The following is a 229,855-nucleotide window of genomic DNA, read 5'->3' as shown; positions in this document are numbered from 1 at the left end:
CTCAAGGCCGGCCAGGCCGTGAGCTTCGAGATCATCCAGGGCCCCAAGGGCCTGCACGCGGTCAACATCAGCAACGCTGCCGCTGCTGCGCATGAGTCCACCAGCGCGCGTCCAGCCAGCAGTACTGCCGACGTCTGACCCGCAGCGCCGTCTGCCGGTATACGAAAAAACCGGCCGCTTCTTCACAGGAAGCGGCCGGTTTTGTATTCCCTTACATATGCTTGATCATGGCATCGCCAAAGCCTGAGCTGCCCACCAGCGTGGCGCCGTCCATCAAGCGCTCGAAGTCATAGGTCACGGTCTTGGCCGCAATGGCGCCGTTGGTGCCCTTTATGATCAGGTCGGCCGCCTCGGTCCAGCCCATGTGCCGCAGCATCATTTCTGCCGAGAGGATCACCGACCCCGGGTTGACCTTGTCCTGCCCGGCATACTTGGGCGCGGTGCCGTGGGTAGCCTCGAACATGGCCACGGTGTCGGACAGGTTGGCGCCCGGCGCGATGCCGATACCGCCTACTTCCGCCGCCAGGGCATCGGACAGGTAGTCACCGTTGAGGTTGAGGGTGGCAATCACGTCGTACTCGGCCGGGCGCAGCAGAATCTGCTGCAGCATGGCGTCGGCGATGGCGTCCTTGACGATGACTTCGCGGCCGCTTTTCGGGTTATTGAACTTCATCCACGGGCCGCCATCGAGCAACTCGGCACCAAACTCGTCGCGGGCCACTTCATAACCCCAGTCCTTGAAGGCACCTTCGGTGAACTTCATGATGTTGCCCTTGTGCACCAGGGTCAGCGACTCGCGGTCGTTGTCCACCACGTATTGCAGGGCCTTGCGCACCAGGCGCTTGGTGCCCTCGCGCGATACCGGCTTGACGCCGATGCCGCAGTCCTGGTCGAAGCGGATCTTGGTGACGCCCATTTCCTCCTTGAGGAACTTGATCACCTTGTTCGCCTCAGGCGAACCGGCCTTCCACTCGATACCGGCATAAATGTCCTCGGAGTTTTCGCGGAAGATCACCATGTCGACATCACCGGGCTTTTTCACCGGGCTTGGCACGCCCTGGAACCACAGCACCGGACGCAGGCACACATACAGGTCCAGTTGCTGGCGCAGGGCCACGTTGAGCGAACGGATGCCTCCCCCCACCGGCGTAGTCAGCGGGCCCTTGATCGACACCACGTAGTCACGCACGGCATCAAGGGTTTCCTGCGGCAACCAGGTGTCCTGGTCGTACACCTGGGTGGCTTTTTCGCCGGCATATACCTCCATCCAGGCGATCTTGCGCTTGCCGCCGTAAGCCTTCTGCACGGCGGCATCGACCACCTTGATCATCACCGGCGAGACATCGACGCCAATCCCGTCGCCTTCGATATAAGGAATGATGGGGTTGTCAGGAACGTTGAGCGAATGGTCTGCATTGACGGTGATCTTGATGCCGTCGGTCGGAACCTTGATTTTCTGGTATCCCATGCTTGCACTACTCCGCTGTCGGGTGTGATTGGACATCGTGCGATCCACTGAGCCTAAACCACATCTGCCGACCTGCAAGGCATGCGACAACCCGCCACATTGCAGCTACGTCTTTGGTCTTATAAATGGGCCGATATCACTTGGCCTTGCTGATTAGCCCGAATGGTTTGGTATACTCCGCCGCGACCGTAGGGTCATCGGGGCGAATCCCAGGAAAATGCGGACCGCCCTTGGCCATGAATGGCCGAAAAGCCTGGGTTGTTACCGCAGCTCAGCATTGACGCTCGACTGATGCATCCACCATCACCGCTCGCAGCCTCTCGACTTTCCGCTCATGGCGCTGCCAGGGCGATGCGCCTACCCTGCGCACCACGAGACTCGAGCACGCTCAGCACACAGAGAGTTAACCCGCATGCCCACCCGTTCCAAGATCATCTATACCTTCACCGACGAAGCCCCTGCCCTCGCCACCTACTCGCTGCTGCCGATCGTCGAAGCGTTCACCGCTTCGGCTGACATCGCCGTCGAAACTCGCGACATCTCCCTGGCCGGCCGTATCCTTGCCGCCTTCCCGGAGCAACTGGGCGCAGAGAAGCAAGTAGGCGATCACCTGGCGGAACTGGGCCAACTGGCTACCACCCCTGAAGCCAACATCATCAAACTGCCGAACATCAGCGCCTCGGTACCGCAGCTCAAAGCCGCGATCAAGGAACTGCAAGGCAAGGGCTTCAACATCCCTGACTACGCCGACGAGCCGGCCACCGCGGACGAGAAAGAGTCCCGTGCCCGCTACGACCGCATCAAGGGCTCCGCCGTGAACCCGGTGCTGCGCGAAGGCAACTCCGACCGCCGCGCGCCGCTGTCGGTCAAGAACTACGCCCGCAAGCACCCACACAAGATGGGCGCCTGGGCCGCCGACTCCAAGTCGCACGTTGCCCACATGACCCAGGGCGACTTCTACGGCAGCGAGAAAGCCGCACTGATCGAAGCTGACGACAGCCTGCGCATCGAGCTGGTCGGCAAAGACGGCACCACCACCGTCCTGAAAGAAAAAACCGCCGTCAAGGCCGCCGAAATCATCGACTGCGCCACCATGAGCCGCAAGGCCCTGAAAGCCTTCATCGCCGAGCAGATCGCCGATGCCAAGGCCGCCGGCGTGCTGCTGTCGGTGCACCTGAAAGCCACCATGATGAAGGTTTCCGACCCGATCATGTTCGGCGTCATCGTCGAAGAGTTCTACAACGACGTGCTGGCCAAGCATGCCGCAGCCCTGGCCGAAGTAGGCTTCAACGCCAACAACGGTATCGGCGACCTGTACGCCCGCATCAAGGACCTGCCAGCCGACAAGCAGGCCGAGATCGAAGCCGACATCCAGGCCTTGTACGCACAGCGTCCGGCCCTGGCCATGGTCAACTCCGACAAAGGCATCACCAACCTGCACGTGCCGAGCGACGTGATCGTCGACGCCTCGATGCCGGCCATGATCCGTGACTCGGGCAAGATGTGGAACACCGCCGGTGAACTGCAAGACGCCAAGGCCGTGATCCCGGACCGTTGCTACGCCGGTATCTACCAGGCCACCATCGAAGACTGCAAGCAGTACGGCGCCTTCGACCCGACCACCATGGGCAGCGTACCGAACGTTGGCCTGATGGCGCAGAAAGCCGAAGAGTACGGCTCCCACGACAAGACCTTCCAGATCAAGGCCGACGGCGTCGTGCGCGTGGTCGATGGCAAGGGCAACGTCGTACTGGAGCAGAACGTCGAAGCCGGTGACATCTTCCGCATGTGCCAGACCAAAGACGCGCCGATCCAGGACTGGGTCAAGCTGGCCGTCAACCGTGCCCGCCTGAGCAATACCCCTGCGGTGTTCTGGCTGGACCCGGCCCGCGCCCACGACGGCGTGATGATCGAGAAGGTGCAGCAGTACCTGAAAGATCACGACACCGCTGGCCTGGACATCCGCGTTCTGCCCCCGGTCGACGCCATCAAGTTCTCCCTGGCCCGTATCCGCGAAGGCAAGGACACCATCTCGGTGACCGGCAACGTGCTGCGCGACTACCTGACTGACCTGTTCCCGATCATGGAGCTGGGCACCAGCGCCAAGATGCTGTCGATCGTGCCGCTGATGAACGGCGGTGGCCTGTTCGAAACCGGTGCCGGCGGTTCGGCGCCGAAGCACGTGCAGCAGCTGGTGGAAGAGAACTTCCTGCGTTGGGACTCGCTGGGTGAATTCCTGGCCCTGGCCGCTTCCCTGGAGCACCTGGGCAACACCTACGACAACCCGCGCGCCAAAGTGCTGGCCAACACCCTGGACCAGGCCACTGGCAAGTTCCTCGACACCAACAAGTCGCCTTCGCGCAAAGTTGGCGGTATCGACAACCGCGGCAGCCACTTCTACCTGACCCTGTACTGGGCCCAGGCCCTGGCTGCCCAGGCTGACGACGCTGCCCTGCAGGCACGCTTCGCCCCACTGGCAAAAACCCTGGCCGAGAACGAGGAGACCATCGTCGCCGAGCTCAACGCCGTTCAGGGCAAGCCGGCCGACATCGGTGGCTACTACGCCCCGGATGCCGAGCTGACCGCCAAGGTGATGCGCCCAAGCCAGACCCTGAACAGCGCCATTGCTGCCCTGTAAGGTTCGCTTGAAGTAACAGCAAAAACCCCGGCCACGCACCGGGGTTTTTGCTTTCTGGGAAATGGGGCCGCTTTGCGGCCCTTCGCGGGCACGCCCGCTCCCACAGGAGAAGTGCTGTCTTTGAGACCTGCACAGTACTTGTGGGAGCGGGCGTGCCCGCGAAGGGCTGCAAAGCAGCCCCAGTCATTCAAAAAGGACACATCAATGACCTGGCAACCCCACATCACCGTAGCCACCATCGTCGAGCACGATGGCAAGTTCCTCTTCGTCGAAGAATTCAAAGCCGGCCAGCACGTCTTCAACCAACCCGCCGGCCACCTCGAACCCTTTGAGACCCTGCCCCAGGCCGCCCTGCGCGAAACCCTGGAAGAAACCGCCTGGGAAGTCGAACTCACCGGCGTGGTCGGCATCTACCTGTACACCGCCCCCAGCAACGGTGTGACCTACCAGCGCATCTGCTTCGCCGCCCGCCCGGTACGCCACCACGCCGACCTGGCGCTGGACAGCGACATCGTTCGCGCCGTGTGGCTGACCCGCGACGAGCTGCTGGCCGACCCGGCCCGCTGGCGCAGCGAGCTGGTGCCGCGTTGCCTGGACGACTACCTCAACGGCACCTTGCACAGCCTTACCCTGCTCCGCGACTGACGCGTCGCCACGGGTTTGATAGAATCGACGTTTTTCCCTTGATACACACCGGTACCCATGACCAGCCCAGCACTCAAAGACCCCGCCAAGACCCGCGTCATCGTCGGCATGTCCGGCGGCGTGGACTCTTCCGTCTCCGCCCTTCTGCTCATCGAGCAGGGCTACCAGGTGGAAGGGCTGTTCATGAAGAACTGGGAAGAAGACGACGGCACCGAATACTGCACCGCCCGTGAAGACCTGGCCGACGCCCAGGCCGTGTGCGACCGCATCGGCATCAAGCTGCACACCGCCAACTTCGCCGCCGAATACTGGGACAATGTGTTCGAGCACTTCCTTGAAGAGTACAAGGCCGGCCGCACGCCCAACCCGGACATCCTCTGCAACCGCGAAATCAAGTTCAAGGCGTTCCTCGACTACGCCCTGTCGCTGGGTGCCGACCTGATCGCCACCGGCCACTACGTGCGCCGCCGCGACACTGGCGCGCTCACCGAACTGCTCAAGGGCCTGGACCCGAACAAGGACCAGAGCTACTTCCTGCACGCCGTCGGCGGCAAGGAAATCGCCCGTACCCTGTTCCCGGTCGGCGAGCTGGAAAAACCCGAAGTGCGCGCCATCGCCGAAAAGCACGGCCTGGCCACCGCCAAGAAAAAGGACTCCACGGGCATCTGCTTCATTGGCGAGCGCCGCTTCAGCGACTTCCTCAAGCAGTACCTGCCAGCCCAGCCGGGCGAAATCGAAACCACCGACGGTGAAGTGATCGGCCGCCACCATGGCCTGATGTACCACACCATCGGCCAGCGCCAGGGCCTGGGCATTGGCGGCCTGAAGGATGCCAGTGACGAGCCATGGTACGTGTTGCACAAGGACCTGACCCGCAATGTGCTGGTGGTCGGCCAGGGTAACGAACACCCTTGGCTGTTCTCCCGCGCCCTGCTCGCCTCGGAAATCTTCTGGGTCAACCCCATCGACCTCAGCAGCCCGCGCCAGCTCACCGCCAAGGTACGCTACCGCCAGAGCGACCAGCAGTGCACCCTGGAACTTACGGCCAGCGGCTACCGCGCGGTGTTCGACGAGCCCCAGCGCGCCGTAACCCCCGGCCAGTCGGTGGTGTTCTACGACGGTGAAGTGTGCCTGGGCGGCGGTGTGATCGAAGCCGCCGAGCCGTGGAGCCCGCGCGCATGAGCAACCTGCAGGAGCAGCTGATTGCGTTGGGCGGCGTGTTTCAGGCCGCTGTGCTGGTGGACCGCATCGCCCGCACCGGCCAGGCCAGTGAGGCCAACATCGGCTGCATGCTTGGTAGCCTGCTGGTACGTGACCCCAAGGACACCCTGGAGGTGTTCGGCGGTGACGACCTTAACCTGCGCGACGGCTACCGCGCGCTGATCGGCGCCCTGGAGCGCGACCCCAACAGCCTGCAGCGCGAGCCATTGCGCTACGCCCTGTCGATGCTGGGGCTGGAGCGCCAGTTGAACAAACGTGGCGACCTGCTCGACACCATCGGTAACCGCCTGCCGCAAATCCAGTCCCAGGCTGACCATTTTGGCCTGGTTCATGAAAACGTTATTGCTTCCAGTGGAGCCTTGTACCAGGACACCCTGAGTACCTTGCGTCAGCGCATTCAGGTGCATGGCGACATGCGCTTCCTGCAGCAGCCAAACAACGCCTCGAAAATCCGCGCCCTGCTGCTGGCCGGCATCCGCGCCGCCCGCCTGTGGCGCCAGCTGGGCGGCCACCGCTGGCAGCTGGTGTTCAGCCGGCGCAAGCTGCTGAACGAGCTGTACGACATGATGCGTTCGCCTTCCTGACAGGCGACACAAACCCTGTGTAGGAGCAGCCTTGCGCTGCGAATGGGCAGCAGAGCAGCCCAAGGATTTTGGCCTTGGCACAAATTGTCGGGGCTGCTGCGCAGCCCATTCGCAGCACAAGGCTGCTCCTACACTGTGACCGCAACATGGTTTTATAGGCCCGACCTTTGGTCAGCCACCCGACCCAGGCGCATTTTTCATGTATGATATGCGCCCTCCAAAAGCCTGACTGTCCGAGAACACCCCATGCAGCTTTCTTCGCTCACTGCGGTTTCCCCTGTAGACGGCCGTTATGCCGGCAAAACCCAGGCCTTGCGCCCCATTTTCAGCGAATTCGGCCTGATCCGTTTCCGCGCCCTGGTCGAAGTGCGCTGGCTGCAGCGCCTGGCCGCCCACCCGCAGATCGGCGAAGTGCCGGCGTTCTCCGCCGAAGCCAACGCACTGCTGGACAACCTGGCCACCGATTTCAAACTTGAGCACGCCGAGCGCGTCAAGGAAATCGAGCGCACCACCAACCACGACGTCAAGGCGATCGAATATCTCCTCAAGGAGCAGGCCGCCAAGCTGCCTGAGCTGGCCAAGGTCAGCGAGTTCATCCACTTCGCCTGCACCAGCGAGGACATCAACAACCTGTCCCACGCCCTGATGCTGCGCGCCGGCCGTGACGACGTGCTGCTGCCGCTGATGCGCCAGATCGCCGACGCCATCCGCGCCCTGGCCCACGCCCACGCCGATGTGCCGATGCTGTCGCGCACCCACGGCCAGCCGGCTTCGCCGACCACCCTGGGTAAAGAACTGGCCAACGTCGTGTACCGCCTGGAGCGCCAGATCGCCCAGGTCGCTGCGGTACCACTGCTGGGCAAGATCAACGGCGCCGTGGGCAACTACAACGCCCACCTGTCGGCCTACTCGCAGATCGACTGGGAAGAAAACGCCCGCGCCTTCATCGAAGACGAGCTGGGCCTGCAGTTCAACCCGTACACCACCCAGATCGAGCCGCACGACTACATCGCCGAGCTGTTCGACGCCATCGCCCGCTTCAACACCATCCTGATCGACTTCGACCGTGACGTGTGGGGCTACATCTCGCTGGGCTACTTCAAGCAGAGAACCGTTGCCGGCGAAATCGGCTCCTCGACCATGCCGCACAAGGTCAACCCGATCGACTTCGAAAACTCCGAAGGCAACCTGGGTATCGCCAACGCGCTGTTCCAGCACCTGGCCAGCAAGCTGCCGATCTCGCGCTGGCAGCGCGACCTGACCGACTCCACCGTGCTGCGCAACCTGGGCGTGGGCTTCGCCCACAGCGTCATTGCCTACGAAGCCAGCCTCAAAGGCATCGGCAAGCTGGAAGTCAACGAAGCCCGCATCGCCGCCGACCTGGACGCCTGCTGGGAAGTGCTGGCCGAGCCGATCCAGACCGTGATGCGCCGCTTCAACATCGAAAACCCCTACGAGAAGCTCAAGGAGCTGACCCGTGGCAAGGGCATCACCCCGGACGCGCTGCTCACCTTCATCGACGGCCTCGATATGCCAGCCGAAGCCAAGGCAGAGCTCAAGCAGTTGACCCCCGCTACCTACATCGGTAACGCGGCAGCCCAGGCCAAACGCATCTAAGCTGACCGTCGCGTGCAACGCCCGGCCTGGCCGGGCGTTTTTATTCCCGGACGAAAATTACGTTTTTTCAATAGGTTGAACATGAATCCTGATACTCCACTGCAGCTGCTCGGCGGCATCTCGGCCCGCGAATTCATGCGCGACTACTGGCAGAAGAAGCCCCTGCTGGTGCGCCAGGCCTTCCCGGACTTCATCAGCCCGATCGACCCCGACGAACTGGCTGGCCTGGCCCTGGAAGAGGAAGTCGAGTCGCGTATCGTGCTCGAGCACGGCGCGCACCCGTGGGAACTGCGCCGCGGCCCGTTCAACGAAGACACCTTCGCCGAGCTGCCGGAAAAAGACTGGACCCTGCTGGTACAAGCGGTAGACCAGTTCGTCCCGGAAGTGGCCGAACTGCTGGAAAACTTCCGCTTCCTGCCCAGCTGGCGTATCGACGATGTGATGATCAGCTTCGCCGCCCCTGGTGGCAGCGTTGGTCCGCACTTCGACAACTACGACGTGTTCCTGCTGCAAGGCCACGGCGAGCGCAACTGGAAGATCGGCCAGATGTGCAGCAGCGACAGCCCGCTGCTGGAGCACGCCGACCTGCGTATCCTTGCCGAATTCGAGCAGAGCGAAGAGTGGACCCTGGAGCCAGGTGACATGCTCTACCTGCCACCACGTCTGGCCCACTACGGCGTGGCCGTGGACGACTGCCTGACCTACTCGGTCGGCTTCCGCGCGCCAAGCGCCGCCGAAGTGCTGACCCACTTCACCGACTTCCTCGGCCAGTTCCTGCCGGACGAAGAGCGCTACAGTGACGCCGACGCCCAGCCGGTCAGCGACCCGCACCAGATCCAGCACGACGCCCTCGACCGCCTTAAAGCTCTGCTCGAGAAGCACATGGGCGACAAGGACCTGCTGCTGACCTGGTTCGGCCAGTTCATGACCGAGCCGCGCTACCCCGAGCAGATCGTTGGCGAAGAGCTGAGCGAGGAAGAGCTGGTGGACGCCCTCGAGCAAGGCGCCATCCTGATCCGCAACCCGAGCGCCCGCATGGCCTGGTCGGAGTTCGAAGACGACCTGCTGCTGTTCGCCAGCGGCCGCAGCTGCCCGCTGCCAGGCAAACTGCGCGAGCTGCTGAAGCTGGTGTGCGCGGCTGACGCCCTGCACATCGACAACCTCGCAGACTGGCTGCAGGACGAAGATGGCCTTATGCTTCTACAGCAGCTGGTCAAACAAGGAAGCCTGGGATTCGCCAATGAATAAGATCAGCGTTCGACTCGCCGACTGGCAGAAAGACAACGCCGACATTCGCCGCATCCGCGAGGCCGTGTTCATTGCCGAACAGCACGTGCCGCCGGAGTTGGAGTGGGACGCGGATGACTCGAGCGCCGCACATTTCCTGGCCCTGGAAGGCGACTACCCGATCGGCACCGCCCGCCTGCTGCCAGACGGCACCATCGGTCGAGTGTCGGTACTGAAAGACTGGCGCGGCCTGAAGGTGGGTGACGCACTGATGAACGCCGTGATCGTGGAAGCGCAGGACCGCGACCTGAAGCAGCAGATGCTCAGCGCCCAGGTGCACGCCACGCCGTTCTACGAGCGGCTTGGCTTTCGCGTAGTCAGCGAGGAATTCCTCGAAGCCGGTATCCCGCACGTGGACATGGTGCGCGACTCGCGCGTCTGATCCATAACTGCACCGGCCCCTTCGCGGGCAACCCCGCTCCCACAGGGACCCCACAGTTTCCAAATGCTGTGCGGTCCCTGTGGGAGCGGGTTCACCCGCGAAGAGGCCGGAACAGGACAATGACACCCCTACTCACAAAAACCTGTACATCCATCCAGATAAAACTTGCCTCCGCGCCCCTGCTTGCGCATCCTAGTGCCCATCACCCCCGATGAAGCGTTCCCGGCCATGCGCCTGTTCCTCTGCGAAAAACCCTCACAGGCAAAAGACATCGCCAAAGTGCTCGGCGCCACCCGCAAGGGCGACGGCTGCTGGCAAGGCACCGACGTCTGCGTAACCTGGTGCATCGGCCATCTGCTGGAAACCGCCCCGCCCGACAGCTACGACGAACGCTACAAACGCTGGAACCTGGCCGACCTGCCGATCATCCCCGACAAATGGAAGATGCTGGTCAAGCCCAAGACCGCCAGCCAGTTCAAGGCGGTGAAGCGCCTGCTCGGCGAAGCGCGGGAACTGGTAATTGCCACCGACGCCGACCGCGAAGGCGAAATGATTGCCCGCGAACTGGTCGAGCATTGCCGCTACCGCGGCCCGGTGCAGCGCCTTTGGTTGTCGGCGCTGGATGACACCTCCATCCGCAAGGCCCTGGCACGCCTGCTGCCAGGCCACGAAACGTTCAACCTTTACCACTCGGCGCTGGGCCGCTCCCGCGCCGACTGGCTGATCGGCATGAACATGAGCCGGCTGTTCACCCTGCTTGGCCGCCAATCCGGCTACCAGGGCGTGCTACCGGTAGGCCGGGTGCAAACCCCCACCTTGCGCCTGGTAGTCGACCGCGACCGCAGCATCGCCGACTTCGTGCCGGTGCCGTTCTGGGCTATCGATGTAAAGCTTGAACATGCAGGCCAGGGTTTCAACGCCCAGTGGCGTGCGCCCGAGGACGCCTGCGACGACCAGGGCCGCTGCCTGAACCAGGGTTTGGCGCAACAGGCCGCCGCCGCCATCGCTAATGCCGGCACGGCCCGAGCCGTGAAGGTGACCACCGAGCGCGTGCGTGAAGCCGCGCCCCTGCTCTTCGACCTCGGCACCCTGCAAGAGCTGTGCTCGAAAAAGTTCGGCCTCGGCGCCCAGGAAACCCTCGACATTGCGCAGGCCCTGTACGAGACCCACAAGCTCATCACCTACCCGCGCAGTGACTGCGGATACCTGCCGCTGAGCCAGCACGCCGAAGCGCCGGCCATCCTCGCCGCCCTGCAACGGGCCGATGCCAGCCTCGCGCCGCTGCAGCCCCACCTGGAGCCGCAGCGCCGTTCGCGGGCGTGGAACGACGCCAAGGTCAGCGCCCACCACGGCATCATCCCTACTGCCGCTGCCAGCGACCCGTCGCGTCTGCCGGCCAAGCACAAGGCGGTGTATACCCTGATCCGCGCCCGCTACCTGGCGCAGTTCCTGCCCAACCACGAATATGATCGCACCCAGGCCGATTTCGACTGCGCCGGCCATGCCCTGCGCGCGGTGGGCAAGCAGATCGTCGAGCCAGGCTGGCGCCGCGCCCTGCCCGAAGCGCTGACCCCGGCCAAAGGCCGAGAGGCGCCACCGGCCCAGGTGCTGCCTGCGCTGCGCGAAGGCCAGGACTGCACCGTGCAAGGCCTGCAACTGAAAGACCTGTGGACCCAGCCGCCCAAGCCGTTTACTGAAGGCGACCTGATCAAGGCAATGAAAAACGTGGCCAAGCTGGTGGACGACCCGCGCCTGAAGCAGAAGCTTAAGGAAACCACCGGCATCGGCACCGAGGCCACTCGCGCCAGCATCATCCAGGGCCTGCTCGACCGGGGCTATCTGGTAAAAAACGGCAAAGCGCTGGCGGCCACGCCTGCGGCCTTCAGCCTGATCGATGCCGTCCCCCGCGCCATTGCCGACCCTGGTACCACGGCGATCTGGGAGCAGGCGCTGGACATGGTGCAAAGCGGCGAGATGAGCCTCGAAGAATTCGTGGCCCGGCAGTCGGCGTGGATGGGCAAGCTGGTCGAGCGTTGCAGCGGCATGCGCATGACCATCAGCGGGCCGGCAGCCGGGGCAGCGCCGCCCTGGAAGAAGAAGCGTCGCGGTGGCAGTGGAAAAAGCAAAGCGACCGGAAGCAAGTCGGCAGCGAGCAAGCCGCGTCAGCCCCGGAAAAAAGCGACAACCTGAGGTTTATGCAATTTCAGGCCCGGCCTCTTCGCGGGTAAACCCGCTCCCACAGGTCCTACATCAAATCTGAAAAACTCGGGGATCCCTGTGGGAGCGGGTTCACCCGCGAAAAGGCCAGACCAAGCAGCACATTAACAACAGGCAGACCAAAACCTTGCCCGACACATTGGCACCATGAAATTTCCCTGCTAAGTTTTCATGAAAATAATCACAATAATTTTCACGAGGCTTCTGCATGTTCAAACAATCCGCCCAGCACGTCGCCAGCTACTACGCCCAGACCTACCCCGCCAACATCCCGCTGCGCCCTACCCTGCAAGGCACCCACGACACCGACGTGCTGATCATCGGCGCCGGTTTCAGCGGCCTGCACACTGCCCTGCGCCTGACCCAGGCCGGTAAGCGCGTAACGTTGCTGGAGGCTAGCCGGGTCGCTTGGGCTGCCTCCGGGCGCAATGGCGGCCAGGCACTGCTGGGCTGGTCGTGCGACATGCCGCCACTGGAAAAGGCCTTGGGGGTCGAACGCACCCAGCGCCTGTGGGCCAGCATGTGCTGGGCCGCCGACGAAATGCGCGAGTTGCCCGGGCGCCATGGTTTCGATATCGACTACCGGCTGGGCAGCCTGTGGACCGCCGTACTGCCGCGCCGGGTGAAGATGCTTGAAGAAGCCCTGCACGACGCCGAACACAAATGGGGCTACGACGCCCTGCGCCTGATTGGCCGCGACGAGCTGCCGCAATGGATCGACAGCCCGCGCTACCAGGCTGCGCTGTATGACGCCAAAGGCGCCCACCTCAACCCGCTGAAGCTGGCCCAAGGCCTCGCCAGCGCCATCGAAGCCGGTGGTGGGCGCATCTACGAACAGAGCCGGGTACTCAACTATCAACAGGCCGGCAACGGCTATATCGCCCGTACCGAAAATGGCGAAGTGCGCTGCCAGGTGTTAGTACTGGCCTGTAACGCGTACATCGACCGCCTCGACCGTGGTCTGTCGCGCCGCCTGTTGCCGGTCGGCTCCTATCAGGTGGCCACCGCGCCACTGGACGCCGACTTCGCCCAGTCGCTGCTGCCGCGCAACAGCTGCGTGATCGACAACCAGTTTGTGCCGGACTACTTCCGCCTCACCCCGGATCACCGCCTGCTGTTCGGCGGCGGCTGCACTTACCTGGGCGGTATTCCCAAGGACGTCGCCAGCGCCACCCGCCCCTACCTGGAGCGGGTGTTCCCGCAACTGGCCGGGGTGGCCATCGACTATGCATGGGGCGGCCATATCGATTGCAGCATCCAGCGCACCCCGGACGTCGGCCGCGAGGGCCAGCGCTATTGGCTGCAGGGCTTCTCCGGCCATGGCGTTCTGCCGACCCTGGCCGCGGCGCGGGCGGTCAGCGATGCCATTCTTGGCGAGGAAGACCTGTTGGCGCTGTACCAAGGCATCGACAACGGCCGCTTCCCCGGCGGCGATCTGCTGGCAGCACCGCTGGAGGCTGCCGCCAAAGCCTGGTACAGAATGCGCGACCGTGTCTGAGACAGCCGGGGGGTTGCTGCTCTGAAATCTCTCCTATTCTCAATAGCTCCCTTAGGTTCCTGCACACAGGAGACCCGACCATGAGCCATGTAACCACGAAAGACGGCGTACAGATTTACTACAAGGACTGGGGCCCGCGCGACGCGCCGGTGATCCATTTCCACCACGGCTGGCCGCTCAGTGCCGACGACTGGGACGCGCAGATGCTGTTCTTCCTCGCCCAGGGCTACCGCGTGGTGGCCCACGACCGGCGTGGCCATGGCCGCTCCAGCCAGGTAGGGGACGGCCACGACATGGATCACTACGCCGATGACGTGGCCGCCGTGGTTGCCCACCTGGGCACCCAGGGCGCCGTGCATGTCGGCCACTCGACCGGGGGTGGCGAAGTGGTGCGTTACATGGCCCGTCACCCTGAGGACAAGGTGGCCAAAGCCGTGCTGATCGCCGCCGTACCGCCATTGATGGTGCAAACGCCCGGCAACCCCGGCGGCCTGCCCAAGTCGGTGTTCGACGATTTCCAGGCCCAGGTCGCCAGCAACCGGGCGCAGTTTTACCGGGATGTGCCAGCCGGGCCGTTCTACGGCTACAACCGACCCGGTGTCGAAGCCAGCGAAGGCATCATCGCCAACTGGTGGCGCCAAGGCATGATCGGCAGCGCCAAGGCCCATTACGATGGCATCGTGGCGTTTTCCCAGACGGACTTTACTGAAGACCTGAAGGGCATCCAGCAGCCGGTGCTGGTGATGCATGGGGATGATGACCAGATCGTGCCGTATGAAAACTCCGGGGTGCTGTCGGCCAAGTTGCTGCCCAATGGCACGCTGAAGACCTACAAGGGCTACCCGCATGGCATGCCGACTACCCATGCCGATGTGATCAATGCGGATTTGCTGGCGTTTATCCGTAGCTGATGTGATCACCTGTAACGGCCCTTTCGCGGGTAAACCCGCTCCCACAGGTACAGCGCTGCCCTCAGGTTCTACGCTGGACCTGTGGGAGCGGGTTCACCCGCGAAGAGGCCGGCACTGGCAACCCACCTCCCCCAGGATTACCATGTCTCCCTTCTAGCGCGGCCCTTTGCCGCCCCTTGCCTCCCTGCCTGCCAAGACCCCATGCCCTTCGAACTCACCGTAGAACCCCTAACCCTGCTGATCCTGGCCCTGGTCGCCTTCGTCGCCGGTTTCATCGATGCCATCGCCGGTGGCGGCGGCCTGCTCACCACCCCGGCGCTGCTCACCGCCGGCATGCCGCCGCACCTGGTGCTGGGCACCAACAAGCTCAGCTCCACCTTTGGTTCGGCCACCGCCGGCTTCACCTACTACAAGCGCAAACTGTTCCACCCGGCGCAATGGCGCCCGGCATTGTTCGCCACCTTGACCGGGGCGTTGATCGGCGCAGTCATCGCCCACTACATGCCAGCCGAATGGCTGAACAAGATGCTGCCGGTGATCGTCTTCGCCTGTGGCATCTACCTGCTGTTCGGCGGCACACCCAAGGCGCCGCTGGATGCCGATGCGCCGATCAAGAAGAAGTGGCAAGTGCCGCAAGGCTTCACCCTGGGCTTCTACGACGGCGTGGCCGGCCCGGGTACCGGGGCGTTCTGGACGGTCAGCACCCTGCTGCTGTACCCCATCGACTTGGTCCGCGCCAGCGGCGTGGCGCGCAGCATGAACTTCGTCAGCAACATTGCAGCGCTGACGGTGTTCATCATTTCCGGGCAGGTGGACTACATCGTCGGCCTGTGCATGGGCCTGTCGGTGATGGTCGGCGCCTTTTTCGGCGCACGCACGGCGATCAGCGGCGGCAGCAAGTTCATCCGCCCGGTGTTCATCACCGTGGTGCTGGCGTTGACCGTGCGCCTAGCGTGGCAGCACTGGTTCGGGCAGGCCTAAACGGCGCGCCACATACAAATCGATCAGATAGCGGGCAATGGACCGCCCGGCCGGCAGCGGCGGCAGGGCGTGGACGCTGAACCACTGGGCGTCCTCGATCTCGTCCGGCTGCATGACGATATCGCCCCCCGCGTATTCGGCATGAAAGCCCAGCATCATCGAGTGCGGGAACGGCCAGCACTGGCTGCCGACGTACTGGATGTTCTGCACCTCCACCGCCACCTCTTCTCGCACTTCGCGCACCAGGCAGTCTTCGGCCGACTCACCCGGCTCGGCAAAGCCCGCCAAGGTGCTGTACACCCCGGTGACGAAGCGCGGCGAGCGCGCCAGCAAGATGTCATCGCCACGGGTCACCAGCACGATCATGCTCGGCGAAATACGCGGGTAGCTGCGCAGGTCGCACGGCTGGCAGTACATCGCCCGCTCCCAGCGAATTTGCGTCATCGCCTGGCCACAGCTACCGCAGAAACGGTGCTCGCGGGCCCAGGTGCCGATCTGCGCGGCATAACCCAGCACTTTGTAGGTGTCGAAGTCGCCTTCGAGCATGAAGGCGCGCAGCCCGCGCCAGTGGCAGCCGGGCACGTCAGTGGCGCTGCGCAGCTCCAGCAGGAACACCGGCTGGCCGTCGAAATGGCCGATGCCGTGCTCGCACAGCACATCGAGGTCCTGGCGCTTGAGCCAGTCGCGGGGGAACAGCGCGCCGTTGTCGTCCACCAGAAACCCTTCGGGGCTGCGGGCGACGGCCACGCCCCCGGTGATCTGCGGGTCGAGTACTGCAGTAGTCCAGCGTGCTGACATGTCGGGGGTTCCTTGACTGCGCGTCCCCCGGCCCGATCAGTCGGCGAACGTCGGTTTCTGTTTGCTCATGTGCGCCGCCACGGCCACGCGCAGGTCTTCGGACTGCAGCATCGCGGCGTTCCAGGTGGCGATGTAGTCCAGGCCATCGTCGATGCGATGGTCACGCATATAGCTGAGCATTTCCTTGGTGCCGGCCACGGCGATCGGCGATTTTGCAGCAATCTCCCGGGCAATGGCAAAGACGCCGTCCATCAGCGCGGCCTGATCATCATAGACCCGGTTGACCAGGCCGATGCGCAGGGCCTCGTCGGCCGCAACGTTGCGCCCGGTGAAGGCCAGCTCACGCATGATGCCGTCACCGATGATACGTGGCAAACGTTGCAGTGTGCCGACGTCGGCGGCCATGCCCATGTCGATTTCCTTGATCGAGAACTGCGCGTCGCTGCTGCAGTAACGCATGTCGCACGCCGAGATGAGGTCGATGGCGCCGCCGATGCAGTAACCCTGCACGGCCGCCAGCACCGGCTTGCGGCATTTGTCCACGGCGGTGAACGAGGCCTGCAGGCGCTGGATGGTGCTACGCAGAAAGCGCGCATTGCGGCCCACGTCCTTGCCCATTTGCCCGGCCAGCGAAGCCAGCATCATCAGGTCGATGCCTGCGGAAAAATGCTTGCCGGCACCACTGATCACCACCGCCCGCACGGCATCGGTGTCGTCGATCCACTGGAAGATCGTGATGATCTCTTCCCAGAAGGCCGCGTTCATCGCGTTGACCTTTTCCGGGCGGTTGATCTGAACGTGGGCGATGTTGTCGGTCAGTTCAACCTTGAACGCACTGTACTCGGTCACGGGCGGCACTCCTGCGGGTGAAGGATTCATAGCGCGGATGTTAACCCAGCCCGGTGACCGCACTTGTGCCAAAAACGGGACTGCACGCCTTGCCTAACGCGCGTTGATCCGGCACCGTGCGCCATCGCCGAATTATAAGGATACATATTCATGTCGCGCTCCCTGACCGGCGCCCTCGCCCACGGTTTTCTGGGCCAGTCGCCGCTTTGGTACAAGGCGGTCATCTGCCTGTTCCTGGTGCTCAACCCGCTGCTGCTGGTCACCCTAGGCCCGGTTGCAGCCGGCTGGGCGCTGGTGCTCGAGTTCATCTTCACCCTGGGCATGGCGCTGAAGTGCTACCCGCTGATGCCCGGCGGCCTGTTGCTGATCGAAGCCCTGTTGTTGCAGATGACCACGCCACAGGCGCTGTACGAGGAACTGCAACACAACTTCCCGGTGATCCTGCTGCTGATGTTCATGGTCGCCGGCATCCATTTCATGAAGGAGCTGCTGCTGTTCCTGTTCTCGCGCATTTTGCTCGGGGTGCGCTCGAAGGCCGTGCTGGCGTTGCTGTTTTGCGTGCTGTCGGCGTTTCTGTCGGCGTTTCTCGATGCATTGACCGTGACTGCTGTGATCATCAGCGCTGCGGTCGGCTTCTACGCGGTGTACCACCGCGTCGCGTCCGGTGCCAACCCGCGTGAGGAAAGCGCGCTGGACAGCGACCAGCAGGTCGCCCACCTGCACCGCGAAGACCTCGACCAGTTCCGCGACTTCCTGCGTAGCCTGCTGATGCACGGCGCAGTGGGTACCGCCCTGGGTGGCGTGTGCACGTTGGTGGGCGAGCCACAAAACCTGCTGATCGGCCACGAGATGGGTTGGCACTTCGCCGACTTCTTCTTCAAGGTGGCACCCGTGTCGCTGCCAGTACTGGGTGCCGGCCTGCTGACCTGCGTACTGTTGGAAAAACTGCGCCTGTTCGGCTACGGCACCTTGATGCCTGAACCCGTGCGCCAGGTGCTGGCCGCCTATGCGGCCGAGGACGACGCCGCGCGTACCCAGGCCCAGCGCATCGCGCTGTGGGTGCAAGGGTTTGCGGCGCTGATCCTGATCATCTGCCTGGGGCTGCACGTGGCTGAGGTTGGCCTGATCGGCCTGATGGTGATCGTACTGATCACCGCCTTTACCGGCATCACCGACGAGCACCGCCTGGGCCGCGCCTTCCAGGACGCCATGCCGTTCACTTCGTTGCTAGTGGTGTTCTTCGCCGTGGTCGCGGTGATTCACCAGCAGCAACTGTTCAGCCCCTTGATCAGCTGGGTGCTGACACTGCCGGCCGAGCAGCAACCGGGCATGCTGTACCTGGCCAACGGTTTGCTGTCGGCCATCAGCGACAACGTGTTTGTCGCCACCATCTACATCACCGAAGTGAAGCAGGCGTTTCTCAATGGCGGCATGAGCCGCGAGCATTTCGAAACGCTGGCGGTGGCGATCAACACCGGCACCAACCTGCCCAGTGTGGCAACGCCGAACGGGCAGGCTGCGTTCCTGTTCCTGCTGACCTCGGCAATTGCGCCGCTGATCCGGCTGTCGTATGGGCGGATGGTGTGGATGGCCTTGCCCTATACCGTGGTGATGGGTGGGCTGGGATGGTGGGCGGTGACCTACTGGCTGTGAGGTAGGCCACCACAGGTTTCAAATACTGTGCAGTCTTTGTAGGAGCAGCCTTGTGCTGCGAAGAGGCCGGCATGGCAAAAAAATCTTCGCCGGTGAGGGCCTCTTCGCAGCACAAGGCTGCTCCTACAGCTACGGTGTTTTCCTGCGAAAGGGTGTCGATTTTGCTTTTTGCCATTCGACTACCCATTAAAGCAGCCACCGGGCTGCCAACAGGAGAGTCCCCATGCGCAAACTCATCGTAGCCGCCTTCATCAGCCTCGACGGCGTGATGCAAGCCCCCGGCGGCCCGCAGGAAGACACCAGCGGCGGTTTTGCCTACGGCGGCTGGATCGTGCCCTACGCCGAGGAAGTCTTCGGCCAGGCCATGCAGGCATTGTTCAGCCAACCCTTCGAGCTGCTGCTGGGCCGGCGCACCTACGACATCTTTGCCGGCTACTGGCCAAAGATAAAAGACAACTCACAAGACTTCTCCATCGCCAACCTGTTCAACAGCGTGCCCAAGCATGTGGCCACCCACACCCCTGCTAACCTCGCCTGGCACAACAGCCACGCCCTGGGCACAGACATCGCCGCTGCGGTACGCTCGCTCAAGCAAGGGGACGGCGCCACCCTGCTGACCCAGGGCAGCGCCGACCTGGTGCAACAACTGCTGGCGGCAGACCTGGTCGATGAACTGCAACTGCTGATCCACCCGCTGCTGCTCGGCCACGGCAAACGCCTGTTCGGTCATGACGCGGCGGCGGCAGCCTTCACCCTGCAGCACTCGGTGGTTTCACCCAAGGGTGTGGTCATCGCCCGCTACGTGCGCGCAGGCCAGGTGCAGACCGGTTCGTTCGACGAGGTGTAAATCCCGTACAACTTTTGCCCCGCGCCCGCATCGAAACACAGGTAAGTCCCATCCGCTCCAAGGAGGTTCATCATGGCGCTACGTACCACACTGCTGCTGTCCTGCATCACCCTGGCCCTGCTCGGCTGCGCCGGCAACGATCAACCGGCGCCGCCGCACACCCAGCAAGTGGACCTGCAACGCTATCAGGGCACCTGGTATGAACTGGGGCGGCTGCCGATGTTCTTCCAGCGCAACTGTGTGCAGTCCGAAGCGCACTATGGCCTGCGCACGGATGGCCGCATCGACGTGACCAACCGCTGCAAGGAAAAGGACGGCCAGTGGAACGAGGCCAAGGGCATCGCCGAGGCCCAGCAACCGGGCAGCACCGACAAGCTGTGGGTGCGCTTCGACAACTGGTTCAGCCGCCTGGCACCGGGCCTGACCAAAGGCGAATACTGGGTGCTGTACCACGACAAGGACTACCGCGTGGCACTGGTCGGCCACCCCAACCGCGAGTACCTGTGGCTGCTTTCACGTACACCTGCGGTCACCGACCAGCAGCGCGAGCAACTGCTGACCATCGCCCGGGAGCAAGGTTATGACACCAGCAAGCTCATCTGGCGGCAGGGAGACTAGCAGGCCGTCGACGGCGGGCGGCAATCCGGCTATGGTGTGCGCCCTTTCTCGCCTCGAAGGAACGAGACCGTTGAATACCAAGCCGCCATCAGCACCCCGCATCCGTTTTCTTGCCCTGTGTGTGTTCCATCATCAAGGCAAGATTCTGGTCAACGTGTTCGATGATCCCGTCACCTGCCAGACGTTGTCCCGCCCACTGGGTGGCGGTATCGAGTTCGGTGAGCTGGGCCGCGATGCCATCGTTCGGGAAATCATTGAAGAACTCGGCCAGCCGATCAGTGATGTGCGCCTGCTCGGCACCCTGGAAAGCCTGTTCACCTATGCCGGCAAGCCGGGGCATGAGATTGTGCAGGTGTACGATGCGCGCTTCGACGACGCCAGCCTTTACCAGCACGCCTGGCTGGACGGCCACGAGTCCAACGGCAGCCCGTTCCGCGCCCGCTGGTGCGACAGCGCCGACTTCGAGCGCACTTGCCCGCTGGTGCCGCAAGGGCTGCAGGCGCTGCTGCGCGACCTGTCGCTGTTGGGCTGAAACAAGGAACCTGAGCATGGACCTGTTGTTCCTCGGCACCTGCGCCGGGGTGCCAACCAAGGCACGCAATGTCAGCGCCACGGCGGTGATCGAAGCCAGTGGCAGCCACTGGTACCTGGTCGATTGCGGCGAAGGCACCCAGCACCAACTGCTGCACACCCCGCTGTCGATCCGCGACCTGCGCGCCATTTTCATCACCCACGTGCACGGCGACCATTGCTTCGGCCTGCCCGGCTTGCTGGCCAGCGCCGGCATGAGCGGGCGTACCCAACCGCTGGAGCTGATCCTGCCCGCCGCGCTGCATGACTGGGTCCGCCAGGGCCTGGCGGCCAGCGACACCTTCCTGCCGTTCGAGCTGCGCCTGCTGGCCGTGGAGGATCTGCGCGAATGGCGCAACGATACCCTGCAGGTGACCACCGTTCAGCTGTCGCACCGGGTGCCGAGCGTCGGGTTCGTGTTCACCGAACTCAACCCCGAACCGCGCCTGGACATCCCGCGCCTGGAAGCCGAAGGCATACCGCGTGGCCCGCTGTGGGGCGAGCTGGCCAAGGGTTTAACCGTGCAGCATGGCGGGCAGTGGCTGAACGGCAACGACTACCTGCGCCCTTCGCGCCCGCCGCGGCGGGTGATCGTGTGTGGGGACAACGACAACCCCGAATTGCTGGCCGACGCCGCCAAAGGCGCGGATGTGCTGGTGCACGAAGCCACGTTCACCCAGGCCGTGGTCGAACGCACGGGGGTCACCTTCGGCCACAGCACCGCAGCGGCGGTGGCGCGCTTTGCCGAAGCCGCAGGCGTGCGCAACCTGGTGTTGACGCACTTCAGCGCCCGCTACCAGAACGACCTGCGGCGCAGCCCAAATATCGACAACGTGCGTGACGAAGCCCTCGCCCACTACCACGGGCAACTGACCCTGGCGCAGGACCTGCAACGCTATCGCATTGGCCGTGATGGCTGTCTTGAGCCAGCCGGATGAATTAACATGGCCGGTTTTTCCAAAGGGACTTGGCCATGCAACGCATCGTGATTCTGGGCAACGCCGGCAGTGGCAAATCGACCCTGGCCCGGCAGATAGGCGCCCGCCTCGGGGCGTCGGTGGTACACCTCGACACGTTGTTCTGGGAGGCCGGCTGGGTCGAGCCGGATGCCGAAACTTTTCGCAGCCGGGTACGCAATGCGGTGAGTGGGGAAGCGTGGGTATGCGAGGGCAACTACAGCCGCCGCACCTTCGACCTGCGCTTGCCACGGGCCGACCTGGTCATCTGGCTGGATACACCACGGCAGACGTGCCTGAAGCGGGTGATCCTGCGCAGTGTGCTGAACAAGCCACGGCCAGACCTGCCGGCCGGGTGTACAGAGCGGCTGGACCGGGCGTTTCTGACTTTCCTCAAGTTTGTGTGGACGTTTGACCGGGGCTATCGGCCCGGGATCGAAGCGAACCGGCAGGTGATCGGGCCGCAAGTGCCGGTGGTGCACTTGCGCGGTGGGCGGCAGATTGCGGCGTTTCTGGAAGGCCTCACCGAACCGCAACCGGCCTGATCAGGCTGGTGCGGTTTCCATTTGTGGGAGCGGCCTTGCGTCGCGAAAGGGCCGCACAGCGGCCCCAGCTATATCAGCGTTGACATCAAGATCCTGGGGCTGCTGTGCAGCCCTTTCGCGACACAAGGCCGCTCCCACAGGAGAAAACTGCGCTCGTCCGATTAAGCCGCCAACCGCCCGCTGGCAATCGCCTCCGACGCCGCCAGCATAGCCCGCAGCAACACCGCGCACCCTGCCGCCAGGTCACCTGGCGTGGCGTTTTCGATCTCGTTGTGGCTGATGCCGTTTTCGCACGGCACGAAAATCATCCCCGCCGGCCCCAGTTCGGCCAGGAAAATCGCGTCATGCCCCGCGCCGCTGACAATGTCCATGTGCGGCAACCCCAACGCCTGCGCCGAGGCGCGCACCGCATCCACACAGCCTTTGTCGAAGTACAACGCCGGGAAGTCGGCTGTAGGCACCAGTTCGTGGCTCAAGCCATGCTTGGCACAGGTCGCCTCGATCACCCCGCGCACCTCGGCGATCATCGCATTCAGTTGCTCACCTTCCAGGTGGCGGAAGTCCAGGGTCATGCGCACCTCACCCGGGATCACGTTACGCGAGCCCGGATAGGCCTGCAGGCAACCCACAGTGCCACAGGCATGGGGCTGGTGGCCGAGGGCGGTGCGGTTGACCGCCTCGACCACGGCGGCAGCGCCGACCAGGGCGTCCTTGCGCAGGTGCATGGGTGTCGGGCCGGCGTGGGCTTCGACGCCGCGCAGGGTCAGGTCGAACCACTTCTGCCCCAGCGCCCCGAGCACCACACCGATGGTCTTGGCCTGGTCTTCAAGGATCGGGCCCTGTTCGATATGGGCCTCGAAATAGGCTCCGACCGGGTGACCCAGCACCGCGCGCGAGCCCGCATAGCCGATAGCGTTCAACGCCTCGCCAACGCTGACGCCTTGGGCATCACGCTTGGCCAGGGTTTCCTCCAGGGTGAACTTGCCGGCAAATACCCCTGAACCCATCATGCACGGGGCAAAGCGCGAGCCTTCTTCGTTGGTCCACACCACCACTTCCAATGGTGCTTCGGTTTCCACGCCCAGGTCGTTCAGGGTACGGATCACTTCCAGCCCGGCCATCACCCCAAAGCAGCCATCGAACTTGCCGCCAGTGGGCTGGGTGTCGATATGGCTGCCGGTCATCACCGGGGGCAGCTTGGGGTTACGCCCCGGGCGGCGGGCGAAGATGTTGCCGACGGCGTCGATGCTGACCGTACAACCGGCGGCCTCGCACCACTGCACGAACAGGTCGCGGGCCTGGCGGTCGAGGTCGGTCAGGGCCAGGCGGCAGACGCCGCCCTTGGCGGTGGCACCGAGGCGGGCCAGGTCCATCAGCGACTGCCACAGGCGGTTGCTGTCGACGTGGTGAGCTTTGGTTTTCAGGATGTCTTGAACTGGAGTCACGGGTTTCTCCTTCAGGCTTTTTTGTCGTCTGTGCGGGCCTCTTCGCGGGTAAACCCGCTCCCACAGGTACTGCACCACTTTCTGTGGGAGCGGGTTTACCCGCGAAGAAGCCAGCGCGGTCTCAAGGCAATGGCTTGGCCAACCGCGCTGGGTTGCGTGCCGCCAGGCCGGCGAAGACGTAGTACAGCGCGCCGCCCAGCAGCGAGCCGGTAAACCAGCCGTAGTCGTAGAACCAGCTGAAACTGCTGTTGCCGATGGCCATCACGGTCAGCGCCACCGGCAAGGCGAAGGCGGCAAACCCGGCCCAGTTCCACGCCGGGTACACGTCGTCGCGGTACAACCCGGCCAGGTCCAGTTGCTGCCGACGGATCAGGAAATAGTCCACCACCATGATCCCGGCAATCGGCCCCAGTAGGCTGGAATAGCCCAGCAGCCAGTTGGAATACACGCTCTCCAGGCTCAGGTCGGAGACAATCAGGCCCAGCTTTTTCAGCAGCTCATGGCCCATCAGCAGCAGGCCGATGAAGCCGGTCAGCCATACCGCGCGGCTGCGCCCGATCAGGCGTGGGGCGATGTTCTGGAAGTCGTTGGTCGGCGACACAATGTTCGCCGCCGTGTTGGTCGACAGCGTGGCAATCACGATCAGCGCCATGGCCAGGGCCACCCAGAACGGGCTGTGGATCCTGCCGATCAGGCTGACCGGGTCGGATACCGTCTCGCCTACCAGCGACGCCGAGGCGGCGGTCAGCACCACACCCAGCGAAGCGAACAGGAACATGGTCAGCGGCAGGCCGAAGATCTGCCCCAGAATCTGGTCCTTCTGGCTGCGGGCGTAGCGGCTGAAGTCGGGAATGTTCAGCGACAAGGTGGCCCAGAAGCCGACCATGGCCGTGAGCCCTGCGCAGAAGTAACTGACCACGCTGGCCCCTTCCGGCCGCTTGGGTGGTTGCGCCAGCAGTTCGGTCATCGACATGTGTGGCAAGGCCCAGAACAGCAGGCCGACGCCCACCGCCACCAGCAGCGGTGCCGACAGTGTTTCCAGCCACTTGATCGACTCGGCGCCGCGCAGCACCACCCACAGGTTCAGGCACCAGAAGATCATGAAGCCAATCACCTCACCGGTGCCGGCCAAGGCCTTCCAGCCATCGAACACCGAGCCAAGGAAAAGGTGTATGGCCAGCCCGCCGAACATGGTCTGGATACCAAACCAGCCACAGGCAACCACCGCGCGGATCAGGCACGGGACGTTGGAGCCCAGGATGCCGAACGACGAGCGCAGCAGCACCGGGAACGGGATGCCGTACTTGGTACCGGGGAAGGCGTTGAGGGTAAGTGGGATCAGCACGATCACGTTGGCCAGCAGGATCGCCAGCAGCGCCTCGCCGACGCTGAGGCCGAAGTAGGCGGTAAGTACACCACCCAGGGTGTAGGTGGGTACGCAGATGGACATGCCCACCCACAGGGCGGTGATGTGCCACTTGTTCCAGGTGCGCTGGTGCACCTTGGTCGGTGCGATGTCGTGGTTGTAGCGCGGGCTGTCGAGGACATCACTGCCCTCGGACAGCTCGAACAGGCCATCCTGCTCGACCACTTCCGATCTGCTCTGTTGCATGGGCCCTTCTCCAGATTTTCTTGTAGTTGTTTGCTCATCGGGCTAATTCGATGGCCGGAGTACACACGCGGATTTGTGCTTAGAAATCTTGACCAGAATTCCATCTTGTCAAGTCAGTCAATAACCGCTGAAAGCCCCGTATTCAGCAGGTCGGTAAAAATTAATCGTTTAATATCAGATAGTTAATGACCACAAAATTTATAGGAAAATTTTCTTGATGATTCCCTGATCAGCATCTAGCCTCGAATCTTGTCAGGCCTGACAGGATTAACCGCCCTGCCCGTCCTGCACCCGAGACAATTCCAAGAACCGGCCAAGACCGGTCAGCCTGCGAGGAAAACGGCATGTCCCTGTTGATCCGTGGCGCCACCGTGGTTACCCACGAAGAGAGTTACCCCGCCGATGTCCTGTGTGCCGATGGCCTGATCCGTGCCATCGGGCAAAACCTCGAACCGCCCACCGACTGCGAGATCCTCGACGGCAGCGGCCAGTACCTGATGCCCGGCGGCATCGACCCGCATACCCACATGCAGTTGCCGTTCATGGGCACGGTGGCCAGCGAGGATTTCTTCAGCGGCACCGCTGCGGGCCTGGCCGGCGGCACCACGTCGATCATCGACTTCGTCATCCCCAACCCGCAGCAGTCATTGCTGGAAGCCTTCCACACCTGGCGCGGCTGGGCGCAGAAAAGCGCCAGCGACTACGGCTTCCACGTGGCCATCACCTGGTGGAGCGAGCAGGTAGCTGAGGAGATGGGCGAACTGGTGGCCAAGCATGGGGTGAACAGCTTCAAGCACTTCATGGCCTACAAGAATGCGATCATGGCCGCCGACGACACCCTGGTGGCCAGCTTCGAGCGCTGCCTGCAACTGGGTGCGGTGCCCACCGTGCATGCCGAGAACGGCGAACTGGTTTACCACCTGCAGAAAAAACTGCTGGCCCAGGGCCTGACCGGGCCAGAGGCACACCCCCTTTCGCGCCCTTCGCAAGTGGAAGGTGAAGCGGCCAGCCGCGCCATCCGCATTGCCGAAACGATTGGTACGCCGCTGTATGTGGTGCACATTTCAAGCCGTGAAGCGCTGGATGAAATCACCTATGCGCGCGCCAAGGGCCAGCCGGTTTACGGCGAAGTCCTGCCCGGCCACCTGCTGCTGGACGACAGCGTCTACCGTGACCCGGACTGGGCGACTGCTGCCGGCTACGTGATGAGCCCGCCGTTCCGCCCGCGCGAGCACCAGGAGGCGCTGTGGCGCGGCCTGCAATCGGGCAACCTGCACACCACGGCCACCGACCACTGCTGCTTCTGCGCCGAACAGAAGGCCATGGGCCGCGACGACTTCAGCCGCATCCCCAACGGCACCGCCGGCATCGAAGACCGCATGGCGGTGCTGTGGGATGCCGGGGTCAACAGCGGGCGCCTGTCGATGCATGAGTTTGTGGCGCTGACCTCCACCAACACGGCGAAAATCTTCAACCTGTTCCCGCGCAAGGGCGCCATTCGCGTGGGTGCCGACGCCGACCTGGTGCTGTGGGACCCGCAGGGCACCCGCACCATCTCCGCCCAGACCCACCACCAGCGGGTGGACTTCAACATCTTCGAAGGCCGCACCGTGCGCGGCATCCCCAGCCACACCATCAGCCAGGGCAAGGTGCTCTGGGCCGATGGCGACCTGCGCGCCGAAGCGGGCGCGGGGCGGTATGTGGAACGGCCGGCGTATCCGTCGGTGTACGAGGTGCTGGGGCGGCGCGCCGAACAACAGCGCCCGACGCCCGTTCAGCGCTGAGGCCATTGGGGCTGCTGCGCAGCCCATCGCCGGCAAGCCAGCTCCCACAGGGATAGCACCACTTTCAAGGACATCACTGTACTTGTGGGAGCTGGCTTGCCGGCGATTGGGGCGCACCGCGCCCCCATTCAAGCCATATAAAAAAAGAGAGGCTACAACCGTGATCGACGCCCTGAACCACTTGCCGCGCCCCCGGGCCGGCGCCGACCAGTTGGCCGAGCGCTTCAGCGACCTGGCCCCACCCCTCACCGCCCGCCAGGCCGCCGTCGAAAGCGCGCGCTGCCTGTACTGCTACGACGCCCCCTGCGTCAACGCGTGCCCCAGCGACATCGACATCCCGTCATTCATCCACCGCATCAGCGACGAAAACCTGCAAGGCGCCGCCGAGCGGATCCTCTCGGCCAACATCCTGGGAGGCAGCTGCGCCCGCGTCTGCCCCACCGAAATCCTCTGCCAGCAAGCCTGCGTGCGCAACAATGCGCAGGAATGTGCACCGGTACTGATCGGCCAGTTACAGCGCTACGCCCTGGACAACGCCCACTTCACCGAACACCCGTTCAAGCGCTCACCGGCTACCGGCAAGCGCATCGCCGTGGTCGGCGCCGGCCCTGCCGGGCTGTCCTGCGCGCACCGGCTGGCCATGCACGGGCATGACGTGGTGGTGTTCGAGGCCTGCGACAAGGCCGGTGGCCTCAACGAGTACGGCATTGCCCGTTACAAGCTGGTCGACGACTACGCCCAACGTGAAGTGGAGTTCCTGCTGGGCATTGGCGGCATCGAAGTTCGCCATGGCCAGCGCCTGGGCGGCAACCTCAGCCTGGGCGAACTGCGCGATCAGTACGACGCGGTGTTCCTCGGCCTCGGCCTGAACGCCGTGCGCCAGCTGGGCCTGCCCGAAGAGGAAGCACCCGGCGTGCTCGCCGCCACCGAGTACATCCGTGAACTGCGCCAGGCCGATGACCTGAGCCAGCTGCCCCTGGCCGACCGCTGCCTGGTGATCGGTGCTGGCAACACGGCCATCGACATGGCCGTGCAGATGAGCCGCCTGGGTGCCCGCGACGTCAACCTGGTGTACCGCCGTGGCCAGGCCGACATGGGCGCCACCGGCCACGAGCAGGACATTGCCAAGGCCAACCAGGTACGCCTGCACACCTGGGCCCGCCCCGACGCCGTGCTGCTGGATGACGCCGGCAAGGTGCGCGGCATGCGCTTTGCCCGCACCGAACTGGCGGGCGGCCGCCTGCGCGACACCGGCGACACCTTCGAGCTGGCTGCCGATGCCATCTTCAAGGCCATCAGCCAGCGCTTCGACGATGCCTGCCTTGGCGACCCGGTAGCCGCGCAACTGGCCCGCGAGGGTGAGCGCATCCGCGTTGATGAAACCCTGCAGACCAGCCTGCCGGGCGTGTACGCCGGTGGCGACTGCACCGCCCTGGGCCAGGACCTTACCGTCCAGGCCGTGCAGCACGGCAAGCTGGCCGCCGAAGCCATCCATGCCCAACTCATGCTCAACGTGGAGGCAGCGTAAATGGCCGACTTGTCTATCGTATTTGCCGGCATCAAGGCACCCAACCCGTTCTGGCTGGCGTCCGCACCGCCCACCGACAAGGCCTACAACGTGGTCCGCGCGTTCGAGGCCGGCTGGGGCGGCGTGGTCTGGAAAACCCTGGGCGAGGACCCGGCGGCGGTCAACGTGTCGTCGCGCTATTCGGCGCACTACGGCGCCAACCGCCTGGTGCAGGGCATCAACAACATCGAGCTGATTACCGACCGTTCGCTGGAAATCAACCTGCGCGAAATCACCCAGGTGAAGAAGGACTGGCCCGACCGCGCATTGATCGTGTCGCTCATGGTGCCGTGCGTGGAGGACTCGTGGAAGTTCATCCTGCCGCTGGTGGAAGCGACCGGTGCCGATGGCATCGAGCTGAACTTCGGCTGCCCGCACGGCATGCCGGAACGTGGCATGGGTGCGGCAGTCGGCCAGGTGCCGGAGTACGTGGAGCTGGTCACCCGATGGTGCAAGACGTACTGCTCGCTGCCGGTGATCGTCAAGCTCACGCCGAACATCACCGATATCCGCCAGTCGGCCCGCGCCGCCCACCGTGGCGGGGCCGATGCGGTGTCGTTGATCAACACCATCAACTCCATCACCAGCGTCGACCTGGACCGCATGGTGGCCCACCCCATCGTCGGTGACCAGAGCACCCATGGCGGTTATTGCGGTTCGGCAGTGAAGCCGATTGCCCTGAACATGGTGGCGGAAATTGCCCGCGACCCGGAAACGCGCGGCTTGCCGATTTGCGGCATTGGCGGCATCGGCAACTGGCGGGATGCAGCGGAATTCATGGCCTTGGGCAGTGGCGCCGTGCAGGTGTGCACCGCGGCGATGCTGCACGGGTTCCGCATTGTCGAGGACATGAAGGACGGCCTGGCGCGCTGGATGGACCAGCATGGGCACGCCAACATCGAGGCATTTCGTGGGCAGGCGGTGGGGCATACCACCGACTGGAAGTACCTGAACATCAACTATAAATCGGTGGCGCACATCGATCAGGAGGCATGCATTGGCTGTGGGCGCTGCCACATTGCCTGTGAGGACACCTCGCACCAGGCGATTGCCAGCACGCTGAAGGCTGACGGGACGCATGCCTACAGTGTGATCGAAGAGGAGTGCGTGGGCTGCAACCTGTGCCAGATCACCTGCCCGGTGGAAAACTGCATCGAGATGGAGGCGCAGGATACCGGCAAGCCGTACCTGAACTGGACACAGGACCCGCGCAACCCCTACCGCGAAGCCAGTTGAGGCAATTGGGGCCGCTGTGCGGCCCTTCGCGGGCTTGCCCGCTCCCACAGGGACCGCGCAGAACCTGTGGGAGCGGGCAAGCCCGCGAAGGGCTGCATAGCAGCCCCAATCTTCGGATCAAGGCTCCAGCCCGATCCCCCGCAAGATCACGCTGGTCACTGTCTGCACCGCACTCTCGAACGCCATGTCCGACAGCACCTCGCCACCGTTCAGCAACTGCACCTGGTAACCAAAGTCGGCATAGTGCTGGGTAGACGCCCAGATCATGTACAGCAACGCCGACGGCTCTACCGGCAGTATCCGCCCCTCCTCCACCCAACGGCGGATCTTGGCTTCCTTCAGCTTCGCCCAAGGCACCAGGCTTTCATCCAGGTTCACCCCCAGCACCGGCGCCCCGTGCAGCATCTCTTCGGCCCAGATCTTCGAGCCCAGCGGCCGCGAGCGCGAATGGCCCATCTTCGCCCTGATGTAGCTGGTCAGCACCACGCGCGGGTCGTCGAAGTTCTCGAAGCACAGTGCGTCCTGCTTCCATACATCCAGCAGGTCCTGCAGCACCGCGCGGAACAGTTCGTCCTTGGTGCTGAAGTAGTAATGCAGGTTGGAGCGCGGCAATTCGGCCTGCTCGGCGATGTCCCCCATGGAGGTGGCGCCGTAGCCTTTCTCGGCGAACACCTTTTCCGCCGCCTGCACAATTTTCTCGATATTGCGTCGGCGGATTTCGATCTTGTGGTTGGCCATCAGGCTTGGGCCGTCCACACCGCCAGTTCATAACCGTCCGGGTCGATGAAATGGAAGCGCCGCCCGCCGGGGAAGGCAAAGGTCGCCCGGCTGATTGTCGCCCCGGCCGCCTCGACCCGCTGCTGTGTGGCGTCGAGGTCGTCGGCGTACAGAATGACCAGCGGCCCACCCGGGCGCACCGGCTCGCCGGTGGTGAAGCCGCCGGTCAGCCGGCCATCACTGAACTCGGTATAGGCAGGCCCGTAGTCGGTGAACGCCCAGCCGAACACGCTGCCATAGAAGGCCTTGCTCCGTGCGATGTCGCTGACATTGAACTCGATGTTGTCGATCTGCCGATCAGTACCGCGAATGCCCATGTGTGCTCCGTGCCGAAGGGGTTTGCCCTAGTCTACTCCGGTCGTTTCACACTTTTATATCAGGCGGCCTGAAACAACCGCGTAATCACGGGCTGATGGCGATGGCGCGCCTGCCAGATATCGTAATCAGCCTGAATGGCCAGCCATAGGCGGGCGGTACTGATACCCGCCATCTCCAGGCGTACCGCCAGGTCCGGAGACATTGCCGCGCGGCCATGCAGTACCCGCGAAAGCGCTTCGCGGGAGAACCCAAGGTGCGACGCGAAGGCCTTTACCGTCAGGCCAAGCGCTGGCAGAACATCATCACGCAAGGTTTCGCCGGGATGTGGCGGATTGTGCAAAGGCATGAACAGCTCTCCTTTTCAATGGTAATCAAGGTAATCGAGCAGTTCGACATCCGAACCCACGAAGCGAAAGATCAGCCTCCAGTTACCGGACACACTGACTGACCAAAAGTCCGATAACTCCCCTTTGAGCGGATGCAATTGCCAACCTGGTACGCTCAAATCCTGCGCAGCCATGGCGCGCTCAAGAAACTGGAGCTGCCGTTTCAAACGTTTTGCGTGAGAGGCCTGTATCCCTCGCGTGTTGCCCGTTTCATGAAAGATTCGCAGTCCCTTGTGTCGAAAACTGATGATCATCGATAGCTCGCCGCTTCCATTTGGGAGACGAGCCAAGTGTGACCCCGTGCGTCACACGAAGCAAAGTATCATATGTGACTCCATGCGTCACATATTGGTTGCGATCAGATGCGTGTCTACCCGCACCTCGCCCGGTCACGCACCGGGCACTGCGCACGGTGCAGGTTCAATGCGGTGTTGATGATGCCGATATGGCTGAACGCCTGGGGGAAGTTGCCGAGCATGCGTTGGCCGGCCGGGTCGTACTGTTCGGCCAGCAGGCCGAGGTCGTTGCTCAGGCCGGTCAGGTGCTGGTACAGCGCTTCGGCCTCAGCCTGGCGCCCTAGCAATACATAAACGTCAGCCAGCCAGAACGAACACACCAGGAAGGTGCCCTCCCCCGGCGTCAGGCCGTCGCTGCAGCTGTCACTGTCGTAGCGCATCAGCAAGCCGTTTTTCAGCAGGCGCTGTTCGATCTGTTCCAGCGTGCGCAAAAAGCGTGGGTCATCCGCCGGCAGGAAGCCGGTCAAGGCGATCTGCAGCAGGCTGGCGTCCATTTCGGTCGAGCCATAGGCCTGGACGAAAAACCGGCCGCTGGCGTCCAGGCCGTGCTCGCACACTTCGCGGTGGATCTCGTCAGCCACCTGGCGGTAATGGTGCCCGCGCTCACGGCCTTCTTCTGTGGTGTCGGCCAGCCCCGCGGCGCGGTCGAAGGCGACCCAGGCCATGACCTTGGAATGCACGAACTGCTGGCGGCCGCCGCGCACCTCCCAGATGCCTTCGTCCGGCTCGCGCCAGATGCGTTCGACATAAGGCAGGATCAGGCGGGAGATGGCGGCGCTGCGCGGGTGGCGCGGCAAACCGCCCTTGATCGCCTGGGTCAGGGCATCGGCCAGCTCGCCGTAGATGTCCAGTTGCATCTGCTGCGACGCTGCATTGCCTACCCGCACGGGTTGCGAATGCTCGTAGCCGGCCAGCCACGGCAAGGTGAATTCCTGCAGGTCGCGCTCTCCGGCCAGGCCATACATGATCTGCATCTGCTCGGGGTTGCCGGCCACCGAGCGCAGCAGCCATTCACGCCAGGCCTGGGCCTCGTCGAAGTAGCCGAGGTTCATGAACGCCAGCAGGGTCATGGTGGCGTCGCGCAGCCAGCAGAAGCGGTAGTCCCAGTTGCGTTCACCACCCACACGCTCGGGCAGCGAGGTGGTGACGGCAGCGACGATACCGCCCGTGGGGGCGTAGGTCATGGCCTTGAGGGTGAGCAACGAGCGGCGCACCAGGGCGGTGTATGGCCCCACCTGCGGGCAGCGGGCGGCGAAGGCCTGCCATTGCTCGACGGTCTGGGCAAAGGCCTGGTCGATATCGCAGTCGGGCTGCACCGGCAGGTGCGAGGGTTGGTGGCGCAGGCTGAAGACTTGACGCTCGCCCGTGCCGACGCGAAAGCGCGCGACAGTATGGTGGTCTTGAGCATGCGGGGGCACGGTGCTGCACAGGATCAGCCGGTCAGGGCCGGCGACGGCGCTGAGGGTCAGTGGGGCGAGGCGCTCCACCCAGGGCACACTGCGGCCGTAGTCGAAGCGCATGACCAGGTCCATTTCAAAGTTGGTTTCGCCAGATAGGCCCTCGACGATCCGCACCACCGAATTGACCTCGCCCAGTGGCATGAAGTCGAGCACCCGGGCACGGCCGGTGGCAGTGACCCAGGTGGTTTCCAGCACGAGGGTGTCGCCCAGGTACTGGCGGCTGCTGTGCTCGACCGGGTCGCAGGGGGCCACGCGCCAGCGGCCGTTTTCTTCGTTGCCCAGCAGTGCGGCGAATACGGCGGGGGCATCGAAACGGGGCAGGCACAGCCAGTCGAGCGAGCCGTCGCGGCTGATCAGAGCAGCGCTGCGGCAGTTGCCCAGCAGGGCGTAGTCTTCGATATGGGCGGGCATTAAGTCTCCTTGATGTGATCGCCAGTACCGGCCTCTTCGCGGGTGAACCCGCTCCCACAGGTAGCGCATCGGGCCTGAGGGAAGTGGTATCCCTGTGGGAGCGGCTTTAGCCGCGAAAGGGCCGGTACAGGCTTTACAAAAATCTCACCCCAGCCGGTGCCATTCGCGCTTGTCCCGCACCAGCAATTCATTGCCCGCCTCCGGCCCGTCTTCACCGGCCGCGTACGCATGCACCTCGCCGTCCTGGGCCCAGGCATCAAGAAACGGCTGCACCGCTCGCCAGCCGTTCTCGATGTTGTCGGCCCGCTGGAACAGGGTCTGGTCACCGGTCAGGCAGTCGTAGATCAGCGTCTCGTAGCCGGTCGCCGGGGTCATCTTGAAGAAGTCCTTGTAGGCAAAGCCCAGCTCGACGTTCTCCATCACCAGCTCCGGCCCGGGCCGTTTGGCCTGCAGGTCGAACCACATGCCTTCGTTGGGCTGAATCTGGATTTTCAGGTAGTTGGGCTTGGGCCGCTCCAGTTCCGACTCGCGGAACTGCGCATACGGCGCGGGCTTGAAGCAGATGGCAATTTCGGTGTCACGCACGCTCATGCGCTTGCCGGTGCGCAGGTAGAACGGCACGCCGGCCCAACGCCAGTTGTCGATCATCACCTTCAGCGCCACGTAGGTTTCGGTCTGGCTGTCAGGCGCGACGTTGGGCTCCTGGCGGTAGCCAGGCAGTTGCTTGCGCCCCTGCTTGCCAGCACTGTACTGGCCGCGCACCGAGTTTTTCAGGGCCATTTTCGCCGACCATGGGCGGATGGCGCCCACCACCTTGGCCTTTTCGCCGCGTACCGCGTCGGCGCCGAACGCGGCCGGTGGCTCCATCGCCACCATCGCCAGCAACTGGAACAGGTGGTTGGGGACCATGTCGCGCAGTGCCCCGGTGCTGTCATAGAACGCACCACGGGTTTCGACGCCGACCGTTTCCGCAGCGGTGATCTGCACGTGGTCGATGTAGTGGTTGTTCCAGAACGATTCGAACAGGCCGTTGGAGAAACGGCTGACCAGAATGTTCTGCACCGTCTCTTTGCCCAGGTAATGGTCGATACGGTAGATCTGCCGCTCGCCCATGACCTTCAGCAGGCAGGTGTTGAGTGCCTCGGCGCTGGCCAGGTCGGTGCCGAACGGCTTTTCGACCACTACACGGCGAAAGCCGCCGGCAGACTCGTCGAGCAAGCCAGCCTGGCCCAGCCGCTGCGCCACTTCGGGGAAGAACCGCGGCGAGGTGGCCAGGTAGAAGATGGCGTTGCCGTGGCTGGTTTTATCGATGCGCCTGGCGAGGGCCTGGTATGTAGCCGGGTCGAGGAAATCGCCCGTCTGGTAATCCAGGCGCTTGGCCAGGCGTGCCCAGAGCTTTTCGTCCAGGCACGTGGCGCTGCCCTCGCCGCCTTTGTCACGCTCGAGCATGAACGCATGCAGGCGCCCGGCAAATTCCTCGGCGCTGGCCGGGTTGTGGTCGACGCCAACGATGCGCAGGTTGCGGTCCAGCAAACCGTCGCGGCTGAGGTTATAAAGCGCCGGCATCAGCAGGCGCTTGACCAGGTCGCCATTGGCGCCAAACAGGAACAGGGTACAAGGGGGAGCGGCTGGAATGGTCTGTTTAGTCATTCGCCTTTCTTCTCGACGTGGCCACCGAAGCCCAGGCGCATGGCCGAGAGGACCTTGTCACCATAAGTGCCTTGCTGCTGGCGCGAGCGGAAGCGCGCGAACAGTGCACTGGACAGCACCGGTACCGGCACCGCCTGCTCGACGGCGGCGTCGATGGTCCAGCGGCCTTCGCCACTGTCGGATACCGAGCCGCTGAACTGCGACAGTTGCGGGTCGGCCACCAGTGCATCGGCGGTGAGGTCGAGCAGCCATGAGGTCACCACGCTGCCACGCCGCCACACTTCGGCAATCTCGGCCACGTTCAGGTCGAAACGCTGGTCTTCCGGCAGCTCGTTGCCGCCTTTGCTGCGCAGCAGGTCGAAGCCTTCGGCATAGGCCTGCATCAGGCCGTACTCGATGCCGTTGTGCACCATTTTCACGTAGTGCCCGGCGCCGGGTGGGCCGGCGTGAATGTAGCCATGCTCGGCGCGCTGATGCTCGCCGCTGCGGCCATGGGTACGCGGGATGTCACCCACGCCCGGCGCCAGCGCCTTGAACAGCGGTTCCAGGCGCTCAAACACGTCCTTTTCACCGCCGATCATCATGCAGTAGCCACGGTCCAGGCCCCATACGCCGCCAGAGGTGCCGACGTCCAGGTAATGCAGGCCGCGTTTTGCCAGCTCTGCGGCGCGGCGCATGTCGTCCTTGTAGAAGGTGTTGCCGCCGTCGATGATCGCATCGCCCGGCTCCAGCAGGTCGGCCAGTTGCGCGATGGCCTGCTCGGTGGGCTCGCCAGCGGGCAGCATCACCCACACTGCGCGCGGCGCTTTCAGTTTTTGTACCAGCGCACCGAGGTCGTGCGCGCCTTGGGCGCCCTCGCCCTCCAGCCCGGTAATGGCCTCACGGTTGCGGTCGTGCACCACGGTACGGTGGCCGGCGCGCATCAGGCGCCTTGCGATATTGCCGCCCATGCGGCCCAGCCCGACGATTCCCAATTGCATGAGCCGATGCTCCCCTTTCGAAATGGATGACAACACAGTCCAGCTTTTCAGATTAGTCCAGCCTGCCGCCCGAGGGTTCAGCGACGAACGGCAAGACCACGATAAACAAAAAAGTTCCCAAGGCCTGCGAAAGAATTCAAAATGCGCCCCGCGTGAAGCGTCTACGCTTTGACTTGTCACCAGCCAAAACCGCGAGGTGTGCTCATGGGTACCTTGATGCCTGCAACCCCAACCCAGACACTCTATGTCTCCGTGCGCCGTGATGAGCTGCGTAAACTGAAAGACGAACGTGACCAGCTGCGCCAACAGGTCGCCCAGTTGAACCTGCTGCTGGCGCAGGCGCGTACCGACGGCAAGGCCGTCAGCCTCTGATTCTTCCCTTCCTTCAGTGGGAGCTTCAGGCTCCCACACAGTCAGTCCCTGGTATAAAAAGTTTGAATTGGGAACCATTCGCGTTTATGGTGCGCGCTTTTATCCCACAACCTTGCTCCAGGGGCGCTGCATGGCCACGCATGACACGGATGCGATCATTCCGCTCGAGGTGCTTTACCACACCGAGCGCAATTGGCTGCTCGCCTGGCTGAAGCGTACCCTGGGCTGCTCCCAGCAAGCGGCCGACCTGGCCCAAGACACCTTCGTAAGGCTGCTGGCCCGTAACCAGCCCATCAGCGCCCAAGCGCCCCGCGCCCTGCTGGCGCGTATCGCCCGAGGCCTGATGGTCGACCACTGGCGGCGCGACGCGCTGCAACGGGCCTACCTGCAAACCTTGGCGCTGCTGCCTGAAGCCAACTACCCCTCGCCAGAGGTCCGCCTTGAGGCGTTGCAGTGCCTGGAGCGCATCGCGCAGTTGCTCGATGGCCTCAAGCCCGCCGTACGCGAAGCCTTTCTGCTTTACCAGCTCGGCGGCCTGACCCATACCCAGGTTGCCGAGCAGCTCGGCGTTTCCAGCAGGACCGTAGAGCGTCATGTGGCCCATGCGCTGCTGCACTGCTATCGGGTGTGTTTCGAGTGAGCACTGTGACCGAGCGCCTACCCGACACCATCGTACGCACGGCCATCGAATGGCAGATGCGCCTGCGCGCCAACCCGGGCAACGCCGAGCTTTTCAGCCAATGCCAGGCATGGCGCCTGCGCGACACCCGGCATGAGCTGGCCTGGCAACGCATGCAGCAGGTCAGCGGGCATTTCCACAACAGCCAACTGCCCGACGCCACCCATACCACCGCCCTGCTGCGCCAGGCCGACGTCGACCTCAACCGCCGCCGCACCCTTAAGCTACTGGGCCTGGGGCTGGCCGCCGGCAGCGCCAGCGTATTGATCGGCACTGCGCCGCCAGCTTGGCGCAGCGATTTTGCCACCCACGTTGGCGAACGCAGGCCATTGCTGATCGATGGTGACCTGCAACTGCAATTGAACACCGACAGCGCCATGGACGTACAAGGCCGGGAAATAAGCCTGCGCAGCGGCGAGTTGCTGGTGGACGGCACCCGCTGGCATGTGCGGTGCGCACATGGCGTCTGTGAGGCGGCCCAGGCTCGGGCAGTGCTGCGTGAGCGGGACGGCTACAGCGAGCTGCACGTCGAAAGCGGTGAAGTCCGGGTCAGGGCCACTTCAGGCACGCAGCGTGTGGTAGCCGGCAACGGTCTGGCCCTTTATCCGCAGCGGCTGGCAAAGCTCGCCAGTGGTGCACTTGACCCGTTTGCCTGGGCGCGTGGCCTGCTGGTCGTCAACGACATGCGCCTGGACGCATTCCTTGCCGAAGCCGGGCGCTACCGTCGTGGCTGGGTACAGTGCGACCCGGGGGTCGCCGGCCTGCGGCTCTCCGGGGTATTCCGGCTGGACGAACCGGCCACGCTGCTAGGCAACATTCCTCACCTGCTGCCCGTGCGGATTGAACAACGTACCCGCTGGTGGGTGCGCGTGTCGGCGGCAGCGTAAAAATGTTGTCGGACTTTTCAGCTTCATCCGGTTTGGGGTGATCACTCCCCAAATGGACCGCTTCATGTTGCCTGCCAACCTGCCGTTGCCCTCCCGTACCTTGTCTCGCGCCGTGTGCCTGGCGCTCACCCTGCTCGCCGCCGGCGCACACGCTGCCTCAGCGACCGCGCCGAGCATTCCGGCAGGCCCGCTAGGGCAGGCCTTGAGCACCTTCGCCGAGCGCGCCGGGATTACCCTGTCGTTCTCTCCCGACGCTGTGCGTGGCCTCAACAGCCCAGGGCTGGCCGGCGGCGGCTCGCTTGAGGACGGCCTGGCCCAACTGCTCACCGGCAGCGGCCTGGAACTGCACAAGACCGATTCAGGTTATGTGGTGCTGCCTGGCCACAGCGACGCCGGCCTGCAACTGGACCCTACCAGCATTGACGCCAGCGCTGCACAAAGCGCCTTCGCCCCGGTGCAGGGCTACTTCGCCAGCAACGCCAGTAGTGCCACCAAGACCGACCGGCCCATACTGGAAACGGCGCAAAGCATCAGCGTGGTCACAGCCGACCAGATCGCCGACCGCAAGGTGGACCGCGTGGAAGATGCCGTTGCCTATACCTCCGGTGTCCGTGTGGGGGCCTCGGGCCTGGACCCTCGTTTCGACATGATCAGCATCCGCGGGTTTGAAACCACCATCGGTGCCGACTTCCTCGACGGCCTGCGGCAGCCCGGCAGCGGCTGGCTCTCACTGCCCCAGACCGAAGCCTACAACCTGGAGCGCATCGAAGTGCTCAAGGGCCCATCGTCAGTGATGTACGGGCAGATCAGCCCCGGCGGCATGGTCAACCGGGTCAGCAAGCGCCCCAGCCTGCTGGCCAAGAACGAAGTGCAAGTGCAGGCGGGCAACTATAACCATCAGCAAGGCCAGTTCGACTTGGGGGGCAAGCTGGATGAATCGGGGGACGTGCTGTACCGCGTGGTCGGCGTGTACCGCGATGCCGAAAACTACATCGAACAATTGAACAACGACGTGCGCCTGATCGCCCCCTCGCTAACCTGGCAGATCGACCCGGACACCAGCCTGACCCTGCTGGCGCAGTATCAGGAACGCGAAACCGCCGGCTCACCGATGCTTTACCAGCAAGGCGACCACCTGACCAACTTCTGGCAAGGCGACGAATACTTCGACAAGCTGGAGCAACGCCAGTGGACGTTCGGCTACGAGTTTGAGCACACCTTCAACGATACCTTTACCTTCCAGCAGAACCTGCGTTATGGCCAGGTCGACACCACCAACCAGTACATGCAACCGTATCAGGAGCGCGAAGGGCACATCCTCGATCGCTGGGCCATTGGCGTATACGAGGACATGTCCTACCTGTCGGCCGACACCCGCCTGGTCAGCCGCTTTGATACAGGCGCGCTGCATCACACCCTGCTGACCGGCGTCGACTACGGTTGGCTCGACACCTCGCTGCTGTATGCCATGGGCCCCGGGCCCTCGATCGATCGCTTTGCCCCCGACTACCACCAGCCCGTCGCCAAACCCGGCACACCGCTGGCTGACGAAGACGGCCTGGAGCAACGCACCGGCCTGTACCTGCAAGACCAGATCGACCTTGACCGCTGGCGCCTGTCGGCTGGCCTGCGCCGCGATTTGGTACACGTGCGTCGCAGCGACAACTTGAGCGGCCTCAACAGCAAGAACAACGACTCGGCCACCACCGGTTCGATCGGTGTGCTCTACCTGTTCGACAACGGCCTGGCGCCCTACGCCAGCTATGCCACCTCGTTCCAGCCGCAAACCAGCAGTGGCAACTACGAACCCACCGAAGGCGAGCAATACGAAGTGGGCCTCAAGTACCAGCCGCCCGGCACCGCGACCATGCTCACCGCGTCGTTGTACCACCTGACTCAGCAGAATGTGCTGACCCGCGACCCAATCGACCCGCTCAAAAGCATTGCCACTGGTGAGCAGGTGTCCAAAGGCCTGGAACTGGAAGCCGTGTCCGATCTCAGCGACCGCCTGAAGATGACCGCCAGCTACAGCTTCAACGACCCCGAAGTGACCAAGAGCAATGATGGCAACGAAGGCAAGCAACCGCTGAACGTACCCCGTCACCTGGCCTCGCTGTGGCTCGACTACCGCCTGCCGATGGGCCTGGGCGTGTCAGGCGGCGCGCGTTACACCGGCAGTAACTATGGCGATGCACAAAACACCGTGAAAAACGAAGGCTACACACTGGTAGACGCCGGCGTGCACTACGACTTCGGCGGCAGCCTGGACGGGGTGCGCCTGGCCTTGAACGCCCGCAACCTGTTCGACAAGCGCTATATCAATTGCCAGCAGGGCTACTGCTACCGGGGTGAAGCACGCAGCGTGGTCACCAGCCTGAGCTATCGCTGGTAAGGGGGCAATGAAGATGCGCACACTACTTGCCTGGCTGGGTACGCTGCTGCTCGCCAACCTGGCCCATGCCAACCCGGTAGCCCTGGATGGCACCGAACAATGGACGATGCACAGCGCCGAAGGGCGCGAATACCGCATCATGGTCAGCCTGCCGGAAGGTGATGTACCGTGGACCGGCGGCTACCCGGTCATCTACCTGCTCGACGGCAACGCCTACTTCCCTGCGCTCCACGCTGCCAAGCGGGCACAGGATCGCCTGCGTGGCTCAATCCTGGTTGCCATTGGCTACCCAAGCGACACGCCCCTGGACTTCGAGCGCCGTGCGTTCGACCTGTCGCCACCCCAGCCGGCCGAACGCAACACTCCGCCCCAAGGAGGTCAGGACCTTTTCCTCGATTTCATCGAAAAGCGACTGATGCCCCAGGTCAATGCACGCTTCAAGGTCGACCAGGACCAACGCAGCCTGGTCGGGCATTCGTTTGGTGGCATGTTCGGGGTATACGCCCTGTTCACCCGGCCGCAGCTGTTCCAGCATGTGGTCGCCATCAGCCCGAGCCTGTGGTGGCGTGACCGCTACCTCATGGAGCCTGAACGGGCCTTCACCCAGAAAGCCCATGCCGGCAAGCTGGACCTGACCCACAGCAGCCTCACCCTGCTGATTGGCGACCGCGAGATGCCACAGGAAATACAGGATGCAAGGGCCTTGCAGATGCGCCTGCAAGCGCTGTCGCAGTATGGATTGCGCAGTGATTTCCAGGTGGAGCCTGGCGAGGATCATATGTCGATACCGTTTCGCGTATCGGCCAGGGTGCTGGATGAGTTGATCAGTACCCGCAGGTTCTAAGGCACCTGCGTCGGGCTCTTCGCGCCCACGAACCTGCGAAGAGCCCTCCACCCGACGCACCATTACAGTGCACTGCATCGCCGTTAGCCATAAAAAAGCGCGCCCCGAAAAAGCCTCCGCACTGCCTTCGCCCACCCCATTTCATATCCGGTCACAAACGCCAACGTTTGCGTCTATTCCGCACATAACAATAGTGACCAGCGGGTCACCTTTTTATCACTTTCTCTCCTACACTCGGTTTTCGGCCCGCCATTTGCTCAATGGAAGAGTGACGTAAAAAAGTCGAACTTTCAGGAAAGCCGGCAGGTCAGGAACTAAGTAGGCCAAACGCAGGGGAAAGACCCAGGCTCGGCATACACACCCCAACCAGTCCAATCGCCTTCGGCCGGAATGCCGACAGCGCTGTGCCTGCGCGCACGACTCAGGGGCAAGGAACGCACTACGCAGTATTCAGAACCAGAGAGAACCAACACGAAACATCGCCACGGGTGCCAGCACCCGGCCAAGCATAGGGACGGAGAGAAGTATGATCAGTGCCGCTGTCGAGCCTCACGTAGATTCATTCAAACCGGACAACCGCGAGCCGCTTACCCCGGATTTCGCCACGACAGGCAAGGCACCCGGCGCCCAGCGCCAGCAAAACCCGAACATGCGCAAGATTCTGTTCGTCACCTCGGAAATCGCAGACCTGGTCAAGACCGGGGGCCTGGGTGACGTGTCCGCCGCCCTGCCCCGTGCCCTGGCGCACCTGCACGATGTACGGGTGCTGATCCCGGGGTATCCCCAGGTGATGGAGAGCGACAACCCGATCCACATCGTCGGTGAACTGGGCGGCCACGCAGCCCTGCCGCCGTGCAAGATCGGGCGCATGGACATGGCCGACGGCCTGGTCATCTATGTACTGATCTGCCCCGAACTGTACCAGCGCGACGGCACTCCCTATGGTGCCAACAACGGCCGCGACTGGCCCGACAACCACATCCGCTTCGCCCGCCTGGGCCTGGCTGCCGCCGAGATCGCGGCTGGCGAAGGCAAGATCCACTGGACGCCAGAAGTGGTGCACGCGCATGACTGGCCCGCCGGCCTGGCCCCGGCCTACATGCACTGGCGCGGGCTGAATACGCCGACCCTGTTCACCATCCACAACCTGGCCTATCAGGGTGTGTACAGCCGGGGCTGCAGCCCGGAGCTGGCGATCCCCGACCACGCCATGCAACAAGAAGGCATGGAGTTCTACGGCAAGCTGTCGTTCCTCAAGGCGGGCCTGGCGTATTCCAGCCACATCACCACGGTCAGCGCCACCTATGCCCGGGAAATCACCACCCCGGAATTCGGCTGCGGCCTGGACGGCTTCCTCGCCAGCAAGGCCCAGCAAGGCCTGCTCGGCGGCATCCCCAACGGCATCGATGAAAGCTGGGACTCGGCCACCGACAAGCACCTGCAGCACAACTTCAGCATCAACGACTGGGAAGGCAAGGCGCGCAACACCCATGAAGTGCGCGAGCTGTTCGGCCTGGAGGATTCTGACGGCCCGCTTTTCGCCGTGGTGTCGCGGCTGGTGTACCAGAAGGGCCTGGACCTGACCTTGGGCGTGGCTGACTACATCGTCGAGCAAGGCGGACAGATTGCGATCATCGGCCGTGGCGAACCGGAAGAGGAACAGGCCATGCGCGAGCTGGCGCTGCGCCACCCGGGCCGCATCGGCGTGCGCATCGGCTTCAACGAAACCGATGCCCGGCGCATGTTTGCCGGCAGCGACTTCCTGCTGATGCCGTCGCGCTACGAGCCCTGCGGCCTCAGCCAGATGTACGCGCAACGCTTCGGCTCGTTGCCGGTGGCGCGCAACACGGGCGGCCTGGCCGACACCATCGAGTGCGGCGTCACAGGTTTCCTGTTCAACGAATCGACTGTCGAAAGCTACCGCGAGGCACTCAGCCGTGCCTTTTATGTATACGGCAAGAAAGACCTGCTGAACGCCATGCGCTGCCTGTCGATGACCCAGCCATTCAACTGGTGCCAGGCGGTGGAACCCTACGCCCGCCTCTATGAGGACCTGGTCAAGCAGGCACAACTGAGCCACTACTGAGCGGGGGCTGGAAGATGCACAGGCATGGCGCACACTTGCTGGACGCCACGTCGGCGCGCTTCGCCCTCTGGGCACCTGATGCGCGCAGCGTGAGCGTGGAACTGGAGCAGCAGCCGGCCATCGAGCTGCTGCCCGACGACGATGGCTGGTACACCGGCGTGGCCCCGTGCAAGGCCGGTGACCGTTACCACTACCGTATCGACGGTGAATTGCAGGTGGCCGACCCGGCGTCGCGCTACCAGCCCGACGGCGTACAGGGCCCGAGCCAGGTGGTGGATGTGGCCGGTTACCACTGGCAACACCCTTGGCAAGGCCGGCCGTGGCACGAAGCGGTGATCCAGGAGCTGCATGTCGGTTTGCTCGATGGCTACGCCGGGGTTGCCCGCCAGCTGCCGCGCCTGGCCGAGCTGGGCATCAGTGCCATTGAGCTGATGCCACTGGGGCAGTTCCCCGGCGAACGCAACTGGGGCTACGACGGCGTGTTGCCCTACGCGCCACAAAACACCTACGGCAGCCCCGAACAGCTGTGCGCACTGGTCGACCAGGCACACGGCGAAGGGCTGATGGTGCTGGTGGACGTGGTCTACAACCACTTCGGCCCCGACGGCAATTACCTGCACCAGTACGCCAGCTCGTTCTTCCGCGAAGACCGCCAGACGCCCTGGGGCGCGGCCATCGATTTCCGCCGCCCGCAGGTGCGCGAGTACTTTATCCAGAACGCCCTGATGTGGCTGTGCGACTACCGCTGCGACGGCCTGCGCCTGGATGCCGTGCATGCCATCGACCAGCCCGATTTCCTGATCGAGCTGGCCCAACGCGTGCGGGCCGCCGTCGAGCCGGGGCGCCAGGTGTGGCTGGTGCTGGAGAATGAGCACAACCAGGCCGGCCTGCTGGAACAAGGCTTCGACGCGCAATGGAACGACGACGGCCACAATGCCTTGCACGTGTTGCTGACCGGCGAAACCGAAGGCTACTACGCCGACTACCAGCAACGCCCCATTGACCAGCTGGCGCGCTGCCTTGGCGAGGGTTTCGTGTTCCAGGGCCAGGCCAACCGGCATGGCACGCCACGCGGCGAGCCCAGCGGGCACCTGCCGCCCAGCGCCTTTGTGTTGTTCCTGCAGAACCACGACCAGGTCGGCAACCGCGCCCTTGGCGAACGCCTGACCCGCCTATGCCCGCCGCCGGCCCTGCGTGCAGCCACGGGCCTGCTGCTGCTGGCGCCGATGATTCCGCTGCTGTTCATGGGTGACGACGACGGCAGCTGCCGGCCGTTCCTATTCTTTACCGACTTCCATGACCAGTTGGCCGACGCCGTGCGCGAAGGCCGACGTGGCGAGTTCGCCCACTTCACTGCATTTGCCGACCCCGAGCAGCGTGAGCACATTCCTGACCCCAATGCCGAACAGACCTTTGAGTCTTCACGCCCGCAAAACAAGGAAGTGATCGCCGGCTGGCACGGCCTGTACCAGCAACTGCTGGACCTGCGCCGCCGCCACGTCATCCCGCACCTGCCCGGCAGCCGTGCGCTGGGCGCCGAGGTGCACGGCGACAAAACGCTAACCGCACGCTGGCGGCTGGGCGATGGCAATACCCTGCGCATTGACCTGAACCTGGCGGCAACTGAGCAGGCGGTCGAGCTGCCCGCTGCCTCCACCCGGCTGTTCGACAGCAGCGACACCCGACACCCAGATACCCAAATGGCCGCGTACAGCTGCGTGGTCAGCCTGATTCCCCCTGACCAGGAGCGCCCATGAGCGAAACCGCCCTGCACCGCTTGGCAAACCGCGTCGGGTTGAGCCGCGACTGGATCGACGCCAATGCCCGGCCCCAGCGCGTCAGTGACGAGGTGCTGCGCACCATTCTCGAAGGCCTGGGCCACGCTGCCGCTGACGACGACGCCATCGCCGCCAGCCTGCGCACGGTGGAAGCCGCCGAAGACAGCGAACACCTGCCGCCCCTGCTGACCGCCGACCTGGGCCAGCCACTGGCGCTGGCACGCTACTTCAGCGCCGCCAGCGTCGCCCACTGCACCCTGGAAGACCACGCCTCACTCACCCTGAAACTCGACGACCAGGCACACCTGCCCGGCGCGTTGCCAATCGGCTACCACCAGGTGGAAATCGACAGCCGCCACTTCACCGTGGCCGTGGCTCCGCCCCGCTGCTACAGCCTGGAAGACACGGTGCAGCAGCCGCCACCACGCTGCTGGGGCCTGGCCGTGCAGCTGTACAGCCTGCGTCGCCCCGGCGACGGCGGCTATGGCGACTGCCTGGCCCTGGAGCAACTCGCCCGCTCGGCTGCCGAGCGCGGCGCCGATGCCTTGGCCATCAGCCCGATCCACGCGCTGTCGGCCATCGACCAGGAACACTACAGCCCCTACTCGCCCTCTAGCCGCCTGTTGCTCAACACCCTGTACGCCAGCCCCGCCGCCCTGCTGGGCGAACGGGAGGTACGCATGGCCATCGAAGCCTGCGGGCTGGAGCAACAACTGGAAGAACTCGAGCAACGCCCGCTGGTCGACTGGCCACGGGCCGCCAGCGCCCGCCTGCGCCTGCTTGAAGCGCTGTACCAGGGCTTCAGCCAGGGCAACCACCCGCTGCGCAGCGATTTTGACAGCTTCCGTGAAGCCGGCGGCCAGGCGCTGGAGCACCACTGCCGCTTCGAGGTGCTGCAAGCCCAGGCGGTGGAGCACGGCCTGGGTGCCGACTGGCGCAACTGGCCCAAGGCCTGGCACGACCCCTACCACCCGGAAGTGGAAGCCTTTGCCAATGCCTACCCGGCCAAGGTCGAGTTCCATGCCTTCTGCCAATGGCTGACCGAACGCGGCCTGCAACGTGCCCAGGAAGCAGCCCGCGGCAATGGCATGGCAGTGGGCCTGATCGCCGACCTGGCAGTGGGTGCCGACGGCGCCGGCAGCCAGGCATGGAGCCGCCAGGACGAACTGTTGGCGGGCCTGAAAGTAGGCGCGCCACCCGACATCCTCAACCGTGCCGGGCAGGACTGGGGCATCTGTGCGTTCTCGCCCGAAGGCCTCAAGCGCAACGGCTACCGCGCCTTCATCGAGATGCTGCGGGCCAACCTGGCCCATGCCGGTGGCTTGCGCATCGACCATGTGATGGGCCTGCGCCGGCTGTGGCTGATCCCGCAGGGTGCCAAACCCAGCGAAGGCGCCTACCTCAATTACCCGCTGGACGACCTGTTGCGCCTGCTGGCACTGGAGTCGGTACGCCACCAGGCAATCATCCTCGGTGAGGACCTGGGCACCGTGCCCGACGGCCTGCGCGAAACACTGGCCGACAAGGCCGTGCTGGGCATGCGCGTGCTGCCCTTCGAACAGACCCAACCGGGCCAGTTCAAGCCGATTCTGGACTGGCCGAACAACGCCCTGGCCACCACCGGCACCCACGACCTGGCACCGCTGGCCGGCTGGCTGGAAAACCGCGATATCGACTGGAGCCACCGCTTGCAACTGATCGACACGGCCACCGAACTACACTGGCGCCAAGGTCGCCAAATAGAACACGACGGCCTGCGCCGCACCTTGGAGGCCAACTACGGCCCGTTGAAGGACAACGACGCAGTGATCGACGCCGCCATCCGCTTCGTTGGCCACACCCGTGCGCCGCTGGTCCTGGTGCCGCTCGAAGACCTGCTGGGCTGCGACGAACAACCCAACCTGCCGGGGACCACCAGCGGCCACCCCAACTGGCGGCGGCGCTTCACTCGGCCGGTGGCAGAACTGCTCGATGACGAAGAGGCCGCACGACGACTGGAACTGCTGGCCCAGGCCCGCGAACAAGCCTGGGAGCGTGACCGATGAAGCCACTGACCGCCACGCTGCGCCTGCAGTTTCACAGCGACTTCACCCTTGATCACGCCGTACCGCTGGTCCCGTACTTCGCCCAGCTGGGTATCAGCCACCTGTATGCCTCGCCCATCCTCAAGGCCCGCGCTGGCTCGCGCCACGGCTACGATGTGGTCGACCCAACCTGCGTCAACCCCGAGCTTGGCGGCGAGGCGGCACTGGAGCGGCTGGTCGCCGCCCTGCGCCAGCACGGCATGGGGCTGATCCTCGACACCGTGTCCAACCACATGGCCGTGGGCGGTGCCGACAACCCCTGGTGGCAAAGCCTGCTGGCCTGGGGCCGGCGCAGCCCGTATGCGGAGTTCTTCGACATCCAGTGGCACTCCAGCGACCCGCTGCTGGCCGGCCAACTGCTTCTGCCGTTCCTTGGCAGCGACTATGGCGTAGCCCTGAAGAATGGCGAGATACCGCTTGAATTCGACAAACAGCACGGCACGCTGCAAATCGCCCATTACGATCACCGCTTCCCGGTTTGCCCGGTCGACTATGGGTGGATTCTCGCCCTCAGCCCGGAGCCGGCACTCAAGGCCCTGGCCGAGCACTTCACGGCATTGGCCGAATCGACCACCGCGCTGGACGATGCCCTCCCCCTGCATACCGAACTGGCACGCCTGGTGCGCGAAGGGGCCGACCTGGAATCGGCGCTGGTGGCATTCGACAGCCGCGCCGACAATGGCCTCAAGCGCCTGCACCTGCTGCTGGAGCGCCAGACCTACCGCCTGGCCAGCTGGCGCACCGCTGCCGACGACATCAACTGGCGGCGCTTCTTCGACATCAACGAACTCGGTGGCCTGAGGGTGGAGCGCGCCGCGGTGTTCGAGGCCACCCATGCCAAGCTGTTCGAGCTGATCGAGCGAGGCCTGGTGGACGGCCTGCGCATCGACCATATCGACGGCCTGGCCGACCCGCGTGGCTACTGCCGCAAGCTGCGCCGTCGGGTGGATGGCCTGTTGGCGCAGCGGCCTTTGCAGGCCGCCCTGGAGCACTTCCCGATCTACGTGGAGAAAATCCTCGGCGCCGGCGAGCACCTGCACCGCGACTGGCTCACCGACGGCACCACCGGCTACGAATTCATGAACCAAGTCTCGCTGCTGCAGCATGACCCCGCCGGCGAAACGCCGCTGACCGAGCTGTGGGCGAATGTCACCGAGCGGCCGGACTTCCCTGAGGAAGTGAGGCAGGCGCGTCACCTTGTGCTGAATGCCAGCCTGGCCGGTGACTGCGAATCGGTGGCCCAGGCGCTGCTGCAGGTAGCCCGCAACGACCTGATGACCCGCGACCTGACCCTGGGGGCGATTCGCCGGGCCTTGCAGGCACTGGTGACGCATTACCCGGTGTACCGCACCTATTTCAATGCCTGCGGGCGCCCGGCTGAAGACGAAGGGTTTTTCCAGCAGGCGCTGGCCAACGCCCGGCACGACCTCGGCGAAGCCGACTGGCCGCTGCTGGACCACCTTGAGCAATGGCTGGGCGGGCAAGCCTGGCGGCATTTGCCACCGGGCCGGGCCCGCAAGCAGTTGCGCCACGCCTGTGTGCGCTTCCAGCAACTGACCGCGCCCAGCGCCGCCAAAGCCGTGGAAGACACCGCCTTTTACCGCAGTGCCCGGCTGCTGTCGCGCAACGACGTGGGCTTCGAAGCCGAGCATTTCAGCGCCCCACCCATGCACTTCCATAACGAAGCCCAGCGGCGCCTGCGCGACTTCCCCGACAACCTGCTGGCCACCGCTACCCATGATCACAAGCGCGGCGAAGACACCCGCGCACGCCTGGCCGTGCTCAGCGAACGCGGGCCGTGGCTGGCCAGCCGGGTGGAACACTGGCGTGAACTGGCCGAGCCGCTGCGCGCGCAGCTGGACGATGGCCTGGCACCCAGCCCCGGCGACGAGCTGATGTTGTTGCAAACCCTGCTTGGCAGTTGGCCGCTGGGCCTCGACCTGCACGACGACAACGCCCTGCGCCAGTACGCCGAGCGTATTCGCCAATGGCAGCAGAAGGCCCTGCGCGAAGCCAAGTTGCGCAGCAGCTGGAGCGCGCCGAACGAGGCCTACGAAGGCGCCTGTGCCCGCTACATCGATGGCCTGCTGCTGGACAACGAGAACGCGCAACTGCGCAAATCCGTGGCAGATGCCGCGCAACTGCTCACCTGCCCCGGCGCCCTCAATGGCCTGGTGCAGGCCCTGCTGCGCATGACCACACCCGGCGTGCCCGACCTGTATCAGGGCAACGAGTACTGGGACTTCAGCCTGGTCGACCCGGACAACCGCCGCGCCGTGGACTACGCTGTGAGGCGTCGCACCCTGGACGACGCCACGCCGCCAGCCGAGCTGCTGGCGCACTGGCACGATGGCCGCATCAAGCAGGCCCTGATCGCCCGGGTGCTGGACTGCCGCCAGGCCCACGCCGAGCTGTTTCGCCGTGGCGCCTACCTGCCGCTGACCGTACTGGGCAAACACGCTGACAAGGTGATCGCCTTTGCCCGGTTGGGCGACGGCGAGCGGGCCGTCATCGTCGCGCCACGCCTGGCCAGTACCCTGCTCGGTGGCAGCGCTACACCGTTGATCCCGGCACAGAACTGGGACGACACCCGGCTGGTATTGCCGTTTGCCTTGTCACCTGCCAACTCGACGGGACTTTTCCCCTGCGCGGCGGTCAGCTCTTCCAAGGAGTTGATGTTGAGTGCTGTGCTGGCGGAGTTTCCGGTCAACGTGTTGATACAACAATCTTGAGCATCAGGAGCGTCATGATGAGTGTCGATGAAAAGCGTATTCGCGAATTTGCCTATCAGATCTGGGAGTCGGAAGGTAAACCCGCTGGCGAGGAAGAGCGCCACTGGGAGATGGCCCGCAAACTGGCCGAGGCTGAGGCCCTGGCACCCAAGGCGGCACCCCGCAAGAAAGCCGCAGCCAAGCCCAAGGCCGCCGCTGAGTCCAAGGCACCTGCCGAGCCCAAAGTAGCTGCCCTGCCCGGGGTTAAACCCACCGCAGCGAAAAAGCCCCGTGCGGTGAAAAAGCCCTCTGCTGGTTAAGCCTGCACCGGCCTCTTCGCGGGCTTGCCCGCTCCCACAGGTACACCACCAACCTCCAGCCCTGCGGAGATTCTGTGGGAGCGGGCAAGCCCGCGAAGAGGCCGGTGCAGGCCATCACAATTCCCTTTCCACCAAGGCCCTACGAGGATCGCCATGAGCCCCCGCACCCCTAAGAAAACCCGCTCGGTCGCCCCATCGCGCATCCGTGAAGGCATGCCCTTCCCCCTCGGCGCCACCTGGGATGGCCTTGGGGTCAACTTCGCCCTGTTCTCGGCCAACGCCACCAAGGTCGAGCTGTGCCTGTTCGACTCCACCGGCGAGCAGGAAATCGAGCGGATCGAGCTGCCCGAATACACCGACGAGATCTACCACGGCTACCTGCCCGACGCGCACCCCGGCCTGGTCTATGGCTACCGGGTGTACGGCCCCTACGAGCCGGAAAACGGCCACCGTTTCAACCCCAACAAGCTGCTGATCGACCCCTACGCCAAGCAACTGGTCGGCAGCCTGAAATGGTCCGAGGCCCTGTTCGGCTACACCATCGGCCACCCCGACGGCGACCTGTCGTTCGACGAACGCGACAGCGCGCCCTTCGTGCCCAAATGCAAGGTGATCGACCCGGCCTTCACCTGGGGCCGCGACCAGCGTGTGCTGATCCCCTGGGAGCGCACGATCATCTACGAAGCGCACACCCGCGGCATCAGCATGCGCCACCCTGCAGTACCGGAAGAGCTGCGCGGCACCTTTGCCGGCCTTGCCAATGACGAGCTGCTCAAGCACATCAAGGACCTGGGTGTTTCCAGCATCGAACTGCTGCCCATCCACGCCTTCGTCAACGACCAGCACCTGCTGGACAAGGGCCTGAACAACTACTGGGGCTACAACAGCATCGCCTTCTTCGCCCCCCACCCTCGCTACCTGGCCAGCGGCAAGATCGCCGAGTTCAAGGAGATGGTTGCGCACCTGCATGACGCCGGGCTGGAGGTGATCCTCGACGTGGTCTACAACCACACCGCCGAAGGCAACGAACGTGGCCCGACCCTGTCGATGCGCGGCATCGACAACGCCTCGTACTACCGGCTGATGCCGGACGACAAACGCTACTACATCAACGACTCCGGCACCGGCAACACGCTGGACCTGAGCCACCCCTGCGTGTTGCAGCTGGTCACCGACTCGCTGCGCTACTGGGCCGGTGAAATGCACGTGGATGGCTTTCGCTTCGACCTGGCGACCATCCTGGGCCGTTACCACGACGGCTACAGCGAGCGCCACGGCTTCCTCGTCGCTTGCCGCCAGGACCCGATGCTGAGCCAGGTGAAGCTGATTGCCGAGCCGTGGGACTGCGGCCCCGGTGGCTATCAGGTGGGCAACTTCGCCCCGGGCTGGGCCGAGTGGAACGACCGCTTCCGCGACACCGCACGTGCCTTCTGGAAGGGCGACGAAGGCCAGCTGGCCGACTTTGCCGCACGCCTGACCGCATCGGGCGACATGTTCAACAACCGCGGTCGCCGGCCGTATTCCTCGGTCAACTTCATCACCGCCCACGATGGCTTCACCCTGCGCGACCTGGTGTCGTACAACCACAAGCACAACGAAGACAACGACGAGAACAACCAGGACGGCACCGACAACAACCTGTCGTGGAACTGCGGTGCCGAGGGGCCGACCGACGACCCGGACATCAACGCACTGCGCATGCGCCAGATGCGCAACTACTTCGCCACCCTGCTGCTGGCCCAGGGCACGCCGATGATCGTCGCCGGCGACGAGTTCAGCCGCACCCAGCACGGCAACAACAACGCCTACTGCCAGGACAGCGAAATCGGCTGGGTGAACTGGGACCTGGACCAGGACGGCAAAGAGCTGCTGGCCTTCGTCAAACGCCTGACCCGCCTGCGCCTGGCCTACCCGGTGCTGCGCCGCTCACGCTTTTTGGTGGGTGACTACAATGAGGCTATCGGAGTCAAGGACGTGACCTGGCTGGCGCCGGATGGCAGCGAGATGAGCGTGGAACAGTGGGAAGACCCGCACGGGCGCTGCCTGGGCATGCTGATCGATGGCCGCGCGCAGGTCAGCGGCATTGCCCGGCCAGGGTCCGAGGCCACGGTGCTGCTGATCGTCAATGCTCACCATGACGTGGTGCCCTTCAAGTTGCCGACGGTGCCCGACGGCGATTACTGGAGCTGCCTGGTCGACACCGACCGGCCGGAGTTGCGCAAGGGGCAGCACCTGCAGTTCGACAGCACGTTCGAGGTCAAGGGACGGTCGATGCTGCTGATGGTGTTGCAGCGCGACGAGGAGTGAACCCGAATGGCTGGTGCGTGTCCCCTGTAGGAGCAGCCTTGTGCTGCGAAGAGGCCTTTACAGGCACAAAAAATGGTCTGCCTGTCAGGCCCTTTCGCAGCACAAGGCTGCTCCTACAGGGATCCGCGCAACTCGGTTGAATGAGGAGGAATTGTGAACCCCGAAGCCGGCAGTAAAGGTTTCGCCAGCGTCAACCAGGCCCAGGCCGTGAAGCGGCTGCGGGTACTGACGGTGAACACCCACAAGGGCTTCACCGCCTTCAACCGGCGCTTCATCCTGCCGGAACTGCGCGAGGCGGTGCGCAGCACCCAGGCCGACATCGTCTTCCTCCAGGAGGTACTCGGCAGCCACGACCGCCACGCCGCACGCTACCCCGGCTGGCCACAGACCTCGCAGTACGAATTCCTCGCCGACAGCATGTGGAGCGACTTTGCCTATGGCCGCAACGCGGTCTACCCCGATGGCCACCACGGCAATGCGCTGCTGTCCAAGTACCCGATCATCGAACACCGCAACCTCGACGTGTCGATCACCGGGCCCGAACGCCGCGGCCTGTTGCACTGCATCCTCGACGTACCCGGCCAGCACCAGGTGCATGCCATTTGTGTGCACCTGTCATTGCTCGAAAGCCACCGGCAGAAGCAACTGCAACTGCTGCGCAAACTGCTCGAGTCGTTGCCGGCCGAGGCCCCGGTGATCATTGCCGGCGACTTCAACGACTGGAAAAGCCGCGGCAACCGCACCCTCGGCCTGCAGCCGGACCTGCACGAAGCGTTCGAGCGCCACCACGGCCATCTTGCCCGCACCTACCCTGCCCGCCTGCCACTGTTGCCCCTGGACCGCATCTACCTGCGCAACGCTGAAAGCCATGGGCCACGGATTCTGGGGCACAAACCTTGGTCGCACCTGTCAGATCACTTGCCGTTGGCGGTGGAGGTCAGGCTCTAGCAATCATTCTTCATAGCCACGAAGCGGGAAATAGCGAACCCCGCTATACCCTACTGATTCACTCGTGAAATCAAGTGCTTGAGGGAACCTACATAACCTGAACAGTCCTTTCACGCTTTCTTGACGCAAGCGGCGTCCTCTCCTTAGCTGAACATTACCATGCAGTAAAGATCTCGCGCCGGGCCTCTAGCTCGCGCCTTCGTGCGCGCTTGCAAAGGCTGGCGTGCTGGTTTGGGTCGCCCCCTGTTTTTGCCGTACAGCTCGTGACAACAGGCCAGGTCCTCGGGCTGTACCTCACAAAAACAATAGGAGATCCGCCATGAAAAGCACCTCGAACCCCTTGCGCTTCGACAGCATTTTCTACGCGGTTTCCACGTCGCTGCTTCTGGCAACCCCGGTGGAAACTTTCGCGTACGAACTGCAGGGTGACCCCACCTCGCCCGGTTTTTTACAACAGCCTGCAATGCCGCAGATGTCGCTCGACCCGGTCAGCGCCAGTGGCTTGAGCATGGGCACCCTGAATGCGTTTTCGCAAACCATGAGCGCGCGCCACGGGCAGGCGGCGCCGGACCTGATCGCCAGCCAGTGGGCGCAGTTTTTCCCAACCACCTCGCGCAGCGGCTCGCAACCCCCAGACCAACTGGAGGCCCCCAGCCAGCAACTGACCATCGGCCCGGACCTGTTCGTGCGTGAAACTGCAGCGGGCAATGTGCACCGCGCAGGGATTTTCGTGGGGCACAACAACCTGCAGAGCAGCTTCAACGGCATGCGCCCGCTGCTGGGCGACAAGCAGCGCAACGCGGTGAACCTGAGCGGGGAAAGCCTGGGCGTGTACTGGAGCATGACCCATGAACAGGGTTGGCACCTGGATGCCGTGGCCATGGGCTCACGCATCGATGTGCTGGGCCGGGGCGAAAACGGCCAGCGCCTTGACGAAAGCGGCCATGCAATGACCTTTTCGGTGGAAGGCGGCTACCCGATCCGCCTGGGCGGCAACTGGGTGATCGAACCCCAGGCACAGTTGATCAACCAGCAGTTCTTCCCCGGCAACCAGGTGCAGGAAGAAACCTTGCAGGCCTTCGACAGCCAGCCGAGCTGGAGCGGCCGGGTCGGTGCGAAATTGTCCGGGCGCTACGAAGTGCGCGGCATGCCCATCGAACCCTATGTGCGGACCAACGTGTGGTACGACTTCAGCAATCCCGACGAGGTGAAGCTGGACCAGGTCGACAAGATATCCAGCTCGCGCTATTCGACCACGGTGGAACTGGGCCTGGGGCTGGTGGCGCGGGTGACGCCTTCGGTGGCGTTGTTTGTGAGTGCTGATTACAGCAGCGATGTGGATGACAATGACCTCAATGGGCTGATTGGCAGCCTTGGGGTGCGGATGCGGTGGTAGGCAGGCCCGGCCCTTTCGCAGCACAAGGCTGCTCCTACACAGTTACAGCGCCGATATCCAGAACGGCGCCGTACCTGTGTAGGAGCAGCCTTGTGCTGCGAAGAGGCCGGTACAGGCAGCGAATCAAGCCGGTTTCAGTATCAGAACCCCAAGCGGCGGCAGGTTCAGCGCCAGCGACAATGGCTGCCCATGGCTGGCAACTGCCTCACTGGCCACTGCCCCCAGGTTGCCAACGTTGGACCCGGCATACAGCCCGGCATCGCTGTTCAGCAGCTCCTGCCAGCGCTCGCCAAACGGCACGCCAATGCGGTAGCCCTCGCGTGGCACCGGGGTGAAGTTGGCCACCACCAGCACCGGCTCGCCGCTGCTGCTCCAGCGCAGCCAGGCGTACACGCTGTTTTGCGCGTCGTCACCGATCAGCCACTGGAAGCCCTGCGGCTGGCAGTCCTGCTCGTGCAGTGCCGGTATGTCGCGGTACAGCCGGTTCAGGTCGCTGACCAGCCGCTGCACGCCTTGGTGCTCGGGGTATTGCAACAGGTACCAGTCCAGTTCGCTGTCGTGGTCCCACTCACGCCACTGGCCGAACTCGCAGCCCATGAACAGCAACTTCTTGCCCGGGTGCGCCCACATGAAGGTGAGGTAGGCGCGCAGGTTGGCGAACTTCTGCCAGCGGTCGCCGGGCATCTTGTCGATCAGCGAGTGCTTGCCATGTACCACTTCGTCGTGGGAGATGGGCAGGATGAAGTGCTCGGAATAGGCGTAGATCAGCCCGAAACTCATCTCGTTGTGGTGGTGGTTGCGGTGCACCGGGTCGTTCTGGATGTAATGCAGGGTGTCGTGCATCCAGCCCATGTTCCACTTGTAGGCAAAGCCCAGGCCACCCTGCTGGGTCGGCTGGCTGACGCCGGGCCAGGCGGTGGACTCCTCGGCGATGATCAATGCACCGGGGGCCTCGTGGGCAGCCACGCCGTTGAGGTGGCGGATGAAGTCGATGGCCTCCAGGTTCTCGCGCCCGCCGTGGCGGTTGGGCACCCATTCGCCGGCCTTGCGCGAATAATCGCGGTACAGCATCGAGGCCACCGCATCGACCCGCAGGCCGTCGATGTGGAAGTGCTTCAGCCAGTGCAGCGCCGAGGCCATCATGAAGCCGCGCACTTCGTTGCGGCCGAGGTTGTAGATCAGCGTGTTCCAGTCCTGGTGGTAGCCTTCCAGGGGGTTGTCGTATTCGTACAGGGCGGTGCCGTCGAAACGCGCCAGGCCGTGTTCATCGGTAGGGAAATGCGCCGGCACCCAGTCCAGCAGCACGCCAATGCCGCCTTGGTGGCAGGCATCGATGAACGCGGCAAAGTCTTCGGCACTGCCGTAGCGCGAGGTGGGCGCAAACATCGACAGTGGCTGATAGCCCCAGGAGCCGCCGAACGGGTGCTCCATGATCGGCAGCAATTCGATATGGGTAAAGCCCAGTTCCTGCACATAGGGCACCAGCCGCTCGGCCAGTTCGCGCCAGTTGTAGTAAGGCCCGACTTCGCCCGCCTCGTCCAGCTCGCAGCGCCAGGACCCTGGGTGCAGTTCGTAGATCGACAGGGGTGCGTTGTAGGCATGGCGCTGGGCGCGTTGTGCCATCCAGTCGTGGTCTTGCCACGCGTGGCTGAGTTCACCGGCCACCTTGGACGCGGTGCTCGGCGGCAATTCGGTCGCGCGGGCCAGCGGGTCTGCTTTCAGTGGCAGTATCCCGTCCTTGCCCAGCACCTCGAACTTGTAGGTTTCGCCCACGCCCAGGCGCGGCACGAACAGCTCCCACACCCCGGCGCTGTGGCGCAGGCGCATGGGGTGGCGGCGGCCGTCCCAGTTGTTGAAGTCACCCACCACCGACACCCGCCGGGCATTCGGCGCCCACACCGAGAAACACACACCGTCGACGCCCTCGACCTGGATCGGTTGGGCGCCAAAGCGCCCGGACAAGTCGCGGTGGTTGCCTTCGGCGAACAGGTGCAAGTCCATGTCGCCCAATTGCGGGCCAAAGCTGTAGGGGTCTTCGGTGACTTGCTCGCCACCGGCCCAGCCGATGTGCAACAGATAGGCTTGTGCATCATCGAGGTGCGCGGTGAACAAGCCCGGCACTGCGCCTTGCACCATTTCGGCCAGGACGCGCCCATCATGGCGCGCCAACACCCGCGCACTCAGCGCAGTGGGCAGGAAGGCGCGGATAAACACCCCGCTTTTGCCATCGCCGTGGGGGCCTAGCACTGCGAAGGGATCGGCGTGCTCGGCGCGGGCCAGGGCATCCAGGTCCCGTTGCCGAAGGCCGCCGTTTTCACGCGTGGTTGCATTCATCTATGACTCTCCCCAGGTACTGATCAGTCCATGCAGGCCATGCAAAGGCACGGCCAGCCAGCTCGGACGGTTTTCGGCTTCATATGTGATCTCGTAGGCGGCTTTTTCGAGGCAGAACAGTTCCAGTGCGGCGCGCTCGGCCTGTTGCCAGGCATGGGGCATGGCGGCGGTGGCCAGGCCATAGGCTTCGACGAAGGCGTGGCGCGACTGATGCAGGTACTGCCGGGCAACCCGCTGACGAGCCTGCTGCGCCGGGCCGGAAAGGTCGACCGCAGACGCGCTGCGCAGGATCATCGCAGCAGCATAGTCGAAGGATCGCAACACGCCGCTGACATCCTTGTACGGGCTGTGTTTTGCCCGGCGCTCTTGCAGTGGGCGCGACGGTTCGCCCTCGAAATCGATCAGGTAGGCATCGCCCTGCACCACCAGCACCTGGCCCAGATGCAGGTCGCCGTGCACCCGCATCAGCAGGCCACCCTCGGCCTGGCCCGCCAGGTTGGCGACGTGCTGGGCCAGGCCATCGCGCTGTTGCTGCAGGTCGTCGATCAGGGCCTGGCTGTCGCGGTCGAGGCTGTCACGGTGCTGGGCCAGCAGGTCGAGGGCGTGGATCAGTTCGGCGCTGATCTGCGCACCCCAGCGCTGGCTGTCGTCAGCATCGCTGGGGCGTGGGCGGAAGGCCTCATCGTCGGTGGGCGCGGCCAGCAGCAGGTGCATCTCGCCCAGGCGTTGGCCGAGCAAGGCGGCAAAGCCTGTGAGTTCCAGCAAGGCATCGGTGTGTGCCTCGGCATCGCGGCTGGGTGGGGCCATCTGGTCGCGGATGGCACGCTCCAAGGTGTTCTGGGTCCAGCCCCAGGCGTCGCCCTGGTTGCTCAGGTAGCCTTGGGCGATCATCAGCAGGTGAGGGGCGTTTTGCTCATCCACCCGGCTGACCCAGGCCAGCAATGGCGAGATATTGGCAAAGCCGGCAGCGGTCAGGTAGGCGCTCATTTCCAGTTCCGGGTGAATGCCCGGGTTGACCCGGCGGATCAGCTTGAGCACCACGCGGTCGCCGATCACCACCGAGCTGTTGGACTGCTCGGCACTGAGGTAACGCACTTCACTTTCATCGTTCAGCGCCAGGCCTGGCAGCAGGTCGGTGCATTGGAAACGCAGCTCGCCCGCGCCGCTGCCACACGGCAGGCGCAGGCCATCCTGGCAGGCGCGCAGTACCGCGCGGATGAACGGTTCGAGCACGAAGGCATCGGTAATCAGGCCAACCTGATGGGCACGGCGCACCCGCGACAAGGCCAGCTGCTGCGGCAGTGCGGTGTTGATCTGGTCCTCGGGTAGCAGGCCAAACGGCAGCTGGTAGCGGTTGGCCACACCGTCGCTGAGCACTTCAATTTCGCTGAGCAGCACTGGTGTGGTGGCAGTAGCGAAACGCACCCCGTAGCACAGGCGCACTTCGTCGATGGGCCCTTCCTTGCCGGCGAACCAGCGCCGCTTGGGCAGGTATTGCGGCAGGATAGTGGTTTGCAGGGTGTCGCGGGCGGGTGCTTCCAGCAGTTCTTCCATGCGCTTGCGCAAAACGAGCGTGGTCAATTCGGGTAACCCCTCGGTGGCCTGGATGTGCCAGCTGGGCATGCGGTCGTGGGCGGCCAGCAGGAACCAGTAGAAGGCATAGGGTGGCAGGGTCAACAGGAACGGCAGTTGCCCGATAGGCGGGAAGGCGCTGCCGCCGAGCATCTCTACCGGTACTTTGTCGACGTATTGTGACAGTTCAAGTTCCGCCGCCTGGGCCGCGCGGGAAACGTTGGCCACGCACAGGATCACCTCGGTGTGGCCATCGGCATCGGTGTACTCGCGGATATACGCGAGGATGCGCCGATTGCTGGGCGTGAGGGTGCGCAGGCTGCCGCGGCCAAACGCCTTTTGCTGCTTACGCACGGCCAGCATGCGCCGGGTCCAGTTCAGCAGCGAGTGCGGGTCGTGGCTCTGGGCCTCGACGTTGACTGTCTGGTAACCGTACAGCGGGTCCATGATCGGCGGCAGCACCAGGCGCTGCGGGTCGGCGCGGGAAAAGCCGCCGTTGCGGTCGGGCGACCACTGCATGGGGGTGCGCACGCCGTCTCGGTCACCCAGGTAGATGTTGTCGCCCATGCCCAGTTCATCACCGTAGTACAGGGTGGGCGTGCCGGGCATCGACAGCAGCAGGCTGGTGAGCAGCTCGATGCGCCGCCGGTCACGCTGCAACAGCGGCGCCAGGCGCCGGCGGATACCCAGGTTGATGCGGGCGCGGCGGTCTTCGGCGTAATAGTTCCACAGGTAGTCGCGCTCGCGGTCGGTGACCATTTCAAGGGTCAGCTCATCGTGGTTGCGCAAGAAGATCGCCCATTGGCAGTTGGCCGGAATTTCCGGGGTCTGGCGCAGGATGTCGGTGATCGGGAAGCGGTCCTCCATGGCCAGGGCCATGTACATGCGCGGCATCAGCGGGAAGTGGAAGGCCATGTGGCATTCGTCGCCCTCGCCTTCGCCGAAATACGGGCGGGTGTCTTCGGGCCACTGGTTGGCCTCGGCCAGCAGCATACGGTCGGGGTAGTTGGCGTCGATTTCCGCGCGAATGGCCTTGAGCACCGTGTGGGTCTCGGGCAGGTTTTCGTTGTTGGTGCCGTCGCGCTCGATCAGGTAAGGAATGGCGTCCAGGCGCAGCCCGTCGACGCCCAGGTCAAGCCAGAAGCGCATCACCTTGATCACCGCATCGAGCACCTGCGGGTTGTCGAAGTTCAGGTCTGGCTGGTGCGAGTAGAAGCGGTGCCAGAAGTACTGGCCGGCGACCGGGTCCCAGGTCCAGTTGGACTTTTCGGTGTCGAGGAAGATGATGCGCGTGCCGTCGTACTTCTGTTCGTCATCCGACCACACGTAAAAGTCCCGCGCCTTGCTGCCGCGCTTGGCATGGCGGGCGCGCTGGAACCACGGGTGCTGGTCGCTGGTGTGGTTGATGACCAGCTCGGTGATTACCCTCAGGCCGCGCTTGTGTGCCTCGGCGATGAAGCGGCGGGCGTCGGCCAGGGTGCCGTAGTCGGGGTGCACGGCCTTGTACTCGGCAATGTCGTAGCCGTCGTCGCGCCGTGGCGAGGGGTAGAACGGCAGCAGCCAGAGGGTGTTGACGCCCAGCTCGGCGATGTAGTCGAGTTTGCTGATCAGGCCGGCAAAATCACCGATGCCGTCGTTGTTCGCATCGAAGAACGACTTGATGTGCAACTGGTAGATGACGGCGTCCTTGTACCAAAGCGGGTCGTCGATGAAGGCTGCCGGGCGGGAACGCTTGGCCATGGGTGACTCCTTTCATTTTCCAGGTTGCTCTGCAAGCAACTGACTTGACCCATCCCTGTGGGAGCGGGCATGCCCGCGAATCAGGCACCGCGGTGTTTGGCACCGGCGCCGCCGGTGTTCGCGGGCGCGCCCGCTCCCACAGGTTTCACTTAGCCTTTTCGATACGCCAGATACCGAAGGGCTGGTGCCAGGGTTCGAGGCGCATGAACTGGGTCTTGCCGTACCAGGACCAGCGATGGCCGTTCATCAGGTCTTCGCCATGGGTTTCTGCGTCGTCACCCAGCCCCAGCTCCCAAAGCGGCAGCTCGAAATGCGCCTCCTGGGCGTTGTGCGGGTCGAGGCTGATCGCCACCAGGACGTAGTTGTCGCGCTCGGGCGTGCGTTTGGCGAAGTACAGGATGTTGTCGTTCCAGCAGTTGAAAAACGCCACGCCCAGGTGGGTTTGCAACGCGCGGTTCTGCCGGCGGATGCGGTTGAGCTGGGCGATCTCGGCAATGATGTTGCCGGGCTGGGTGAAGTCGCGCGGGCGGATTTCGTACTTCTCCGAATCCATATACTCCTCCTTGCCCGGCAGCGGCGTGCCCTCGCACAGCTCGAAGCCCGAATACATGCCCCACAGGCCCGAGCCCATGGTCGCCAGCGCGGCGCGGATGAGGAAGCCGGCGCGGCCAGAGGTGTGCAGGAAAAACGGGTTGATGTCCGGCGTGTTGACGAAGAAGTTGGGGCGGTAGCACTGGCTCCACGGCGGCTGGTTGAGCTGCTCGTAGAATTCGCGCAGCTCCTGTTTGGTGTTACGCCAGGTGAAGTAGGTATAGCTTTGCGCGTAACCGACCTTGCCCAGGCGCGCCATCATCGCGGGCTTGGTGAATGCTTCGGCGAGGAAGATCACATCCGGGTAGCGGGCGCGCACATCGGCAATCATCCATTGCCAGAACGGCAGTGGCTTGGTGTGCGGGTTGTCGACCCGGAAGGTTTTTACGCCCTCCTGCACCCAGCCGATGATCACATCACGCAGCGCCAGCCACAGGCTCGGCACTGAGTCGGGGGCATAGAAGTCGACGTTGACGATGTCCTGGTACTTCTTCGGCGGGTTCTCGGCATAGCGGATGGTGCCGTCCGGGCGCCAGCTGAACCAGCCCGGATGCTCCTTGAGCCAAGGGTGGTCCTGGGAACACTGAATGGCGAAGTCGAGGGCGATTTCCAGGCCGTGCTCGGCAGCGGCGGCGACCAGCCGGCGGAAATCTTCGCGGCTGCCCAGTTGCGGGTGAATCGCCTCGTGGCCGCCCTCGGCGCTGCCGATGGCGTAAGGGCTGCCGGGGTCGCCAGGTTCGGCCTGCAGGGCATTGTTGCGGCCCTTGCGGTGCTGCATGCCAATGGGGTGGATGGGCGGGAAGTACAGCACGTCGAAACCCATGTCGCGGATCATCGGCAGCCGTTCATGCACATCGTTGAAGGTGCCATGGCGCTCGGGGCTGTCGGTGATCGAGCGCGGGAACAACTCGTACCAACTGGCGAACTGCGCGGCCGGGCGGTCGACATCGACGGGGAACTCGCCACTGCGGGCCAGGTAGCTGCGGTGCCCCGCTTCACCCATCAGTCGCGCGGTAGCCGGGTTAAGGAACAGTGCCACTTGGTCGTCGCTGTTCAGGGTGGCCAGGCGTTGCTGCGTGGCCTCAAGCTCCTCGCGCAGGGCGCCGCTGCACAGCTCGATGCCCTTGCCCAGCATCAGCCGGCCTTCTTCCAGCTCCAGCTTGACCTCGACACCGGCGTGGTACTTTTTTTCCAAGTCGTGGCAGTAGGTGGCGAACGGGTCGATCCAGGCCTCGATACTGAACAGGTGCGGGCCCAGCTCGGTGGGGGTGAACTCGGCCAGCCACAGGTCGTTGCCCGGCGAGTGCATGGGTACGCAATGCCAGCGGCGGCTGTTGGCCTGGCGCCAGTTGAGCATCACCGCCAGGCGGTCGTGCCCATCGCAATAGACCTTGCTGCTGACAGCCACCGGCTGGCCACTGATGGCCTTGGCCGCGAAGGTGCCGGCTTCGAGCACGGGTTGGGTGTCTTCGATCACGATGCGCGGCGCGAGCAGCGCCTGGGACAGGCTGATGGCCTGGTCCGGGTGATCACTCGCCGTGGGCACGCTTTCAAAGGGCTCGTTACGTGACATCGACCTTGCTCCCTCAGGCTGGTGGCAGTAAGGGTTCAGAGCCGGGCACAGGCGTGGGGTTCAAAAAAATTGAGCGAACGGCAACTGCCAGCGGTCAGAGCCTGCAGCACCTCTTCATTCACCCACGCGAGGTCAGGCCATGAACATTCCCATTCCACCGGAAACCCCCGATCCGAACATCGACGACCCCAGCTTGCCGCCGCCCGTGCCGGAACAAGAACCGGACGAACTGCCGATCAAGCCGACCATGCCACCGACGGTGGGCGACCCGCCGAGCCAGGAGCCACCGGTGAAGGTTTAAGGGTAGACCAGGATTGTGTGCTGGCAGGACCGGCCTCTTCACGGGTAAACCCGCTCCCACAGGGATTACGCCAACCTTGCAAGTGGCGCCATACCTGTGGGAGCGGGTTTACCCGCGAAAGGGCCGGCTGAGCCAACCCATCAACCCGCAGATACCGCCGAGATCTCCGCCACACTGATCTCCCGCATCCTGAACTTCTGCACCTTGCCCGTCACCGTCATCGGGTATTCGTCAACGAAGCGGATATGCCGCGGCACCTTGAAGTGTGCGATGCGTGCCTTGCACCAGCCCTGCAGCTCTTCCACCGTGGCGCGGTGCCCGGGGTGCAGCTTGATCCAGGCCACAATCTCTTCGCCGTAGCGACTGCACGGAATGCCGATCACCTGCGCATCGGCCACGGCCGGGTGGGTGTAGAAGAACTCCTCCAGCTCACGCGGGTAAATGTTCTCGCCGCCGCGAATGATCATGTCCTTGTTGCGCCCGACGATGCGCACGTGACCATGTTCATCCATCACCGCCAGATCACCCGAATGCATCCAGCCAGCCGGGTCGATGGCATCTGCCGTGGCCTGGGGGTTGTCCCAGTAGCCGAGCATCACGCTGTAGCCGCGGGTGCACAGCTCGCCAATCTCGCCGCGCGGGACGATACAGCCGTCGGCGTCCACCAATTTGTTTTCCAGCTGCGGCTGGGTGCGGCCGACGGTGGTCACGCGCAATTCCAGCTCGTCGTCCGGGCCGGTTTGCAGCGACACCGGGCTGGTTTCGGTCATGCCATAGGCGATCTGCACTTCGGCCATGTGCATCTGGTCGATGACCCGGCGCATCACCTCGATCGGGCAGGTGGCACCGGCCATGATGCCGCTGCGCAGGGTCGACAGGGCCATGCCCTGCCGGGCCGGGTGGTCGAGCATGGCAATGAACATGGTCGGCACGCCGTACAGGATGCTGGCGCGCTCCTCGGCGACAGCGCGCAGGGTGAGTTCGGCGTCGAAAGCGTCGTTGGGGTAGATCATGGTGCTGCCGTGGGTGATGCAGCCGAGGTTGGCCATGACCATGCCGAAGCAGTGGTACAGCGGCACCGGGATCACCATGCGGTCGTTTGCCGTCAGGCCCAGGCTTTCGCCGACCATGAAGCCGTTGTTGAGGATGTTGTAGTGGCTGAGCGTGGCACCCTTGGGCGCGCCGGTGGTGCCGGAGGTGTACTGGATGTTTACCGGCTGGTCGAATTGCAGGCTTAGCTGGCGGGCGGTGAAAGCCTCTGCCGAAGCTTGCCCTGCCCGCTCGGCCAATGCGCGCCAGGGCAGGAAGCCGGCAGGCGGGTTGGCGGCCAGGCTGATCACGCCACGCAACTCGGGCAGGCGTTCACTGGCCAGTTCACCGGGTGCGGCGCTGGCCAGTTCAGGCACCAGTTCCTGGACCATGGCGTGGTAATCAGAGGTCTTGAAGGCATCGGCACACACCAGCCAGCGGCAGCCGGACTGACGCAGCACGTATCCCAGCTCACCCACGCGATAGGCCGGGTTGATGTTGACCAGAATCGCGCCGACCTTGGCGCTGGCCAGTTGCAGGATGCACCACTGGGCGCAGTTGGGCGACCAGATGCCGACACGCTCGCCGGTGTTCACGCCCAGGGCCATCAGCGCGCGGGCATGCACTTCGACCTGTTCGGCCAGCTGGCGCCAGCTGTAACGCAGGCCTTGATGACGCGACACCAACGCCTCGCCGTCAGCACAGCGGGCCACGGTAGCATCGAAGGCCTGGCCGATGGTCTGGGTCAGCAAGGCTTGGTCCTGGCGACCGCGGGTATAGCTCGGTTGACTCATGGGTGTCCCTTCTTGTGGTTGTTCTGGGCACGACTGAAGCAAGCGGGGAATACTCTGGCGCAGATTTACGTTTACGTAAAGGTGATGAGTGGATTGACAGTAACCCAATGCAGGTTTACGTTAACGTAAAGGTGATGAACGACACCGGTTTACTGGCAAAACACCGACCCTGTGGGAGCGGGTTTACCCGCGAATGCGATCAGTCAGGCAATGACGGTGACCCTGCTGACGCATTCGCGGGTGAACCCGCTCCCACAGGGTCGGCGAATAGCCCTTGAGCTACGGTGTAACCCAATTTCAAGAACAAGAAGGTGCCCCAGCATGCATTACCCCTCCCTCAACTTCGCCCTGGGCGAAACCATCGACATGCTCCGCGACCAGGTGCGCACCTTCGTTGCCGCCGAACTGGCGCCGCGCGCCGCGCAGATCGACCACGACAACCTGTTCCCCGCCGACATGTGGCGCAAGTTCGGCGACATGGGCCTGCTGGGGATCACGGTGTCGGAAGAGTACGGTGGCGCCGGCCTGGGCTACCTGGCCCACGTGGTGTCGATGGAAGAAATCAGCCGTGCCTCGGCCTCGGTGGCACTGTCCTATGGCGCCCACTCCAACCTCTGCGTAAACCAGATCAACCGCAACGGCACCCATGAGCAGAAGCTCAAGTACCTGCCCAAGCTGATCAGCGGCGAACACATCGGCGCGCTGGCCATGAGCGAGCCCAATGCCGGCTCCGACGTGGTGTCGATGAAACTGCGCGCCGAAAAGCGCGGCGACCACTACGTGCTCAACGGCAACAAGACCTGGATCACCAACGGCCCCGACGCCAACACCTACGTGATCTACGCCAAGACCGACCTGGACAAGGGCGCGCACGGCATTACCGCGTTCATCGTCGAGCGTGAGTGGAAAGGCTTCAGCCGCAGCAACAAGTTCGACAAGCTGGGCATGCGCGGGTCCAACACCTGCGAGCTGTTCTTCGATGACGTGGAAGTGCCGGCAGAAAACATCCTCGGCCAGCTCAACGGCGGCGTGCGCGTGCTGATGAGCGGGCTGGACTACGAGCGCGTGGTGCTGTCCGGTGGCCCGACCGGCATCATGCAAAGCTGCATGGACCTGGTGGTGCCCTACATTCATGACCGCAAGCAGTTCGGCCAAAGCATCGGCGAGTTCCAGCTGATCCAGGGCAAGATTGCCGATATGTACACCCAGCTCAACGCCAGCCGCGCCTACCTGTATGCCGTGGCCCAGGCTTGCGACCGTGGCGAGACCACCCGCAAGGACGCTGCCGGGGTGATCCTGTACACCGCCGAACGCGCCACGCAAATGGCCCTGGAGGCAATCCAGATTCTCGGTGGCAACGGCTACATCAACGAATTCCCGGCGGGCCGCCTGCTGCGCGACGCCAAGCTGTACGAAATCGGTGCCGGCACCAGCGAAATCCGCCGGATGCTGATTGGCCGCGAACTGTTCAACGAAACCCGCTGAACATAAAGGACGGGCGCACATGGCTACCTTGCACACCCAGATCAACCCGCGTTCGGCGGAGTTCGCCGGCAACAGCGCGGCCATGCTCGAACAGGTCCAGGCCCTGCGGGGCCTGCTCGCCCAGGTGGCCCAGGGCGGCGGGCCCAAGGCCCAGGAGCGGCACACGTCGCGTGGCAAGCTGCTGCCGCGCGAACGCATCGACCGCCTGCTGGACCCAGGCTCGCCATTCCTCGAAATCGGCCAGCTGGCTGCCCATGAGGTATACGGCGAAGACGTGCCTGCTGCTGGCGTGATCGCCGGCATCGGCCGCGTCGAAGGCGTGGAATGCATGATCGTGGCCAACGACGCCACGGTCAAAGGCGGTTCGTACTACCCGCTGACGGTGAAAAAGCACCTGCGTGCGCAAACCATCGCCTTGCAGAACCGCCTGCCGTGCATCTACCTGGTGGATTCGGGCGGCGCCAACCTGCCGCGCCAGGACGAAGTGTTCCCCGACCGCGAGCATTTCGGGCGGATCTTCTTCAACCAGGCCAACATGAGCGCCCAGGGCATCCCGCAGATTGCCGTGGTGATGGGGTCGTGCACTGCTGGTGGCGCCTACGTACCAGCCATGGCCGACGAAGCGATCATGGTGCGCCAGCAGGCGACCATCTTCCTCGCCGGCCCGCCGCTGGTAAAAGCCGCCACAGGTGAAGTGGTCAGCGCCGAAGACCTGGGTGGCGCCGATGTGCATTGCCGCACCAGTGGCGTGGCCGACCACTATGCCGACAACGACGAGCACGCCCTGGCCATTGCCCGGCGTAGCGTGGCCAACCTCAACTGGCACAAGCTGGGCAAGCTGCAACGCCTGGCACCGGTGGCGCCACTGTATGCCGCCGACGAGCTGTATGGCGTGGTGCCAGCCGATGCCAAGCAACCGTTCGACGTGCGTGAAGTGATCGCGCGGCTGGTCGATGGCTCGGTGTTCGATGAGTTCAAGGCCCTGTTCGGCACCACCCTGGTGTGCGGCTTCGCTCACCTGCATGGCTACCCGGTAGCGATTTTGGCCAACAACGGCATCCTGTTCGCCGAAGCCGCGCAAAAAGGCGCGCACTTCATCGAGCTGGCCTGCCAGCGTGGCATCCCGCTGCTGTTCCTGCAGAACATCACCGGCTTCATGGTGGGCAAGAAGTACGAAGAAGGCGGCATCGCCAAGCACGGCGCCAAGCTGGTCACCGCCGTGGCCTGCGCCCAGGTGCCGAAGTTCACGGTGATCATTGGCGGCAGCTTTGGCGCCGGCAACTACGGCATGTGCGGCCGCGCCTACGACCCCCGCTTCCTGTGGATGTGGCCCAACGCGCGCATTGGCGTGATGGGCGCCGAACAGGCCGCTGGCGTGCTGGCCCAGGTCAAGCGCGAGCAAAGCGAGCGCAGCGGCCAGCCCTTCAGTGCCGAGGACGAGGCCAGGCTCAAGCAACCGATCCTCGACCAGTACGAGCACCAGGGCCACCCCTACTATTCCAGCGCCCGCCTGTGGGACGACGGCGTCATCGACCCGGCACAAACCCGCGATGTGCTTGGCCTGGCCTTGTCTGCCGCGCTGAACGCACCGATCGAACAGAGCCGCTTCGGCATTTTCCGGATGTGACCCATGAGCGATTTCAGCACCCTTGAAGTGATCCGTGACCCACGCGGCTTCGCCACCCTGTGGCTGAGCCGCGAGGACAAGAACAACGCCTTCAACGCACAGATGATCCGCGAGCTGATCGTGGCCATCGACCGGCTGGCCGAAGACGCCAGCCTACGCTTTGTGCTGCTGCGCGGCCGTGGCCGGCACTTCAGCGCCGGCGCCGACCTGGCCTGGATGCAACAGTCCGCGCAGCTGGACTTCAACACCAACCTGGATGATGCCCACGAACTGGGCGAGCTGATGTACGCCCTGCACCGCCTCAAGACGCCAACCCTGGCTGTGGTGCAAGGTGCCGCCTTTGGCGGCGCGCTGGGCCTGATCAGCTGCTGCGACATGGCGATCGGCGCCGAAGACGCCCAGTTGTGCCTGTCGGAAGTCCGCATTGGCCTGGCCCCGGCGGTCATCAGCCCGTTCGTGGTCAAGGCGATTGGTGAACGCGCCGCGAGCCGCTATGCCCTCACTGCCGAGCGTTTCAGCGGCGCACGGGCCCGCGAACTGGGCCTGCTGGCCGAGGTGTACCCGACCAGTGAGCTGGACGCCCAGGTGGAAGCGTGGGTGAACAACCTGCTGCAGAACAGCCCGCAAGCGTTGCGCGCCACCAAGGACTTGCTGCGCGAAGTGGACGACGGCGAACTCAGCCCGGCGCTGCGCCGCTACTGCGAGAACACCATCGCCCGCATCCGCGTCAGCGCCGAAGGCCAGGAGGGCCTGCGCGCTTTCCTGGAAAAACGCCGCCCCGCCTGGCAAACCGATGACAAGAAGGAACCGCGCCCATGAGCCGCCCCGCTTTGACCACCCTGCTGGTCGCCAACCGTGGCGAAATCGCCTGCCGGATAATGCGCACCGCCAAGGCCATGGGCCTGACCACTGTCGCCGTGCACAGCGCCACCGACCGTGACGCCCGGCACAGCCGCGAAGCGGATATCCGCGTCGACCTGGGCGGCACCAAGGCCGCCGAAAGCTACCTGCTGGTCGACAAGCTGCTGGCCGCTGCCAAGGCCAGTGGTGCCCAGGCCATTCACCCGGGCTATGGCTTTCTGTCCGAAAACGCAGGCTTCGCCCGCGCCATCGAACAGGCCGGGCTGATCTTCCTTGGTCCACCGGCCAGCGCCATCGACGCCATGGGCAGCAAGTCGGCGGCCAAGGCGCTGATGGAAGCCGCTGGCGTGCCGCTGGTGCCGGGCTACCACGGCGAAGCCCAGGACCTGGACACCTTCCGCGCCGCCGCCGAACGCATCGGCTACCCGGTACTGCTCAAGGCCAGCGCCGGCGGCGGTGGCAAGGGCATGAAAGTGGTCGAGGAAGAAAGCCAGCTGGCCGACGCCCTGGCCTCGGCCCAGCGTGAGGCGCAGTCGTCGTTCGGCGATGCGCGCATGCTGGTGGAAAAGTACGTGCTCAAGCCGCGTCACGTCGAAATCCAGGTGTTTGCCGACCAGCACGGCAACTGCCTGTACCTCAACGAACGCGACTGCTCCATCCAGCGCCGCCATCAGAAAGTGATCGAAGAGGCACCTGCCCCCGGCCTGTCGCCTGAACTGCGCCGGGCCATGGGCGAAGCGGCGGTGCGTGCGGCCCAGGCTATCGGCTATGTGGGTGCCGGCACCGTGGAATTCCTGCTCGATGCCCGTGGCGAGTTCTTCTTCATGGAGATGAACACCCGCCTGCAGGTGGAACACCCGGTCACCGAGGCCATCACCGGCCTGGACCTGGTCGCCTGGCAGATTCGCGTGGCCTGCGGCGAGGCCCTGCCGATCACCCAGGAACAGGTGCCGCTGATCGGCCATGCCATCGAAGTGCGGCTGTATGCCGAAGACCCGGCCAACGAGTTTTTGCCCGCCACCGGCAAGCTGGCGCTGTACCGAGAGTCGGCGCCCGGCGAAGGCCGGCGGGTAGACAGCGGTGTCAGCGAAGGCGACGTGGTGTCGCCCTTCTACGACCCGATGCTGGGCAAGCTGATTGCCTGGGGTGAAAACCGCGAACAGGCGCGCCTGCGCTTGCTGGCCATGCTCGACGAGTTCGCCATTGGCGGGCTGAAGACCAACATCGCTTTCCTGCGCCGCATTCTCGCCCACCCGGCGTTTGCGGCGGCAGAGCTGGACACCGGCTTCATTCCGCGCCACCAGGACGTGTTGTTGCCGGCGCCCCATGCGCTGCCGGCGGGCTTCTGGGAAGCGGCAGCCGAAGCCTGGCTGCAGGGCCAGGCCGGGCACCAGCGCGACGACGACCACCGTTCGCCGTGGGGTGAGCGCAACGGACTGCGTTTGGGCCTGCCGGCACGCAGCAGCCTGCATCTGGTGAGCGGCGGGCAGGATCAGGCGATAGCCCTGGAGCGCAGCGCTGCGTCAACCTGGCAGCTAGCGGGTGAGCAACTGGTGCACGACCAGGCAGGTGTGCGCCGCCAGCATTTGGCGATCCGCCGCGGGGGCACGCTGTACCTGCACTGGGAGGGCGAGATGCACGCCATTCAGGCCTTCGACCCGATTGCCGAAGCCGAGGCCAGCCATGGCCATCAAGGCGGCCTGGGTGCGCCCATGAACGGCAGCATCGTGCGGGTACTGGTCGAGCCGGGGCAGGTGGTTGAAGCGGGTACGGCGCTGGTGGTGCTGGAGGCCATGAAGATGGAACACAGCATTCGTGCGCCGCATGGCGGGACGGTGAAGGCGTTGTTCTGCCAGGAAGGGGATATGGTCAGCGAAGGGACGGTGCTGGTCGAACTGGCTGAGTAAAGTGAACATTAACCCTGTGGGAGCGGGCATGCCCGCGAAGAAGGCGACGCAGTGCATGGCACCGGCTTTGCCGGTGTTCGCGGGCATGCCCGCTCCCACAGAGATAGCGCACTTCTGCACCGAACGCTTGACCTGTGGGAGCCCGGCTTGCCGGCGATGGGCTGCGCAGCAGCCCCGGCTATCTAGAAGGCCCCGTGCACCCGCACGACTACCCCTAAAAACTCGCAGCCCTCTTCGCACAACAGCGCCGGGTAGTTACTGTTCAGTGCTTTCAGGTAACGCTGCCCGCCTTCCTCGGCCAATTCGCGGAAAATCGCCGGTTTGCCCGGCTGACGCGCGATAACCAAGCGCCCGGCCTCAGCCTCCACGCCCGGGTCGACCAGCATCCTCATGCCCTGCGGCACACTGCGACCACTGACGGCGCTCATCGCGTCATTTTCAACCGTCAACCAGAACGCCTTGCCCTGGGCCAGATAGTCCGTCTGCTCGAACACTCCAGGTTCAGCACTCTCGGTAGCACCTAACTCATCCCAGCCCAACACCGGGTAGCGGAAGCATACGATGTATTGCATGAGGTCCAGGTTGTCATCCACTTGGCAAGCCTCGCCAGCCTGACCATAAATGCGCAACTCAAGCCTGACGTTGTAATGAGGCATGCCAAGCTCGACAAACGTGCGGTTCATCGATTCAATTCTTGGCTGGCGCCGCTTGTTGACCCAGTGCCCAACACTGCCTTGAGACACACCAACGCGCTCGGCAAGCTGTTCTTGGGTGAGCCCTAGCTCGCCCATCCGATTGCGGACAAGCGCAATCCATCTATCCATGTCCATGGTTGGCACGATACTCCCTATCGAACCCTGCACTGATCCCTGTAGGAGCGGCCTTGCGTCGCGATGGGCTGCGCAGCAGCCCCGGCACTCTAGAAGGTCCCGTGCACCCGCACGACTACCCCCAGGAACTCGCAGCCTTCCTCACACAGGATTGTTGGATAACGCGTATTCAGCGGCTTAAGCATCTTGTCCCCACCCTCCTCGACCAACTGCCGCAACACCGCAGGCCGCCCCGGCTGCCGGGCAATCACCAACCTGCCTGGCTCTGCCTGCAGGCCGGTATCCACCAGCACGCGCATGCCCTCAGGCACACTCTTGCCACTGGCTGCATTCATCGAGTCGTTTTCCACCACCAGCCAGAACGCATTGCCTGCGGGCATGTAATCCGTCTGTTCGTGGGGTTTACCTGCTTCAGGCGAAGGCCCCTGCAAGTCAGCCCAAGTCAGAACCGGGAAGCGGAAGCTCGCATAAAGCAGCGCTTCGGCCGACACCGGCTGCTCGACCGCATAGCGCGCAGGGGCTTCACGCACGATGTCACGTTCTACCACCATGACCTGCGCTTCCAGAAACACCAGGCCGAGTTTTTCGAGCTTTTCGTTGATGGTTTCCAACGTCGGCCGACGCGTGCCACGCAGCCAGTGACCCACGCCACCCTGAGTCATGCCCAGACGTTCGGCCAGCTTCAGCTGGCTGAGGTTGTGTTCGCGCTTGTAGCGCTTGAGAAACGCGTTCCAGTTTTCCATGAGCGGCAACAATACGGACTGTATTACTCGCAGCAATACACAATCTGAATTATTTATTCGAGCATAGTCAGTACAGATTGACCTATCCTCTGATTTCAGTGTGTTTGAAGGGAAATCACAAGGTATCGCGATGAAACCACCGAAAAACGACGAAACAGATCTCGACAGCGAAGCCGCCCGCCGCGCCCTCGACTATTACCTCAACCCCAAGCCGCAGCGCCCGACCCTCGACAACAAGATCTGGACGCTGCACGAGAGTGTCACCAGAGACCAGGCCCGGGAGCACGCCATCGCGCTTCTGCGCTGCGCCGCCGCCACAGCGCAGGAAACCGCCAGCCACCAGCACGGCAGCCAGCGCGAGCTGACCTATGCGTTGATGCACATGGTGGACATGGCCCGCGCCCTGTTGGAGCACCAACGCGCCGTGGATCCGGATTTCTGATTAAAAAAGGAGGGAGAGAACGTGATGGCCGCGAACGGCAGAGGCCCCGATTGCCGGGACAAGGAAGCGCATCGGTAAAACTTTTTTACCGAATTAGCGAAAATTCATTTGACTGGCAAATGATAACGATTATTATTGCACTCAGCTGATCGCGAGATCTGCTGGATAACCTGGAGCTTAGGTCGCTCTCAGATTATCTCCTCATCAGGCTAATCACGGTTTTTGACCCGGCTTTTTGCCGGGTCTTTTTTTTTGCTCTTCAGGCTAATGAAGATCGTGATGGCGCGCATGATAGCAAAGGTGTTTCAGGGCGTGAACGCTCATTACAAAACTTTGCGGAATCAGCACTTGAGAATCAATCTCGTTTCGCCTACGCTGATCTCGCATCAAGGAAGATGCCCCCACCTCCCCCTCTATAAAGCAAGGAGCTGTCCATGACCCGTCTGCTACTGCCCCTTGAACACCCGACACCTGTTGCCGAACCCGATGCCGACCACGCCCTGCTGCATGCCCTGAAGCGGCTGCCCCGCCGTGTGCAGCAAGTATTCCTGCTCAACCGCCTCGACCAGCTGGACTTCGCCGGCATCGCCGCCCGCCTCGACCTGCCCCTGGCGAGCATCGAGCGGAACATGGAGCAGGCGCTGCAAGCTGGTCGATCGCGCCGGGATGTACTGGCGAGTATTGCCGGGCAATGGTATGTGCGCTTGCAAAGCCCACAGGTGACTGCTTGCGAACGGATCGACTTTCGGCGCTGGCTGGATGCGGATACGGCGAACCTGCAGGCGTTTCACGAGACGGAATTGCGCTGGCGCAGCTTACTGGCGCCGGCTCGGCAACTGGGCCATGACGGATGGTACCGGCAAGGCCGGGCGGCGTTGTCGCTGGGCGGTTGTTCGGTTGCGGTCGGGCTGGGTGTGGCGGCACTGGTGCTGTTTGGGTTTTGGGCCTGATTACCAAAATCCACATGCTCTGCGACGCCAACGGAACACCGTTGCGCTTCCTCCTCTCTGGCGGTCAAGCCAGCGACATCAGCTGCGCACAACCACTGTTGGACGAGGTAAGCATTCCATCGAGCCAACGTGGCCGCCCGCGCAAGCGCTGTTAATGGCTGCTTGCCGACAAGGGCTACGACGCAACTGCGACCACTATCGAATGCAACCCGCCATCCCGCTGCGCTCAATAAAGCGCAAGCCCAAGCCTGGCTTACCCAGACTGTTTGACCGGCCCAAATAGCGGCAGCGCAACATCATCGAACACATGTTTGGCTGGCTGAAAGAGAACCGCCGGATCGTGACACACTTCGACAAGCTCGCGAAAAGTTATGCCGCCATGGTTTAACTCGCTTGCTCCATGCGGTTGCAACATCTCTTTTCGTACAGAGCCTACCACCACCCTCATTCGAAATGACATCAACAATGAGCGAAATATGATAGTTATCAGCGCTCATTCCAGTACATTTATCGGGCGGGTCGCACGCGCTAAAAAAAGATACCTGCGCCTAAGCACTTGGCTATCGAAGCAACCTAGGCTTATCACAATCAGCCGCCTATACCCACAGCACCACCAGACAACTCTATTCACACAATAATATTGGAGTCCAGCATTGGAAAGCGCTCACAATACAATTACCACTCAACGCGCTCCCTCGTTCACAGAAGCGACAACAAGAAGCACTCCTGTCAGCGTATTCGCCAATACCACGATGGTGTCGGATCAAGAAAAAACTCACCTGAATGACATCCCCACACTACTTGTATTTGGAAAAAAAGGAGAACTTAGCAAGCACCTAAACCACCACAACATCACTGAAAGTCGTCCAGCCTTCTATATAAACGACACGGTGGCAAATACCTTAATTCGCAAAAACATCTCCCCACCTCCCCCCAAAAAATATAAAGGCTACGACCGCTTAAACCAAGCATTGCGACAAATATCACTGGCAGTAAACACCGCAATGAACCTAAAACTAAACAGCAACCCACTTGAAGTTCAGGCAAGTGTATTTTGCAACGTACTACATCTCTCATCCAACTTCCACACTGACAAGATTCAAGAAGCTCTCCGCATTGCCCTGACAGACAGCGACGTATTTAAATCTGCCCACGAACGCGTTCAGCCCCATGAAAGAGAAAACTGGGACAACGTGATAAGCGCCAGACGTTCCAGACACCATAGAAAACTTATGGAGACGTTCGCCTCAATCGAGTCGGTGCGCACGACAATCGGTAAGGCTCATACGGAAATTATTAACGACAGAGGAATCCGGCCTGGCACCAATTTAAACAATTCAACTATCGCACTCCAATGTGAAGCCGGCTTCTTAACGATTTTCAATGCTTTGGAAGACATCAAACGCTTCGGCACTTCTGACTCCATCATGATTCATTCCTCCGCCCACAAAATGGAATTAAAGCCCTACCTGCCGGAAGGTGTAACCGAGACGATGCATGCAGAACAGAATATAGAAGAGTACTTAGCCAAGTCTGCCGACATCATTTACGATCAAGCTATTTCTAAATTGGGCTTACAAACGGGACAACACATAATTGTAAACATGGCAGGAAGATTTGTTCCCTGCGCCGTATGCACAGAAGTTGAACACACCAGTACCAACGGCGGAGTTTTTGACCCAAAAAATAAAAAATTTGTATTATGGCGTAGTTCCGACCGGATTGGGATGGCATTCAAAAACGAAGTACAACACTTGGCAATGCATGCCTTGCGCAGTAGCGACTCAGATGAAGCGATGGAAAAGGCATTAAGAATCAGAGACAGTTTCATACTGCACCAAGAATCACTTAAGTCTTATGGAGCACCGGTAGTAACCTGTTTTTCGCTTGACACCGACAGTGAAAGCTCAGACGACCAAGGGAACGACTGAAATCTTCACCAGCAGAAAAACAATCCTATTACATACATTGGGGACTGGCATGACTCCGGATCACGCCAGCCCCCCCTTAACTAGACAGCACGACTCAAAACACTGCTTAAAATCTCACGACCGATGGATGTTGACTTCAGGTCGTCGTAGTTCAATTTGTTGCTATACTCAAGTGCCGCTTCACCATCAAAGACACCGACAGACGCGAGCATAATTTCATGGTAAGAGTGATGATTCTTCGGAGGGAGTAGATTGCCCAACATCACCAGTCGAGCCTCTTCAAGTGTTGGAAGCTGACGTGTATCCGTATCCTTGTCATAGCTCAACATCTCACGACACATGGCGTAGTGATTCAAATATCGTAGGTTATGCCCGCTAGGTCCAGAGATGACAGGTTTGCCGTGTGCGATTGCGTCAAGCACCCATTGGTTAACATTTTTGTCCTCAGCATCTGACCATCTGACCACATTGGACAACCCCCCCGTAGTATGTTGACGATACTGACTTCCCAGGGGATTACTGTCTCTGGAGTTGGCCTCATCATCAGTGAATATTTCTGTACTCCAACTAATATTCAGGGTTTCAAACAACGCTTTGCGGGCGGACGGCTCCATGTTCTGTAAAATATGCAGAATCCCGTCACGATGATCAACTATTCCAAATGCGTCTTGAAAGTAATTGGGCTCATCGCTTTTTCCAGCAACCAGCTCATTCCATCTGTCCGCTATCAAGTTGGCTACATTTGCCGGATACTGAATGGGATTATTGACCTTCCAAATTTCCAGATCAAATCGATGCGAATTCCAGGGAAAGATTGGATTGTCCGGGGCTCTCACATGATTAAACATGCACTGCCGCCTTTCCATACCTGGGACATTATATATCTCATCTTCAGCCTTTATAAGTGTCGCCAGCACGTGGGCGTCCAGATTGTCTTTATCAGCAATGAGCTCCTTTGCACCACCAATGTTCTTACTTTCATGCCGAATCTTTTCTTGCTGTTCAGGCGTAAAGTCTGCAAACCTCATAGGCGCACCCGAACTCAACCTAATATGCTTGGCTATCGCGTTAAGTTTCTCACTGGTTGCCAACTCCTTACCAATGGCCACTTCAATAGCCCTATTTTTATTCGCCGTTGCTTTATAGGGATCTTGGTCAAAAACATTCGCACCCACATTAACCTTACCACGCCCAGCTATTTCTTCCATACTTCTAGACGGCGATACGTTGGCGAACGGCACAGGCTGTGAAAATGCATCCTTTCCCTCACGTGGTGTTGAAGTATGTAAATTCAACCTGGCCACCACCTCACTCAATTCTTTGGCTTGAGCGGGTGTTATTAAGGTGGAGTTTTTTAGAACGTTCCTGTCTTCCGCCTCGAAACTTTTAGCTGAGAGCGCACACAGAACAACTGCAGACCTATTAATAGCATACACAGACATCACCCCGACTTTAATTCCAACTTTAACTTTAACGACGATCAATACAAGAATTTAAACCCATATACCCCTTCAACAATTCCATGAACACCACCTCCAGCAAGCCGCCACAAATATCTTTTGAACTCATAGCCTTGTAATACACCAAACCGTTATCTTCAACAGGCAGCATATCGCCATTTAAATTTATTTCTGAATAACAAGACAGCTCAGCCAGCTCGCTCAACTCCTTATCAGTAAGGGGTACCGGCAATTCTATTTTGAAAAAAAGCACAAGCTTCTCTTGGCCACACTCATATTTCAAACAAAAAAAATCCCCACTCTCCAGGCGCAGAGCAACTTCACTGAGATCATCGAAATAAATATTGCTCAATTGATGCTGTTCTTTCAGAACACCCAGCAACTTGCTGATTTCGCACTCCACCTCAGCCCGCACAGGGTCATACGCAGTATTTAAATGATACATTACCCACCACCATCAACTTTATACTTACAAAAATAACCAGCACCACCTCGCTGCACGAACCTGTTACTTCTTGTTAGTTATTCACATGTCACCCACCCCAAGCCACGCCAGGTAGCTAGCGAGAAAAATCGGCTCGGATCAGTTGGTCAGACAATTCTTGCCTATCGGGGACTTGTTCGAAGAATCCCCAAACGGCTTCTCGCCCACTTAAAACACGAACATACAATTACCAACTGACATTCTCGCGGCTGTCTTCGTCCTCAGATGGCTTGAACACCTCCTGCATAAACGCCTTGACGAACATATTGGCCGATGAAACCGATACCAGTGCAGCTCTTGTCTCCTTATAAGCCTCACTGTCTTCCAAACCCTGCTCTTTCATCCGCACCATCACCTGCGTCAACGCATCCATTTGCTTCTGCGTCGTTTTATAGGGCAGCTCGCCACCGGCATTCGCGTATTGTTTCAAGTAACCCTGAATGCTGCCCGGCGAGGGTGTAGTGGACGCTATCCACTTCATGAACGCATCGTAGAACTGAGCAAACTCAGGATCCGGATCAGAACGGGTTTCCCCGCCCTGAAGCCCCATGCGCTGGTCCAGGGGCACAATCGTCTCTGTGCCGCGGGGCAAGGCGTGGCCGGGACCTGCGAGCGAATAGCTGTCAATGTTCATCACTGCTCTCCGATTCAGAAACAGGGTTCGGGCAATCGCTCCCTTTGTTCAGGTCGGCGGCCCAACTGACGAGAAGGCGCCTCGACGCCTCATCAAGCTCGCGCACGCTCTCCGGTAACTGCTTGAGTTGGCCAATCAGACGCGACGACAGGCGTTCCTGAGTGGCGCCGATGTCGAGCTCCACAACCTGATCCGCCAGACGAAACAGGTAACGTTCCTGGGCATGGAAACGGATATCCACGCGCTCGACTCCCAAGCCCGTCAACTTGCTTTTCAGCGCCTGCTGCTGGGCTTTGCACCGCAGCGGCAGGATGATTTGCAGTGGCTCCTGGCCTTGACCTACCCAGCCATCTTGCCAGCGCTCCAGCAGCACCTCGAGCAGTCGTTCATCCATCAGCAAATCCCCCAGCAATGACCGGGCGGCCTGTGCCAGTTCGGCTTGCAGCGCACTTGCCATATGCCGCGACCGCAGCAGAAGCCCGCTCACGTCAGCAGCGGCTTGCAGCACCCCCTGGGAATAACCGTCCTGGAAGGCGTTCGCACGAACGATGTCTGCCTCTTGTTGCGCTTCTGCCATACAGGCCTTGGCGCGCTCGCGGGCTTGCTGCATCAACAACCGGCGATTGCGCGCAGCCGTCCGCTCTTCATGCCTCAGCAGGAGGGCATCCTGGGGCGGAATATCAACAAGCGTTCTGATGGATTCGAACATGTTGTACCGCCAGGATAAAAAGTGATGGGTTCGGCGCCAGGAGCGGTAACGTTTGCTGCAACTCGACCACGCGTGGCGAAAACTGCAAGAACAGACGCTGCATCAGCGCCTCCGGGATGTGTTGGTGCCAAGCGGCCAAGGCAGCTAGCCCCAAGGCACCGAGCGACTGCTCAAGCCCCTGCGCTTCGCTGACCGCGACCTTTGGCCGATGGCCCAGATCGATACGGGCGAACGCTCTTGTCGGCACACTGAGCTCACGCATCCGCGCCCCGCGAGCCAGCCGCGGCCACATCAGGTGCGCCCCCATGAGGCGGGCGACCGCGGGCAAATGCTGCCAATGTGCGACCCAGCAATCAGTCCAGGGATTGCGCTTGATCTGCTGCGGATCGGGGCAGCTGAGTTCCAAACCCCTTAGCAGCGATTGATTGAGCAACGCCCGGGTTGCCGGCTCGTCAAACAGCGCGGGCACAACACCCCGGTGCGGATGCAGATAGTCCAGTGGCTGCTGCAAGATGGTGCGCAGTGCTTCAGTTGCGCGGAGCATGTTCGATCTCTTTCGGCTGTCGATACAGCATGACCAGGTACGCGACCGCAGCCAGAATGCCTAAGACGAAAACGCCATAGAGCCAGGTAAATTTGTGGGCGCGAGGCTCCAGAAAGGGGGCGGCATGCTGAATTGAAGCCCGCTTGGACAAGACCACCGAAATGCGCTCGTAGTCCACGGCCGCGAAGCTGTTCTTGAGAAAACGCTTGATATCGTTGACCAGGCGCTGTGGCTCGCTATCACGCTCATAAACCACCAACGCCGAGAGATGTATCGGCGCAACCTTGCGACCGCTTTCTCCGGTCTCCAGGTCGTAACTCATATGCACCCGCGCCGAAACTACACCCTCCAGGGTGTTCAACGACTGCTCCAGTCGCTGCTCCAGGGCGCTGTACAAACGCGCCTTCTCGGCTCGCGGCGAAGCGACCAGAGAGTCCGCAGGAAACATCTGGGCGATTTCGACACGGGGCTTGGAGGGCAGCGAATACAGGGCCAGCAGGTCGACCGCCGCCGCGAAATCCGCTTGCGCGATTTGCACCGAGTACCCGGTCTTACCGTTATCCACCTTGGTCGCGGCGATGTTATTGCGCTGCAGCACCGAAATCACTTCATTGACCTGCTGCTGGTCAAGCCCCTCGAGCAAACTCGGTTGGCGACAGCCAGCCAGCATCAGACAAAGCAGCACAAGCCAGGCGAAAACCTTCATGACGAACGCAACAAGGTTTCGGCCGTAGTCACTGCTTTACGGACCAGGACGTTGAGTAAAGAGACATCGATGTTGTACTGCGCAGTGAGCAGCTGCAATTCGCTCAACACTTCCGGGTTGGTGATATCCGGGCGTTTGAGCATGGCATTGATCCTTGCATGATCACGCTCGGTGCCTACAGCGGAGCTGGCGAAACTTTCGATCAAACGGCCCTCCAGGGAAACCACAGAGCCAGGCTCGGGACGAGCCAGTTCGGCCATCCGAAGCGGACTCAAGTTCACTGAAGTCAGAGAAGAAACAGACATCGGAACCCTCACAAAAAAAGTACCCGACGGGCATACGAAAAACCTGCCAGCCGAGCGCAAACACGAGACTTAACGTGCGGCGGAAATTATCGCCGTATCAATCTCCTTGAAGCCCTTGACTGTATTGGTCGCCACGTTACGGAACACGTTGTAGGAAGAGAATGCAGCCTGATAGGCCGCCAATAACGAGGGGTCCGACGCATCTTCCTGCAAAGCGGCCAGTGCCTCATCGAGTTTGGTTTTGAGACCGGCAGCGCCGTCCTCGAAGCTCTGAGCCTGCCGGCCCAGGAAATCATCATGAAACTCAATGGGGTTTGAAACCGTAGACATAGATCACCCGTCACTATCAAAGGGGTTTAGGAAAGTACCAGGATGACGGCGTCATCTTGATGTAGCCCTGAGGGCCATACTGGAACGACTTGCCCTTGAGCCAGTCATCTTTGAGCTCGATAACGAAATGAACATAGCGCTCACCCCATTGCTGACCGAACGCTGTGACAAAGTCACCCAGGGCCTGCAACTCAGCGTCCTCAAGACTGCCCTCGACCGAAAAGGTCACACCGCCAGCATGTTTGTGTTGAGTGAAGGGCAATGCCAAGCGTTGCAAGCCTTGCTCGGCCAGATGCAGAAGTTCGTCATCATCACTTTGTACGATCTTTATTTCGCGAGCGTAGGGCGCGACTGCGACCAAAGCGCTGACCAGGCGACTCTGCAATCCGGGAGGTAGCACGCTGCGCTGACGACTGATCCATAATTGCGGAACCAGCGGATCACTGAGGTCAATACGGTGATAGGCGAGTTGTGGCGCCAAGCTGGACACCAGACTCTCCAAACGACGGCGCTCGTCGTAGGTGGTCATCACCTGAGTCGCCGAATATCCATTGCGCACCAATACCTGCCTTCCCCAAGCGGCATCGCGCTCGGCGTCAGCAAAGACGTAAATAGCCCGGTCGCGGCCGTACACTACGACCATGCTGTTGTTGCCCCCTGCAATCAGCGCCTCGACATTCGCCACAGGTGTATGCCGAGAAGCGTGCCAACCGAAAATCGCGAACCCGACCAGCATCACCAGCACGGCTCCAACCACCACTCGCCGCGAGACAAAACTGGGCACTCGAACCGGTTCAGACGCTGCGAGCACAACCGGCGCTCGTTCCAACAACTCGCTCCGCCAGGCCTCATCGAACGGGCGCACGGCGATTAGCAACCCTGATATATTTTCCAGTGACTGGAATGGAATGAGGCGTTCAACCACACCTTCGTCGCTGAAGATGCGAACATCACACCCCGAGCCGTCATTATCGCCAAGCAACACCTCGAAGTTTCGACCCCCGCACGCCAGCGGAATGTAGATCGCCTCTTCCGGAATACTCAGCGGATGTTCGGTTGAGCAAAACTTCTCCTCGGGACCCGCGACGAAAAGAGTACGCCGCTGCGCCAGAACAAATTCACAACCTTGCAGCGGGCCACTGAACACCCTCAGGACACGTTGCGTGGCGGGGGAGTCCTGCATGCTGTTCACCACCCGATCTAACAATATGAAAAGCGCCTACCGCTTCGGCTTGCGATCAATGATAGGGCGTGGAAGGCAGGCAATCCTGATCAGATCATGAGGAACACCTGTTGCAGGCGATCAGAATCCGGCTAGAAGAATGCCGCTCACCAACCTCGGCCCCGCAACGCGCGCTGAGATAATAATCAGCCATTGTTCGCTCGATTATCGACAGGTAATCATCTGAAACTTGTATGTTAGTTGTCGCCCCCAGCGTCATCACACAAAGACGCTCACCAAATACGGCGGACAACCCACGAACCACTTCGCGCTGCATTTCCAGGTCACACTGATTATCCTGTACCCGCAACGGCAAGACCAATAACGAGGGCATCAATAAGGGCAAGGATGGCAAGGCGGCTCGTTCGACGACCTCTCCTACAAACCGATATCCCTTGCCATAGACCGTTTTGATGTAGTCATTCTCCCGCCCCAACAACTTGCGCAGCGCATAAATGCAGCGGGTAAGAGACTCTTCGGCCACGTCGCAACTGGCCCACACCTGGTCGAGCAGCCAGCCCTTGAGAACCAGCGAACCCGCCGACCTCAACAATAGCCGTAGCACATGCAACTCCTTGGGTGGCAGATGCAATTCGGTACCATCACGCAGAAGCAACCCATCCTCCTGCAATATCCATTGGCCAAAAAAAAACGATTGACTTGGCAATTGATCAGCACCCCCTTCCATAACGCAATTTCACCCCCAATGCGATGGATATACCGTGGCGTTGGCGAAGTTAACCCATGCCCCGGATTGAGTCGCCAACTATAGGGAAATTGGCCCCTATGATATTTACTACTTTTCTGATCAAAATAGCGACAAAGTGCTTCTGCGTTGTAGCCCTTGTCAACAGACAGCCTGTTCAGCGTTCGCGTAGCTGGCCGGGAGCCCTGCAGAATTTAAACTTCCGAAGGACGCCGATTGGGTTTCTCGGAGTTTCGTACAGAACCTTGCTTGTGGATACCTGGGTCGAGACTGGTAAGCGGCACTCTTATATCCGGATTCTGATCGTTTGCATCGGGCGTCCCTCATGATCTGATCAGGATTGTTTGCCGGCCACTCCCTATCGTTGTCACTGGAAAATACACCCGGATTGCTAATAGCCAAAGCAGGGTCGCAGTGTAAGGCCGCGACCGGGCTATTTATGTCTTCGCTGACTCCGAGCGCGATGCCACAATGGGTACTCGGCGACTCAGGTGATGACCAACTACGACGAGCGCCGTCGTTTGGAGAGCCTGGTGTCCAGACTGGCACCGCAACTCGCCTATCACCGCATGGACCTCAGTGATCCGCTGGTTCCACAAAGCCAAACTCGATGAATCATACTTTCTTTTGCATATAAAATACAGGATTAGCGATGCTTACCCGACACCATTCTTTACCAAACTTACAAACCATCAACCACGCTCGTGCATCGTCAAGCGAAAGCAATTCGCCCCCAAGAAAATCAGGCTCACCTGACTCAGCCATCTTTTCCTGTCCTCCATCTGAAGCGGTGCTAACAATGGTTGATAAAATTGCCGATGCATTGACAACAGAGCCACCTTGCGCGCTCAATGGCAGTTCACTTGAATTGTTGAGCCTGGCACTTGTCAGAAACAAAGACTGGCCAGCTGACACGCCTCTGGCCTGGAAACATAGTGCAAATGCAACGCCCCACACTGCCTTTGTCCCCGGCGATGATAAACACTGGGCAAACTTTGACACTTTATCCGAAGCGCGAAAAGAAAAAAGCATTTGCATATGCCATGATGGCAAACATGGTTATTCCGCAACCCTGGCAGGAAAAACATGGGAAGCATCAGGCGATGACGCCATCTTTAAATTAATGCTGGCCATCAAAGGTGACGTTGCGACAGACACCATTGGCGACAGACCTGCTGCTGAACTGCGAAGGGTTTTCTCTGAAAACATCCGCGAACAACGCTGTCGCCTGGGAAATCTCTGGAACGATGGACTACAGGATCAAAAATTGGGCGATGTGAGCGCTGCCGTTATTTCAGGGAACATAACGAATCATGTGAATAGCCTGCCCGTCAAGTTGGAAGTACTCGCTCAATGGGCCAATCTTGCCACGAGACCGGCTTGCAAATACACGCCCGTCATAGTCAGCGGCCCAATCACAGAAGATGTCATCAATAGCATGCAGAGGGTACGTCAAAATAGAATTGACATCTGCAGAGAACTTTCCATGGATCGGGAGACCCCTGGCACCGGCAATTGGTTTTCTTTTATCAGAGGGCCCCAACTGCACGAGCCGCAACTGCACAACGGGACGGTGCCTGCAATTGTCTTAAGCGGGGGCAGCGCCAGTAAGCTCACTGCGGATCTTGGCAAGGATTACAGCCTGGCTTGGCATCCAAAAAACATGAACAATGAACCGGTGTACCTGCTTGTCCACAAACAGGATTACCAGGTTTACGATTCGACAATGAAAGAGGTGCTTGAGCAGAACCCGAATATGCACCTTATTGGCTGGGATGGTGGCAAGTTGACGGGTTTTGGTGCTGCTCGGGCAGCGGCTTTAGCCTTCGCTGATTCACTGCCGTACTGCCCTGACCGAATCATGATGCTCGATCAGGATGTTGTCAAAACCGAACAGACCAGGCATACCAACCCAACGGTACGGAGCAATGTGGAAAGTCTGCATGAGACGACTAACCAACCGATTGTTGCCTACGGTGTCGGTTACGGGACACGGCAGGAAACGCCTGAACCTTTTGCAGAGACGGCCCCAGCTACCCAGGAAGACTTGAACACTCCGGTGCAGCAGTATGTTTCAATCAGGGCCCCCTTCCGTGAACAGGGAAGTGATGGAATTTATCCTGCCTTCATGGTGGCAGGTGGTGAAGATATGCTGATGAGTCTTGAGCTAAACATGTTCCAGGAAAAACGCAATACGGCGTTACCGGGAGCGAGGATTTTCAAGAAAGAACTGCAAGGACAGACAGACACGCCAAATACCTACTGGAATGAAGGACGCGCTGAAACCCTGAAGGCTCTATTTGAAGCAGAGAAGAATACCTTGGTGGAATTTGAAGGTCGCAACATGAGCCTGGATGATCTCATGGCGAACTTCCAAGAGAAAAAATTGATCACTTCACACCCAAGCGTTGAGTCCTACAGTGTTGCAGCGTGCGTTATAGAACGTATTATTGTGCGACTGAGCAAGTTACAAGGAAACGCCTAACACGTTTTCCCCCAGCCCTAAACAAGTCAGGTTCCGACGGTGCACGGCCGATCCCTCGGCCGTCAAATGCCTCTAAACCAGATTTTGCCCCGGTTCTTACGCGCTAGCATCATGACTGAGGCAGCGACTTTTTCGGTACTCACCCGCGGGAGCGCTCCAACTGTGGCTGCGCCGTCAAACCTTCAAATGCGTTCCCCATGGCCTTGGTCGCACTCTGCTGCTGCTCCTCGGTTTCGAATTCCACGTAGTTGTCCGGGAACTTGAAGTGCGAATCCATCGAGGACCAGAAGTCATCGTTCTGCTGCTGGCCCTTGTCCCAGATCCGCTCCGAAAGCGACACCACATCGTTGCGCATCAATTGCGGTTGCTCCTGACCCTGGCGGATCACGGCATCGACATGCCCGCGCAACCCGTTGGGGCCAGTCGCTTCGATCGTGCTTTTGTTCGGGCGGCTGAAGTAGCGGTCGCCGCGAAATTCAGTGCCTTTGAGCGTCTGATAATCCTCACCGATCTTGTTAATGAAGTCGGCGAGCATCTTGCTGTTGGGGTGGCTGGCCAGCAACGCATTGGCAAAATAGGGCGTGGCGCTGCCGCTGGCTTCGTTCTTGGCGCCGGCCAGCCCCACCAGCATCAGGTTCGGATGCGCTTGCAGTTCGCCACTGAGTGGTTGCAAGCATTCCAGATCGATGTCCGCGTATACGCCACCGTATTCATGTAAAATTTCATAGCGGGCAATGTCGGACGCGGCCGGGTAAGCGCCGTTGCGGCCAATGATTTCGTGCTGATAGGCATCTTTGTTCTGGAGCCGGATATCACTGGGATTGCTCAAGTCACGGATCTCGATGTTTTTGACGTCAGCGAATTTCTCCTTTAACGCTGTCAGAGACGAGACATCACGTTGCGGATCGCTGGCACAACGGTCCCAAGAGCGCACCGTCTGGTCCAGAATCAAGCGCTCGGCCTGGAAAAACTTATCGTCATTGCCGCGAGTGTGCTGTTGGAAGGCTGCCAGTACCTGGTCCGCGTTCTGTGCGGTCACCTTTTTGTCGGTGCCCGGCAACAGCTGCTCTTTCAAGGACTCGTTGCCCTTGTCTGACAACTGTTTGTTCAGTTCGCTCAGTGCCTGCCGCTGTGCCCCCATGTGCAGGAGTGCATCGGTGTTACCCAGTGTGGCCTTGAGCTGACTGAACAGCCCGCGCAATGCTTTTTCAGCCTGATAGTCCGGAAAAATCTCTTCGGCTTCCTGGCGAGCGGTCTTATTGTTGGCGTAGGCATCGAACTGTTGCGAGTCGACCCATAACATGATCGTACTGGTCGGGTTTTTATCCGCCCATTGCCTCAGATATTTGTCCTGGCTCTCGCTCGGTTGAGAGCCCACCCAAACCATGTGGATGTTGGAGGGGACCGTCTGGAACTCACGCTTTGGATAAACTTCAGCAAAAGCTTTCGGGGCCTGTGCGGCGTCAACACCGGAGGTTGACGACACCGGCAGTCGGGACACGACAGGGGAATTGTAGATCAGCATGCTGACTCCTTGGCAACTGGATAAACTGTGTACCAGCATCACAACATTGCCTAACGAGAAATTTCAATTTAGGATTATTTTTATCGACTTTCAGCACAGGTAGCGATTAGAGATTTGCCCATGCGCGCAGAATATCTTATCCAACCCTAACTACGCGTCCTTATCGACGCGTAGTTTCTAACTTTCACTCAGACGGATGCCTGAGCGATCGCTTGATGAACCAAGCGATAAAGATCCGCCACATTACGCACACCGGCCAAACCCTCTGGAGGCAGTTCAATATCCAGAAAGTGGTTGATCTCCAGAGCAATATCCAAAACATTCAACGAGTCCGCACCAAGGTCCTCCACCAAGCGGGCATTTGAGGTAACGGCCTCGACATCGACCAGGAGTTTATCGGCGAGAATCGCGATGATGATGTCGTCTATTTCAAGCTTCATCTTGTTATTCTTTCATCCTCAACGAACGGCGCCGTCAGCCAATTCCGCTCGCGATCGCCTTGAGCATTTCTGCATACTGGCTCAATTGCGAGGAGAGAATCTTGTTGAAATTCTCGTGGTACGAGTTGGCGTTACCGTACTTGGTGGTGAATAACTGTAGCTGGTTCTTCAGATCGCCTTCCAGGCTGTTAAAACCGGTTTGCCAGGCTTGAAACTTTGCGGTATCCCACTTCGCGCCAAATGGGGGAGCCGCTGCGATCATTCCATCCAGCGGTGACAAGTCCATCATCACTCGATAGCCACCCTTGCCATCAGGCTGCACACATGAAGCAGGCAACCCTAGGGCTTTGGCCCACTTCTCTGCATCCTCCTTTGTCGCAGATCCCCCATCGGCGGTGGGATAGAGGACGCCCTCCGGGGCTTTCTGATACTTATTACGCAACGCCGTTAACGCTTGGCGCAATCCCGCACTGACTGTGACTTCCTTGCCGTCGTCTCCACCTTTTATCCAGTCCCCCATCTTCGCCATGATGGTTTCGTTGAATTCCTTGAAAAAGTCTGAGTATTTAGCCAGCAACTCCTCGTAGATCGCCAGGTATTCGCCTTTGATAAAACCGATCATCGCCAGCAATTGCTTAAAAAAATCGGCGCTGTCACTGACCGGGTACAACGCATTGCGAATATCTTCTGGCGCATGTGGCAAATCGCCTAGCGTCTTGAGCGTTTCATTCATCCAATGCAGGCTTTCGGGGCTAGCCGGCAGGGCAAGGTTTGCCAACTTGCGTATCTCGGCTTCCAGCAAATGCCCCTGAACCTTGCTGGCCTCTACTTTTTCGAGCACCGTTCGTGCGGATTGCTCCGTCTTGACGTTCTCTGCAAGGCGCTCGTTGAAGTACTTACGCGTAGCCTCGTCACCGGCCGAGGGATCACCAGGGCCGGCAATAGGAGGCAGATAAAACGCCTTCACTGCAATACTTATCTCCTGAAGGCGGGTACTCAGGGCGCCTAACCGGGACACCACCGACTGCGTCTGCCGTTCAGCCACCGACGGGAGCGGGCGATGATCGACCTCATGGCTGCCAATCTGCTCATCCGACGGCTGATCGACACGCGGCGCAATGGCAGGGTAGAAACTAGTTTCGATTTTCATGATTCATCTCCTGATCATGCGCGCGCAGAGGCGAAGCTACTGATGGTGGAGGCGCGGCTGTCGACCAGCTGTTGGATGGCGTCGAGCACCTTGCTGATCAGCGCCGTATTTTCATGGATATTCTGGTTGGCGACATCACTGACCGCCTTGTTCAGGCCCTGCTCGGACTGATGCAGCACTTCGCGCTGACGCTCTGAGTACTCTTGCATACGCAGGATGGCGGACAACCCGGAGCTGATGATCATCGCCATAGAGCTGATGGCACCGCCAACGGTCAGGTTGCCCTCGTAGGTTTTCGCCTGCAGAGCACTTTTCATGCGTGCTTGCGTGGCCTGGGCAACCGCCTCACGAATGTTCGACTCAAGGGCCGCCCGCTTGCTCGGGTCGAGGTCCAGGTCAACGCGCATCTGCTGGGCCTGCGCATCGAACCTTGCCGCATCCATCTGGTTGGTCTTGATATCAGTATGCTTCTGGCTCTGCCCGCGCAAGGTCAACGCGGTACCCGCGGCGGACATGGTGGCGGCGACGACCGCACCACTGACCGCCGCCCACATCGCGGCCTCACCACCGGCCATGATTGCAACACCTTGCGCAATGGCGGCCTCATAGGCCATCTGGGTGAACTTGCCGCTCATTTCAGCGCTCGATTTGCGTGCGATATTGACCGCAATAATCGACGCCACCAACACACCGATATGTTTTTCCCACGCGCCGGGATCGAACGACAACAGGTCCGTCACCGGATCTTTCACTGCGCCCTCCGCCCCCTCTTTCTCCTGCTGGCCCACCGTGGCCAGAAACAAGCCCATCATCGCCTTGCTTTCGCTCTCGCTGAACCCAGAGGTATCCAGGAGCTGATTCAACTGCTGAGGCGTCATTGCTTCGACAGCCTGTATGGTCCCCGGCATCAACACCTGCGCATCCAGCCGTCCGCTGATACTACTGACCGACAACGGCTGTTTTTGATCGACGACCTTACCTGCCACTTCTGCAGCCTGTGGGCTGACTACCGATGGGGAACGACTATTGATTACTAATTCCATGAGTTCCAACCCTGTTGAATCAAATATTGCGTGCCATGCTCAAGCTGTTGCTGTTGCTACTGTCCTGGATGCTGAAGGCTTGCTTGATGGCGTTATCCTTGGCCTTCATGGACTGATCGAAGAGCTGAACCATGTCGTTCAGATGGTTTTTCAACGCCTCGGAGATAACCTTGGCGAACTCGAAATCGGCCAGGTGTTGCGCCGCGTTGCGCTGGTGAATACCTTTCTTGATTTCCAACGCGGACTGGGCCGCGACACCGCCGGCCTCTACCACTGCCACCGAAGCAGCCAGGCGCGATGCATAGAGCTCCAGGGAGATCGCATCCGACTTGAGGCCCAGGCTGGTACGGGCCTTGGTCATGACACTGGAAAAACCATTGCCGACCGCCCGCGCGGCCTGCTTGAGCATTTGTGGCGTCATCTCGTTGGCCAATTTACCGAACATGTTGCTCATCGCATTGGCGACCCGCCCCGCAGCCGCCTTGCCGACGACCGCGACAACCACCAGTACCGCGACCATGGCCACGGCGCCAATGATCGCGCCCATGATCATCCCCGCCATCTCGGCCGCCGCCCCATCGACGCCGGCCTTTTTCAGAAGATCCGCAATGCCCTTGCCGATTGCCTGGATCATCGGGCCGAGTATGTTGTCCATCAGAGGCTTCATGGCCTGCTCCATGAACGACACCCCAGTCAACTGCTTTACAAGCATGTCCGCGCCCATCAAGGCCACACCGACAGCGGCCAGCGCCAGACTGGCTCCGCCCGTGAAGGCAGCGCCGACCACACTGACAACGGTCAGCACCGCGCCCAGAATCTTGCCGATACACCCCATCGCCTTGCTGGCAGCTTCGGCTTTTCGCACTTGCTCCAGGTACTCTTCAGACTTCTTCTCCATGAATTCCTGGCGCGCCGCCTGCATGCTGCGGAACAGCTCTTGTTCCGCTTCCAGCTTGTTTTCAGCGCTTTCGCCCATCAGCTCTGCAAAGCGTGTCATCAGCAGCACCATGGTCGCAGCTGCGTTCAGCTGACTCTTGGTACCATCGAGCACCGGCTTGTCGCCCTGCCCCGCGTTTTCCACCAGCCCGGCCAGAGCCTCAGCCTTTTTGCCCGCCTCACTCGCCACCTTGGCTGCGGCCTCAAACGCCATGCTGGCCTTGCTCAGTTGTTGTTGGGCGGCGCTCAGGTTGCCTTGCGCCAGATCGCGTGCCGCCAGTGCTTTGGCATGCTCGGGAGTGCCCGGCTCGGTTTGCCCCAGCGCCCTTTCAGCATCCGCCAGCGCCCTTTGCGCGCTGTCGACTCTAGCCTTGGCCGCCGCGAGCTCTTTCTCGGAGGCGCTCGCAGAGGCGACAGCCGCTTCAAGTTCCGCCAGCGCGCTCAGGTAATCGTCTGACAATGCCTTGTTGCCGTCAGCGCTGGCCTTGGCTACCGACCTGAGGATTTCCATGCGTGACTTGAGCGACTCCATGCTGACGTCACCCAGCAAGGAGATGAGTGAGGCCATCAGCAAGGTGAACGTGTCGCCAGACTCCTTTTTTGCACTCTGCGCACCGGGCAGTGGCGCAGCCAGGCGCGGCCTGCCCACCTCAGCATCCTTACCCCCTTGCGACTGATCGGCGTAGCTCACCGCTTGCAGGTTGGCCAGTGCCGTATCGGCGGCGCGTTGATAGGCTTTGGTGTTGGCCGCTTTACTCGCCGCCTCTGCATAGCTTGTATTGCCGGACTGACGGGCCAGCGTTTCCGGGGATATGCGTGAGTACAAGGCCCTGATATCCATTACAACTTTTCTCCCGCATGGTCAGCGTCGACATTGCTCAACGCGTTCAGGTAAGCCTGGGCCTGCTCGCGCATACCCGGCTCCTGAACACGCTCGATGACATATTCAAAACACAGCTTGGCCTTGCCGACTTTGCCCAGCGCAAGTTGGCATTGACCGGTGTACAGCATCGGGCGGTAGTCATGCTTGCCTTGGGCAAACGCCACCGCATACAGATCAACCGCTTTCTGATGGTTCTGCTTGAGCTGATGCACCGCCGCCAGCCCCATCCAGTACTGCGGGTTATAAAAGTCGTAGATGCAGAGAAAATGGAAAAACTTTTCCGCATCATCCAGACGCCCCTGCTCATAGAACTCATAGGCAAAGGCGTAGAGGCTATCCATCTGCTCGGTACTGACGCCGCGCAGCGCCTTGAGCGGTGCACCATCAAGTACGGCCTGCATCACATGCTCGGCAATCCGGTCCTCGTCCTGCTCTGTGTGTGTTCGACTGTTCATGACCACTTGCTCCTGAGTGTTCCTTAAGCGGGGCTGACAGCGCCAATTGAGCCACTTGACAGCAAAGGGTGCCGTCACAAAACGCTCATCGTGGGAATCGTGAATCACGCATACCTGTATGCGGTCTCGCAAGAAGCCCATCAGGCCTGCTCGGCCTGCTCGAGCCAGACCAGCAGTCGCAGGACGTTTTCGATTTCTTGCATCTGGATGAAGGTGTAGCGCTGATGGGTCTTGAAGATGCGTCTGGCCAGGGCAATGTCACTGATCACCGGCACGCCCACTTCAGCCGCGTACTTGCGCACGGCCAAGGCCCGCTGGTTGGTTTCCATCAGTGAGATAAACGGCATCACCGTGACTTCCGGGCGGAAGTAGATACCCACGGCGATGTGCGTGGGGTTGGCGACAATCACTCGCGAACCACGTATGTCGGACTTGATCTGTTCGGATAACAGCTCCTGATGCAGCTCGTGCCGCCGCCCCTTGATTTCCGGATTGCCTTCCTGCTCCTTGTGCTCGCGCTTGACCGACTGCTTGTCCATCTTCAGATCCTTGATGTACAGCCAGTACTCACACAGCGCATCGAGCATGACGATCAGCAATATGCAGCCCAGAAATGCCAGCGCCAGCACCAAAAGCAAATGAGCCCAGATCGGGAACAGATCGACGGGTTTCGCATGCAGTTGTGCAAACAGTAAATGGCGCTGAGTCAGCCAGACCATCCAGAATGCGATGACAAAACTACCCAGATACAACAGGGATTTAACGGAATCCTTCACGGTTCTGAGACTGAACAGCTTTTTAAAGCCGTTAACCGGGTTCAGTGCTCCGAAGTTCAGCTTCAGGGCCTCGCTGGCAATCGCCAGGCCGGTCTGCAACAACGTGGGCAAGGCGCTGGCGAGAAAGCACACAACGATCAGCGGGGCTACCACCTTGAACAACAGCACCCCGAGTTCGGCGGCATAACGCTGCTGATCGGCGGCGAAACCCGAAGCAATGATGCGTCGATAAACCTCCATCACCTCCAGCAGGTGACCGTTGCTCGACAGATAGATGATCGCGCATAGCATCAGGCAGGTGCTGGAGAGATCCTTGGCCTTGAAGGTCTGGCCCTTTTTCGCCGCGTCGCGACGCTTCTTGGCCGTGGGTTTTTCGGTTTTCGAGGCGCTGGACATATCAGCGCGCCTCCGGCGGGACGACCCAGTCTGCAAGCCGATCCGGCAGGGTGGCCATGCGCAGGATCTCGTCAGGCAGGTGCGGACCGAAATAGAGCATCAACACCACAAACGCGATGGCGCCTTTGACGGTGAGCGACACCGAAAACGCGTTCATTTGCGGCGCAAAACGCGCCAGCAGGCCGAGCAGCGCCTCGGTGACCAACAACGTCGCCACCACCGGCGCGCTGATAATCAGCGTTTTACTGATCAACGGATCGAGCAGGCCGAGCAACGGCTGAATCCGCAGCTCGCATCCGAATACCGGCGAGCAGAGTTGGTAGCTGCGGCTCAGGGTTTCAACCAGCAGTGCCATTCCCCCACCCTCCAGGTAGATCACTGCCGCAAACAGCTGGAGAAAATTGGCCAGCTCCGAGGTGTCGTCGCCGTTGGCCGGATCGATCGTGTTACCCAACATCGCTCCGCGCTGGTTGTCGATCAGGTTGCCCATGCCGTGCAACACCCAGAACGGCCAGGACAACAGACAGCCGAGAATCACCCCCACGCCGGCCTCTCGCAACAGCAACCCGTAGAAGCCAAGCGAGTCCAGGCGAGGCAACGTGCCGGCGGTGTAGGGCCAGAGCGCCATGCCAACCAGCACGATCACGGCGTTTCGTGGTGCTCCGGTGAGCGCGCGGCTGTTGAGGAACGGCAACATGAAAAAAACCGGTGCCAGGCGAGCGAAGCAAATCATCGCGCCGGCCAGCCAGCCATGCAGGTGGAAAAAAAGGCTAACGTCCATCGAGATTCACTTCAGGGCCAGATGCATGACTTCCCGGCTGAAACCCAGCAGCGTCTCACCGTACCAGCCAGAAAGAAGAAACAGACAGACCGACACCGCAAGCAGTTTGAAGCCGAAGGGCAAGGTTTGCTCCTGCAGCTGGGTCACGGTCTGAAACAGACCGATAAGCAAGCCCACCAGCGTAGCGACGATGATCGGCCAAGCCACCAGGATCAATATCAGGTACAGGGTTTTGTTTCCGGCAAACACCAGATCATTCATTGCGGATTCTCATTGCGCCAGGGACAGGTACTGCCCAACCAGTCCGGTAGAAAGCAGGGACCAGCCATCCAGCGCAACGAACAGCACCAGCTTGATAGGTACGGAGATGATCACCGGGCTCATCATCATCATGCCCAGGGCAAGCAAGATACTGGAGACCACCAGGTCGACGATGACGAACGGCAGATACAGGTAGAAGCCGATCTTGAAGGCAGCTTTGATTTCACTCAGTGCATAGGCTGGCAGCAACGCAAACAACGAGGGCTCCAGCTTCTCATCGGGCTCGACATCGACGGCATTCGGGTTTTCGCGCGCGATCTGCGCCCGCTCGAAGAACAGTGCCAGGTCTGGGTCGGTGTACTTGATCAGGTATTCGCGGTAACTGCCCAGACCGTTGTCGACGAATTCCACCACCGCATCGATGCTGGTGAACTCCACCCGGTTTTCCTTGTAATAGTCATAACCTTGCTGCACCACGGGGCTCATGACGAACATCGCCAGTAACAGCGCAACGGCGTTGAGGGTCATGTTCGACGGCACCTGCTGCAAGCCCAGGGCGTTGCGCACGATGACGAAGACAATCGAGAATTTGATGTAACAAGTGCCCGCGGCAATCAGGAATGGCAGCAATGAAGCCACTGCCAGCAGCCCGATCATTGAAATGTCATTCATTACCCATGCCCCGACCAACCTCACGCAGCTCGACACCCAGGCGATCGCCCAGCTGGACCAGCTCACCCACGGCGATGCACTTGCCAGCGACACGCACTTCAACGTTGCTCGCGGCCGTGGGTTCCAGAGGCAGCACCTGGCCCTCGATGCACGCGCTGAGCGTAGCCATGCTCAGGGTGAGTTCGCCCAGCACGAATTCAAGTTTGACCGGCAGCTCCGCCAGCACGCCGGGATCGCCCGGCAACAGGTTATCCGGAGGAGTGAGTTGCATGTGCAGACCTTCCTTTACAAAGGTGAACTGGCCGATACACAGGTCGGCCATGAAGAGTTGTCGGGTTTGCTCGGCGATGACCAGCACATCGCCCCTCGCCAGTTGCCGATAGGGCAATCGAGCCAGCTCGCTGTTGCCGAGCACGATGCGCAGGGCCTGCGGCACCGCGTGCAACCAAGGCTGCAGCGGGCGCGACACCTGCTTGCGCTGGCTCGGCCCTTCCAAGACCCACAAGTCACTCTGGGGTGTTCCAATGCAGGGCAGACAAGCCCCTTGCAGCGCCTCTCCCTGAATGAGCCTGAACTCGAACAGGCGCTGGTAGTCCAGCAGCTGGGGCGCAATCTCGACGGGTCGGCTGACCGCCGAGAACAGGTCCAGGATTTCCTGGCCGACGCCCTCTCGAAGCAGCCATTGCGACCATTGCGGCCCCACGGCTTGCATCCACTCGCGAGCGCCGATCATGCCTTGCCAGTGACCGTGGCAGCCTTCTGCCCGGAAGGCTAGATAGCGGGCCTGTGGCGACGGTTGGCTCAGCCGCACAGGGTGCCCTTCACCCTGCCAGCGGGCCACCGCATGGCGCCGCTCATAATCAAGTGGCTCAACGCAGCGCAACGACAGAGTAGAGGTCACGCCTGCTGCCCTGCTTGCTCACTTCTGTCTCGAAGCGTTTGGCGGCCCTCCTCTTCGACCTCCTCATCCGGTCGTGCCTGCTCAGGGCGGTCTTCATGCCCCTGCTGATCAGCCAAACGCCAGCGCGAATCCGGCACCTGCGCCAGGTGGTCGCTCAAAAAGCTGGAAACCAAGGAGCTGTCGGGATTGAGCAACAACTGATCGGGGCGCTCGCCCCCCGCCTTGCTGACCGTGATCAGACTCACAGCATTACCTTTGCTGAAGGGCACCTGAAGATAGGCCCCACCCTCCCGTGCAGTGGCTTCAGGCAGCGACTTCACATCAGCGTTCGGTTTGGCAGCCAGCGTCAAACCCATTGCGGGGTGCAAAGGCAGTGGCTTCTCCAGCAAAGGGGGTGGTTGCGCCGGTAAAGCTTGAGCGGTTTCCTGCTTGACCGGCTTATCCGCGGCAGCTTGATCGCGGGCCCAAAGCGCACTGGCACCAGCGGTCCGGTCAGGCTCCTGCGTCCGCATGGTGACCGGTAAGCGGGTAGGCGACAATGGCGCGCTCTGCTGGACCGACCCATCGAGGGCGGCCTGAGCGGGTATGGCGAGCGCATTGGCGACGGACGCCTGAACAGGCGTCTGCGCAACGGGTGGGAAACGCGTCGCCAGCAACGCCAACCGCGTATCAACCGGTGCCGGCGACAACGGTACGGAGGGCTGCTTCGTTGGCAAATGCATCGCCTGATCCACCGATACTTTGGCCGACCTGAATTCACGCTCCGCCACCGGGCGCAGCGTTGCCAGCGATGGTTTTAGCGGGAGCTCGCGCAGTGGCTGCAACTGCATCAACACCACAAGCGCACCCTGCGGCAAGTCGTCCAGTGCAACAAGGTCTTCAGAGACCTGCGGTTGATCTTCATGGCCAAGCTCATCGGAGGGTAAAAGATCCTTGACCGAACGGACTGCCGCTACAAGAGGGCCCACTGTGCTCATTTCCAATTCACCAATAGTTCGTCAATGTCGTTTTCTTCCTGGCGCCACAGACGTGAACGACGCTCGCCCAGCAAACGTTGCTCCAGACGTTGGTACTTCAGGTGCTTCTTCTGCAGAGCCTTGATCTGCTCTTGCAAACGCTCGACGCCTTGAACTGCCGCCTGTTGCTGGTCCATCACACGGACGCGCTCCAACGTCAGGTTCCCGATCTGCCGCCGAATGACCGCCTGACGCCGCAACAGCGCCAGCAACTGCGCATGGCTCAACCGCAGATGCTCGGGACGCTGACTTGCCAGGAGCTCAGCAAGCCCATGGGCCTGCTGCTCGATCGCCTGCAACTCACGCTGAAGCGGCACCAATGCGCGCAAGGCCTGATCAAGCCCTCGCTCACACGCATGCTGCCGGTAGTCGCTGAATTCCAGCAGGCGCCGAACATTAGCCAAGCAGACCATGCAGGCTCTCCAGCGCGACCTGAGGCGCGCATCTCTCGCTCAAATCCTGGCAAAGCCACGCCATCAACGCTGCGCGACAGGCCATGGCCTCATCGTTAGCCGCATTTTCCCCGGCGCGGTATTCCCCCAAATCGAGCAATACCTGCAGCTGCTCGATGCGGGCCAACACCTTGCGGGTGGTGGCCGCCAGTTGCTGAACATCGTGCCCGGTGACTTGATGCGCCACCCGACTGGCGCTACGCAGCACATCGATTGCCGGGAAATGTCCGCTGGCGGCCAGCTTGCGGCTCAGGTAGATATGCCCATCGAGGATGGAGCGAATCTCCTCGGCAACAGGGTCAGGTTCATCGTCACTTTCCAGCAATACGGTATAAAACGCGGTAATGCTCCCGTTGGCGGTCACGCCCGGACGTTCCAGCAAACGCGGCAGGGAGTCGAACACCGAAGCTGGATAACCGCGCCGCGCCGGTGCCTCCCCCGCCGCCAGCGCAAGGTCGCGGCGAGCACGGGCGTATCGGGTCATCGAGTCAAGCATCAGCACCACCTGTCGGCCTTGGTCACGGAAATACTCAGCGATTGCCGTTGCCTGTAATGCTGCATTGCAGCGGTCGATCGAGGAGAAGTCCGAGGTCGCGTACACCACCACACACCGCGTGCATTTATCCGAATGACGCAACGTCTCGACAAACTCGGTGACCTCCCGCCCCCGCTCACCGATCAGCCCGATAACAAACACATCAGCTTCGCTGTGGGCGATCAACATGTTCATCAATGAAGTCTTGCCTGACCCAGCCGCGGCAAAGATGCCAATGCGCTGGCCGATGCCGCACGTCAGCAGGCCATCGATCGCCCGTATGCCGGTGGCCATCGGCTGGTTTACCGGACGACGCTGGTGGTAGGCCGGCGGAACAGCATCCACCGGGCAGTCACGGCCCTCGAATGCATCGCCGGGGGCCAGACGTTCGACTATCCGCCCTTGGGGGTCGATCACGCTACCGAGCATGGCAGTGCTGCAGTGCAGGCTGAGCAACGCACCCGTCGGCACGATCAGCGATTCCCGGGACAACCCTTGCGCATCACCCAGCAAGCTGAGCAACACCGCACCGGGGCTGAAGCCGATCACTTGCGCTCGGGCGCTCACCGCAGTGTCCCGCCAGTTTCCTCGCACCTCGCACACTTCGCCGATAACCACATCGTGCAGTGCCGCTTCGAGCAGTGGACCATTCAAACGCAACGGGTGGGCAGCACGACGCTCCAGCGATGCCCGGCTCATTGTCAGTTGCATTGGGCATTCTCCTAAAGGGTCTTGAGCACAGTCACTGAAATGGCATCGGAGATTTCGCCAAACGACACCACGTCCAGCTCCCGAAAACGGCCCTCGATCAGTTTCTTTATGTAGCGCCGCACATCCACCGAGGCCAGGATGACCATGTCTTTCTGCGGGATGTGCAGGCTATCGAGCCCGACTGCCAGCCGGTCCATGAGATCTTCGCTGGCCGAGGGCTCCAGGTTGAGGAAACTTCCGCCAGAGGTTTGACGGATACCCTTGCGCACCACGTCCTCGAACTCCGGTGACAGCAGCAACACTCGCAGGTCGTTGCCGTTGGCAAATTTATTACTGATGTAGCGCGCCAGGCCGCCGCGCACGTGTTCAACCAGGACAATCACGTCTTTCTCGCGCGAGCCCCAGTGAGCAAGCGTTTCAAGAATCAGTTTCATGTTGCGCACCGAGATGCGCTCGGCGACCAGGCGCTGCAGGAGCTCGGCGACTTTCTGCACCGGGGCATGGCGATAGACCTCTTTGACCAGGTCTGGGTAACGCGCTTCCATCTCGTCGAGCAGGACCTTGCTTTCCTGCACGCCAAAAAACTCCGAAATATTGCGAGCCAGCAGGGTTACCAGGCAGCGGTAGAATTCGTCATAGGCCGTCCGCAACTGATGCCCCAGGTTTTGCAATTTTTCGCGCTCGGTGCTGCGCACCCATACGCTGGTTTGCTTGTTGCTGTCGACGCCCCGGGTCAGCTCCAGATCGAAGTGTTCAAGCTCTGGCTTGTAATCGACAACACGCAGCAGATCGAAGTGAATATCGAACTGGTCTGCACGAACCTCGTTGATCAATACCGCGACTTGCCCCGACGGCAGTGAGTCGGCGCCGCGCAATCGGGGTTCGGGGATCCGGATCCCGTAATCGATGAAGAACTGGCTACGAAAACGCTCACATAATCGAGCCTCACGCAGCGCTTGGACGCGAGCGCTTGGCACCAGCAACATCAAGGCGACAGTTTCGGTGGCCATGTCGTCGACATTCTCGATCAGGCCCAACTCGCTTTCGGGCTCTCCCTCCTCACCCGCCAATGGAGCGACGCTGGCAGTACCCGGGGTTTTCTTCCCCAGCCGGTAGCGAAAGTACAGCAATGCCACCAGCGCACTCGCAATGATCAGAAACACCGCAACCGGAAACCCTGGCAGCATCGCCACACCGACCGCCAGCAAGGCAGTGATACCCAGCACAAAAGGATGCCCCAGCAATTGGGTCATCATGTTGCGTCCCAGGTTGGCCTCGTCTCCATTGACACGGGTCACGATGAAACCCGCACCGATGGCGATCAGCAGCGCGGGAATCTGGGCTACCAGACCGTCACCGATTGTCAGCAACGTGTAGGTCGCCAGCGCCTCGGACATGTCCATTCCCAGTTGCCCCACACCGATTGCGATCCCACCCAGAAAGTTGACGAAGATGATGATGATCCCGGCGATCGCATCGCCCTTGATGAACTTCATGGCGCCATCGAAGGACCCGTACAACTGGCTTTCGCGCTCTAGCGTACTGCGCCGTTCACGCGCCTCCTTGGCATCGATGACACCCGCCTTGAGATCACCATCGATACTCATTTGCTTACCGGGCATGCCGTCGAGGGAGAACCGCGCCGCCACTTCCGCCACGCGTTCGGAACCCTTGGTAATGACGATGAACTGCACGATGGTGACGATAGCGAAGATCACGAAGCCCACCACCAGGCTGTCGCCAATCACAAACTCACCGAAAGACGCGATGATCTCACCGGCATCGGCCTGCACCAGGATCAGCCGACTGGTACTGATGGATAACGCCAGGCGGAACAACGTGGTGAGCAACAACAGCGCGGGAAAGGTGGAAAAACTGAGGATCCGCTCGATGTAGAACGAGCCCATGAAGACCAGGATCGCAATGACGATGTTCAGGCCGATCAGAAAATCCACCAGCGGCGTCGGCAATGGGATGATCAGCATGGCAATGATCATCACCATCAGGGCCAGGATCAGCAGCTCGGGCCGAGAAACGACATTGCGCAGGATTTTATCGAGCATGATAGGTACCGGCCTTCAAGACGAGGGGGTGAAACGAGCCGCCAACGCGGCATGCCGCTCGATGGTTTCATGGGCAAACACCAGGTCGGCCAAGTGCGTGAATTGCTCTGCGATGCGCGCCAATGCCTCGTCATCACCAAAAAGCTCCAGCGGCAGCGCCAGACAGGCCAGTCGCAACAGTTGCAACAGCTGTGCGCGCTCGTGGTGCGCAACCAGCAACAATCGCTCCCCAAACAGGCCTGACAGCAAAGGGTCGAGCTCGTCGGGAAACTGCAGCAGCCCCAGCAAGAACACCAACCAGTCCGGCTCGCTGGCGTTATGCCGGCAAATCAGTTCGTGTACGAGCAGCCTCTGGATGAACACGGCATCAACCGAACGCAGACGCTTGAGATCACCCAGTTTTTTTAGCAACTGGCCAAACTCGTCGCGTGAACAACTGGGGTCCTGGGCATCGATGTCCGTCAATAACGCAGCCTCGATGAAATCCAGCACCGGGCCACGATGCTGATAGCCGTAAATGGCTATCCACCCCTCATAGGATTCGACCGCCCCCCCTTCGGACTCAAGAAACGAGCGATAGGTGTCACGCAACAAGGCCGCTCGCAACGCCAGCACCTTGCCAAACATCTTGGCTTTGAGTGCCGAATTGATACCGGCCTTCAAACGCTTGGGCGGCGATTGAACGAGCACCTGTTGCAGTAGCGCCTCCAGACGCCGGCGGGTCGCCTCGGCCATCACTTTCTCCCGCAACAGTTGGCGCAGTACCAGCACCAGGTCGCTGTCATCGGGAAACAATCCCCTGGCCTGCGCCAGCAACCATTCGATGCTGCGCTCGGCAAGCTTGGCCAGCGACTGTATCTGCCGAGCCTTGGGAATCACGTCTTCATCCAGCACCCGCTCAAAGCTTTCTGCCAAACCTTCGAACTTGTCGCCGAAATCGCCTCTACGGCGAAACTGCGAACGCAGGGAAGCCGCCATCTCATCGCTGTTCTCAACGAATCGCTGAACGCTGGCTGCTGGAGAGGCATCGTCGTCTGGCGCTTCAACGGCCTTTGCCTGGGGCTCGCTGCCCTGATGCGGGCGCGACATCTGTACGCGCGGCCGCACTGTACCCATGGCATCCATGTCAGCGCTCCAGCGCGCGCAGCACCGCGCGGTCGGCCGGATCACGGGCCGCCTTGTCGATCACCCGCGAATCAAGCTGCATAACGCCGGGCTCCAGCAGGCTATCGAGCTCTTTAGGTTGAATCAGGAACACCCGGACCGTGTTGGATTCACGGGTCTGCCGGTAGCTGAACATCCGCCCCAGGTACGGGATATGCCCCAGCACCGGGATACGCTTGATTACCTCTCCACTCTCGTCACGGGTGAAGCCTCCAACCAGCAGGCTTTTACCCCGCGGCACCCGGGCAACAGTACTGATCCGCGTTCGGCCAACCGTCGGCAACGCGTCAACCCCAGACGACCCGTTGGTTGAATCGACCACACTGCCGTCCTCGATATTGAGCGCCATCTCAACTTCGCCGGAGGCTGAAATGCGTGGCAAGACGCTGACCAAGGTGCCGTAAGTGACATGTTCGAGCTCTACACTGCGCTCACCGATCAGCCGCGCATAAAAGGTACGGTTATTGTCGAAAATCGCCGGAACGTTTTCCTGAGTCAGCACGACCGGGCGCGAAACCACCCGGGCGCGGCTGTCGGTTTCCAGCGCCGAAATGGCAGCCATGAACGACGTGCTATCCAGCGTGCTCAGCGAGCCGCCGTTGAGCGATGCCGCCACCTTCGAGCCGACCTTGAACGACCCCTTCCAGTCGACGCCCAACTCATTGAGATCGTCCTTCTGCAGATCGATGATCCACAGGGAGAGCTCGACATGGCGCTTTGGCTCATCGAGCGCAGCAACCAGATTCTCGATAAAAAGCACCTGCTCCGGCAGCCCCTTGACCAGAAGGCTATTGGTATCGGGATAAGCCACTACGCGGATATTGCCGGCAGCCAGATCGCGAGCAATGCTCCGCGGCGCGGTCATGTCGGGAGAGTCGGGCTCGAGGGCACCCAGCCCGCCCGATGGAAAGCTCGGCATGCCACCCGGATGCGCTTCCCCGTCCTTGTTGATTGCCGCGTCGATAGCACGGCTTTCCCCCTTGAGCAGCGTCTCGATGGCCGTCGCAATGCCGGGTACCGTGATGCTTTGGTCGCGCAATTCGTATTTGCGATCTGCAACGAAGGTATTGCGCAGATTGATTACGCCAATGCGCTGCTGTCCGAGTTGCAAGCTGGCACTTTGGTTGTCCATGAATTGCGCGGCCTGCGCCACGAGGTCGACATAGATCGGCGGGCCAGAAATGTAAAAGGTCCGCAATCCATCGTGACGCAAAGGGTATCGGGCATCGCGCAACCCTGAGCTGCGCAAGAAGGCATCCAGCTTCTGGACAGTAATGGTATTCAACGAAATAACGGCGCGCTTCGCTTCGCTCGCCTCATAGACATACAACGTCTGGCCATCGCTGTACCAGATCAACGCCATTTGCCGAACGATACGCTCCAGCGTCTGCTGCGGTGCGACGAGCGAAAATTCGCCACTGATGGTGCGCCGAGCGGCTGCTTTGCTGAGGATGACCGGCTGACCCAAGGACGCTGACAGTGCATCGAAGAATGTGCGCAGGCCCTCCTGGCGAGCCACATAACCCTCTTCAGCACGAACAGAGGCAACCGAAGGAGCCATAGGCAACAGGCAACAAATCACGAGCATGACCGCGCGCGGAAAACCACTTTTAAACGTCATGAGTTTATTCGCTCGACAGGCCGGTTATATCGATCAAACTACTCGGCGCAATTCCGACCAGCTCTCTGATTTCTTTGGAAAAATGCGAGGAGGAGGCGTAACCAAACTCCAAGGCAACGTCTGTCAGGGAGGCTGCGCCTTGAGCCATGCTCAACAGCGCTCGTGCCGTACGCCACTCACGCAACTCGGACTTGGCCGTACCACCAAGCGCTTGACGGCAAAGCCTTCTGAAGTGCGAGACCGACACGCCATAGCGACCTGCAAGGTCCTGGAGCTTTACACCGCCCGAACCTTGCTCCAGCAAAAAAACGAGCAACTGATAACGCTCACTACTGCGCAAATGACGGGCAAAATCTCGATAGGCAGCATCACCTTGCAGCGCAAGGGTGAGATACCAGGACTCCAGCGCCGGCGCTGCCCGACCTTGGCCACGACCTTCGCTCAACACTGCCCAGGGCTCGCTTCGAGCAGGTTGCACCTCAGGCACGCCCCCCTGATCAATAAAGAGCTGCAATTTGAAAAGATTCATTTGCGACAAAGGCAGCACCCAGGCACTTCCACTGAGCACTTGCAATCCCGGGCGTAAGACCAGCAAGCCCTGCCACCCAGGCGCCAGGCACAAGCAAGCTGAACCCTCACGATGCGCCAGACACAAAACATCACAGCCATTGTAAATACGAATGACTTGCTCACCAGACTTCACAAGGGCACACCAATCCCTCAGGGTTAAAAGCGAGTCTGGTCTTTCGCCCGTCTCCACTTCAGCTACCACCATCACCATCACCCGGAATAGATTCCCAGCCACTATGCTGAAGACCCACCGAACAATCTTGATGAGAAACTGATGACAGCTGCGGGCACGATAAGCACTGGCGCCCCGCCCCCTCCGATCAGAACCGTTCGGCCGGGTCTGTGGTCATGAGCATTTGCTGGAATCGCTCCAGGAATATCGACTCGGCCTGAGTCAATTTCTGCTCGCGGTTCCAGAGCAGGTACACGTTCACATCGATCACCCCGTCCCACGGCGGCAAACGCCACAGCTCGTTGGCCTGCACATCCGCAGCGACGATGTGCTCCGGCAGGCAGCCGATGCCATAGCCGGCCCCCACCAAGCGCAGAATTTCATCCAGGCTCGGCGACGACGCGACAATGCGCCCGGTAAAGCCCTGCTGATCGCGAAACACCGTAAGCGGCGACAGGTTGCCGCCCATCTGGTCACTGGTGAAGCTGACAAAGTTCTCGCCTTGAAGGTCCGCGACGGTCAGGTTCTTGCGACCAAAAAAACGATGGCGCTTGCCACAGAAAAACGCGTAGCGCTGTTCGAGCAGCACCCGTTGCTCCAGCCTTGGCTGGGGGGTGCGACACAGGCTCAAACCGAATGATGCGGTCTTCTGCAACAGGCCACTGACCACATCCGAACTGCGCAGCACATCGATTTCCAGTTCCACCTGCGGGTAGTCACTGTGAAACTGCGCCAGGAAGTCGTCGTACGCACGGGACTGGATGCGGCTGATGCTGAGCAGGCGGATCTTGCCCGTCACTGTCTCGGCAGGGCTATCCAGCGCAGGCCCCAGCCGCGAGACCGTGCCGTACAGCTCGGCAGCGATCTGCATCACTTCCTGCCCCGCCTGCGACAGGGTGATGCGCGGCCCGCGACGCACCACCAGGGCACTGTTCAGTTGCTCCTCCAGGCGCCTTAGCGCCTGGCTCACAGCTGGTTGGCTCAAGTGCAGGCGTGCCGCCGCCCGGCTGATGCTGCCCTCTTGGCCGATCACCAGAAACGTGCGCAACAGGTTCCAGTCGAGGCGATCGTTGAGAAAGCGCTTGGCTTCGGGGTCTCTTGCTGGGGGCGTGGTCGTCGGCGTCATTATTTGTTGGTCTTATACTTGAGTATTTAAATTAGAAGCTTTTCCTAGAATAGGACTTGGCTCACCATCAAGCAACGCACCGCCAGAGTGCCTTTGTCCTGCCCGTGCAGGGCTCTCCTTCTCCTGCCTATAACAATGACGCCCAGGAGCCTCAGATGACGACCAACACCCCCACCCCGCGTCGTGCCGCGGCGGCTGCCTTTATTGGCACCACCATCGAATTCTATGATTTCTACATCTACGCCTTTGCCGCAGCCCTGGTGCTCGGGCAGCTGTTCTTCCCCAGCGAAAACCCGATGCTCAGCACCATGGCCGCGTTCGGCAGCTTTGCCGTGGGCTTCATCGCCCGGCCGTTCGCCGGCATGGTATTCGGCCACCTGGGCGACCGCCTGGGGCGCAAGAAAATGCTGCTGGTGACCATCGTGCTGATGGGCGTGGCCACCACCTGCATCGGCCTGCTGCCAACCTACGCACAGGCCGGTATCTGGGCCCCCATCGGCCTGATCTTCCTGCGCCTGCTACAGGGCATTTCAGTCGGTGGCGAATGGGGCGGCGCGGTGCTGATGGCCAGCGAGCATGCGCCCAAGGGCCGCAAGGTGTTCTTCGCCTCGTTCGCCCAGTGGGGCAGCCCGGCAGGCCTGCTGCTGGCGCTGATCGCCTTCCGCTTCATCACGGCCATGGAGACGGAAGACCTGATGAGCTGGGGCTGGCGTATTCCGTTCCTGATGAGCGGGCTGCTGATGATCGTCGGCTTGCTGATCCGCTTCGGCGTGCCGGAGTCGCCAGAGTTTGCCGAGGTCAAGGACAGCGACCAGACCAGCGCCAACCCGGTGCGCGAAGTGCTGCGCAACCACTGGCGGAACATCGTCTTCGCAGCCCTGGCCGTGACCATCGGCTCTGGCGGGTTCTTCTTCACCAACACCTTCATGATCACCTACGTCACCCAGTATCAGGGCATCGCCAAGACCACCATTCTCGATTGCCTGTTCGTGGTCACCATCCTGCAGTTTCTCTCGCAACCCTGTTCGGCCATGCTCGCCGAGCGCCTCGGCGAAGGGCGTTTCCTGACGTGGGTCGCTGCGCTGTGCATGGTGGTGCCGTACCCGATGTTCCTGCTGGTACAAACCGGCAATGTGGTCTACATGACCGCCGGCATCGCCCTGGCCGTGGTCATGCTGTCGGCACTGTATGCGGTGATTGCCGGGTACATGGCCGAAGCCTTCCCGGCCCGGGTGCGTTACTCGGGCATTTCCATCGCCTACCAACTGGGCAGCGGCCTGACCGGTGGCCTCACGCCAATGCTGGGCACGTTCGTTGCCGGCCAGTTCGCCGGGCAATGGGTACCGCTGGCGCTGTTCTTCAGCGTGCTGGCCTTGATGTCGCTGGCCGGCGTGCTGGGGCTCTCGCACCTGCGCAGCGCCGGCGCCAGGCCGGCCGCCCTCTCCACTTCGCAAGGAATCGCCTGATGAGCAAGCCTCACAATATGTCAGACACCGAATGGCAATCGCGCTGTGAGCTGGCGGCGCTGTATCGCCTGATCGCCTACTACCGCATGACCGACCTGATCGATACGCACATCACCCTGCGTGTACCGGGCCCTGACCGGCACTTTCTGATCAACCGCTACGGCGTGGCGTTCGAGAAGATGCGCGCCAGCGACCTGGTGCTGATCGACCTGGACGGCAACGTGGTCGACAGCCACTTCAACAGTGGCAAGGTCAATGCGGCCGGCTTCGTCATCCACTCGGCGATCCACGAGGCGCGCCCGGACCTGCACTGCATCATCCACACCCACACGGCAGCGGGCATGGCGGTGGCAGCGCAGCGCGACGGTTTGCTGCCGCTGACCCAGCACGCGCTGAAGTTCTACGGCAACCTGGCGTACCACACCTACGAAGGCATCGCCCTGTCACTGGAAGAGCGCGAGCGGCTGGTCGCCGACCTTGGCGCGCACAAGGCGATGATCCTGCGCAACCATGGGCTGCTGGCCGCCGGCAGCGGCGTGGCGGCAGCGTTCCACGAGATCTATTTCCTGGAGCGCGCCTGCCAGGCACAAATCCAGGCGATGTCTGCCGGCGTGGCGTTGAACATCCCCAGTGAGGAAGTGTGCCGGCACACCGCAGCCCAGTTCGGCCGCGATGGCATCGACGGCATCATCGACATGGCCTGGCAGGCCGCGCTCAGCCTGATCGACGCGCAGCGCAGCGAGTGGTGCAGCTGACATGGCCAGCCTTGTATTGCTTTGCCAGAACCCGGCGCTGACTGACTGGCTGGCCGCGCTGTTCGCCGAACACGCCCCGCAGCTGAACGTGCTGCGCCCGGACGCTGCCGGCGCACGGCACGCCGAAGTGGCCGTGTGCTGGTTCCCGCCCCAAGGTAGCCTTGGCCGCTTGCCGAACCTGCGCCTGGTGCACTCGATCGGCTCGGGGATCGACCACCTGGCCCAGGACAGCTCACGCGATGTGTCGCTGCCTGTGTGCCGGGTGGTCGACCCTGACCACACCCAGGGCATGAGCGAGTACGTGCATTGGGGCGTGCTGCACTTTCACCGGGGCTTCGACCGGGTGATTGCAGGCAACGCCCGCCAGCACTGGCAGCGCCCGGTGCAGCGCAAGGCAGGCGACTACCGGGTTGGCGTGATGGGGCTGGGCGCGATTGGCGCACCGGTGGCGCAGCGGTTGGCGGCGGCAGGTTATGACGTGCGCGGTTGGGCCCGTACGCCGCGCCAGCTCGATGGCGTAACCACCTTTGAAGGCGCGGGTTCGCTGCATGATTTCCTCACCGGGCTGGATGTGCTGGTCAACCTGCTGCCCCTCACCGCCAGCACGCACGGTGTACTGAACCATGCGGTATTCCGGCACATGGCCGAAGGCAGCGCCCTGATCAACTGTGGCCGTGGCCAGCACCTTAACCCGGACGACCTGCGCCAGGCGCTGGCCAGCGGGCAGTTGCGCGGCGCCTTGCTCGATGTGTTCGAACAGGAGCCGCTGCCCGCCGATTCGCCGCTGTGGCACACGCCCGGGGTGTGGGTGACACCGCACATGGCTTCGGCCGCATCCGACCTGTGCATCGCCCGGCAAGTGGCCGACAACGTGTCGCGCCTGAATGCCGGGCTGGAACTGAACAACCTGGTCAATCCCGAACTGGGCTATTGACCGCACGCGTTACCAAGAGGTGTTCCATGAAAACGTTTTTCCATCCTGCTCAACGCCTGCACCACCCCCGTTCCTACCTGTCGCGTGGCCAGATGCGCCAACCGCAGGAAGTGCCGGCACGCATCGACCCGCTACTGGCCGTGGTCGAAAAGCTCGGCTACCCGCTGCTCGAACCCGCCGACCACGGCCTGGCGCCGCTGGCGGCCGTGCATGGCCAGCCGTATCTGGACTACCTGGACAGCGCCTACCAGCAATGGCATGAAGTGCCAGAGGACTGGGGCGATGAGGTGATGTCCAACATCTACATCCGCGAAGGCAACCCCTTGCGCGGCATCCTCGGCAAGACGGCCCGCTACCTGGCCGATGGCAGTTGCCCGATTGGCGAGCACACCTGGCAGGCCGCCTACTGGTCGGCGCAGAGCGCGGTGGCCGCGGCACATGCGGTAATCGAAGGCGACCAGGCCGCATATGCCCTGTGCCGGCCACCAGGTCACCACGCCCGCGCCGAAGCCGCAGGTGGGTTCTGCTTCCTGAACAACGCCGCTATAGCCGCCCAAGTGCTGCGTGGCAAGTTCGGCAAAGTGGCAGTGCTCGACACCGACATGCACCACGGGCAGGGCATCCAGGAAATCTTCTACGAGCGGGACGATGTGCTGTACGTGTCGATTCATGGCGACCCGACCAACTTCTACCCGGTGGTCGCCGGTTTCGATGATGAGACCGGGGCTGGCGCAGGGGTTGGCTTCAACCTGAACCTGCCCATGGCACACGGCGCCAGCGAAGCGGATTTCTTTGCCTGCATGGACAAGGCGGCAACGGCGCTGCGTGCTTTCGCGCCGGACGTGCTGGTGCTGTCGCTGGGCTTTGACATCTACGAAAACGACCCGCAGTCCAAGGTACACGTCAGCCATGAAGGGTTCCGCCTGCTGGGGCAGCGGATCAAGGCGCTGGGCCTGCCTTGCGTGGTGGTCCAGGAGGGTGGCTACGACATTGCGACCCTGGATGAAAATGCCTCGCGCTTCTTTAACGGCATGACTGCCTGAGGCAACACCCGATGTGCTCCGGGTTGCCATGGGCAACCCGGCCTTCCGAGCAATACAACAATAAAGAGCGCAACTCGCCGCACCCGCAAGTTAGCGATCAGGCCCCCGGCTGCCCGCCGCAGACGCAGGGGCAATAACAATAAATCTTCACGCTGCCGTTCTTAATCTGGCAATAAGGAAGTCTTCATGTCGCTCAAAAATTTCACCTTGGGGATGGCAGGCGCGAGTGCCTGTCTGTTGGGCTCGATTGCCTGCGCGGCTGAATCGGACCATGGTTTTATTGAAGACAGTACCACCACGGTCGGCTTGCGAAACTTCTACTGGAACGCCGACAACCGCAACGGCAGTTACCTCAACCCGGCCGGCGAGCGGCAAAGTTATCGCCAGGAATGGGCGCAAGGTGTGCTGGCCAAGTTCAATTCCGGCTACACCCAGGGGCTGGTGGGGTTCGGCCTGGACCTGCATTACATGGGGGCGGTAAAGCTCGACGGTGGCAAGGGCCGGGTTGGCGACGGTATTGGCAATGGCGGCATCGTCGCGCGCGACAACCAGGGCGACCCCAAACATGAATACTCCAAGGCCGGTAGCGCGGTAAAGGTGCGGGTTGGCAGCACTGAACTGGCCTATGGCGACCTGTTCCCGGATTCGCCCGTACTCAAATACGGTGATATCCGCCTGCTGCCGCAAACGCTCCGAGGCTGGAACGTCACCGATCATTCCTTCGCCGGGCTGGCCCTGAACGCAGGGCGCTTCACCTCCAGCAGCGACCGGGCAGCAACCAACCACGGCGGCCAGTTGGGTACCACCTACGGTGGCCGCCAGGCCGACAGTGACTTTGTCAGTTATTACGGCGGCATCTACACCGGCGTCGACAATGTGAAGGTCAAACTGTTCGGGTCGGAACTGGACAATATCTGGAACCAGCAGTTTGCCTCCATCGAATACCGTGTGCCTTTGAAGGTGGGTGGCGTGTTCAATACCGGCGCCAATTACTACCGTACGCGTGACACCGGTACCTCGCTACTGGGCGATATTCGCAACGATGCCTGGAGTGCCCGGGTGGGCTACGCACTGGGTGGGCACAAGTTCGAAGTGGCCTATACCCGCATCGATGGCGACCAGCCTTTCGACTATGTCTGGAACAGTTTCGACATCGAACTGGATGCGGCCTCCCAGGGCAGCGACTTCAACAGCCCCAACGAAAAAGCCTGGAGTGCACGCTACGACCTGGACGCCGTCATCTTTGGCGTACCCGGGCTGAGCTTCACGGCGCGCTACATACGCGGTACCGATATTGATGGCCGCGATGCCGGCGGTGCCTATTCACGGTTCCAGGCGGTCCGCGACGGTTCGCAGTGGGAACGGGACTTGTGGGTGAAATACGTGGTGCAGTCCGGGCCTGTAAAAAACCTGTCCCTGCGTGTGCTGCATGCGTCGATGCGCACGGGCGGTGATTACGGGGCAATCGCCAATGACCTGGACCAGACCCGGATCATTCTGGACTACCCACTGGACCTGAACTTTCTGAAATAGCCCGGCAAACCTGCGCGGGGCTATCGGAGCAACGGTCTTGCACCATCATTCATATTTAAGCATCAACCTGTAGGAGCAGCCTTGTGCTGCGAAGAGGCCGGCAAGGCTGAAGATCATCTTCGGCTGCAATGGCCTCTTCGCAGCACAAGGCTGCTCCTACAGGGCTTGTGTTTGCTTTGAGAAAGGAGAACGTCAATAAAATGCAGGCATAAAAAAAGAGGCCCTAGGGCCTCTTCTTTTTTGATCCCAGCGACGCACTGAGGATCGAATTTGGAGCGGGAAACGAGACTCGAACTCGCGACCCCGACCTTGGCAAGGTCGTGCTCTACCAACTGAGCTATTCCCGCGTCGTGATGGGTGCCATTCTAGCGATTTCTAAAACAGCGTCAAGCCCTTGATTCAAAAAAAGTTTATTTCTGTTCCGAGCCTTCGCGCAGGTGCGGCCAGGCGGCCAGCAGGTAGTGCACCATCGACCACAGCGTAAGCCCCGCCGCCACCAGCAGCAGCCCGTAGCCCAGGATGACCCAGAACGTTACCGCTGGCGGGTTGGCCAGCAGGATCACCAGCGCCAGCATTTGTGCCGCGGTCTTCCACTTGCCAAGGTTGGACACCGCCACGTGCGCCCGTGCGCCCAGCTCGGCCATCCACTCGCGCAGTGCCGACACCACGATTTCGCGGCCGATGATGACCGCGGCCGGCAGGGTCAGCCAGAAGTTGGCGTGGGTCTGCACCAGCAGCACCAGGGCCACCGCCACCATCAGCTTGTCGGCCACCGGGTCCAGGAAGGCACCGAACGGTGTGCTCTGCTGCAGGCGACGCGCCAGGTAGCCGTCCAGCCAGTCGGTGGCGGCGGCAACGGCAAACACGCTGCTGGCTGCCATATAGCTCCAGTGATAGGGCATATAGAACAGCAGGATGAAGCACGGAATGAGCAGGACGCGTAGAACGGTGAGCAGGTTTGGAATATTCATCGGTACGACTGGCTGCAAGTTGAGCCCGGCATTCTACTCGCTATGCAGGCTGGCATAAATCGACTCGGCAAGCTTTTTACTGATGCCGGGGGCTTTGGCAATTTCATCGATACTGGCGCGGTTGAGCTCCTGCAGGCCGCCGAAATGTTTCAGCAGGTCGCGCCGGCGCTTGGGCCCTACCCCGGCCACGTCCTCCAGGCTGGACACCCGACGGGCCTTGCCGCGGCGGGCGCGGTGGCCGGTAATGGCGAAACGGTGGGCTTCGTCGCGGATCTGCTGAATCAGGTGCAGGGCCGGTGAATCACCTTTCAGGGTGAACTCGTGGTGCACGTCATTCAGGTACAGGGTTTCAAAACCGGCCTTGCGGGTAACGCCCTTGGCCACACCGAGCAGGGTCAGGTCGGTGAAGCCCAGCTCCTGCATCACATCGCGGGCCATGTTCAACTGGCCCTTGCCGCCGTCCACCAGCAACACGTCGGGCAGCTTGCCCTCACCGTCCTTGATGCGCCCGTAACGACGGGTCAGGGCCTGGTGCATGGCGGCGTAGTCATCGCCGGCAGTGACGCCTTCGATGTTGAAGCGGCGGTAGTCGGACTTCAGCGCACCTTCGGGGCCGAATACCACGCAACTGGCCACGGTGGCTTCGCCGCTGGAATGGCTGATGTCGTAGCACTCCAGGCGCTGCGGCACTTCGTCCAGGCCCAGCACTTCGGCCAAGGCCTCGAAGCGTGCAGCCATGTGCTGGCGGTTTGCCAGGCGGGCATTCAGCGCCTGCTCGGCATTGGTCACTGCCAGCTGCTGCCAGCGGGCGCGCGTGCCACGTACCCGGTGGCTGATGGTCAGCTCGCGGCCACGCAGCGTGTGTAGTGCTTCGGTGATGGCGTCGAAGTCTTCGTGAACCACGTTGACGATCAACTCGCCGGGCAGTTCGCGCTCTGCGTTGCCCAGGTAGTACTGGGAGAGGAACGCGGCCATGACCTCGGCCACTTCCTCCTCGATGCCCACCTGCGGGAAGAAGTTCTTGCTGCCCAGCACCCGGCCGCCGCGCACGCTGATCAGGTGCACACAGGCGCCACCCGGGTTGACGAAGGCGGCGATGACATCGACGTCGCCAGTGCCGCCCTCGATGTACTGCTGGTCCTGCACGCGGCGCAAGAGGGCGATCTGGTCGCGCAACTCGGCGGCTTTTTCGAAATTGAGGGCCATGGCGGCCTTCTCCATCTCGGCATTCAACTCGTTGCCCAATTGCTGGCTACGGCCTTCAAGGAACATCACCGAATGGCGCACGTCGTCGGCGTATTCCTCGGCGCTGACCAGGTCGGTGCAGGGCCCTTTGCAGCGTTTGATCTGGTACTGCAGGCACGGCCGGGTGCGGTTGGCGTAGTAGCTGTCTTCGCACTGGCGCACCGAAAAGGCCTTTTGCAGCAGGCTGAGGCTTTCGCGGATGGCCCCGGCGCTGGGGTATGGGCCAAAGTAGCGGCCCTTGGCCTTTTTCGCCCCACGGTGAATGCCCAACCGCGGAAACTCGCCGTCGGACAGGAACACGTAGGGGTAGGATTTATCGTCGCGCAGCAGGATGTTGTACGGCGGCCGCCATTCCTTGATCAGGTTCTGCTCCAGCAGCAACGCCTCGGTTTCGTTGGCGGTGATGGTGGTTTCAACCTGGGCGATACGCGCTACCAGCGCGGCGGTCTTGGGCGCCAGGCCGGTTTTGCGGAAATAGCTGGCCAGGCGTTTCTTGAGGTTCTTGGCCTTGCCCACGTAAAGCAGCCGGGCTTCGGCGTCGAACATCCGGTAAACGCCCGGGCGACCACTGCAGGTCGCCAGGAATGCGCTGGCATCAAAAGCTTGGGACATGAGGTTTTACAGGCTTGCGTCGACCATACCGTGGCGAACGGCCAGCAAGGTCAGTTCGACGTCGCTGGTGACCGAGAGTTTTTCAAAGATCCGATAACGGTAAGTATTGACGGTCTTGGGCGAGAGACACAACTTGTCAGAGATGATCTGCACTTTCTGGCAGCCGACGATCATCAGGGCAATCTGGATTTCCCGCTCCGACAGCGTGTCGAACGGTGAGCCCTGCGGCTGGAACGGTTTCAGCGCCAGCTGCTGGGCGATTTGCGGGCTGATGTAGCGCTGGCCGGCAAACGCCAGGCGGATGGCCTGGACCATTTCGTCAAGGCCTGCGCCCTTGGTCAGGTAACCGGCCGCACCGGCCTGCAACAGGCGCGTGGGGAACGGGTCTTCCTCGCACACGGTCACGGCCACTACCTTGATGTCCGGGTGGCTGCGCAGCAGTTTGCGGGTGGCCTCCAGGCCGCCGATGCCGGGCATTTTCACGTCCATCAGCACCACGTCCGGCTTCAGCTCACGGGCCAGCTTGAGCGCGGATTCGCCCGAGTCCCCCTCACCCACCACCTGCAGGCCATCGATGTCGGCCAGCATGCGGGTAATACCGGTTCGTACCAGATCGTGATCGTCGACCACTAAGACCCTAATCAAGCACACACCTCGTCAGCAGGGCGATTGGATCCCGCCACCTTAACAAAATTTTTCCAAACGGGTCTAACGCATTGCTTCTGTAAGAAACGCCTGACGCTCAACAGTGACATGCCTCACTGTTTGCCTGGGCTTTCTATCGCTGCTCAAGCGGCCCAGCAGGTGCCAGATGGCCGCCTGGTCGTCCATGGGCAATTGCCGGAAGGCGCCCAGCAACCCCGACTCATCCGTACTCAGCCCCTCCAGCGGGGCCGGCGTGCGAATGCCGCTAAGCACGTACAGTGCATCCACCCCCCTGGCCGCGAGGGCTGCCAGGTAATCGACCCGTGGCGTGCGCTCGCCGCTTTCGTACTTGCCCTGGGCATTGGGTTCGACCCCACCGATATCGCCAAACACGCGCTGGGTCATGCCCAGGCGTTCACGCTCTTCCCGCAGCCGCGGACCAATCCCGTTCATTGTGGGCTTCTCCTTATCCCTGATCACGCTCATCCTCCGCCGCCCCGTCTGCGGGCGACCGTGAACGCCTGGGTTCACTATGCCCCTGCGCTTCGGTCGCGACAAGCCATCATTGCGCTACTAGCCGATCGAACGTTGCATGCGCACAAAGCACGCGTCCTCACCCATTTCGGCAAAGCCGTGGCGCAGGTACAAAAGGCGCGCCGGGTTGCTGCGAAACACCATCAGCCGCAGCAATGGCAGGCGCCGTTGACCGGCCCACAGCGCCAGCTCTTCCAATACCCAACTGCCGACACCGCGCCCGCGATGCTCGGGCAACAGGTGCAACTCGCGGATAAACAGTGCCTGGCGGTCCTGGCTGAGGCTGCAGAAACCCAACAGGGTGTCGCCTTCGCTGATCAGCCACTGCTCGCGCCAACCCCAGGCCTGGTCGAAGGCGTCCTCGATCCAAAGCAGGTCAAATTCACGGTAGTACGGCAGCATGGCGCGACGCGTGAGGTCGCGGGCAAAGGTGCGGTGATTGTCGTTGGCGGGAATCAGTTGCAGGGGCATCACCACATCGCTCATTGGGCATAACAGACAGGTGAACTGCCAGGCCCACGCCGGTCCAGTTCGCTTTCCAGCCAGTCGGCCAGCACCCGGGCATTGTTGTGCTCGGTGTCCTTGCCTGCATAAAGCAGGGTCAGCGTGCCCTTGTCGGCCAGGCCCAGCAGCGGGTACCAGTACTCGGGATGGGCCGCCAGCTCTTGCTGGTAGCGCTGGGTAAAACCGGCAAAGTCGACGTCCCCCTGGTGAAACGCCTTACGCAAATCATCCGAGGGTGCCACTTCGCGCAACCACTGCCCGTGCAAGTCTTCCTTGCGCTTGTTGCGCGGCCACAGGCGGTCGACCAGCACTCGCTGGCCATCGTCGCCCGTGACCGCATCGTAGACACGCTTGCAGCGGATCATGGGTTTCTCCTGCATTTACCGTCCGTCTTGAGCCTAGATAATTCATTGATCGAGGTCACGGTCGGGTTACGAATTGTTTCTATGCTCAAGGCCTTCGGCAACTTGCCCAATGCCAACCGGAGCCATCATGGCAACCCCGTCACTGGCCAGCCAGCCGCACCTGGCCCAGCGCAACCCCCGCCCGCAGCTTGACCACAAGCCAGGGCGCGCCACCCTCGTGCTGTTCTTCGGCCTGCTGCTGGCGGGTATCGCCTACACCGCCTGGAGCCTGAAGCAGGATGTAAACGCCAGCGGCACGGTGATCACCACCGTCACGCCGTTTCTGCTGCTGGGCCTGGCACTGTTGATTGCCCTGGGCTTCGAATTCGTCAATGGTTTCCACGACACCGCCAACGCGGTGGCCACGGTGATCTACACCAATGCGTTGCCGGCACCGGTCGCGGTGGTGTGGTCCGGGCTGTGCAACTTCCTCGGCGTGCTGCTCTCCAGTGGCGCGGTGGCATTCGGCATCATCGCCCTGCTGCCGGTGGAACTGATTCTACAGGTGGGCTCCTCGGCCGGCTTTGCGATGGTTTTTGCCCTGCTGCTGGCGGCGATCATCTGGAACCTCGGCACCTGGTGGCTGGGGCTGCCGGCGTCATCCTCGCACACCCTGATCGGCTCGATCATCGGTGTAGGTGTGGCCAATGCGCTGATGCATGGGCGTGACGGCACCAGCGGCGTGGACTGGGCCCAGGCCAGCAAGGTGGGTTATGCCCTGCTGTTCTCCCCCCTGATCGGCTTTGCCTGCGCCGCCTTGTTGTTGCTCGCGCTGCGTGCACTGGTCAAACGTCAGGCGCTGTACCAGGCGCCGCAAGGCCAGACACCACCGCCATGGTGGATTCGAGGCGTACTGATCCTGACGTGCACCGGGGTGTCCTTCGCTCACGGTTCCAACGACGGCCAGAAAGGCATGGGCCTGATCATGCTGATTCTGGTCGGCACCTTGCCAATGGCGTACGCGCTGAACAGGACCATTCCCAATGAGCAGGCCCTGCAGTTTTCTGCCGTTGCCGAAGTGACCCGCCAGGCGCTGGTGCGCAGCGACCCGCCAGAGGCCCCCGTCGATCCGCGCCAGACGCTGACCGCGTTCATTGGTGAACCCAAGGCCAGCCCGCAATTGGTCCCGGCGCTGGCGGCGCTGACCGGGATGATCGGTGAAGAGGTCAAAGGCTACGGCTCGCTCAAGCGTATACCCGCCGAAGCCATGGCCAACGTGCGCAATGACATGTACCTGACCAGCGAAGCCATTCGCCTGATCGAGAAAAACCGGCTGGTGGCATTCGACGCCGACACCCGCAGCCATGTGCAACTGTTCAAGACGCAACTGGACGACGCCACCCGCTTCATCCCGCTGTGGGTCAAAGTGGCCGTGGCCATCGCGCTGGGGCTGGGGACCATGGTTGGCTGGCGGCGCATCGTGGTGACGGTGGGCGAGAAGATCGGCAAGACCCACCTGAGCTACGCCCAAGGCGCCTCGGCGGAGGTCGTTGCCATGTGCACCATTGGCGCAGCGGACATGTTCGGGTTGCCGGTCTCGACTACCCACGTGCTGAGCTCGGGGGTGGCGGGGACCATGGTGGCGAATGGGTCGGGGATTCAGAAGCGCACGTTGTTCAACTTGCTGATGGCCTGGGTGCTGACCCTGCCGGCGGCGATGCTGTTGGCTGGGAGCCTTTACTGGCTGCTGAGCCACATTTTCTAAACCTGAACTGCGGCCTCTGTAGGAGCGGCCTTGTGTCGCGAAAGGGCTGCAAAGCAGCCCCGGCAATTTATGCATTGTTGCTGAAATCCCGGGGCCGCTTTGCGGCCCTTTCGCGACACAAGGCCGCTCCTACAGGGGCAGGTGTACAGGGCTGGTTCTGGGTTATCAGCTTGGGATTTTCAAGCCGCGCTGCACCGCTGGCCGTTCGAGGAACGTGGCCAGCACCCGCTGCACTTCCTTGAACTGATCAAAACCCACCAACTCCCGTGCGTTGTAGCGATCTACCAGGTTACGCACCCACGGGAGGATGGCAATGTCGGCGATGCTGTATTCGTCCACCATCCACTCCCGGCCTTTCAAATGCCGGTCCAGCACACCCAGCAGCCGCTTGGACTCGTTGACATAGCGGTCACGCGGGCGCTTGTCTTCATAGTCCTTGCCCGCAAAGAAATGGAAGAACCCGACCTGGCCGAACATCGGGCCGATGCCGCCCATCTGGAACATCAGCCACTGCAGGGTCTGGTAGCGCTGGGCGGGATGCTGGCTGAGCAGTTGACCACTTTTCTCTGCCAGGTACTGCAAGATCGCCCCGGATTCGAACAAGGGCAACGGCTGCCCGCCCGGGCCGTCGGGGTCCAGGATGGCCGGGATCTTGTTGTTGGCACTGAGCGAGATGAATTCGGGGCTCAACTGGTCATCGTTGTCGAAACTGACCTTGTGCGCCTCGTAGGGCAGGCCGATTTCTTCGAGCATGATCGACACCTTGACGCCGTTGGGTGTCGGCAGCGAGTACAGCTGCAGGCGTTCGGGGTGTTTGGCGGGCCACTTGCGGGTAATAGGGAAAGCACTGAGATCGGTCATGATCAACCTTGCCTGGGGAATGAACCTGTCACTCTAGAGACATCCCCGGCGGCTGACCATCACCGACCGCTCATCAGCGCTGGCAACTCAGGCTTGGCCGTGGGCCTTGAGCTTGAGCTTTTCGGTATCGACACGGACGAACACCGAGTCGGCCGTCACGGTCAGCACATCGTCAGCCCAGACTTCACAAATCACCCGGCTCTTGCGCCCCACGTCCCCTTCCACCCGGGCCTTGAGCCGCAGCTCGACACCCATCGGCGTAGGTTTAAGGTAGGTCAGGTTGAGTGTGCCGGTAACGCAGTCGATTCGCGGCAGGCTGCCCGGCTCGCGGCCTTCGTTGCGGTAGTGGTAGGCCATGGCCGTCCAGTTGGAATGGCAGTCGACCAGCATCGCCAGCAGGCCGCCGTAGACCAGGCCGGGCCAGCCAATGAAGGTGCTGTCGGGTGCATGACGGCATACCAGGTGGATGCCGTCGGCGTCCCAGTGGCTTTGCAGGTGCAGGCCGCTGGGGTGGGAGCAACCGCAGCCGTAGCAGGTGCCGTCGGGTGCCGCGAGGGCCTGAAGGGAAAGAGGTTGATCGCTCATACGCTTCCTGTGCTTATTGATATGGGGGCGCGCAACGCCCCCATTAAAGCAGATACGTCAGGCGGTCTGGGCAACCACCTTGGCGCGCCGCTGGGTCAGCGAAACCAGCAGGATGAATGCTGTCACGCCAGCGGTCATCAGGGTTTCGTAGCGGTAGGCATCGCTGAACAGCATGTAGCCCAGCACCATGACGATGGTGCCGATCACCAGCCAGGTCAGCCATGGGAACAGCCACATCTTCAGTTCCAGCGCGCGCCCTTCGCGATCGGCACGAGCACGCATGCGCAACTGCGACACGGCAATCACCAGGTACACCAGCAAGGCAATGGCGCCGGTGGTGGACAGCAAGAAGCCGAACACCTTGCCCGGGAACACATAGTTGACCAGGCACCCGGCAAAACCGGCCAGCGTCGAGAAGATGACCGCCACGGTCGGTACGCCCGAACCGGAGATACGCTTGGTCATGCTCAGTGCCTGGCCGCGGGCGCCCAGCGAATAGAGCATGCGTGACGCGGTGTACAGGCCCGAGTTCATGCAACTGGTCACCGCCACCAGTACCACCAGGTCGACCAACAGCTTGGCGCCTGGCACGTTCAGCACTTCCAGCACGCGCTGGAACGAACCGACCGCTTTCAGCGCAGGGTCATTCCAGGCCACCAGCGACACCACCAGGAAGATTGACGCCAGGTAGAAGATGGCAATGCGGTACACCACCAGGTTGGTGGCACGGCGGATCTTGTCTTTCGGGTTGGAGGTTTCGTCAGCGGCAATAGTGACGATTTCGGCGCCGAAGAACGAGAAGATGGTAATCAGCACGCCACCGAGCACAGTGCCGAACCCGTTGGGCATGAAGCCGCCGTTGTCCCACAGCCGGCTGACCCCGGACACCTCGGCCAGCGGCCAGAAGCCGAACACCGCCAAGGTGCAAACGCCGATGAAGCCAATGATCGCCACCACCTTGACCAGTGCGAACCAGTACTCGAAGGCACCGAAGTTCTTCACGCTGATCAGGTTGGTACCCGACAGCACCAGCATGATCAGGAAGGCGAACAACCAGGACGGTACGCCCGGGAAGTAGGCATGCAGGATGTCGGCGCCGGCAATCGCCTCGACCGGAATGATCAGCACCCAGAACCACCAGTACAACCAGCCGATGGTGAAGCCCGCCCAAGGGCCGATGGCCTCGGAGGCATAGGTGGAGAACGAGCCGCTGTTAGGGTTGGCGATGGCCATTTCGCCCAGCATGCGCATCACCAGCAACACCAGCAGGCCGGTCATGGCGTAAGAGATGAGGATGGCCGGGCCGGCCGTGGCGATGGCGTTTGAGGAACCGATGAACAAGCCAGCGCCGATGATGCCGGCAATGGAGATCATGGAAACCTGACGGGAAGTCAGGCCGTGCTGCAGGGAACGCTGTTTCTTGTTGTCTTGCGAAGCCATGAAGAACCCTCGAATGGGTCGGCCGCTTTGAGGCGGCTGAAGGTCGGAGCAGAATTCTTATAAATTTCTGACGGTCGTTGTTGTTGTTTTGCAGATGCCGGAAGCGGGTACTGACCTCCTCTTCACATGACCGGTTGTAATCGTTGATCCAGGTCAGTATTAATCTATAGGCCGGGGTCAACAAACGACCTTTTCGAACCACATGATTCCGCTTTGGAATGAACTCCTTCCTTTTTTGCTCGGTATTTGCCCGTCATGTCCAAACGCCTGATGCCTTCGACCACCGCCCTTCAGTGCTTCGAAGCGGCCGCCCGCCACCTCAGCTTCACCCGCGCGGCGCAGGAACTGCACCTGACCCAGAGCGCCGTCAGCAAGCAGGTGGCGCAGCTCGAAGACATGCTTTCGCACTCGCTGTTCCAGCGCATTCGCCGGCGCCTGCACCTGACCCCGGCCGGCGCGTTGTACCTCACCGAAGTGAACAAGATCCTCACCCAAATCGACATTTCCAGCCGCTACATCCTCAGCTACGGCGACGAAACCGAAGTACTGCGCATCGCCACCCAGCCCACCTTCGGCGCGCGCTGGCTGGTGCCCAAACTCAAGGGTTTCGGCGACCGCTACCCACGCATCCACCTGGACGTGCGCAACGAACTGGAGCCATTCGACCTGGTGCAGGCCAAGGCCGACATTGCCTTTTTCTTCGGCCAGGGCACCTGGCCCGGGGCAACTTGCATCGAGCTGTTCAGCGAAGAAGTGGTACCGGTGTGCAGCCCGCAGTTGCTGGCCAACCACCCTTTCGACAGCGCCCAGGCGCTGACCGAGCACCGCCTGTTGCAGTGCGTGTCGCGGCCGGAGGCCTGGCATGAATGGTTTCTGGGGTTGGGGTTGCACAGCCAGAACAGCTACCACGGGCCGCGTTTCGATACGTTCTACCTGTGCATTCGCGCGGCGATTGCCGGCTGCGGCATTGCCCTGATTCCGCGCTACCTGGTGGCCGAGGAGCTGAGCGAGGGCAAGCTGGTGGTGGCCTGGGACCACCCGGTTGCGAGCAATGGCCGGCACTTCATTGCCCATGCCGAGCATGCGGCCGAAGTGCCCAAGATCAGGGCCTTTGTGCAGTGGATTCGCGAGCGGGTGGCCGAGGGTGATTGATGTTGCCTGTACCGGCCTCTTCGCGGGTGAACCCGCTCCCACAGGATCACCACAGCCTCGAAAACTGTGCATTACCTGTGGGAGCGGGTTTACCCGCGAAGAGGCCGGCACAGGCAACAAGAATCCGGTCAGATCACGAATTCAGGGAATGACCGCAATCGAATAATTCGTTTGCGGAATAACCCCTCGGCACGCTTGGATAATAACAAATTCGAACAAAGGTCTCGCGTGCCCATGAACCAGGAAAGTATCAGCCAATCCATCGCCATCGTTCACCCGATCACACTTTCCCATGGCCGCAATGCCGAAGTCTGGGACACCGACGGCAAACGTTACATCGACTTTGTCGGCGGTATCGGCGTGCTCAACCTGGGCCACTGCAACCCCGCCGTGGTCGAAGCGATCCGGACTCAAGCCACCCGGCTGACCCACTATGCCTTCAACGCCGCTCCCCATGGCCCATACCTGGCACTGATGGAACAGCTGAGCCAGTTCGTACCGGTCAGCTACCCGTTGGCCGGCATGCTCACCAACAGCGGTGCGGAAGCTGCCGAAAACGCCCTGAAAGTCGCCCGTGGCGCCACCGGCAAGCGCGCCATCATCGCCTTCGACGGCGGCTTCCATGGCCGCACCCTGGCCACCCTGAACCTCAACGGCAAGGTGGCCCCGTACAAGCAACGGGTCGGCGACCTGCCTGGGCCGGTGTACCACCTGCCCTACCCCAGCGCAGATACCGGTGTGACCTGCGAGCAGGCACTCAAGGCCATGGAGCGCCTGTTCAGCGTCGAGCTGGCCGTGGAAGACGTGGCAGCGTTCATCCTCGAACCGGTACAGGGCGAAGGCGGTTTCCTCGCCCTCGACCCGGCCTTCGCCCAGGCCTTGCGCCGCTTCTGCGACCAACACGGCATCCTGATCATCATCGACGAGATCCAGTCCGGGTTCGGCCGCACCGGCCAGCGCTTCGCCTTCCCGCGGCTGGGCATCGAACCCGACCTGCTGCTGCTGGCCAAGAGCATTGCCGGCGGCATGCCGCTGGGCGCGGTGGTCGGGCGCAAGGAATTGATGGCAGCACTGCCCAAGGGCGGCCTCGGTGGCACCTATTCGGGCAACCCCATTGCCTGTGCGGCGGCGCTGGCCAGCCTGGCGCAGATGACCGACGAGAACATTGCCACCTGGGGTGAGCGCCAGGAGCAGGCCATCGTCAGCCGCCACCAGCGCTGGAAGGCTTCGGGCCTGAGCCCGTACATCGGCCGCCTGACGGGCGTGGGCGCCATGCGCGGCATCGAATTCGTCAATGCCGACGGCAGCCCGGCGCCGGCGCAACTGGCCAAGGTAATGGAGTCGGCACGGGCCAAGGGCTTGCTGCTGATGCCCAGCGGCAAGGCGCGGCACATCATCCGCCTGCTGGCCCCGTTGACCATCGAGGCCGAGGTGCTCGAGGAAGGGCTGGATATCCTCGAGCAGTGCCTGGTGGAACTGAACTGAGGCTTACAGGCCCAGTTCTTCGGGTGTAAGCATGTCGGACTCGAAGGCGATCCAGCCGCCTTCGAGTTCGGCATGGCCGTTGACGATCGGGCCGTAGTAGGTCAGGCCGTTCTCCAGGGTCACGCAGATGTGCGTGGCCGGCTTCTCAGGGGCCGCGAGCGTACCGACGAAATGCACCTTCTTCAGGGTTTCGGTCACCGCTTCCAGGCCAACGCGCATCTTGGGGTTTTCCGATGCCTCGGTATCTCCGCCACGGTCTTCGGCGCTGATGGTCACGGTGGCGGTGTACGGGTACTTGGTGCTCAAGCGGGGTTACCTCAATGGGTGTATAGGCGTATGGGCGCGTAGAGTACGGCAGGCGGTCTCTGTTGTCTCTACTGGCCTCTTCGCGGGCACGCCCGCTCCCACAGGGGTAGCATGCACGGTCACTGTGGGAGCGGGCGTGCCCGCGAAGAGGCCGGGCCTGCAAAAGGTGATCTGATGGGCCCGATCTGTTAGGGTGCCCGCCGATGCACGCCACACCACACGAGGATCCCGAGTGAGCGCCGAAGAACCCCTGATCGCCGACCTGTTCGATGTCGACAAACGCCTGTCCCTCAAGCCCGTCGTGGACTTCAACAGCTACCTGCGCAACGCCTTCGGCGAAGGCCCGTGCAGCTGCCACCGCTGCACTGAAGGTGGCGACGAAAGCACCTACAGCCACGCCCACACCTTCACCTTCGAAAGCCGCCAGTGGCACCGCCGCTTCGCCAGCACCTCGGGCAGCGATGTCGCCCAGGTACTGAAAAAGACCTGGCTGTCGTACACCAAGGCCGACCTCAACCTGGTCGGCACACTGGACCTGACCACCCTCAAGACCTTCACCGAAGCTGCCCTGCACCCACGCCTGCTGGCCCTGCTGACGGCCAGTGGCGTTGCCCGTGAAGTGGAAGGCCAGTGGATGCTGCAAGCCCAGGCCGACTGACGGCCCGGCGGCAGGGCAGGATTCCACCGGTCTGCTAACGTGGTGGAATCCGCCCATCCGCAGGTAGTCCGCCATGGCCCGCACAACGCCCATCGAGCTGTACCGCAATATTGGTATCGTCGCCCACGTGGACGCCGGCAAGACCACCACTACCGAGCGGATCCTGTTCTACACCGGGGTCAACCACAAGATGGGCGAGGTGCATGATGGCGCCGCGACCATGGACTGGATGGCCCAGGAGCAGGAACGCGGCATCACCATCACCTCGGCGGCGACCACTGCGTTCTGGCAGGGCTCGACCAAACAGTTCGCGCACAAGTACCGCTTCAACATCATCGATACCCCCGGCCACGTCGACTTCACCATCGAGGTGGAGCGCTCGTTGCGCGTGCTCGATGGCGCGGTTGTGGTGTTCAGCGGTGCTGACGGGGTAGAGCCGCAGTCCGAGACGGTCTGGCGCCAGGCCAACAAATACCATGTGCCACGCCTGGCCTACATCAACAAGATGGACCGCCAGGGCGCCGACTTCCTGCGGGTGGTCAAGCAGATCGACCAGCGCCTGGGGCACCACCCGGTGCCCATTCAGCTGGCCATCGGCAGCGAAGAAAACTTCATCGGCCAGATCGACCTGGTGAAGATGAAGGCCATCTACTGGAACGATGCCGACCATGGCACCAGTTACCGCGAAGAAGAGATCCCCGACGAGCTCAAGGCACTGGCCGACGAATGGCGTGCGCACATGCTTGAAGCGGCGGCCGAGGCCAATGATGAGCTGACCATGAAGTTTCTCGACGGCGAGGAACTGAGCATCGACGAGATCAAGGCGGCGCTGCGCCAGCGCACCATCGCCAACGAAATCGTGCCGACCATCCTGGGCTCATCATTCAAGAACAAGGGCGTACCGCTGATGCTGGACGCGGTGATCGACTACCTGCCAGCCCCGTCGGAAATCCCGGCGATCAAGGGCACCGACCCCGACGACGAAGAAAAACACCTGGAACGCCACGCCGACGACAAAGAGCCGTTTTCGGCCCTGGCGTTCAAGATCGCCACTGACCCGTTCGTCGGCACCCTCACCTTCGCCCGGGTGTATTCCGGTGTGCTCAGCTCCGGCAATGCGGTACTCAACTCGGTCAAAGGCAAAAAGGAGCGCATCGGCCGCATGGTGCAGATGCACGCCAACCAGCGCGCAGAGATCAAGGACGTGTGCGCCGGCGACATCGCAGCGTTGATCGGCATGAAGGACGTGACCACCGGCGACACCCTGTGCGACATGGACAAGCCGATCATCCTCGAACGCATGGACTTCCCTGACCCGGTGATTTCCGTGGCCGTGGAGCCGAAGACCAAGGCCGACCAGGAAAAAATGGGCATCGCCCTGGGCAAGCTGGCCCAGGAAGACCCGTCATTCCGTGTGCGCACCGACGAAGAAACCGGCCAGACCATCATCTCGGGCATGGGCGAGCTGCACCTGGACATCATCGTCGACCGCATGCGCCGCGAGTTCAACGTCGAGGCCAACATCGGCAAGCCGCAGGTGGCCTACCGCGAAAAAATCCGCAATACCTGCGAGATCGAGGGGCGTTTTGTGCGCCAATCCGGCGGCCGCGGCCAGTACGGCCATTGCTGGATCCGTTTCGCCCCCGGCGACGAAGGCAAGGAAGGCCTGGAGTTCATCAACGAGATCGTCGGCGGCGTAGTGCCGCGCGAGTACATCCCGGCAATCCAGAAAGGCATCGAGGAACAAATGAAGAACGGCGTGCTCGCCGGTTACCCGCTGATCAACCTCAAAGCCGCAGTGTTCGACGGCTCTTACCACGACGTCGACTCCAACGAAATGGCCTACAAGATCGCCGCTTCGATGGCCACCAAGCAGCTGTCGCAGAAAGGCGGCGCGGTGCTGCTGGAGCCGGTGATGAAGGTAGAGGTGGTTACGCCCGAAGAGTATCAGGGCGACATCATGGGCGACCTGAGCCGGCGCCGAGGGATGATCCAGGACGGCGACGAGACGCCTGCTGGCAAGGTCATTCGCGCCGAAGTGCCACTGGGGGAGATGTTCGGCTATGCCACCTCAATGCGCTCGATGACCCAAGGGCGAGCAAGCTACACGATGGAGTTCACCCGCTATGCTGAAGCACCAGCGAGCATCGCCGATGGCATCGTCAAGAAGAACCGCGGGGAGTAGCGCTTAGCGCACCCTATCAGCCTTGCCAGTTGGTGAAGTTTTGCGAACATTTCAAACTGCTGCGAACTCAATGGCCCACAGGACTGCACATACGGTTTTTTATGAAAATTCACTCATGCGCCACGACTTCAGCGAAACAGGCGGCAACCGACTTGTCCAAGCCGACTTTACACAGGCCGCAAAGCTCGAAGAGCGGGGCAGGTGCTTTCTTGCCATTTGGCTTTACCTCATGGAGCAAGAGCACCGCTCCCTCACTGTTATTCCAAGGTGAAAGGTTTGACCATTCCGGCGTTTACCTGCTGGGCGTGGGCTATCATCGCCCTTATAACCCAAAGTTAATGCGCTTTCACTCACCCGACATCCTGAGTCCTTTCGGCGCAGGCGGCATCCACGCGTATGCGTATTGCTCCGGCGACCCCATCAATCACGTTGACCCGACCGGGCACTCTCCTGTACGGATGAAGCGTTCCATATCCATTAGCACGCTGCCACTCGACAACGATACCGTCAGCCGCATTCTGGCAAACAAACAATTCGTGGACACAATCAGCGATTCTTTCCTTCCTGCAATGCCGAGGAAATCGAACTACAAAGAAATGGATATCATCAGCACGATTGAGCAAAAGCTCGACAACGAACGGGCAAAGGCCATCACAAGCCAACTTGAAAAAGTACTCTCTGACAGGCGAATGCATAAAGCGTCCACTCTCAGTGACACCTACCCTATAAGCTATGAAAAAGCATTGGAGCAAGAAGCGAAAGCCGAGGTCTTTCGGAATCGACAGAGGGCGACGACACCAACCGTCGATCCCCTGTCAAAGAAAATGGCGAACGCAGCCACAGCCTCAAGGCAAAAAGCACTCAGCCAGCTCGAACGCTTGAAGAATGTGAAAGACCGAATCAGAAAAGGTTGATAGACCTGCCTGCTCCACATTCTGATCGAGAAAGCTGGCCCACTCACCACTCGATACCGCACAGCGCGCGCAGGCCGCTACGCCTATCATGCCGACAACCTCAAGGTTGCTCGCCAGCCCGCTTCAACAGCTTCTTGCACCGCTCAGACAAGTGCACCACGCGCAAATGCTTGCCCGCCTTGGCATAGCGCTCACGCAAGGTCTTTAGCGCCGCAACCGCCGAATAATCGACAAAGCTCAAATGCTGGCAGTCCAGCGTCACTTGGGCCGGGTCCTTTGCCGCATCAAACTGGTTGAGGAACGAAGTGGTCGAGGCAAAGAACAGCGTGCCATGCACCTGATACCGTTTGCCGCCTTCCGCGTCTTCGTGGCTGTCGGCATACAGCTCACGCGCATGCTGCCAGGCAAAATTCAGCGCCGCGATGATGATGCCGAACATTACCGCCATGGCCAGGTCGGTAAACACTGTCACGATGGTTACCGCAATGATCGCCAGCACATCGTTGACCGGCACCTTGTGCAGCACCCGCAGCGACGCCCAGGCGAAGGTCTGCTGGGCCACCACGAACATCACCCCGACCAGCGCCGCCAGCGGAATGCGCTCGATCAAAGGCGACAGGAACAGCACGAACAGGAGGATCATCACCCCCGCCACCACGCCCGACGACCGGCCGCGGCCGTTGGAGCTGAGGTTGATCACGGTCTGGCCAATCATCGCGCAACCGCCCATGCCGCCGCACAGGCCCGAAACCATGTTCGCCGCGCCCAGGGCCACGCACTCGCGGTCCGGGAAGCCACGGCTCTCGGTAATTTCATCGGTCAGGTTAAGGGTAAGCAGGGTTTCCAGCAGGCCGACCATGGCCATCAGCACCGCGTAGGGGGCGATGATCTTCAGGGTTTCCAGGTTCCAGGGTACATCCGGCCACGCCAGCCCCGGCAGGCCACCGGCGATGTGCGCCATGTCACCCAGGGTGCGGGTGGGCAGCCCCAGCAGGTACACCAGCAGGCCCACGCCAAGAATCGCCACCAGCGCCGGCGGCACCGCACGGGTCAGTTTCGGCAGCACGTAAACTACCGCCATGGTCAGCGCTACAAGGCCGATCATCAGGTACAGCGGCGCGCCACTGAGCCAGTGCTCACCGTCCTTGAAATGCTCCAGCTGGGCCATGGCAATGACAATGGCCAGGCCGTTGACGAAGCCGAGCATGACCGGGTACGGCACCAGGCGCACCAGCTTGCCTAGCCGTAGCAAGCCGAACAGGATCATCACCACGCCACCCAGCAGCACCGTGGCCAGCAGGTATTGCGCGCCGTGCTGCACCACCAGTGCGACGATCACCACCGCCATGGAGCCAGCAGCACCGGAAATCATCCCGGGCCGCCCGCCGAACAGCGCAGTCAGGGTACAGATGATGAACGCGCCATACAGGCCCATCAACGGGTTGAGGTGGGCCACCAGGGCAAAGGCGATGCACTCGGGCACCAGGGCGAACGAGGTGGTCAGGCCGGCGAGCAGGTCGGCGCGTAGTCGGGCGGGTTTCATGAGATTCCTGTGTTGGCCGAATACTTGCCCAGGACACTCCCTCAGAACCACTGGAGCGCCCAGGCACCTATGCGGCCTTTTAGAGCGGGGAAAATAGAGGGAGGAATGTTACGTAATTTGTCCAACAGCAGCCACTGCGTGATGCCCTCAGGCTGGCTGACCAGGCTTGCGACGTGGGATTATCTGCAATTATCTGGCTGACTATAATTTATAGCGCCCTGGATAAAGCCACTATAGAAGCCAGGTTTTGATGACCATCCAGCACAAGCAGGATGCCTTGGCCATCATGGCGCTTCCCCCTGCGGAGATCATGGACATGCCGCTACGCCCCCTTTTCGCCTCCTTGCTGCTGGTTGCCAGCCTCGCCGCCCAGGCCGCCACCGAGGTGTTGCCACTGCAGCACCGCGCCAGTGCCGAACTGTTGCCTGCGGCACAGGCATTCATCGGCAAGGACGGCACGGTGAACGCCTTCGAGAACAAGCTGATCGTCAACGCCAGCCCCGAGCGCATCGACGACCTGCGCGCCTTGCTGCAACAGCTGGACTCCGCTCCCAAGCGCCTGCTGATCAGCGTCGACAACAACGACAGCAACTTTCAGGACAACCGCGGCAACGCACGCGTCATCCACTACGGCACCAGCAACCGTGAGGGCGGCATGCAGCAGGTGCAGGCCAGCGAAGGCCAGCCTGCGCTGATTCAGGTTGGCCAGAGCATCCCGATCACCAGCACCAGCACCGACGGCTACGGGCGCATCCAGAGCAACACCGAATACCGCAACGTGACCCAGGGTTTCTACGTCACGCCAAGCCTGAGCGGTGACACGGTTCGTCTGCAAATAAGCACCAATAACGACCGCATCAGCCAGGAACGTGCAGATGTAGTAAAAGTGCAGAGTACCGACACGACCGTCACCGGCAAGCTCGGCGAATGGATCACCCTGGCCGGCTACAACCAGCAGAGCCAAGCCGACCGCAGCGCGTCAAGCCGCAGTTACAGCACCCAGCGCGGTGAAAACATGACTTTGCGTGTAAAAGTCGACCTTCTCGACTGAACCCAGGCAACTCAAGGCCTCGACCAAAGGCCTAGAAACTGACCGCCAAGTCGCATTAGACCAAAGATGTAGTAAGTGAAAAAAGTCACTACAAAACATTTGACAGGGTCTTTTTCCCAAGGGCATGATGGCCTCGCTCCCGCTAATCAGGGGCCCTGGCAAGGGCCTTCGAGGCGTGCTCCTCCCACCCCTGGAGGCGCCTCGTGTCTATACGGCCCACAAGGCGGTTCGACGGGATTGCGACTGCAACGAAGAAGTTGTCCCGAGGGACGGAAGCGCATCACCCCAGTACTGGCAATCGCGTAGCACCGCAGCAAGGCAACCACGAGCCGACCTGCCGGAGCACACCTTCGCCTGGCCTGCCCACCCTTCCCCCTTCGAGCCTTCGCGTTCGCCGCCGCACTCCTGCGAACAGGACAGCCGCCAAGCGCCCTGATCTGCACCCGAGCATCAGCACAATTAACCCAAGATCGATGCGACGAGGTTTATTTCCATGGCACTGACACGCGAACAGCAAATTGCAGCCCTCGAGAAAGACTGGGCCGAGAACCCGCGCTGGAAAGGCGTGACCCGTACCTACACCGCCGCTGATGTCGTTCGCCTGCGTGGCTCCCTGCAGCCAGAGCACACCCTGGCCCGCCAGGGCGCAGAAAAACTGTGGAAGCTGGTCACCCAAGGTGCCCACCCGTCCTTCCGCCCTGAAAAAGATTTCGTCAACTGCATGGGCGCCCTGACCGGCGGCCAGGCAGTCCAGCAGGTAAAGGCTGGCATCCAGGCCATCTACCTGTCCGGCTGGCAAGTAGCCGCCGACAACAACTCGGCCGAGTCGATGTACCCTGACCAGTCGCTGTACCCGGTCGACTCTGTACCGACTGTGGTCAAGCGCATCAACAACTCGTTCCGTCGCGCCGACCAGATCCAGTGGAAAGCCGGCAAGAACCCGGGCGACGAAGGCTACATCGACTACTTCGCGCCGATCGTGGCGGACGCCGAAGCCGGTTTCGGTGGCGTACTGAACGCCTACGAACTGATGAAGAACATGATCGAAGCAGGCGCCGCCGGCGTGCACTTCGAAGACCAGCTGGCCTCGGTAAAAAAATGCGGCCACATGGGCGGCAAGGTGCTGGTACCGACCCAGGAAGCCGTACAGAAGCTGGTGGCCGCGCGCCTGGCAGCTGACGTATCGGGCGTACCGACCATCATCCTGGCCCGTACCGACGCCAACGCCGCCGACCTGCTGACCAGCGACTGCGACCCGTACGATCAGCCGTTCGTGATCGGCGAGCGTACCCGTGAAGGCTTCTACAAGGTCCGCGCCGGCCTCGACCAGGCCATCTCTCGCGGCCTGGCCTACGCGCCATACGCCGACCTGATCTGGTGCGAAACCGCCAAACCAGACCTGGACGAAGCCCGTCGCTTCGCCGAAGCGATCAAGAAGGAGTACCCGGACCAGATCCTGTCGTACAACTGCTCGCCTTCCTTCAACTGGAAGAAGAACCTGGACGACGCCACCATCGCCAAGTTCCAGCGCGAGCTGTCGGCCATGGGCTACAAGCACCAGTTCATCACCCTGGCTGGCATCCACAACATGTGGCACGGCATGTTCAACCTGGCGCACGACTACGCCCGCAACGACATGACCGCCTACGTGAAGCTGCAAGAGCAGGAATTCGCTGACGCCAGCAAAGGCTACACCTTCGTGGCGCACCAGCAGGAAGTGGGCACTGGCTACTTCGACGACATGACCACCGTAATCCAGGGTGGCGCATCGTCGGTGACTGCGCTGACCGGCTCGACCGAGGAAGAGCAGTTCCACTGATAGTGGCTTGCCGCTGAACAAAGGCCCAGGGCTCTCGCGAGCCTTGGGCCTTTCTTTTTGCCGATAACAGACCGACCAGAAATACACGGAACCTGTAGGAGCGGCCTTGTGTCGCGAAAGGGCTGCGCAGCAGCCCCAGGGTTTCGGCGCAGATGCACAAATTGCCGGGGCTGCTGCGCAGCCCTTTCGCGACACAAGGCCGCTCCTACAGGGGTGATCGTGCAGGCCTGCGGACTATCAGTGCTTCATGCCCAGCTCTGCGTCATCCATCAGCGCCTTGGCCATTGCACTCAGGTAGTGAGCAGCCCAGATCATCATGGGCTTCTCCTCCATCAGGCCAGTGATGGTCAGCTCACGGACATAGCCCATCAATTCCGACGACTGCTCACGGGCATCGCGGCAGGGAATGCCGGGTTCGATTCGGAACAGTGGGTGGGTGCCATTTTCGCCTTGATAGAAAGTGGTCTTGCCGACGGTGAGCTGGGTGTCTTCTGTTGTCATTGTTCAATCCCCTGAGAATTCTCTAATGCCTGGGCCGGCCCTTCGCGGGCACGCCCGCTCCCACAGGTACTGTGCAAGTCTTGAAGCCTGTGGTGATCCTGTGGGAGCGGGTTTACCCGCGAAGGGGCCGGCCCTCACAACACATCAAGCAGCCTTAGTGCGAAGTCCTGGGCTCTACGGGCATCTGCACCTGAACCAAGGCCGACTCAAGCAAAGCCCGTAGCGCCTCCAGTTCGTGCATGGAGGTCATCATCAGGATCGATGCCGGTGATCTGGGCTGAAGCAGCAACGCCTGATGCCTTTCGGGCCAGTTAATCCTGAGGCGGCGGCGCGCGGCCGCTTGGCGCTCACATCGATATCGTGTCGGGCACACAGGGCGGTCGCGTGCAGCGGCACAGGCGTGACTGGCCCAAAACAGATGTAGGAGCAGCCTTGTGCTGCGAAGCGCCGCGCGGGCGGCGCTCGATCTCACAGGCGCCGCATTCCTTTCGCCAAGCCCATGGCAGCCCTGACACAACCCAAAGAGCAAAACCCAGGATCAGGTCTATGCTTGAGGCAGCACAGCAGCAAGGACCGCCCATGCCTCGTCCAAGCCACCTGATGATTCTCGCCCTGGCCGCCGCTGCCCTCTATCTATATGCACTGGCCAGCGACAACACCCTGCTCGCCCTGCTGGCCAAGCCCGTTCCCGTCCTGGCGCTTATCGCCTGGCTGCGCGGCGCCCCTGCCACACCGTATGGCAGGTGGATCTCGATCGGCCTGGGCTTCTCGGTCCTCGGCGACATACTGCTGGCCGTCCCCGCCGACCTGTTCGTGTTCGGCCTGGCCGCCTTCCTGTGTGCCCACCTGGCCTACCTGCGCGCCTATTGCGGCGTTACCCAGCGCCCCGCCCTGCCCGCACTGATAGCCAGCGCCATCACCGGTATCGCGCTGCTCGGCGTACTTGCCAACCACGGCCTCGGCCCGTTGCTGATCCCGGTCGCACTGTATGCCCTGGCAATCAGCGCCATGCTCTGGCGCGCCCTGGCCTGCGGCGGACTGGCGGCGCTCGGCGCCGGCCTGTTCGTGCTCTCCGACAGCATGATCGGCATCGACCGCTTCGTCAGCCCGTTCGCCGCCGCGCCGTACCTGATCATCCTCACCTACTGGCTCGGCCAATGGGCGATTGCTTCATCAGCCAGTCACCGCTCAACCGATAAAGTATTGACCCAGAGCGGTGCACGCAGTGTCGGAAGCTGCTAGAACAGGAGTCTTTCGCATTTGCAAGTAGGGGGAATCGCCAGATGAACTTTACAAGGCACAGAACAGCCAAATTACATGGCATCAGGCCAAATGATATTAATTATCATTCCGAAACTTGTAATTCGTTACCAGTCGCAAGAAACATAATTAACAAAACCGCACGCAATGCCCGAATTTCAAGGCTTTCAGCCATTTACGAGTGCCTTTTGTTCTTAATCCTACGAATAAATTTGCGACAGAAATTTTACTTGCACCCGGTTTCCCCATAAAATCAGCGCGATTGATTCAGCTGCGACATTTGGTCACTGCACCTGCGACACCACGTCGCCGCTTTACTTATTTCAGACTGCAGAGCTGGGTCTCTGTATAAGGATCTCTAGCATGTCCGATTCGGCAGGACTCATCGCCCACAACTGGGGCTTTGCCATCTTCCTCCTGGGTGTCGTCGGCCTGTGTGCCTTCATGCTCGGCCTGTCCAGCCTGCTCGGTAGCAAGGCCTGGGGTCGCGCCAAGAACGAACCCTTCGAATCCGGCATGCTGCCCGTCGGCAGCGCCCGCCTGCGCCTGTCCGCCAAATTCTATCTGGTCGCGATGCTGTTCGTGATCTTCGATATCGAAGCCCTCTTTCTCTTTGCATGGTCTGTGTCCGTCCGCGAAAGCGGCTGGACCGGGTTCGTCGAAGCTCTCGTTTTCATAGCAATTCTGTTGGCAGGTCTTGTCTACCTATGGCGCGTCGGTGCTCTTGATTGGGCTCCCGAAGGTCGCCGCAAGCGGCAAGCGAAGCTGAAACAATGAGGCTTTGGCAATGCAATACAATCTCACCAGAATCGATCCGGATGCGCCTAACGAGCAGTACCCGGTAGGTGAACGGGAAACCGTCACCGATCAACTGCTAGAGGACCAGGTCCACAAGAACATCTACATGGGGAAACTCGAAGATGTGCTGCGTGGCGCGGTCAACTGGGGTCGCAAGAACTCCCTCTGGCCGTACAACTTCGGCCTGTCCTGCTGCTACGTGGAAATGACCACGGCCTTCACGGCGCCCCACGACATCGCCCGCTTCGGCGCCGAAGTCATCCGGGCATCGCCGCGTCAGGCCGACTTCATGGTCATCGCCGGTACCTGCTTCATCAAGATGGCGCCGATCATCCAGCGCCTGTATGAGCAGATGCTCGAGCCGAAATGGGTCATCTCCATGGGTTCGTGCGCCAACTCCGGTGGCATGTACGACATCTACTCGGTCGTTCAGGGGGTCGACAAGTTCCTCCCCGTGGACGTCTATGTGCCTGGCTGCCCGCCACGCCCTGAGGCTTTCCTGCAAGGCTTGATGCTGTTGCAGGAGTCGATCGGCCAAGAACGACGCCCGCTTTCCTGGGTTGTTGGTGATCAAGGTATTTACCGTGCCGAGATGCCAGCCCAGAAAGACCTGCGTCGTGAGCAGCGCATTGCAGTAACCAACCTGCGCAGCCCCGACGAAGTCTGATCCAGCGACCTGCCGCCCGCTCCCCTGGAGCCGGCGGCCTGGCTTCATTCTTAACGTTGACCCAAAGCGACCGAGACCATGACAGCGGACAACGCTATTTTTATTCCGCCCTACAAGGCTGACGACCAGGATGTGGTCGTCGAACTGAACAACCGTTTTGGCGCCGAAGCATTCGTCGCCCAGGAAACCCGCACCGGCATGCCCGTGCTGTGGGTCAAGCGCGCCCAGCTCAAAGAGGTGCTCAGCTTCCTGCGCGGTGTCGCCAAGCCTTACAGCATGCTGTACGACCTGCACGGCGTCGACGAACGCCTGCGCACCCAGCGCCGTGGCCTGCCGGCCGCCGACTTCAGCGTGTTCTACCACCTGATGTCGATCGAGCGTAACAGCGACGTGATGATCAAGGTGTCGCTGAGCGAAGGCGACCTGAACCTGCCGACCGTGACCGGTATCTGGCCAAACGCCAACTGGTACGAGCGCGAAGTATGGGACATGTTCGGCATCGACTTTGCCGGCCACCCGCACCTCAGCCGCATCATGATGCCGCCCACCTGGGAAGGTCACCCGCTGCGCAAGGACTACCCGGCCCGTGCCACCGAGTTCGATCCCTACAGCCTGACCCTGGCCAAGCAACAGCTTGAGGAAGAGTCGGCGCGCTTCAACCCGGAAGCCTGGGGCATGAAGCGTCAGGGCGCCAACGAGGACTACATGTTCCTCAACCTCGGCCCCAACCACCCTTCGGCGCACGGTGCGTTCCGTATCGTCCTGCAGCTGGACGGTGAAGAGATCGTCGACTGCGTACCGGACATCGGCTACCACCACCGTGGCGCCGAGAAAATGGCCGAGCGCCAGTCCTGGCACAGCTTCATCCCCTACACCGACCGTATCGACTACCTCGGCGGGGTGATGAACAACCTGCCGTACGTACTGGCAGTGGAAAAGCTGGCAGGCATCAAGGTGCCGCAGAAGGTCGACGTGATTCGCGTCATGCTGGCCGAGTTCTTCCGGATCACCAGCCACCTGCTGTTCCTGGGTACCTACATCCAGGACGTGGGCGCCATGACCCCGGTGTTCTTCACCTTCACCGACCGCCAGCGCGCCTACACCGTGATCGAAGCGATCACCGGTTTCCGCCTGCACCCGGCCTGGTACCGCATCGGTGGCGTCGCCCACGACCTGCCGCGCGGCTGGGAGAAACTGGTCAAGGACTTCGTCGACTGGCTGCCCAAGCGCCTCGACGAGTACACCAAGGCTGCCCTGCAGAACAGCATCCTCAAGGGCCGTACCATTGGCGTTGCCGCGTACAACACCAAGGAAGCACTGGAATGGGGCACCACCGGTGCCGGCCTGCGCTCCACCGGTTGCGATTTCGACCTGCGCAAAGCCCGCCCTTACTCCGGCTACGAGAACTTCGAGTTTGACGTACCGCTGGCCCACAACGGCGATGCCTATGATCGCTGCATGGTCCGTGTCGAGGAGATGCGCCAGAGTATCCGCATCATCGACCAGTGCCTGCGCAACATGCCGGAAGGCCCGTACAAGGCGGATCACCCGCTGACCACGCCGCCACCGAAAGAGCGCACCCTGCAGCACATCGAAACCCTCATCACGCACTTCCTGCAAGTCTCGTGGGGCCCGGTCATGCCGGCCAACGAGTCGTTCCAGATGATCGAGGCGACCAAGGGCATCAACAGTTACTACCTGACGAGCGATGGCGGCACCATGAGCTACCGCACCCGGATCCGTACCCCGAGCTACCCGCACCTGCAGCAGATCCCTTCGGTGATCAAAGGCAGCATGGTCGCCGACCTCATTGCGTACCTGGGCAGTATCGACTTCGTTATGGCTGACGTGGACCGCTAAGCATGAACAGCACGCTTATCCAGACAGACCGTTTCGCCCTGAGCGAAACAGAGCGCTCGGCCATCGAGCACGAGATGCATCACTACGAGGACCCGCGCGCGGCGTCCATCGAAGCCCTGAAGATCGTCCAGAAGGAACGTGGCTGGGTGCCGGACGGCGCCATTCACGCCATCGGCGACGTGCTCGGCATCCCGGCCAGCGACGTCGAGGGTGTCGCCACCTTCTACAGCCAGATCTTCCGCCAGCCGGTCGGCCGCCACATCATCCGCGTGTGCGACAGCATGGTCTGCTACATCGGCGGCCATGAATCGGTCGTCAGCCAGATCCAGAGCGAACTGGGCATCGGCCTCGGCCAGACCACCGCCGACGGCCGTTTCACCCTGCTGCCCGTGTGCTGCCTGGGCAACTGCGACAAGGCCCCGGCGCTGATGATCGACGACGACACCTTTGGCGACGTGCAGCCCGCTGGCGTCACCAAACTGCTGGAGGGTTACGTATGACCATTACTTCCTTCGGCCCGGCCAACCGCATTGCGCGCACCGCCGAAACCCACCCGCTGACCTGGCGCCTGCGTGACGACGGCGAGCCGGTATGGCTTGCCGAGTACCAGGCCAAGAACGGCTACGCCGCTGCCCGCAAGGCACTGAGCGAGATGTCGCAGGACGACATCGTGCAGAACGTCAAGGACTCCGGCCTCAAGGGCCGTGGTGGCGCAGGCTTCCCCACTGGCGTGAAGTGGGGCCTGATGCCCAAAGACGAATCCATGAACATCCGTTACCTGCTGTGCAACGCGGACGAAATGGAGCCGAACACCTGGAAGGACCGCATGCTGATGGAGCAACAGCCCCATCTGCTGGTCGAGGGCATGCTGATCAGCGCCCGCGCCCTGAAGGCCTACCGTGGCTACATCTTCCTGCGTGGCGAATACACCACCGCGGCGAAAAACCTCAACCGCGCCATCGATGAAGCCAAGGCCGCCGGCCTGCTGGGCAAGAACATCCTGGGCTCCGGTTTCGATTTCGAGCTGTTCGTGCACACCGGTGCCGGCCGCTACATCTGCGGTGAAGAAACCGCACTGATCAACTCGCTGGAAGGCCGTCGCGCCAACCCGCGCTCCAAGCCGCCCTTCCCTGCCGCCGTGGGCGTATGGGGCAAGCCGACTTGCGTGAACAACGTCGAAACCCTGTGCAACGTGCCAGCCATCGTCGCCAACGGCAACGACTGGTACAAGTCGCTGGCCCGCGAAGGCAGCGAAGACCACGGCACCAAGCTGATGGGCTTCTCCGGCAAGGTGAAGAACCCGGGCCTGTGGGAACTGCCATTCGGCGTCACCGCCCGCGAGTTGTTCGAAGACTACGCCGGTGGCATGCGTGACGGCTTCAAGCTCAAGTGCTGGCAGCCAGGCGGCGCCGGTACCGGCTTCCTGCTGCCCGAGCACCTCGACGCGCAGATGTACGCCGGTGGCATCGCCAAGGTCGGCACCCGTATGGGTACTGGCCTGGCCATGGCAGTGGACGACAGCGTCAACATGGTGTCGCTGCTGCGCAACATGGAGGAGTTCTTCGCCCGCGAGTCGTGCGGCTGGTGCACGCCATGCCGTGACGGCCTGCCGTGGAGCGTGAAGATGCTGCGCGCACTGGAAAACGGGCAAGGCCGCGCCGAAGACATCGAGACGCTGCTGGGCCTGGTCAACTTCCTCGGCCCGGGCCGTACCTTCTGTGCTCACGCACCGGGTGCCGTCGAGCCGCTGGGCAGTGCCATCAAATACTTCCGGTCCGAGTTCGAGGCCGGTGTCGCCCCAGCATCCGCTGGTGACACCCTGCGCCCCAACCTGGCCAAGCCAATCCAGGCCGGGCCGATCGTGGTCGGCGCATAACAAGATGATTAGGCGGGTGGTCCGTGCCACTCGCCAGCTTGCCGGCAGGCCCGACTCATTCGCGGCGTGTCGCAAGCTCACCGATTTCCATTAGCCACGCCCGCTCACGCGGGCCAACGAAGAACTTTGAACAATGGCCACTATCCACGTAGACGGCAAAGCGCTCGAAGTCAACGGTGCAGACAACCTGTTACAGGCGTGTCTGTCGCTAGGCCTCGACATCCCTTATTTCTGCTGGCACCCGGCGCTTGGTAGCGTTGGCGCCTGCCGGCAGTGCGCGGTCAAGCAATACACCGACGAGAACGACACCCGTGGTCGTATCGTCATGTCCTGCATGACCCCTGCCTCCGACGGCACCTGGATTTCCATCGAAGATGACGAGTCCAAGGCGTTTCGCGCCAGCGTCGTCGAATGGCTGATGACCAACCACCCGCACGACTGCCCGGTGTGCGAGGAAGGCGGTCACTGCCACCTGCAAGACATGACGGTAATGACCGGCCACAACGAGCGCCGCTACCGTTTCACCAAGCGTACCCACCAGAACCAGGACCTCGGCCCGTTCATCGCCCATGAGATGAACCGCTGCATCGCCTGCTACCGCTGCGTGCGCTACTACAAGGACTACGCCGGTGGTACCGACCTGGGCGTCTACGGCGCCCACGACAACGTGTACTTCGGCCGCGTCGAAGACGGCGTGCTGGAGAGCGAATTCTCCGGCAACCTGACCGAGGTTTGCCCGACCGGCGTGTTCACCGACAAGACCCACTCCGAGCGCTACAACCGCAAGTGGGACATGCAGTTCGCCCCAAGCATCTGCCACGGCTGCTCCAGCGGCTGCAACATCAGCCCGGGCGAGCGCTACGGCGAACTGCGCCGTATCGAAAACCGCTTCAACGGCTCGGTCAACCAGTACTTCCTGTGCGACCGCGGCCGCTTCGGTTACGGCTACGTCAACCGCAAGGACCGCCCACGCCAGCCACACCTGGCCGACGGCACCAAGCTGGGCCTGGACGCTGCCCTGGACAAGGCTGCCGACCTGCTGCGCGGCCGTACCATCGTCGGTATCGGCTCGCCACGCGCCAGCCTCGAAAGCAACTACGGCCTGCGTGAGCTGGTCGGCGCCGAGTACTTCTACTCCGGCATGGAAGCTGGCGAACTGGCCCGCGTGCGCCTGGCCCTGAACGTGCTGAACAACAGCCCACTGCCGGTGCCGACCCTGCGCGACATCGAAGACCACGACGCCGTGTTCGTGCTCGGTGAAGACCTGACCCAGACCGCTGCCCGCGTCGCCCTGGCTGTGCGCCAGGCCACCAAAGGCAAGGCCGAGGCCATGGCCGAAGCGATGAAAGTGCAGCCGTGGCTCGACGCTGCGGTGAAGAACATCGGCCAGCACGCGCTGTATCCGCTGTTCATCGCCTCCCTGGCTGAAACCAAGCTGGACGACGTCGCCGAAGAATGCGTGCACGCCGCCCCGGCCGACCTGGCCCGGATCGGTTTCGCCGTGGCCCACGCCATCGACCCGAGCGCACCTGCCGTTGCCGGCCTGGACGGTGAAGCCAAGGCCCTGGCCCAGCGCATCGCCGACGCCCTGGTCGCCGCCAAGCGCCCACTGGTTGTAGCCGGTACCTCGCTGGCCGACCCAGCGCTGATCGAAGCCGCCGCCAACATCGCCAAAGCCCTTAAGCTGCGCGAGAAGAACGGCTCGCTGAGCCTGGTGGTGCCTGAAGCCAACAGCATCGGCCTGGCCATGCTCGGTGGCGAGTCCATCGATGCCGCGCTGGACGCGGTCATCAGCGGCAAGGCCGACGCCATCGTCGTGCTGGAAAACGACCTGTACGCCCGCGTACCGGCCGCCAAGGTCGACGCTGCCCTGGCTGCGGCCAAGGTGGTGATCGTTGCCGACCACTCGAAAACCCCGACTGTCGACCGCGCCCACCTGGTGCTGCCGGCGGCCTCGTTCGCCGAAGGCGACGGTACCCTGGTCAGCCAGGAAGGCCGTGCCCAGCGCTTCTTCCAGGTGTTCGACCCGCAGTACCTGGACAGCAGCATCCAGATCCACGAAGGCTGGCGCTGGATGCACGCCCTGCGTGCCACCCTGCTGAACAAGCCGGTGGACTGGACCCAACTGGACCACGTCACCAGCGCCTGCGCCGAAGCCGCCCCGCAACTGGCCGGCATCGTCAACGCCGCACCAAGCGCCGCGTTCCGCATCAAGGGCATGAAGCTGGCCCGTGAACCGCTGCGTTACTCCGGCCGTACGGCCATGCGCGCCAACATCAGCGTGCACGAGCCACGTACCCCGCAAGACAAGGACACCGCGTTCGCCTTCTCCATGGAAGGTTACTCGGGCTCCGCCGAACCGCGCCAGCAGGTGCCGTTCGCCTGGTCGCCGGGCTGGAACTCGCCGCAAGCCTGGAACAAGTTCCAGGACGAGGTCGGTGGCCACCTGCGTGCCGGTGACCCGGGCGTGCGCCTGATCGAATCGCAAGGCGACCGCCTGAGCTGGTTCAGCGCCATCCCGGGTGCCTTCAGCCCGGCCCGTGGCACCTGGACTGCCGTGCCGTTCTTCCACCTGTTCGGCAGCGAGGAAAGCTCGTCGCGCGCCGCCCCGGTGCAACAGCGCATCCCGGCTGCCTACGTGGCCCTGGCCAAGTCCGAAGCCGACCGCCTGGGTGTCAACGACGGTGCGCTGCTGAGCCTGAACGTTGCCGGTGTGGCCCTGCGCCTGCCGCTGCGCATCAATGAAGAGCTGGGCGCTGGCCTGGTCGCGTTGCCGAAAGGCCTGGCCGGCATTCCGCCTGCCATCTTCGGTGCATCCGTCGAAGGCCTGCAGGAGGCAGCACAATGAGCTGGTTCACCCCCGAAGTGATCGATGTGATCATCCAGGTCGTCAAGGCTATCGTGGTGCTGCTGGCCGTGGTGGTCTGCGGCGCCCTGCTCAGCTTCGTCGAGCGCCGCCTGCTGGGCTGGTGGCAGGACCGCTACGGCCCGAACCGCGTTGGCCCGTTCGGCATGTTCCAGATCGCTGCCGACATGCTGAAGATGTTCTTCAAGGAAGACTGGAACCCGCCCTTCGTCGACAAGATGATCTTCACCCTGGCGCCGGTCGTGGCCATGAGCGCCCTGCTGATCGGCTTCTCGATCATCCCGATCACACCGGGCTGGGGCGTTGCCGACCTGAACATCGGCCTGCTGTTCTTCTTCGCCATGGCCGGCCTGTCGGTCTACGCGGTGCTGTTCGCCGGCTGGTCGTCGAACAACAAGTACGCCCTGCTGGGCAGCTTGCGTGCTTCGGCACAGACCGTGTCGTACGAAGTGTTCCTGGGCCTGGCGCTGATGGGCGTGGTGGTGCAGGTGGGCTCGTTCAACATGCGCGACATCGTCGAGTACCAGGCACAGAACCTGTGGTTCATCATTCCGCAGTTCTTCGGCTTCTGCACCTTCTTCATCGCTGGCGTCGCCGTGACTCACCGTCACCCGTTCGACCAGCCGGAAGCAGAACAGGAACTGGCCGACGGCTACCACATCGAGTATGCCGGCATGAAATGGGGCATGTTCTTCGTCGGTGAGTACATCGGCATCATCCTCATCTCGGCGCTGCTGGTAACCCTGTTCTTCGGTGGCTGGCACGGCCCGTTCGGCATCCTGCCGCAAGTGCCGTTCCTGTGGTTCGCCCTGAAGACCGCGTTCTTCATCATGCTGTTCATCCTGCTGCGCGCCTCGATCCCGCGCCCGCGCTATGACCAGGTGATGGACTTCAGCTGGAAGTTCTGCCTGCCGCTGACCCTGATCAATTTGCTGGTGACCGCTGCGATCGTGCTTTACAACACGCCAGCCGTCGCGGCCCAGTGAGGATTTGACCCATGTTCAAGTATATCGGCGACATCGTTAAGGGCACCGGCACTCAGCTGCGCAGCCTGGCCATGGTGTTCTCCCACGGGTTCCGCAAGCGCGACACCCTGCAGTACCCCGAAGAACCCGTGTACCTGCCGCCGCGCTACCGCGGCCGCATCGTCCTCACCCGCGACCCCGATGGCGAGGAGCGCTGCGTAGCGTGCAACCTCTGCGCGGTGGCCTGCCCGGTTGGCTGCATCTCGCTGCAGAAGGCCGAGACCGAGGATGGTCGCTGGTACCCGGAATTCTTCCGCATCAACTTCTCGCGTTGCATTTTCTGCGGCCTGTGTGAAGAAGCGTGCCCGACCACCGCGATCCAGCTGACTCCGGATTTCGAAATGGCCGAGTTCAAGCGTCAGGACCTGGTGTACGAGAAAGAAGATCTGTTGATCTCCGGCCCCGGCAAGAACCCTGACTACAACTTCTACCGTGTTGCGGGCATGGCAATCGCTGGCAAGCCGAAAGGCTCTGCGCAGAACGAAGCCGAACCGATCAACGTGAAGAGCTTGCTCCCATAAGGACAGAAAGATGGAATTCGCTTTCTACTTCGCATCCGGGATCGCCGTGGTCTCCACCCTTCGGGTGGTGACCGGCACAAACCCCGTGCACGCCTTGCTTTACCTGATCATTTCGCTGATTTCCGTGGCCATGATCTTCTTCTCCCTGGGTGCGCCGTTCGCCGGCGCCCTGGAAGTGATCGCCTACGCCGGCGCCATCATGGTGCTGTTCGTGTTCGTGGTGATGATGCTCAACCTGGGGCCGGCCTCGGTCGCCCAGGAGCGCGGCTGGCTCAAGCCCGGTATCTGGGCAGGGCCGGTTATCCTCGGCACCCTGCTGCTACTGGAACTGCTGTACGTGCTGTTCGTGACCCCGAGCGGCGCTGGCATCAGCGGCACCACCGTGGGCCCGAAAGAAGTGGGCATCAGCCTGTTCGGCCCGTACCTGCTGGTGGTCGAACTGGCTTCGATGCTGCTGCTGGCTGCAGCCGTCACCGCCTTCCACCTGGGCCGCAACGAGGCGAAGGAGTAAATCATGGGTGCTATCCCTCTCGAACATGGCCTGGCGGTCGCCGGTATCCTGTTCTGCTTAGGTCTGGTTGGCCTGATGGTCCGCCGCAACATCCTCTTCGTACTCATGAGCCTGGAAGTCATGATGAACGCCTCTGCCCTGGCGTTCGTCGTCGCCGGCGCCCGTTGGGTCCAGCCCGACGGCCAGGTGATGTTCATTCTGGTGATCAGCCTGGCAGCCGCCGAGGCCAGCATTGGCCTGGCCATCCTGCTGCAGCTGTATCGCCGCTTCCACACTCTCGACATCGATGCTGCCAGTGAGATGCGCGGATGAACCTTATCTTCCTGACTTTCGTCTTCCCCCTGATCGGCTTCCTGCTGCTGTCGTTCTCGCGCGGGCGGTTCTCGGAGAACCTGTCCGCCCTGATCGGCGTCGGCTCGGTGGGCCTCTCGGCCGCCACCGCCGCCTACGTCATCTGGCAATTCAACGTCGCACCGCCTGAAGGCGGCGCGTACAGCCAGCTGCTGTGGCAGTGGATGTCGGTGGACGGCTTTGCGCCGAACTTCACCCTGTACGTGGACGGCCTGTCGGTCACCATGCTCGGCGTGGTCACCGGTGTCGGCTTCCTGATCCACCTGTTCGCGTCCTGGTACATGCGTGGCGAAGCCGGCTACTCGCGCTTCTTCTCGTACACCAACCTGTTCATCGCCAGCATGCTGTTCCTGATCCTCGGCGATAACCTGCTGTTCATCTACTTCGGCTGGGAAGGCGTGGGCCTGTGCTCGTACCTGTTGATCGGCTTCTACTACAGCAACCGCAACAACGGTAACGCGGCACTCAAGGCGTTCATCGTCACCCGTATCGGCGACGTGTTCCTGGCCATCGGCCTGTTCATCCTGTTTGCCCAGCTGGGTACCCTGAACGTGCAGGAACTGCTGGTGCTGGCACCGCAGAAGTTCCAGGCTGGCGACACCTGGATGGTACTGGCAACGCTGATGCTGCTGGGCGGCGCGGTCGGTAAATCGGCCCAGCTGCCACTGCAGACCTGGCTGGCCGACGCCATGGCGGGCCCGACCCCGGTTTCGGCACTGATCCACGCTGCAACCATGGTGACCGCGGGCGTGTACCTGATCGCCCGTACCAACGGCCTGTTCCTGCTGGCGCCGGACATCCTGCACCTTGTAGGTGTGGTCGGTGGCGTGACCCTGGTACTGGCCGGCTTCGCCGCGCTGGTACAGACCGACATCAAGCGTATCCTCGCCTACTCGACCATGAGCCAGATCGGCTACATGTTCCTGGCCCTGGGCGTTGGCGCCTGGGACGCGGCGATCTTCCACCTGATGACCCACGCCTTCTTCAAGGCCCTGCTGTTCCTTGCCTCCGGTGCGGTGATCGTTGCCTGCCACCACGAGCAGAACATCTTCAAGATGGGCGGCCTGTGGAAGAAACTGCCATTGGCCTACGCCAGCTTCGTGGTCGGTGGTGCTGCCCTGGCCGCCCTGCCGATCGTGACCGTGGGCTTCTACTCCAAGGACGAGATCCTCTGGGAAGCCTTCGCCAGCGGCAACACCGGCCTGCTGTACGCCGGCCTGGTCGGTGCGTTCATGACCTCGCTGTACACCTTCCGCCTGATCTTCATCGCCTTCCACGGCGAAGCCAAGACCGAAGCGCACGCAGGCCACGGCATCAGCCACTGGCTGCCGCTGGGCGTGCTGATCGTGCTGTCGACCTTCGTCGGCGCCTGGATCCACCCGCCGCTGGCAGGCGTGCTGCCTGAAAGCGCCGGCCACGCCGGTGGCGAAGCCAAGCACGCGCTGGAGATCACCTCGGGTGCCATCGCCATCGCCGGTATCCTGCTGTCGGCCCTGCTGTTCCTGGGCAAGCGCACCTTTGTCAGCGCGGTTGCCAACAGTGGCATCGGCCGTGTCCTGTCGGCCTGGTGGTTCGCCGCCTGGGGCTTCGACTGGATCTACGACAAGCTTTTCGTCAAACCGTACCTGCTGATCTGCCACATCCTGCGCAAGGACCCGGTAGACCGCAGCATCGGCCTGATTCCCCGGATGGCGCGTGGCGGCCATGTCGCCATGAGCAAGACCGAGACAGGCCAACTGCGCTGGTACACCGCCTCTATCGCCGTCGGTGCCGTGCTGGTACTCGGCGCCGTGCTGGTGGCTGCGGTATGACACTGAATCTTGCGACTTTGCCAAAGGAAACCAACCCGTCATGATTTTGCCTTGGCTGATCCTGATCCCCTTCATCGGCGGCTTCCTGTGCTGGCTGGGTGAGCGCTTCGGCGCCACCTTGCCGCGCTGGATCGCGCTGCTGACCATGTCCCTGCTGCTCGGCATCGGCCTGTGGCTGTGGGCGACCGGCGACTACACCCTCGCCCCCGCTCCGGGCGCCGAGCCTGCCTGGGCCCTGGAGTACAAACTCCAGTGGATCCAGCGCTTCGGCATCAGCATCCACCTGGCCCTCGACGGCCTGTCGCTGCTGATGATCCTGCTCACCGGCCTGCTCGGTGTGCTGTCGGTACTGTGTTCCTGGAAAGAGATCCAGCGCCACGTCGGCTTCTTCCACCTCAACCTGATGTGGATTCTTGGCGGCGTGGTCGGTGTGTTCCTGGCCCTGGACCTGTTCCTGTTCTTCTTCTTCTGGGAAATGATGCTGGTGCCGATGTACTTCCTCATCGCGCTCTGGGGTCACAGCTCGGCAGACGGCAAGAAGACCCGGATCTACGCGGCGACCAAGTTCTTCATCTTCACCCAGGCCAGCGGCCTGATCATGCTGGTGGCGATCCTTGGCCTGGTGCTGGTCAACTACAACACCACCGGCGTGCTCACCTTCAACTACAGCGACCTGCTCAAGGCCGAGCTGCCAGCCGGTGTCGAGTACGTACTGATGCTGGGCTTCTTCATCGCCTTCGCGGTGAAGCTGCCGGTAGTGCCGTTCCACTCCTGGCTGCCTGACGCTCACGCCCAGGCACCGACCGCAGGCTCCGTGGACCTGGCCGGTATCTTGCTGAAGACGGCGGCCTACGGCCTGCTGCGCTTCGCCCTGCCGCTGTTCCCGAACGCCTCGGCCGAGTTCGCGCCGATCGCCATGACCCTGGGCCTGATCGGTATCTTCTACGGTGCCTTCCTGGCCTTTGCACAAACCGACATCAAGCGCCTGATCGCGTTTTCCAGCGTCTCGCACATGGGCTTCGTGCTGATCGGCATCTACTCCGGCAGCCAACAGGCCCTGCAAGGCGCGGTGATCCAGATGCTGGCCCACGGCCTGTCGGCTGCGGCACTGTTCATCCTGTCCGGCCAGCTGTACGAGCGCCTGCACACCCGTGACATGCGTCAGATGGGCGGCCTGTGGCACCGCATTGCCTACCTGCCGGCCATCAGCCTGTTCTTCGCCGCAGCCTCGCTGGGCCTGCCGGGTACCGGCAACTTCGTCGGCGAGTTCCTGATCCTGATCGGCAGCTTCGCGCATGTGCCATGGATCACCGTGATCGCCACCACCGGCCTGGTATTCGGTTCGGTCTACTCGCTGATCATGATCCACCGCGCCTACTTCGGCCCGGCCAAGGCCGACACCGTGCTGGCTGGCATGGACGGCCGCGAGCTGATCATGGTGCTGGGCCTGGCGGTACTGCTGATCCTGCTGGGCGTGTATCCGCAGCCGTTCCTCGACACCTCTGCCGCCACCATGAGTGGTGTGCAGCAGTGGCTCGGTTCCGCTTTCACTCAACTCGCTTCGGCCCGGTAAGAGCGCTATGGAATTCACCACTCAACACTTCATCGCATTGGCGCCGATGCTGATCACCACCATCACCACGGTGGTGGTGATGCTGGCGATCGCCTGGAAGCGCAACCACTCGCAGACCTTCCTGCTGTCCACCGTGGGCCTGAACCTCGCCCTGCTGTCGATCCTGCCGGCGCTGAAGGTCGCGCCGCTGGCGATCACCCCGCTGATCACCATCGACAAGTTCGCCTGCCTGTACATGGCGATCATCCTGGTGGCGACGCTGGCGTGCGTCACCCTGGCCCACGCCTACCTCGGCGAAGGCTCCAAGGGCTTCCCGGGCAACCGTGAAGAACTGTACCTGCTGCTGCTGATGTCGGCCCTCGGTGGCCTGGTGCTGGTCAGCGCCAACCACCTGGCCGGCCTGTTCATCGGCCTGGAGCTGCTGTCGGTACCGGTCTACGGCCTGGTGGCGTATGCCTTCTTCAACAAGCGATCACTGGAAGCCGGCATCAAGTACATGGTGCTGTCGGCCGCAGGCTCGGCCTTCCTGCTGTTCGGCATGGCCCTGCTGTACGCCGATGCCGGCAGCCTGAGCTTCGACCAGATCGGCAAAGCCCTGGCAACCACCAGCATGCCAAGCCTGGTGGCCCAGCTGGGCCTGGGCATGATGCTGGTTGGCCTGGCCTTCAAGCTGTCGCTGGTACCGTTCCACCTGTGGACCCCGGACGTGTACGAAGGCGCCCCGGCACCGGTCGCCGCGTTCCTGGCAACCGCCAGCAAGGTGGCCGTATTTGCCGTTGTCGTGCGCCTGTTCATGCTCTCCCCTGCTGCCAGCAGCGGCGTGCTGAGCACCGTGCTGGCGGTGATCGCCGTGGCCTCGATCCTGGTCGGTAACCTGCTGGCGCTGACCCAGAGCAACCTCAAGCGACTGCTCGGTTACTCGTCCATTGCCCACTTCGGCTACCTGGTCATTGCCCTGGTCGCCAGCAAGGGCCTGGCCCTGGAAGCCATGGGCGTGTACCTGGTCACCTACGTGATCACCAGCCTGGGCGCCTTCGGTGTCATCACCCTGATGTCCTCGCCTTACGGCGGCCGTGATGCCGATGCCCTGTACGAGTACCGCGGCCTGTTCTGGCGCCGTCCTTACCTGACCGCAGTACTGACCGTGATGATGCTGTCGCTGGCGGGTATCCCGCTGACCGCCGGCTTCATCGGCAAGTTCTACATCATCGCCACTGGCGTCGAGTCGCACCTGTGGTGGCTGGTCGGTGCGCTGGTGATCGGTAGCGCCATCGGCGTTTACTACTACCTGCGCGTCATGGTCACCCTGTACCTGGTCGAGCCTAACCTGCGTCGCCACGACGCCCCGCTGAAGTGGGAACAGCGCACCGGCGGCGTCATGCTGCTGGCCATCGCCATTGTCGCCTTCGTGCTCGGCGTCTACCCGCAGCCGCTGCTGGAACTGGTCCAGCAAGCTGGCCTGCAACTGATCGGCTGATCGGTCCGGCAACACAAAACACCCCGCCTATGCGGGGTGTTTTTTTATCTGCGCAGTTATTTGCCTGCCCCCTGTAAAGCCTCACTCAACCGGGCTGGCCTGGCCTGCCCCAGGCAATGCGGCCTTGCGCAAATCGCCATTGGCCGAAGGCAGGTACACTTCCGGATTGGGCATCCCGCTGGGGGAGAGTTCATGGGTCATTTCGAATTCGGCGCGTACTGACCAGCCGCACGCCTCGGTGGTGCATTGCAAATAAGCGATACGCAGGAAAATATGGCGCCCTTCGCTAGTGCGTATGCGCATCCGGCTATGGCAATGCGGGCAAACCAGCTTGTAAGTACTCACGGCAAGTACCTGCTAGCATTGCCCAGGCCAGCTTGTGTGTCAGTATTGGCTGCAACTGTGGGTGTATTCTTCAATTTGATGGTTCTCATTGCAGAAGTGCTCCTTAAAACGCAGGGCTGTATTCATAACGAGTAGTTTAAGCCCATGGAATATCATTAAACCAGTCATGGATATTTGTTATGAGTACTCACGTACTTGCTGCGGTGCTCACCCGCCTGAAGCTTTTGACCGGCGCCCAGTCCGATGCCGATCTGTCACGCGCACTGTCGATCAGCCCGCAAACACTCAGCAGCTGGAAGGTACGCGACAGCATTCCGTACTCACTTTGCATAGAAATAGCCCGGCAGCACGCGTGCTCGCTGGACTGGCTGCTGCTGGGCGAAGTGGAGCAACGCCCCGCACGCCAAGGTGAAACAGGCTGGGAGTTCGACATGCTCGACCGGCTGCGCACGTTGTCGCCATGTGATCGCCAGGCCATCCTGCTGCTCATCAAGGACAAGCAACGCATCCGGCAGCTGGAACAGCAATTGAGCGAGCTGACCCGCCACCTGCCCAAGGCCGCCAGCGGCTAACCTCGGCGGCGCCAGCGCTGGATGAGTTCGCGCGGGTCGAGCGTGTCCAGCCAGACCATGACCTTGAGGCTGATGGGGATCACCACCACGGCAGCAACGAATGCCGCCATGCCACGGGTCAACAAGGGCGCCAATGACGAAACCAGCGGCTCGAACAGGTGCCCCACACCCACGGTCACGAACACCAGCAACAGCTTCTTGCCCAGCGTCAGGCGCCTGGTCGCACTGGTGATCAACCGGTCGCGCGCCGCGCCCACCAGCAATGCCCCCAGCAGCGAGGCAAACAATACACTGCCATCCACGCTCAGCAGTTCAATCAGCCACGGGGCCCAGCGGTCGACAACAGATGCCTCATGCATGAGCAGCCCCCCGACGCGCAGCAGGCAGGGAAGCGCTGGCGCCCAGGCTGTACATGACCGCAGCTTCGACAAAGCGGATGTAGCACACCCGCAATGCGCGCCCCTGGTCATGCCCGGCCACATCCTCAAGGCGCTTGTAGCCCCGTTCTCGCAGCACCGCGCGCCAGCGCGCGAATTCCCGGGCTGCATCGATGGCGGCACAACGTGCGGCCACTTCCAGGGCGGCCTCACTGACCGGCCATGTCAGGTTCAGGCGCTCACGCAGCCTGCCAAGGTCCACCCGTGGCCAGAATGGGTCATGGCTGTCGGCATAACGCGGTAACCGAGGGTCGTTGCTCATACCTCACCCCCTCATTGCTCAGCCAGCATGCCGTAGCGAATGGCCTTGATCACTGCCGCCACCCGGGTAGGCACATCGAACTTGCGCAGGATGTTGGACACGTGGAAGTTCACCGTCGACTCCTTGCATTCAAGGATCCGGCCGATCTCCCACGAGCTCTTGCCGTAGGCACACCACAACAGCACTTGCCGTTCACGTGGCGTCAGGCGAACCGGGGCGGCCGCCGGGGGTTGCTGCGGGTGTAGTGCGTTGTCAGTCATGCTGGTACTCCACGGGTGATTGAGCGTGGCATCGCTGCCGATCTGCAGACACCTTACGAAGCCCATGCCGCCTGGCTCCACCGCTGCGGCTTGTAAAGAACTTTCGTACAAAACCGTCTGACAAAAGTTACGCAAGATTTGCGGTCTTTCTGCGTGCTCCAAGCGGCATTTCGCTCGTCTCAACGCCGTTGTCCATTCGTCTTTCGCCTGGAGTCGTACAATGCGTTCCGTTTTTTCCCCATCGTCCTGCCTTGGCCTACTGGCTGCCTTTGCTGCCGCCCAGCCCGCCCTGGCAGCATCCTCGGTCGAATTGGGCCAGGTGCTGATCACCGATGAGGAGCAGAACGACCTGACAGCGGCCAACGAACGCCTGCGCGAGGTGCCAGGCGCCAGCAACCTGGTGGACATGCAACGCGTGGGGCAAGGCCGAGTGGCCAGCAACCAGGACGTGCTGGCCTACCAGCCCGGCGTATTCGCCCAATCGGCGGGCAACGACGGCATCAAGCTGTCGATCCGCGGCTCGGGCATCAACCGCGCACCGGGTGCCCACGGCTCCGGGGTGTACACGATGTTCGACGGCCTGCCGCTGACTGGCCCGGGCGGTACACCCTACGAGCTGTTCGAGCCGCTGTGGCTGAGCCGTGCCGAAGTGCTGCGCGGCGCCAATGGGTTCGACCAGGGCGCCCTGGCGCTGGGCGGCGCGATCAACTACGTCACCCACACCGGCTACGACGCTGCGCCGCTGCAGGTGCGCTACGAGGTGGGCAGCCGCGGTTATCAGCACCGGCACATCAGCTCGGGGCAAGTGCTGGGCAACCTCGACTACTACGTGGCCCTGACCGATTCGGAATATGACGGCTATCAGGCGCACAGCAGCGGCAGCGCCAAGGGCATTGCCGCCAACCTCGGCTACCGCTTCAACCCGAACCTGGAAACCCGCTTCTACCTGCGCTACCGGGAGACCGAAAACGAACTGGCCGGGCGCCTGACCAAAGACCAGATCAAGCACCATCCGCGCGCGGCCAACCCGGCCTATCTCGCACGCGACGACAGCCGCCCACAGCCAGGCAGTACCTGGGTGGGCAACAAGACCACTTTCTATCTCGAAGACGATGCGCGCCTGGAAGCCGGCCTGGTCTACCACGACTACCCGATGGACCTGCGTGAAGGCCCCATGCGCCTGAAGGTCGCCTATACCGATGTCAGCGGCACGCTGAACTATTTCCGCCGCGACACGCTGCTGGGTCACGAAAGCAAGACCACCATCGGCTGGCGTACCACCAAGCACCTGCCCAACAGCGGCGCGTCACAATTTACCCGCAATGGCGATGTATTCGGCGCGCGTACCCGTGACTTCAGCTACCAGGGCTCGGACACCGTGCTGCATGTCGGCAACGACCTGGAACTGGTCCCCGACCTGTGGCTGACCACGGGCCTGGCGATGATCTACACCCGCCGCGAAAGTGACGTGACCTACCCGGCCGAAGGCGGCAAGGTGAGCATGCATGACTGGGACTACGCACCGCGCCTGGGGCTGCGCTACGACATCCGCCCGGACCTGCAGGTGTACGGCAACCTCAGCCGCTCGGTAGAACCGCCCCACCCGTGGTCGCTGATCTGGAGCGCGCCCAGCACCGGCGGCAAGCAGATCCAGCCGATCGAGATGCAGAACCAGACTGCCACTACCCTGGAGCTGGGCGCGCGTGGCGACTCGGCGCTCGGCCGCTGGGACCTTGCCTGGTACTACTCGCAAGTGCGCCACGAACTGCTGGCCGTGGAAGTGGTGCCGAACTTCACCTCCGAATTCAACGCCAGCGCGACCGTGCACCAGGGCGTTGAGGCTGGCCTGGACAGCACCCTGTGGGAACGGGCCGGCACCGGCAAGCTGAGCCTGCGACAGGCGTACACCTTCAGTGACTTCCACTACCGTGATGACGACACGTTCGGCGACAACCGCCTGCCCGGCATCCCCATGCACTACTACCAGGCCGAACTGCGCTATGACTGGCCGAGCGGCTTCTACGCCGGGGTCAACACGCAGATGGCGTCGAAGGTGCAGGTGGACTATGCCAACAGCTACCACGCCGACGAATATGCCTTGCTCGGCGCGCGCCTGGGCTGGGATTCACCGAAACAGGACTGGCAGACCTGGCTGGACCTGCGCAACCTGACCAACAAGCGCTATGCGGCGACGGTGACGCCGGCCTACAACGACGCCGGCAAGGACATCGCCCGCTCGACGCCGGGCGAAGGGTTTGGCGTGTACGCAGGGGTTTCCTACAGCTTCCGCTAGAACATGCAGCGCACTGGTTCTGTAGGAGCAGCCTTGTGCTGCGAAGAGGCCGGTACAGACCATACTGATGTGTGATCTATACCGGCCTCTTCGCAGCACAAGGCTGCTCCTACAAAGACCGCGTTCATCCAACAATTGCGGATCAAACCGCCCTGTTCAGCTTCACCCACGACGCAAACTTGTCGACAAATGCCTGCAAAAACGGCCGGGTCTTGTCGTTAAGCTTGCCCGAATCCTCGAACAGGCTCGCAGCACCGCCAATGTAGGCCTCGGGCATCTGCATGCACGGCATGTCCAGAAACACCAGCGACTGGCGTACCGCATGGTTGGCGCCAAAGCCGCCAATGGCCCCGGGCGATACACTGACCACCGCCGTAGGCTTGCCACTCCAGGCACTTTGCCCGTAGGGCCGCGAGCCCACATCGATGGCATTTTTCAGGCAGCCCGGCACCGATCGGTTGTATTCTGGCGTGACGAACAGCACCGCGTCACTGCCGCGGATCTCCTCGCGAAAGCGCTTCCACGCCGCCGGCGGCGCTTCGGCCTCGACGTCCTCGTTGTACAACGGCAAATCGCCGATTTCGACGATTTTCAGGGCAAGGCTGGACGGTGCCAGCTCCGAAAGTGCGCGGGCGACCTTGCGGTTGTACGACTCCTTGCGCAAGCTACCCACGACAACCGCTACCGAATACACCTGGCTCATGGCAATTTCCAACCTTTGCTGGGTAAAGGGACGTTGTAGTTATAGATGACCGTTCCTCGGCACTTTGGTTTTTTTTGTGCAGGATGAAAACTTCCGAGCCCGTTCCACGGTCTATGCCTTCAGACATTTTCTACGTAATTCAGAGGTTTCCACCCAAATGGCAGCAGTAATGGTCGGCCAATTCCACGCCCGTGACGCCGAAGGCCGTATCTACCCCGTGCACGAGTTCCAGGAATCCACCCTGCAGCTCGACGGCAGCACGCTGGGCGCCCCCATCACCACCTACCGCCTGGCCATCGGCGACAAGGTCAACCACCTCGGTGAAAACCGCTTCGAACTGGCGCGCAGCGGCGTCGAGATCATTCGCATTCCGTGATGCAGTCCACGGTGTAACGGCCGTTCTCGTTCTGCAGGCCATGCACATCGGCGACAAAACCCGGGAAGCCTTGGTTGAATGCCCGGGCAAAGGCCAGGTAGTCGAGTATCGAGCGGGTCGCCTCGGTGAACCGCTCGCCCGGCATGATCAAGGGAATACCAGGCGGATACGGCACCAGCATCACCGCTGCCACTCGCCCCAGCAGCGCCTCGATCGGCACCGCCTCCACTTCGCCACGCACCATCTGGTCATAGGCCCGGGCCGGGCTCACGGCCACCTCCGGCAAGCGCGTGAACAGCCGCTTCAGTTGCTTGGCCGTGGCATTGGCGCGGTAGCAGTCATGCAACTGGTCACACAGGTCGCGCAAGCCCATCCTCTGATAGCGTGCGGCATCAGCTGCCACCACACTCGGCAGGCAGTTGCTCAGGGCTGTATTGCCATCATAGTGGCGCTTGAACTCCAGCAACTCCGTAAGCAACGTGCTCCACTTGCCTTTGGTGATACCCATGGAGAACAGCACCAGGAAGCTGTACAGGCCGGTTTTCTCCACCACCAGCCCCCGCTCCCAGAGAAACTTGCTGACCACCGCCGCCGGGATGCCATGCTCGCCCAGCACACCGCCCGTGCTCAGGCCCGGCATCACCAAGGTCACCTTGAGCGGGTCGAGCAGCACATAGTCGTCCACCACCTCGCCAAAGCCATGCCACTCCGCCCCCGGTTGCAGCAACCAGTCCTGCGCGGCCAGGCGCTGGGTACCTTCGGTGCTCGGCGGCTGCCAGATACTGAACCACCAGTCATCCGCCGCAATGTGCTCGCGCAGGTTGGCCAGCGCACGACGAAAACTCAGCGCCTCGTCGAACATCTCTTGCAGCAGTGAATGCCCGGCCGGCCCTTCCATCATGGTCGAGGCCACGTCCAGCGAGGCGAGGATGCTGTACTGTGGCGAGGTCGAGATATGCATCATGAACGCTTCGTTGAAGCGGTCCCGGTCCAGTTGGCGCCTGGCCCCGTCCTGCACATGGATCATCGAGGCCTGGCTGAACGCGGCCAGCAGTTTGTGGGTGGAATGGGTGCTGAACACCAGCGGGCTGTCTGCCGAGCAGGCGGTGCCCATGGCATAGCGCCCGGTGAAGAAGTCATGAAACGCCGCATAGGCAAACCAGGCCTCGTCGAAATGCAGCACCTCGACACTGGCGCCCAGGCTCTGCCTGATCATCCCGGCGTGGTAGCACAGGCCGTCATAGGTGGAATTGGTCACTACTGCCAGCTTGATACGCTGCCCACGATCACGGGCAAGGGGGTTGGCCTGGATCTTCGCCGCGATGGCCTCGGGGCTGAATTCGCTGAGCGGGATCGGGCCGATGATGCCCAGTTCGTTGCGCTCCGGGCACAGGTACAGCGGAATGGCGCCGGTCATGATGATCGCGTGCACCACCGACTTGTGGCAGTTGCGGTCCACCAGCACCAGGTCGTCGCGCCCGACCATGGCGTGCCAGACGATCTTGTTGGCGGTGGAAGTACCGTTGATGACGAAGAAGGTGTGGTCGGCGCCGAAGTTGCGCGCCGCCCTGGCTTCGGCTTCGGCCAGCGGCCCGGTGTGGTCGAGCAGCGAGCCAAGTTCCGGCACGGAAACGGACAGGTCCGAGCGCAGGGTATTTTCCCCGAAGAACTGGTGAAAAGCCTGGCCCACCGGGCTTTTATGGTAGGCCACGCCGCCGCCATGGCCCGGGGTGTGCCAGGAATAGTTGGACTGCGCAGTGTGCTGCACCAGGGCCTTGAAGAAGGGCGGCAGCAGGCCGTCAAGGTAGGTGTGTGCGGCACGCGCCACCTGGCGGGCGAGAAACGGCACGGTGTCTTCGAACAGGTAAAGAATGCCGCGCAGCTGGTTGAGCTCGCTCATGGCCTCGGCCGGGGCGTTTTCCAGGGTTACCTGTTCACCCAGGGCGAAAATCGGCAGGTTGGGTGCGCGCAGCCGGGCCAGGCGGATCAGCTCGGCCATGTTCTGCAGCAGGTGGGTGTTCTCGCCAACGCCTTCGGCAGCGATCAGCATGCAGGCCAGGCCGTGGTGGGTGGCGGCAACCAGGCGGGCTTCGGCATGGTCGGCGGCGGCGAGAATGGCGAAGCCATCCTGGCGCAGTTCCTCGGCGATGCCCCTCACGCGCTCGCCGGCAACGCTGTCGGCCTTGATGGCGCGGTGGACGATGAGGATCGGGAACTTGAGGTCCTTGTACATCAGGCAACTACCTCCGAAGGACATGGCGTCCATTTCAGGGTAGTTGAACCTGTGTTTTCAGGGCCGGCCTCGCCTTCAAGACATGCGCAGGACCTGTAGGAGCAGCCTTGTGCTGCGAAGAGGCCATTTCTGCCGAAGAAGATCTGTTGCCCTACCGACCTCTTCGCAGCACAAGGCTGCTCCTACAGGTACATCACCGGCTTCGAAACTTGTGATGAACCTGTGGGAGCGGGTTCACCCGCGAAAGGGCCGGTACAGGCATATAATCAGCCAGCAGGTGTCTCGGTAAGGGCCTGCCACATGGATGGCCCGCCCGCCGACTTGGCAACGGCGGCCAGACGCTCGGCATGCGCCTCCAGTTCCTCGGCATTAGCCATGATCACCCGACCAGGCGCCCGCCCGGTAATCCGGCGGATCTCGCTGCCACCACTGCCCTGCCCATCATTATCGGCATCTGCGCCATGCCCGGCCAGCGACAGGCTGGTCTGGCCACCGGTCATCGCCAGGTAGACGTCTGCCAACAGTTCCGAGTCGAGCAATGCGCCGTGCAGCTCACGGCCCGAGTTGTCGATGTCGTAGCGTTTGCACAGCGCATCGAGGCTGTTGCGCTGCCCCGGGTGACGCGAGCGCGCCAGCAGCAGGGTGTCGAGGATGGTGCAGTGCTGCGCGAGATCCGCGCGGCCCTTTTGGCCCAGCAAGGCGAATTCGTTGTTGATGAAGCCAACGTCGAACGCCGCGTTGTGGATGACCAGCGTGGCGCCCTGGATGAATTCGAAGAATTCCTCGGCTACATCGCCAAAGCGCGGCTTGCCGACCAGGAAGGTATCGGTGATGCCGTGGACGTTGATAGCGCCCTCGTCACTCTCGCGGTCCGGCTGCAGGTAGACGTGGAAGTGCCGCCCGGTCAGGCGCCGGCCGATCACCTCGACACAGCCGATCTCGATGATCCGGTGGCCTTCGCTGACCGGCATGCCCGTGGTTTCGGTATCGAGAATGACGAACCGTTTATCTTGCTGCTGCTCCACGCGGGGCGCTCCAACTTGCATCAGTTACAAAGGCCGCGATTGTACCCCAGCTCAACGCTGGGCGCGCACCTCATCGACCCCGCGGTTGGCCAGCTGGTCGGCACGTTCGTTGCCAGGGTGGCCGATATGGCCGCGCACCCACTTCCAGCTCACCTTGTGGCGGTTGACCTGCTCATCGAGCTGCTGCCACAGGTCGGCGTTCTTCACCGGCTCCTTGGCCGCGGTCTTCCAGCCGCGCTTCTTCCAGTTGACCATCCACTCGTTGATGCCCTTCATCACATACTGCGAGTCGGTGGTCAGCACCACTTCGCATTCGCGCTTCAGCGACATCAGGCCCTGGATGGCCGCCATCAGCTCCATGCGATTGTTGGTGGTTTCACTTTCGCCGCCCCACAGTTCCTTCTCGACGCCCTTATAGATCATCAGGACCCCCCAGCCACCTGGGCCAGGATTGCCTTTGCAGGCACCATCGGTAAACATTTCGACGCTATCGCTCATGTACCACTCTTGAATTCAGTGCTTGTCAGTTTCAGGGTTGGCCGCCGTGCGGTTCACCTTGGCCAGCGGCAGCGGCAGCAACTTGCCCATCGGCTCGCGGCGTTCCTGGCGCAACGGCCGCAGGCCCACCACCATCTTGCGCGCCACCAGCAGGTACACCCCGCCACCGGAGCTCTGCCAGCCGCCGGCCATCCGCTCCCAGCCCGCCAGGCGCTGCTGCCAGGCCGGTGAAGCAAGCGGCGGACGATAGCACCCGAAGCGGCGTTTCTCCAGCGCGAAGCCCAGCAGGTTGAGCCAGTCGCCTACCCGCGACGGCGAGATGCAACGCGCCTTGCGCAAGGCCCCATGGCTAAAGAAATGGCGCATGCCCCAACTGCTCCACGGGTTGATCCCGACGATCAGCAGGTGCCCGCCCGGGCGCACGGCGCTGGCGGCCTCGCGCAGCAGGCCATGGGGCGACAGGCTGAAATCCAGGCCATGCTGCAGCACCACCACGTCGGCGGCGTGCTCGCTCAGCGGCCAGGCCTGCTCTTCACAGGCAATTTCCACCCCCGGCAGCGGCGCCCCAAGGCGCACGTTGCGCTGCACCTGGGGGGCACTGGGCGGCGGCTCCGCGCAGGGGCCGTAGTGCACAAGGTAGCCCCCGAAGAAGCGGCCGAGCTCTTCTTCCAGCAGCTTTTCCTCTTCCTTGAGCATCAGTTGGCCGATCGGGCCATTGAACCACTCACGGGCCAGGCTGATCAGCTTGACCCAGTCCGGGTCAGCCTGGGCAAAAGCTTGGTCGGTCATTGCGCTCTCCCTCGAAGGTTCTCCCACCGCGCCATCGCGGCTAAGATGCCTTCATGTGCCACGCTAGGCGAATCGGATCCGCACCATGATACAGATCGATGCTCTCCCCGCTTTCTCCGACAACTACATCTGGTTGTTACAGGATACTGCCAAACGCCGCTGCGCGGTGGTCGACCCGGGTGATGCCGGCCCGGTGGAACGCTGGTTGGCGGCCAACCCCGAGTGGGTGCTCAGCGACATCCTGATCACCCACCACCATAACGACCATGTCGGCGGTGTGGAACGGCTCAGGCAACTGACCGGCGCACGGGTCTGCGGCCCGGCCCACGAGCAAATTCCCTGCCGCGACCTGGCGCTGGACGAAGGCGACCACGTGACGGTGCTGGGTGTGACGTTCCAGGTGTTGGCGGTGCCTGGCCACACCCTGGGGCATATCGCGTTCTTCAGTGACCAACCGGCAACGCCAGTATTGTTCAGTGGCGACACCCTGTTTGCCGCCGGCTGCGGGCGCATGTTCGAGGGTACACCCGAACAGATGCAGCCGGCCCTCGCCCGCCTGGCGGCGCTGCCGGCCCACACCGAAGTGTACTGTGCCCACGAATACACCCTCAGCAACCTGCGCTTTGCCAAGGCGGTGGAACCCACCAACCAGCACGTTCTGAAGCGGTTCGAGGACGTTACCCGTTTACGCGCCGACAATCGCATCACCTTGCCATCAACGATTGGCCTGGAACGCCTGACCAACCCCTTCCTGCGTACCTCTGAAACATTAGTTAAACAAAAAGCAGACGAATGGAAGGGACATCCAAACGACTCGCAGGTCACTGTTTTTGCTGCCTTGAGGTCTTGGAAGGACACCTTCTGATAACCTCAAGATATATCGCAATCGATGGTCAAAGGTTGACCAGGCCCGGAGCGGTTTCTAGAATCGCCGAAATTTTTCGCCCGGATACCCGTCTCAGCCGATGTCTTCCCGTAGCCGCAGAACCTCTCATTCCGTCGCCCTGACGCGCCTGGCCCAAATCAGTGCGCTGGCTCTGGCCGCCACCCTGGTGGGCTGCCAGAGCACCCGTCAGGTTGACGAATCCGATAGCGTTCGCGCGCACAACTACCAGGCGCGGATCAAGCACAAGCCTGCGCCATTGCTGATCAAGCCGGCCGAGCAGGCGCCGCAGGATGTCTGGGAGCGCATGCGCCAGGGCTTTGCCCTGCAGGACAGTATCGACGTCAATCCGCGCATCGAGCAGCAGCGCCTGTGGTTCGCCAGCAACCCGACGTTCATCGAAAGCGCCGGCGAGCGCGGCAGCCTCTACCTGCACTACATCGTCGAGCGTCTTGAAGAGCGCGACATGCCGCTGGAGCTGGCGCTGCTGCCCGCCATCGAAAGTGCCTACAACCCGATGGCCTATTCACGCGCCAGCGCAGCCGGCATGTGGCAGTTCATGCCAGCGACAGGCCGCCACTTCAACCTGCGCCAGACCAACTTCTACGATGGCCGTCGCGATATCACCGCCTCGACCAACGCCGCACTGGACTACCTGACCCGCCTGCACGACATGTTCAACGGCGACTGGCTGCTGGCCCTGGCTGCCTACAACGCCGGCGAAGGCACGGTCAGCCGCGCCATGGAGCGCAACGAACGGCTCGGCCTGCCAACCGACTACTGGAACCTGCCGCTGCCACAGGAAACCCGCGACTATGTGCCCAAGCTGCTGGCCCTGTCGCAGGTGGTGCTCACGCCTGAAGCCTATGGCGTGAACCTGAACCCGATTGCCAACGAGCCCTACTTCGAAGCGGTCGCCATCAATGATCGCCTGGACCTGTCGCGTGTGGCGGCCTTCGCCAACATTGACGAAGACGAGCTGATCCAGCTCAACCCGGCCTTCAAGAAGCGCATGACCGTGGACGGCCCGCAGCAACTGCTGGTACCGACCGCCAAGGCACAGCTGCTGAGCGACAGCCTGTCCAACCTCAAGCCCGAGCAACTGATCAGCCTGCAACCGAACAAGGCCGTGTTCGCCCGCGCCGTGGCCGAAGCCAAGGCACCGGTGGCCGCGCGCAGCTACCGGGTCAAGCGTGGCGACAACCTGGGCGCCATCGCCAAGGCCAACCGCGTTTCGGTCAATGACATCAAGCGCTGGAACCGCCTGTCCGGCAACAGCCTGCGGGCCGGCCAGGTGCTGGCCCTGCGCGGTGGCAACGGGCCGAGCGCCGCCGGCAACCGGGTAGCGGCATCCGGCAAGCGCTCCACCCAGTACAAGGTGCGCAAGGGCGACTCGCTGTACCTGGTGGCCAAGCGCTTCAACGTGGAAATGCAGCACCTCAAGCGCTGGAACCCACGCAGCGGCCACGCCCTCAAGCCAGGCCAGACCCTGACCGTCTACCTCTCGCATTGATAAAAAGGCAAGGGCCGCTCCGCGCCCCATCGCCGGCAAGCCAGCTCCCACAGGTACTGCATATGGCTTGAAGTCGGTGCGATCGGGGTGGGAGCTGGCTTGCCGGCGATGGGCTGCAAAGCAGCCCCTTGCAATCCTCTGGGCCGCACTCTTTTTCCAACCCCACCAAGCTGTTACTGTACCCGATCAAAGCCCAACGCCTCTGGATCGGATGCCGACTTGATACGTCCCCTCCTGCTGTCACTCAGCCTGGCCTTGAGCTTCCCCGTAGCCGCGATGGTGAGCGAAAGCCACGGATACGCGCAGTTCGGCACGCTCAAGTACCCAGCCACATTCACCCATTTCGACTGGGTCAACCCGCAAGCGCCCAAGGGCGGCACCTTGCGAGCCATGGCTTTTGGCACCTTCGACACCCTCAACCCCTACACCTTCAAGGGGTCGAGCCCGATCACCACGCCCAATTTCCAGCAATACGGCATCAGCGAGCTGAACGAGCCGCTAATGGTCGGCACTGGCCAGTACGACCCGTCTGGTGACGAGCCAACCTCCAGTTACGGCCTGATCGCCCGCTCGGTGGAATACAGCGAGGACCGCAGCTGGGTCGTGTTCAACCTGCGCCCGGAAGCCCGCTGGCATGACGGCCAGCCGATCACCTCGGCTGACGTGGCCTTTTCCTACCGCACGCTGCTCAAGGACGGCCACCCGATCTACCGCACCAACCTGCAGGAAGTGCAGCGGGTAGACATCCTCGGCCCGCTGCGCATCCGCTTCGTGTTCAAACGCGCCGGCAACCCGCTGCTGATCCTGCGCCTGGGCGAGATGCCGGTGCTGCCCAAGCACTACTGGCAAAAGCGCGACTTCAAGGCCACCACTTTCGAGCCGCCCTTGGGCAGCGGCCCCTACCGCATCACCCAGGTACAACCCGGGCGCAGGCTGGTGTTCGAACGTGTGAAGAACTACTGGGGCAAGGACCTGGCGGTCAACCGTGGCAAATACAACTTCAAGCGCGTGGAATACGAGTTCTACCGCGACGCCACAGTGGCCTTCGAAGCGTTCAAGGCTGGCGAATTCGACATCTACATCGAGCACCAGGCGAAGAACTGGGCCAACGGCTACAACTTCCCGGCCGTGCGCCGTGGCGAAGTGATCAAGGCGCAGATCCCGCACCAGATCCCCACGCAAACCCAGGGCCTGTTCATGAACAGCCGTCGGGCCACCTTCAGCGACCCACGGGTACGCCAGGCGCTGGGGCTGATGCTCGACTTCGAGTGGACCAACCGCGCCCTGTTCAGCAGCGCCTACCGCCGCTCGACCAGCTACTACCCCAACAGCGAGTTCGCCGCCAGCGGCCTGCCCACTGGCAAGGAGTGGCTGCTGCTGGCGCCGTTCCGCGATCAGTTGCCGGCCAAGCTGTTCAGCGAACCCTACAAGGTCAGCCAGACCGACGGCCGCGGCATCAGCCGCCAGACCCTGCGCCAGGCGTTGGGCCTGCTTGCCGAGGCCGGCTGGAAGCTCAACGGCCAGCGCCTGGTCGACAGCAACGGCCAACAGCTGCGCATGGAACTGCTGCTGGTAAACCCCAACCTTGAACGCATCCTGCAACCTTATGTCGAAAATCTGTCCAGCATCGGCATCGATGCGCGCTTGCGCACCGTGGACCGTGCCCAGTACAAACAACGCCTGGACCAGTTCGATTTCGACATGATTCTGATGACCCTGAACCAGACCTTGAGCCCCGGCCTTGAACAGTGGCTGTACTTCCATTCCAGCCAGGCCGCCACCAAGGGCAGCAAGAACTATGCTGGGGTCAGGGACCCGGTGGTCGACCACCTGCTCGACACCCTGCTGGCCGCACGCACCCGCGACGACCAGGTCGCCGCCGCCCGCGCCCTGGACCGCGTGCTCTCATGGCAGTACTACATGATCCCCAACTGGTACCTCGACAATCATCGCCTGGCCTACCGCAACCGGTTCGCCTTCGTCACCACACCGCCCTATACCCTTGGGCTGAACAGCTGGTGGATCAAGACTTCGGAGAAAGCCCAATGACGCCAACGCACCGTCTGCGCCGGCTGGCTGGCAGCCTGTTGCTCGCCTGCCTGAGCCTTCCCACCCTGGCCGCACCGCAACACGCGCTCACCCTGTACGACGAGCCACCGAAATACCCTGCCGACTTCAAGCACTTCGACTACGTCAACCCCGACGCGCCCAAGGGCGGCACCTTCCGCCAGTCCAGCTTCGGCGGCTTCGACAGCCTCAACCCGTTCATCAACAAAGGCGTGTCGGCCGAAAACATCGGCAGCATCTACGACACCCTGATGCGCCAGAGCCAGGACGAGCCGTTCACCGAATACGGCCTGGTGGCCGGCAAGATCGAGAAAGCCCCGGACAACAGCTGGGTGCGCTTCTACCTGCGCCCCGAAGCCCGCTTCCACGACGGCCACCCGATGCGTGCCGACGACGTGGTGTTCACCTTCAATGCCCTGATCAAGGACGGTGCGCCGCTGTACCGCCAGTACTACGCCGACGTCGCCGAAGTGGTCGCCGAAGACCCGCTCAAGGTGCTGTTCAGGTTCAAGCACAAGGGCAACCGCGAGCTGCCGCTGATTCTCGGCCAGCTGCCAGTGCTGCCCAAGCACTGGTACGAAAAACGCGACTTCAACCGCGGCAACCTGGAAATCCCCCTGGGCAGCGGCCCGTACAAGGTAGCCGAGGTCAAGGCCGGGCGCTCGGTGCGTTACGAGCGGGTCAAGGACTACTGGGCCAAGGACTTGCCGATCAATCGCGGGTTCTACAACTTCGATGCGATGACCTTCGACTCGTACCGGGACACCACTGTTGCCCTGGAGGCACTCAAGGCCGGGGCGTTCGACTATGCGCTGGAAGTCAGCGCGAAGAACTGGGCCACCGCCTACAACGTGCCCGCCGTGCGCGACGGCCGCCTGATCAAGGAAGAGTTGCCCAACGGCAACCCCACCGGCATGCAGGGTTTCATCTTCAACATCCGCCGCCCGGTGTTCCAGGACGTGCGTGTGCGCCAGGCGCTGAGCCTGCTGCTGGACTACGAGTGGACCAACAAGCAGCTGTTCAACGGTGCCTACACCCGCACCGGCAGCTACTTCGACAACTCGGAAATGGCCGCTTACGGCCTGCCCAGCCCCAACGAGCTGAAAATCCTCGAGCCGCTGCGCGGCAAAGTCCCTGACCAGGTATTCTCCGAGGCCTTCAAGAACCCGGTCAGCGACGGCAGCGGCATGATCCGCGAGCAGCAGCGCCAGGCCTACAAGCTGCTGCAGGAAGCCGGCTGGAAAATCGTCGACGACAAGATGGTCGACGGCCAAGGCAAGCCGGTGACCATCGAGTTCCTGCTGGCACAGACCGAGTTCGAACGCATCCTGCTGCCGTTCAAGCGCAACCTCGCCGACCTCGGCATCGACCTGAGCATCCGCCGGGTCGACGTTTCGCAGTACATCACCCGCTTGCGTTCACGCGACTACGACATGATCGTCGGCGGCTACCCGCAGTCCAACTCGCCGGGCAACGAGCAGCGCGAATTCTGGTCCAGTGCCGCCGCCGACAACCCCGGCAGCCGCAATTTCATCGGCCTGCGCGACCCGGCCATCGACCAACTGGTGGAACAACTGATCAACGCCGACTCCCGCCAGAGCCTGGTCGACTACTGCCGCGCCCTCGACCGCGTGTTGCTGTGGGGCTACTACGTGATCCCCAACTGGCACATCAAGACCTGGCGCGTGGCCTACTGGAACCACATCGGCCACCCGGAAGTGTCGCCCAAGTACGACATCGGCATCGACACCTGGTGGATCAAGCCCGGGGTAACCCCGGCGGTCAACGAAGCCCCTGCGGACGAGGCCAACTAAGATGCTGGCCTATATCCTGCGCCGCCTGCTGCTGATCATCCCGACCCTGCTCGGCATCCTGGTCATCAACTTCATCATCGTCCAGGCCGCCCCCGGTGGCCCGGTCGAGCAGATGATCGCCAAGCTCGAAGGCTTCGAAGGCGCCACCAGCCGTATTGCCGGTGGCGGTGCCGAGGTTTCCGTGGCTGGCTCCAACTACCGCGGCGCCCAGGGTCTGGACCCGGCGCTGATTGCCGAAATCGAGCGCATGTATGGCTTCGACAAGTCGCCGCCCGAGCGCCTGTGGCTGATGATCAAGAACTACGCCCAACTGGACTTCGGCGACAGCTTCTTCCGCGACGCCAAGGTCATCGACCTGATCGTCGAGAAGATGCCGGTGTCGATCTCGCTGGGGCTGTGGAGCACGCTGATCATGTACCTGGTGTCGATCCCGCTGGGGATCGCCAAAGCCGTGCGCCACGGCAGCCACTTCGACGTGTGGACCAGCTCGGCGATCATCGTCGGCTACGCCATCCCGGCGTTCCTGTTCGCCATCCTGCTGATCGTGCTGTTCGCCGGGGGCAGTTACTTCGACTGGTTCCCGCTGCGCGGCCTTACCTCCAACAACTTCGACGAACTGAGCACCACCGGCAAGGTACTGGACTACTTCTGGCACTTGGTGCTGCCGATCACCGCGCTGGTCATCGGCAACTTTGCCACCATGACCCTGCTGACCAAGAACAGCTTCCTCGACGAAATCAACAAGCAGTATGTGGTCACTGCCAAGGCCAAGGGCCTCAGCCGGCCACGGGTGCTGTACGGCCACGTGTTCCGCAACGCCATGCTGCTGGTGATTGCAGGCTTCCCTTCGGCGTTCATTGGCATCTTCTTCACCGGTTCCTTGCTGATCGAGGTCATCTTCAGCCTCGACGGCCTGGGCCTGATGAGTTTCGAAGCGGCCATCAACCGCGACTACCCGGTGGTCTTCGGCACCCTGTTCATCTTCACCCTGCTGGGGCTGGTGGTGAAACTGATCGGCGACCTGACCTACACCCTGGTCGATCCACGCATCGACTTTGCCAGCCGGGAGCACTGACATGGCCTTGTCCCCCCTCAACCGCCGGCGCTTCGAGCGTTTCAAGGCCAACCGCCGTGGCTGGTGGTCGCTGTGGCTGTTCCTGATCCTGTTCGGCCTGAGCCTGGGCGCGGAATTGATCGCCAATGACAAGCCGGTTGCCGTGCGTTACGACGGCGAATGGTACTTCCCGGCGTTCAAGCGCTACCCGGAAACCACCTTCGGCGGCGAATTCCCGCTGGAGGCCAACTACAAGAGCCCATACATCCGCGAACTGCTGGCGAAGCAAGACAGCTTCGTGCTGTGGGCGCCAATCCCGTTCAGCTACCAGAGCATCAACTACGACCTGCGCGTCCCCGCCCCTGCTCCACCTTCGGCGGACAACTGGCTGGGCACCGACGACCAGGGCCGTGACGTGCTGGCGCGGGTGATCTACGGCTTCCGCATTTCGGTACTGTTCGCCCTTACCCTGACCGTGGCCAGCTCCATCGTCGGGGTCATCGCCGGCGCGCTGCAGGGGTTCTATGGTGGCTGGGTCGACCTGGCCGGGCAGCGCTTTCTGGAGATCTGGTCGGGCCTGCCGGTGCTGTACCTGCTGATCATCCTGGCCAGCTTCGTGCAGCCGAACTTCTGGTGGCTGCTGGGCATCATGCTGCTGTTCTCGTGGATGAGCCTGGTGGACGTGGTACGCGCCGAGTTCCTGCGCGGGCGCAACCTGGAATACGTGCGCGCCGCCCGTGCCCTGGGCATGCGCAACGGCGCGATCATGTACCGGCACATCCTGCCCAACGCCATGATCTCGACCATGACCTTCATGCCGTTCATTCTCACCGGCGCCATCGGCACCCTCACCGCCCTGGACTTCCTCGGCTTCGGCCTGCCCGCCGGTTCGCCTTCGCTGGGCGAACTGGTGGCGCAGGGCAAGTCCAACCTGCAGGCACCCTGGCTGGGCATCAGTGCCTTCGCCGTGCTGGCGCTGATGCTGAGCCTGCTGGTGTTCATCGGCGAATCCGCCCGCGATGCCTTCGACCCGAGGAAGTGACATGAGTGAACAGAACCTGATCGAAGTGCGGGACCTGGCCGTGGAGTTCGTGACCGGGGACCAGGTCAACCGGGTGGTGGACGGCATCAGCTTCGATATCCGCAAAGGCGAGACGCTGGCACTGGTGGGCGAAAGTGGCTCGGGCAAATCGGTCACCGCGCATTCGATCCTGCGCCTGCTGCCCTACCCCCTCGCCCGCCATCCCAACGGCAGCATCCGCTACGAAGGCAAGGACCTGCTGCAGCAGAACGAGAAGACCCTGCGGCGCATTCGCGGCAACCGCATTGCGATGATCTTCCAGGAGCCGATGACCTCGCTCAACCCGCTGCATTGCATCGAGAAGCAGATCAACGAAATCCTCTTGCTGCACAAAGGCCTGACCGGCAAGGAAGCGACGGCGCGCACCCTGGAGCTGCTGGAGCTGGTCGGCATCCCCGAACCGCACAAGCGCTTGAAGGCCCTGCCCCATGAGCTGTCGGGCGGGCAGCGCCAGCGGGTGATGATCGCCATGGCACTGGCCAACGAACCGGAGCTGCTGATTGCCGATGAACCGACCACGGCGCTGGACGTGACCGTGCAGCTGAAGATTCTCGACCTGCTCAAGGCGCTTCAGGCGCGTCTGGGCATGGCGCTGCTGCTGATCAGCCATGACCTGAACCTGGTGCGCCGCATCGCCCACCGGGTGTGCGTGATGCAGCGCGGGCAGATCGTCGAGCAGGCCGAATGCGCCACGTTGTTCAGCGCCCCGCAGCACCACTACACGCAGATGCTGATCAACGCCGAACCCAGCGGGCTGCCGGCGCACAACCCGGTGGGCGCCCCGTTGCTGGAAGTGGATGACCTCAAGGTGTGGTTCCCGATCAAGAAGGGCTTTCTGCGGCGCACGGTCGACCATGTGAAGGCGGTGGACGGGGTCAATTTCAGCTTGCCTCAGGGGCAGACGCTGGGGATTGTTGGCGAGTCCGGGTCGGGCAAGTCGACCCTCGGCCTGGCGATCCTGCGGTTGATTTCCAGCCAGGGCGGCATCCGCTTCCATGGGCAGGACCTGCAAGGGTTGAACCAGAAAGCCGTACGTCCGCTGCGGCGTGAGATGCAGGTGGTGTTCCAGGACCCGTTTGGCAGCCTGAGCCCGCGCATGTGCGTGGCGGACATCGTGGGTGAAGGGCTGCGCATTCACGGCATTGGCACAGCGCAGGAACAGGAAGCGGCGATCATTGCTGCGCTGGAGGAAGTGGGGCTGGACCCGCGCACGCGGCATCGCTATCCCCATGAGTTTTCCGGCGGGCAACGCCAGCGCATCGCCATTGCCCGGGCGCTGGTGCTCAAGCCGGCGCTGATCCTGCTGGATGAACCTACCTCCGCGCTGGACCGCACCGTGCAGCGGCAGGTGGTGGAATTGCTGCGTAACCTGCAGCAGAAGTACAATCTGACGTACCTGTTCATCAGCCACGACCTGGCGGTGGTCAAGGCGCTGAGCCACCAGTTGATGGTGATCAAGCATGGGCAGGTGGTGGAGCAAGGGGACGCGCAGGCGATCTTCCATGCGCCGCAGCATCCGTATACCCGCCAGCTGCTGGAGGCGGCGTTTTTGGAGGTTGAAGTTTCTTAGGGCTGCCACCAAGGCTGGATTGATGTGTTGCCTGGGCGGGCCCTTTCGCGGGTAAACCCGCTCCCACAGGATGATCGCAGGCTTCAAGCCTTGCACAGTACCTGTGGGAGCGGGTTTACCCGCGAAAGGGCCCGCCCAGGCACCCGATAAACCCGCAAGAGCGCGTCAGCCAGGAACACACACATGAATCCCTCACCTTCACTACGCAACACCCCCATCGGCCCGATGCTAAAGCACTGGCGCATGTTGAACCGGGTCAAACAGTTGCATGCCGCGCAGATGTTCGGGGTGTGCCAGTCGACCATATCTCGCTGGGAGTCCGGCGCGCAGGACGCCGAGCCCGAGCAGCGGGCGCGTATCGAAGCCTTGCTCAAAGCCAGGCTCAGCAGCGCCGCGGACCACGCACTGGCGCGCCTTGTATCAGGTAGCTCGCAACCTGTGCACCTAGTGTGCGACATCACCCACCGCCTGCTGGCCTGCTCATCTTCCCGCGAGGCTGAGTTCAGTGTGCCCGTCGCTGATCTGCTGGGTGTCTCGCTGTGGCCATTCGCAACAGAGGAAATCGCCAGCCAGGAACAACGCCTGGCAGGCATTGGCTGGCGCGACAACCTGGCCTCCCCGGCGCTGGAGTTCGCTACCGGCACGAATGACTCGGCACTGATACCTATCCAGCACAGCCTGTGCCGTTGGACCCGATTCACCCTGTCGGATGGCTCGACCGCGAGGCTGGTCGAAACCCTGGCGCATATTTAATGCGTGGACGCCGGCAAGCGGCGAGCCGATGATTTACCTCTGCACCAGCAAGAGGTCACCCGTCGTGCCGAATCACAACCTTCATGGAAAACTCGAATTCCTGCGCCAAGCCGAAAAGCTCAAGAGCGTGACACGCAGTGCCCACACGTCCACAGGCCGGCGTGAAAGCACGGCCGAGCACAGTTGGCGGCTGGCGTTGCTGGCGCTGGTGTTCGAAGAAGAGCTGGGTGATGTCGATATCTGCAAGGTGCTCAAGCTGTGCCTGGTTCACGACCTTGGGGAAGCGTTGAGTGGTGATGTGCCTGCGCCGCAAGCGCATACGGCGCCAGACAAAGGCATGAACGAGCGGCAGGACCTGATTGCCATGACTTCGATGCTGGAGCCCTCGATGCAGGGCACCATCGTTGGCTTGTTCGATGAGTACGAGGCGGCAGCTTCGCCTGAAGCCAAAGTGGTCAAGGCACTCGACAAGATCGAAACCCTCCTGCAGCACACCCAAGGCGATAACCCGCCCGATTTCGACTACGCGTTCAATCTTGAATACGGTCGCCAATATACCGATGCCATTCCGTTCCTGGCCTCGTTGAGGCACGCAATCGACGAGGAAACACGCAAACGCATGACCCGATAGCACGGCCTTTGTGGGAGCGGGCATGCCCGCGAACACCGGCGTAGCCGGTGCCATCCAGCGCGTCGCCTGCTTCGCGGGCTTGCCCGCTCCCACAGTAATCGCGCCAGCCTTCAGATTTCGCGCAAGACAGTTGATTCCACAGGGGTTGCGTGCGCTCGTGAAACCGGTGCCAGCTGGGCAATCGCCCAGATCACTTCCAGCAGCAAAATGCCCCAAATCAACGCCGATCCGCCATTGAGCAACGCATACACCTGCCACGCAGAAAACAGCACCCTTCCCGCCGCATCGTATCGCCCGAACCGCTGCTCCGGGTGGCGAATCCGCAGCCACGCCCACACGCACACGATCGACCCCATCAGGTTGGCCATCATCATGTGCATCGGCCCGAACGCCGGTATATCACCCGCCAAACCAAGCCCGTCATGCAGCCCGCTCAACCAGCCATGCAACAGGGCAAAGCTCCAGGGCGTTGCGAAGCCGATGGTCACGACGAGGTCGTAGATCCCGCTGGCTCGCACCAGCTTGCGATACTGCGTTTTGCTCCACATGTTCACTGCCCTCTGAATCAACGAAGGCAGCAGGCTAAACCGTGGAGTATGCTCCAAGGTCAAGCCGGAACAAGGAGATTGCCGTGCGTATTGGAGAACTGGCGCAGGTCTGTGGCGTCAGCCGCGACACCCTGCGTTTTTACGAAGAGCGAGGGTTGATCCAGGCCCGGCGGCTGGCCAATGGTTACCGCGACTACCCCGACGAGACCGCCCAACTGGTCGTGTTCATCCGCACGGCGCAACGCCTGGGGTTCAGCCTGAACGAGATAGGCAGCAACGTTGAGCAGTTGTGGCAGTCCGCCGAGCCAGACCAGGCAGTGGAAGCGTTGCTGCGTGACAAACTGGCTCTGGTCGAACAGCGGATGGATGAACTACAGGCGTTAAGGGCTACGTTGATGCAACGATTGACGCTGAAGTGCCCGCTGCGCCCAAGTCTGGAATGAAAGCTTGCAGTGGTTTTATCCAGTTTTATAAATGACCAATAATTATTGGCTGCCAATAATTTCCATAATTCAGCGTCGTCATCAGATTTCCTGACAACAATCGTCTTTCATCATCAGCCAGGTTGGGCATAAATTCTCACCGTTCACTCCCAGCAGCAACGGTAGAGCCTCATGTCCAGCCCAAAGTACCCGTCCGCCTCCCCTGCCCTGACCACGCTGATCAGCCGTTCCGGCCTGCCCAGCCCCTCACTCAGAGAAGCGCAGGCACACGCCGTATTGCAGGCACACTATGGTCTCGACGGTGACCTGGCAGCATTGGGCAGCCAACAGGACCTCAACTTCCGCGTGGACACGCCACAAGGCCGCTATGTGCTCAAAGCCTGCCACGGTAGCTATGCCCAACTTGAGCTTGAAGCGCAACATGCCGCCCTGACCTACCTGCGCGAACAGGGCTTGCCGGTACCCGCCGTGCGACCCGCTAGCAACGGCGAAGGCTTACTGGCACTGGGCATCGACGCACAACCCCTGCGCCTGCGCCTGCTCGATTACATCGAAGGCCAGCCGCTGACCCGCCTCAAGCACATGGAGCCCCGCCTGATGGCAGAACTGGGCGGGCTGTGTGCGAAGCTGGACAAGGCCCTGGCCGATTTCGATCACCCAGGCCTTGCGCGCACGCTGCAATGGGACCCGCAGCATGCCCAGGCACTGATCGATCACCTGCTGCCGGTGCTGCAGGACAGCGGGCAGCGCGCCCGCATCGAACACGCCACGCGCCAGGCCAGCGAGCGCCTGATGCCGCTGGCTGATCAACTGCCAAGTCAGGCCGTGCACCTGGACATCACCGACGACAACACCGTGTGGGCCCGTGACGACCAGCGTCAGTGGCAACTGCAAGGCGTGATAGATTTCGGCGACCTGCTGCGCACCTGGCGCATCGCCGACCTGTCAGTGACCTGCGCTGCGCTGTTGCACCACGCCGAGGGTGACCCACTGCGCATCCTGCCAGCCGTGCAGGCCTACCAGGCGCTCAACCCGCTGACCGATGCCGAACTGCGGGCCTTGTGGCCGTTGGTGCTGAACCGCGCTGCCGTACTGGTGCTGAGCAGCGAACAGCAGCTCGCCGTCGACCCGGGCAACCAGTACACCCGCGACAACATTGCCCACGAGTGGGAAATTTTCGACACTGCGACCGCCGTGCCTTTCGCCCTGATGGAGGCGGCCATCCTGCAGGCAGCGGGCCTGCACCCCACGGTGCCAGACCTGACCGGTTGCGCCCCCCTGCTCCCCGAGCTGGCCGGCCAGGCTGTGACGCGGGTCGACCTGGGCGTGCTCAGCATCCATTGCGAGGCCGGCAACTGGGAGCAACCCGGTTTCGACCAGCACCTGCTGAGTTCGCAAGCCGCGCCGGCCTGCAGCCTGCACGGGCAATATCGCCTGTCGCAAACCCACATCGACCGCCCCGAAGAGCCCGCCACCTGCGCCCTCGGTGTTGAACTGCACGTGCCCAACGGCAGCCAGGTACAAGCGCCAGAGGCCGGCACCTGGCAGCGCCATGGCGACGGCCGTGGCTGCCTGCGTACCGCGCACTGGGCGTTGTGGCTGCAGGGGCTGGAAGACGCACCGGCAGACGGCCAGGCCGTGGAAAAAGGCCAGTCCCTGGGCAGCAGTTGTGGCTTCTTCAGCGTGCAGTTGTGCCTGGATAACGGCATTCAGCCGCCGTTCTTCGCTACCCCTTCCCAAGCTGCCGCCTGGCTGGCCCTGTGCCCGTCGCCAGCCGCACTGCTGGGCTTCGATTGCGATGCCGAGCCGCTACCCGATCCGCAAGCCCTGCTGGCCCGACGCGACGCCAGCTTCGCCCGCTCGCAGAAGCACTACTACGCGCAGCCGCCACACATCGAACGCGGCTGGCGCAACTACCTGATCGACATGCAGGGCCGTTCGTACCTGGACATGCTCAACAACGTCGCGGTACTGGGCCATGGCCACCCGCGCATGGTCGCCGAGTCGGCGCGGCAGTGGTCGCTGCTGAACACCAACTCGCGCTTCCATTACGCCGCCATCACCGAGTTCTCCGAACGCCTGCTGGCGCTGGCACCCGAAGGTTTCGACCGGGTATTCATGGTCAACAGCGGTACTGAAGCCAACGACCTGGCGATTCGCCTGGCCTGGGCCTACAGCGGTGGGCGTGACTTGTTGAGCGTGCTGGAGGCCTACCACGGCTGGTCGGTGGCCACCGACGCCATTTCCACGTCCATCGCCGACAACCCGCAAGCCCTGGAAACCCGCCCGGACTGGGTGCACCCGGTCGAGGCGCCGAACACCTTCCGCGGTCGTTTCCGCGGTGCCGACAGCGCCGCCGACTACCTGCAGGACGTGGACGCCAAGCTGGCTGACCTGGATGCCCGTGGCCGCCAGTTGGCGGGCATCATCTGCGAGCCGGTGTACGGCAATGCCGGCGGCATCTCGTTGCCGGCCGGCTACCTGAGCGACGCCTACGCCAAGGTCCGCGCCCGTGGCGGCGTGTGCATCGCCGACGAGGTGCAGGTGGGTTATGGCCGCCTGGGCGAATACTTCTGGGGTTTCGAGGAGCAGGGCGTGGTGCCCGACATCATCACCATGGCCAAGGGCATGGGCAACGGCCAGCCGCTGGGCGTGGTCATCACCCGCCGCGAAATCGCCGAGGCGCTGGAGGCCGAGGGTTACTTCTTCTCCTCGGCCGGTGGCAGCCCGGTCAGCTGCCGCATCGGCATGGCAGTGCTGGACGTGATGCAGGAAGAAGGCCTGTGGGACAACGCCCGCGACACCGGGCGCTACTTCAAGGCCCGCCTGCAGGCGCTGGTCGACAAGCACCCGCTGGCGGGCGCGGCACATGGTTCGGGCTTCTACCTGGGGCTGGAACTGGTGCGCGACCGCGCAACCCTGGAGCCGGCCACCGAAGAAACCATGACGCTGTGCAACCGCCTGCGTGACCTGGGCATCTTCATGCAGCCGACCGGCGACTACCTGAACATCCTCAAGATCAAACCACCGATGTGCACCACCCGGGCGAGCGTGGACTACTTTGTCGACTGTATTGACCGGGTGCTGGGGGAAGGGTTGTAAGGTGTCTGCCTTGAGTGTTGTGGTGTAACGGAAATCGAGCGCCGCCCGCGCGGCGCATCGCGAGCTGCGCTCGCTCCTACGTTTGTTTCGAGCCAATAACGCCTGTGACAGGTGCGCGCGACTCCCTGGTTTGTACGACGTGATTTCGAGACATGCGCCAAAGCGTTCGCGCGCATATCCCACCGGCAGAATTGGCCCGAAATAAACGTAGGAGCGAGCGCAGCTCGCGATGCGCCGCGCGGGCGGCGCTCGATCTCACAGACAGCAAAAATACCGCGCCGAGCACCCCCAAAAGCCAATTCGCATGTTCAAATGAACACCCCATACTTGCCCCTCCCTCATCTGGCTTACTGACAATGGCCTTTACCAGCGACTCCCTGGCAATCTTCCTAGCGGTGCTGGATGCCGGCTCGTTCTCCGCCGCCGCCCGCAAGCTGGGCCGTGTACCTTCGGCCGTCAGCATGGCAATCGCCCAACTGGAAGCGGAGCTGGACATGCCGCTGTTCGACCGGGCCACACGCAAAGCCTTGCCCACCAGCGCCGCCCTGGCGCTGGAACCCCAGGCCAGGCAGGTGATCTGCCAGCTCAACCTGCTGGATGCCCAGGCCCTGCAACTGCACAAGGGCCTGGAAAAACGCCTGACCATCGCCATGGCGCCCGAACTGCAAACCGGCCGCTGGAGCCAGCCACTGCAAACCCTCGCCCAGGAATTTCCCAGCCTGGAAATCGAGGTGCGTTCGGCCACCCAGACCGAAGCCATTCGCCTGTTGCATGACGGCAGTGTGCAACTGGCACTGGTGTTCGAGCGGCCCGGCATCGACGAGCGTGAGTCGTTCCTCGAAGCCGGCAGCCAACTGCTGGTGGCCGTCGCCTCACCACGCCATCCGGCCGGGCAGAACAGCGGTACACCAATGCCTGAGGAAGCCTTCGCCGAACAACGGCAGATCATCGTAGCCTCGGGCAAGGCCACCGGGTCGGACCCGCGCATGGTGCTGTCGCGGCGCATCTGGCTGACCGACAGCTACCTGGCCACGCTGGACCTGGTGCAGTCCGGGCTGGGCTGGGCCTACCTGCCACAGCCGCTGGTTGAACCGCTGATTGCTTCGGGCGCACTGGCCGAGGTGCGCTTTGACAACATGGCCAGCCGCCTGCGCCTGTGGGTGGACATCATCTGGATCAAGTCACGCCCGCTAGGCCTGGGCGCCAGGCGTTACCTGGACGTCATGCGCCAATGCTTTGAAACAGAATCCCCAAGGTCCTGAGCCATAGCCGACTACGCTTCGAGCAAGCCAATGGTTACCCGGTAAGGACACTGACATGACCATCACCCGCCGCGACTTCCTCAATGGCGTAGCCCTCACCCTCGGTGCAGGGCTCACCCCGCTGCAAATACTCCAGGCCGCGCCGTCCGGCCGCTATTACCCGCCCGCCCTCACCGGGCTGCGCGGCAGCCACCCAGGTGCGTTCGAAGTGGCGCACCAGATGGGCTGGGAAAAGCAGGTATTCGACACCAGCAGCCTGAAGGTAGAGGAGCAGTACGATCTGGTGGTGGTCGGCGCCGGCATCAGTGGCCTGTCCGCTGCCTGGTTCTACCGGCAACAGCACCCGAACGCGCGCGTGCTGATCATCGAAAACCACGACGACTTCGGCGGCCACGCCAAGCGCAACGAATTCCAGGCGGGCAGCCAGATGATCCTCGGCTACGGCGGCAGCGAGGCCTTCCAGTCGCCCAAGCACCTTTACAGCGCTACGGTGAACGGCCTGCTCAAGCAACTGAACGTGGACGTAGACCGTTTCCAGACCGCTTTCGACCGAAACTTCTACCCCAACCTCGGCTTGTCCCGTGGCGTGTTCTTCGACCAAGCCGGCTTTGGCGAAGCGAAGCTGGTCAGTGGTGACCCTACGCCCATGGTTGCCGACGACATCGCCCCGGACAAACTCAACGCGCGCAGCTGGCGCGCGTTCATCGGCGACTTCCCACTGCCCGATGCCGACCGCCAGGCATTGATCGATCTGCACGAGGCACCCCGCGACTACCTGGCGGGCAAGAGCCTTGAACAGAAAGAGGCGTATCTGGCGAAGACCAGCTATCAAGACTTTCTGCGCAAGGACGTCGGCCTGAGTGAAGCCGCAGCGCGCTACTTCCTCAGCCGCACCAACGACTTTTCTGCGCTGAGCATCGATGCCGTGGCCGCCGCCGACGCCTATGGTGTGGGCTTCCCAGGCTTTGCCGCCATGGGCCTCGCACCGGTCAGCGAAGCGCTGAAAGCAGAAATGGAAGAGCCCTACATCTATCACTTCCCCGACGGCAACGCCTCGCTGGCACGGCTGCTGGTGCGTAGCCTGATACCCGCTGTAGCGCCCGGCAACAACATGAACGACATCGTCCTGGCACCCTTCGATTACGCCAGGCTGGACGTGGCACAAAGCCCGGTGCGCCTGCGCCTGAACAGCACGGCGGTCAGCGTCGGCAACCGCAACGGTGGCGTCGACATCGGCTACAGCCGGGCCGGGCGGTTGCACCGGGTACAGGGCAAGCACTGCATACTGGCCTGCTACAACATGATGATTCCCTACCTGCTGCGCGACCTCTCCGCCGAGCAGGCCCACGCCTTGGCGCAGAACGTGAAGTTCCCGTTGGTGTACACCAAAGTGGTGATTCGCAACTGGCGCAGTTTCATGAAATTGGGCGTGCACGAAATCTATGCACCGAACCAGCCCTACAGCCGCGTCAAGCTGGATTACCCGGTGGACATCGGCGGCTACAGCCATCCCCGCGACCCCGACCAGCCCATCGGCCTGCACATGGTCTACGTACCGACCACGCCGAACGCGGGCCTGGATGCCCGCAGCCAGGCCCGCATTGGGCGCAGCAAGCTATACGCCATGAATTTCGAGCAGATGGAAGGCATGGTTCGCGACCAGCTACAGGCCATGCTGGGGCCGGCGGGTTTCGACTACCACAAGGATGTCCAGGCCATCACCATCAACCGTTGGCCGCATGGTTACGCATACTATGCCAACAGCTTGTTCGATGACGAAGAAGCGAGTGAAAAGCTGATGAACCTTGCGCGCCAGAAGGTCGGCAATGTTGCCATCGCCAACTCCGATGCAGCGTGGGAGGCCTATGCGCATGCGGCGATAGATGAAGCGTCACGAGCGGTCAACGAGTTGCTCGCGTAACGCCGGCAGGGGCTGCCTGGTGCAGCCTCGTCCGAAAACGAAATGTCCTACAGCACGTTAGGAAGCCGATAACTCCCTACAGAATTGATTCCTCGTTAGATTTCTGCTCGCCATCAAGAAGACAAAGGAACTTCTCATGTCGAGCCAGTCCGCGCAGGGCTACCTGCAGTGGGTCGATCGCTTCGCGACCCAGCTGCGCCAACCAGAAGAAGCCCTCTATCTTCTTCTGGACCCGTTTGCCGGGTGCCCCACAGAGCACCCGTTAAGCATTGCATCGCTCACCGAGACACTGGGTAGCGATGCCGTAGTGCGCGTCGATAGCCACGGGCTGGTCCAAAACCCGCACGACTGGCCAGCCCTGGTGCAGATCGCCAAACCCGGCGCAGCGCCCACATCCCTTGCTGCACTCAGCGCGGCCTACGCCGCACGTGAGGCAACGGCCACCTGGCATTATGTGTGCGGCTGGCTGCTCAGCGAGTACCCCGCCGACCTCATCGTCCACCACATCAGCCAGCAATGCCATGTGCTGCACCAACCGCCGCCGCACGGCATCACGGCTTGGTTCGAACCTGTACGCCTGGTCTTGCTGCGCGCGACCATGCCCCACGCGGGCCAAATGCTTGGGCCCATTCGTAGCTGGCTGCACCCCGACGGTTGTGGCAGTTGCGCGGTGTTAGAACGGCAACCGCTGGCTGGCGAACTGGTCGTCCCCGAAGCGGCAAGGGCTACCCAGCACATCGCGCCACAGATCATTCAACTGCTCGGTGCCTGGCGTCGCTTGAATGCCGTGCAGCAATCCTACGCACCCTGGCAATTCGCAGGCCCTACAGGCTTGCCGGAAAACGCGCCCGTCCATGCCATGAACCTGATACTCAAGGCCTTCAGGCACGGCCTTCGCGACCGTGCCGATATCCAGTGCCTGTGCCTGCATCTGGTCATGATCCACCCACTGCTCCTACAGCACCCCACCATCCAGCACGACGTTGCACAGGCAGCAGCTGGCGTACAACGCCTGGCATCGCGTTTCGCTCGCTACGACGACCGCGCCTGGTCGAACATCGTGACAGCGCTGCCGCAGGCAAGGAGTTATTCATGAGCATCAACAAAGCCGTCCACATTGCCATGCAGGAAGAGATACCCAACACGTATGGGAGCTGTAATGCCTGCGAACGCTCCGGCCTGCCGATCATGCTGCTGCGCGAGGCCTACGCCCCTCGCCCAGATACAGGGCGCCCCTATCGCCTGGCGGACGACAGCGAAATCACCTTCCACCCGATGCATACCGACCAGTTGCGCCTGCTCCGCCAGGGTTATGTCTACGTGCTGCTCGACCAGCAAATCTGGCAGGCCTACGCGGTGGCGGCAGAAGGCACCTTGCAGCGTTTCCCTGTGTCGCAGATGCCCTTGGGGCCGCCAAGGTCATTGCCCAAGGTGTGCGCCACCGAAGGGCACGATGTGATCGCCTCATTCATCAACATCAATACCCTGCTCTACCGCAAAGCCTGGATCGCCTTCGCCAACGATCCCTGGCCCCTTGCCGTACTCGACCGTTATCGCAAAGGCATTGCCGACGGTGACCCGGGCACCCTCGCCCGCTTCGTCGAGGTAGACCTGGACACCGCGCGCAACGACCCTGCCAGCATCGGCATTGCCATGACCGACAGTTTCCGCTTCGGCATGGAAAACGTGCTGGAGTTTTCGACGTTTTCCTCAGCCAGGTTTACCAGCGTTCATGGCTTTTACAGCCGCTTTGGCAAATGGACCGAAACCAATAACCACGTGCGCAAGGTCATCGCGCAGGAACAACTGCCCAACGGCGTGCTGGCACTGACGCTGCCCGACCCGGTCGGCCTGGTGATGGAACTGAACGCACAACGCACGGGTTGGGTGCGGGCCATGCAGGAATGGCGGGCGCAACCCCAGCGGCACTTCGAATACTTCACCTCGCAGGCGTTGTTGGGCATCCAGCAATTGCACGCCGCCACCGCCGCCACGCAAGGGGCCGAGGACGCTGAACGTGAGGCCCGGAAGGTCGCGCAGTGGAACAAAACCCCGCTCGCGGCCAAAACGCATCTACCCGCCGTGGACATCGAAGCACAGACCGCGCGCAACACCGCACGCAAACAGCGGGAAGCACGTGAGCGGCTGGAAAAGCGCTACGACGAAAGCGCCCGCGCGGCTTTCCAGGCCGACTACGACCGCGAACTGAAAAACTGGCAGTCGATGGTCGACCAGGTGGGCAAGCTGTATGCGCACCACTACGCCAAACGTGCGTTTCAGCAAATCGGCTATTTCGACTATGACGCGAAAGATCCTGTTTCGGTCGAACACTTCATCCAGATGATGGCCGCCTGTCTGGCCGGCGGGCCCACCGAAGCGCTACCCGCAGAAGGCCAGCCGCTCGGCATGACCCAGCATATCTGGCAGCAGCTTCTGGAAGACGAACGCAGCCTGCTTTACCAGGCGCTGCTGGCCAAGGACCAGAAGCTGATGCAGCAGGTGGCCAGCGCGCTGTCCGGCGATGACTTCGGCAAGGTGTACGAGGTCATCAAAGGCATCGCCGGCACTGCCGATGGCCAGTTGCTGATGATCAAACCGATACAGGATGCCATTGGCCAGTTGCTGGCCGCGACCAACAGCGCTGGGAATGCACTCAGCCAGCATCTCAGTGAACGGACCAAGACCCTGATCGGCCATGTGCATCGTTCGGCATTTGCACTGTTCGCCGGGCAGCAGGTGACACCGCTGCGGGTGTCGCTGACAGTGGGCGAATACATGAGCTTGCTCAATGAAGCCGTGCAGATAAGGACTGATGCGTTTCTGCAGCAGGTAGACAAGCAATTCCGTGACCCCGTGGGGCGCAAGGTGCGCGCCATGGTGCTGAGTGGCGCGATCAATATTGCGGCAGCGGGCAACCGCAACCAACTGATCGAAGTGGTGCTCTGGACATTTGAAAGTGCCGAGAGTTTGCAGGCGCGGTTGGTGCAGTTACGGGAGGGTGCGGCCGGTGGCGTCGGGGCACTGGTAAGGAGTGTGGCGATTGGCGCGGGTACGCTGGGCGCTCAGGTTACCGGCGGATTGAAAGTCAGTTCGATGGCCGCGCAGAGCGTGGCAAGTGATGCCATGCGCAGCTTGCGGGATGCGGCAGCCAGCACAGGAAGCGTCCGCTTGCTCCTTGCCTTGGGCAGTATGTGGTTTCAGCAAGACAGTCTGGGAAAGAACTATCGGACGTTGCAGGAAACACATCAGAAAAATCCAGAGGCGCTTGCGGCGGTCTGGTCTTCATCGCTTGGCTTGATAGGTGCAAGTGTCGAAGCGGCAGGGCTTGTTGTTGCACTCGTACGCCCTAACATACCCTGGCCCGGAGCAGTGACAACTACTTCCTTGGGAGCCGGTATTGCCAGATACGGCGGCGGCATTGCAGCGATTGCTGGTTTCATGGATGGTGCACAGTATTTCTTCGCCAGCTTGCGCGCTCATAAGAATGGAGATTTAACGTCAGTAGGTTGGTACAGGATTGCGGGCACAGTGGCGGGCGCCTCCGCGTTTGCAGGTCTACTTGGGGCCTTTGGGTCCGCCACGCTATTTGGCCCAATCGGTTTAGCCATCGTCCTAGGGCTGGCCGCCTATGCAATAGCCTCACATGCAAAACGACGTGAATCCACTCCAACAGAGCTTTGGGCTCGCCAAAGCAGGTGGGGACTTTCTGAAAACAATCGTCTCTGGACCGGAGCCAAGCACCTTGATCTTGCAATTGGCGCTTTAAATGCGGCAGTGATAGGAGTCCAAGCCGACGTCTCCATCAAAACCCAACTTACTAACCACTCAAGCTTTCAAACAGACGCACCGAAAGGAATGATTATTGGCAACGAATCAGCGGTAGCCGCGGCATACATGCTGAACTATTACATCCTCCTGCCTCATTATGCTGAAGGCAAGTCTCGCTACGAGTGGCAACTGAACATTCACCGCACCGGAGCCGACGAGGAAACCATGATTCTATCAGGTGAAAGTTCTCCCGATACCCAGTTGCAGATCAACCTACCAAAAGGCAAAGGGGTCTTTGCTCACATCAGTAATCCACAACCGCTGGTGCGTACCAATACCAGTGCGCTGACCATACAGGGAACACTGCCTTTACTGGAAAATCACCGTATCAACGCCATTGAACTAACCCTCTACTACTGGCCGGACAAGCAGGATATACATGGCCATGCACGTGTCATCGTGAAAGAGAACAATATTAACAGTCCGGAACCCCTTATAAAATGGCCAGCCCCTTATTGAACCCCGCCTGCCCAGGCTGGAAGGAAGACTTACCCAACCCCTACACAATTCCTTCAGTAGCAAAAACTTTGGGGAATCAGATACCCAACCACCAGTGCCTGACTTATCTGGAGATTCCCCGACAAAGCGTTTCATCACGAGGACTGATTTCAGTATTCGCCTTTTTTCTAATCATGTTCTTGATTTTTAGCCTTTACATGATGGCACTGACATTCAACCCGAGAGACACTGAATCCCTGCTGCTCTCAGCATTTGAAATTCTACTGGTATCATGGATGGTTACTATAGGTCTTCGCATGGATATTTCTCCTCCCCGCGATGAACCCATCAGGTTCAACCGTGCCCGCCAGAAAATCTACGCTTACAACTTCAAACGCCACTGGTGGAACCCCTTCGACAAAGGCAAAGTCGTGCCCGTCAGTTACGACTGGTCCCAAGTCCGCGCCGAGCGCTGGTCACAAACCGGCGCCCTGCCAAACGGTGGGGTCATTTTCAAATGGGGTGTCATGCTCTCCATCGTCGCGCCGGGCACGAACAACGTCATCGACCGCTTTCACCTGAGTACCATGGGCGCCGACCAGCACGCCTGGGCCTACATCTGCACCTATATGCAGGAGGGACCCTCAGCACTGCCCCCACCCGGTGAGCCCAAGGACCATAACGATGTGCTCTGGTGTGAGTTCGCCCTGCGCCTGGCACCTCGAGTCGTGTGGCCCACAGAAATGGATCTGGAGTCGAGAACAGCACCCTGAACCTACCAGGATCCTGTGGGAGCGGGTTCACCCGCGAACACCGGCGAAGCCGGTGCCATGCGCTGCGTTGTATTCTTCGCGGGTAAACCCGCTCCCACAGGATGCGCGCTTTGTCCTGAATCAGGTAGAAGGCGCCACCAACCTGTACCCTACCCCCGCCTCGGTAATGATGAACCGTGGCGCCGTGGGGTCATCGCCCAGCTTCTGGCGCACATGCCCGACCACGATCCGCAGGTAATGGGTGTCTTCCACATGGGTAGGCCCCCAGATGTCCTTGAGCAATTGCTGCTGGGTAATTACCCGCCCCGGGTGCCCGGCCAATAGCGCCAGCAAGGCATACTCCTTGCGCGTCAACGCCACTTCCACACCGTCCAGGGTCACCCGGCGAAAAGCAAAATCCACGGTCAGCGGCCCAAAGCTGGCCGCCACTTCCGAACTACCGGCCTGTGGCACCTGGCGTAGCAGGGCCCGTACCCGCGCCAGAAATTCCTGGATGCCAAACGGCTTGGTCACATAGTCGTTGGCCCCGCCGTCCAGCGCATCCACCTTTTGTACCTCACTGGCACGCACCGACAACACCATCACCGGCACCGCGCTCCATTCGCGCAGTTCACGCAGCACCTGCTGGCCGTCCATGTCTGGCAGGCCCAGGTCGAGCACCACCAGGTCCGGCTTGCCCAGTGCTGCCTGGGCCAGCCCTTCCTGGCCGGTAGCGGCTTCGAGCACCTTGTAGCCCTGCGAGGCCAGGCTGATACGCAGGAACTTGCGGATCTGCGGTTCATCGTCGATGACCAACAGGGTGGCGGACTGGCTCATGGGGTTTCGCTTTCAGCTTCTGGTTGAGGGGGTAGCGGCAAGCATAAAGTGATGCCGGTGCCCTGGCCATCGATGCCTTCGCCCACCAGAATCTGCCCGCCATGGGCGCCGATCATGCCCTGGCAGATGGCCAGCCCCAGGCCAGTGCCCTGCCCGCCGCGGTCACCACGGGCAGCGGTATAGAACATGTCGAAGATCTTCTCGCGGTCGGCGACCGGAATGCCGGGGCCCTGGTCGCTGACGGTAAAGCGCAGCTGGTCTTCATGCACGGCCACTTGCAGCTCAAGCCGACCATTGCCCGGGGAAAAGCGTGCGGCGTTTTCCAGCACATTGACCAGCGCCTGTTCGATCAGCGCCGCATGCACGAACAGCAACGGCAGCTCGGCCGGCACGTCGGTGTGCACCCGCAGTGGCGCCAGCACGACGCGCAGGCGGTTGAGGGCACTGCCGACGATGTCGGCCGGGGCTACCCAGTCGCGGGCCAGCTTGAGGCCACCGTGGCCCAGGCGGGTCATGTCCAGCAGGTTCTGGATGTAGCGGTCGAGGCGTTCGGCCTCGTTGCGGGTGCCTTCCAACAGCTCGCGACGGTCTTCAGGCGGGATCGCTTCGCCCAACGCCAGCAGGCTGTCGATGCTGCCGCCCATGGCGGTCAACGGCGTGCGCAGGTCGTGGGACACGGAGGCCAGCAAGGCACTGCGCAGTTGCTCGGTTTCGCCATGCAGGCGCGCGGCCTCCAGTTGTTCAGCCAAGCGGGCGCGGGCCAGGGCCTGGGCCAGCGGCTGGCCAAGGGCGGTGAGCAGCCGCCGGCGTGGGTCGCTGAGCGGCTGCCCGTTGCGTGGGCGCACCCCCAGCAGCGCCAAAGGCTGTTCGTCCACCGCCAGCGGCCACCACCACCAGCGGCCATTGGGCAAGGTATCGCTGCCATGGCCAGCGGCCTGGCCGTGCTGCCAGGCCCAATCGGCGGCAGCCCGTTCGGTGTCACTGAAGGCGTGGGCTTCGCCGCTGGCCACCTGCAACTGGCCTTCGGCGTTGCGCTCCAGCAAGCACACCTGCATGTCCTGCCAGCCGTCCAGGTGCTGGCCGGCGGCATTGAACACGGCCTGCTGGTCGGTGGCCACGGTCAGCCGACGCGACAGGTCGAGCAGTTGGCTGGTCTGCGCCTGGGTTTCGCGCAGCGCCTGCAACTGGCGGCGCTGGCGGGCGGCCAGGTTGCCGGTAAGCGCGGCCATCAGCAGGAAGAACACCAGCGTCAGCACGTCTTCTTCGCGCTGGATGCTGAACGAGAAGTTGGGCGGGATGAACAGGAAGTCGTAGGTCAGGAACGACAGCGCGGCACAGGCCAGCGCCGGCCCCAGGCTGCTGCGCACTGCCACCAGCAACACTGCGGCCAGGAACACCAGCGAGATGTTGGGCAGTGCCAGCACACTCGATACCGCCCAAGCCAGCCCCGCCGCCATGACTGTGGCCAGCAGCGCCAACAGGTAGTGGCGCCACACCCACACCCGCCGCACCGCCGACCGCGGCGCTTGCGGCTGCACGTCGCGGTCCAGCACGTTGATTTCCAGGCCATGGCTTTCGCGCAGCAGCCGCGCGGCCACACCGGCACCGAACAGGCGCCGGCGCAGGCGGTCACGGGACTGCCCCACCAGCACCAGGCTGGCCCGCCGTTCGGCGGCATGCTGGATCAACGTGCGCGCCACTTCGCCAGCCCTTAGCAGCACCACTTCGCCGCCCAGGCGCTCGGCCAGTTGCTGCGCGGCCTGCAAGCGGTGACGTGCGGTTTCGTCGCGCAGGCGGCCGTTGTCCACATGCACCAGGCTCCAGGGCAGGTGGCGGCGTTGCGCCACGCGGCTGGCATGGCGCACCAGGCGCTCAGCCTGGTCGTCGCCATCCACACCCACCAGCAAGCGCCCGCGCAGGGCTGGGGCTTCCTGGCCGCGCTGGCGATAGCCGTGGGCCAGGTCGGCATCGACCTGCGCGGCGGCGGTCTGCATGGCCAGTTCGCGCAGGGCGGTGAGGTTGGTTTGCGAGAAGTATGCATCGATGGCCGCCCGCGCCTGCTCGGGCACGTACACCTTGCCTTCACGCAGGCGTTCGAGCAGTTCGCGCGGTGGCAGGTCGATCAGCACCAGTTCGAAGGCTTCCTGCAGCACCCAGTCCGGCAGGGTTTCACGCACTTGTACGCCCGTGATGTCGCGCACCTTGTCGTTCAGGCTTTCCAGGTGCTGGACGTTGACCGTGGTGTACACGTCGATGCCGGCGGCCAGCAGCTCCTGCACATCCTGCCAGCGCTTGGCGTGGCGGCTGCCGGGGGCGTTGGTGTGGGCCAGTTCGTCGACCAGGGCCAAGGCCGGCGCGGCCTTGAGCAGGCCGTCGAGGTCCATTTCCTCTAAGGTGACGCCACGGTACTGGCTGCGCAGCAAGGGCTGCTGATGCAGCCCACCGAGCAACGCTTCGGTTTCGGCGCGGCCATGGGTTTCGACCACTGCGGCCTGCACGTGCACGCCCTGGCGTTGCTGGGCGTGGGCGGCCTGGAGCATGGCGAAGGTCTTGCCGACGCCGGGGGCGGCGCCGAGGAACACCTTCAGCCGACCCCGGCCGGTGCGCGGGAGGTTAGCCAACAGCGCATCTGCGCGGGCGGAATCACTCATGTTTCATCCTTTGCTAGTTCCAGCAATCGGCCAATTCAGGCACAAACACCTTACCTGTTGGAGCGGGTTCACCCGCGAATACGGCAGTGGCACCACCATCGCATTCGCGGGTAAACCCGCTCCCACAGGGTCCCTGCCAGCGCTTCAATTCATCTGACGATGGCGAGATTTTCCAAGGCCTGGTTCAGCGCCAGCACATTCACCACCGGCGGGCCGATCAATGGGTGGAGGGTGGCCTCTTCCTGCAAGGCTTGCAAGCGCTCCACCGGCAGTTTCCGCGCCGCCGCCACACGCGGGATCTGGTAGGCAACGGCCTCTGGCGGCAAGTGCGGGTCGAGGCCGCTGCCCGAGGTGGTCAGCAACGCCTGCGGCACCGGCCCCTGCTGCACCTGATACAGCACAGCCGCCTCCTCCTTGACCCGCTCCGCCAGCGCCGAGTTGCTTGGCGAAAGGTTGCTGGCACCGCTGGCCACCGTGGCGTAAGCGCCTGCCGAAGGCCGCGCATGGAACCAGCCATCGCCCTTGAAATCCTGGGCGATCAATGCCGAACCGCGCACCTGGCCCTGGTCATCCCGCACCAGGCTGCCATTGGCCTGTTGCGGAAACACAACCTGGGCGATGCCGGTGACTGCCAGCGGATACAGGGCGCCGGTCACCAGCGTCATCAACAGGGCCAGGCTCAACGCCGGGCGTACATAAGCATTCATGGCGGCCTCCTCAGACCAGGTTCAGGGCATTGAGCAGCAGGTCGATCAGCTTGATCCCGGCAAACGGCACCACAATGCCGCCCAGCCCGTAGATCAGCAGGTTGCGCCGCAACAGGTGCGCCGCACTGGCCGCCTGCACGCGTACGCCACGCAACGCCAGCGGGATCAGCACGATGATGATCAGCGCGTTGAACACGATGGCCGACAGGATCGCGCTCTGCGGGCTGGCCAGGTGCATCAGGTTGAGCACGCCCAGCTGCGGGTAGATGGCCGCAAACAGTGCCGGCAGGATGGCGAAGTACTTGGCCACGTCGTTGGCAATCGAGAACGTGGTAAGCGCACCGCGGGTCACCAGCAACTCCTTGCCCACCCGCACCACATCCAGCAGCTTGGTCGGGTCGCTGTCCAGGTCGACCATGTTGGCCGCCTCGCGCGCGGCCTGGGTGCCGTCGTTCATGGCCATGCCCACATCGGCCTGGGCCAGTGCCGGGGCGTCGTTGGCGCCGTCGCCGCACATGGCCACCAGGCGGCCGTCGTTCTGCTCCTGACGAATGCGCGCCAGCTTCTTCTCGGGCGTGGCCTCGGCCAGTACGTCATCCACACCCGCTTCGGCGGCGATGGCAGCGGCAGTCAACGGGTTGTCACCGGTCACCATGACCGTGCGGATGCCCAGCTTGCGCAGTTCGGCGAAGCGCTCGCGGATGCCGGGCTTGACCACATCCTTGAGGTGGATCACCCCAAGCAGGCGCTTGTCGATACACACCAGCAGCGGTGTGCCACCGCTCTGGGCAATACGCTCCACTTCGCGGGCCAAAGCCGGGGGCATTTCCAGGCGTTGCATGCCGACGAATGCCAGCACGACATCGACCGCGCCCTTGCGGTAGCGGTGCTGCTGGTAGTCGATGCCCGACAGGCGCGTTTCGGCGCTGAAGGCCACAGCCTCGAACTGCCCGGCGGCTGGCTCGACGAAGTCGTGCAACTGGCGCAGGTACTCGACAATCGACTTGCCCTCGGCGGTATCGTCAGCCAGCGAGGCCAGCAAGGCGCCCTCCCCCAGTTCCTTGGCAGCAATGCCCGGTGCTGCATGCAGCGCGCTGCAACGGCGGTTGCCGAAGGTGATGGTGCCGGTCTTGTCGAGCATCAGCGTATGCACGTCGCCGGCGGCCTCGACCGCGCGACCCGAGCGGGCGATGACGTTCAGCCGCACCAGCCGGTCCATGCCGGCGATGCCGATGGCCGACAGCAGGCCGCCGATGGTGGTGGGGATCAGCGTCACCAGCAACGCAGCCAGGAAGATCAGCGGCAGGCTGCCACCCACAAAGTGGGCGAACGGCTGCAAGGTCACCACCACGATCAGGAAGATCAGGGTCAGGCCGATCAGCAGGATGTCGAGGGCGATCTCGTTGGGGGTCTTCTGTCGCTTGGCACCTTCGACCAGGGCAATCATACGGTCCAGGGTCGACTCGCCCGGGTTGCTGGTAATGCGGATCAGCAGCCAGTCGGAGACCAGTCGTGTATTGCCGGTCACCGCCGAGCGGTCGCCGCCGGACTCGCGGATCACGGGTGCGGACTCGCCGGTAATGGCGGCCTCGTTGACCGCTGCGATGCCTTCAAGCACCTCGCCGTCACCGGGGATCATTTCGCCGGCAACCACACGTACCACGTCGTCCTTGCGCAACGCGCCAGCTGCGACGGTCTCGTAGCTGCCATCACGCTGGCGACGCTGAGCCGTGAGGCCTTGGCTGCCAGCCTTGAGGCTGTCGGCGCGGGCCTTGCCACGGCCTTCGGCGAGGGCTTCGGCGAAGTTGGCGAATAGCACGGTAAACCACAGCCACAGGGCGATCTGCACGGCAACACCCGTGCTGACGCCATTGCCGGGGGCGAAGCACAGCACGGTGGTGAGCACTGCGGTCAGGGCCACCACCAGCATCACCGGCGAGCGCTTGAGCTGGCGCGGGTCGAGTTTGACGAACGCCTGCACCAGCGCCGGTCGCCACAGCGCGGCGAAGCGGGTCTGGTCCTTGGCAGTGTGCCGGGTATTCACTTCAGGAATGGGCATGTTCATGATCGGTCCTCAAAAACCCAGACTCAGGTGTTCGGCGATTGGCCCAAGGGCCAGGGTCGGCAGAAAGGTCAGGCCACCGACCAGCAGGATGGTCACCAGCAGCAGGCCGGTGAACAGCGGGCCATGGGTAGGGAAGCTGTTCTGCCCTTGTGGGGCGCTTTTCTTCGCCGCCAGGCTGCCGGCCAAGGCCAGGATCGGCAGGATGTAGCCAAAGCGGCCGATGAGCATGGCCAGGCCGATCATCAGGTTGTGGTACACCGTGTTGGCGCCAAAACCGGCAAACGCCGAGCCGTTGTTGGCCGTGCCCGAGGTGTAGGCGTACAGCAGCTGGCTGAAACCGTGCGCCCCCGGGTTGCTGATTGCCCCCGCCGGGCCTGGCAGGCTGGCGGCAATGGCGCCAAGTACCAGCACGCCGACCGGCATCACCAGCAGGGTCGCCACCAGCAACTGCACCTCACGGGCCTGCAGTTTCTTGCCCAGGTATTCCGGGGTGCGGCCAATCATCAGCCCGGCCAGGAACACCGCGATCAGAACGAACAGCAGCATGCCGTAAAGACCTGCCCCGACGCCGCCGAAGATCACCTCGCCGACCATCATGTTGACCATCGCCACCATGCCGGTCAGCGGGTTCAGGCTGTCGTGCATGGCGTTGACCGAGCCGTTCGAGGCCGCGGTGGTGGTGACCGTCCACAGCACCGAGCCGGTGGTGCCGAAGCGGCTTTCCTTGCCCTCCAGGGGGGCCGTCTGCTGCACCTGCGGGCTCTGCAGCGCGGGGTTGGGTTGATGCTCGGACCACAACGCCGTGCTGCCACCGATCAGGAACAGGGCAAGCATGCAGGCGAGGATGGCGCGGCTCTGGCGCAAGTCCTTCACGTAGTGGCCGAAGGTGAACACCAAGGCCACCGGAATGAGGATGATCGACGCCACCTCGAACAGGTTGCTCCACGCCGTGGGGTTTTCGAACGGGTGCGCCGAGTTGACGCCGAAGAAGCCGCCGCCATTGGTGCCCAGTTGCTTGATGGCGATCTGGCTGGCAGCCGGGCCCAGTGGAATGGTCTGGTCAGCACCTTGCAAGGTCAGCGCATGGGCATAGTCGGCAAAGGTCTGCGGCACGCCCTGCCATACCAGCAACAGCGCCAGCAGCACGCACAGTGGCAGCAAGCCGTAGAGGGTGGCACGGGTCATGTCGACCCAAAAGTTGCCCAACGTCGACGTGCTGCGCCGGGCAATGCCACGGCACAACGCCACCAGCACGGCCAGCCCGGTGGCAGCACTGACAAAGTTCTGCACGGTCAGGCCGAGCATCTGGCTCAAGTAGCTGACCGAGGCCTCACCGCTGTAGGCCTGCCAGTTGGTGTTGGTCACGAAACTGACGGCGGTATTGAACGCCAGCGACCATTCCTGGCCTGGCAGGTGCTGCGGGTTGAGCGGCAGGTAGCCCTGCAACAACAGCACGGCGAACAGCAGCAGGAACCCCACCAGGTTGAAGGCCAGCACGGCCAAGGTGTACTGCCGCCAGTTCTGCTCCTGGCTGGGGTTCACCCCTGCCAGCCGGTAGCAACCCTGCTCGACCGGGCCGAGCAGTGGCGACAGCCAGGTGCGCTGGCCTTCCATGACCTTGAAGTAGAACCGCCCAAGCCACGGTGCCGGTAGCAGCACGATGGCAAAGAACGCCAGGAGCAAGGCGAAATCGTAACTGTGCATGGTCGCTCCCTAGCTGCGATCGGCGCGCAGCAGCGCCACCAGCAGATAAAACGCCAAGGCCACTGCCAGCAGCAGTGACAGCCCGTCGAGCATGTTCATGTTCATGAGTGGTTCTCCCCGTGGTGCGGCTTGGGCCGCTTTGGGGAAATTGTCTTAGGGAGGGGCGTAAAGGGGCGAGATCGGGGGGTGGGGGTGGGTATAAAGAATGCGTAAAGATCAGCTATTGGGGCTGCCTGTGCTGGCCTCTTCAGTCTATTTCAAGGCACACACAAGCCGTGTAGGAGCAGCCTTGTGCTGCGAAGAGGCCCTTGCAACCCAAGACAATCTTTAGCCTTACCGGCCTCTTCGCAGCACAAGGCTGCTCCTACAGGTACAACACAGGCCTTGAAGACTGTGCACTACCTGTGAAAGGGCCGGCGCAGGCTTACTGCGCAGGCGGCTGCTGGGCGGCGTTGCGGCTCCAGTCCAGCAGCAGGCTGTAACCGACCGCCAGCAAGGTCGGCCCGATGAACAGGCCAATGAAGCCGAAGGCAAGCAAGCCACCGAATACACCCAGCAGCACGATCACCAGCGGCAGGTTGCCGCCACGGCTGATCAGGTACGGCTTGAGCACGTTGTCCACGCCGCTGATGACGAAGGTGCCCCAGATACCCAGGAACACTGCCATGCCGTACTCGCCCTTCCACACCAGCCACCCGGTGGCCGGGATCCAGGCCAGTGGCGGGCCCATGGGGATAAGGCTGAGCATGAAGGTCACCAGGCCCAGCACGATCGCCCCGGGCACCCCGGCGATCAGGAAGCCGATCAACGCCAGCAGGCCCTGTGCGGCCGCTGTGCCAATTACACCGTTGACCACCCGCTGCACGGTACCGGCTACCAGCTCCAGGTAATACTCGGCGCGCTCGCCCATCAGCCGGTGCAGCAAGCGCAACACGAATGCCGCCAGGCGTGGCCCGTCTCGGTAGAAGAAGAACACGAACACCAGGCTCAAGGTCAGTTCCAGCACGCCGCTGCCGATCTGCGCACTGCGCGCCAGCAACCAGTTGCCCACCTGCCCGAAGTAGGGTTTGACCGAGGCCAGCAAGGCCGCGCCCTGCTGGTCCAGGGATTGCCACCAGTTGACCAGCCGCTCGCCAACAAACGGTATGCCACCCAGCCAGGCCGGGGCGTCGGGCAGGCCGTCGACCTGCACGTCACGTACAAACGCCGTGGCATCGCGAATGTGATCGGCCAGGTTGAACCCCAGCCACACCAGCGGCAGGGCCACGATCAGGATCCAGGCGAGGGTCAACAGGCTGGCCGCCAGGGTTTCACGCCCACCCAGCACGCGCGTCAGCAAGCGCATCAACGGCCAACTGGCAAAGGCCAGGATGGCCCCCCACAGCAATGCCGAAATGAACGGTGCCATCACCCACAGGCCGGCCCCCAGTAACGCCAGCAGCAGAATCTGGACCAGCAGGCGATCATTGTTAACCATGGTGGCGCTCGTTCAACGGATCAGTTCAAGGTGCAGGCCGTCTGTAGGCGCACTGCCGACCTCAAGCCGGCCATTGCGCACACCGGCCTTGACCAGCGCCTCGCGCCAGGCTTCGGCCTGGGCGCCACTGAGGCTGGCGCGCAAGGTGCTGTCGAGGTTCAGGCTGCGGGCCAGCAGGTTCACCCAGGTGTCTTGCGGTGCAGCAAGGTCAGGGTAGTCGAGCTTGCCGGTGTCGCGCATTTCGCGCAGCACCGTGGCGGCGGTTGGCAGCAGCTCGCCCAGCGGGCTGCCAGCGACGAACTCCTCCACATGCAGGTAGGCGCGGCGGTTGCCACGGGTGACGCTGTACAGCGCGACCAGGGTGTCGGCCTCTTCTGCCGAGCGGCGCAGCAGGATGAACGCCTGCTGCTCGTCGCCACCGTTGAGGCGGGCGTTGGCGAACACATCGTTGGCCCACAGGCTGGCCTCGCCGCAATCGCGGCCCTGGCACCAGAACAACGGGTAACCACCGTCGCGCTGCAGTTCTTCGCGGGCACTGGTGAAGGCTTCACGGGCTGTGCGTTCGACCGGCAGTTCGTAGGTTACCGAACTGACCTGGCCGCGGCTCTCGACCTTGTCCTCGACCCTCAGGCGACCGCTGATCTTGCGCAGCGGGCCCATGGGGTAGACGCGCTCCTGCTCCACGGTCGGGCGCTGGTCGACGACCTTGCCGTCCACCGGTACCGGCAGGCTGCCGGCCCACAACACAGGGCTGGCCAGCGCCAGGCAGGCGGCGACAGCAATACGGATCGCAACAGGCGCGCTCATTGGCGAACCAGGCGGCGCGCGGCGCCGAGATGAAGCTCCAGGATGTCTGGCAGTTGCATGGTTGTCTCCCTGTTCAACCCGCCAAGCCTCGACACTTGTCCGGTGCAAGTCAAGCAAAGCCAAAGAAGCGATTGATACAGTCTGCGACAAGGGCCGCGCCCTGCTCATCATTCAGGTGCAGGTGATGGCCACCGGGCAGCGTCACCTGCTCAAAGGGTAGCTGCTCCAGCAAGGCGGCGTGACGCGCCAGCATGCCGTCGGCGGCTATCACCAACAGCGCCGGGCAGCTCACCCGGCGCACGTAGGCCATGGCCTGGGCCTCACTCAAACGCACCGGCGATGGCAGGGTGAGGCGGCTGTCACTGCGCCAGCTGTAACCACCGGGCACCGGCATCAGGCCACGCTGCGCCAGCAGTTCGGCAGCCTCGCGGCTGACCGCGACCATGCCTTTCATGCGCGCATGCACGCCTTCTTCCAGCGTTGCATACACCGACTTGCGTTTACCATCCAGCCGCAGCTGGGCTTGCAGTGCCATACCCAAGCGCTCGCCTGCGTCCTGCTCGGCACCGGTCGGCGGGATGACGCCGTCGATCAACGCCAGGTGGCTGACCCGGTCGGGCAAGGCACCGGCCAGTTGTACCGAAATGATTGCGCCCAGCGAGTGGCCCAACAGGGCGAAACGCCGCCAACCCAGCTGTTCGGCAACCCGCAGCACGTCGTGCGCATAATCGGCCAAGGCATAGCCGGCGCCAGGCGGGCGATGTTCCGAGTAACCGTGCCCGGCCAGGTCCAGGGCGACAATGCGCAGGCCTTTCAGTTGCGGCGCCAGGCGGGCGAAACTGTTGGCGTTATCCAGCCAGCCATGCAGGGCGATCACCGGCAGCCCATCCTCGGGGCCGAACAAGTGCGCAGCCAGTTCGATATGGCCCAGGCTCAGGCGCACTTCCTCCACCTGCGCGCTCATGCCTGGCTCCAGCGGTCGAACAGGCCCTTGATCAGGCTGGCGGTATCGGTCGGGCGCTCCAGCGGGAACATGTGCCCGCCGGGCACACTGTGGTATTCGCCTTTGGGCATGCCGCGCACCGCCAGGGTGTGGTGACGGCGAATCACGTTGCTGCGCTCGCCGTGCACCATGGCCAACGGCACCTGCAACTGTCGCGCAGGGGCGGGGCTGGTGTGCGGGATGCTGCGGTAGATGCTGATTTCGGTCGCCGGATCGAAGCGCAGTTGCAGCCCCTGTTCCATCGCCTGCAGGCCGTGTTCTACATAGGCTTCGAGGCAATCGGGGTCAAAATGGCGAAACAGTGATTTGCCGGCAAAATAGTCGCGGGCACTGTCGCGGTCATTGAAGACTTCGCGGCGCCCCAGCGTGCGGCCGGCCGGGGTGATGCGGTCAATGAAGCCGAAACGCTTGGCGGTGCGCAGCAGCCACTGGTCGGCACGGGTGAGCACCGGCGAGTCGAGCATTACCACGCCGCGGTAGTACTCGGGGCGGCGCAAGGCAGCGTGCAGGTGCAACACACCCCCCAGCGAATGCCCGACACCCCAGACGGGCTGGTCCTGCTGCGCCAGGTGATGCAGCAGCTCATCGACCAGGCTCTGCCAGTTGTCGTCCACCGGAAAGCGCGGATCGTGCCCGTGCTGGGCCAGGTGCTGTACCTGGTAGTCCGGCGCCAGGGCAGCGAACAGCTTGCCGTAGGTGGCCGAGGGGAAACCGTTGGCATGAGCGAAGAAGATCTGCTGCGACATGGCGCCTGGTCCGGACGAAAGATGATGGCTCATTGTCGGCATCGGGACGCGATTCAGCAATATTCGGAAAGGTCATCGACGAGGGCTATCAGGTCACGCCGAGCGGTCGAAGCTGGCCAGAGACCGGCGCAAGCAGGCTTGCATGTAGGCCAACTGGCTTTCCAGCGCCTCACGGGCCAAGCGCTGGTCCTGAAAGTCGAGTTGCAGACGGCGCAAGGCCAGGCAACTGGTTTGCAGCAGGTGGGAGACTCGCAGGCAGGCGTCCTGCAATGTGCGCAGGTCTTGTTCGCTTTGCTGCCTGGTAGAAAGCTCCAGGCTGCCGTTACCGTTGACCTTGTGCATCAGCTGGTAGAGCTTGGCGTCGGCCGAGTCGCGCAGCAGGCTGTACTGGGCAAAGTCCAGCGTAACGCCTTGCCCCACCTTGTCTACGGTGGGCTGCATATCCAGAGAGCTCAACAACTCCCGCCTATCACCGCTCATCCGCTGCTCCCTGCCTGGTGGCTTTGGGGCAACGGTAGCAAGAGGCCATCAAGTGCGACAACTGACAAAAATGCCAGTTGCCTTATCGATTTCCGGGGGAATCACGCTGGTGGATTGATCGCCCGAAGGGTCATCAGCCCGGCCAGTGGCCACTCCCCTTCCAGCTCCGCCAGGCTGGCAGTGCTCATGGCCGCGGGATGCTGTTGGTGGCCATGCTCCAGCGCACCGATCAAATTCCCCACCAGCGGCTGATGGCTGACCAGCAGTACATGCTCCAGGCCCAGCCGCTCGATCTCGCCGATGACCTGCTGCACATCACTCTCTGGGGTCAACCAGGGCACGGTACGCACCGGTTCCCTGAAACCCAGCGTGTCATGCACCAGCGCAGCCGTTTGCTGGGCGCGCACGTAGGGGCTGGCGATAATCGCCTGCAGCGGCTGCCCCAGCAGGCGGGCAGCGCTGTGCAGCACCTGCTCGCGGCCATGGGCGGTCAGGCGGCGCTCGGCGTCGGTATTGGCCCGCGGCTCCGCCTCACCGTGGCGCAGCACCCACAGCTTCACAGCTTGGGTTCCTCATCCCGCACCGGGTGCGGGGCCGGTGCCACGGCATGCGGCGCCTCGCCTTCCGGGGCACGCGGTGCTGGCCAATCGGCAAACGGCCAAGGCTTCTGCTCGGTGTGGAAGCTGCCGTAGCGGCCAATCTGCGCCAGGTACTGGCTAAGGCTGTCGCCGAAGTTCATCAGGCTGGCGCTGGGTGCGCCATACACCAGGCGGTAGATCAGTTGCACCAGCACCAGGCCGCCGAGCAGCAACTCGGCCAGTTGCCAGACCACCAGGAACACCAGCATCCACAGCACCCGCAGGATGATCGACTCGCGCTGGGCGCGTTCGGGCGTATCGTTCATGTCTTGCTCCTTGCTCGTGTCAGAGCCGCCAAGGGCTCAGTTGAAACCGCTGATGGAAATGAAATCGACATCGGTCTTGGGTTCGGCGCGCATCAGGTGCTCGATCACCTGGTTCAGCGTGCGGCCTTCGAACAGGATGGCATGCAGGCCCGCCACCAGCGGCATGTACACCTGCACTTCCTGCGCCTTGGCCTTGAGCACCTTGAGGGTGTTGACGCCTTCGGCCACTTCGCCCAGGCGGTTGACTGCCTGTTCCAGGCTCAGGCCCTGGCCCAGCGCGTGGCCCACCTGGTAGTTGCGGCTCTTGGGCGAGGAGCAGGTGACGATCAGGTCACCGACACCGGCCAGGCCAAGGAAGGTCATGGGGTTGGCACCCTGGCTGACGGCAAAGCGGGTCATCTCGGCCAGGGCCCGGGTAATCAGCATGCTCTTGGTGTTCTCGCCCATGCCCAGGGCAACGGCCATGCCGGCGATGATGGCGTAGACGTTTTTCAACGCCCCACCCAGTTCGACGCCGAAGCGGTCGGCACTGGCGTAGACGCGGAAGGTACGCCCATGCAGCACGGCCTGCACTTGCTGACAGAGGTGTTCATCCTCGCTGGCGACCACCGTGGCGGTCAGCGCATGTTCGGCGATTTCACGGGCCAGGTTGGGGCCCGACAGCACGCCGATGCGAGCGTCGGGGGCGATCTCTTCAAGGATCTGGCTCATCAGCTTGAAGCTCTGCGCCTCGATACCCTTGGTCAGGCTGACCAGGCCCTTGCCCCGCAACAGCTCGGCGTGGGGCGCCAGCACACTGCGCAACGCGCTTGATGGCAGGGCGACGAAGATCAACTCGCTGGCCTGCAAGGTGGCCAGCAGGTCGTTGACCGGCTCCACGCCATCCTGCAGGCGGATGCCCTTGAGGTAGCGCGGGTTCTCGCGATTGACGCGCATGGCCTCGGCCTGCGCCGGGTCGCGCATCCATTGGCGCACCGGCACACCGTTTTCCGCCAGCAGGTTCGCCACGGCGGTGCCGAAGCTGCCGCCTCCCAGAACTGCAACAGGTTGCTGTTCAGTCATATCCAATCCGTTAAAGCCAAAAGTTAAGTGGCGACCCCGCCATTATACGGCAGTGCATGACGAGTGTTCATCTGCGCGCTTGAGATCGAGCGCCGCCCGCGCGGCGCTTCGCGGCACAAGGCCGCTCCTACATCTGTTTCGGGCCAGTTACTCCTGTGCCATAGGCGCGCGCATCCGGGTGCATGACTGAAGATTGATAAGAACCAGCGGCACAGTTGATATCTAAGTTGACAAACAAGGCGGTCAGAGGTGACTTCATAGGACTGATTGGCCCGAAACAGATGTAGGAGCGGCCTTGTGCCGCGAAGCGCCGCGCGGGCGGCGCTCGATTTTCGCTGCCCTGCAAAACTCAAGGCATTCGCCGCCAGCCCCAACACGGTCCCCTCAGTGAATGCTGCACCGGATCACTGGAAAATACGCCAAGGTCAGTTACCATGCCTGTTTCAATCCTGATACAAGGCTGCCCCGTGTTCCCTGGCTCGCCCCCGTTCCCGCGCTTGCTGATACTGACTGCCCTGCTCGGTGGCCCGGCCATGGCCGACGACCTGTTCATCGACAACAGCGACCTGCCGCAGGTTCTGACCGCCACGCGCCTGAAACAATCCCCGGCGGCAGTTCCGGGCAGCATGACCGTGCTCGACAGCGAACTGATCCGCGCCAGCGGCGCCCGTGACATCCCCGAACTGCTGCGCCTGGTACCGGGCATGATGATCGGCTACGGCGCCGGCAACCAGCCGACGGTCAACTACCACGGCAGCAACGCCAGCGAAGCGCGGCGCATGCAGGTGCTGATCGATGGCCGCTCGGTGTACCGGGCTGGCTTGGCCACGGTGGACTGGAGCGACATCCCTCTGGCCATGGAAGACATCGAGCGCATCGAGGTGTTCCGCGGCCCCAACACGGTCAGCTACGGTGCCAATGCGCTGATGGCGGTGGTCAACATCCTCACCCGCAACCCCGCCGACAGCCATGGCACACGGCTGAAGGTGACCCGCGGCGAGGACGGCATCAACGACTTTTACGCAAGCCACGGCTTCGGCTGGGATGGGGGCGACATGCGCCTGTCGCTGTCGGGCCAGCAGGACGACGGCTTCGACCACGACCAGTTCGGCCAGGATTACCGCGACAGCCGCCGGCTGACCCGCTTCAACCTCAGTGCCAGCCACACCCTGGCGCCGGACCAGACCCTGGAATGGCAACTGGCGGCAAAAGAAGGCAGCAACCAGCGGCCTTACACCTACCAGCCGGTATTTCCCTACGTCACCCAACGCGGTGACAATGCCGACGTCAATGCCAAGGACTACGCAGGGTCGGTACGCTGGAACATAGATTTCAACCCCGACCACAGCCTGTACGTACAGGGTTCGGCACAACACTTCGACCGCCAGCAGGTCTGGCGGGCCTGTGATGCCGCGCTGTCGTTCAGCCCCGAACTGACCCGGCTGTGGCAGATGAACCCCAATTACGCCGAACTGGTGGCCCGCGGTGCCAACAACCCACCGCCCAGCAGCAACCCGGCAGAACAAGCGCTGGTCGACGCCATCAAGGATCAATGGAACAACCAGGGCGGCAGCAGTGTGGTGTGCGGCGATGTCGACCAGAGCACCCGCGAAACCCGCTATGACCTGGAGATCCAGGACACCCTCAGCCTGACCGACAGCCTGCGCCTGCTCAGCGGCGTGAACTACCGCTATGATCGTGCCGACTCGCAGACCTACTTCAACGGCAGCATCGACGACCAGACCTGGCGCCTGTTCGGCCAACTGGAATGGCGTGCCGACGAACACTGGATCCTCCAGGGTGGGGCCATGTTCGAGGATTCGCGGCTTTCAGGCAGTTCGCTGACCCCGCGCGTCGCGGTCAACTACCTGATCACCCCGCGCCACGGCCTGCGCGCCGTGTATTCCGAGGCGGTGCGCTCGCCCGACATGTTCGAGAACAACATCAACTGGAGCTACACGGTCAAGAACCTCAGCCCCAACGCGTTCGGCCAGCAGCACGGTGAGTATTTCGTCAAGACCCGCGGCCCGGGCGACCTCGACCAGGAGCGCATGCGCTCGCGCGAACTCGGCTACAACGGCTACTTCAGCGACATCGACCTGAGCATGGATGTGAAGCTGTTCTACGACGAGATCACCGGCATGATCAGCGAGCCCCTGAAGAACAACCAGTACGTTGCCAGCAACGCCAACAAGGCCCGGTTCACCGGCAGCGAGGCGCAACTGGACTGGCGCCCCACCCTGCGTGACCGCCTGCGCCTGACCTACGCCTATGTCGATGCCTGGGCCAGCAACCCCGACGACCGCCGCCTCAGCGCCCGCAACAGCGGCTCTGCCGGGTGGATGCGCGAATGGGGCGATGGCTGGTCGAGTGCGTTGTTCTACTACGGTGACGATGCGCTCAACCAGTACCGCTACGAGCGCCTGGACCTGCGCCTGGCCAAGCGCCTTCGGGTACAGGGCAGCAACCTGGAACTGGCGGCGCTGTGGCAGCAGCGCCTGGACGATGAGCCGACCACGACCGTGCAGAACCGCTACGACAGCCGCCACCGCCTCAGCTTCAGCGCGGAGCTGGCGTTCTGATGGCCCTGGTGCTGCGCCTGTTGCTACTGTGCCTGTGGCCATTGGGGCCGTTGTCCGCCAGCGAAATTCTGCTGGTAGGCGCGCAAGACCAGCCCGGCATCCGCAGCTTCGTCGCCGCACTCGAAAACCGTCGGCCGCACGATCATGTGCATTTCCAGACCACCGCCGACCTGCCACGCCCTGGCCAGCTCAAAACCGACCAGCGCCTGATTCTGCTGGACAATGCTGCCCTGGAGTGGCGCCTGGGTGAAAACGCCGGCCCCCCAGCCCTGGCCATGCGGATAAGCCGGGTGCAGGCTGAGCAGCGCCTGGGAAAGTCGCGCCCGGCGTTTCTCACCCTGCTGTGGAGCGACCCGCCGTTGGGCCGGCAACTGCGCCTGGCGCGCTACCTGCTGCCACAGGCACAGCGCATTGGTGTGCTGTACGGCGAGCACAGCGGTTTTCTGCTTGAAGAGCTGCGCCATGCGGCCCGCCCGCTGGGCCTGGAGATCATTGCCCAGGACTGGCCCGACCTGCGTGACAGCCGCCCCCTGCAGCACCTGCTGGGTAACAGCGACGTGCTGCTGGGCCTGGATGACCCGGACCTGTACAACTCCAAGACTGCAAAGAACCTGTTGTTGAGCAGTTATGGCCGGCAGATGGCGCTGATCGGCCCGAATGCCGGCTTTGTTCGCGCCGGCGCCCTGGCCAGCACCTACAGCGACCAGGATGACTGGCTGGCGGTGCTTGACCAGTTGCTCGACCAGCCACCGGCGCGCTGGCCGCGCAGCCTGTACCCGGCACGCTTCGGCGTCAGTGGCAACCAGCAGGTGGCGCGCGCCCTGGGCCTGGAACCGATCGATCCGAACGCCGCTGCCAAGGCCCTGGCCGAAGGAGAACCCACCCCATGACCAAGCGCCTGAGCTGGGACATCCACACCCGCACACAGATCATCAGCCTGGGCCCTGCCCTGCTGCTGACCTTGCTGCTGATCAGCTTTTTCACCTTCGTGCGTATCCAGGACCTGCGCCAGGAGCTCAACCACACCGGGCAGCTGATCGCCAACCAGTTGGCCCCGGCTTCGGAGTACGGGGTGATCTCGGGCAACAACGAAGTGCTCGAAGGCCTGATGCGCGCCACCCTCAGCATCCCGCACGTGCGCTTTCTCGAAGTGCAGGACAGCCGCAACCACATCCTTGTGTACGTCGAGCAGTCCGACGAAAGCGCCAACCGTGCGCAACGCGTCGAGGTTTTCCAGGCGCCCATCCGCCTGCAGCAAATCCGCCTGGACAGCGACTTCCTGCAGCAGGCCAAGGCCGCGACACCCGCCATCGGCGATGACTACCTGGGCCGCGTGATCGTCGGCATGTCCGACGACGCCTTCAGCCAACGCCAACAGGAAATCGTGATCAAGGCCGGCATCCTGGCGCTGTTCGCCCTGCTGTTCACCTTTTTGCTGGCGCGCCGCCTGGCCCTGAGCCTGGCCAAGCCGATCAGCGACATGGGCCATGCGGTCAAGGCCATACAGCAGGGCGAGTACAACACCCCACTGCCCGTGGTCGATGACAGCGAGCTGGGCCACCTGGCCCGCCATATCAACAACCTGGCCAGCGCCCTGGAGCAGGCCAGCGATGAACAGAAGCAGGCCATTGCCGAACTGATCCAGGCCCGCGAGGAAGCCGAACAAGCCAACCGAGCCAAATCGGACTTCCTGGCGATGATGAGTCACGAGCTGCGCACCCCGATGAATGGCGTGCTGGGCATGCTGCAGCTGCTGGAGACCACACAGCTGAGTACCGAACAGGCCGACTACACCGCAGTGGCCAGCGAATCCACCGGGCATTTGCTGAAAGTCATCAACGATATCCTCGACTTCTCGCGCATCGAACGCGCCGCGCTGCAACTGGAACACATCAACTTCAACCTGGGCGAGCTGATTACCAGCTGCGTCCTGTCGTTCCAGCACAGTGCCCAGCAGCGTGGCCTTGGCCTGCACCTGCAACTGCCGGCGGACATCGAGCAGCTGCAGGTGAACGGCGACCCCACGCGCATCCGCCAGATCCTGCTGAACCTGGTCGGTAACGCACTGAAGTTCACCGAACGCGGCCAGGTTCAGGTCGAAGCACGCTGGCAGGTGCTCGACCGGCAGTTGATCTGGCTAACCTGCAGTGTGCGCGACACGGGTATCGGCATCGACAGCGACCGCCTGGAAATGATGTTTGTGGCCTTCCAGCAGGCCGACAGCTCGATCTCCCGCCGTTATGGCGGCACCGGGCTGGGCTTGTCCATCGCCCGCACCCTGGCCGAACGCATGGGCGGCAAGCTGCGCGGTGAAAGCCGTGAAGGCCTGGGTTCCACGTTTACCCTGGAGATGCCGCTGGCACTGGCCGGCCCTCCCCCCAGCGGGCTGACGCTGCCAACGCACGCGAAAACCACGGTGCCCGGCAGTGCCCAGGTGCTGCTGGTAGAGGACAATCCGGTCAACCAGAGCGTCATCGAAGCCATGCTGCGCAGCCTGGGCCTGGCAGTATGCACAGCCGAAGATGGCCTTGAGGCCGTCGACCTGGTCAGCCGCCAGCGCTTTGCCGCCGTGCTGATGGACTGCCGCCTGCCGCACCTGGACGGCTATGAAGCCACCCGGCGTATCCGCCAATTGCCCAACGGCGCCGGTTTACCGATCATCGCCTTGACTGCCAATGCGATGCAGGGTGACCGCGAGCGTTGCATGGCCGCCGGCATGGATGACTACCTGAGCAAACCCTTGCGGCGTAGCGAGCTGCAGCAGGTGCTGCAGCGCTGGCTACCCGGTCAGACAACCGTGACTGGCGATAAATGCTAAAGTGCGGCAGTCTTAAAGACTGGACAGGACGTTCATCGGACCTGAAAATAGACGTTTCAGTGCACACCTGTACTTCTTTCACCAGGTGCGCTGTGACTTTCACCACAACGCAATAGTCTACCTGTAGGCTGCCGTCTTGAACGCGATGCGTATCAGGCCGGCCGGGAAGATTCATCCCCTGCCGCAGGGGGTTATTGAGGAGCTCGCATGACCAAACAACACGCCTTTACTCGGGAAGACCTGCTGCGCTGCAGTCGCGGTGAGCTGTTCGGCCCAGGTAATGCGCAACTGCCCGCGCCGAACATGCTGATGGTCGATCGCATCACCCATATCAGCGAAGAAGGTGGCAAGTACGGCAAAGGTGAGTTGGTCGCCGAGCTGGATATCAACCCGGACCTGTGGTTCTTCGCCTGCCACTTCGAAGGCGATCCGGTCATGCCGGGCTGCCTGGGCCTCGATGCCATGTGGCAGCTGGTAGGCTTCTTCCTCGGCTGGCAAGGCCTGCCGGGCCGCGGCCGCGCCCTGGGCTCGGGCGAGGTGAAATTCTTCGGCCAGGTACTGCCAGAAGCCAAGAAAGTCACCTACAACATTCAGATCAAGCGTGTCCTGAAGGGCAAGCTGAACATGGCCATCGCCGATGGCTCGGTCAGCGTCGACGGCCGTGAGATCTACACTGCCGAAGGCCTGCGGGTCGGCGTGTTCACCTCCACTGACAATTTCTAAGGGTTATTCGCATGCGCCGCGTCGTTATCACTGGTCTGGGCATCGTATCGTGCCTGGGCAATGACAAAGCTACCGTCACCGAAAACCTGCGTAAAAGCCGTCCGGGTATCCGTTTCAACCCGGAATACAAGGAAATGGGGCTGCGCAGCCAGGTTTCCGGGTCCATCGACCTCAACCTCGAAGAACTGATCGACCGCAAGGTTTACCGCTTCGTCGGCCACGCCGCGGCGTACGCCTACCTGGCGATGCAGGACGCGATCAAGGACGCAGGCCTGACCGAAGAGCAGGTTTCCAACCCGCGTACCGGTCTGGTAGCTGGCTCCGGCGGCGCCTCGACCCTGAACCAGATGGAAGCGCTGGACACCCTGCGCGAGAAAGGCGTCAAGCGCGTCGGCCCATACCGTGTCACCCGCACCATGGGCAGCACCGTTTCGGCGTGCCTGGCCACCCCGTTCAAGATCAAGGGCCTGAACTACTCGATCTCGTCGGCATGCGCCACCTCGGCACACTGCATCGGTACCGCTCTGGAGCAGATCCAGTGGGGCAAGCAAGACATCGTCTTCGCCGGTGGCGGTGAAGAAGAGCACTGGAGCCAGTCGTTCCTGTTCGATGCCATGGGCGCCCTGTCGACCAAGCGCAACGAAACCCCGGAACTGGCCTCGCGCGCCTACGACAACGACCGTGATGGCTTCGTCATCGCTGGCGGTGGCGGCATGGTTGTGGTCGAAGAGCTGGAACACGCCCTGGCCCGTGGCGCCAAGATCTACGCCGAAATCGTTGGCTACGGTGCTACTTCCGACGGCTACGACATGGTTGCCCCGAGCGGCGAAGGTGCCATCCGCTGCATGCAGCAGGCACTGTCCACCGTCGACACCCCGATCGACTACCTGAACACCCACGGCACCTCGACCCCGGTCGGTGACGTTGCCGAGATCAAGGGCGTTCGCGCGGTATTCGGCGACAAGGCACCGAAGATCAGCTCGACCAAGAGCCTGTCGGGTCACTCGCTGGGCGCCGCTGGCGTGCACGAGGCGATCTACTGCCTGCTGATGATGGAAAACAACTTCATCGCCGGCTCCGCCAACATCGACGAACTGGACCCGGAGGTCGCTGACCTGCCGATCCAGCGCGAAACCTTGGAAAACGCCAAGATCGATACGGTCATGAGCAACAGCTTCGGCTTCGGCGGCACCAACGCCACCCTGGTGCTCAAGCGCTGGGAAGGCAAGTAAGACGCTGATGCGGTAATCGAAAACGCCCCGACTGGTTCGGGGCGTTTTTATTTGTAGCCTTTACCGGCCTCTTCGCGGGCTCCCCCGCTCCCACAGGGACTGCACAGGCCAGAAGGGTGCTGAAGATCCTGTGGGAGCGGGCAAGCCCGCGAAGAGGCCGGCACAGGCTAGTGCAAACCCTTGGGCAAAACTGCCAGAAAATTCTCCTGGGCCACTTTGTTGGCTACCTGTTGTGGCAAAGCATCCAGAAACGGCCTGAACCCGTGCATCTGTTCCCCCAGGCTGCCAAACCGCCCCACCACATCCGACCCCAGCATGAACCGCTCCGGGTATTTCTCGACCAACGCCACCCAGGCCTTGCGCGGCACGCCTTTGTCATCCAGCAGATAGGGCTGCAGCACACTCCACGACAGGTCGACATACAGGTTCGGGTAATCCTCCAGCAACCGCGTCAGCACCGGCAGCAAAAAGTCCATCTGCGTCTGATGCCGGTGGATCTCCATGCTGCTGCCGGCGTGCGCCCAGATGAACCGCGTGTGCGGGTGATTGCGCAGCGGCTCTTCGATCTCCGCCAGGTACAACGGGTTACGCTCGCGTTTTGACGTGATATTGGAATGCAGCAGTACCGGCAGGTCCCGCTCGGCCGCCAGGTGGTAAATACGCGTCATGGCTTCGTTGTTGGCGCGCGGCGTGTCGCCACTGGTCAGCGCTGTCAGGTCATCGTGACGGGTGAATACCTCACCAATCCCCTGCCACAACCCCGGATACATATCGAGCATGCGCTCGATGTGGCTGACAGCGTTCTTGTCCACCGGGTTGAAACCGGTCAGGAACGGATGAAAGCGTTTGCGCTGCTCTGCCGGCAACTGCTGCAGGGCCGCCGCCACGTAGGTATCGGTGGCGCTGTACCAGTAGGCATCGGCATCGTCACCGGCGTAATAGCGCGGGCGTTTGGGCTCGTCTTCATGCCATTTCTTGGCCACCGGTATGCCGGAAATCATCGACTGCTCGATGCCTGCGGCATCCATAGCCTTGAGCAACGCCGGCATGCCTTCGCTTTCCTGGAAGAAGTCGACGTAGTGCAGGTGGGCATCGCTGTAGCGGTAGTCGCGTGCCTGTGCCACCTGGCACAGCCAGCCAGACAACAACACGCAGGCCAGCGCTCTGGCAATCATGGGCAGTTTCCTTGTACGGGTATGAAAACAGTAGACCGACCAGCAAACGAGACGGTTCAGCCGCAGCGGGCAAACCGCTATGCTGGAGGCATTTCCACCGCGCCTGGAGCCCACCGCATGAGCCGCCCCCTGATCATCCGCCCACGTGCCGAATCGGTCGAGGGCCAGCCGATCCTGCGCCCGCTGCCGGCTGCCCAGTGCCGCAGCGTCGGCCCGTTCGTGTTCTTCGACCATATGCTCGAAACCGACTATGCCCCGGGGCATGGGATGGACATCCGCCAGCACCCGCACATCGGCCTGTCGACCCTGACCTATCTGTTCGAAGGCGCGATCCTGCACAAGGACAGCCTCGGCTCAGAGCAGCGGGTGCTCCCCGGCGATGTCAGCTGGATGACGGCTGGCAGCGGCGTGGCCCATGTCGAGCGTACGCCGGCAGATGCCCTGGCCCATGGTTCGCGCCTGCACGGCTTGCAAGTATGGCTGGCCTCACCGCGCGCGCATGAACAAGGCCCTGCGAGCTACAGCCACCACCCGGCGGCAAGCCTGCCGGTCAGTGACAACCTCGGGGTGCGCATTTGCATGATTGCCGGCACCGGGTTCTGCCTGGAGTCACCGGTGCCAGTGCTCTCCCCTACCCTGTATGCGCACGTACAGATGCAACCGGCGACGACGCTGCTGATACCGAGTGAACACGCGCAGCGGGCGCTTTACCTGCTGGATGGCGAGTTGCTGTTGGGCGATGAGGATGTGGAGCCTTGCAGCCTGGTGGTGCTGCCGGAGGGTGAGGACGTGACGCTGTATGCCGAGGCAGAGTGCCAGTTGGTGCTGATTGGCGGGGAGCCACTGGATGGGCCGCGGCGGATGAACTGGAATTTCGTGGCGAGTGACCCGGAACTGATCGAGCAAGCCAGGGCGCGCTGGGCTGCTGGGGATTGGCCGGTGGTGCCGGGGGAAACCTCAAGAATCGAGCTGCCCCGGTAATTTTGGGGCTGCTCTGCAGCCCATCGCCGGCAAGCCAGCTCCCACAAAGAGCGGCATGCGCTGCACCTGTGGGAGCTGGCTTGCCGGCGATGGGCCGCAAAGCGGCCTCCTGCAATCTCAGCGCTGGAACACTTCGGTCAGCAGGTTATGCATCGAACGGAACGCCCGCTCCGAGGTGCGGCGGTCATACTGCATCTTGCCCGGCACGTTGGCATTCGGGTCGGTAAACGAGTGCACCGCCCCGCCATAGCTCAGCAACTGCCAGTCGACCTTGGCCGCGTTCATCTCGTCCTCGAACGCTGGCAACTGCTCTTTCGGCACCAACGGGTCGGAGGCGCCATGCAACACCAGCACCGAGCCCTTGATGTGCTTGGCATCGTCAGGGTTAGGCGTGTCCAGCGTGCCATGGAACGACACCGCCGCCCGCAGGTCGGCGCCGGTACGGGCCAGCTCCAGAGCACAGCACCCGCCGAAGCAGAAGCCGAACGTGGCAACCTTGCCAGGCTCCAGCAGCGCCTTCGACTGCCCCAGCAGTTGCGCCAGGGCTTCCTGCATACGCTTGCGCAGTTCGCCACGGTCGTTTTTCAACGGCATCATCGCCGCGCCGGCCTCGTCGGCATTGGAGGGGCGAACCGATTGGCCGTACAGGTCGGCAATCAACACCACATAGCCCTTCTCAGCCACTTCCTTGGCGATGCGCTCGGCACCTTCGCCAATACCCATCCAGTTAGGTGCCATCACCAGGCCTGGGCGGCCCAGCGCCCCTGGCTCATAGACCAGGCGGCTTTCGTAAGCCTTGCCGGACAGGTGATAAACCAGCGATTCGACGATTACCTTGCTCATCAAGCACTCCTTAGGCACTTTCTATAAAAAGCCCGCCATGAAAAAAGCCCGCCGAAGCGGGCTTTCCTTTACATCAACTCAAGCAGACAGCTCGACCAGCAGCTTGTTCAGGCGACGAACGTAGGCCGCCGGGTCCTTCAAGCTGTCACCGGCCGCCAGGGCCGCCTGATCGAACAGGATGTGTGACAGCTCGGCGAAGCGGTCTTCGCTCTGCTCGTTGTCCAGTTTCTCGATCAGCGGGTGGCTCGGGTTGAACTCGAAGATCGGCTTGGACTCCGGTACCTTCTGCCCACTGGCTTCCAGAATCTGGCGCATCTGCAAGCCCAGGTCCTGCTCGCCAATGGCCAGGATCGCCGGGGAGTCGGTCAGGCGGTGCGACACGCGCACGTCGGCCACGCTGTCACCCAGCGCGCCTTTCAGGCGCTCGACCAGGCCTTCCTTGTCCTTGGCGACTTCTTCCTGGGCCTTCTTGTCTTCTTCCGAATCCAGGTTGCCCAGGTCCAGGTCGCCACGGGCGACGTCGACGAAAGCCTTGCCGTCGAACTCGTTGAGGTAACTCATCAGCCACTCGTCGATACGGTCGGTCAGCAGCAGCACTTCGATGCCTTTCTTGCGGAAGACTTCCAGGTGCGGGCTGTTCTTGACCTGCGCGTACGACTCGCCGGTGAGGTAGTAGATCTTGTCCTGGCCTTCCTTGGCGCGTGCCAGGTAGTCGGCCAGGGCAACGCTCTGCTCGCCGCTGTCGTCGTGGGTGGAGGCGAAGCGCAGCAGGCCGGCGATCTTCTCCTTGTTGGCGAAATCTTCGGCCGGGCCTTCCTTCAGCACCTGGCCGAAGTTTTTCCAGAAGCCTTTGTACTGCTCGGGTTCGTTCTTCGCGAGCTTCTCCAGCATGTCCAGCACGCGCTTGGTCAGCGCGGTCTTCATCGACTCGATGATCGGGTCTTTCTGCAGGATTTCGCGGGACACGTTCAGCGACAGGTCGTTGGAGTCGACCACACCTTTGATGAAGCGCAGGTACAGCGGCAGGAACGATTCGGCCTGTTCCATGATGAACACGCGCTGCACGTACAGCTTCAGGCCGCGCGACGCTTCGCGCTGGTACAGGTCGAACGGTGCGCGGGCCGGCACGTACAGCAGCGAGTTGTATTCGAGCTTGCCTTCGACCTTGTTGTGGCTCCAGGCCAGCGGGTTTTCGAAGTCATGGCCAATGTGCTTGTAGAACTCCTGGTACTCCTCGTCCTTGATCTCGGTACGCGGACGGGTCCACAGGGCGCTGGCACGGTTGACGGTTTCCCACTCTTCGGCTGGCTGCTCTTCGCCTTCGGCGGCAGCCTGCTCCTTCGGCAGCTGGATAGGCAGGGCGATATGGTCGGAGTACTTCTTGACCACGTTGCGCAGGCGCCAGCCATCGGCGAACTCTTTCTCTTCCTGCTTCAGGTGCAGGACGATCCGGGTACCGCGCTGTGGCTTGTCGATGGTGGCGACTTCAAACTCGCCCTCGCCTTTCGACGACCAGTGCACGCCTTCGGCGGCAGGCTGACCGGCGCGACGGCTGTACACGTCGACCTTGTCGGCCACGATGAACGCGGAGTAGAAGCCCACACCGAACTGACCGATCAGGTGCGAGTCCTTCTTCTGGTCACCGGTGAGGTTCTTCATGAAGTCGGCGGTGCCGGACTTGGCGATGGTGCCCAGGTGAGCGATGACGTCTTCGCGGCTCATGCCGATGCCGTTGTCCTCAAGGGTAACGGTACCGGCGTCCTTGTCGAAGCTCAGGCGGATTTTCAGTTCATCGCCACCTTCAAGCAGCTCTGGCTTGGCCAGGGCTTCGAAACGCAGTTTATCCACGGCGTCGGAGGCGTTGGAAATCAGTTCCCGCAGGAAGATTTCCTTGTTCGAGTACAGCGAATGAATCATGAGGTGCAGCAGTTGCTTCACCTCGGTCTGGAAGCCCAGCGTTTCTTTTTGTGTTTCCACAGTCATGGTCTTCGAAACTCCGATCTGATGGCAGTGGCGCCTGGCGGCCGGTTCGGCCTGCGTTAATGGCGGATGTCATTCAGATGGGGGCTGCCCGGATGATTTCAAGGGCTTTTCCGGCTCGATCTTGAAATGCGCCCGGGCCGTAGCGATTGGCGCTTGCCTGTCGCCCTGCCAGGCGGTGATGGCCACGTTGGTCACCCGGCGGCCCTGCCGCCACAGCTGGCACTGGGCGTAGGTATCGCGAAAATGCCCGGCGCGCAGGTAGTCGATGGAAAAATCGATCACCTTCGGAATACTCGCGCTTTCGCTGTAGATCAGCAGGTACAGCGCGGCAGACAGCTCCATGAAACCCGCAATCACGCCACCGTGGATGGCGGGCAGCAACGGGTTGCCGATGTTGTCCGGGTTGGCCGGGAGGCGGAACAGAAGGTCATCGCCCTGGCGCTCGCATTCGATGCCGATCAGCCCAGCGTAAGGAATCAGCGCCAGCAAAGGCCGGTAATCACCGACCGCGTGGGCGGCGTTGAGTTGCTGGCGAACCGCGTGCGGAATCATGCGCCGCCCTCCTTGAGGTGACTGCCGAAACGGATACCGCCCTTGACCTCCTGGCCCAGGCGCATGAACGTACCCACCACCTGGCAGATCGGCTGGTCGGGGTCGTCCTGGTAGGCGGTACCACGGGTGAAGATCACGTCGCGGGTAACCCGGTAGCACTGGGCGTGGCCGTAGATGTCCTTGCCGGCTTCGGCCGGGTGCATGTAGTCGATGCGCAGGTCCAGCGTGGGGCATACCTCGAAGCGCGGCAGCACGCACAGGGTGGCCATGCCGCAGGTGGTGTCCATCAGCGTGGTCAGCGCCCCGCCATGTACAGCGCCCGTTTGCGGGTTGCCGACGATGCCCGGCGACCAGGGCAACACCAGGGTCATGCCATCGCCATCGGCCTGGGCCACCCGCATCTGCAATAGCTGACAGTGTTTCAAAGCCGAGAGAAAACGCTCGGCCATGGGCATCAAGGTTGTTTCGCTCATTGGCTGTTCCACCTGCCGTACCGCATCGGCATAAATTGGTTAAAAAGTCTATGTAGAACGGGATGTTATATATCTGTAACCTCGGTGGAACTTATTCCGCGTAGTTGCACTCGAAGGAACAAGTCACTTATTCCACCAAGGAGAAATACCCCCATGCGTAAACCTTTTGCTTTTGCTCTGATGCTGGCCGCTGCCATGGGCCTGGCCGCTTGCGATAAAGCGAGCGAAGACAAAGCCCAGGACGCACAGCAACACGCCGAGCAAGCCCAGGAGAAAGCGGGCGAAGCTCAGGATAAAATGAACGAAGCCGCCAAGGAAAACGCTGAAGCCGCCAAAGATCAGGCTGAAGCCGAGCAGAAGGCTGCCGAAGAAGCCGCTCCGGCTACTCCGGCTCCGGAAACTGCTCCGGCCGAACCTGCCAAGCAGTAATTGGCTAAAACAAAAAAACCCGACACTGTCGGGTTTTTTTGTATCTGCAGTTTGCGGATTAAACGTTTCAGTTACCCGCAACCGTATTTTCCCGGGCCGGTTCGCCCGGCACACTTTCCGTAGGCGTGAACACCATCACATCCAGCACATCCGAATGGAACTCGCGGCGGTACAGAATGAACACTACCCCGACACTCATGGCCATGAACAACCACGGGCTGATGAACCAGCTCAACATGGCCATGCCAAAGTAATAAGAACGCAGGCCCAGGTTGAACTGGTTGGCGGCAAGCGACAACACCCGCGCCGCCCGCGAGGCAAATGCCTTGCGCTCCAGCTCGTTGACCAGCCGCTCCCCGATCATGGGCGCAGAACCCACCAGCACCGCTGCAAAGTTGTATTGGCGCATGCACCAGCTGAACGTGAAAAACGCGTAGACGAAGACCGTGGCCAGGCACAGCAGTTTGATCTCCGACATGCCCTGGGAGGTCTGCTGCACCAGCGGCAGGTCGGCCAGCAGCGACAGCGCCCGGTCGGAGGCACCCAGCACGGTCAGGATGCCGGCGAGAATGATCAATGTGCTTGATGCGAAGAACGACGCGTTGCGTTCGAGGTTGCCGATCACGCTGGCATCGGCGATGCGGTTGTCGCGCAGCAGCATGCGGCGCATCCAGTCTTCGCGGTACAGGTGCAACACGCTGGCAAGACACGCGGTGTCGCGGCCCTTCCAGATGGCATAGCGGGTATAGCCACCCCAGCACAGGGCAAACCAGGCGATGGCCAGCAGGTTGTTGAGGTTGCTTTGGATGAAGTTCATGCAGGGTTCCCGAAAGGGCCAGGTGCCTAGAGGATAGGGACCGGATTTCGACGCTGGCAAGCGGCAAAAGGCACACATCCCTGCAGATAAATGTATTGCTGTACCGGCCTCTTCGCAGCACAAGGCTGCTCCTACACGGTCAGCGTACGGCGCAACACCTGTAGGAGCAGCCTTGTGCTGCGAAGAGGCCCGAACAGGCAACAAAAAGCCCCGCATCCTTGCAGATACGGGGCTTTCGCGTCTAGACCCTTGGCGAGCACCCTTCGGCTTGTGGCCGGTGCCGCCCTCAGGCTTCAACGTATCAGGTCAGGCCAGCGCCTCGCGCGGCTTGCCAAGCATGCGGTCGCAGGCCACGGCGCCAACCAGGGTCACCACCGAAGGCACCAGCCAGGCAAGGCCCTGGTCGCTCAGCGGCAGGTGCGCCATGAAGTCCGGCAGCACGTGGGCGATGCTGCTGCCCTTGATGGCGTCGACCATGCCGAACAGCAGCGACACCAGCATCACCGGCGCCAGGATGCGGGTCGGCGAGTTCCACAGGTCTTTTACGAAGCTCAGGCCGACCACCACGATGCAGGGTGGGTAGATGGCGGTGAGCACCGGGATCGAGAACATGATCAGCTTGGTCAGGCCCAGGTTGGAGATCAGCAGCGAGAAGCCGGCCAAAATCACCACCAGCGCACGGTAAGACAGCGGCAGAACCTGGCTGAAGTACTCGGCACAGGCGCAGGTGAGGCCAACCGCTGTCACCAGGCAAGCCAGCGCGATCAGCACGGCGAGGAAGCCGCTGCCCAGCGAGCCGAAGGTGTGCTGCACGTAGGCATGCAGTACCGCCGCACCATTGGTGGCGTCAGCCGCGATGTCGTGGCTGCCGGCGCCCAGGCGGAACAGGCTGATGTACACCAGGGCCAGGCCGACACCGGCAATCAGGCCGGCGATGATGGCGTAGCGGGTGATCAGCTTCGGCGACGTGACACCGCGCGAGCGGATGGCGTTGACGATGACGATACCGAACACCAGGGCACCCAGGGTATCCATGGTCAGGTAGCCATCGGAGAAGCCCTTGGAGAACGCAGCGGCGGCATAGGCCGGCTGTGCTTCACCAATGGTGCCGGCTGGCAGCGCGAAGGCAGCGATGCCCAGCACGGCCAAGGCGATGATCTTCAATGGCGCCAGGAAGCGGCCGACGGTGTCGAGCAGCTTGCCTGGGTACATGGACACAGCCAGCACCACGGCGAAATACACCAGGCTGTAGATGAACAGCGCCAACGGGCTTTCACCGGTCAGCGGTGCAACACCTACTTCGAACGACACGGTCGCCGTACGCGGGGTGGCGAACAGCGGGCCGACCGACAGGTAGCACACAGCCGCCAGCAGGCCGCCGAAGAACTTGCCGATCGGGCTGCTCAGGGCATCCATGCCGCCACCGACCTTGGCCAGAGCGACCACGGTGATGACCGGCAGGCCCACGGCGGTCACCAGGAAGCCTAGTGCTGCCATCCAGACGTGCGGGCCGGACTGCAGACCGACGATAGGCGGGAAGATGATATTGCCCGCGCCAACGAAAAGCGCAAACGTCATAAAGCCAAGCGCCAGGATATCCTGGCCTTTGAGAACTTTCATTTAAGGTAGTACCACACTGCTGAAATCGGGATTCGAGAAGGGATTTCCCTATGGGTGAGGGAAATGCTGCCCGGCTTGATAGGCCAGACCCGTTTAGCGTGTCGTTCCCTTTTGGGGAGCGGGCACAGAGTGAACGCGTAATGTAACTGTTTTGTCAGTTAAACGCACTGGCACAGTGCTGCTTGTCCGATGTGCGTACATGTTTGTCGTCTGTGCGACCGAGAACAGTAGGAATTATCCTCGGATTGAAACATTCGTCTGTATGAAAATTCCTATCAAACCCATCGAAAAATCCATGTCACCTGTACCGGCCTCTTCGCGGGCATGCCCGCTCCCACAGAAGATCACCACAGGTTCTGAATGTGGTGCTCTTCTGTGGGAGCGGGCATGCCCGCGAAGAGGCCAGTGCAGGAATAAACAAACCCCATGAACGACAAAGGCCACCCGAAGGTGGCCTCTGTGCGCGTGGGGGGTGTAGCAGTATTACTTCTTGGCTTCCCAGCCAGTCAGCTCGGCCAGGGCCTTGCCGATGTCAGCCAGGGAACGCACGGTCTTCACACCAGCGTCCTGCAGGGCGGCGAACTTCTCGTCCGCAGTGCCCTTGCCGCCGGAAATGATGGCGCCAGCGTGGCCCATGCGCTTGCCCGCAGGTGCAGTAACACCGGCGATGTAGGAAACGACTGGCTTGGTCACGTGGGCCTTGATGTAGGCCGCGGCTTCTTCTTCAGCCGAACCGCCGATCTCACCGATCATGACGATCGCTTCGGTCTTCGGGTCTTCCTGGAACAGCTTCAGGATGTCGATGAAGTTGGAGCCCGGGATCGGGTCACCGCCGATGCCGACGCAGGTCGACTGGCCGAAGCCGGCGTCGGTGGTCTGCTTCACAGCTTCGTAGGTCAGGGTGCCGGAGCGCGAAACGATACCGACCTTGCCTGGCAGGTGGATGTGGCCTGGCATGATACCGATCTTGCACTCGCCCGGGGTGATGACACCTGGGCAGTTAGGGCCGATCAGGGTCACGCCCAGCTCGTCGCACTTGACCTTGGCATCCAGCATGTCCAGGGTAGGAATGCCTTCGGTGATGCAGACGATCAGCTTGATGCCGCCGAAAGCAGCTTCCAGGATCGAGTCTTTGCAGAACGGAGCCGGTACGTAGATGACCGAAGCGTCAGCGCCGGTAGCTTCCACGGCTTCCTTGACGGTGTTGAACACCGGCAGGCCCAGGTGGGTGGTGCCACCCTTGCCTGGGGTTACGCCGCCGACCATCTTGGTGCCGTAGGCGATGGCTTGTTCGGAGTGGAAAGTACCCTGCGAGCCGGTGAAGCCCTGGCAGATGACTTTGGTGTCTTTATTGATCAGGACGCTCATTACTTGCCCTCCGCAGCTTTGACAACTTGTTGAGCAGCGTCGGTCAGGCTGGTTGCCGCAATGATGTTCAAACCGCTTTCTGCCAGTACTTTAGCGCCCAGTTCGGCGTTGTTGCCTTCGAGGCGAACCACAACCGGAACTTTAACGCCGACTTCTTTCACTGCACCGATGATGCCTTCGGCAATCATGTCGCAACGAACGATGCCGCCGAAGATGTTGACCAGAACGGCCGCGACATTGCTGTCGGACAGAATGATCTTGAACGCTTCGGTAACGCGCTCTTTGGTAGCACCGCCGCCAACGTCGAGGAAGTTGGCTGGCTTGCCGCCATGCAGGTTGACGATGTCCATGGTACCCATGGCCAGGCCGGCACCGTTGACCATGCAGCCGATGTTGCCTTCCAGGGCCACGTAGTTCAGCTCGAAGCTGGCAGCGTGGGCTTCACGAGGATCGTCCTGCGAAGGGTCGTGGAAGGTTTTCAGCTTAGGCTGACGGTACATGGCGTTTGCGTCGATGTTGATCTTCGCATCCAGGCAGTGCAGGTCGCCGTCGGCCTTGATGACCAGCGGGTTGACTTCCAGCAGGGCTAGGTCGTGTTCTTTGAACAGCTTGGCCAGGCCTACGAAAATCTTGGCGAACTGAGCAACTTGCTTGCCTTCCAGACCCAGCTGGAATGCCAGTTCACGACCCTGGAACGGCTGAGCGCCGACCAGTGGATCGATAGTAGCCTTGATGATCTTCTCAGGAGTTTCGTGAGCGACTTTCTCGATGTCCACGCCACCTTCGGTGGAGGCCATGAACACGATACGGCGGCTCGAGCGATCGACTACAGCGCCCAGGTACAGCTCTTTGGCGATGTCAGTGCAGGATTCGACCAGGATCTTGGTCACTGGCTGACCGTTGGCGTCGGTCTGGTAGGTTACCAGGCGCTTGCCCAACCATTGCGCAGCGAACGCCTTGGCGTCTTCCCTGCTGCGAACCAGCTTGACGCCGCCCGCTTTACCGCGACCACCTGCGTGAACCTGGGCTTTTACAACCCACTCGGACCCGCCGATCTTGTCGCAAGCTTCTGCTGCAGCTTCAGGGGTATCGACTGCGAAACCCTTGGAAACTGGCAGGCCGTATTCAGCGAACAGCTGCTTACCCTGATACTCGTGAAGATTCATGCTTTTTACCGTCTTCGTTAGGTACTGCGCTTCGGCGCTGCGCCATTACTGGCGCCGCACCACCTGTGACCGTTGACCCCGGGTTTTCCCGTGTGATCCGGTCCGGCGGACGTTCCGCGGTGAGTCATGCACGCAAGACTCACGACGGGCTGCCCGCCGTGGTTTCTTATAATTAACGCTTCTTACGGTTGGCCACGTGAATGGCGCCGCCATTCACCGCCAGCGCTGCTTCATGCAACGCTTCGGACAGGGTTGGATGGCTGAAGACCATCATGCCCAGATCCTCGGCACTGGTGCCGAATTCCATTGCGATTGCACCCTGCTGCACCAGTTCGGCAGCCGATGGGCCAATCACGTGTACACCCAGGACGCGGTCGGTCTTGGCGTCGGCGATGACCTTGACGAAACCACCGGTGTCGTTGGCTGCCATCGCACGGCCGCTGGCCGCGAACGGGAAGGTGCCTACGTTAACCTCAACACCCTCGGCCTTCAAGGACTGTTCGGTCTTGCCGACCCATGCAATTTCCGGGTGGGTGTAGATAACCGACGGGATCAGGTCGTAGTTCATCTGGGCCTTGTGGCCCTTGATGCGCTCGACAACCATGATGCCCTCTTCCGAGGCCTTGTGGGCCAGCATCATGCCGCGTACCACGTCACCGATGGCGAACACGCCCGGAACGCTGGTGGCGCAGTGATCGTCGACGAAGATGTAGCCACGCTCGTCGATAGTCACGCCGCTGTCGGAGGCCAGCAGGTCGGTGGTGACCGGGCGACGGCCGACCGCAACGATCAGCTTGTCGAAGGTGATCTTCTGCTCGCCTTCGGCGTTGGTGTAGGTCACTTCAACTTCGTTGCCGTTGACTTTCGAGCCAGTGACGCGAGCGCCCAGCTTGATGTCCAGGCCTTGCTTGGTCAGGGTCTTCTGGGCTTCTTTCGACACGGCAGTGTCGGCAGCCATCAGGAAGGTGTCCAGGGCTTCCAGGACGGTGACTTCAGCACCCAGGCGAGCCCATACCGAGCCCAGCTCCAGGCCGATCACGCCAGCACCGATAACGCCCAGGCGCTTAGGTACGGTCTGGAATTCCAGGGCGCCGGTGGAGTCGACGATGACGTTCTGGTCGACCGGAGCCGGCGGAATGTCGATCGGGCGCGAGCCGGAAGCCAGGATCACGTTCTCGGCTTCGATGACTTCGGTGGTGCCGTCAGCCTTGGTGACTTCGACTTTCTTGCCAGCCAGCAGCTTGCCGTGGCCCTGGATCGAAGTAACGCCGTTGGCCTTGAACAGGGTGGCAACGCCACCGGTCAGGTTCTTGACGATGCCAGCCTTGCGGCCAACCATCGCGGCGACGTCCATCTTCACTTCACCAGTGGAGATACCGTGGACGTTGAAGCTCTCTTTGGCTTCCTTGTACTTCCAGGAGCTGTCCAGCAGCGCCTTGGAAGGAATGCAACCTACGTTCAGGCAGGTGCCGCCCAGGGCCAGCTTGCCCTCGGCATCAGTGTACTTCTCGATACAGGCAGTCTTCAGACCAAGTTGGGCAGCCTTGATGGCAGCAACATAGCCGCCAGGACCTGCACCAATCACCACTACGTCGAATTTCTGGGTCATAAAAGATTCCTTATCAGCAACTAGCTACAAGCCGCGAACCGCGCGGCATGGCTTCTCGCGAAGCCAAGGCCGGCACGGTACGCAGCCAGAGGGTTAGATGTCCAGCAGCAGGCGGGACGGATCTTCCAGCAGGTTCTTGATAGTGACCAGGAAGGTTACCGCTTCCTTGCCGTCGATCAGGCGGTGATCGTACGACAGCGCCAGGTACATCATCGGGCGAATCACGACCTGGCCATTGATGGCCATCGGGCGCTGGATGATGTTGTGCATGCCGAGAATGGCGGCCTGCGGCGGGTTGACGATCGGGGTCGACATCATCGAACCGAAGGTACCACCGTTGGTGATGGTGAAGGTGCCACCGGTCATCTCTTCGATGGACAGCTTGCCGTCACGGGCCTTCTTGCCGAAGGTAGCGATGCCGTTCTCGATTTCAGCCAGGCTCATCGACTCGGCGTTACGCAGTACCGGTACCACCAGGCCACGGTCGCTGGACACGGCAACACCGACGTCGGCGAAGCCGTGGTAGACGATGTCGTTGCCGTCGATCGAGGCGTTGACAGCCGGGAAGCGCTTCAGCGCTTCGGTAGCGGCCTTGACGAAGAACGACATGAAGCCCAGGCGCACGCCATTGTGGGTCTTCTCGAACAGGTCCTTGTACTTCGAACGCAGGGCCATGACTTCGGTCATGTCCACTTCGTTGAAGGTGGTCAGCATCGCCATGTTGGACTGGGCTTCGACCAGACGCTCGGCGATCTTGGCACGCAGGCGGGTCATCGGCACGCGCTTCTCGGTGCGGTCGCCAGCAGCGACGACAACCGGGGCAGCAGCGGCAGCGGCAGGCTTGGCAGCCGGTGCAGCGGCAGGTGCCGACTTCTTGTTGGCAACAGCAGCAACCACGTCTTCCTTGGTGACGCGACCGCCTTTACCGGTACCGGCAACGGTAGCCAGGTCGATGCCGTTTTCTTCCGCCAGCTTGCGAGCAGCCGGGGCAGCAATCGGGTCATCTTCGCCAGCATCGGCGGCAGCGGCAGCCGGTGCAGCAGCAGGAGCGGCTGCGGCGGCAGGAGCCGCGGCTGCACCGCCTTCAACGATCGAACCCAGCAATTCGTCGGACAGGACGGTGTCGCCCTCGCCCTTGACGATGTCGCCCAGCACGCCATCGGCGGTAGCCAGTACTTCCAGGACAACCTTGTCGGTCTCGATGTCGACGATCAGCTCGTCACGCTTGACGGCGTCGCCCGGCTTCTTGTGCCAGGTGGCAACGGTGCCATCGGCAACCGATTCCGGGAAGGTTGGGGCTTTGATCTCGATAGCCATTATCTGTGTTTCCTTAAATTCGGTTTCAGGTGCGCGAAGGCGTTAGACAGTGAAGGCGTCTTGCAGCAGTTTTTCCTGCTGTTCGGCGTGCTTCGAAGCGTAACCACAGGCTGGCGCGGCAGAAGCGTCGCGACCGGCGTATTCCAGGACCAGTGCCTTGTTGTGGCGGCCCAGGATACGGCGCATGTGGTGCTGGCTGCTGTACCAGGCGCCCTGGTTCATGGGCTCTTCCTGGCACCACACGGCGTGCTTGAGGTTGCTGTACTGCGCCAGGATTTCGACCAGGTCGTCTTCCGGGAACGGGTACAGCTGCTCGAGACGCAGGATGGCGATGTCTTCGCGGCCTTCGGCACGGCGTTTTTCCAGCAGGTCGTAGTAGACCTTGCCGCTGCACAGCACCAGGCGCTCGACCTTGGCCGGATCGATTGCGTCGATTTCCGGGATCACGGTCTGGAACGAGCCTTCTGCCAGGTCTTCCAGGGTCGAGATGGCCAGCTTGTGGCGCAGCAGCGACTTCGGCGTCAGCACGACCAGCGGCTTGCGCAGCGGGCGGATGACCTGGCGACGCAGCAGGTGGTAGATCTGTGCCGGGGTAGTCGGTACGCAGACCTGGATGTTGTGCTCGGCGCACAGCTGCAGGTAACGCTCCAGACGCGCGGAGGAGTGCTCCGGGCCCTGCCCTTCATAACCGTGCGGCAGCAGCATGGTCAGACCGCACAGGCGGCCCCACTTGTGCTCACCGCTGGTGATGAACTGGTCGATCACCACTTGCGCACCGTTGGCGAAGTCGCCGAACTGGGCTTCCCAGATCACCAGCGCGTTCGGCGTGGTGGTGGAATAGCCGTATTCGAAGGCCAGTACCGCTTCTTCCGACAGGAAGGAGTCGTACAGGTCAAAGCGCGGCTGGCCCGGGAACAGGTTCTGCAGCGGAATGTAGGTGCTGGCGTCCTTCTGGTTGTGCAGCACCGCGTGACGGTGCGAGAAGGTGCCACGGCCGATGTCCTGGCCGGTCATGCGGATCGGGTGACCTTCGAACTGCAGGGTGGCGTAGGCCATGGTCTCTGCATAACCCCAGTTGATCGGCAAGCCACCGGCCTGCATCTTCTGGCGATCTTCGTAGATCTTCGACACCTGACGCTGAACGACGAAGCCTTCTGGCAGTTCCAGCAGCTTGGCCGACAGGTCCTGCAGGGTCTTGAGGTCGAAGCGGGTGTCGTGACGCGCAGTCCAGGCGTGGCCCAGGTACGGACGCCAGTCGACGAACAGCTCGCGGTTCGGCTCCTTGACCAGGCTTTTCACAACGTGCAGGCCATTGTCCAGCGCGTTGCGGTACTCGTCGATCTTGGCCTGAGCGCGCTCGGCGTCGATGCGACCGGCCTGGATCAGCGCTTCGGCATACAGTTCACGGGTAGTGCGCTGCTTGCTGATCTGCTGATACATCAGCGGCTGGGTGCCGTTCGGCTCGTCGGCCTCGTTGTGGCCGCGGCGGCGGTAGCAGACCAGGTCGATGACCACGTCACGCTTGAACTGCATGCGGTAATCGATGGCCAGCTGGGTGACGAACAGCACCGCTTCCGGGTCATCGCCGTTCACGTGCAGGATCGGCGCCTGGATCATCTTGGCAACGTCGGTGGCGTACTCGGTGGAGCGCGCGTCCAGCGGGTTGCTGATGGTGAAACCAACCTGGTTGTTGATCACGATGTGCACGGTACCGCCGGTCTTGAAACCGCGGGTCTGCGACATCTGGAAGGTTTCCATGACCACGCCCTGGCCGGCGAATGCCGCGTCACCGTGGATCGAGATCGGCAGCACCTTGTCGCCGACGGTGTCGTTGCGACGGTCCTGACGGGCGCGCACCGAACCTTCAACCACTGGCGAGACGATTTCCAGGTGGGACGGGTTGAACGCCATGGCCAGGTGAACTTCGCCACCGGTGGTCATCACGTTCGAGGAGAAGCCCTGGTGATACTTCACGTCACCGGAGCCCAGCTCGTTCATCTTCTTGCCTTCGAACTCGTCGAACAGCTCGCGCGGGTTCTTGCCGAAGGTGTTCACCAGTACGTTCAGGCGGCCACGGTGGGCCATGCCGATCACGACTTCCTTGGTGCCGTAGGAGCCGGAACGCTGGATCATTTCATCCAGCATCGGGATCAGGCTCTCGCCGCCTTCAAGGCCGAAGCGCTTGGTGCCCGGGTACTTGGTGCCCAGGTATTTTTCCAGGCCCTCACCGGCGGTCACGCGCTCGAGCAGGTGAGCCTGCACGTCAGCGGAAAACTCCGGACGACCGCGCACGCTTTCCAGACGCTGCTGGAACCAGCTGCGCTGCTCGGAATCGACGATGTGGGTGAATTCGGCGCCAATGGTGCGACAATATGTCTTCTGGAGTGCATCGAAGATGTCGCGTAGGCTCGCCTCCTCTTTGCCGATGAACAGGTCGCCGGCACGGAAGGTCGTATCAAGATCGGCATTGGTCAAGCCGTAGTGATTGATCGACAGGTCTACGGGCGCTGGACGCTGCCACAACCCCAACGGGTCAAGCTTGGCAGCCTGATGGCCGCGCATACGATAGGCCTGGATCAGTCGCAGAACTTCAACCTGCTTCTTCTCGTGTTCACTGCTCACGCTCCCGGCGGATACCGGTTGGGCGCGGCGCTGGTTCTTTGCCAGCAGTACGAAATGGTCGCGGATTGTCGAGTGCGATACATCAGTAGCGGTGCTGCCGTCGGCTGGCAACTTCTGGAAGTAAGTGCGCCACTCTTCTGGCACAGCGTTAGGGTCGTGCAGGTAGAGTTCGTAGAGCTCTTCCACATATGCAGCGTTACCACCTGAAAGGTGGGCGCTATCCCACATGCGCTGCATCACGCTTTCTTGCATGCTTGGTCACCCTCGATTAGGGGACTGATCGGCGAGAGCCACAGCAAACCTGGAAAAGTCCGAATAAAGCGACTGAACCACGCCACTTGGATCCTGCTGATTTTCCGGGTACCAGCCCGGAAAGCCCCTGCTGGTCTCATATCTTCATAGGTATGAACGCGGGCTTTGTGGGCCCTTGTTCGGGTTTTACCTCAGTGCGGGCTCACACCCGCACCTCGGCTTACTGCAGGTACAACACGTTGTATCAGGTGCCGCTTTGCAGCAGCATGTTACGTACGTGACCGATTGCCTTGGTCGGGTTCAGACCTTTCGGGCAAACGTTTACGCAGTTCATGATCCCGCGGCAGCGGAATACGCTGAACGGGTCATCCAGGGACGCCAGGCGCTCCTGAGTCTTGGTGTCACGGCTGTCGGCCAGGAAACGGTAGGCCTGCAGCAGTGCGGCAGGGCCCAGGAACTTGTCCGGGTTCCACCAGAACGACGGGCAGGAAGTCGAGCAGCAAGCGCACAGGATGCACTCGTACAGACCGTCCAGCTTGTCACGTTCTTCAGGCGACTGCAGACGCTCGATGGCCGGGGCCGGCGTGTCGTTCTGCAGGAATGGCTTAACCTTCTCGTACTGCTTGTAGAAGATGCTCATGTCGACGACCAGGTCACGAATGACCGGCAGGCCCGGCAGCGGGCGCAGAACCAGCTTGTTGCCTTTGACCACACCCGACAGCGGGGTGATGCAGGCCAGGCCGTTCTTGCCGTTCATGTTCATGCCATCGGAACCGCACACGCCTTCACGGCAGGAGCGACGGTACGAGAAACCCTCGTCCTTTTCCTTGATCAGCGCCAATACATCGAGAACCATCAGGTCCTTGCCGCCGGTATCGACGTCGAACGACTCCATCTTGGGCGCCGAGTCGGTGTCGGGGTTGTAACGATAAACTTCGACTTTCAACATAGCAGCCACCCTTAGTAAGTCCGGATTTTTGGCTCGAAGGCCGGAACGGTCTTCGGCGCAAAGTTGACGCCGCGCTTGGCAACGCGCTTCTCACCCGGGTAGTACAGGGTGTGGCACAGCCAGTTTTCGTCGTCACGGTCTTCGAAGTCTTCACGGGCGTGAGCGCCGCGGGACTCTTTACGGGCTTCGGCCGCGATGGCGGTAGCTTCGGCGACTTCCAGCAGGTTCTGCAGCTCCAGCGCTTCGATACGCGCGGTGTTGAAGGCCTGGGACTTGTCGTTGATCTTGACGTTGGCGATACGCTCGCGCAGGCCAGCCAGCTGCTCGATACCCTTCAGCATGTATTCGCCAGTACGGAATACACCGAAGTAGTTCTGCATGCAGCTCTGCAGCTCGCGCTTCAGGCTGGCAACGTCTTCACCCGTGGTACGGCCGTTGAGGTTGTTCAGGCGGCTCAGGGCAACATCGATGTCGGTGTCGCTGGCGTCGAGATGCTCGATGCCGTCGCTCAGCGCCTTTTCCAGGTGCAGGCCGGCAGCACGGCCGAACACCACCAGGTCGAGCAGCGAGTTGCCACCCAGGCGGTTGGCACCGTGAACCGATACGCATGCCACTTCACCTACGGCGAACAGGCCTGGGATGATGTGATCCTTGCCTTCTTCGTCCATGGTGATGGCCTGGCCATGAATGTTGGTGGCAACGCCGCCCATCATGTAGTGGCAGGTCGGAACCACCGGCACCGGCGCGACGACCGGGTCGACGTGGGCGAAGGTCTTGGACAGTTCGCAGATACCTGGCAGGCGGCTGTGCAGCACTTCCTCGCCCAGGTGGTCCAGCTTCAGCAGTACGTGGTCCTTGTTCGGGCCCACGCCGTTGCCGGCGATGATTTCCTTGACCATGGAACGGGCGACAACGTCGCGGCCGGCCAGGTCTTTCGCGTTCGGCGCGTAACGCTCCATGAAGCGCTCGCCGTGGGCGTTGATCAGGTAACCACCTTCACCGCGGCAACCCTCGGTGACCAGTACACCGGCGCCGGCGATGCCGGTCGGGTGGAACTGCCACATCTCGATGTCCTGCACCGGTACACCGGCACGCAGGGCCATGCCGATACCGTCACCGGTATTGATCAGGGCGTTGGTGGTGGAGGCGTAGATACGGCCCGCACCGCCAGTGGCCAGAACGGTGGCCTTGGACTTGATGTACATGGTTTCGCCGGTTTCGATGCAGATCGCGATCACACCGACAAAGGCGCCTTCCTGGTTCTTCACCAGATCAACGGCGTAGTACTCGTTGAGGAAGGTGGTACCGGCTTTCAGGTTGCCCTGGTACAGGGTGTGCAGCAGCGCGTGACCGGTACGGTCGGAAGCGGCACAGGTACGGGCGGCCTGGCCACCTTTACCGAAGTCCTTGGACTGACCACCGAACGGACGCTGGTAGATACGGCCGGTTTCGGTACGCGAGAACGGCAGGCCCATGTGGTCCAGCTCGAAGACCGCAGCCGGGCCTTCCTGACACATGTATTCGATAGCGTCCTGGTCACCGATGTAGTCGGAACCCTTGACGGTATCGTACATGTGCCAGCGCCAGTCGTCGTTCGGGTCGGCCGAAGCGATGGCGCAGGTGATGCCGCCCTGGGCGGATACAGTGTGCGAGCGGGTCGGGAAGACCTTGGTGACTACGGCAGTCTTGTGGCCGCCTTGAGCCAGTTGCAGCGCAGCACGCATGCCGGCGCCGCCGCCACCGATGATGATGGCGTCGAAGGAAATGGTTGGAATGCTAGCCATGGATCAGATACCCCAGAGAATCTGCACACCCCAGACGAAGTAAGCGAACATCGCAACGCCGCATACCGCCTGGAACAGGAAACGAATCGCAGTTGCCGACTTGCCGAACGACATAGGCGTCAGGTAGTCGGTTGCAATGGTCCACATGCCGACCCAGGCGTGAGCGCCCAGGGCAACGAGGGCCAGCAGACTGAAGATCCGCATCGCGTTGTTGGAGAACAGACCATGCCACTGGGTGTAGTCGATGCCTGGGTGGGCGATCACGTAGCCGATCAGGAAGAGGAAGTAAGCCGCGAGAACGACCGCAGAAACGCGCTGCGCCATCCAGTCATAGAGGCCCGAACGCGACAGGTTCGTGACATTGGTTACCATACCCAAACTCCCACCAGAACGATCAGCACCACGGAGATGACGATCACGATTTTCGAGCCCAGCTTGCCGCCTTCCAGCGTCTCACCGATGCCCATGTCCATGATCAGGTGACGAACACCTGCCACGAGGTGATAAAGCAGGGCGGACAGCAGGCCCCAGGTCACGAATTTGGCCAGCGGGCTGGTCAGACACGCCTTCACCTCACCGAAGCCTTCCTCGGAACCCAGCGATTTGCCCAGTGCATAAAGCATGATGGCAAGGCCGATGAACAGGATGACGCCGGAGATGCGGTGCAGGATGGACGTGTACGCAGTGACAGGGAGCTTGATGGTCCTTAGGTCTAGGTTTACAGGTCGTTGGCTTTTCACGGCTTTTTTCACACTGAAGAGCCCCTAGCGAATCAGGGCAAAGTTGTTGGTAAGTGTACTGGTCAGGTACCCACCACCCAGGGAACGGCGACCCCCAGCAGTTCGGGCTTGCAAGCCCCTGGCGGTCGGGTGCCGAGTATAGACAGTTAGGCTGCTTATGACAACGTGACGGGGTAGCCCAAATAGCGCATTGCCTTTAACGAACAAAAGGCGTAAATGGACGAGAATTTCGGGAAAAATCAGGCTTGAAAGCCTGTTTCAACAAGCCTTTAGGCAAATTGACATCTGAATTTATCCCTCTATAGTGGTGCGGGCCCTGCGTGGGGGGTCTGTCTGATGATTTCTAGCATTAATAGGAGGCCACATGGCTGACAAAAAAGCGCAGTTGGTCATCGAGGGCGCTGCCCCCGTCGAGCTGCCCATTTTAACCGGCACCGTTGGTCCTGATGTAATCGACGTCCGCGGGTTGGGGGCCACTGGTCACTTCACCTTCGACCCTGGTTTCATGGCGACTGCCTCGTGCGAGTCGAAGATCACCTACATTGACGGCGACAAAGGTATCCTGCTGCACCGCGGCTACCCGATCGAGCAACTCGCCGAGCAATCCGACTACCTCGAAACCTGCTACCTGCTGCTCAACGGCGAACTGCCGAATGCCGAGCAGAAGGCCCAGTTCGTCAGCACCGTCAAGAACCACACCATGGTTCACGAGCAGCTGAAGTCCTTCTTCAACGGCTTCCGCCGCGACGCTCACCCAATGGCGGTGATGTGTGGCGTGGTCGGCGCCCTGTCGGCGTTCTATCACGACTCCCTGGACATCAATAACCCGCAACACCGCGAAATTTCCGCGGTGCGCCTGGTCGCCAAGATGCCGACCCTGGCCGCGATGGTTTACAAGTACTCCATGGGCCAGCCGATGATGTACCCGCGCAACGACCTGTCGTACGCGGAAAACTTCCTGCACATGATGTTCAACACCCCGTGCGAGATCAAACCGATCAGCCCGGTGCTGGCCAAGGCAATGGACCGGATCTTCATCCTCCACGCCGATCACGAGCAGAACGCCTCCACCTCCACCGTGCGCCTAGCCGGCTCGTCGGGTGCCAACCCGTTCGCCTGTATCGCCGCCGGTATCGCCGCACTGTGGGGCCCGGCCCACGGCGGTGCGAACGAAGCCGTCCTGACCATGCTCGATGAAATCGGCGATGTCTCGAACATCGACACGTTCATCGCCAAGGCCAAGGACAAGAACGACCCGTTCAAGCTGATGGGCTTCGGTCACCGCGTGTACAAGAACCGCGACCCGCGCGCCACCGTGATGAAGCAGACCTGCGACGAAGTCCTGCGCGAGCTGGGCATCAAGAACGACCCGCAGCTGGAACTGGCCATGCGTCTCGAAGAGATCGCCCTGACCGATCCGTACTTCATCGAGCGCTCGCTGTACCCGAACGTCGACTTCTACTCGGGGATCATCCTCAAGGCAATCGGCATTCCGACCAGCATGTTCACCGTGATCTTCGCCCTGGCACGTACCGTGGGCTGGATCTCGCACTGGAAAGAAATGCTCTCCAGCCCGTACAAGATCGGCCGCCCGCGCCAGCTGTACACCGGCGAGCAGAAGCGCGACATCGCTGCACTGAAAGACCGCAAGTAAGCTTTTTAGCCGAACGCAAAAAGGCTGCCCTCGGGCAGCCTTTTTTATTGCTTCTTCCTGTACTGGCCTCTTCGCGGCGGTTCGACGCATCGATGAGCCCGCTCCCACAAGGATTCCACAACCCTTGAAATCTGTGGAGATCCTGTGGGAGCGGGCAAGCCCGCGAAGAGACCGGCACAAACGACACAAAACCTCAGTTTTTCTCAGCCCGCTCGCGCAGCCCTTTCAGGGTATTGAAGGGCGCATCCACCACGAACTTGTTGGCCACCATCGCCGGCACGCTACCACCCGGCTCGGTGTGCACCCGGTAGGTCACTTCGGTGCTGTCGGCGCCCTTGGGCACCAGCTTCCAGAAGCCCTCAACCTTGGCTACCCGCACAAAGCCCTTCTCTTCCGGTACATAGGTTGGCTCTTCGACCAGATTACGGGTCAAGCTGCCATCAGCCCCCTTGACCGTGGTGATATGCAGCACGGAATCACGCGGCGTCACCGGCCATGGCGTATTGAACTGGGTGTAGGTCCAGCTCTGGTCACCCTCATGCTTGAGCAGCTTCTGCGACTTGCACTCATGAATCCATGCGCAGGCCCCAGCCACGTCTTCCTGCAACGCCTGTACCTTGGCCAGCGGTGCCTTGATCACGGTGACGCCCTGATAGGCCTTGTACTTGGAGCCGGCCACTTCGCTGAGGGATATCTTGATCCCCTCCTCGTCCTTGGCCACCTGCCAGTTTTCGGCCCAGGCCGCAGGGGACAGCAGCACACCCACGCCACACAGCAGTGCAATACGCTTGAACGATCTCATCATGTTTATCCTTGTTGTCGAAGATCCAGCCTGTCACGCCGCCGTCATCTGCTCCCACCAGCCAAGAATCCTGATTGCCTCGTCACGGTCACTGCCGCACACCTCGACATCCGCCTTGAAGCCGCCACATACCGCTGGCCGCTCGGGCTTGCCGAACAGGTCGCAGAGGTTGGCAGCCGTCAGGTGCAGGCAACGCTCGCCAGCCGGCTTGCCATTGGGCATGCGCGGCATGGCAGAAGTGATGGACGGGGCAATGCAGCAGGCACCACAGCCCTCACGGCAATTCATGGCTATTCACCAAAATCAGGACTCCCTGGAACAAAACGGGACGAACGTCCCTGGATAGTAACCGCTCAAACAGGCGTTTGAAATTACTGGCACGATGAAATCTGCCGTGACCCGGCAGTCAGTTTCCGGCTACTGCCGATACTCGAAATCGATGGCTGCCCCTTCCACGTCATGACGGCTGTCATTACGCAACTGCAGCTGCATTTCGTTATTGATCAGCCGCCCATTGAGCTGGAACGGGCTGTCGCTGGTTTCCGGCTTTTCGGTAAACATGGGCGGCAGCAAAGGTTTGCGCCGCTGGATGGGCGACGGGGTACCCACATTGGGCTCCAGGTTATTGACCATATCGACTGGCAGGCTGAGGTCCAGCTTTGCCTTGGGCAATGGTTTGGCGGCCTTGCTGACCGGTTTGTGCGACTTGGCCTTGCTGTTGCCAGCCTTTTTCACCACCTGCTTCTGCGCAGGCTTGGCTGGCGCCTTTTTTTGCACATTTTTGCCTTGGGCTGCCGGCGCCTGGCCTGCCGGCTGCGCAGCCAAGGCTGGACTGCCCGGGTAGCAGAGCGGTGCAAGGCACAGGATCAAGGCAAAACGGCGCAAAGCATTCATGGCAAATGGACAGACTGGCAGGAAAGGTGCGTATGCTCCATGTTCCACAGGCGGCTGGCAAGCCTTACAAAAGTGTGAGCGAAGGCTCCCTGCACAACTGCTGAGCCAGCAACCCCAGCGTAATCACTGCCCGCTCGGCCTCTTTGTTCCACGGGATGCCGCAATTGAGGCGGATGCAGTGGTTGAACTGCTCTGTGTTACTGAATATTAACCCCGGCGCAATACTGATGCCCTGCTCCAGCGCCCGCACATGCAGCTCCTGGGTATTGACCCGCCCGGGCAGGCTTATCCAGAGGATGAAACCGCCCGTTGGCCGAGTCATCTGGGTACCCTCGGGGAAGTGCTGCTGCACCGCCAGCTGGTAGGCGCTGAGGTTCTTGCGATACTCCTGGCGGATGTAGCGCAGGTGCCGGTCGTAACCGCCATTTTCCAGGTAGGCCGCCACGCCCATCTGCGTCACGCTGCAGGCGGAATGGGTGGTAAAGGTCTGCAGGCGTTGAATTTCGTCCTGATAGCGCCCGGCGATCATCCAGCCAACACGCACACCGGGGGACAGGGTCTTGGAGAAGCTTGAACAGTAGATCACCCGGTCCAGGCGGTCGAATGCCTTCAGCGCCTTGGTCTTGCCTTGCTCGAACATCAGCTCGCCATAGATGTCGTCCTCGATAATCTGAATATCGAAGTCCGAGGCCAGACGCAGCAATTGCTTTTGCCGCTCTTCAGGGACCGTGCCACCCAGCGGATTGCTCAGGCGCGCCGTCAGTACCAGGGCCTTGATCGACCACTGGTTAGCCGCCAGCTGCAAGGCTTCAAGGCTGATACCCGTGGACGGGTCGCTAGGGATTTCGATTACTTTCAGGCCCAGCAAATCGGCCAGTTGCAGCAACCCGTAATAGGTCGGCGACTCGGCAGCGATCAGGTCGCCCGGGCGGGTCAACACGCGCAGCGACATTTGCAGGGCATCGACGCAGCCATGGGTCACGATCACTTCACGCGGGTCGACCAGCACGCCGGCATCGCGCATACGGATGGCGATCTGCCGGCGCAGCGGCTCGAAACCGGGGCTGAACATGTAGCTGAAGGCGCGTGGGCTGTGAAAACGAGTGACCTTGGCAATTTGCTGATGCAGGGCACGCACCGGCAGGTAGTCGACATGCGGCACCGCAGCGCCGAACGGGAACACGCCATCACGACGCGCCTCGGTCAGCACTTGCTGGATGATGCTGGCACGGGTGACCAGGCCGGGGCGCTCCACCCGGGCAATGTCCGGGGTTTGCGCGGTCAGGGCCGGCGTCTGGTGCACGTAGTAGCCAGATTGTGGCCGCGCGCGGATCAGCCCTTGGTCTTCGAGGTTGGCATAGGCCTGCAGCACCGTGGCATGGCTGACATTGAGCTGGGCACTCATCTTGCGCACGGAGGGTACCCGCTCGCCTGGCTGGTAGACACCGCGACGGATGTCATCGGCCAGTTGCTGGGCGATACGCTGGTACAGCAGCAGGTTGGTCATGGCGGCGGCTCGTTGTTCTTGTACGGCTCAGTGACGGTAGAGGATACCGTAACAGTTGCAAAGTGTACTGGGACAGATGGCAAACTCGTTAGAACATCTTAGGCGTCTGCCAGATCGAGCGCCGCCCGCGCGGCGCATCGCGAGCTGTGCTCGCTCCTACGTTTGTTTTTGGCCAGTAACGCCTGTGACAGGCGCGCGCGACCGTCTTGTTGGTACGACACGGCATCGCGTCATGCGCCAAGGCATTCGCGCGCGAATCTCACAGGAATAATTGGCCAGAAACAAACGTAGGAGCGAGCACAGCTCGCGATGCGCCGCGCGGGCGGCGCTCGATCTCAAAGGCGCTGACGGTTTCGAGGTACAACTCAGCGCGCAGGCGCAAGCCTGCCCTTGTCGTCGGAGAACACGATCTCCACCCGGCGGTTCTGCGCCCTGCCCCGCTCAGAGGCATTGGCCTCGATCGGATACTGGTCGCCATAGCCTTCGACCTGCAGGCGCTTTTCGTCGATGCCAAGGTCCACCAGCATGTCGGCCACGGCCTGCGCCCGGTCGCGGGACAGTTTCAGGTTGTCCTCGGCCGCGCCGGTGCTGTCGGTATAGCCCTCGATACGCACCACCCGCCGCGGGTTCAGCTGAAGGAACTGCACCAGCTTGAGCACGGTACG

The 229,855-nt window shown here is 62.2% G+C and carries 201 protein-coding genes, 1 tRNA gene and 2 pseudogenes (2 of these 204 running past the window's edge); 98 read left to right on the top strand and 106 right to left on the bottom strand.

Going from position 1 to position 229,855, the window contains the following annotated elements:
- Nucleotides 1–138, top strand: the 3' portion of a protein-coding gene (gene cspD, locus ABOC32_RS13005; RefSeq protein WP_426811305.1) for a cold shock domain-containing protein CspD. Its footprint begins 123 nt before the window's first position; 138 of the gene's 261 nt are visible here — the last part of the coding sequence; its start codon lies off the left edge, out of view; the stop codon is at nt 136–138.
- 73 nt (nt 139–211) lie between these two features.
- On the opposite strand, the gene icd is transcribed toward cspD, so the two are convergent.
- Nucleotides 212–1,468 (bottom strand): NADP-dependent isocitrate dehydrogenase, encoded by a 1,257-nt coding sequence (gene icd, locus ABOC32_RS13000; RefSeq protein ID WP_426811304.1) that lies wholly within the window; start codon nt 1,466–1,468, stop codon nt 212–214.
- A gap of 412 nt (nt 1,469–1,880) precedes the next feature.
- Between icd and ABOC32_RS12995 the strand changes: the two genes are divergently transcribed.
- From ABOC32_RS12995 to ABOC32_RS12945, 11 genes are all read left to right on the top strand, one after another.
- Complete coding sequence (locus tag ABOC32_RS12995) at nt 1,881–4,106, top strand: NADP-dependent isocitrate dehydrogenase (RefSeq protein ID WP_426811303.1); 2,226 nt, start codon at nt 1,881–1,883, stop codon at nt 4,104–4,106.
- 204 nt (nt 4,107–4,310) lie between these two features.
- Nucleotides 4,311–4,751, top strand: a complete 441-nt coding sequence (locus ABOC32_RS12990) for an NUDIX hydrolase (protein ID WP_426811302.1) — start codon at nt 4,311–4,313, stop codon at nt 4,749–4,751.
- 57 nt (nt 4,752–4,808) lie between these two features.
- Nucleotides 4,809–5,933 (top strand): tRNA 2-thiouridine(34) synthase MnmA, encoded by a 1,125-nt coding sequence (mnmA, locus tag ABOC32_RS12985; protein ID WP_426811301.1) that lies wholly within the window; start codon nt 4,809–4,811, stop codon nt 5,931–5,933.
- Nucleotides 5,930–6,556 carry a high frequency lysogenization protein HflD gene (hflD, locus tag ABOC32_RS12980; RefSeq protein WP_086978344.1) on the top strand — a complete coding sequence of 209 codons (627 nt, stop codon included), beginning with the start codon at nt 5,930–5,932 and terminating at the stop codon, nt 6,554–6,556. Before mnmA ends, hflD begins: the two co-directional genes overlap by 4 nt.
- 246 nt (nt 6,557–6,802) lie before the next feature.
- Nucleotides 6,803–8,173 carry an adenylosuccinate lyase gene (gene purB, locus ABOC32_RS12975; RefSeq protein ID WP_041167991.1) on the top strand — a complete coding sequence of 457 codons (1,371 nt, stop codon included), beginning with the start codon at nt 6,803–6,805 and terminating at the stop codon, nt 8,171–8,173.
- 81 nt (nt 8,174–8,254) lie between these two features.
- Nucleotides 8,255–9,421, top strand: coding sequence for a cupin domain-containing protein (locus ABOC32_RS12970; protein ID WP_234226947.1), 1,167 nt, complete (start codon nt 8,255–8,257; stop codon nt 9,419–9,421).
- Nucleotides 9,414–9,842: a GNAT family N-acetyltransferase gene (locus tag ABOC32_RS12965; protein WP_043199458.1), complete on the top strand. Its 429-nt coding sequence runs from the start codon at nt 9,414–9,416 to the stop codon at nt 9,840–9,842. Before ABOC32_RS12970 ends, ABOC32_RS12965 begins: the two co-directional genes overlap by 8 nt.
- A 228-nt stretch (nt 9,843–10,070) precedes the next feature.
- Nucleotides 10,071–12,032 carry a DNA topoisomerase III gene (locus ABOC32_RS12960; RefSeq protein ID WP_426811597.1) on the top strand — a complete coding sequence of 654 codons (1,962 nt, stop codon included), beginning with the start codon at nt 10,071–10,073 and terminating at the stop codon, nt 12,030–12,032.
- 235 nt (nt 12,033–12,267) lie between these two features.
- The gene (locus ABOC32_RS12955) at nt 12,268–13,557 is read left to right on the top strand and encodes an NAD(P)/FAD-dependent oxidoreductase (RefSeq protein ID WP_426811300.1); all 1,290 of its coding nucleotides are present in this window, start codon (nt 12,268–12,270) and stop codon (nt 13,555–13,557) included.
- Nucleotides 13,558–13,637: 80 nt separating this feature from the next.
- Entirely contained in the window at nt 13,638–14,468 is an 831-nt protein-coding gene (locus ABOC32_RS12950) for an alpha/beta fold hydrolase (protein ID WP_426811299.1), read from the top strand.
- 201 nt (nt 14,469–14,669) lie between these two features.
- Complete coding sequence (locus ABOC32_RS12945) at nt 14,670–15,449, top strand: TSUP family transporter (protein WP_426811298.1); 780 nt, start codon at nt 14,670–14,672, stop codon at nt 15,447–15,449.
- Here the strand turns inward: ABOC32_RS12945 and nudC are convergent.
- Nucleotides 15,417–16,247, bottom strand: coding sequence for an NAD(+) diphosphatase (gene nudC / locus ABOC32_RS12940; RefSeq protein ID WP_426811297.1), 831 nt, complete (start codon nt 16,245–16,247; stop codon nt 15,417–15,419). The genes ABOC32_RS12945 and nudC overlap by 33 nt on opposite strands.
- 36 nt (nt 16,248–16,283) lie before the next feature.
- Nucleotides 16,284–17,096 carry a crotonase/enoyl-CoA hydratase family protein gene (locus ABOC32_RS12935; RefSeq protein ID WP_426811296.1) on the bottom strand — a complete coding sequence of 271 codons (813 nt, stop codon included), beginning with the start codon at nt 17,094–17,096 and terminating at the stop codon, nt 16,284–16,286.
- Nucleotides 17,097–17,246: 150 nt separating this feature from the next.
- Here ABOC32_RS12935 and nhaB point away from each other — a divergent pair, with 150 nt between their 5' ends.
- The 6 genes from nhaB to ABOC32_RS12905 all read left to right on the top strand — a co-directional run bounded on the left by nhaB (nt 17,247) and on the right by ABOC32_RS12905 (nt 22,285).
- Nucleotides 17,247–18,749, top strand: a complete 1,503-nt coding sequence (nhaB, locus tag ABOC32_RS12930) for a sodium/proton antiporter NhaB (RefSeq protein ID WP_426811295.1) — start codon at nt 17,247–17,249, stop codon at nt 18,747–18,749.
- 223 nt (nt 18,750–18,972) lie between these two features.
- Complete coding sequence (locus ABOC32_RS12925; protein WP_234226939.1) at nt 18,973–19,596, top strand: dihydrofolate reductase family protein; 624 nt, start codon at nt 18,973–18,975, stop codon at nt 19,594–19,596.
- 72 nt (nt 19,597–19,668) lie between these two features.
- The gene (locus tag ABOC32_RS12920; protein WP_426811294.1) at nt 19,669–20,214 is read left to right on the top strand and encodes a lipocalin family protein; all 546 of its coding nucleotides are present in this window, start codon (nt 19,669–19,671) and stop codon (nt 20,212–20,214) included.
- A 31-nt stretch (nt 20,215–20,245) separates the two neighbouring features.
- Entirely contained in the window at nt 20,246–20,746 is a 501-nt protein-coding gene (locus ABOC32_RS12915) for an NUDIX hydrolase (protein ID WP_426811293.1), read from the top strand.
- Nucleotides 20,747–20,762: 16 nt separating this feature from the next.
- Nucleotides 20,763–21,722: a ribonuclease Z gene (locus ABOC32_RS12910; protein WP_426811292.1), complete on the top strand. Its 960-nt coding sequence runs from the start codon at nt 20,763–20,765 to the stop codon at nt 21,720–21,722.
- Nucleotides 21,723–21,757: 35 nt separating this feature from the next.
- A complete protein-coding gene (locus ABOC32_RS12905) occupies nt 21,758–22,285 on the top strand; it encodes an AAA family ATPase (protein WP_426811291.1) in 528 nt (175 codons plus the stop codon).
- Between the two features lie 161 nt (nt 22,286–22,446).
- Here the strand turns inward: ABOC32_RS12905 and ABOC32_RS12900 are convergent, their stop codons facing one another.
- Nucleotides 22,447–23,730 carry a Zn-dependent hydrolase gene (locus ABOC32_RS12900; RefSeq protein ID WP_426811290.1) on the bottom strand — a complete coding sequence of 428 codons (1,284 nt, stop codon included), beginning with the start codon at nt 23,728–23,730 and terminating at the stop codon, nt 22,447–22,449.
- 121 nt (nt 23,731–23,851) lie between these two features.
- Nucleotides 23,852–25,342, bottom strand: coding sequence for an NCS1 family nucleobase:cation symporter-1 (locus ABOC32_RS12895; protein ID WP_426811289.1), 1,491 nt, complete (start codon nt 25,340–25,342; stop codon nt 23,852–23,854).
- Nucleotides 25,343–25,686: 344 nt separating this feature from the next.
- On the opposite strand from ABOC32_RS12895, the gene hydA reads away from it, so the two are divergent.
- The 3 genes from hydA (at nt 25,687) to preA (ending at nt 29,929) form a co-directional block, all read left to right on the top strand.
- Nucleotides 25,687–27,126 (top strand): dihydropyrimidinase, encoded by a 1,440-nt coding sequence (gene hydA / locus ABOC32_RS12890; RefSeq protein WP_197898882.1) that lies wholly within the window; start codon nt 25,687–25,689, stop codon nt 27,124–27,126.
- Between the two features lie 160 nt (nt 27,127–27,286).
- The gene (locus ABOC32_RS12885; protein ID WP_426811288.1) at nt 27,287–28,654 is read left to right on the top strand and encodes an NAD(P)-dependent oxidoreductase; all 1,368 of its coding nucleotides are present in this window, start codon (nt 27,287–27,289) and stop codon (nt 28,652–28,654) included.
- The gene (gene preA, locus ABOC32_RS12880) at nt 28,655–29,929 is read left to right on the top strand and encodes an NAD-dependent dihydropyrimidine dehydrogenase subunit PreA (RefSeq protein WP_426811287.1); all 1,275 of its coding nucleotides are present in this window, start codon (nt 28,655–28,657) and stop codon (nt 29,927–29,929) included. It abuts the gene before it with no gap.
- Between the two features lie 117 nt (nt 29,930–30,046).
- Here preA and ABOC32_RS12875 read toward each other — a convergent pair whose 3' ends face one another.
- The 7 genes from ABOC32_RS12875 to gnd all read right to left on the bottom strand — a co-directional run bounded on the left by ABOC32_RS12875 (nt 30,047) and on the right by gnd (nt 36,243).
- On the bottom strand, nt 30,047–30,667 hold the full coding sequence (locus ABOC32_RS12875; RefSeq protein ID WP_234226931.1) for a TetR/AcrR family transcriptional regulator: 621 nt from the start codon (nt 30,665–30,667) through the stop codon (nt 30,047–30,049).
- On the bottom strand, nt 30,667–31,023 hold the full coding sequence (locus tag ABOC32_RS12870; RefSeq protein ID WP_234226930.1) for a VOC family protein: 357 nt from the start codon (nt 31,021–31,023) through the stop codon (nt 30,667–30,669). The genes ABOC32_RS12875 and ABOC32_RS12870 overlap by 1 nt, the downstream gene beginning before the upstream one ends.
- Before the next feature lie 59 nt (nt 31,024–31,082).
- On the bottom strand, nt 31,083–31,370 hold the full coding sequence (locus ABOC32_RS12865) for a HigA family addiction module antitoxin (protein WP_426811286.1): 288 nt from the start codon (nt 31,368–31,370) through the stop codon (nt 31,083–31,085).
- Nucleotides 31,371–31,385: 15 nt separating this feature from the next.
- Nucleotides 31,386–31,664, bottom strand: a complete 279-nt coding sequence (locus ABOC32_RS12860; RefSeq protein ID WP_234226929.1) for a type II toxin-antitoxin system RelE/ParE family toxin — start codon at nt 31,662–31,664, stop codon at nt 31,386–31,388.
- A gap of 116 nt (nt 31,665–31,780) precedes the next feature.
- On the bottom strand, nt 31,781–33,577 hold the full coding sequence (locus ABOC32_RS12855; protein ID WP_426811285.1) for a glycoside hydrolase family 15 protein: 1,797 nt from the start codon (nt 33,575–33,577) through the stop codon (nt 31,781–31,783).
- 144 nt (nt 33,578–33,721) lie between these two features.
- The gene (gene zwf / locus ABOC32_RS12850) at nt 33,722–35,227 is read right to left on the bottom strand and encodes a glucose-6-phosphate dehydrogenase (RefSeq protein WP_426811284.1); all 1,506 of its coding nucleotides are present in this window, start codon (nt 35,225–35,227) and stop codon (nt 33,722–33,724) included.
- Nucleotides 35,224–36,243 carry a phosphogluconate dehydrogenase (NAD(+)-dependent, decarboxylating) gene (gnd, locus tag ABOC32_RS12845; RefSeq protein WP_426811283.1) on the bottom strand — a complete coding sequence of 340 codons (1,020 nt, stop codon included), beginning with the start codon at nt 36,241–36,243 and terminating at the stop codon, nt 35,224–35,226. Before gnd ends, zwf begins: the two co-directional genes overlap by 4 nt.
- A gap of 168 nt (nt 36,244–36,411) precedes the next feature.
- Here gnd and ABOC32_RS12840 point away from each other — a divergent pair, with 168 nt between their 5' ends.
- From ABOC32_RS12840 to ABOC32_RS12780, 13 genes are all read left to right on the top strand, one after another.
- Nucleotides 36,412–36,579, top strand: a complete 168-nt coding sequence (locus ABOC32_RS12840) for a DUF6026 family protein (RefSeq protein ID WP_013973320.1) — start codon at nt 36,412–36,414, stop codon at nt 36,577–36,579.
- Nucleotides 36,580–36,709: 130 nt separating this feature from the next.
- Complete coding sequence (locus ABOC32_RS12835) at nt 36,710–37,219, top strand: sigma-70 family RNA polymerase sigma factor (RefSeq protein WP_426811282.1); 510 nt, start codon at nt 36,710–36,712, stop codon at nt 37,217–37,219.
- The gene (locus ABOC32_RS12830) at nt 37,216–38,145 is read left to right on the top strand and encodes a DUF4880 domain-containing protein (RefSeq protein WP_426811281.1); all 930 of its coding nucleotides are present in this window, start codon (nt 37,216–37,218) and stop codon (nt 38,143–38,145) included. The genes ABOC32_RS12835 and ABOC32_RS12830 overlap by 4 nt, the downstream gene beginning before the upstream one ends.
- Before the next feature lie 64 nt (nt 38,146–38,209).
- On the top strand, nt 38,210–40,537 hold the full coding sequence (locus ABOC32_RS12825; RefSeq protein ID WP_426811280.1) for a TonB-dependent siderophore receptor: 2,328 nt from the start codon (nt 38,210–38,212) through the stop codon (nt 40,535–40,537).
- A 13-nt stretch (nt 40,538–40,550) separates the two neighbouring features.
- Nucleotides 40,551–41,381, top strand: a complete 831-nt coding sequence (locus ABOC32_RS12820; RefSeq protein WP_426811279.1) for an alpha/beta hydrolase — start codon at nt 40,551–40,553, stop codon at nt 41,379–41,381.
- A gap of 526 nt (nt 41,382–41,907) precedes the next feature.
- Complete coding sequence (glgA, locus tag ABOC32_RS12815; protein ID WP_426811278.1) at nt 41,908–43,467, top strand: glycogen synthase GlgA; 1,560 nt, start codon at nt 41,908–41,910, stop codon at nt 43,465–43,467.
- A 14-nt stretch (nt 43,468–43,481) separates the two neighbouring features.
- Nucleotides 43,482–45,224, top strand: a complete 1,743-nt coding sequence (treZ, locus tag ABOC32_RS12810) for a malto-oligosyltrehalose trehalohydrolase (protein ID WP_426811277.1) — start codon at nt 43,482–43,484, stop codon at nt 45,222–45,224.
- Nucleotides 45,221–47,290: a 4-alpha-glucanotransferase gene (gene malQ, locus ABOC32_RS12805; protein WP_426811276.1), complete on the top strand. Its 2,070-nt coding sequence runs from the start codon at nt 45,221–45,223 to the stop codon at nt 47,288–47,290. Before treZ ends, malQ begins: the two co-directional genes overlap by 4 nt.
- Entirely contained in the window at nt 47,287–50,061 is a 2,775-nt protein-coding gene (locus ABOC32_RS12800) for a malto-oligosyltrehalose synthase (RefSeq protein WP_426811275.1), read from the top strand. Before malQ ends, ABOC32_RS12800 begins: the two co-directional genes overlap by 4 nt.
- Nucleotides 50,062–50,075: 14 nt before the next feature.
- Nucleotides 50,076–50,360: a DUF2934 domain-containing protein gene (locus tag ABOC32_RS12795; RefSeq protein ID WP_426811274.1), complete on the top strand. Its 285-nt coding sequence runs from the start codon at nt 50,076–50,078 to the stop codon at nt 50,358–50,360.
- A gap of 153 nt (nt 50,361–50,513) precedes the next feature.
- Nucleotides 50,514–52,667: a glycogen debranching protein GlgX gene (gene glgX / locus ABOC32_RS12790; protein WP_426811273.1), complete on the top strand. Its 2,154-nt coding sequence runs from the start codon at nt 50,514–50,516 to the stop codon at nt 52,665–52,667.
- Nucleotides 52,668–52,820: 153 nt separating this feature from the next.
- Nucleotides 52,821–53,615 (top strand): endonuclease/exonuclease/phosphatase family protein, encoded by a 795-nt coding sequence (locus ABOC32_RS12785; protein WP_426811272.1) that lies wholly within the window; start codon nt 52,821–52,823, stop codon nt 53,613–53,615.
- Nucleotides 53,616–53,934: 319 nt separating this feature from the next.
- Nucleotides 53,935–55,011, top strand: a complete 1,077-nt coding sequence (locus tag ABOC32_RS12780; protein WP_426811271.1) for an autotransporter domain-containing protein — start codon at nt 53,935–53,937, stop codon at nt 55,009–55,011.
- Nucleotides 55,012–55,134: 123 nt separating this feature from the next.
- Here ABOC32_RS12780 and glgB read toward each other — a convergent pair whose 3' ends face one another.
- The 3 genes from glgB to ABOC32_RS12765 all read right to left on the bottom strand — a co-directional run bounded on the left by glgB (nt 55,135) and on the right by ABOC32_RS12765 (nt 62,821).
- Nucleotides 55,135–57,345 (bottom strand): 1,4-alpha-glucan branching protein GlgB, encoded by a 2,211-nt coding sequence (glgB, locus tag ABOC32_RS12775; protein WP_426811270.1) that lies wholly within the window; start codon nt 57,343–57,345, stop codon nt 55,135–55,137.
- Nucleotides 57,346–60,657 carry a maltose alpha-D-glucosyltransferase gene (treS, locus tag ABOC32_RS12770; protein WP_426811269.1) on the bottom strand — a complete coding sequence of 1,104 codons (3,312 nt, stop codon included), beginning with the start codon at nt 60,655–60,657 and terminating at the stop codon, nt 57,346–57,348. It abuts the gene before it with no gap.
- Between the two features lie 145 nt (nt 60,658–60,802).
- Nucleotides 60,803–62,821: an alpha-1,4-glucan--maltose-1-phosphate maltosyltransferase gene (locus tag ABOC32_RS12765; RefSeq protein WP_426811268.1), complete on the bottom strand. Its 2,019-nt coding sequence runs from the start codon at nt 62,819–62,821 to the stop codon at nt 60,803–60,805.
- Nucleotides 62,822–62,960: 139 nt separating this feature from the next.
- Here ABOC32_RS12765 and ABOC32_RS12760 point away from each other — a divergent pair, with 139 nt between their 5' ends.
- Nucleotides 62,961–63,122, top strand: a complete 162-nt coding sequence (locus ABOC32_RS12760) for a hypothetical protein (RefSeq protein ID WP_426811267.1) — start codon at nt 62,961–62,963, stop codon at nt 63,120–63,122.
- Nucleotides 63,123–63,262: 140 nt separating this feature from the next.
- On the opposite strand, the gene ABOC32_RS12755 is transcribed toward ABOC32_RS12760, so the two are convergent.
- Nucleotides 63,263–64,945, bottom strand: a complete 1,683-nt coding sequence (locus ABOC32_RS12755) for an AMP-binding protein (RefSeq protein ID WP_426811266.1) — start codon at nt 64,943–64,945, stop codon at nt 63,263–63,265.
- Nucleotides 64,946–65,266: 321 nt separating this feature from the next.
- Here ABOC32_RS12755 and ABOC32_RS12750 point away from each other — a divergent pair, with 321 nt between their 5' ends.
- From ABOC32_RS12750 to ABOC32_RS12735, 4 genes are read left to right on the top strand one after another with little or no spacing between them, the layout of a single operon-like run.
- On the top strand, nt 65,267–66,430 hold the full coding sequence (locus tag ABOC32_RS12750) for an isovaleryl-CoA dehydrogenase (RefSeq protein WP_426811265.1): 1,164 nt from the start codon (nt 65,267–65,269) through the stop codon (nt 66,428–66,430).
- Nucleotides 66,431–66,449: 19 nt separating this feature from the next.
- Nucleotides 66,450–68,057, top strand: coding sequence for a carboxyl transferase domain-containing protein (locus ABOC32_RS12745; protein ID WP_012273265.1), 1,608 nt, complete (start codon nt 66,450–66,452; stop codon nt 68,055–68,057).
- 3 nt (nt 68,058–68,060) lie between these two features.
- Nucleotides 68,061–68,876, top strand: a complete 816-nt coding sequence (locus tag ABOC32_RS12740) for a gamma-carboxygeranoyl-CoA hydratase (protein WP_426811264.1) — start codon at nt 68,061–68,063, stop codon at nt 68,874–68,876.
- Complete coding sequence (locus ABOC32_RS12735) at nt 68,873–70,825, top strand: acetyl/propionyl/methylcrotonyl-CoA carboxylase subunit alpha (RefSeq protein WP_426811263.1); 1,953 nt, start codon at nt 68,873–68,875, stop codon at nt 70,823–70,825. Before ABOC32_RS12740 ends, ABOC32_RS12735 begins: the two co-directional genes overlap by 4 nt.
- A gap of 182 nt (nt 70,826–71,007) precedes the next feature.
- On the opposite strand, the gene ABOC32_RS12730 is transcribed toward ABOC32_RS12735, so the two are convergent.
- Nucleotides 71,008–71,655, bottom strand: a complete 648-nt coding sequence (locus tag ABOC32_RS12730; RefSeq protein ID WP_426811262.1) for a S24 family peptidase — start codon at nt 71,653–71,655, stop codon at nt 71,008–71,010.
- An 89-nt stretch (nt 71,656–71,744) separates the two neighbouring features.
- Entirely contained in the window at nt 71,745–72,398 is a 654-nt protein-coding gene (locus ABOC32_RS12725) for a LexA family protein (RefSeq protein ID WP_086978383.1), read from the bottom strand.
- A gap of 130 nt (nt 72,399–72,528) precedes the next feature.
- On the opposite strand from ABOC32_RS12725, the gene ABOC32_RS12720 reads away from it, so the two are divergent.
- The 4 genes and pseudogenes from ABOC32_RS12720 (at nt 72,529) to ABOC32_RS12705 (ending at nt 75,721) form a co-directional block, all read left to right on the top strand.
- Complete coding sequence (locus ABOC32_RS12720) at nt 72,529–72,840, top strand: DUF6124 family protein (RefSeq protein ID WP_426811261.1); 312 nt, start codon at nt 72,529–72,531, stop codon at nt 72,838–72,840.
- Between the two features lie 434 nt (nt 72,841–73,274).
- Nucleotides 73,275–73,790, top strand: coding sequence for a DUF4880 domain-containing protein (locus ABOC32_RS12715; protein ID WP_426811260.1), 516 nt, complete (start codon nt 73,275–73,277; stop codon nt 73,788–73,790).
- A pseudogene (locus tag ABOC32_RS12710) lies at nt 73,784–74,178 on the top strand (transposase); the annotation flags it as partial. The gene ABOC32_RS12715 and the pseudogene ABOC32_RS12710, both read left to right, overlap by 7 nt.
- 265 nt (nt 74,179–74,443) lie before the next feature.
- Nucleotides 74,444–75,721, top strand: coding sequence for a hypothetical protein (locus ABOC32_RS12705; protein ID WP_426811259.1), 1,278 nt, complete (start codon nt 74,444–74,446; stop codon nt 75,719–75,721).
- Between the two features lie 80 nt (nt 75,722–75,801).
- On the opposite strand, the gene ABOC32_RS12700 is transcribed toward ABOC32_RS12705, so the two are convergent.
- From ABOC32_RS12700 to ABOC32_RS12650, 11 genes are all read right to left on the bottom strand, one after another.
- Nucleotides 75,802–77,163, bottom strand: a complete 1,362-nt coding sequence (locus ABOC32_RS12700; protein WP_426811258.1) for a hypothetical protein — start codon at nt 77,161–77,163, stop codon at nt 75,802–75,804.
- Between the two features lie 28 nt (nt 77,164–77,191).
- The gene (locus ABOC32_RS12695) at nt 77,192–77,626 is read right to left on the bottom strand and encodes a hypothetical protein (protein ID WP_426811257.1); all 435 of its coding nucleotides are present in this window, start codon (nt 77,624–77,626) and stop codon (nt 77,192–77,194) included.
- A 226-nt stretch (nt 77,627–77,852) separates the two neighbouring features.
- Nucleotides 77,853–78,299: a hypothetical protein gene (locus ABOC32_RS12690; RefSeq protein WP_426811256.1), complete on the bottom strand. Its 447-nt coding sequence runs from the start codon at nt 78,297–78,299 to the stop codon at nt 77,853–77,855.
- Nucleotides 78,289–79,008 (bottom strand): oxygen-regulated invasion protein OrgB, encoded by a 720-nt coding sequence (locus ABOC32_RS12685; protein ID WP_426811255.1) that lies wholly within the window; start codon nt 79,006–79,008, stop codon nt 78,289–78,291. The genes ABOC32_RS12690 and ABOC32_RS12685 overlap by 11 nt, the downstream gene beginning before the upstream one ends.
- Entirely contained in the window at nt 78,980–79,552 is a 573-nt protein-coding gene (locus tag ABOC32_RS12680; RefSeq protein ID WP_426811254.1) for a hypothetical protein, read from the bottom strand. Before ABOC32_RS12680 ends, ABOC32_RS12685 begins: the two co-directional genes overlap by 29 nt.
- The gene (locus tag ABOC32_RS12675) at nt 79,536–80,258 is read right to left on the bottom strand and encodes an EscJ/YscJ/HrcJ family type III secretion inner membrane ring protein (protein ID WP_426811253.1); all 723 of its coding nucleotides are present in this window, start codon (nt 80,256–80,258) and stop codon (nt 79,536–79,538) included. Before ABOC32_RS12675 ends, ABOC32_RS12680 begins: the two co-directional genes overlap by 17 nt.
- Nucleotides 80,255–80,518 (bottom strand): type III secretion system inner rod subunit SctI, encoded by a 264-nt coding sequence (gene sctI, locus ABOC32_RS12670; RefSeq protein ID WP_426811252.1) that lies wholly within the window; start codon nt 80,516–80,518, stop codon nt 80,255–80,257. The genes ABOC32_RS12675 and sctI overlap by 4 nt, the downstream gene beginning before the upstream one ends.
- 114 nt (nt 80,519–80,632) lie before the next feature.
- Entirely contained in the window at nt 80,633–80,893 is a 261-nt protein-coding gene (locus tag ABOC32_RS12665) for an EscF/YscF/HrpA family type III secretion system needle major subunit (protein ID WP_426811251.1), read from the bottom strand.
- A 16-nt stretch (nt 80,894–80,909) separates the two neighbouring features.
- Nucleotides 80,910–82,076: a PrgH/EprH family type III secretion apparatus protein gene (locus ABOC32_RS12660; protein WP_426811250.1), complete on the bottom strand. Its 1,167-nt coding sequence runs from the start codon at nt 82,074–82,076 to the stop codon at nt 80,910–80,912.
- Between the two features lie 94 nt (nt 82,077–82,170).
- On the bottom strand, nt 82,171–82,803 hold the full coding sequence (locus ABOC32_RS12655; RefSeq protein ID WP_426811249.1) for a winged helix-turn-helix domain-containing protein: 633 nt from the start codon (nt 82,801–82,803) through the stop codon (nt 82,171–82,173).
- 633 nt (nt 82,804–83,436) lie between these two features.
- On the bottom strand, nt 83,437–83,586 hold the full coding sequence (locus ABOC32_RS12650) for a hypothetical protein (protein ID WP_426811248.1): 150 nt from the start codon (nt 83,584–83,586) through the stop codon (nt 83,437–83,439).
- A gap of 34 nt (nt 83,587–83,620) precedes the next feature.
- Between ABOC32_RS12650 and ABOC32_RS12645 the strand changes: the two genes are divergently transcribed.
- Nucleotides 83,621–85,306 (top strand): hypothetical protein, encoded by a 1,686-nt coding sequence (locus tag ABOC32_RS12645; protein ID WP_426811247.1) that lies wholly within the window; start codon nt 83,621–83,623, stop codon nt 85,304–85,306.
- 139 nt (nt 85,307–85,445) lie between these two features.
- On the opposite strand, the gene ABOC32_RS12640 is transcribed toward ABOC32_RS12645, so the two are convergent.
- From ABOC32_RS12640 to ABOC32_RS12550, 19 genes are all read right to left on the bottom strand, one after another.
- A complete protein-coding gene (locus ABOC32_RS12640; protein WP_426811246.1) occupies nt 85,446–86,831 on the bottom strand; it encodes a TcdA/TcdB catalytic glycosyltransferase domain-containing protein in 1,386 nt (461 codons plus the stop codon).
- A 188-nt stretch (nt 86,832–87,019) separates the two neighbouring features.
- Nucleotides 87,020–87,271, bottom strand: a complete 252-nt coding sequence (locus ABOC32_RS12635; protein ID WP_426811245.1) for an acyl carrier protein — start codon at nt 87,269–87,271, stop codon at nt 87,020–87,022.
- 34 nt (nt 87,272–87,305) lie between these two features.
- The gene (locus tag ABOC32_RS12630; RefSeq protein ID WP_426811244.1) at nt 87,306–88,421 is read right to left on the bottom strand and encodes an IpaD/SipD/SspD family type III secretion system needle tip protein; all 1,116 of its coding nucleotides are present in this window, start codon (nt 88,419–88,421) and stop codon (nt 87,306–87,308) included.
- Between the two features lie 14 nt (nt 88,422–88,435).
- Complete coding sequence (locus ABOC32_RS12625; protein WP_426811243.1) at nt 88,436–89,464, bottom strand: IpaC/SipC family type III secretion system effector; 1,029 nt, start codon at nt 89,462–89,464, stop codon at nt 88,436–88,438.
- 19 nt (nt 89,465–89,483) lie between these two features.
- Entirely contained in the window at nt 89,484–91,241 is a 1,758-nt protein-coding gene (sctE, locus tag ABOC32_RS12620) for a type III secretion system translocon subunit SctE (protein ID WP_426811242.1), read from the bottom strand.
- Nucleotides 91,241–91,738: a type III secretion system translocator chaperone SicA gene (gene sicA / locus ABOC32_RS12615; RefSeq protein WP_426811241.1), complete on the bottom strand. Its 498-nt coding sequence runs from the start codon at nt 91,736–91,738 to the stop codon at nt 91,241–91,243. The genes sctE and sicA overlap by 1 nt, the downstream gene beginning before the upstream one ends.
- Nucleotides 91,739–91,878: 140 nt before the next feature.
- Nucleotides 91,879–92,910, bottom strand: a complete 1,032-nt coding sequence (locus ABOC32_RS12610) for an EscU/YscU/HrcU family type III secretion system export apparatus switch protein (RefSeq protein WP_426811240.1) — start codon at nt 92,908–92,910, stop codon at nt 91,879–91,881.
- 1 nt (nt 92,911) lies between these two features.
- On the bottom strand, nt 92,912–93,691 hold the full coding sequence (sctT, locus tag ABOC32_RS12605) for a type III secretion system export apparatus subunit SctT (RefSeq protein WP_426811239.1): 780 nt from the start codon (nt 93,689–93,691) through the stop codon (nt 92,912–92,914).
- A gap of 6 nt (nt 93,692–93,697) precedes the next feature.
- Complete coding sequence (locus ABOC32_RS12600; protein ID WP_426811238.1) at nt 93,698–93,952, bottom strand: EscS/YscS/HrcS family type III secretion system export apparatus protein; 255 nt, start codon at nt 93,950–93,952, stop codon at nt 93,698–93,700.
- Between the two features lie 9 nt (nt 93,953–93,961).
- Nucleotides 93,962–94,624 carry an EscR/YscR/HrcR family type III secretion system export apparatus protein gene (locus tag ABOC32_RS12595; protein ID WP_426811237.1) on the bottom strand — a complete coding sequence of 221 codons (663 nt, stop codon included), beginning with the start codon at nt 94,622–94,624 and terminating at the stop codon, nt 93,962–93,964.
- Nucleotides 94,617–95,525 (bottom strand): FliM/FliN family flagellar motor switch protein, encoded by a 909-nt coding sequence (locus ABOC32_RS12590; RefSeq protein WP_426811236.1) that lies wholly within the window; start codon nt 95,523–95,525, stop codon nt 94,617–94,619. Before ABOC32_RS12590 ends, ABOC32_RS12595 begins: the two co-directional genes overlap by 8 nt.
- Nucleotides 95,522–96,502 carry a hypothetical protein gene (locus tag ABOC32_RS12585; protein WP_426811235.1) on the bottom strand — a complete coding sequence of 327 codons (981 nt, stop codon included), beginning with the start codon at nt 96,500–96,502 and terminating at the stop codon, nt 95,522–95,524. The genes ABOC32_RS12590 and ABOC32_RS12585 overlap by 4 nt, the downstream gene beginning before the upstream one ends.
- On the bottom strand, nt 96,499–96,954 hold the full coding sequence (locus ABOC32_RS12580; RefSeq protein ID WP_426811234.1) for a hypothetical protein: 456 nt from the start codon (nt 96,952–96,954) through the stop codon (nt 96,499–96,501). Before ABOC32_RS12580 ends, ABOC32_RS12585 begins: the two co-directional genes overlap by 4 nt.
- Nucleotides 96,938–98,239 (bottom strand): type III secretion system ATPase SctN, encoded by a 1,302-nt coding sequence (sctN, locus tag ABOC32_RS12575; protein ID WP_426811233.1) that lies wholly within the window; start codon nt 98,237–98,239, stop codon nt 96,938–96,940. Before sctN ends, ABOC32_RS12580 begins: the two co-directional genes overlap by 17 nt.
- A gap of 11 nt (nt 98,240–98,250) precedes the next feature.
- Nucleotides 98,251–100,302: an EscV/YscV/HrcV family type III secretion system export apparatus protein gene (locus tag ABOC32_RS12570; protein ID WP_426811232.1), complete on the bottom strand. Its 2,052-nt coding sequence runs from the start codon at nt 100,300–100,302 to the stop codon at nt 98,251–98,253.
- 15 nt (nt 100,303–100,317) lie between these two features.
- Complete coding sequence (sctW, locus tag ABOC32_RS12565; RefSeq protein WP_426811231.1) at nt 100,318–101,427, bottom strand: type III secretion system gatekeeper subunit SctW; 1,110 nt, start codon at nt 101,425–101,427, stop codon at nt 100,318–100,320.
- 1 nt (nt 101,428) lies between these two features.
- A complete protein-coding gene (sctC, locus tag ABOC32_RS12560) occupies nt 101,429–103,087 on the bottom strand; it encodes a type III secretion system outer membrane ring subunit SctC (protein WP_426811230.1) in 1,659 nt (552 codons plus the stop codon).
- 4 nt (nt 103,088–103,091) lie between these two features.
- The gene (locus ABOC32_RS12555; protein ID WP_426811596.1) at nt 103,092–103,709 is read right to left on the bottom strand and encodes a helix-turn-helix domain-containing protein; all 618 of its coding nucleotides are present in this window, start codon (nt 103,707–103,709) and stop codon (nt 103,092–103,094) included.
- A 268-nt stretch (nt 103,710–103,977) separates the two neighbouring features.
- Nucleotides 103,978–104,955: a LysR family transcriptional regulator gene (locus ABOC32_RS12550; protein ID WP_426811229.1), complete on the bottom strand. Its 978-nt coding sequence runs from the start codon at nt 104,953–104,955 to the stop codon at nt 103,978–103,980.
- 155 nt (nt 104,956–105,110) lie between these two features.
- On the opposite strand from ABOC32_RS12550, the gene ABOC32_RS12545 reads away from it, so the two are divergent.
- The 5 genes from ABOC32_RS12545 to ABOC32_RS12525 all read left to right on the top strand — a co-directional run bounded on the left by ABOC32_RS12545 (nt 105,111) and on the right by ABOC32_RS12525 (nt 110,686).
- The gene (locus tag ABOC32_RS12545; protein WP_426811228.1) at nt 105,111–106,421 is read left to right on the top strand and encodes an MFS transporter; all 1,311 of its coding nucleotides are present in this window, start codon (nt 105,111–105,113) and stop codon (nt 106,419–106,421) included.
- Entirely contained in the window at nt 106,421–107,176 is a 756-nt protein-coding gene (locus ABOC32_RS12540; protein WP_426811227.1) for a class II aldolase/adducin family protein, read from the top strand. Before ABOC32_RS12545 ends, ABOC32_RS12540 begins: the two co-directional genes overlap by 1 nt.
- 1 nt (nt 107,177) lies before the next feature.
- On the top strand, nt 107,178–108,110 hold the full coding sequence (locus ABOC32_RS12535) for a 2-hydroxyacid dehydrogenase (RefSeq protein WP_426811226.1): 933 nt from the start codon (nt 107,178–107,180) through the stop codon (nt 108,108–108,110).
- Nucleotides 108,111–108,136: 26 nt separating this feature from the next.
- Nucleotides 108,137–109,153 carry a histone deacetylase family protein gene (locus ABOC32_RS12530; RefSeq protein ID WP_426811225.1) on the top strand — a complete coding sequence of 339 codons (1,017 nt, stop codon included), beginning with the start codon at nt 108,137–108,139 and terminating at the stop codon, nt 109,151–109,153.
- A gap of 186 nt (nt 109,154–109,339) precedes the next feature.
- Nucleotides 109,340–110,686, top strand: a complete 1,347-nt coding sequence (locus tag ABOC32_RS12525) for an OprD family porin (RefSeq protein WP_426811224.1) — start codon at nt 109,340–109,342, stop codon at nt 110,684–110,686.
- Between the two features lie 271 nt (nt 110,687–110,957).
- Here ABOC32_RS12525 and ABOC32_RS12520 read toward each other — a convergent pair.
- From ABOC32_RS12520 to ABOC32_RS12490, 7 genes are all read right to left on the bottom strand, one after another.
- Nucleotides 110,958–111,033 (bottom strand) — tRNA-Gly (locus tag ABOC32_RS12520).
- Nucleotides 111,034–111,096: 63 nt separating this feature from the next.
- Complete coding sequence (gene pgsA / locus ABOC32_RS12515) at nt 111,097–111,657, bottom strand: CDP-diacylglycerol--glycerol-3-phosphate 3-phosphatidyltransferase (protein WP_016498771.1); 561 nt, start codon at nt 111,655–111,657, stop codon at nt 111,097–111,099.
- 33 nt (nt 111,658–111,690) lie between these two features.
- Nucleotides 111,691–113,514, bottom strand: a complete 1,824-nt coding sequence (uvrC, locus tag ABOC32_RS12510; protein WP_086978392.1) for an excinuclease ABC subunit UvrC — start codon at nt 113,512–113,514, stop codon at nt 111,691–111,693.
- Nucleotides 113,515–113,520: 6 nt separating this feature from the next.
- Nucleotides 113,521–114,159, bottom strand: coding sequence for a response regulator transcription factor GacA (gene gacA / locus ABOC32_RS12505; protein WP_023047491.1), 639 nt, complete (start codon nt 114,157–114,159; stop codon nt 113,521–113,523).
- Between the two features lie 63 nt (nt 114,160–114,222).
- Nucleotides 114,223–114,612, bottom strand: a complete 390-nt coding sequence (locus ABOC32_RS12500; protein WP_426811223.1) for a helix-turn-helix domain-containing protein — start codon at nt 114,610–114,612, stop codon at nt 114,223–114,225.
- Between the two features lie 120 nt (nt 114,613–114,732).
- Nucleotides 114,733–115,164 carry a GNAT family N-acetyltransferase gene (locus ABOC32_RS12495; RefSeq protein WP_426811222.1) on the bottom strand — a complete coding sequence of 144 codons (432 nt, stop codon included), beginning with the start codon at nt 115,162–115,164 and terminating at the stop codon, nt 114,733–114,735.
- 11 nt (nt 115,165–115,175) lie between these two features.
- The gene (locus ABOC32_RS12490; protein WP_426811221.1) at nt 115,176–115,562 is read right to left on the bottom strand and encodes a DUF488 domain-containing protein; all 387 of its coding nucleotides are present in this window, start codon (nt 115,560–115,562) and stop codon (nt 115,176–115,178) included.
- Nucleotides 115,563–115,689: 127 nt separating this feature from the next.
- On the opposite strand from ABOC32_RS12490, the gene ABOC32_RS12485 reads away from it, so the two are divergent.
- Nucleotides 115,690–117,306, top strand: a complete 1,617-nt coding sequence (locus tag ABOC32_RS12485) for an inorganic phosphate transporter (RefSeq protein WP_426811220.1) — start codon at nt 115,690–115,692, stop codon at nt 117,304–117,306.
- A 165-nt stretch (nt 117,307–117,471) separates the two neighbouring features.
- Here the strand turns inward: ABOC32_RS12485 and ABOC32_RS12480 are convergent, their stop codons facing one another.
- From ABOC32_RS12480 to ABOC32_RS12470, 3 genes are all read right to left on the bottom strand, one after another.
- A complete protein-coding gene (locus tag ABOC32_RS12480; RefSeq protein WP_426811219.1) occupies nt 117,472–118,167 on the bottom strand; it encodes a glutathione S-transferase N-terminal domain-containing protein in 696 nt (231 codons plus the stop codon).
- Nucleotides 118,168–118,254: 87 nt separating this feature from the next.
- Nucleotides 118,255–118,752: a PaaI family thioesterase gene (locus tag ABOC32_RS12475; protein WP_426811218.1), complete on the bottom strand. Its 498-nt coding sequence runs from the start codon at nt 118,750–118,752 to the stop codon at nt 118,255–118,257.
- A 57-nt stretch (nt 118,753–118,809) separates the two neighbouring features.
- Complete coding sequence (locus ABOC32_RS12470) at nt 118,810–120,192, bottom strand: amino acid permease (RefSeq protein WP_426811217.1); 1,383 nt, start codon at nt 120,190–120,192, stop codon at nt 118,810–118,812.
- A 255-nt stretch (nt 120,193–120,447) separates the two neighbouring features.
- Between ABOC32_RS12470 and gcvA the strand changes: the two genes are divergently transcribed.
- On the top strand, nt 120,448–121,344 hold the full coding sequence (gene gcvA, locus ABOC32_RS12465) for a transcriptional regulator GcvA (protein ID WP_105946551.1): 897 nt from the start codon (nt 120,448–120,450) through the stop codon (nt 121,342–121,344).
- A 234-nt stretch (nt 121,345–121,578) separates the two neighbouring features.
- On the top strand, nt 121,579–122,829 hold the full coding sequence (locus ABOC32_RS12460; protein ID WP_426811216.1) for a 2-aminoadipate transaminase: 1,251 nt from the start codon (nt 121,579–121,581) through the stop codon (nt 122,827–122,829).
- Between the two features lie 3 nt (nt 122,830–122,832).
- On the opposite strand, the gene ABOC32_RS12455 is transcribed toward ABOC32_RS12460, so the two are convergent.
- Nucleotides 122,833–123,135: a hypothetical protein gene (locus ABOC32_RS12455; RefSeq protein WP_086978402.1), complete on the bottom strand. Its 303-nt coding sequence runs from the start codon at nt 123,133–123,135 to the stop codon at nt 122,833–122,835.
- A 232-nt stretch (nt 123,136–123,367) separates the two neighbouring features.
- Here ABOC32_RS12455 and ABOC32_RS12450 point away from each other — a divergent pair, with 232 nt between their 5' ends.
- The 3 genes and pseudogenes from ABOC32_RS12450 to ABOC32_RS12440 all read left to right on the top strand — a co-directional run.
- Nucleotides 123,368–123,793 (top strand): hypothetical protein, encoded by a 426-nt coding sequence (locus ABOC32_RS12450; RefSeq protein ID WP_426811215.1) that lies wholly within the window; start codon nt 123,368–123,370, stop codon nt 123,791–123,793.
- Between the two features lie 73 nt (nt 123,794–123,866).
- Complete coding sequence (fusA, locus tag ABOC32_RS12445; protein WP_426811214.1) at nt 123,867–125,978, top strand: elongation factor G; 2,112 nt, start codon at nt 123,867–123,869, stop codon at nt 125,976–125,978.
- A 260-nt stretch (nt 125,979–126,238) separates the two neighbouring features.
- A pseudogene (locus ABOC32_RS12440) lies at nt 126,239–126,424 on the top strand (RHS repeat-associated core domain-containing protein); the annotation flags it as partial.
- Between the two features lie 568 nt (nt 126,425–126,992).
- Here ABOC32_RS12440 and ABOC32_RS12435 read toward each other — a convergent pair.
- Nucleotides 126,993–128,435 carry a SulP family inorganic anion transporter gene (locus tag ABOC32_RS12435; protein WP_426811213.1) on the bottom strand — a complete coding sequence of 481 codons (1,443 nt, stop codon included), beginning with the start codon at nt 128,433–128,435 and terminating at the stop codon, nt 126,993–126,995.
- A gap of 316 nt (nt 128,436–128,751) precedes the next feature.
- On the opposite strand from ABOC32_RS12435, the gene ABOC32_RS12430 reads away from it, so the two are divergent.
- Together ABOC32_RS12430 and aceA are read left to right on the top strand one after the other, a co-directional pair.
- Nucleotides 128,752–129,486, top strand: coding sequence for a secretin N-terminal domain-containing protein (locus ABOC32_RS12430; RefSeq protein ID WP_086978468.1), 735 nt, complete (start codon nt 128,752–128,754; stop codon nt 129,484–129,486).
- 493 nt (nt 129,487–129,979) lie between these two features.
- The gene (gene aceA, locus ABOC32_RS12425; protein WP_012273289.1) at nt 129,980–131,305 is read left to right on the top strand and encodes an isocitrate lyase; all 1,326 of its coding nucleotides are present in this window, start codon (nt 129,980–129,982) and stop codon (nt 131,303–131,305) included.
- Between the two features lie 237 nt (nt 131,306–131,542).
- On the opposite strand, the gene ABOC32_RS12420 is transcribed toward aceA, so the two are convergent.
- Nucleotides 131,543–131,806 carry a DUF3077 domain-containing protein gene (locus tag ABOC32_RS12420; protein ID WP_234226879.1) on the bottom strand — a complete coding sequence of 88 codons (264 nt, stop codon included), beginning with the start codon at nt 131,804–131,806 and terminating at the stop codon, nt 131,543–131,545.
- Nucleotides 131,807–132,385: 579 nt separating this feature from the next.
- Here ABOC32_RS12420 and ABOC32_RS12415 point away from each other — a divergent pair.
- From ABOC32_RS12415 to nuoN, 14 genes are all read left to right on the top strand, one after another.
- Nucleotides 132,386–133,048: a lysoplasmalogenase gene (locus tag ABOC32_RS12415; RefSeq protein ID WP_426811212.1), complete on the top strand. Its 663-nt coding sequence runs from the start codon at nt 132,386–132,388 to the stop codon at nt 133,046–133,048.
- A 381-nt stretch (nt 133,049–133,429) separates the two neighbouring features.
- Nucleotides 133,430–133,843, top strand: a complete 414-nt coding sequence (locus ABOC32_RS12410) for an NADH-quinone oxidoreductase subunit A (RefSeq protein WP_003251427.1) — start codon at nt 133,430–133,432, stop codon at nt 133,841–133,843.
- Between the two features lie 10 nt (nt 133,844–133,853).
- Nucleotides 133,854–134,531 (top strand): NuoB/complex I 20 kDa subunit family protein, encoded by a 678-nt coding sequence (locus ABOC32_RS12405; protein ID WP_012313769.1) that lies wholly within the window; start codon nt 133,854–133,856, stop codon nt 134,529–134,531.
- A gap of 78 nt (nt 134,532–134,609) precedes the next feature.
- Complete coding sequence (nuoC, locus tag ABOC32_RS12400; RefSeq protein ID WP_426811211.1) at nt 134,610–136,391, top strand: NADH-quinone oxidoreductase subunit C/D; 1,782 nt, start codon at nt 134,610–134,612, stop codon at nt 136,389–136,391.
- Nucleotides 136,392–136,393: 2 nt separating this feature from the next.
- A complete protein-coding gene (gene nuoE / locus ABOC32_RS12395) occupies nt 136,394–136,891 on the top strand; it encodes an NADH-quinone oxidoreductase subunit NuoE (RefSeq protein ID WP_019470486.1) in 498 nt (165 codons plus the stop codon).
- The gene (gene nuoF / locus ABOC32_RS12390; RefSeq protein WP_426811210.1) at nt 136,888–138,267 is read left to right on the top strand and encodes an NADH-quinone oxidoreductase subunit NuoF; all 1,380 of its coding nucleotides are present in this window, start codon (nt 136,888–136,890) and stop codon (nt 138,265–138,267) included. The genes nuoE and nuoF overlap by 4 nt, the downstream gene beginning before the upstream one ends.
- Nucleotides 138,268–138,400: 133 nt before the next feature.
- On the top strand, nt 138,401–141,115 hold the full coding sequence (nuoG, locus tag ABOC32_RS12385; RefSeq protein WP_426811209.1) for an NADH-quinone oxidoreductase subunit NuoG: 2,715 nt from the start codon (nt 138,401–138,403) through the stop codon (nt 141,113–141,115).
- Complete coding sequence (nuoH, locus tag ABOC32_RS12380; RefSeq protein WP_012273297.1) at nt 141,112–142,119, top strand: NADH-quinone oxidoreductase subunit NuoH; 1,008 nt, start codon at nt 141,112–141,114, stop codon at nt 142,117–142,119. The genes nuoG and nuoH overlap by 4 nt, the downstream gene beginning before the upstream one ends.
- An 11-nt stretch (nt 142,120–142,130) precedes the next feature.
- Nucleotides 142,131–142,679 carry an NADH-quinone oxidoreductase subunit NuoI gene (nuoI, locus tag ABOC32_RS12375; protein WP_003251442.1) on the top strand — a complete coding sequence of 183 codons (549 nt, stop codon included), beginning with the start codon at nt 142,131–142,133 and terminating at the stop codon, nt 142,677–142,679.
- A gap of 10 nt (nt 142,680–142,689) precedes the next feature.
- Nucleotides 142,690–143,190 carry an NADH-quinone oxidoreductase subunit J gene (gene nuoJ / locus ABOC32_RS12370; protein ID WP_086978409.1) on the top strand — a complete coding sequence of 167 codons (501 nt, stop codon included), beginning with the start codon at nt 142,690–142,692 and terminating at the stop codon, nt 143,188–143,190.
- Between the two features lie 3 nt (nt 143,191–143,193).
- Complete coding sequence (nuoK, locus tag ABOC32_RS12365; RefSeq protein WP_003251446.1) at nt 143,194–143,502, top strand: NADH-quinone oxidoreductase subunit NuoK; 309 nt, start codon at nt 143,194–143,196, stop codon at nt 143,500–143,502.
- On the top strand, nt 143,499–145,352 hold the full coding sequence (gene nuoL / locus ABOC32_RS12360) for an NADH-quinone oxidoreductase subunit L (RefSeq protein ID WP_426811208.1): 1,854 nt from the start codon (nt 143,499–143,501) through the stop codon (nt 145,350–145,352). The genes nuoK and nuoL overlap by 4 nt, the downstream gene beginning before the upstream one ends.
- A gap of 40 nt (nt 145,353–145,392) precedes the next feature.
- On the top strand, nt 145,393–146,925 hold the full coding sequence (nuoM, locus tag ABOC32_RS12355) for an NADH-quinone oxidoreductase subunit M (RefSeq protein WP_016498748.1): 1,533 nt from the start codon (nt 145,393–145,395) through the stop codon (nt 146,923–146,925).
- A 7-nt stretch (nt 146,926–146,932) separates the two neighbouring features.
- A complete protein-coding gene (gene nuoN, locus ABOC32_RS12350) occupies nt 146,933–148,402 on the top strand; it encodes an NADH-quinone oxidoreductase subunit NuoN (protein WP_234226874.1) in 1,470 nt (489 codons plus the stop codon).
- Nucleotides 148,403–148,483: 81 nt separating this feature from the next.
- On the opposite strand, the gene ABOC32_RS12345 is transcribed toward nuoN, so the two are convergent.
- Nucleotides 148,484–148,747 carry an ogr/Delta-like zinc finger family protein gene (locus tag ABOC32_RS12345; RefSeq protein WP_019470481.1) on the bottom strand — a complete coding sequence of 88 codons (264 nt, stop codon included), beginning with the start codon at nt 148,745–148,747 and terminating at the stop codon, nt 148,484–148,486.
- 179 nt (nt 148,748–148,926) lie between these two features.
- Here ABOC32_RS12345 and ABOC32_RS12340 point away from each other — a divergent pair, with 179 nt between their 5' ends.
- The gene (locus ABOC32_RS12340; protein WP_426811207.1) at nt 148,927–149,319 is read left to right on the top strand and encodes a helix-turn-helix domain-containing protein; all 393 of its coding nucleotides are present in this window, start codon (nt 148,927–148,929) and stop codon (nt 149,317–149,319) included.
- Here ABOC32_RS12340 and ABOC32_RS12335 read toward each other — a convergent pair.
- Genes ABOC32_RS12335 through ABOC32_RS12325 form a run of 3 tightly spaced genes read right to left on the bottom strand, consistent with a single transcriptional unit; the run spans nt 149,316 to nt 150,278 of the window.
- Nucleotides 149,316–149,678 carry a hypothetical protein gene (locus ABOC32_RS12335; protein WP_426811206.1) on the bottom strand — a complete coding sequence of 121 codons (363 nt, stop codon included), beginning with the start codon at nt 149,676–149,678 and terminating at the stop codon, nt 149,316–149,318. The genes ABOC32_RS12340 and ABOC32_RS12335 overlap by 4 nt on opposite strands.
- On the bottom strand, nt 149,671–150,018 hold the full coding sequence (locus ABOC32_RS12330; protein WP_426811205.1) for a head completion/stabilization protein: 348 nt from the start codon (nt 150,016–150,018) through the stop codon (nt 149,671–149,673). Before ABOC32_RS12330 ends, ABOC32_RS12335 begins: the two co-directional genes overlap by 8 nt.
- 11 nt (nt 150,019–150,029) lie before the next feature.
- Nucleotides 150,030–150,278: a helix-turn-helix domain-containing protein gene (locus ABOC32_RS12325; protein ID WP_426811204.1), complete on the bottom strand. Its 249-nt coding sequence runs from the start codon at nt 150,276–150,278 to the stop codon at nt 150,030–150,032.
- Nucleotides 150,279–150,498: 220 nt separating this feature from the next.
- On the opposite strand from ABOC32_RS12325, the gene ABOC32_RS12320 reads away from it, so the two are divergent.
- On the top strand, nt 150,499–152,571 hold the full coding sequence (locus ABOC32_RS12320; RefSeq protein ID WP_426811203.1) for a TonB-dependent receptor family protein: 2,073 nt from the start codon (nt 150,499–150,501) through the stop codon (nt 152,569–152,571).
- 142 nt (nt 152,572–152,713) lie between these two features.
- On the opposite strand, the gene chrR is transcribed toward ABOC32_RS12320, so the two are convergent.
- Complete coding sequence (chrR, locus tag ABOC32_RS12315) at nt 152,714–153,274, bottom strand: class I chromate reductase ChrR (RefSeq protein ID WP_426811202.1); 561 nt, start codon at nt 153,272–153,274, stop codon at nt 152,714–152,716.
- Between the two features lie 157 nt (nt 153,275–153,431).
- Between chrR and ABOC32_RS12310 the strand changes: the two genes are divergently transcribed.
- Nucleotides 153,432–153,650, top strand: coding sequence for a hypothetical protein (locus ABOC32_RS12310; protein WP_016488235.1), 219 nt, complete (start codon nt 153,432–153,434; stop codon nt 153,648–153,650).
- Here ABOC32_RS12310 and ABOC32_RS12305 read toward each other — a convergent pair.
- From ABOC32_RS12305 to ABOC32_RS12290, 4 genes are all read right to left on the bottom strand, one after another.
- Nucleotides 153,634–155,883, bottom strand: a complete 2,250-nt coding sequence (locus ABOC32_RS12305; RefSeq protein WP_426811201.1) for an Orn/Lys/Arg decarboxylase N-terminal domain-containing protein — start codon at nt 155,881–155,883, stop codon at nt 153,634–153,636. The genes ABOC32_RS12310 and ABOC32_RS12305 overlap by 17 nt on opposite strands.
- A 266-nt stretch (nt 155,884–156,149) precedes the next feature.
- Nucleotides 156,150–156,908 (bottom strand): DNA polymerase III subunit epsilon, encoded by a 759-nt coding sequence (gene dnaQ / locus ABOC32_RS12300; RefSeq protein ID WP_426811200.1) that lies wholly within the window; start codon nt 156,906–156,908, stop codon nt 156,150–156,152.
- Between the two features lie 51 nt (nt 156,909–156,959).
- A complete protein-coding gene (gene rnhA, locus ABOC32_RS12295; RefSeq protein ID WP_426811199.1) occupies nt 156,960–157,406 on the bottom strand; it encodes a ribonuclease HI in 447 nt (148 codons plus the stop codon).
- Between the two features lie 15 nt (nt 157,407–157,421).
- Nucleotides 157,422–158,195 carry a class I SAM-dependent methyltransferase gene (locus ABOC32_RS12290; RefSeq protein ID WP_086978420.1) on the bottom strand — a complete coding sequence of 258 codons (774 nt, stop codon included), beginning with the start codon at nt 158,193–158,195 and terminating at the stop codon, nt 157,422–157,424.
- 85 nt (nt 158,196–158,280) lie between these two features.
- Here ABOC32_RS12290 and gloB point away from each other — a divergent pair, with 85 nt between their 5' ends.
- From gloB to ABOC32_RS12245, 9 genes are all read left to right on the top strand, one after another.
- Entirely contained in the window at nt 158,281–159,060 is a 780-nt protein-coding gene (gene gloB / locus ABOC32_RS12285; RefSeq protein ID WP_426811198.1) for a hydroxyacylglutathione hydrolase, read from the top strand.
- Between the two features lie 100 nt (nt 159,061–159,160).
- Entirely contained in the window at nt 159,161–160,591 is a 1,431-nt protein-coding gene (locus tag ABOC32_RS12280) for a transglycosylase SLT domain-containing protein (RefSeq protein ID WP_426811197.1), read from the top strand.
- Between the two features lie 219 nt (nt 160,592–160,810).
- Complete coding sequence (locus ABOC32_RS12275; protein ID WP_426811196.1) at nt 160,811–162,640, top strand: extracellular solute-binding protein; 1,830 nt, start codon at nt 160,811–160,813, stop codon at nt 162,638–162,640.
- Nucleotides 162,637–164,472 carry an extracellular solute-binding protein gene (locus ABOC32_RS12270; RefSeq protein WP_426811195.1) on the top strand — a complete coding sequence of 612 codons (1,836 nt, stop codon included), beginning with the start codon at nt 162,637–162,639 and terminating at the stop codon, nt 164,470–164,472. Before ABOC32_RS12275 ends, ABOC32_RS12270 begins: the two co-directional genes overlap by 4 nt.
- A 1-nt stretch (nt 164,473) precedes the next feature.
- Nucleotides 164,474–165,547: a microcin C ABC transporter permease YejB gene (locus ABOC32_RS12265; protein WP_426811194.1), complete on the top strand. Its 1,074-nt coding sequence runs from the start codon at nt 164,474–164,476 to the stop codon at nt 165,545–165,547.
- Between the two features lies 1 nt (nt 165,548).
- Nucleotides 165,549–166,568: an ABC transporter permease gene (locus ABOC32_RS12260; RefSeq protein ID WP_426811193.1), complete on the top strand. Its 1,020-nt coding sequence runs from the start codon at nt 165,549–165,551 to the stop codon at nt 166,566–166,568.
- Nucleotide 166,569: 1 nt separating this feature from the next.
- Nucleotides 166,570–168,177, top strand: a complete 1,608-nt coding sequence (locus ABOC32_RS12255) for an ABC transporter ATP-binding protein (RefSeq protein ID WP_426811192.1) — start codon at nt 166,570–166,572, stop codon at nt 168,175–168,177.
- Nucleotides 168,178–168,360: 183 nt separating this feature from the next.
- Nucleotides 168,361–168,930, top strand: coding sequence for a helix-turn-helix domain-containing protein (locus tag ABOC32_RS12250; RefSeq protein ID WP_426811191.1), 570 nt, complete (start codon nt 168,361–168,363; stop codon nt 168,928–168,930).
- Nucleotides 168,931–168,994: 64 nt separating this feature from the next.
- Nucleotides 168,995–169,561, top strand: coding sequence for an HD domain-containing protein (locus ABOC32_RS12245; RefSeq protein WP_426811190.1), 567 nt, complete (start codon nt 168,995–168,997; stop codon nt 169,559–169,561).
- A gap of 110 nt (nt 169,562–169,671) precedes the next feature.
- Here ABOC32_RS12245 and ABOC32_RS12240 read toward each other — a convergent pair whose 3' ends face one another.
- Nucleotides 169,672–170,109, bottom strand: coding sequence for a hypothetical protein (locus tag ABOC32_RS12240; protein WP_426811189.1), 438 nt, complete (start codon nt 170,107–170,109; stop codon nt 169,672–169,674).
- Between the two features lie 83 nt (nt 170,110–170,192).
- Between ABOC32_RS12240 and ABOC32_RS12235 the strand changes: the two genes are divergently transcribed.
- From ABOC32_RS12235 to ABOC32_RS12205, 7 genes are all read left to right on the top strand, one after another.
- Complete coding sequence (locus ABOC32_RS12235) at nt 170,193–170,552, top strand: MerR family transcriptional regulator (protein WP_426811188.1); 360 nt, start codon at nt 170,193–170,195, stop codon at nt 170,550–170,552.
- Nucleotides 170,553–170,723: 171 nt separating this feature from the next.
- Complete coding sequence (locus ABOC32_RS12230; RefSeq protein ID WP_426811187.1) at nt 170,724–173,654, top strand: aminotransferase; 2,931 nt, start codon at nt 170,724–170,726, stop codon at nt 173,652–173,654.
- A gap of 356 nt (nt 173,655–174,010) precedes the next feature.
- Nucleotides 174,011–174,916 (top strand): LysR family transcriptional regulator, encoded by a 906-nt coding sequence (locus ABOC32_RS12225; RefSeq protein WP_234226851.1) that lies wholly within the window; start codon nt 174,011–174,013, stop codon nt 174,914–174,916.
- Nucleotides 174,917–174,971: 55 nt separating this feature from the next.
- Nucleotides 174,972–176,837 (top strand): FAD-dependent oxidoreductase, encoded by a 1,866-nt coding sequence (locus tag ABOC32_RS12220; protein WP_426811186.1) that lies wholly within the window; start codon nt 174,972–174,974, stop codon nt 176,835–176,837.
- A 136-nt stretch (nt 176,838–176,973) separates the two neighbouring features.
- Complete coding sequence (locus ABOC32_RS12215; protein WP_426811185.1) at nt 176,974–177,933, top strand: hypothetical protein; 960 nt, start codon at nt 176,974–176,976, stop codon at nt 177,931–177,933.
- Entirely contained in the window at nt 177,930–181,124 is a 3,195-nt protein-coding gene (locus ABOC32_RS12210; RefSeq protein WP_426811184.1) for a T6SS effector BTH_I2691 family protein, read from the top strand. Before ABOC32_RS12215 ends, ABOC32_RS12210 begins: the two co-directional genes overlap by 4 nt.
- Entirely contained in the window at nt 181,106–181,876 is a 771-nt protein-coding gene (locus tag ABOC32_RS12205) for a DUF6708 domain-containing protein (RefSeq protein ID WP_426811183.1), read from the top strand. Before ABOC32_RS12210 ends, ABOC32_RS12205 begins: the two co-directional genes overlap by 19 nt.
- Before the next feature lie 120 nt (nt 181,877–181,996).
- On the opposite strand, the gene ABOC32_RS12200 is transcribed toward ABOC32_RS12205, so the two are convergent.
- The 14 genes from ABOC32_RS12200 to ABOC32_RS12135 all read right to left on the bottom strand — a co-directional run bounded on the left by ABOC32_RS12200 (nt 181,997) and on the right by ABOC32_RS12135 (nt 196,298).
- The gene (locus ABOC32_RS12200; RefSeq protein ID WP_426811182.1) at nt 181,997–182,692 is read right to left on the bottom strand and encodes a response regulator; all 696 of its coding nucleotides are present in this window, start codon (nt 182,690–182,692) and stop codon (nt 181,997–181,999) included.
- Nucleotides 182,689–185,343, bottom strand: coding sequence for a DUF4118 domain-containing protein (locus ABOC32_RS12195; RefSeq protein WP_426811181.1), 2,655 nt, complete (start codon nt 185,341–185,343; stop codon nt 182,689–182,691). The genes ABOC32_RS12200 and ABOC32_RS12195 overlap by 4 nt, the downstream gene beginning before the upstream one ends.
- Nucleotides 185,344–185,492: 149 nt before the next feature.
- On the bottom strand, nt 185,493–186,050 hold the full coding sequence (gene kdpC, locus ABOC32_RS12190) for a potassium-transporting ATPase subunit KdpC (RefSeq protein WP_426811180.1): 558 nt from the start codon (nt 186,048–186,050) through the stop codon (nt 185,493–185,495).
- Between the two features lie 10 nt (nt 186,051–186,060).
- Nucleotides 186,061–188,115: a potassium-transporting ATPase subunit KdpB gene (gene kdpB / locus ABOC32_RS12185; RefSeq protein WP_426811179.1), complete on the bottom strand. Its 2,055-nt coding sequence runs from the start codon at nt 188,113–188,115 to the stop codon at nt 186,061–186,063.
- Nucleotides 188,116–188,124: 9 nt separating this feature from the next.
- Nucleotides 188,125–189,819 (bottom strand): potassium-transporting ATPase subunit KdpA, encoded by a 1,695-nt coding sequence (gene kdpA / locus ABOC32_RS12180; RefSeq protein WP_426811178.1) that lies wholly within the window; start codon nt 189,817–189,819, stop codon nt 188,125–188,127.
- Nucleotides 189,820–189,828: 9 nt separating this feature from the next.
- Nucleotides 189,829–189,918, bottom strand: coding sequence for a K(+)-transporting ATPase subunit F (gene kdpF / locus ABOC32_RS12175; protein ID WP_003251485.1), 90 nt, complete (start codon nt 189,916–189,918; stop codon nt 189,829–189,831).
- A 325-nt stretch (nt 189,919–190,243) separates the two neighbouring features.
- Nucleotides 190,244–191,296, bottom strand: coding sequence for an AI-2E family transporter (locus ABOC32_RS12170; RefSeq protein ID WP_426811177.1), 1,053 nt, complete (start codon nt 191,294–191,296; stop codon nt 190,244–190,246).
- Between the two features lie 12 nt (nt 191,297–191,308).
- Complete coding sequence (locus ABOC32_RS12165; protein ID WP_426811176.1) at nt 191,309–192,103, bottom strand: DUF4892 domain-containing protein; 795 nt, start codon at nt 192,101–192,103, stop codon at nt 191,309–191,311.
- 109 nt (nt 192,104–192,212) lie between these two features.
- Nucleotides 192,213–193,067 carry an alpha/beta hydrolase gene (locus ABOC32_RS12160; RefSeq protein WP_426811175.1) on the bottom strand — a complete coding sequence of 285 codons (855 nt, stop codon included), beginning with the start codon at nt 193,065–193,067 and terminating at the stop codon, nt 192,213–192,215.
- A complete protein-coding gene (locus ABOC32_RS12155) occupies nt 193,064–193,852 on the bottom strand; it encodes an alpha/beta fold hydrolase (protein ID WP_426811174.1) in 789 nt (262 codons plus the stop codon). The genes ABOC32_RS12160 and ABOC32_RS12155 overlap by 4 nt, the downstream gene beginning before the upstream one ends.
- 93 nt (nt 193,853–193,945) lie before the next feature.
- Entirely contained in the window at nt 193,946–194,332 is a 387-nt protein-coding gene (locus ABOC32_RS12150; protein WP_426811173.1) for a hypothetical protein, read from the bottom strand.
- Between the two features lie 101 nt (nt 194,333–194,433).
- Complete coding sequence (gene sixA / locus ABOC32_RS12145; protein WP_426811172.1) at nt 194,434–194,892, bottom strand: phosphohistidine phosphatase SixA; 459 nt, start codon at nt 194,890–194,892, stop codon at nt 194,434–194,436.
- On the bottom strand, nt 194,889–195,236 hold the full coding sequence (locus tag ABOC32_RS12140; protein WP_016498711.1) for a DUF4389 domain-containing protein: 348 nt from the start codon (nt 195,234–195,236) through the stop codon (nt 194,889–194,891). The genes sixA and ABOC32_RS12140 overlap by 4 nt, the downstream gene beginning before the upstream one ends.
- Nucleotides 195,237–195,272: 36 nt before the next feature.
- Nucleotides 195,273–196,298, bottom strand: a complete 1,026-nt coding sequence (locus ABOC32_RS12135; RefSeq protein WP_426811171.1) for an NAD(P)H-dependent glycerol-3-phosphate dehydrogenase — start codon at nt 196,296–196,298, stop codon at nt 195,273–195,275.
- A gap of 434 nt (nt 196,299–196,732) precedes the next feature.
- On the opposite strand from ABOC32_RS12135, the gene ABOC32_RS12130 reads away from it, so the two are divergent.
- From ABOC32_RS12130 to fabB, 5 genes are all read left to right on the top strand, one after another.
- On the top strand, nt 196,733–198,880 hold the full coding sequence (locus ABOC32_RS12130) for a TonB-dependent receptor plug domain-containing protein (protein WP_426811170.1): 2,148 nt from the start codon (nt 196,733–196,735) through the stop codon (nt 198,878–198,880).
- Nucleotides 198,880–199,770, top strand: a complete 891-nt coding sequence (locus ABOC32_RS12125) for an ABC transporter substrate-binding protein (RefSeq protein ID WP_426811169.1) — start codon at nt 198,880–198,882, stop codon at nt 199,768–199,770. The genes ABOC32_RS12130 and ABOC32_RS12125 overlap by 1 nt, the downstream gene beginning before the upstream one ends.
- Entirely contained in the window at nt 199,767–201,698 is a 1,932-nt protein-coding gene (locus ABOC32_RS12120; RefSeq protein ID WP_426811168.1) for an ATP-binding protein, read from the top strand. The genes ABOC32_RS12125 and ABOC32_RS12120 overlap by 4 nt, the downstream gene beginning before the upstream one ends.
- Before the next feature lie 207 nt (nt 201,699–201,905).
- Entirely contained in the window at nt 201,906–202,421 is a 516-nt protein-coding gene (gene fabA, locus ABOC32_RS12115) for a 3-hydroxyacyl-[acyl-carrier-protein] dehydratase FabA (protein WP_016498706.1), read from the top strand.
- Between the two features lie 11 nt (nt 202,422–202,432).
- The gene (gene fabB, locus ABOC32_RS12110) at nt 202,433–203,653 is read left to right on the top strand and encodes a beta-ketoacyl-ACP synthase I (RefSeq protein WP_016498705.1); all 1,221 of its coding nucleotides are present in this window, start codon (nt 202,433–202,435) and stop codon (nt 203,651–203,653) included.
- Between the two features lie 167 nt (nt 203,654–203,820).
- Here the strand turns inward: fabB and ABOC32_RS12105 are convergent, their stop codons facing one another.
- Complete coding sequence (locus ABOC32_RS12105) at nt 203,821–204,828, bottom strand: amidohydrolase family protein (protein ID WP_426811167.1); 1,008 nt, start codon at nt 204,826–204,828, stop codon at nt 203,821–203,823.
- 117 nt (nt 204,829–204,945) lie between these two features.
- Between ABOC32_RS12105 and ABOC32_RS12100 the strand changes: the two genes are divergently transcribed.
- Nucleotides 204,946–205,809: a pirin family protein gene (locus ABOC32_RS12100; RefSeq protein ID WP_426811166.1), complete on the top strand. Its 864-nt coding sequence runs from the start codon at nt 204,946–204,948 to the stop codon at nt 205,807–205,809.
- Between the two features lie 117 nt (nt 205,810–205,926).
- Here the strand turns inward: ABOC32_RS12100 and ABOC32_RS12095 are convergent, their stop codons facing one another.
- The 4 genes from ABOC32_RS12095 to ABOC32_RS12080 all read right to left on the bottom strand — a co-directional run bounded on the left by ABOC32_RS12095 (nt 205,927) and on the right by ABOC32_RS12080 (nt 209,660).
- Nucleotides 205,927–206,652, bottom strand: a complete 726-nt coding sequence (locus tag ABOC32_RS12095; RefSeq protein ID WP_426811165.1) for a dienelactone hydrolase family protein — start codon at nt 206,650–206,652, stop codon at nt 205,927–205,929.
- A 78-nt stretch (nt 206,653–206,730) separates the two neighbouring features.
- On the bottom strand, nt 206,731–208,635 hold the full coding sequence (gene htpG / locus ABOC32_RS12090; RefSeq protein ID WP_234226829.1) for a molecular chaperone HtpG: 1,905 nt from the start codon (nt 208,633–208,635) through the stop codon (nt 206,731–206,733).
- A 69-nt stretch (nt 208,636–208,704) separates the two neighbouring features.
- Nucleotides 208,705–209,187: a PaaI family thioesterase gene (locus tag ABOC32_RS12085; RefSeq protein WP_426811164.1), complete on the bottom strand. Its 483-nt coding sequence runs from the start codon at nt 209,185–209,187 to the stop codon at nt 208,705–208,707.
- The gene (locus tag ABOC32_RS12080; RefSeq protein WP_426811163.1) at nt 209,184–209,660 is read right to left on the bottom strand and encodes a PaaI family thioesterase; all 477 of its coding nucleotides are present in this window, start codon (nt 209,658–209,660) and stop codon (nt 209,184–209,186) included. The genes ABOC32_RS12085 and ABOC32_RS12080 overlap by 4 nt, the downstream gene beginning before the upstream one ends.
- 153 nt (nt 209,661–209,813) lie before the next feature.
- On the opposite strand from ABOC32_RS12080, the gene ABOC32_RS12075 reads away from it, so the two are divergent.
- Nucleotides 209,814–210,089 (top strand): hypothetical protein, encoded by a 276-nt coding sequence (locus tag ABOC32_RS12075; protein ID WP_201176306.1) that lies wholly within the window; start codon nt 209,814–209,816, stop codon nt 210,087–210,089.
- 67 nt (nt 210,090–210,156) lie between these two features.
- Here ABOC32_RS12075 and ABOC32_RS12070 read toward each other — a convergent pair whose 3' ends face one another.
- The 11 genes from ABOC32_RS12070 to sdhC form a co-directional block, all read right to left on the bottom strand.
- Complete coding sequence (locus ABOC32_RS12070) at nt 210,157–210,906, bottom strand: DUF599 domain-containing protein (RefSeq protein ID WP_426811162.1); 750 nt, start codon at nt 210,904–210,906, stop codon at nt 210,157–210,159.
- Nucleotides 210,907–211,212: 306 nt separating this feature from the next.
- Nucleotides 211,213–212,526 carry a branched-chain amino acid transport system II carrier protein gene (brnQ, locus tag ABOC32_RS12065; RefSeq protein WP_426811161.1) on the bottom strand — a complete coding sequence of 438 codons (1,314 nt, stop codon included), beginning with the start codon at nt 212,524–212,526 and terminating at the stop codon, nt 211,213–211,215.
- 483 nt (nt 212,527–213,009) lie between these two features.
- Nucleotides 213,010–213,894, bottom strand: coding sequence for a succinate--CoA ligase subunit alpha (sucD, locus tag ABOC32_RS12060; RefSeq protein ID WP_003254203.1), 885 nt, complete (start codon nt 213,892–213,894; stop codon nt 213,010–213,012).
- Nucleotides 213,894–215,060: an ADP-forming succinate--CoA ligase subunit beta gene (sucC, locus tag ABOC32_RS12055; protein WP_426811160.1), complete on the bottom strand. Its 1,167-nt coding sequence runs from the start codon at nt 215,058–215,060 to the stop codon at nt 213,894–213,896. Before sucC ends, sucD begins: the two co-directional genes overlap by 1 nt.
- 172 nt (nt 215,061–215,232) lie before the next feature.
- Nucleotides 215,233–216,669 carry a dihydrolipoyl dehydrogenase gene (gene lpdA / locus ABOC32_RS12050; RefSeq protein WP_016488278.1) on the bottom strand — a complete coding sequence of 479 codons (1,437 nt, stop codon included), beginning with the start codon at nt 216,667–216,669 and terminating at the stop codon, nt 215,233–215,235.
- Nucleotides 216,670–216,762: 93 nt separating this feature from the next.
- Complete coding sequence (odhB, locus tag ABOC32_RS12045; protein ID WP_426811159.1) at nt 216,763–217,986, bottom strand: 2-oxoglutarate dehydrogenase complex dihydrolipoyllysine-residue succinyltransferase; 1,224 nt, start codon at nt 217,984–217,986, stop codon at nt 216,763–216,765.
- Between the two features lie 42 nt (nt 217,987–218,028).
- Nucleotides 218,029–220,860, bottom strand: a complete 2,832-nt coding sequence (locus ABOC32_RS12040; RefSeq protein WP_012273353.1) for a 2-oxoglutarate dehydrogenase E1 component — start codon at nt 220,858–220,860, stop codon at nt 218,029–218,031.
- Nucleotides 220,861–221,104: 244 nt separating this feature from the next.
- Nucleotides 221,105–221,809, bottom strand: a complete 705-nt coding sequence (locus tag ABOC32_RS12035; RefSeq protein ID WP_008091906.1) for a succinate dehydrogenase iron-sulfur subunit — start codon at nt 221,807–221,809, stop codon at nt 221,105–221,107.
- 11 nt (nt 221,810–221,820) lie between these two features.
- A complete protein-coding gene (gene sdhA, locus ABOC32_RS12030; protein WP_086975126.1) occupies nt 221,821–223,593 on the bottom strand; it encodes a succinate dehydrogenase flavoprotein subunit in 1,773 nt (590 codons plus the stop codon).
- Between the two features lie 3 nt (nt 223,594–223,596).
- Nucleotides 223,597–223,965, bottom strand: coding sequence for a succinate dehydrogenase, hydrophobic membrane anchor protein (sdhD, locus tag ABOC32_RS12025; RefSeq protein ID WP_016498691.1), 369 nt, complete (start codon nt 223,963–223,965; stop codon nt 223,597–223,599).
- Entirely contained in the window at nt 223,959–224,345 is a 387-nt protein-coding gene (sdhC, locus tag ABOC32_RS12020) for a succinate dehydrogenase, cytochrome b556 subunit (RefSeq protein ID WP_008091902.1), read from the bottom strand. The genes sdhD and sdhC overlap by 7 nt, the downstream gene beginning before the upstream one ends.
- Before the next feature lie 352 nt (nt 224,346–224,697).
- Here sdhC and gltA point away from each other — a divergent pair, with 352 nt between their 5' ends.
- Nucleotides 224,698–225,987 carry a citrate synthase gene (gltA, locus tag ABOC32_RS12015; RefSeq protein ID WP_019472041.1) on the top strand — a complete coding sequence of 430 codons (1,290 nt, stop codon included), beginning with the start codon at nt 224,698–224,700 and terminating at the stop codon, nt 225,985–225,987.
- A 193-nt stretch (nt 225,988–226,180) separates the two neighbouring features.
- Here the strand turns inward: gltA and ABOC32_RS12010 are convergent, their stop codons facing one another.
- From ABOC32_RS12010 to ABOC32_RS11990, 5 genes are all read right to left on the bottom strand, one after another.
- The gene (locus tag ABOC32_RS12010; RefSeq protein ID WP_426811595.1) at nt 226,181–226,789 is read right to left on the bottom strand and encodes an START domain-containing protein; all 609 of its coding nucleotides are present in this window, start codon (nt 226,787–226,789) and stop codon (nt 226,181–226,183) included.
- Nucleotides 226,790–226,822: 33 nt separating this feature from the next.
- Nucleotides 226,823–227,077, bottom strand: coding sequence for a YkgJ family cysteine cluster protein (locus ABOC32_RS12005; protein WP_009684718.1), 255 nt, complete (start codon nt 227,075–227,077; stop codon nt 226,823–226,825).
- A gap of 129 nt (nt 227,078–227,206) precedes the next feature.
- Nucleotides 227,207–227,683: a hypothetical protein gene (locus ABOC32_RS12000; protein ID WP_426811158.1), complete on the bottom strand. Its 477-nt coding sequence runs from the start codon at nt 227,681–227,683 to the stop codon at nt 227,207–227,209.
- A 64-nt stretch (nt 227,684–227,747) separates the two neighbouring features.
- A complete protein-coding gene (locus ABOC32_RS11995) occupies nt 227,748–229,190 on the bottom strand; it encodes a PLP-dependent aminotransferase family protein (RefSeq protein WP_426811157.1) in 1,443 nt (480 codons plus the stop codon).
- Nucleotides 229,191–229,555: 365 nt separating this feature from the next.
- Nucleotides 229,556–229,855 carry the 3' end of an OmpA family protein gene (locus ABOC32_RS11990; RefSeq protein WP_426811156.1) on the bottom strand. It continues 513 nt past the right edge of the window, so only the last 300 of its 813 coding nucleotides appear in the window; its start codon lies beyond the right edge, outside the window; it ends in the stop codon at nt 229,556–229,558.

Origin of the sequence: Pseudomonas sp. WOUb67 (genome assembly GCF_050058005.1) — a bacterium.
Lineage (GTDB): Bacteria > Pseudomonadota > Gammaproteobacteria > Pseudomonadales > Pseudomonadaceae > Aquipseudomonas > Aquipseudomonas putida_R.
The sequence above is the reverse complement of the archived record's forward strand: the minus strand, read 5'-3'. Positions and strand labels throughout refer to the sequence as shown.

Bases quoted from the DNA above. Each gene is read 5' to 3' on its own strand.
- icd (WP_426811304.1), bottom strand. From the start codon at position 1,468: ATGGGATACCAGAAAATCAAGGTTCCGACCGACGGCATCAAGATCACC.
- ABOC32_RS12995 (WP_426811303.1), top strand. From the start codon at position 1,881: ATGCCCACCCGTTCCAAGATCATCTATACCTTCACCGACGAAGCCCCT.
- ABOC32_RS12990 (WP_426811302.1), top strand. From the start codon at position 4,311: ATGACCTGGCAACCCCACATCACCGTAGCCACCATCGTCGAGCACGAT.
- mnmA (WP_426811301.1), top strand. From the start codon at position 4,809: ATGACCAGCCCAGCACTCAAAGACCCCGCCAAGACCCGCGTCATCGTC.
- hflD (WP_086978344.1), top strand. From the start codon at position 5,930: ATGAGCAACCTGCAGGAGCAGCTGATTGCGTTGGGCGGCGTGTTTCAG.
- purB (WP_041167991.1), top strand. From the start codon at position 6,803: ATGCAGCTTTCTTCGCTCACTGCGGTTTCCCCTGTAGACGGCCGTTAT.
- ABOC32_RS12970 (WP_234226947.1), top strand. From the start codon at position 8,255: ATGAATCCTGATACTCCACTGCAGCTGCTCGGCGGCATCTCGGCCCGC.
- ABOC32_RS12965 (WP_043199458.1), top strand. From the start codon at position 9,414: ATGAATAAGATCAGCGTTCGACTCGCCGACTGGCAGAAAGACAACGCC.
- ABOC32_RS12960 (WP_426811597.1), top strand. From the start codon at position 10,071: ATGCGCCTGTTCCTCTGCGAAAAACCCTCACAGGCAAAAGACATCGCC.
- ABOC32_RS12955 (WP_426811300.1), top strand. From the start codon at position 12,268: ATGTTCAAACAATCCGCCCAGCACGTCGCCAGCTACTACGCCCAGACC.
- ABOC32_RS12950 (WP_426811299.1), top strand. From the start codon at position 13,638: ATGAGCCATGTAACCACGAAAGACGGCGTACAGATTTACTACAAGGAC.
- ABOC32_RS12945 (WP_426811298.1), top strand. From the start codon at position 14,670: ATGCCCTTCGAACTCACCGTAGAACCCCTAACCCTGCTGATCCTGGCC.
- nudC (WP_426811297.1), bottom strand. From the start codon at position 16,247: ATGTCAGCACGCTGGACTACTGCAGTACTCGACCCGCAGATCACCGGG.
- nhaB (WP_426811295.1), top strand. From the start codon at position 17,247: ATGTCGCGCTCCCTGACCGGCGCCCTCGCCCACGGTTTTCTGGGCCAG.
- ABOC32_RS12925 (WP_234226939.1), top strand. From the start codon at position 18,973: ATGCGCAAACTCATCGTAGCCGCCTTCATCAGCCTCGACGGCGTGATG.
- ABOC32_RS12920 (WP_426811294.1), top strand. From the start codon at position 19,669: ATGGCGCTACGTACCACACTGCTGCTGTCCTGCATCACCCTGGCCCTG.
- ABOC32_RS12915 (WP_426811293.1), top strand. From the start codon at position 20,246: ATGGTGTGCGCCCTTTCTCGCCTCGAAGGAACGAGACCGTTGAATACC.
- ABOC32_RS12910 (WP_426811292.1), top strand. From the start codon at position 20,763: ATGGACCTGTTGTTCCTCGGCACCTGCGCCGGGGTGCCAACCAAGGCA.
- ABOC32_RS12905 (WP_426811291.1), top strand. From the start codon at position 21,758: ATGCAACGCATCGTGATTCTGGGCAACGCCGGCAGTGGCAAATCGACC.
- ABOC32_RS12895 (WP_426811289.1), bottom strand. From the start codon at position 25,342: ATGCAACAGAGCAGATCGGAAGTGGTCGAGCAGGATGGCCTGTTCGAG.
- hydA (WP_197898882.1), top strand. From the start codon at position 25,687: ATGTCCCTGTTGATCCGTGGCGCCACCGTGGTTACCCACGAAGAGAGT.
- preA (WP_426811287.1), top strand. From the start codon at position 28,655: ATGGCCGACTTGTCTATCGTATTTGCCGGCATCAAGGCACCCAACCCG.
- ABOC32_RS12875 (WP_234226931.1), bottom strand. From the start codon at position 30,667: ATGGCCAACCACAAGATCGAAATCCGCCGACGCAATATCGAGAAAATT.
- ABOC32_RS12870 (WP_234226930.1), bottom strand. From the start codon at position 31,023: ATGGGCATTCGCGGTACTGATCGGCAGATCGACAACATCGAGTTCAAT.
- ABOC32_RS12865 (WP_426811286.1), bottom strand. From the start codon at position 31,370: ATGCCTTTGCACAATCCGCCACATCCCGGCGAAACCTTGCGTGATGAT.
- ABOC32_RS12860 (WP_234226929.1), bottom strand. From the start codon at position 31,664: ATGATCATCAGTTTTCGACACAAGGGACTGCGAATCTTTCATGAAACG.
- ABOC32_RS12855 (WP_426811285.1), bottom strand. From the start codon at position 33,577: ATGCCCGCCCATATCGAAGACTACGCCCTGCTGGGCAACTGCCGCAGC.
- zwf (WP_426811284.1), bottom strand. From the start codon at position 35,227: ATGACTAAACAGACCATTCCAGCCGCTCCCCCTTGTACCCTGTTCCTG.
- ABOC32_RS12840 (WP_013973320.1), top strand. From the start codon at position 36,412: ATGGGTACCTTGATGCCTGCAACCCCAACCCAGACACTCTATGTCTCC.
- ABOC32_RS12835 (WP_426811282.1), top strand. From the start codon at position 36,710: ATGGCCACGCATGACACGGATGCGATCATTCCGCTCGAGGTGCTTTAC.
- ABOC32_RS12825 (WP_426811280.1), top strand. From the start codon at position 38,210: ATGTTGCCTGCCAACCTGCCGTTGCCCTCCCGTACCTTGTCTCGCGCC.
- ABOC32_RS12820 (WP_426811279.1), top strand. From the start codon at position 40,551: ATGCGCACACTACTTGCCTGGCTGGGTACGCTGCTGCTCGCCAACCTG.
- glgA (WP_426811278.1), top strand. From the start codon at position 41,908: ATGATCAGTGCCGCTGTCGAGCCTCACGTAGATTCATTCAAACCGGAC.
- treZ (WP_426811277.1), top strand. From the start codon at position 43,482: ATGCACAGGCATGGCGCACACTTGCTGGACGCCACGTCGGCGCGCTTC.
- malQ (WP_426811276.1), top strand. From the start codon at position 45,221: ATGAGCGAAACCGCCCTGCACCGCTTGGCAAACCGCGTCGGGTTGAGC.
- ABOC32_RS12800 (WP_426811275.1), top strand. From the start codon at position 47,287: ATGAAGCCACTGACCGCCACGCTGCGCCTGCAGTTTCACAGCGACTTC.
- ABOC32_RS12795 (WP_426811274.1), top strand. From the start codon at position 50,076: ATGATGAGTGTCGATGAAAAGCGTATTCGCGAATTTGCCTATCAGATC.
- glgX (WP_426811273.1), top strand. From the start codon at position 50,514: ATGAGCCCCCGCACCCCTAAGAAAACCCGCTCGGTCGCCCCATCGCGC.
- ABOC32_RS12780 (WP_426811271.1), top strand. From the start codon at position 53,935: ATGAAAAGCACCTCGAACCCCTTGCGCTTCGACAGCATTTTCTACGCG.
- glgB (WP_426811270.1), bottom strand. From the start codon at position 57,345: ATGAATGCAACCACGCGTGAAAACGGCGGCCTTCGGCAACGGGACCTG.
- treS (WP_426811269.1), bottom strand. From the start codon at position 60,657: ATGGCCAAGCGTTCCCGCCCGGCAGCCTTCATCGACGACCCGCTTTGG.
- ABOC32_RS12765 (WP_426811268.1), bottom strand. From the start codon at position 62,821: ATGTCACGTAACGAGCCCTTTGAAAGCGTGCCCACGGCGAGTGATCAC.
- ABOC32_RS12760 (WP_426811267.1), top strand. From the start codon at position 62,961: ATGAACATTCCCATTCCACCGGAAACCCCCGATCCGAACATCGACGAC.
- ABOC32_RS12755 (WP_426811266.1), bottom strand. From the start codon at position 64,945: ATGAGTCAACCGAGCTATACCCGCGGTCGCCAGGACCAAGCCTTGCTG.
- ABOC32_RS12750 (WP_426811265.1), top strand. From the start codon at position 65,267: ATGCATTACCCCTCCCTCAACTTCGCCCTGGGCGAAACCATCGACATG.
- ABOC32_RS12745 (WP_012273265.1), top strand. From the start codon at position 66,450: ATGGCTACCTTGCACACCCAGATCAACCCGCGTTCGGCGGAGTTCGCC.
- ABOC32_RS12740 (WP_426811264.1), top strand. From the start codon at position 68,061: ATGAGCGATTTCAGCACCCTTGAAGTGATCCGTGACCCACGCGGCTTC.
- ABOC32_RS12735 (WP_426811263.1), top strand. From the start codon at position 68,873: ATGAGCCGCCCCGCTTTGACCACCCTGCTGGTCGCCAACCGTGGCGAA.
- ABOC32_RS12730 (WP_426811262.1), bottom strand. From the start codon at position 71,655: ATGGACATGGATAGATGGATTGCGCTTGTCCGCAATCGGATGGGCGAG.
- ABOC32_RS12725 (WP_086978383.1), bottom strand. From the start codon at position 72,398: ATGGAAAACTGGAACGCGTTTCTCAAGCGCTACAAGCGCGAACACAAC.
- ABOC32_RS12720 (WP_426811261.1), top strand. From the start codon at position 72,529: ATGAAACCACCGAAAAACGACGAAACAGATCTCGACAGCGAAGCCGCC.
- ABOC32_RS12715 (WP_426811260.1), top strand. From the start codon at position 73,275: ATGACCCGTCTGCTACTGCCCCTTGAACACCCGACACCTGTTGCCGAA.
- ABOC32_RS12700 (WP_426811258.1), bottom strand. From the start codon at position 77,163: ATGTCTGTGTATGCTATTAATAGGTCTGCAGTTGTTCTGTGTGCGCTC.
- ABOC32_RS12695 (WP_426811257.1), bottom strand. From the start codon at position 77,626: ATGTATCATTTAAATACTGCGTATGACCCTGTGCGGGCTGAGGTGGAG.
- ABOC32_RS12690 (WP_426811256.1), bottom strand. From the start codon at position 78,299: ATGAACATTGACAGCTATTCGCTCGCAGGTCCCGGCCACGCCTTGCCC.
- ABOC32_RS12685 (WP_426811255.1), bottom strand. From the start codon at position 79,008: ATGTTCGAATCCATCAGAACGCTTGTTGATATTCCGCCCCAGGATGCC.
- ABOC32_RS12680 (WP_426811254.1), bottom strand. From the start codon at position 79,552: ATGCTCCGCGCAACTGAAGCACTGCGCACCATCTTGCAGCAGCCACTG.
- ABOC32_RS12675 (WP_426811253.1), bottom strand. From the start codon at position 80,258: ATGAAGGTTTTCGCCTGGCTTGTGCTGCTTTGTCTGATGCTGGCTGGC.
- sctI (WP_426811252.1), bottom strand. From the start codon at position 80,518: ATGGCCGAACTGGCTCGTCCCGAGCCTGGCTCTGTGGTTTCCCTGGAG.
- ABOC32_RS12665 (WP_426811251.1), bottom strand. From the start codon at position 80,893: ATGTCTACGGTTTCAAACCCCATTGAGTTTCATGATGATTTCCTGGGC.
- ABOC32_RS12660 (WP_426811250.1), bottom strand. From the start codon at position 82,076: ATGCAGGACTCCCCCGCCACGCAACGTGTCCTGAGGGTGTTCAGTGGC.
- ABOC32_RS12655 (WP_426811249.1), bottom strand. From the start codon at position 82,803: ATGGAAGGGGGTGCTGATCAATTGCCAAGTCAATCGTTTTTTTTTGGC.
- ABOC32_RS12650 (WP_426811248.1), bottom strand. From the start codon at position 83,586: ATGGCTGAGTCAGGTGAGCCTGATTTTCTTGGGGGCGAATTGCTTTCG.
- ABOC32_RS12645 (WP_426811247.1), top strand. From the start codon at position 83,621: ATGGTTGATAAAATTGCCGATGCATTGACAACAGAGCCACCTTGCGCG.
- ABOC32_RS12640 (WP_426811246.1), bottom strand. From the start codon at position 86,831: ATGCTGATCTACAATTCCCCTGTCGTGTCCCGACTGCCGGTGTCGTCA.
- ABOC32_RS12635 (WP_426811245.1), bottom strand. From the start codon at position 87,271: ATGAAGCTTGAAATAGACGACATCATCATCGCGATTCTCGCCGATAAA.
- ABOC32_RS12630 (WP_426811244.1), bottom strand. From the start codon at position 88,421: ATGAAAATCGAAACTAGTTTCTACCCTGCCATTGCGCCGCGTGTCGAT.
- ABOC32_RS12625 (WP_426811243.1), bottom strand. From the start codon at position 89,464: ATGGAATTAGTAATCAATAGTCGTTCCCCATCGGTAGTCAGCCCACAG.
- sctE (WP_426811242.1), bottom strand. From the start codon at position 91,241: ATGGATATCAGGGCCTTGTACTCACGCATATCCCCGGAAACGCTGGCC.
- sicA (WP_426811241.1), bottom strand. From the start codon at position 91,738: ATGAACAGTCGAACACACACAGAGCAGGACGAGGACCGGATTGCCGAG.
- ABOC32_RS12610 (WP_426811240.1), bottom strand. From the start codon at position 92,910: ATGTCCAGCGCCTCGAAAACCGAAAAACCCACGGCCAAGAAGCGTCGC.
- sctT (WP_426811239.1), bottom strand. From the start codon at position 93,691: ATGGACGTTAGCCTTTTTTTCCACCTGCATGGCTGGCTGGCCGGCGCG.
- ABOC32_RS12600 (WP_426811238.1), bottom strand. From the start codon at position 93,952: ATGAATGATCTGGTGTTTGCCGGAAACAAAACCCTGTACCTGATATTG.
- ABOC32_RS12595 (WP_426811237.1), bottom strand. From the start codon at position 94,624: ATGAATGACATTTCAATGATCGGGCTGCTGGCAGTGGCTTCATTGCTG.
- ABOC32_RS12585 (WP_426811235.1), bottom strand. From the start codon at position 96,502: ATGAGCACAGTGGGCCCTCTTGTAGCGGCAGTCCGTTCGGTCAAGGAT.
- ABOC32_RS12580 (WP_426811234.1), bottom strand. From the start codon at position 96,954: ATGGTCTGCTTGGCTAATGTTCGGCGCCTGCTGGAATTCAGCGACTAC.
- sctN (WP_426811233.1), bottom strand. From the start codon at position 98,239: ATGCAACTGACAATGAGCCGGGCATCGCTGGAGCGTCGTGCTGCCCAC.
- ABOC32_RS12570 (WP_426811232.1), bottom strand. From the start codon at position 100,302: ATGCTCGATAAAATCCTGCGCAATGTCGTTTCTCGGCCCGAGCTGCTG.
- sctW (WP_426811231.1), bottom strand. From the start codon at position 101,427: ATGGATGCCATGGGTACAGTGCGGCCGCGCGTACAGATGTCGCGCCCG.
- sctC (WP_426811230.1), bottom strand. From the start codon at position 103,087: ATGACGTTTAAAAGTGGTTTTCCGCGCGCGGTCATGCTCGTGATTTGT.
- ABOC32_RS12550 (WP_426811229.1), bottom strand. From the start codon at position 104,955: ATGACGCCGACGACCACGCCCCCAGCAAGAGACCCCGAAGCCAAGCGC.
- ABOC32_RS12545 (WP_426811228.1), top strand. From the start codon at position 105,111: ATGACGACCAACACCCCCACCCCGCGTCGTGCCGCGGCGGCTGCCTTT.
- ABOC32_RS12540 (WP_426811227.1), top strand. From the start codon at position 106,421: ATGAGCAAGCCTCACAATATGTCAGACACCGAATGGCAATCGCGCTGT.
- ABOC32_RS12535 (WP_426811226.1), top strand. From the start codon at position 107,178: ATGGCCAGCCTTGTATTGCTTTGCCAGAACCCGGCGCTGACTGACTGG.
- ABOC32_RS12530 (WP_426811225.1), top strand. From the start codon at position 108,137: ATGAAAACGTTTTTCCATCCTGCTCAACGCCTGCACCACCCCCGTTCC.
- ABOC32_RS12525 (WP_426811224.1), top strand. From the start codon at position 109,340: ATGTCGCTCAAAAATTTCACCTTGGGGATGGCAGGCGCGAGTGCCTGT.
- pgsA (WP_016498771.1), bottom strand. From the start codon at position 111,657: ATGAATATTCCAAACCTGCTCACCGTTCTACGCGTCCTGCTCATTCCG.
- uvrC (WP_086978392.1), bottom strand. From the start codon at position 113,514: ATGTCCCAAGCTTTTGATGCCAGCGCATTCCTGGCGACCTGCAGTGGT.
- ABOC32_RS12500 (WP_426811223.1), bottom strand. From the start codon at position 114,612: ATGAACGGGATTGGTCCGCGGCTGCGGGAAGAGCGTGAACGCCTGGGC.
- ABOC32_RS12495 (WP_426811222.1), bottom strand. From the start codon at position 115,164: ATGCCCCTGCAACTGATTCCCGCCAACGACAATCACCGCACCTTTGCC.
- ABOC32_RS12490 (WP_426811221.1), bottom strand. From the start codon at position 115,562: ATGATCCGCTGCAAGCGTGTCTACGATGCGGTCACGGGCGACGATGGC.
- ABOC32_RS12485 (WP_426811220.1), top strand. From the start codon at position 115,690: ATGGCAACCCCGTCACTGGCCAGCCAGCCGCACCTGGCCCAGCGCAAC.
- ABOC32_RS12480 (WP_426811219.1), bottom strand. From the start codon at position 118,167: ATGACCGATCTCAGTGCTTTCCCTATTACCCGCAAGTGGCCCGCCAAA.
- ABOC32_RS12475 (WP_426811218.1), bottom strand. From the start codon at position 118,752: ATGAGCGATCAACCTCTTTCCCTTCAGGCCCTCGCGGCACCCGACGGC.
- ABOC32_RS12470 (WP_426811217.1), bottom strand. From the start codon at position 120,192: ATGGCTTCGCAAGACAACAAGAAACAGCGTTCCCTGCAGCACGGCCTG.
- gcvA (WP_105946551.1), top strand. From the start codon at position 120,448: ATGTCCAAACGCCTGATGCCTTCGACCACCGCCCTTCAGTGCTTCGAA.
- ABOC32_RS12460 (WP_426811216.1), top strand. From the start codon at position 121,579: ATGAACCAGGAAAGTATCAGCCAATCCATCGCCATCGTTCACCCGATC.
- fusA (WP_426811214.1), top strand. From the start codon at position 123,867: ATGGCCCGCACAACGCCCATCGAGCTGTACCGCAATATTGGTATCGTC.
- ABOC32_RS12435 (WP_426811213.1), bottom strand. From the start codon at position 128,435: ATGAAACCCGCCCGACTACGCGCCGACCTGCTCGCCGGCCTGACCACC.
- ABOC32_RS12430 (WP_086978468.1), top strand. From the start codon at position 128,752: ATGCCGCTACGCCCCCTTTTCGCCTCCTTGCTGCTGGTTGCCAGCCTC.
- aceA (WP_012273289.1), top strand. From the start codon at position 129,980: ATGGCACTGACACGCGAACAGCAAATTGCAGCCCTCGAGAAAGACTGG.
- ABOC32_RS12420 (WP_234226879.1), bottom strand. From the start codon at position 131,806: ATGACAACAGAAGACACCCAGCTCACCGTCGGCAAGACCACTTTCTAT.
- ABOC32_RS12415 (WP_426811212.1), top strand. From the start codon at position 132,386: ATGCCTCGTCCAAGCCACCTGATGATTCTCGCCCTGGCCGCCGCTGCC.
- ABOC32_RS12410 (WP_003251427.1), top strand. From the start codon at position 133,430: ATGTCCGATTCGGCAGGACTCATCGCCCACAACTGGGGCTTTGCCATC.
- ABOC32_RS12405 (WP_012313769.1), top strand. From the start codon at position 133,854: ATGCAATACAATCTCACCAGAATCGATCCGGATGCGCCTAACGAGCAG.
- nuoC (WP_426811211.1), top strand. From the start codon at position 134,610: ATGACAGCGGACAACGCTATTTTTATTCCGCCCTACAAGGCTGACGAC.
- nuoE (WP_019470486.1), top strand. From the start codon at position 136,394: ATGAACAGCACGCTTATCCAGACAGACCGTTTCGCCCTGAGCGAAACA.
- nuoF (WP_426811210.1), top strand. From the start codon at position 136,888: ATGACCATTACTTCCTTCGGCCCGGCCAACCGCATTGCGCGCACCGCC.
- nuoG (WP_426811209.1), top strand. From the start codon at position 138,401: ATGGCCACTATCCACGTAGACGGCAAAGCGCTCGAAGTCAACGGTGCA.
- nuoH (WP_012273297.1), top strand. From the start codon at position 141,112: ATGAGCTGGTTCACCCCCGAAGTGATCGATGTGATCATCCAGGTCGTC.
- nuoI (WP_003251442.1), top strand. From the start codon at position 142,131: ATGTTCAAGTATATCGGCGACATCGTTAAGGGCACCGGCACTCAGCTG.
- nuoJ (WP_086978409.1), top strand. From the start codon at position 142,690: ATGGAATTCGCTTTCTACTTCGCATCCGGGATCGCCGTGGTCTCCACC.
- nuoK (WP_003251446.1), top strand. From the start codon at position 143,194: ATGGGTGCTATCCCTCTCGAACATGGCCTGGCGGTCGCCGGTATCCTG.
- nuoL (WP_426811208.1), top strand. From the start codon at position 143,499: ATGAACCTTATCTTCCTGACTTTCGTCTTCCCCCTGATCGGCTTCCTG.
- nuoM (WP_016498748.1), top strand. From the start codon at position 145,393: ATGATTTTGCCTTGGCTGATCCTGATCCCCTTCATCGGCGGCTTCCTG.
- nuoN (WP_234226874.1), top strand. From the start codon at position 146,933: ATGGAATTCACCACTCAACACTTCATCGCATTGGCGCCGATGCTGATC.
- ABOC32_RS12340 (WP_426811207.1), top strand. From the start codon at position 148,927: ATGAGTACTCACGTACTTGCTGCGGTGCTCACCCGCCTGAAGCTTTTG.
- ABOC32_RS12335 (WP_426811206.1), bottom strand. From the start codon at position 149,678: ATGCATGAGGCATCTGTTGTCGACCGCTGGGCCCCGTGGCTGATTGAA.
- ABOC32_RS12330 (WP_426811205.1), bottom strand. From the start codon at position 150,018: ATGAGCAACGACCCTCGGTTACCGCGTTATGCCGACAGCCATGACCCA.
- ABOC32_RS12325 (WP_426811204.1), bottom strand. From the start codon at position 150,278: ATGACTGACAACGCACTACACCCGCAGCAACCCCCGGCGGCCGCCCCG.
- ABOC32_RS12320 (WP_426811203.1), top strand. From the start codon at position 150,499: ATGCGTTCCGTTTTTTCCCCATCGTCCTGCCTTGGCCTACTGGCTGCC.
- chrR (WP_426811202.1), bottom strand. From the start codon at position 153,274: ATGAGCCAGGTGTATTCGGTAGCGGTTGTCGTGGGTAGCTTGCGCAAG.
- ABOC32_RS12310 (WP_016488235.1), top strand. From the start codon at position 153,432: ATGGCAGCAGTAATGGTCGGCCAATTCCACGCCCGTGACGCCGAAGGC.
- ABOC32_RS12305 (WP_426811201.1), bottom strand. From the start codon at position 155,883: ATGTACAAGGACCTCAAGTTCCCGATCCTCATCGTCCACCGCGCCATC.
- rnhA (WP_426811199.1), bottom strand. From the start codon at position 157,406: ATGAGCGATAGCGTCGAAATGTTTACCGATGGTGCCTGCAAAGGCAAT.
- ABOC32_RS12290 (WP_086978420.1), bottom strand. From the start codon at position 158,195: ATGACCGACCAAGCTTTTGCCCAGGCTGACCCGGACTGGGTCAAGCTG.
- gloB (WP_426811198.1), top strand. From the start codon at position 158,281: ATGATACAGATCGATGCTCTCCCCGCTTTCTCCGACAACTACATCTGG.
- ABOC32_RS12280 (WP_426811197.1), top strand. From the start codon at position 159,161: ATGTCTTCCCGTAGCCGCAGAACCTCTCATTCCGTCGCCCTGACGCGC.
- ABOC32_RS12270 (WP_426811195.1), top strand. From the start codon at position 162,637: ATGACGCCAACGCACCGTCTGCGCCGGCTGGCTGGCAGCCTGTTGCTC.
- ABOC32_RS12265 (WP_426811194.1), top strand. From the start codon at position 164,474: ATGCTGGCCTATATCCTGCGCCGCCTGCTGCTGATCATCCCGACCCTG.
- ABOC32_RS12260 (WP_426811193.1), top strand. From the start codon at position 165,549: ATGGCCTTGTCCCCCCTCAACCGCCGGCGCTTCGAGCGTTTCAAGGCC.
- ABOC32_RS12255 (WP_426811192.1), top strand. From the start codon at position 166,570: ATGAGTGAACAGAACCTGATCGAAGTGCGGGACCTGGCCGTGGAGTTC.
- ABOC32_RS12250 (WP_426811191.1), top strand. From the start codon at position 168,361: ATGAATCCCTCACCTTCACTACGCAACACCCCCATCGGCCCGATGCTA.
- ABOC32_RS12240 (WP_426811189.1), bottom strand. From the start codon at position 170,109: ATGTGGAGCAAAACGCAGTATCGCAAGCTGGTGCGAGCCAGCGGGATC.
- ABOC32_RS12230 (WP_426811187.1), top strand. From the start codon at position 170,724: ATGTCCAGCCCAAAGTACCCGTCCGCCTCCCCTGCCCTGACCACGCTG.
- ABOC32_RS12225 (WP_234226851.1), top strand. From the start codon at position 174,011: ATGGCCTTTACCAGCGACTCCCTGGCAATCTTCCTAGCGGTGCTGGAT.
- ABOC32_RS12220 (WP_426811186.1), top strand. From the start codon at position 174,972: ATGACCATCACCCGCCGCGACTTCCTCAATGGCGTAGCCCTCACCCTC.
- ABOC32_RS12215 (WP_426811185.1), top strand. From the start codon at position 176,974: ATGTCGAGCCAGTCCGCGCAGGGCTACCTGCAGTGGGTCGATCGCTTC.
- ABOC32_RS12210 (WP_426811184.1), top strand. From the start codon at position 177,930: ATGAGCATCAACAAAGCCGTCCACATTGCCATGCAGGAAGAGATACCC.
- ABOC32_RS12205 (WP_426811183.1), top strand. From the start codon at position 181,106: ATGGCCAGCCCCTTATTGAACCCCGCCTGCCCAGGCTGGAAGGAAGAC.
- ABOC32_RS12200 (WP_426811182.1), bottom strand. From the start codon at position 182,692: ATGAGCCAGTCCGCCACCCTGTTGGTCATCGACGATGAACCGCAGATC.
- ABOC32_RS12195 (WP_426811181.1), bottom strand. From the start codon at position 185,343: ATGAGTGATTCCGCCCGCGCAGATGCGCTGTTGGCTAACCTCCCGCGC.
- kdpC (WP_426811180.1), bottom strand. From the start codon at position 186,050: ATGAATGCTTATGTACGCCCGGCGTTGAGCCTGGCCCTGTTGATGACG.
- kdpB (WP_426811179.1), bottom strand. From the start codon at position 188,115: ATGAACATGCCCATTCCTGAAGTGAATACCCGGCACACTGCCAAGGAC.
- kdpA (WP_426811178.1), bottom strand. From the start codon at position 189,819: ATGCACAGTTACGATTTCGCCTTGCTCCTGGCGTTCTTTGCCATCGTG.
- kdpF (WP_003251485.1), bottom strand. From the start codon at position 189,918: ATGAACATGCTCGACGGGCTGTCACTGCTGCTGGCAGTGGCCTTGGCG.
- ABOC32_RS12170 (WP_426811177.1), bottom strand. From the start codon at position 191,296: ATGGTTAACAATGATCGCCTGCTGGTCCAGATTCTGCTGCTGGCGTTA.
- ABOC32_RS12165 (WP_426811176.1), bottom strand. From the start codon at position 192,103: ATGAGCGCGCCTGTTGCGATCCGTATTGCTGTCGCCGCCTGCCTGGCG.
- ABOC32_RS12160 (WP_426811175.1), bottom strand. From the start codon at position 193,067: ATGAGCGCGCAGGTGGAGGAAGTGCGCCTGAGCCTGGGCCATATCGAA.
- ABOC32_RS12155 (WP_426811174.1), bottom strand. From the start codon at position 193,852: ATGTCGCAGCAGATCTTCTTCGCTCATGCCAACGGTTTCCCCTCGGCC.
- ABOC32_RS12150 (WP_426811173.1), bottom strand. From the start codon at position 194,332: ATGAGCGGTGATAGGCGGGAGTTGTTGAGCTCTCTGGATATGCAGCCC.
- ABOC32_RS12140 (WP_016498711.1), bottom strand. From the start codon at position 195,236: ATGAACGATACGCCCGAACGCGCCCAGCGCGAGTCGATCATCCTGCGG.
- ABOC32_RS12135 (WP_426811171.1), bottom strand. From the start codon at position 196,298: ATGACTGAACAGCAACCTGTTGCAGTTCTGGGAGGCGGCAGCTTCGGC.
- ABOC32_RS12130 (WP_426811170.1), top strand. From the start codon at position 196,733: ATGCCTGTTTCAATCCTGATACAAGGCTGCCCCGTGTTCCCTGGCTCG.
- ABOC32_RS12125 (WP_426811169.1), top strand. From the start codon at position 198,880: ATGGCCCTGGTGCTGCGCCTGTTGCTACTGTGCCTGTGGCCATTGGGG.
- ABOC32_RS12120 (WP_426811168.1), top strand. From the start codon at position 199,767: ATGACCAAGCGCCTGAGCTGGGACATCCACACCCGCACACAGATCATC.
- fabA (WP_016498706.1), top strand. From the start codon at position 201,906: ATGACCAAACAACACGCCTTTACTCGGGAAGACCTGCTGCGCTGCAGT.
- fabB (WP_016498705.1), top strand. From the start codon at position 202,433: ATGCGCCGCGTCGTTATCACTGGTCTGGGCATCGTATCGTGCCTGGGC.
- ABOC32_RS12105 (WP_426811167.1), bottom strand. From the start codon at position 204,828: ATGATTGCCAGAGCGCTGGCCTGCGTGTTGTTGTCTGGCTGGCTGTGC.
- ABOC32_RS12100 (WP_426811166.1), top strand. From the start codon at position 204,946: ATGAGCCGCCCCCTGATCATCCGCCCACGTGCCGAATCGGTCGAGGGC.
- ABOC32_RS12095 (WP_426811165.1), bottom strand. From the start codon at position 206,652: ATGAGCAAGGTAATCGTCGAATCGCTGGTTTATCACCTGTCCGGCAAG.
- htpG (WP_234226829.1), bottom strand. From the start codon at position 208,635: ATGACTGTGGAAACACAAAAAGAAACGCTGGGCTTCCAGACCGAGGTG.
- ABOC32_RS12085 (WP_426811164.1), bottom strand. From the start codon at position 209,187: ATGATTCCGCACGCGGTTCGCCAGCAACTCAACGCCGCCCACGCGGTC.
- ABOC32_RS12080 (WP_426811163.1), bottom strand. From the start codon at position 209,660: ATGAGCGAAACAACCTTGATGCCCATGGCCGAGCGTTTTCTCTCGGCT.
- ABOC32_RS12075 (WP_201176306.1), top strand. From the start codon at position 209,814: ATGCGTAAACCTTTTGCTTTTGCTCTGATGCTGGCCGCTGCCATGGGC.
- ABOC32_RS12070 (WP_426811162.1), bottom strand. From the start codon at position 210,906: ATGAACTTCATCCAAAGCAACCTCAACAACCTGCTGGCCATCGCCTGG.
- brnQ (WP_426811161.1), bottom strand. From the start codon at position 212,526: ATGAAAGTTCTCAAAGGCCAGGATATCCTGGCGCTTGGCTTTATGACG.
- sucD (WP_003254203.1), bottom strand. From the start codon at position 213,894: ATGAGCGTCCTGATCAATAAAGACACCAAAGTCATCTGCCAGGGCTTC.
- sucC (WP_426811160.1), bottom strand. From the start codon at position 215,060: ATGAATCTTCACGAGTATCAGGGTAAGCAGCTGTTCGCTGAATACGGC.
- lpdA (WP_016488278.1), bottom strand. From the start codon at position 216,669: ATGACCCAGAAATTCGACGTAGTGGTGATTGGTGCAGGTCCTGGCGGC.
- odhB (WP_426811159.1), bottom strand. From the start codon at position 217,986: ATGGCTATCGAGATCAAAGCCCCAACCTTCCCGGAATCGGTTGCCGAT.
- ABOC32_RS12040 (WP_012273353.1), bottom strand. From the start codon at position 220,860: ATGCAAGAAAGCGTGATGCAGCGCATGTGGGATAGCGCCCACCTTTCA.
- ABOC32_RS12035 (WP_008091906.1), bottom strand. From the start codon at position 221,809: ATGTTGAAAGTCGAAGTTTATCGTTACAACCCCGACACCGACTCGGCG.
- sdhA (WP_086975126.1), bottom strand. From the start codon at position 223,593: ATGGCTAGCATTCCAACCATTTCCTTCGACGCCATCATCATCGGTGGC.
- sdhD (WP_016498691.1), bottom strand. From the start codon at position 223,965: ATGGTAACCAATGTCACGAACCTGTCGCGTTCGGGCCTCTATGACTGG.
- gltA (WP_019472041.1), top strand. From the start codon at position 224,698: ATGGCTGACAAAAAAGCGCAGTTGGTCATCGAGGGCGCTGCCCCCGTC.
- ABOC32_RS12010 (WP_426811595.1), bottom strand. From the start codon at position 226,789: ATGAGATCGTTCAAGCGTATTGCACTGCTGTGTGGCGTGGGTGTGCTG.
- ABOC32_RS12005 (WP_009684718.1), bottom strand. From the start codon at position 227,077: ATGAATTGCCGTGAGGGCTGTGGTGCCTGCTGCATTGCCCCGTCCATC.
- ABOC32_RS12000 (WP_426811158.1), bottom strand. From the start codon at position 227,683: ATGAATGCTTTGCGCCGTTTTGCCTTGATCCTGTGCCTTGCACCGCTC.
- ABOC32_RS11995 (WP_426811157.1), bottom strand. From the start codon at position 229,190: ATGACCAACCTGCTGCTGTACCAGCGTATCGCCCAGCAACTGGCCGAT.